This is a genomic window from Nocardia neocaledoniensis, assembly GCF_003182135.1.
Lineage (GTDB): Bacteria > Actinomycetota > Actinomycetes > Mycobacteriales > Mycobacteriaceae > Nocardia > Nocardia neocaledoniensis.
The window spans coordinates 455,003-682,295 of record NZ_QGTL01000004.1 but is presented as its reverse complement, the minus strand read 5'-3'; the positions used below and the strand labels follow the sequence as shown (position 1 = coordinate 682,295).

The 227,293-nt window shown below is 69.3% G+C and carries 213 protein-coding genes and 6 tRNA genes (2 of these 219 cut by a window edge); 115 read left to right on the top strand and 104 right to left on the bottom strand.

All coding sequences use genetic code 11. The annotated features are described in order from the left end of the window. Positions 1–40: the end of an MMPL family transporter gene (locus DFR69_RS15140; RefSeq protein ID WP_110038135.1), read on the top strand. It extends 2,255 nt beyond the left edge of the window; only the last 40 of its 2,295 coding nucleotides appear in the window; the start codon falls outside the window, past its left edge; its stop codon occupies positions 38–40. A 141-nt stretch (positions 41–181) separates the two neighbouring features. Beyond that, the gene (locus DFR69_RS15135) at positions 182–2,470 is read left to right on the top strand and encodes an MMPL family transporter (RefSeq protein WP_110038134.1); all 2,289 of its coding nucleotides are present in this window, start codon (positions 182–184) and stop codon (positions 2,468–2,470) included. A 1-nt stretch (position 2,471) separates the two neighbouring features. Here DFR69_RS15135 and DFR69_RS15130 read toward each other — a convergent pair whose 3' ends face one another. The 4 genes from DFR69_RS15130 to DFR69_RS15115 all read right to left on the bottom strand — a co-directional run bounded on the left by DFR69_RS15130 (position 2,472) and on the right by DFR69_RS15115 (position 3,971). Next, positions 2,472–2,720, bottom strand: a complete 249-nt coding sequence (locus DFR69_RS15130; protein WP_308633185.1) for a hypothetical protein — start codon at positions 2,718–2,720, stop codon at positions 2,472–2,474. 128 nt (positions 2,721–2,848) lie between these two features. Then, positions 2,849–2,939, bottom strand: a tRNA-Ser gene (locus DFR69_RS15125). Positions 2,940–2,985: 46 nt separating this feature from the next. Continuing rightward, entirely contained in the window at positions 2,986–3,420 is a 435-nt protein-coding gene (locus tag DFR69_RS15120) for a nucleoside deaminase (RefSeq protein ID WP_110038312.1), read from the bottom strand. A gap of 11 nt (positions 3,421–3,431) precedes the next feature. Beyond that, positions 3,432–3,971, bottom strand: a complete 540-nt coding sequence (locus DFR69_RS15115; protein WP_110038132.1) for a tRNA adenosine deaminase-associated protein — start codon at positions 3,969–3,971, stop codon at positions 3,432–3,434. A 58-nt stretch (positions 3,972–4,029) separates the two neighbouring features. Here DFR69_RS15115 and DFR69_RS15110 point away from each other — a divergent pair, with 58 nt between their 5' ends. Continuing rightward, positions 4,030–4,977, top strand: a complete 948-nt coding sequence (locus DFR69_RS15110) for a prephenate dehydrogenase (protein WP_110038131.1) — start codon at positions 4,030–4,032, stop codon at positions 4,975–4,977. A gap of 182 nt (positions 4,978–5,159) precedes the next feature. On the opposite strand, the gene DFR69_RS15105 is transcribed toward DFR69_RS15110, so the two are convergent. From DFR69_RS15105 to DFR69_RS15095, 3 genes are read right to left on the bottom strand one after another with little or no spacing between them, the layout of a single operon-like run. Beyond that, positions 5,160–5,777, bottom strand: coding sequence for a putative glycolipid-binding domain-containing protein (locus tag DFR69_RS15105; RefSeq protein ID WP_110038130.1), 618 nt, complete (start codon positions 5,775–5,777; stop codon positions 5,160–5,162). A 49-nt stretch (positions 5,778–5,826) separates the two neighbouring features. Next, complete coding sequence (locus tag DFR69_RS15100) at positions 5,827–7,671, bottom strand: ABC transporter ATP-binding protein (protein ID WP_110038129.1); 1,845 nt, start codon at positions 7,669–7,671, stop codon at positions 5,827–5,829. Further along, complete coding sequence (locus DFR69_RS15095) at positions 7,668–9,500, bottom strand: ABC transporter ATP-binding protein (RefSeq protein ID WP_110038128.1); 1,833 nt, start codon at positions 9,498–9,500, stop codon at positions 7,668–7,670. Before DFR69_RS15095 ends, DFR69_RS15100 begins: the two co-directional genes overlap by 4 nt. A 249-nt stretch (positions 9,501–9,749) precedes the next feature. Here DFR69_RS15095 and DFR69_RS15090 point away from each other — a divergent pair, with 249 nt between their 5' ends. Both DFR69_RS15090 and DFR69_RS15085 read left to right on the top strand, forming a co-directional pair. Then, entirely contained in the window at positions 9,750–10,883 is a 1,134-nt protein-coding gene (locus DFR69_RS15090; protein ID WP_110038127.1) for a DNA cytosine methyltransferase, read from the top strand. Continuing rightward, positions 10,880–11,401 carry a very short patch repair endonuclease gene (locus DFR69_RS15085; protein ID WP_110038126.1) on the top strand — a complete coding sequence of 174 codons (522 nt, stop codon included), beginning with the start codon at positions 10,880–10,882 and terminating at the stop codon, positions 11,399–11,401. Before DFR69_RS15090 ends, DFR69_RS15085 begins: the two co-directional genes overlap by 4 nt. Positions 11,402–11,407: 6 nt before the next feature. On the opposite strand, the gene DFR69_RS35560 is transcribed toward DFR69_RS15085, so the two are convergent. Further along, positions 11,408–11,533, bottom strand: coding sequence for a hypothetical protein (locus DFR69_RS35560; RefSeq protein WP_261774363.1), 126 nt, complete (start codon positions 11,531–11,533; stop codon positions 11,408–11,410). Positions 11,534–11,674: 141 nt separating this feature from the next. Between DFR69_RS35560 and DFR69_RS15080 the strand changes: the two genes are divergently transcribed. Then, positions 11,675–12,358, top strand: coding sequence for a DUF998 domain-containing protein (locus tag DFR69_RS15080; RefSeq protein ID WP_110038125.1), 684 nt, complete (start codon positions 11,675–11,677; stop codon positions 12,356–12,358). On the opposite strand, the gene DFR69_RS15075 is transcribed toward DFR69_RS15080, so the two are convergent. Then, positions 12,351–13,931, bottom strand: a complete 1,581-nt coding sequence (locus tag DFR69_RS15075) for an esterase-like activity of phytase family protein (protein ID WP_110038311.1) — start codon at positions 13,929–13,931, stop codon at positions 12,351–12,353. The two genes, DFR69_RS15080 and DFR69_RS15075, sit on opposite strands and share 8 nt — an antisense overlap. Before the next feature lie 85 nt (positions 13,932–14,016). Here DFR69_RS15075 and DFR69_RS15070 point away from each other — a divergent pair, with 85 nt between their 5' ends. Both DFR69_RS15070 and DFR69_RS15065 read left to right on the top strand, forming a co-directional pair. Continuing rightward, entirely contained in the window at positions 14,017–14,412 is a 396-nt protein-coding gene (locus tag DFR69_RS15070; RefSeq protein WP_110038124.1) for a RidA family protein, read from the top strand. A 144-nt stretch (positions 14,413–14,556) separates the two neighbouring features. Next, on the top strand, positions 14,557–15,282 hold the full coding sequence (locus DFR69_RS15065; RefSeq protein ID WP_110038123.1) for a maleylpyruvate isomerase family mycothiol-dependent enzyme: 726 nt from the start codon (positions 14,557–14,559) through the stop codon (positions 15,280–15,282). Between the two features lie 49 nt (positions 15,283–15,331). Here the strand turns inward: DFR69_RS15065 and DFR69_RS15060 are convergent. From DFR69_RS15060 to DFR69_RS15050, 3 genes are all read right to left on the bottom strand, one after another. Further along, positions 15,332–15,404 (bottom strand) — tRNA-Arg (locus DFR69_RS15060). Positions 15,405–15,438: 34 nt separating this feature from the next. Beyond that, a tRNA-Ser gene (locus DFR69_RS15055) sits at positions 15,439–15,528 on the bottom strand. Between the two features lie 92 nt (positions 15,529–15,620). Continuing rightward, the gene (locus DFR69_RS15050; protein ID WP_110038122.1) at positions 15,621–16,346 is read right to left on the bottom strand and encodes a dienelactone hydrolase family protein; all 726 of its coding nucleotides are present in this window, start codon (positions 16,344–16,346) and stop codon (positions 15,621–15,623) included. 89 nt (positions 16,347–16,435) lie between these two features. On the opposite strand from DFR69_RS15050, the gene hisC reads away from it, so the two are divergent. From hisC to DFR69_RS15030, 4 genes are all read left to right on the top strand, one after another. After that, positions 16,436–17,512, top strand: coding sequence for a histidinol-phosphate transaminase (gene hisC, locus DFR69_RS15045; RefSeq protein WP_110038121.1), 1,077 nt, complete (start codon positions 16,436–16,438; stop codon positions 17,510–17,512). A gap of 253 nt (positions 17,513–17,765) precedes the next feature. Continuing rightward, a complete protein-coding gene (locus DFR69_RS15040) occupies positions 17,766–18,911 on the top strand; it encodes a nitric oxide synthase oxygenase (protein ID WP_110038120.1) in 1,146 nt (381 codons plus the stop codon). 288 nt (positions 18,912–19,199) lie between these two features. Continuing rightward, complete coding sequence (locus tag DFR69_RS15035; protein ID WP_110038119.1) at positions 19,200–19,976, top strand: DUF2382 domain-containing protein; 777 nt, start codon at positions 19,200–19,202, stop codon at positions 19,974–19,976. 130 nt (positions 19,977–20,106) lie between these two features. Then, positions 20,107–20,475 carry a nuclear transport factor 2 family protein gene (locus tag DFR69_RS15030; RefSeq protein WP_110038118.1) on the top strand — a complete coding sequence of 123 codons (369 nt, stop codon included), beginning with the start codon at positions 20,107–20,109 and terminating at the stop codon, positions 20,473–20,475. A gap of 12 nt (positions 20,476–20,487) precedes the next feature. On the opposite strand, the gene DFR69_RS15025 is transcribed toward DFR69_RS15030, so the two are convergent. Continuing rightward, positions 20,488–20,577: transfer RNA gene (locus tag DFR69_RS15025), tRNA-Ser, on the bottom strand. Between the two features lie 82 nt (positions 20,578–20,659). Here DFR69_RS15025 and DFR69_RS15020 point away from each other — a divergent pair. Then, positions 20,660–21,643: an NAD(P)H-quinone oxidoreductase gene (locus DFR69_RS15020; RefSeq protein WP_110038117.1), complete on the top strand. Its 984-nt coding sequence runs from the start codon at positions 20,660–20,662 to the stop codon at positions 21,641–21,643. A 4-nt stretch (positions 21,644–21,647) separates the two neighbouring features. Here the strand turns inward: DFR69_RS15020 and DFR69_RS15015 are convergent, their stop codons facing one another. Further along, positions 21,648–22,850 carry a cysteine desulfurase-like protein gene (locus DFR69_RS15015; protein WP_110038116.1) on the bottom strand — a complete coding sequence of 401 codons (1,203 nt, stop codon included), beginning with the start codon at positions 22,848–22,850 and terminating at the stop codon, positions 21,648–21,650. Between the two features lie 86 nt (positions 22,851–22,936). Between DFR69_RS15015 and DFR69_RS15010 the strand changes: the two genes are divergently transcribed. The 6 genes from DFR69_RS15010 (at position 22,937) to DFR69_RS35215 (ending at position 29,744) form a co-directional block, all read left to right on the top strand. Next, entirely contained in the window at positions 22,937–23,524 is a 588-nt protein-coding gene (locus tag DFR69_RS15010; RefSeq protein WP_110038115.1) for a bacterial proteasome activator family protein, read from the top strand. Between the two features lie 219 nt (positions 23,525–23,743). Beyond that, positions 23,744–24,571 carry a galactan export ABC transporter permease subunit Wzm/RfbD gene (gene wzm, locus DFR69_RS15005; protein ID WP_110038310.1) on the top strand — a complete coding sequence of 276 codons (828 nt, stop codon included), beginning with the start codon at positions 23,744–23,746 and terminating at the stop codon, positions 24,569–24,571. A 13-nt stretch (positions 24,572–24,584) separates the two neighbouring features. Continuing rightward, positions 24,585–25,403, top strand: coding sequence for a galactan export ABC transporter ATP-binding subunit Wzt/RfbE (gene wzt / locus DFR69_RS15000; RefSeq protein ID WP_110038114.1), 819 nt, complete (start codon positions 24,585–24,587; stop codon positions 25,401–25,403). A 59-nt stretch (positions 25,404–25,462) separates the two neighbouring features. Further along, positions 25,463–26,530, top strand: a complete 1,068-nt coding sequence (glfT1, locus tag DFR69_RS14995) for a galactofuranosyltransferase GlfT1 (protein ID WP_244198260.1) — start codon at positions 25,463–25,465, stop codon at positions 26,528–26,530. 226 nt (positions 26,531–26,756) lie between these two features. Continuing rightward, positions 26,757–27,791 carry a ribosome small subunit-dependent GTPase A gene (rsgA, locus tag DFR69_RS14990; RefSeq protein WP_110038113.1) on the top strand — a complete coding sequence of 345 codons (1,035 nt, stop codon included), beginning with the start codon at positions 26,757–26,759 and terminating at the stop codon, positions 27,789–27,791. A gap of 1,218 nt (positions 27,792–29,009) precedes the next feature. Beyond that, positions 29,010–29,744: a hypothetical protein gene (locus DFR69_RS35215; RefSeq protein ID WP_244198259.1), complete on the top strand. Its 735-nt coding sequence runs from the start codon at positions 29,010–29,012 to the stop codon at positions 29,742–29,744. A 54-nt stretch (positions 29,745–29,798) separates the two neighbouring features. Here DFR69_RS35215 and DFR69_RS14980 read toward each other — a convergent pair whose 3' ends face one another. Both DFR69_RS14980 and DFR69_RS14975 read right to left on the bottom strand, forming a co-directional pair. Further along, complete coding sequence (locus DFR69_RS14980) at positions 29,799–31,688, bottom strand: glycosyltransferase (protein WP_110038112.1); 1,890 nt, start codon at positions 31,686–31,688, stop codon at positions 29,799–29,801. 109 nt (positions 31,689–31,797) lie between these two features. Continuing rightward, positions 31,798–32,328 (bottom strand): GtrA family protein, encoded by a 531-nt coding sequence (locus tag DFR69_RS14975; protein WP_110038111.1) that lies wholly within the window; start codon positions 32,326–32,328, stop codon positions 31,798–31,800. A 126-nt stretch (positions 32,329–32,454) separates the two neighbouring features. Between DFR69_RS14975 and DFR69_RS14970 the strand changes: the two genes are divergently transcribed. Together DFR69_RS14970 and DFR69_RS14965 are read left to right on the top strand one after the other, a co-directional pair. Beyond that, a complete protein-coding gene (locus DFR69_RS14970) occupies positions 32,455–33,423 on the top strand; it encodes a glycosyltransferase (RefSeq protein ID WP_110038110.1) in 969 nt (322 codons plus the stop codon). Beyond that, on the top strand, positions 33,420–34,955 hold the full coding sequence (locus tag DFR69_RS14965; protein WP_110038109.1) for a DUF2142 domain-containing protein: 1,536 nt from the start codon (positions 33,420–33,422) through the stop codon (positions 34,953–34,955). The genes DFR69_RS14970 and DFR69_RS14965 overlap by 4 nt, the downstream gene beginning before the upstream one ends. Before the next feature lie 23 nt (positions 34,956–34,978). Here DFR69_RS14965 and rfbB read toward each other — a convergent pair whose 3' ends face one another. Beyond that, positions 34,979–35,980 (bottom strand): dTDP-glucose 4,6-dehydratase, encoded by a 1,002-nt coding sequence (gene rfbB, locus DFR69_RS14960; protein WP_110038108.1) that lies wholly within the window; start codon positions 35,978–35,980, stop codon positions 34,979–34,981. Positions 35,981–36,304: 324 nt separating this feature from the next. Between rfbB and DFR69_RS14955 the strand changes: the two genes are divergently transcribed. Continuing rightward, positions 36,305–37,003 carry a DUF8020 domain-containing protein gene (locus DFR69_RS14955; RefSeq protein WP_110038107.1) on the top strand — a complete coding sequence of 233 codons (699 nt, stop codon included), beginning with the start codon at positions 36,305–36,307 and terminating at the stop codon, positions 37,001–37,003. 66 nt (positions 37,004–37,069) lie between these two features. Here DFR69_RS14955 and DFR69_RS14950 read toward each other — a convergent pair whose 3' ends face one another. Then, the gene (locus DFR69_RS14950; RefSeq protein ID WP_110038106.1) at positions 37,070–38,116 is read right to left on the bottom strand and encodes an alpha/beta hydrolase; all 1,047 of its coding nucleotides are present in this window, start codon (positions 38,114–38,116) and stop codon (positions 37,070–37,072) included. Positions 38,117–38,356: 240 nt separating this feature from the next. Between DFR69_RS14950 and rfbA the strand changes: the two genes are divergently transcribed. After that, on the top strand, positions 38,357–39,229 hold the full coding sequence (gene rfbA, locus DFR69_RS14945) for a glucose-1-phosphate thymidylyltransferase RfbA (RefSeq protein ID WP_110038105.1): 873 nt from the start codon (positions 38,357–38,359) through the stop codon (positions 39,227–39,229). 2 nt (positions 39,230–39,231) lie between these two features. After that, positions 39,232–39,780, top strand: a complete 549-nt coding sequence (locus DFR69_RS14940) for a dTDP-4-dehydrorhamnose 3,5-epimerase family protein (RefSeq protein ID WP_110038104.1) — start codon at positions 39,232–39,234, stop codon at positions 39,778–39,780. Between the two features lie 60 nt (positions 39,781–39,840). Here DFR69_RS14940 and DFR69_RS14935 read toward each other — a convergent pair whose 3' ends face one another. Next, positions 39,841–41,322: an MFS transporter gene (locus DFR69_RS14935; protein ID WP_208643970.1), complete on the bottom strand. Its 1,482-nt coding sequence runs from the start codon at positions 41,320–41,322 to the stop codon at positions 39,841–39,843. An 85-nt stretch (positions 41,323–41,407) separates the two neighbouring features. Between DFR69_RS14935 and DFR69_RS14930 the strand changes: the two genes are divergently transcribed. Then, positions 41,408–41,806, top strand: coding sequence for a MarR family winged helix-turn-helix transcriptional regulator (locus tag DFR69_RS14930; RefSeq protein WP_110038102.1), 399 nt, complete (start codon positions 41,408–41,410; stop codon positions 41,804–41,806). Here DFR69_RS14930 and DFR69_RS14925 read toward each other — a convergent pair whose 3' ends face one another. Beyond that, entirely contained in the window at positions 41,807–42,652 is an 846-nt protein-coding gene (locus DFR69_RS14925; RefSeq protein WP_110038101.1) for a helix-turn-helix domain-containing protein, read from the bottom strand. It abuts the gene before it with no gap. Positions 42,653–42,809: 157 nt separating this feature from the next. Then, entirely contained in the window at positions 42,810–43,415 is a 606-nt protein-coding gene (locus DFR69_RS14920) for a DUF4282 domain-containing protein (RefSeq protein WP_110038100.1), read from the bottom strand. A 182-nt stretch (positions 43,416–43,597) separates the two neighbouring features. On the opposite strand from DFR69_RS14920, the gene DFR69_RS14915 reads away from it, so the two are divergent. Next, positions 43,598–44,089, top strand: coding sequence for a hypothetical protein (locus DFR69_RS14915; protein ID WP_186817298.1), 492 nt, complete (start codon positions 43,598–43,600; stop codon positions 44,087–44,089). 74 nt (positions 44,090–44,163) lie between these two features. Here DFR69_RS14915 and DFR69_RS14910 read toward each other — a convergent pair whose 3' ends face one another. Then, a complete protein-coding gene (locus DFR69_RS14910; RefSeq protein WP_110038099.1) occupies positions 44,164–44,571 on the bottom strand; it encodes a hypothetical protein in 408 nt (135 codons plus the stop codon). Between the two features lie 77 nt (positions 44,572–44,648). Between DFR69_RS14910 and DFR69_RS14905 the strand changes: the two genes are divergently transcribed. Both DFR69_RS14905 and DFR69_RS14900 read left to right on the top strand, forming a co-directional pair. Next, positions 44,649–46,820: a molybdopterin-dependent oxidoreductase gene (locus tag DFR69_RS14905; protein ID WP_110038098.1), complete on the top strand. Its 2,172-nt coding sequence runs from the start codon at positions 44,649–44,651 to the stop codon at positions 46,818–46,820. A 171-nt stretch (positions 46,821–46,991) separates the two neighbouring features. Then, complete coding sequence (locus tag DFR69_RS14900; RefSeq protein WP_110038097.1) at positions 46,992–47,621, top strand: pyridoxamine 5'-phosphate oxidase family protein; 630 nt, start codon at positions 46,992–46,994, stop codon at positions 47,619–47,621. Here DFR69_RS14900 and DFR69_RS14895 read toward each other — a convergent pair whose 3' ends face one another. Further along, complete coding sequence (locus DFR69_RS14895) at positions 47,622–48,119, bottom strand: GtrA family protein (protein WP_110038096.1); 498 nt, start codon at positions 48,117–48,119, stop codon at positions 47,622–47,624. Positions 48,120–48,134: 15 nt separating this feature from the next. Here DFR69_RS14895 and dprE1 point away from each other — a divergent pair, with 15 nt between their 5' ends. The 3 genes from dprE1 (at position 48,135) to DFR69_RS14880 (ending at position 52,522) form a co-directional block, all read left to right on the top strand. Then, on the top strand, positions 48,135–49,559 hold the full coding sequence (gene dprE1, locus DFR69_RS14890) for a decaprenylphosphoryl-beta-D-ribose oxidase (RefSeq protein WP_110038095.1): 1,425 nt from the start codon (positions 48,135–48,137) through the stop codon (positions 49,557–49,559). Next, positions 49,556–50,335, top strand: coding sequence for a decaprenylphospho-beta-D-erythro-pentofuranosid-2-ulose 2-reductase (gene dprE2, locus DFR69_RS14885; protein ID WP_110038094.1), 780 nt, complete (start codon positions 49,556–49,558; stop codon positions 50,333–50,335). Before dprE1 ends, dprE2 begins: the two co-directional genes overlap by 4 nt. 216 nt (positions 50,336–50,551) lie before the next feature. Beyond that, positions 50,552–52,522, top strand: coding sequence for a galactan 5-O-arabinofuranosyltransferase (locus tag DFR69_RS14880; RefSeq protein WP_110038093.1), 1,971 nt, complete (start codon positions 50,552–50,554; stop codon positions 52,520–52,522). Here DFR69_RS14880 and DFR69_RS14875 read toward each other — a convergent pair. Beyond that, on the bottom strand, positions 52,497–52,916 hold the full coding sequence (locus DFR69_RS14875) for a PIN domain-containing protein (RefSeq protein WP_110038092.1): 420 nt from the start codon (positions 52,914–52,916) through the stop codon (positions 52,497–52,499). The two genes, DFR69_RS14880 and DFR69_RS14875, sit on opposite strands and share 26 nt — an antisense overlap. Next, a complete protein-coding gene (locus DFR69_RS14870; protein ID WP_110038091.1) occupies positions 52,913–53,161 on the bottom strand; it encodes an AbrB/MazE/SpoVT family DNA-binding domain-containing protein in 249 nt (82 codons plus the stop codon). The genes DFR69_RS14875 and DFR69_RS14870 overlap by 4 nt, the downstream gene beginning before the upstream one ends. 234 nt (positions 53,162–53,395) lie before the next feature. Here DFR69_RS14870 and DFR69_RS14865 point away from each other — a divergent pair, with 234 nt between their 5' ends. Beyond that, positions 53,396–53,938, top strand: a complete 543-nt coding sequence (locus DFR69_RS14865; RefSeq protein ID WP_110038090.1) for a hypothetical protein — start codon at positions 53,396–53,398, stop codon at positions 53,936–53,938. A 204-nt stretch (positions 53,939–54,142) separates the two neighbouring features. Then, the gene (locus DFR69_RS14860; RefSeq protein ID WP_110038089.1) at positions 54,143–54,655 is read left to right on the top strand and encodes a hypothetical protein; all 513 of its coding nucleotides are present in this window, start codon (positions 54,143–54,145) and stop codon (positions 54,653–54,655) included. On the opposite strand, the gene DFR69_RS14855 is transcribed toward DFR69_RS14860, so the two are convergent. Together DFR69_RS14855 and DFR69_RS14850 are read right to left on the bottom strand one after the other, a co-directional pair. Continuing rightward, positions 54,652–54,915, bottom strand: a complete 264-nt coding sequence (locus tag DFR69_RS14855; protein ID WP_110038088.1) for a hypothetical protein — start codon at positions 54,913–54,915, stop codon at positions 54,652–54,654. The genes DFR69_RS14860 and DFR69_RS14855 overlap by 4 nt on opposite strands. Then, positions 54,902–55,447: an RNA polymerase sigma factor gene (locus tag DFR69_RS14850; RefSeq protein ID WP_110038087.1), complete on the bottom strand. Its 546-nt coding sequence runs from the start codon at positions 55,445–55,447 to the stop codon at positions 54,902–54,904. Before DFR69_RS14850 ends, DFR69_RS14855 begins: the two co-directional genes overlap by 14 nt. A 190-nt stretch (positions 55,448–55,637) precedes the next feature. On the opposite strand from DFR69_RS14850, the gene DFR69_RS14845 reads away from it, so the two are divergent. Next, the gene (locus DFR69_RS14845) at positions 55,638–58,949 is read left to right on the top strand and encodes an arabinosyltransferase domain-containing protein (RefSeq protein WP_244198258.1); all 3,312 of its coding nucleotides are present in this window, start codon (positions 55,638–55,640) and stop codon (positions 58,947–58,949) included. 152 nt (positions 58,950–59,101) lie between these two features. Further along, entirely contained in the window at positions 59,102–59,263 is a 162-nt protein-coding gene (locus DFR69_RS34455) for a hypothetical protein (RefSeq protein WP_167456241.1), read from the top strand. A gap of 73 nt (positions 59,264–59,336) precedes the next feature. On the opposite strand, the gene DFR69_RS14840 is transcribed toward DFR69_RS34455, so the two are convergent. Then, positions 59,337–62,669: an arabinosyltransferase domain-containing protein gene (locus DFR69_RS14840; protein WP_167456266.1), complete on the bottom strand. Its 3,333-nt coding sequence runs from the start codon at positions 62,667–62,669 to the stop codon at positions 59,337–59,339. 418 nt (positions 62,670–63,087) lie between these two features. Between DFR69_RS14840 and DFR69_RS14835 the strand changes: the two genes are divergently transcribed. The 3 genes from DFR69_RS14835 (at position 63,088) to DFR69_RS14825 (ending at position 65,156) form a co-directional block, all read left to right on the top strand. After that, positions 63,088–63,735 (top strand): hypothetical protein, encoded by a 648-nt coding sequence (locus DFR69_RS14835; RefSeq protein ID WP_110038085.1) that lies wholly within the window; start codon positions 63,088–63,090, stop codon positions 63,733–63,735. Positions 63,736–63,946: 211 nt separating this feature from the next. Beyond that, positions 63,947–64,444 carry a peptidylprolyl isomerase gene (locus DFR69_RS14830; RefSeq protein WP_110038084.1) on the top strand — a complete coding sequence of 166 codons (498 nt, stop codon included), beginning with the start codon at positions 63,947–63,949 and terminating at the stop codon, positions 64,442–64,444. 145 nt (positions 64,445–64,589) lie between these two features. Beyond that, complete coding sequence (locus DFR69_RS14825; RefSeq protein ID WP_110038083.1) at positions 64,590–65,156, top strand: Uma2 family endonuclease; 567 nt, start codon at positions 64,590–64,592, stop codon at positions 65,154–65,156. Positions 65,157–65,215: 59 nt separating this feature from the next. On the opposite strand, the gene DFR69_RS14820 is transcribed toward DFR69_RS14825, so the two are convergent. The 24 genes from DFR69_RS14820 to DFR69_RS14705 all read right to left on the bottom strand — a co-directional run bounded on the left by DFR69_RS14820 (position 65,216) and on the right by DFR69_RS14705 (position 95,051). After that, the gene (locus DFR69_RS14820) at positions 65,216–66,760 is read right to left on the bottom strand and encodes an acyl-CoA carboxylase subunit beta (RefSeq protein WP_110038082.1); all 1,545 of its coding nucleotides are present in this window, start codon (positions 66,758–66,760) and stop codon (positions 65,216–65,218) included. Then, positions 66,757–72,003, bottom strand: a complete 5,247-nt coding sequence (pks13, locus tag DFR69_RS14815) for a polyketide synthase Pks13 (RefSeq protein WP_186817299.1) — start codon at positions 72,001–72,003, stop codon at positions 66,757–66,759. The genes DFR69_RS14820 and pks13 overlap by 4 nt, the downstream gene beginning before the upstream one ends. A gap of 91 nt (positions 72,004–72,094) precedes the next feature. After that, positions 72,095–74,011, bottom strand: coding sequence for a long-chain-fatty-acid--AMP ligase FadD32 (gene fadD32, locus DFR69_RS14810; protein ID WP_110038081.1), 1,917 nt, complete (start codon positions 74,009–74,011; stop codon positions 72,095–72,097). Positions 74,012–74,222: 211 nt separating this feature from the next. Then, on the bottom strand, positions 74,223–75,242 hold the full coding sequence (locus tag DFR69_RS14805) for an LLM class F420-dependent oxidoreductase (protein ID WP_110038304.1): 1,020 nt from the start codon (positions 75,240–75,242) through the stop codon (positions 74,223–74,225). Between the two features lie 207 nt (positions 75,243–75,449). Continuing rightward, the gene (locus tag DFR69_RS14800) at positions 75,450–76,436 is read right to left on the bottom strand and encodes a cutinase family protein (protein ID WP_110038080.1); all 987 of its coding nucleotides are present in this window, start codon (positions 76,434–76,436) and stop codon (positions 75,450–75,452) included. Continuing rightward, complete coding sequence (locus tag DFR69_RS14795; RefSeq protein ID WP_110038079.1) at positions 76,436–76,930, bottom strand: DUF732 domain-containing protein; 495 nt, start codon at positions 76,928–76,930, stop codon at positions 76,436–76,438. The genes DFR69_RS14800 and DFR69_RS14795 overlap by 1 nt, the downstream gene beginning before the upstream one ends. A 108-nt stretch (positions 76,931–77,038) precedes the next feature. Continuing rightward, on the bottom strand, positions 77,039–78,838 hold the full coding sequence (locus DFR69_RS14790; RefSeq protein ID WP_110038078.1) for an alpha/beta hydrolase-fold protein: 1,800 nt from the start codon (positions 78,836–78,838) through the stop codon (positions 77,039–77,041). Between the two features lie 187 nt (positions 78,839–79,025). Next, the gene (locus DFR69_RS14785; protein WP_244198257.1) at positions 79,026–80,060 is read right to left on the bottom strand and encodes an alpha/beta hydrolase; all 1,035 of its coding nucleotides are present in this window, start codon (positions 80,058–80,060) and stop codon (positions 79,026–79,028) included. 224 nt (positions 80,061–80,284) lie between these two features. Beyond that, on the bottom strand, positions 80,285–81,340 hold the full coding sequence (locus tag DFR69_RS14780) for an alpha/beta hydrolase (protein ID WP_244198256.1): 1,056 nt from the start codon (positions 81,338–81,340) through the stop codon (positions 80,285–80,287). A 268-nt stretch (positions 81,341–81,608) separates the two neighbouring features. Then, positions 81,609–82,679, bottom strand: coding sequence for an alpha/beta hydrolase (locus DFR69_RS14775; RefSeq protein WP_167456265.1), 1,071 nt, complete (start codon positions 82,677–82,679; stop codon positions 81,609–81,611). Between the two features lie 240 nt (positions 82,680–82,919). Further along, the gene (locus tag DFR69_RS14770) at positions 82,920–84,773 is read right to left on the bottom strand and encodes an arabinofuranosyltransferase AftB family protein (RefSeq protein ID WP_279629847.1); all 1,854 of its coding nucleotides are present in this window, start codon (positions 84,771–84,773) and stop codon (positions 82,920–82,922) included. A gap of 64 nt (positions 84,774–84,837) precedes the next feature. Beyond that, positions 84,838–85,770: a decaprenyl-phosphate phosphoribosyltransferase gene (locus DFR69_RS14765; RefSeq protein WP_110038075.1), complete on the bottom strand. Its 933-nt coding sequence runs from the start codon at positions 85,768–85,770 to the stop codon at positions 84,838–84,840. A gap of 26 nt (positions 85,771–85,796) precedes the next feature. After that, on the bottom strand, positions 85,797–86,309 hold the full coding sequence (locus DFR69_RS14760; RefSeq protein WP_110038301.1) for a phosphatase PAP2 family protein: 513 nt from the start codon (positions 86,307–86,309) through the stop codon (positions 85,797–85,799). 89 nt (positions 86,310–86,398) lie between these two features. Then, complete coding sequence (locus DFR69_RS14755; RefSeq protein ID WP_110038074.1) at positions 86,399–88,324, bottom strand: glycosyltransferase; 1,926 nt, start codon at positions 88,322–88,324, stop codon at positions 86,399–86,401. Next, complete coding sequence (gene glf / locus DFR69_RS14750; RefSeq protein WP_110038073.1) at positions 88,321–89,538, bottom strand: UDP-galactopyranose mutase; 1,218 nt, start codon at positions 89,536–89,538, stop codon at positions 88,321–88,323. Before glf ends, DFR69_RS14755 begins: the two co-directional genes overlap by 4 nt. Positions 89,539–89,619: 81 nt before the next feature. Then, a complete protein-coding gene (locus tag DFR69_RS14745; protein ID WP_110038072.1) occupies positions 89,620–89,829 on the bottom strand; it encodes a hypothetical protein in 210 nt (69 codons plus the stop codon). Beyond that, complete coding sequence (locus DFR69_RS14740) at positions 89,810–90,103, bottom strand: hypothetical protein (protein WP_110038071.1); 294 nt, start codon at positions 90,101–90,103, stop codon at positions 89,810–89,812. The genes DFR69_RS14745 and DFR69_RS14740 overlap by 20 nt, the downstream gene beginning before the upstream one ends. Before the next feature lie 413 nt (positions 90,104–90,516). Next, on the bottom strand, positions 90,517–91,131 hold the full coding sequence (locus DFR69_RS14735) for a hypothetical protein (RefSeq protein WP_110038070.1): 615 nt from the start codon (positions 91,129–91,131) through the stop codon (positions 90,517–90,519). Positions 91,132–91,162: 31 nt separating this feature from the next. Beyond that, positions 91,163–91,789, bottom strand: coding sequence for a hypothetical protein (locus DFR69_RS14730; protein ID WP_110038069.1), 627 nt, complete (start codon positions 91,787–91,789; stop codon positions 91,163–91,165). Between the two features lie 52 nt (positions 91,790–91,841). Next, positions 91,842–92,378 carry a hypothetical protein gene (locus DFR69_RS14725; protein WP_110038068.1) on the bottom strand — a complete coding sequence of 179 codons (537 nt, stop codon included), beginning with the start codon at positions 92,376–92,378 and terminating at the stop codon, positions 91,842–91,844. 9 nt (positions 92,379–92,387) lie between these two features. Beyond that, on the bottom strand, positions 92,388–92,813 hold the full coding sequence (locus DFR69_RS14720) for a hypothetical protein (RefSeq protein ID WP_110038067.1): 426 nt from the start codon (positions 92,811–92,813) through the stop codon (positions 92,388–92,390). A 30-nt stretch (positions 92,814–92,843) separates the two neighbouring features. Then, complete coding sequence (locus DFR69_RS14715; protein WP_146229288.1) at positions 92,844–93,374, bottom strand: hypothetical protein; 531 nt, start codon at positions 93,372–93,374, stop codon at positions 92,844–92,846. Between the two features lie 137 nt (positions 93,375–93,511). Beyond that, a complete protein-coding gene (locus DFR69_RS14710; protein WP_110038065.1) occupies positions 93,512–94,270 on the bottom strand; it encodes a MerR family transcriptional regulator in 759 nt (252 codons plus the stop codon). Between the two features lie 67 nt (positions 94,271–94,337). Then, complete coding sequence (locus DFR69_RS14705; RefSeq protein ID WP_110038064.1) at positions 94,338–95,051, bottom strand: SDR family oxidoreductase; 714 nt, start codon at positions 95,049–95,051, stop codon at positions 94,338–94,340. A gap of 106 nt (positions 95,052–95,157) precedes the next feature. Between DFR69_RS14705 and DFR69_RS14700 the strand changes: the two genes are divergently transcribed. Continuing rightward, positions 95,158–95,784: a TetR/AcrR family transcriptional regulator gene (locus DFR69_RS14700; protein WP_110038063.1), complete on the top strand. Its 627-nt coding sequence runs from the start codon at positions 95,158–95,160 to the stop codon at positions 95,782–95,784. A gap of 8 nt (positions 95,785–95,792) precedes the next feature. Here the strand turns inward: DFR69_RS14700 and DFR69_RS14695 are convergent, their stop codons facing one another. Then, the gene (locus DFR69_RS14695; protein WP_110038062.1) at positions 95,793–96,746 is read right to left on the bottom strand and encodes an EamA family transporter; all 954 of its coding nucleotides are present in this window, start codon (positions 96,744–96,746) and stop codon (positions 95,793–95,795) included. A gap of 102 nt (positions 96,747–96,848) precedes the next feature. On the opposite strand from DFR69_RS14695, the gene DFR69_RS14690 reads away from it, so the two are divergent. Further along, positions 96,849–97,349 carry a MarR family winged helix-turn-helix transcriptional regulator gene (locus DFR69_RS14690; protein WP_110038061.1) on the top strand — a complete coding sequence of 167 codons (501 nt, stop codon included), beginning with the start codon at positions 96,849–96,851 and terminating at the stop codon, positions 97,347–97,349. A 42-nt stretch (positions 97,350–97,391) separates the two neighbouring features. Here the strand turns inward: DFR69_RS14690 and DFR69_RS14685 are convergent, their stop codons facing one another. After that, positions 97,392–98,864, bottom strand: coding sequence for a SpoIID/LytB domain-containing protein (locus DFR69_RS14685; RefSeq protein WP_110038060.1), 1,473 nt, complete (start codon positions 98,862–98,864; stop codon positions 97,392–97,394). A gap of 237 nt (positions 98,865–99,101) precedes the next feature. On the opposite strand from DFR69_RS14685, the gene DFR69_RS14680 reads away from it, so the two are divergent. Beyond that, on the top strand, positions 99,102–101,483 hold the full coding sequence (locus tag DFR69_RS14680; protein WP_244198255.1) for an N-acetylmuramoyl-L-alanine amidase: 2,382 nt from the start codon (positions 99,102–99,104) through the stop codon (positions 101,481–101,483). Positions 101,484–101,549: 66 nt separating this feature from the next. Here the strand turns inward: DFR69_RS14680 and DFR69_RS14675 are convergent, their stop codons facing one another. Then, positions 101,550–102,386 (bottom strand): HAD family hydrolase, encoded by an 837-nt coding sequence (locus DFR69_RS14675; RefSeq protein WP_373867085.1) that lies wholly within the window; start codon positions 102,384–102,386, stop codon positions 101,550–101,552. A 77-nt stretch (positions 102,387–102,463) separates the two neighbouring features. Between DFR69_RS14675 and DFR69_RS14670 the strand changes: the two genes are divergently transcribed. The 7 genes from DFR69_RS14670 to DFR69_RS35555 all read left to right on the top strand — a co-directional run bounded on the left by DFR69_RS14670 (position 102,464) and on the right by DFR69_RS35555 (position 110,590). After that, positions 102,464–103,441, top strand: coding sequence for an ABC transporter permease (locus DFR69_RS14670; protein ID WP_110038058.1), 978 nt, complete (start codon positions 102,464–102,466; stop codon positions 103,439–103,441). Continuing rightward, the gene (locus DFR69_RS14665; RefSeq protein ID WP_110038057.1) at positions 103,438–104,406 is read left to right on the top strand and encodes an ABC transporter permease; all 969 of its coding nucleotides are present in this window, start codon (positions 103,438–103,440) and stop codon (positions 104,404–104,406) included. Before DFR69_RS14670 ends, DFR69_RS14665 begins: the two co-directional genes overlap by 4 nt. Continuing rightward, positions 104,403–106,247, top strand: coding sequence for an ABC transporter ATP-binding protein (locus DFR69_RS14660; RefSeq protein WP_110038056.1), 1,845 nt, complete (start codon positions 104,403–104,405; stop codon positions 106,245–106,247). Before DFR69_RS14665 ends, DFR69_RS14660 begins: the two co-directional genes overlap by 4 nt. A gap of 82 nt (positions 106,248–106,329) precedes the next feature. Next, the gene (locus tag DFR69_RS14655) at positions 106,330–108,018 is read left to right on the top strand and encodes an ABC transporter family substrate-binding protein (RefSeq protein ID WP_110038055.1); all 1,689 of its coding nucleotides are present in this window, start codon (positions 106,330–106,332) and stop codon (positions 108,016–108,018) included. A 45-nt stretch (positions 108,019–108,063) separates the two neighbouring features. Next, positions 108,064–109,740: an ABC transporter family substrate-binding protein gene (locus DFR69_RS14650; protein ID WP_110038054.1), complete on the top strand. Its 1,677-nt coding sequence runs from the start codon at positions 108,064–108,066 to the stop codon at positions 109,738–109,740. Between the two features lie 2 nt (positions 109,741–109,742). After that, positions 109,743–110,387 carry a hypothetical protein gene (locus DFR69_RS14645; protein WP_244198254.1) on the top strand — a complete coding sequence of 215 codons (645 nt, stop codon included), beginning with the start codon at positions 109,743–109,745 and terminating at the stop codon, positions 110,385–110,387. A gap of 68 nt (positions 110,388–110,455) precedes the next feature. Beyond that, on the top strand, positions 110,456–110,590 hold the full coding sequence (locus DFR69_RS35555; protein ID WP_261774621.1) for a hypothetical protein: 135 nt from the start codon (positions 110,456–110,458) through the stop codon (positions 110,588–110,590). Positions 110,591–110,781: 191 nt separating this feature from the next. On the opposite strand, the gene DFR69_RS14640 is transcribed toward DFR69_RS35555, so the two are convergent. Both DFR69_RS14640 and DFR69_RS14635 read right to left on the bottom strand, forming a co-directional pair. After that, positions 110,782–111,192: a PIN domain-containing protein gene (locus DFR69_RS14640; protein WP_110038053.1), complete on the bottom strand. Its 411-nt coding sequence runs from the start codon at positions 111,190–111,192 to the stop codon at positions 110,782–110,784. Next, entirely contained in the window at positions 111,189–111,422 is a 234-nt protein-coding gene (locus DFR69_RS14635) for a type II toxin-antitoxin system VapB family antitoxin (RefSeq protein ID WP_110038052.1), read from the bottom strand. Before DFR69_RS14635 ends, DFR69_RS14640 begins: the two co-directional genes overlap by 4 nt. Positions 111,423–111,525: 103 nt before the next feature. On the opposite strand from DFR69_RS14635, the gene DFR69_RS14630 reads away from it, so the two are divergent. The 3 genes from DFR69_RS14630 to DFR69_RS14620 all read left to right on the top strand — a co-directional run bounded on the left by DFR69_RS14630 (position 111,526) and on the right by DFR69_RS14620 (position 113,550). Next, positions 111,526–112,260: a FadR/GntR family transcriptional regulator gene (locus DFR69_RS14630; RefSeq protein WP_110038051.1), complete on the top strand. Its 735-nt coding sequence runs from the start codon at positions 111,526–111,528 to the stop codon at positions 112,258–112,260. Positions 112,261–112,452: 192 nt separating this feature from the next. Next, positions 112,453–113,064: a sterol desaturase family protein gene (locus DFR69_RS14625; RefSeq protein WP_110038050.1), complete on the top strand. Its 612-nt coding sequence runs from the start codon at positions 112,453–112,455 to the stop codon at positions 113,062–113,064. A 102-nt stretch (positions 113,065–113,166) separates the two neighbouring features. Next, positions 113,167–113,550, top strand: coding sequence for a helix-turn-helix domain-containing protein (locus DFR69_RS14620; RefSeq protein WP_244198253.1), 384 nt, complete (start codon positions 113,167–113,169; stop codon positions 113,548–113,550). Between the two features lie 141 nt (positions 113,551–113,691). On the opposite strand, the gene DFR69_RS34840 is transcribed toward DFR69_RS14620, so the two are convergent. Next, positions 113,692–113,910 carry a hypothetical protein gene (locus DFR69_RS34840; RefSeq protein ID WP_186817439.1) on the bottom strand — a complete coding sequence of 73 codons (219 nt, stop codon included), beginning with the start codon at positions 113,908–113,910 and terminating at the stop codon, positions 113,692–113,694. A 98-nt stretch (positions 113,911–114,008) separates the two neighbouring features. On the opposite strand from DFR69_RS34840, the gene DFR69_RS14610 reads away from it, so the two are divergent. The 7 genes from DFR69_RS14610 (at position 114,009) to DFR69_RS14580 (ending at position 121,834) form a co-directional block, all read left to right on the top strand. Beyond that, positions 114,009–114,551: a carboxymuconolactone decarboxylase family protein gene (locus tag DFR69_RS14610; RefSeq protein ID WP_208643975.1), complete on the top strand. Its 543-nt coding sequence runs from the start codon at positions 114,009–114,011 to the stop codon at positions 114,549–114,551. A 285-nt stretch (positions 114,552–114,836) separates the two neighbouring features. Next, complete coding sequence (locus DFR69_RS14605; protein ID WP_110038048.1) at positions 114,837–116,252, top strand: MFS transporter; 1,416 nt, start codon at positions 114,837–114,839, stop codon at positions 116,250–116,252. Positions 116,253–116,310: 58 nt separating this feature from the next. Continuing rightward, a complete protein-coding gene (locus DFR69_RS14600; RefSeq protein ID WP_110038298.1) occupies positions 116,311–116,514 on the top strand; it encodes a heavy-metal-associated domain-containing protein in 204 nt (67 codons plus the stop codon). Between the two features lie 20 nt (positions 116,515–116,534). Continuing rightward, on the top strand, positions 116,535–117,464 hold the full coding sequence (locus tag DFR69_RS14595; RefSeq protein WP_110038047.1) for a hypothetical protein: 930 nt from the start codon (positions 116,535–116,537) through the stop codon (positions 117,462–117,464). A gap of 59 nt (positions 117,465–117,523) precedes the next feature. Continuing rightward, positions 117,524–119,779 (top strand): heavy metal translocating P-type ATPase, encoded by a 2,256-nt coding sequence (locus DFR69_RS14590; protein WP_110038046.1) that lies wholly within the window; start codon positions 117,524–117,526, stop codon positions 119,777–119,779. Positions 119,780–119,931: 152 nt separating this feature from the next. Further along, the gene (locus DFR69_RS14585) at positions 119,932–121,050 is read left to right on the top strand and encodes a serine hydrolase domain-containing protein (RefSeq protein WP_110038045.1); all 1,119 of its coding nucleotides are present in this window, start codon (positions 119,932–119,934) and stop codon (positions 121,048–121,050) included. A 4-nt stretch (positions 121,051–121,054) separates the two neighbouring features. Further along, positions 121,055–121,834: a MerR family transcriptional regulator gene (locus DFR69_RS14580; protein WP_110038044.1), complete on the top strand. Its 780-nt coding sequence runs from the start codon at positions 121,055–121,057 to the stop codon at positions 121,832–121,834. Here the strand turns inward: DFR69_RS14580 and DFR69_RS14575 are convergent. Continuing rightward, positions 121,831–122,478 carry a DUF6636 domain-containing protein gene (locus DFR69_RS14575; RefSeq protein ID WP_244198252.1) on the bottom strand — a complete coding sequence of 216 codons (648 nt, stop codon included), beginning with the start codon at positions 122,476–122,478 and terminating at the stop codon, positions 121,831–121,833. The genes DFR69_RS14580 and DFR69_RS14575 overlap by 4 nt on opposite strands. Before the next feature lie 108 nt (positions 122,479–122,586). On the opposite strand from DFR69_RS14575, the gene DFR69_RS14570 reads away from it, so the two are divergent. Together DFR69_RS14570 and DFR69_RS14565 are read left to right on the top strand one after the other, a co-directional pair. Further along, the gene (locus DFR69_RS14570) at positions 122,587–123,240 is read left to right on the top strand and encodes a histone deacetylase (RefSeq protein WP_110038043.1); all 654 of its coding nucleotides are present in this window, start codon (positions 122,587–122,589) and stop codon (positions 123,238–123,240) included. A gap of 66 nt (positions 123,241–123,306) precedes the next feature. Further along, positions 123,307–124,737: a lipase maturation factor family protein gene (locus DFR69_RS14565; RefSeq protein ID WP_110038296.1), complete on the top strand. Its 1,431-nt coding sequence runs from the start codon at positions 123,307–123,309 to the stop codon at positions 124,735–124,737. A 34-nt stretch (positions 124,738–124,771) separates the two neighbouring features. On the opposite strand, the gene DFR69_RS14560 is transcribed toward DFR69_RS14565, so the two are convergent. Next, positions 124,772–124,844, bottom strand: a tRNA-Gly gene (locus DFR69_RS14560). Positions 124,845–125,073: 229 nt separating this feature from the next. On the opposite strand from DFR69_RS14560, the gene DFR69_RS14555 reads away from it, so the two are divergent. Continuing rightward, the gene (locus DFR69_RS14555; protein WP_110038042.1) at positions 125,074–125,496 is read left to right on the top strand and encodes a hypothetical protein; all 423 of its coding nucleotides are present in this window, start codon (positions 125,074–125,076) and stop codon (positions 125,494–125,496) included. Positions 125,497–125,511: 15 nt separating this feature from the next. On the opposite strand, the gene DFR69_RS14550 is transcribed toward DFR69_RS14555, so the two are convergent. Next, positions 125,512–126,360 carry an NAD(P)H-binding protein gene (locus DFR69_RS14550; protein ID WP_110038041.1) on the bottom strand — a complete coding sequence of 283 codons (849 nt, stop codon included), beginning with the start codon at positions 126,358–126,360 and terminating at the stop codon, positions 125,512–125,514. 85 nt (positions 126,361–126,445) lie between these two features. Here DFR69_RS14550 and DFR69_RS14545 point away from each other — a divergent pair, with 85 nt between their 5' ends. Beyond that, positions 126,446–127,243: a helix-turn-helix domain-containing protein gene (locus DFR69_RS14545; RefSeq protein WP_167456264.1), complete on the top strand. Its 798-nt coding sequence runs from the start codon at positions 126,446–126,448 to the stop codon at positions 127,241–127,243. 49 nt (positions 127,244–127,292) lie between these two features. Here DFR69_RS14545 and DFR69_RS14540 read toward each other — a convergent pair whose 3' ends face one another. After that, positions 127,293–128,051, bottom strand: coding sequence for a lysophospholipid acyltransferase family protein (locus DFR69_RS14540; RefSeq protein WP_110038039.1), 759 nt, complete (start codon positions 128,049–128,051; stop codon positions 127,293–127,295). Between the two features lie 201 nt (positions 128,052–128,252). Here DFR69_RS14540 and DFR69_RS14535 point away from each other — a divergent pair, with 201 nt between their 5' ends. Both DFR69_RS14535 and DFR69_RS14530 read left to right on the top strand, forming a co-directional pair. Beyond that, positions 128,253–129,167, top strand: a complete 915-nt coding sequence (locus tag DFR69_RS14535) for a hypothetical protein (protein ID WP_244198251.1) — start codon at positions 128,253–128,255, stop codon at positions 129,165–129,167. A gap of 105 nt (positions 129,168–129,272) precedes the next feature. Further along, positions 129,273–130,808 carry a Rieske 2Fe-2S domain-containing protein gene (locus DFR69_RS14530; protein WP_110038038.1) on the top strand — a complete coding sequence of 512 codons (1,536 nt, stop codon included), beginning with the start codon at positions 129,273–129,275 and terminating at the stop codon, positions 130,806–130,808. A gap of 1 nt (position 130,809) precedes the next feature. Here the strand turns inward: DFR69_RS14530 and DFR69_RS14525 are convergent, their stop codons facing one another. The 6 genes from DFR69_RS14525 to DFR69_RS14500 form a co-directional block, all read right to left on the bottom strand. Continuing rightward, entirely contained in the window at positions 130,810–131,847 is a 1,038-nt protein-coding gene (locus DFR69_RS14525) for a Gfo/Idh/MocA family protein (protein WP_110038037.1), read from the bottom strand. Between the two features lie 72 nt (positions 131,848–131,919). Further along, positions 131,920–133,806 (bottom strand): serine/threonine-protein kinase, encoded by a 1,887-nt coding sequence (locus DFR69_RS14520; protein ID WP_110038036.1) that lies wholly within the window; start codon positions 133,804–133,806, stop codon positions 131,920–131,922. After that, a complete protein-coding gene (locus DFR69_RS14515; RefSeq protein WP_208643969.1) occupies positions 133,803–135,668 on the bottom strand; it encodes a serine/threonine-protein kinase in 1,866 nt (621 codons plus the stop codon). Before DFR69_RS14515 ends, DFR69_RS14520 begins: the two co-directional genes overlap by 4 nt. Positions 135,669–135,671: 3 nt before the next feature. Continuing rightward, positions 135,672–136,841, bottom strand: coding sequence for a DUF7373 family lipoprotein (locus DFR69_RS14510; RefSeq protein ID WP_146229287.1), 1,170 nt, complete (start codon positions 136,839–136,841; stop codon positions 135,672–135,674). An 81-nt stretch (positions 136,842–136,922) separates the two neighbouring features. After that, positions 136,923–138,875 (bottom strand): serine/threonine-protein kinase, encoded by a 1,953-nt coding sequence (locus DFR69_RS14505; RefSeq protein WP_146229286.1) that lies wholly within the window; start codon positions 138,873–138,875, stop codon positions 136,923–136,925. Between the two features lie 132 nt (positions 138,876–139,007). Beyond that, positions 139,008–139,946, bottom strand: a complete 939-nt coding sequence (locus DFR69_RS14500) for a DMT family transporter (RefSeq protein ID WP_110038032.1) — start codon at positions 139,944–139,946, stop codon at positions 139,008–139,010. A 96-nt stretch (positions 139,947–140,042) separates the two neighbouring features. Here DFR69_RS14500 and DFR69_RS14495 point away from each other — a divergent pair, with 96 nt between their 5' ends. Beyond that, a complete protein-coding gene (locus tag DFR69_RS14495) occupies positions 140,043–140,576 on the top strand; it encodes a hypothetical protein (protein ID WP_244198250.1) in 534 nt (177 codons plus the stop codon). Here DFR69_RS14495 and DFR69_RS14490 read toward each other — a convergent pair whose 3' ends face one another. From DFR69_RS14490 to serS, 3 genes are all read right to left on the bottom strand, one after another. Beyond that, a complete protein-coding gene (locus DFR69_RS14490; RefSeq protein ID WP_110038030.1) occupies positions 140,577–141,878 on the bottom strand; it encodes an MFS transporter in 1,302 nt (433 codons plus the stop codon). A 91-nt stretch (positions 141,879–141,969) separates the two neighbouring features. After that, a complete protein-coding gene (locus DFR69_RS14485) occupies positions 141,970–143,796 on the bottom strand; it encodes a putative bifunctional diguanylate cyclase/phosphodiesterase (RefSeq protein WP_244198248.1) in 1,827 nt (608 codons plus the stop codon). Positions 143,797–143,873: 77 nt separating this feature from the next. Next, on the bottom strand, positions 143,874–145,130 hold the full coding sequence (gene serS / locus DFR69_RS14480) for a serine--tRNA ligase (RefSeq protein WP_110038028.1): 1,257 nt from the start codon (positions 145,128–145,130) through the stop codon (positions 143,874–143,876). Between the two features lie 80 nt (positions 145,131–145,210). Here serS and DFR69_RS14475 point away from each other — a divergent pair, with 80 nt between their 5' ends. The 6 genes from DFR69_RS14475 to DFR69_RS14450 all read left to right on the top strand — a co-directional run bounded on the left by DFR69_RS14475 (position 145,211) and on the right by DFR69_RS14450 (position 150,811). Further along, positions 145,211–146,908: an aldehyde dehydrogenase family protein gene (locus DFR69_RS14475; protein ID WP_110038027.1), complete on the top strand. Its 1,698-nt coding sequence runs from the start codon at positions 145,211–145,213 to the stop codon at positions 146,906–146,908. A 51-nt stretch (positions 146,909–146,959) separates the two neighbouring features. Further along, complete coding sequence (locus DFR69_RS14470) at positions 146,960–148,030, top strand: septum formation family protein (protein ID WP_110038026.1); 1,071 nt, start codon at positions 146,960–146,962, stop codon at positions 148,028–148,030. A 14-nt stretch (positions 148,031–148,044) separates the two neighbouring features. Then, positions 148,045–148,383 (top strand): metallopeptidase family protein, encoded by a 339-nt coding sequence (locus DFR69_RS14465; protein ID WP_110038294.1) that lies wholly within the window; start codon positions 148,045–148,047, stop codon positions 148,381–148,383. A 109-nt stretch (positions 148,384–148,492) separates the two neighbouring features. After that, complete coding sequence (locus DFR69_RS14460; protein WP_110038025.1) at positions 148,493–148,804, top strand: PE family protein; 312 nt, start codon at positions 148,493–148,495, stop codon at positions 148,802–148,804. Between the two features lie 46 nt (positions 148,805–148,850). Next, positions 148,851–149,978 carry a PPE family protein gene (locus DFR69_RS14455; protein WP_110038024.1) on the top strand — a complete coding sequence of 376 codons (1,128 nt, stop codon included), beginning with the start codon at positions 148,851–148,853 and terminating at the stop codon, positions 149,976–149,978. 62 nt (positions 149,979–150,040) lie between these two features. Further along, on the top strand, positions 150,041–150,811 hold the full coding sequence (locus DFR69_RS14450; RefSeq protein ID WP_244198247.1) for an ESX secretion-associated protein EspG: 771 nt from the start codon (positions 150,041–150,043) through the stop codon (positions 150,809–150,811). Positions 150,812–150,816: 5 nt separating this feature from the next. Here the strand turns inward: DFR69_RS14450 and DFR69_RS14445 are convergent, their stop codons facing one another. The 3 genes from DFR69_RS14445 to DFR69_RS14435 are packed head-to-tail and all read right to left on the bottom strand — an operon-like array spanning position 150,817 to position 152,848. Further along, positions 150,817–151,485 carry a histidine phosphatase family protein gene (locus DFR69_RS14445; RefSeq protein ID WP_110038022.1) on the bottom strand — a complete coding sequence of 223 codons (669 nt, stop codon included), beginning with the start codon at positions 151,483–151,485 and terminating at the stop codon, positions 150,817–150,819. Next, positions 151,482–152,396: a prephenate dehydratase gene (gene pheA, locus DFR69_RS14440; protein ID WP_110038021.1), complete on the bottom strand. Its 915-nt coding sequence runs from the start codon at positions 152,394–152,396 to the stop codon at positions 151,482–151,484. The genes DFR69_RS14445 and pheA overlap by 4 nt, the downstream gene beginning before the upstream one ends. A 41-nt stretch (positions 152,397–152,437) precedes the next feature. After that, positions 152,438–152,848 (bottom strand): hypothetical protein, encoded by a 411-nt coding sequence (locus DFR69_RS14435; protein WP_110038020.1) that lies wholly within the window; start codon positions 152,846–152,848, stop codon positions 152,438–152,440. Between the two features lie 114 nt (positions 152,849–152,962). On the opposite strand from DFR69_RS14435, the gene DFR69_RS14430 reads away from it, so the two are divergent. The 5 genes from DFR69_RS14430 (at position 152,963) to DFR69_RS14410 (ending at position 157,211) form a co-directional block, all read left to right on the top strand. Then, entirely contained in the window at positions 152,963–153,724 is a 762-nt protein-coding gene (locus tag DFR69_RS14430) for a DUF2470 domain-containing protein (RefSeq protein ID WP_110038019.1), read from the top strand. A 39-nt stretch (positions 153,725–153,763) separates the two neighbouring features. Further along, entirely contained in the window at positions 153,764–154,537 is a 774-nt protein-coding gene (locus DFR69_RS14425; RefSeq protein WP_110038018.1) for a CPBP family intramembrane glutamic endopeptidase, read from the top strand. A 113-nt stretch (positions 154,538–154,650) separates the two neighbouring features. Then, positions 154,651–156,030: an LCP family protein gene (locus tag DFR69_RS14420; RefSeq protein ID WP_208643974.1), complete on the top strand. Its 1,380-nt coding sequence runs from the start codon at positions 154,651–154,653 to the stop codon at positions 156,028–156,030. Positions 156,031–156,039: 9 nt separating this feature from the next. Next, positions 156,040–156,579: a ferritin gene (locus tag DFR69_RS14415; RefSeq protein ID WP_110038017.1), complete on the top strand. Its 540-nt coding sequence runs from the start codon at positions 156,040–156,042 to the stop codon at positions 156,577–156,579. A gap of 83 nt (positions 156,580–156,662) precedes the next feature. Continuing rightward, positions 156,663–157,211 carry a ferritin gene (locus DFR69_RS14410; RefSeq protein WP_110038016.1) on the top strand — a complete coding sequence of 183 codons (549 nt, stop codon included), beginning with the start codon at positions 156,663–156,665 and terminating at the stop codon, positions 157,209–157,211. A 234-nt stretch (positions 157,212–157,445) separates the two neighbouring features. On the opposite strand, the gene DFR69_RS14405 is transcribed toward DFR69_RS14410, so the two are convergent. Genes DFR69_RS14405 through DFR69_RS14390 form a run of 4 tightly spaced genes read right to left on the bottom strand, consistent with a single transcriptional unit; the run spans position 157,446 to position 160,535 of the window. Then, positions 157,446–158,366, bottom strand: coding sequence for a DUF5926 family protein (locus DFR69_RS14405; RefSeq protein WP_110038015.1), 921 nt, complete (start codon positions 158,364–158,366; stop codon positions 157,446–157,448). 24 nt (positions 158,367–158,390) lie between these two features. Continuing rightward, positions 158,391–159,158 (bottom strand): glycerophosphodiester phosphodiesterase, encoded by a 768-nt coding sequence (locus tag DFR69_RS14400; RefSeq protein ID WP_110038014.1) that lies wholly within the window; start codon positions 159,156–159,158, stop codon positions 158,391–158,393. After that, on the bottom strand, positions 159,155–160,156 hold the full coding sequence (locus DFR69_RS14395) for a DUF4328 domain-containing protein (RefSeq protein ID WP_244198246.1): 1,002 nt from the start codon (positions 160,154–160,156) through the stop codon (positions 159,155–159,157). Before DFR69_RS14395 ends, DFR69_RS14400 begins: the two co-directional genes overlap by 4 nt. A gap of 19 nt (positions 160,157–160,175) precedes the next feature. Then, positions 160,176–160,535, bottom strand: a complete 360-nt coding sequence (locus DFR69_RS14390) for a rhodanese-like domain-containing protein (protein ID WP_110038012.1) — start codon at positions 160,533–160,535, stop codon at positions 160,176–160,178. 368 nt (positions 160,536–160,903) lie between these two features. Here DFR69_RS14390 and DFR69_RS14385 point away from each other — a divergent pair, with 368 nt between their 5' ends. The 4 genes from DFR69_RS14385 (at position 160,904) to DFR69_RS14370 (ending at position 164,034) form a co-directional block, all read left to right on the top strand. Further along, positions 160,904–161,515 (top strand): hypothetical protein, encoded by a 612-nt coding sequence (locus DFR69_RS14385; RefSeq protein ID WP_110038011.1) that lies wholly within the window; start codon positions 160,904–160,906, stop codon positions 161,513–161,515. 137 nt (positions 161,516–161,652) lie between these two features. Next, positions 161,653–162,276: a superoxide dismutase gene (locus DFR69_RS14380; RefSeq protein ID WP_110038010.1), complete on the top strand. Its 624-nt coding sequence runs from the start codon at positions 161,653–161,655 to the stop codon at positions 162,274–162,276. 153 nt (positions 162,277–162,429) lie between these two features. Continuing rightward, positions 162,430–162,957 (top strand): peptidase, encoded by a 528-nt coding sequence (locus tag DFR69_RS14375; protein ID WP_110038292.1) that lies wholly within the window; start codon positions 162,430–162,432, stop codon positions 162,955–162,957. Positions 162,958–163,314: 357 nt separating this feature from the next. Continuing rightward, the gene (locus DFR69_RS14370; protein ID WP_110038009.1) at positions 163,315–164,034 is read left to right on the top strand and encodes a TMEM165/GDT1 family protein; all 720 of its coding nucleotides are present in this window, start codon (positions 163,315–163,317) and stop codon (positions 164,032–164,034) included. Here DFR69_RS14370 and DFR69_RS14365 read toward each other — a convergent pair. Continuing rightward, positions 164,010–164,654 carry a TetR/AcrR family transcriptional regulator gene (locus DFR69_RS14365; protein WP_110038008.1) on the bottom strand — a complete coding sequence of 215 codons (645 nt, stop codon included), beginning with the start codon at positions 164,652–164,654 and terminating at the stop codon, positions 164,010–164,012. The genes DFR69_RS14370 and DFR69_RS14365 overlap by 25 nt on opposite strands. Before the next feature lie 175 nt (positions 164,655–164,829). On the opposite strand from DFR69_RS14365, the gene DFR69_RS14360 reads away from it, so the two are divergent. Then, positions 164,830–165,597: an SDR family NAD(P)-dependent oxidoreductase gene (locus tag DFR69_RS14360; protein WP_110038007.1), complete on the top strand. Its 768-nt coding sequence runs from the start codon at positions 164,830–164,832 to the stop codon at positions 165,595–165,597. A 46-nt stretch (positions 165,598–165,643) separates the two neighbouring features. Here DFR69_RS14360 and DFR69_RS14355 read toward each other — a convergent pair whose 3' ends face one another. From DFR69_RS14355 to DFR69_RS14345, 3 genes are all read right to left on the bottom strand, one after another. Then, positions 165,644–166,093, bottom strand: a complete 450-nt coding sequence (locus DFR69_RS14355; protein WP_110038006.1) for a GNAT family N-acetyltransferase — start codon at positions 166,091–166,093, stop codon at positions 165,644–165,646. Between the two features lie 107 nt (positions 166,094–166,200). Further along, positions 166,201–168,159, bottom strand: coding sequence for a molecular chaperone HtpG (gene htpG / locus DFR69_RS14350; protein WP_110038005.1), 1,959 nt, complete (start codon positions 168,157–168,159; stop codon positions 166,201–166,203). Positions 168,160–168,212: 53 nt separating this feature from the next. Further along, positions 168,213–169,844: a TM0106 family RecB-like putative nuclease gene (locus DFR69_RS14345; RefSeq protein ID WP_110038291.1), complete on the bottom strand. Its 1,632-nt coding sequence runs from the start codon at positions 169,842–169,844 to the stop codon at positions 168,213–168,215. Positions 169,845–170,082: 238 nt separating this feature from the next. Between DFR69_RS14345 and DFR69_RS14340 the strand changes: the two genes are divergently transcribed. From DFR69_RS14340 to rraA, 7 genes are read left to right on the top strand one after another with little or no spacing between them, the layout of a single operon-like run. Further along, positions 170,083–170,757, top strand: coding sequence for a DUF6474 family protein (locus DFR69_RS14340; protein ID WP_110038004.1), 675 nt, complete (start codon positions 170,083–170,085; stop codon positions 170,755–170,757). 8 nt (positions 170,758–170,765) lie between these two features. Beyond that, positions 170,766–171,473: a hypothetical protein gene (locus tag DFR69_RS14335; protein WP_110038003.1), complete on the top strand. Its 708-nt coding sequence runs from the start codon at positions 170,766–170,768 to the stop codon at positions 171,471–171,473. A 41-nt stretch (positions 171,474–171,514) separates the two neighbouring features. Then, the gene (locus tag DFR69_RS14330) at positions 171,515–172,165 is read left to right on the top strand and encodes a YcnI family copper-binding membrane protein (protein WP_110038002.1); all 651 of its coding nucleotides are present in this window, start codon (positions 171,515–171,517) and stop codon (positions 172,163–172,165) included. Next, a complete protein-coding gene (locus tag DFR69_RS14325) occupies positions 172,165–172,701 on the top strand; it encodes a copper resistance CopC family protein (RefSeq protein ID WP_110038001.1) in 537 nt (178 codons plus the stop codon). The genes DFR69_RS14330 and DFR69_RS14325 overlap by 1 nt, the downstream gene beginning before the upstream one ends. 6 nt (positions 172,702–172,707) lie before the next feature. Then, positions 172,708–173,652 (top strand): CopD family protein, encoded by a 945-nt coding sequence (locus DFR69_RS14320; RefSeq protein WP_110038000.1) that lies wholly within the window; start codon positions 172,708–172,710, stop codon positions 173,650–173,652. Positions 173,653–173,677: 25 nt separating this feature from the next. Continuing rightward, complete coding sequence (locus DFR69_RS14315; protein ID WP_110037999.1) at positions 173,678–174,133, top strand: SRPBCC family protein; 456 nt, start codon at positions 173,678–173,680, stop codon at positions 174,131–174,133. A gap of 12 nt (positions 174,134–174,145) precedes the next feature. Then, on the top strand, positions 174,146–174,634 hold the full coding sequence (gene rraA, locus DFR69_RS14310; protein ID WP_110037998.1) for a ribonuclease E activity regulator RraA: 489 nt from the start codon (positions 174,146–174,148) through the stop codon (positions 174,632–174,634). Positions 174,635–174,657: 23 nt separating this feature from the next. Here the strand turns inward: rraA and DFR69_RS14305 are convergent, their stop codons facing one another. Then, the gene (locus tag DFR69_RS14305; RefSeq protein ID WP_110037997.1) at positions 174,658–174,879 is read right to left on the bottom strand and encodes an RNA-binding S4 domain-containing protein; all 222 of its coding nucleotides are present in this window, start codon (positions 174,877–174,879) and stop codon (positions 174,658–174,660) included. A gap of 50 nt (positions 174,880–174,929) precedes the next feature. Here DFR69_RS14305 and lysX point away from each other — a divergent pair, with 50 nt between their 5' ends. From lysX to DFR69_RS14285, 4 genes are all read left to right on the top strand, one after another. After that, entirely contained in the window at positions 174,930–178,244 is a 3,315-nt protein-coding gene (lysX, locus tag DFR69_RS14300; protein WP_110037996.1) for a bifunctional lysylphosphatidylglycerol synthetase/lysine--tRNA ligase LysX, read from the top strand. A gap of 119 nt (positions 178,245–178,363) precedes the next feature. Continuing rightward, complete coding sequence (locus DFR69_RS14295; protein ID WP_244198245.1) at positions 178,364–178,819, top strand: hypothetical protein; 456 nt, start codon at positions 178,364–178,366, stop codon at positions 178,817–178,819. Between the two features lie 35 nt (positions 178,820–178,854). Then, a complete protein-coding gene (locus DFR69_RS14290; protein WP_110037994.1) occupies positions 178,855–179,535 on the top strand; it encodes a hypothetical protein in 681 nt (226 codons plus the stop codon). Between the two features lie 30 nt (positions 179,536–179,565). Continuing rightward, positions 179,566–180,180: a histidine phosphatase family protein gene (locus DFR69_RS14285; RefSeq protein WP_110037993.1), complete on the top strand. Its 615-nt coding sequence runs from the start codon at positions 179,566–179,568 to the stop codon at positions 180,178–180,180. A 51-nt stretch (positions 180,181–180,231) separates the two neighbouring features. Here the strand turns inward: DFR69_RS14285 and DFR69_RS14280 are convergent, their stop codons facing one another. The 11 genes from DFR69_RS14280 to gltB all read right to left on the bottom strand — a co-directional run bounded on the left by DFR69_RS14280 (position 180,232) and on the right by gltB (position 191,779). Further along, positions 180,232–181,131 (bottom strand): cutinase family protein, encoded by a 900-nt coding sequence (locus tag DFR69_RS14280; RefSeq protein ID WP_244198244.1) that lies wholly within the window; start codon positions 181,129–181,131, stop codon positions 180,232–180,234. A 122-nt stretch (positions 181,132–181,253) separates the two neighbouring features. After that, positions 181,254–181,625, bottom strand: a complete 372-nt coding sequence (locus DFR69_RS14275; protein WP_110037992.1) for a hypothetical protein — start codon at positions 181,623–181,625, stop codon at positions 181,254–181,256. A gap of 10 nt (positions 181,626–181,635) precedes the next feature. Further along, positions 181,636–182,088: a roadblock/LC7 domain-containing protein gene (locus DFR69_RS14270; protein WP_244198243.1), complete on the bottom strand. Its 453-nt coding sequence runs from the start codon at positions 182,086–182,088 to the stop codon at positions 181,636–181,638. Continuing rightward, the gene (locus DFR69_RS14265) at positions 182,085–183,014 is read right to left on the bottom strand and encodes a hypothetical protein (RefSeq protein WP_110037991.1); all 930 of its coding nucleotides are present in this window, start codon (positions 183,012–183,014) and stop codon (positions 182,085–182,087) included. Before DFR69_RS14265 ends, DFR69_RS14270 begins: the two co-directional genes overlap by 4 nt. Beyond that, positions 183,011–183,340 (bottom strand): hypothetical protein, encoded by a 330-nt coding sequence (locus DFR69_RS14260; protein WP_232995966.1) that lies wholly within the window; start codon positions 183,338–183,340, stop codon positions 183,011–183,013. The genes DFR69_RS14265 and DFR69_RS14260 overlap by 4 nt, the downstream gene beginning before the upstream one ends. Before the next feature lie 319 nt (positions 183,341–183,659). Continuing rightward, positions 183,660–184,265, bottom strand: coding sequence for a tetratricopeptide repeat protein (locus tag DFR69_RS14255; RefSeq protein WP_110037989.1), 606 nt, complete (start codon positions 184,263–184,265; stop codon positions 183,660–183,662). Between the two features lie 326 nt (positions 184,266–184,591). Next, entirely contained in the window at positions 184,592–184,846 is a 255-nt protein-coding gene (locus DFR69_RS14250; RefSeq protein ID WP_110037988.1) for a Txe/YoeB family addiction module toxin, read from the bottom strand. Continuing rightward, on the bottom strand, positions 184,843–185,094 hold the full coding sequence (locus DFR69_RS14245; protein ID WP_110037987.1) for a type II toxin-antitoxin system Phd/YefM family antitoxin: 252 nt from the start codon (positions 185,092–185,094) through the stop codon (positions 184,843–184,845). The genes DFR69_RS14250 and DFR69_RS14245 overlap by 4 nt, the downstream gene beginning before the upstream one ends. Positions 185,095–185,122: 28 nt before the next feature. Then, complete coding sequence (locus DFR69_RS14240) at positions 185,123–185,587, bottom strand: hypothetical protein (protein ID WP_110037986.1); 465 nt, start codon at positions 185,585–185,587, stop codon at positions 185,123–185,125. Between the two features lie 77 nt (positions 185,588–185,664). Beyond that, entirely contained in the window at positions 185,665–187,134 is a 1,470-nt protein-coding gene (locus DFR69_RS14235; protein ID WP_110037985.1) for a glutamate synthase subunit beta, read from the bottom strand. Further along, positions 187,127–191,779, bottom strand: coding sequence for a glutamate synthase large subunit (gene gltB, locus DFR69_RS14230; RefSeq protein WP_110037984.1), 4,653 nt, complete (start codon positions 191,777–191,779; stop codon positions 187,127–187,129). The genes DFR69_RS14235 and gltB overlap by 8 nt, the downstream gene beginning before the upstream one ends. Positions 191,780–192,734: 955 nt before the next feature. On the opposite strand from gltB, the gene DFR69_RS14225 reads away from it, so the two are divergent. Next, complete coding sequence (locus DFR69_RS14225; protein ID WP_110038288.1) at positions 192,735–194,528, top strand: DUF4407 domain-containing protein; 1,794 nt, start codon at positions 192,735–192,737, stop codon at positions 194,526–194,528. Positions 194,529–194,773: 245 nt separating this feature from the next. On the opposite strand, the gene DFR69_RS14220 is transcribed toward DFR69_RS14225, so the two are convergent. Continuing rightward, positions 194,774–196,288: an MFS transporter gene (locus tag DFR69_RS14220; protein ID WP_110037983.1), complete on the bottom strand. Its 1,515-nt coding sequence runs from the start codon at positions 196,286–196,288 to the stop codon at positions 194,774–194,776. 88 nt (positions 196,289–196,376) lie between these two features. Between DFR69_RS14220 and DFR69_RS14215 the strand changes: the two genes are divergently transcribed. The 6 genes from DFR69_RS14215 to DFR69_RS14190 all read left to right on the top strand — a co-directional run bounded on the left by DFR69_RS14215 (position 196,377) and on the right by DFR69_RS14190 (position 203,002). After that, entirely contained in the window at positions 196,377–196,922 is a 546-nt protein-coding gene (locus DFR69_RS14215; RefSeq protein WP_110037982.1) for a TetR/AcrR family transcriptional regulator, read from the top strand. Between the two features lie 167 nt (positions 196,923–197,089). After that, the gene (locus DFR69_RS14210; RefSeq protein ID WP_110037981.1) at positions 197,090–198,688 is read left to right on the top strand and encodes an adenylate/guanylate cyclase domain-containing protein; all 1,599 of its coding nucleotides are present in this window, start codon (positions 197,090–197,092) and stop codon (positions 198,686–198,688) included. 75 nt (positions 198,689–198,763) lie between these two features. After that, complete coding sequence (locus tag DFR69_RS14205) at positions 198,764–199,645, top strand: hypothetical protein (protein ID WP_110037980.1); 882 nt, start codon at positions 198,764–198,766, stop codon at positions 199,643–199,645. Next, complete coding sequence (locus tag DFR69_RS14200) at positions 199,642–200,721, top strand: DUF4129 domain-containing protein (protein WP_244198242.1); 1,080 nt, start codon at positions 199,642–199,644, stop codon at positions 200,719–200,721. The genes DFR69_RS14205 and DFR69_RS14200 overlap by 4 nt, the downstream gene beginning before the upstream one ends. Further along, positions 200,718–201,704 (top strand): AAA family ATPase, encoded by a 987-nt coding sequence (locus DFR69_RS14195; RefSeq protein WP_110037979.1) that lies wholly within the window; start codon positions 200,718–200,720, stop codon positions 201,702–201,704. Before DFR69_RS14200 ends, DFR69_RS14195 begins: the two co-directional genes overlap by 4 nt. Positions 201,705–201,706: 2 nt before the next feature. Continuing rightward, entirely contained in the window at positions 201,707–203,002 is a 1,296-nt protein-coding gene (locus DFR69_RS14190) for a DUF58 domain-containing protein (RefSeq protein ID WP_110037978.1), read from the top strand. A gap of 103 nt (positions 203,003–203,105) precedes the next feature. On the opposite strand, the gene DFR69_RS14185 is transcribed toward DFR69_RS14190, so the two are convergent. Further along, positions 203,106–203,852, bottom strand: a complete 747-nt coding sequence (locus tag DFR69_RS14185) for an RDD family protein (protein WP_110037977.1) — start codon at positions 203,850–203,852, stop codon at positions 203,106–203,108. An 18-nt stretch (positions 203,853–203,870) separates the two neighbouring features. Here DFR69_RS14185 and DFR69_RS14180 point away from each other — a divergent pair, with 18 nt between their 5' ends. Further along, entirely contained in the window at positions 203,871–204,905 is a 1,035-nt protein-coding gene (locus tag DFR69_RS14180; protein ID WP_110037976.1) for a stage II sporulation protein M, read from the top strand. A gap of 678 nt (positions 204,906–205,583) precedes the next feature. On the opposite strand, the gene DFR69_RS14175 is transcribed toward DFR69_RS14180, so the two are convergent. Continuing rightward, positions 205,584–207,011 carry an NHL repeat-containing protein gene (locus DFR69_RS14175; RefSeq protein ID WP_373867038.1) on the bottom strand — a complete coding sequence of 476 codons (1,428 nt, stop codon included), beginning with the start codon at positions 207,009–207,011 and terminating at the stop codon, positions 205,584–205,586. Between the two features lie 69 nt (positions 207,012–207,080). On the opposite strand from DFR69_RS14175, the gene DFR69_RS14170 reads away from it, so the two are divergent. The 3 genes from DFR69_RS14170 to DFR69_RS14160 all read left to right on the top strand — a co-directional run bounded on the left by DFR69_RS14170 (position 207,081) and on the right by DFR69_RS14160 (position 209,190). Next, entirely contained in the window at positions 207,081–207,719 is a 639-nt protein-coding gene (locus DFR69_RS14170) for a class I SAM-dependent methyltransferase (protein WP_110037974.1), read from the top strand. 68 nt (positions 207,720–207,787) lie between these two features. Beyond that, a complete protein-coding gene (locus tag DFR69_RS14165) occupies positions 207,788–208,636 on the top strand; it encodes an alpha/beta fold hydrolase (RefSeq protein ID WP_110037973.1) in 849 nt (282 codons plus the stop codon). Continuing rightward, on the top strand, positions 208,633–209,190 hold the full coding sequence (locus DFR69_RS14160; protein ID WP_110037972.1) for a TetR/AcrR family transcriptional regulator: 558 nt from the start codon (positions 208,633–208,635) through the stop codon (positions 209,188–209,190). Before DFR69_RS14165 ends, DFR69_RS14160 begins: the two co-directional genes overlap by 4 nt. Positions 209,191–209,227: 37 nt before the next feature. Here DFR69_RS14160 and DFR69_RS14155 read toward each other — a convergent pair. Continuing rightward, positions 209,228–209,310: transfer RNA gene (locus tag DFR69_RS14155), tRNA-Leu, on the bottom strand. 218 nt (positions 209,311–209,528) lie between these two features. Here DFR69_RS14155 and DFR69_RS14150 point away from each other — a divergent pair. From DFR69_RS14150 to DFR69_RS14115, 8 genes are all read left to right on the top strand, one after another. Further along, positions 209,529–210,923: a DUF3662 and FHA domain-containing protein gene (locus DFR69_RS14150; RefSeq protein WP_110037971.1), complete on the top strand. Its 1,395-nt coding sequence runs from the start codon at positions 209,529–209,531 to the stop codon at positions 210,921–210,923. A 168-nt stretch (positions 210,924–211,091) separates the two neighbouring features. Continuing rightward, positions 211,092–211,559: an FHA domain-containing protein FhaB/FipA gene (locus DFR69_RS14145; protein ID WP_110037970.1), complete on the top strand. Its 468-nt coding sequence runs from the start codon at positions 211,092–211,094 to the stop codon at positions 211,557–211,559. Then, complete coding sequence (locus tag DFR69_RS14140) at positions 211,556–213,007, top strand: protein phosphatase 2C domain-containing protein (protein ID WP_110037969.1); 1,452 nt, start codon at positions 211,556–211,558, stop codon at positions 213,005–213,007. Before DFR69_RS14145 ends, DFR69_RS14140 begins: the two co-directional genes overlap by 4 nt. Then, positions 213,007–214,479, top strand: coding sequence for an FtsW/RodA/SpoVE family cell cycle protein (locus tag DFR69_RS14135; RefSeq protein WP_110037968.1), 1,473 nt, complete (start codon positions 213,007–213,009; stop codon positions 214,477–214,479). The genes DFR69_RS14140 and DFR69_RS14135 overlap by 1 nt, the downstream gene beginning before the upstream one ends. Beyond that, the gene (locus tag DFR69_RS14130; protein ID WP_110037967.1) at positions 214,476–215,942 is read left to right on the top strand and encodes a peptidoglycan D,D-transpeptidase FtsI family protein; all 1,467 of its coding nucleotides are present in this window, start codon (positions 214,476–214,478) and stop codon (positions 215,940–215,942) included. The genes DFR69_RS14135 and DFR69_RS14130 overlap by 4 nt, the downstream gene beginning before the upstream one ends. Positions 215,943–215,979: 37 nt before the next feature. Then, positions 215,980–217,503, top strand: coding sequence for a protein kinase domain-containing protein (locus DFR69_RS14125; RefSeq protein WP_110037966.1), 1,524 nt, complete (start codon positions 215,980–215,982; stop codon positions 217,501–217,503). After that, entirely contained in the window at positions 217,500–219,401 is a 1,902-nt protein-coding gene (pknB, locus tag DFR69_RS14120; protein ID WP_110037965.1) for a Stk1 family PASTA domain-containing Ser/Thr kinase, read from the top strand. The genes DFR69_RS14125 and pknB overlap by 4 nt, the downstream gene beginning before the upstream one ends. Positions 219,402–219,455: 54 nt before the next feature. Continuing rightward, a complete protein-coding gene (locus DFR69_RS14115; RefSeq protein WP_110037964.1) occupies positions 219,456–219,875 on the top strand; it encodes a CBS domain-containing protein in 420 nt (139 codons plus the stop codon). A 3-nt stretch (positions 219,876–219,878) separates the two neighbouring features. Here the strand turns inward: DFR69_RS14115 and DFR69_RS14110 are convergent, their stop codons facing one another. The 3 genes from DFR69_RS14110 to DFR69_RS14100 form a co-directional block, all read right to left on the bottom strand. Next, on the bottom strand, positions 219,879–220,346 hold the full coding sequence (locus DFR69_RS14110) for a deaminase (RefSeq protein WP_110037963.1): 468 nt from the start codon (positions 220,344–220,346) through the stop codon (positions 219,879–219,881). A 144-nt stretch (positions 220,347–220,490) separates the two neighbouring features. After that, positions 220,491–221,177 (bottom strand): RibD family protein, encoded by a 687-nt coding sequence (locus DFR69_RS14105; protein WP_110037962.1) that lies wholly within the window; start codon positions 221,175–221,177, stop codon positions 220,491–220,493. Further along, positions 221,174–221,836 (bottom strand): aminodeoxychorismate/anthranilate synthase component II, encoded by a 663-nt coding sequence (locus tag DFR69_RS14100; protein WP_110038286.1) that lies wholly within the window; start codon positions 221,834–221,836, stop codon positions 221,174–221,176. Before DFR69_RS14100 ends, DFR69_RS14105 begins: the two co-directional genes overlap by 4 nt. A gap of 93 nt (positions 221,837–221,929) precedes the next feature. Here DFR69_RS14100 and crgA point away from each other — a divergent pair, with 93 nt between their 5' ends. Beyond that, complete coding sequence (gene crgA, locus DFR69_RS14095) at positions 221,930–222,193, top strand: cell division protein CrgA (protein WP_110037961.1); 264 nt, start codon at positions 221,930–221,932, stop codon at positions 222,191–222,193. A 103-nt stretch (positions 222,194–222,296) separates the two neighbouring features. Beyond that, on the top strand, positions 222,297–222,743 hold the full coding sequence (locus DFR69_RS14090) for a PH domain-containing protein (protein ID WP_110037960.1): 447 nt from the start codon (positions 222,297–222,299) through the stop codon (positions 222,741–222,743). Between the two features lie 75 nt (positions 222,744–222,818). On the opposite strand, the gene DFR69_RS14085 is transcribed toward DFR69_RS14090, so the two are convergent. Continuing rightward, on the bottom strand, positions 222,819–223,346 hold the full coding sequence (locus tag DFR69_RS14085) for a peptidylprolyl isomerase (RefSeq protein ID WP_110037959.1): 528 nt from the start codon (positions 223,344–223,346) through the stop codon (positions 222,819–222,821). 26 nt (positions 223,347–223,372) lie between these two features. Between DFR69_RS14085 and DFR69_RS34450 the strand changes: the two genes are divergently transcribed. After that, complete coding sequence (locus DFR69_RS34450) at positions 223,373–223,549, top strand: hypothetical protein (RefSeq protein WP_167456263.1); 177 nt, start codon at positions 223,373–223,375, stop codon at positions 223,547–223,549. 4 nt (positions 223,550–223,553) lie between these two features. Here the strand turns inward: DFR69_RS34450 and DFR69_RS14080 are convergent, their stop codons facing one another. Beyond that, positions 223,554–224,348: an ABC transporter permease gene (locus DFR69_RS14080; RefSeq protein ID WP_167456275.1), complete on the bottom strand. Its 795-nt coding sequence runs from the start codon at positions 224,346–224,348 to the stop codon at positions 223,554–223,556. Positions 224,349–224,404: 56 nt separating this feature from the next. After that, a complete protein-coding gene (locus tag DFR69_RS14075) occupies positions 224,405–225,400 on the bottom strand; it encodes an ATP-binding cassette domain-containing protein (RefSeq protein WP_110038285.1) in 996 nt (331 codons plus the stop codon). Positions 225,401–225,973: 573 nt separating this feature from the next. Here DFR69_RS14075 and DFR69_RS14070 point away from each other — a divergent pair. Next, on the top strand, positions 225,974–227,293 hold the 5' portion of the coding sequence (locus DFR69_RS14070; protein WP_110037957.1) for a serine hydrolase. Its footprint extends 258 nt past the window's final position; the window shows 1,320 of its 1,578 coding nt (coding positions 1–1,320); it begins with the start codon at positions 225,974–225,976; its stop codon lies off the right edge, out of view.

The window sequence follows — 227,293 nt, the reverse complement described above, 5'->3', positions numbered from 1 at the left end:
GAGCGCCGAGACGGTGAAGCAGCCGGTCGCCGTCGGCTGATCGGTCCGCCTCGCCCGACCCCGCGATCCCTGGTGGATCGCGGGGTCGTCGTTTTTTCCGAGAGTGACTGGCAGACTCGGAACCAGCAAGACCGGCTGTACTCCCGATCCGCGCTTCGCATCGATCACCGAGGAGAGAACCGTGTCCGTCTATCTGTACCGGTGGGGCAAGCTGGCCTTCCGCCGCAAGTGGATCGTGCTCCCCGTCTGGTTACTGTGCTTCTTCGTGCTCGGCGGCCTCGGCGCCCAGCTGCAGAAACCGATGACCGACGACTTCAGCATGCCCAACCTGCCGTCGGAGCGGGCCACCGAGATCCTCGACAAACACTTCCCCGGCATGTCGGAGGCCTTCGCTTTCGACGCCGTGACCGGCACCTACGTTGTCGGCGCGCCCGCCGGGCAGAAGCTCACCGACCCGGCCAACCGCGAGGCGATCGACGCGCTCATCGGCCGGCTCGAGCAGCTCGACATCGTCGACCACAGCAAGCCGATACCGAACCCGATCACCATGGCCGAGGAGATGGGTTGCCTCGGCGCCGAACGGGACCCGTCGACGTGCAGCGGCGCACCGGTGAACGTGCTGAACAAGACCGCGCCCGACACCGTCGCCTACTTCAGCGTCCCGTTCACCATCAAGGAATTCGCCGACATCACCGCCGAGAACCGCGATGCCGCGTACGCCGTCGGTGACGCTGCCCGGCAGGCCGGACTCACCGTCGAGATCAGCGGCACCATCGCGATGGAGCAGGAGATGCCGAGCGGCAAGTCCGAGATGATCGGCATGGCCGTGGCCCTGGTCGTCATGGTCGTGGCGTTCGGCGCGATCGTCGCCGCGTTCGTGCCGATCATCACCGCGATCGTCGGCCTCGGCGCGGCGACCTCGCTGATCTTCCTGTCCACCTCGGTGCTCTCGATCCCCAGCTTCACCACCTTCCTGGCCTCGATGATCGGCATCGCGCTCTCGATCGATTACGCGCTGTTCATCGTGTCCAGGTACAAACACGAACTGGCGGTGCAGGATTCGCCGGAGGAAGCCGCGGGTACCGCGCTCGGCACCGCGGGCTCGGCGGTCGTGTTCGCCGGTCTCACCGTGATCATCGCGCTGGCCGGGCTGAGCATCGTCGGCGTGCGATTCCTGACCTTCATGGGTCTGGGCGGCGCGATCGCGGCGGCCTTCGCCGTGCTCACCGCGATCACCCTGATGCCCGCTCTGCTCGGCGCGTTCGGCAAGGCCCTGTTCAAACCGAAACTGCCCGGCATCGCCCAGCACGATCCCGAGGACGACACGGTCGTCACCAACGGTATGCGCGTCGCGCGGGTGATCGCGAAGGCGCCCGCGGTGACGATGATCCTGGCCATCGTGGTGCTCGGCCTGCTGGCCGCGCCCGCGCTGAACCTGAATCTCGGCCTGCCGGGCGAGGATTCACTGCCCGAGTCGACCACCGTGCGCAAGGCCTACGACCTGCGCACCGAGGGCTTCGGCGAAGGCAGCAACGGCGTGCTGCAGATCGCGGTCGACCTCAGCGAGACGCCCGCCGACCAGCGCCCTGCCGCGCTCGCCGCGCTGCGCGAGCAGCTGGCCGCCAACCCGGACATGGAGCTGGTCACCGAGCCGCAGATGAGCGAGGACGGCGCGGGCGCGCTGATCAACGGCATTCCGAACGCCGGACCGAACGCCCAGTCGACCAAGGATCTGGTGCAGTCGGCCCGCGACGCCGAACCCGCGCTGCACGATCAGTACAAGATGTCGTACGGCATCACCGGCACCACGGCCATCTACGCCGACATCGACCACGTGCTGCTCAGCAAGATCGTGCCCTACATGGCGATCGTGGCGGGCGCGGCGTTCGTCCTGCTGATCCTGGTGTTCCGCTCGATCCTGGTCCCGCTCACGGCCGCGCTGGGCTTCCTGCTGTCCATGGCGGCCACCTTCGGCGCGACCGTGCTGATCTTCCAGGAGGGCAAGCTCGGGCTCATCCAGGACCCGCATCCACTGGTCAGCTTCCTGCCGATCATGTTGATCGGCTTGGTGTTCGGCCTGGCCATGGACTACCAGGTGTTCCTGGTGACCCGCATGCGCGAGGAGTACGTGCACGGCGCCTCCCCCACCGACGCGGTGGTCAAGGGCTATCACCACGGCGCGCGCGTGGTGACCTCCGCGGCGATCATCATGATCTCGGTGTTCGGCTCGTTCCTGCTCGAGACCGACGTGACGGCCAAGTCCATGGGCTTCGCGCTGGCGGCGGGCGTCGCGTTGGACGCCTTCGTCGTCCGCATGGTGCTCATCCCCGCGCTGCTGGTGCTGCTCGGGAAATGGGCATGGTGGATGCCGGCCTGGCTCGACAAGATCGTCCCCGACATCGACGTCGAGGGCGCCCGGCTGCGCGAGCTCCAGGATCAGCGCAAGACCCCGGAACCCGCGCTGCCCTGAGCTACTGGCTCGGTTGCGGTACTTCGCACTCGCTGACCCGCGGGTTCAGGCCGATGTAGTTGGCCGGACCCGCGGCGGCGGTGACCGCGATCGTCGCCCAGGCCGAGCATTCCTTGGGCAGTGACGCGAAGTAGTGTCGCTGGCCCGCGGCGAGCAGCCCGACGGCCACCCAGCCGAGGACGACGAGAACCATGAGCTTCCCCCCGAGCCCGATCCCGGACTTCGCGGGTGGCGGCTGTCGCCCGCGCATATGACATCGTTCCTTCCCGGATTTCGGTACTACCAGTCTATTACTCCCGCCCCGGTGGGAAGGGCCGTACCGAGTGAACAGCCGACGAAAAAGAGCCCCTCACCTGGCATATCAGGTGAGGGGCTCCGTGGCGGTGGCGGAGGGATTTGAACCCTCGGACGGGGGTTACCCGTCACACGCTTTCGAGGCGTGCTCCTTAGGCCGCTCGGACACGCCACCGCCGCCTACGATACCGGAGTGGGTCCCCGATCGTTAAATCGGCTGGTCAGCGCTGGGTTCGGAAGAATTCGTCCAGGAGGGCGGCGCACTCGGCTTCGAGGATTCCACCCCGCACCTCGGGCCGGTGATTGAGGCGACGGTCGCGCACCACGTCCCAGAGGGAGCCGACGGCGCCCGTCTTGGGCTCCCACGCGCCGAACACCACCTTGCCGACCCTGGCCAGCACCAGAGCCCCCGCGCACATGGTGCACGGCTCGAGCGTGACAGCCAGCGTCGCGCCCTCCAGCCGCCAGCCGTCACCGTGCACGGCCGCCGCCGCGCGCAGCGCCAGCACCTCGGCGTGCGCGGTCGGATCGCCCAGTGCTTCCCTGGCATTCGTCGCGCGCGCCAGCTCACGACCTTCGGCGTCGAAGACGACGGCGCCGACCGGCACATCGCGCGGGTCGGCGTCGGCGGCGGCCGCGATCGCGGCGCGCAGCATGTCCTCGTCGGTCACCGAGGCAGTTTGTCCAGGACCGCCGCGAATTCGGAGGCGAACCCGAGCCGCTGGGCGATCATGCCGAGCTGCTCGTCCGGGTAGAGGTCGGTCTCGGCGAGGATGACGCTGAGCACCGGTTCGGGCAGGCCGAGATCGGCGAGCACGCCGAGGTCGCCCTCTTCCCACGGTTCGATGTCGTCGAGCTCGTCGGGGTCGATGTCGGGGATCTCGACGTTGAGCGCGTCGAGGGCGTCGGCGGCGATGTCGTAGTCGATCGCGGCGGTCGCGTCCGAGATGAGCAGGCGGGTGCCGCTCGGCGCGGGGCGCACCACGATGAAGAATTCGTCATCGACGTCGAGCAGCCCGAATACCGCCCCGGAGCTGCGCAATGCCTTCAATTCGGTCTCGGCGACGGACAGGTCGACGAGGGCGTCGTGGCTCAGTGGACTGCATTGCCACGTGCCTTCTTCGCGGACCACCGCGACGGCGAACCCCTCGACGTCGTAGTCGTCGTCCGACGTCGCCCTGTTCGAGCCCGAGCGCTGTGCTGCCATGGACCAAACGGTAGTCTGTCCCGCCCGCAATGATGAACTCGTGTGCCAATCTGTTCCGATGACCCTCGCCCAGCGTGCGCCTGTCTGCGTCCTCGGAACCGGTTTGATCGGCGGCTCACTGCTGCGCGCCGCCGTCGCGGCGGGGTATCCGGCGTTCGGGTACAACCGGTCGGCCGCGGGCGCTGAAGCGGCGCGCCGCGACGGTTTCGACGTGTCGACCGAGCTCGGCGCGGTGCTGCGCCGGGCCGCGGCCGAGGACGCGCTGCTGGTGCTCGCGGTGCCGATGCCCGCGGTCGCGCCGATCCTGGCCGAGATCGCCACGCTGGCGCCGGACTGCGCGCTCACCGACGTGGTGAGCATCAAGCGACCGGTCTTGGACGCCGTGCGCGAGCGCGGGCTCGGCGCCCGCTTCGTCGGTGGGCATCCGATGACGGGAACCTCCGAATCAGGATGGTCGGCAACCGATTCCGAGTTGTTCCGCGACGCGGTGTGGGCTGTGGGCGTCGACGAGGGCACGGGCGTGGAGCCGTGGGAACGAGTAGTGCGCCTGGCGCTGGACTGCGGTTCGGTCGTGGTCCCGGTGGTCGCCGACGAGCACGACCAGGCCGTCGCGCGCATCTCGCACCTGCCACATGTGCTGGCCGAGGCATTGGCCGCGGCCGGTGCGGCGGGCGGAGATCTGGCGCTCGGGTTGGCCGCCGGTTCGTTCCGCGACGGCACCCGTGTCGCCGGCACCGCGCCGGACCTGGTGCGGGCGATCTGCGAACCGAACGCCACCGCTCTCGGGCGGGTGCTCGACGAGACGATCACCGCCCTGGTCACCGCGCGCGACGCGCTGGCGGCGAACGGCACGCTCGGCGACGTTGTCGAGGCGGGTTACCGAGGGCGGACCGCGTACGAGGCGCGGGCGCGGTGGGACATCACCGGCATCGTGCCCGGCGAGGACGGCTGGCTGAGCGAACTGCGCCGGGCCGGTCAGCGCGGCGGTGTCCTGCGCGTGTTGTGAGTGGGCGTTCGGCCGAGCGGTGGGCCCACCGCGACCGGCCGACCGCGTGCCGTGACGTCCGGGTTCGCCGCTCCTCGGCGCGCCCACTGCCGGTCACGGTGTCACGGCGGGCGTCCGCCACGGCCGGGTGCGCACCGCGGCCGGTAGGCGAGGGAACATGTTCCGCGCCAGTGGTTTCGGCGTCAGACCCGTTCGGCGAGACCCGGGTAGTCGAGCACGAAACCCTCGGGATCGACGGTCAGGGTGGCACTGGAGACCGGGGAGAGCACGTTGATGCCGTCGGCCGCGCTCGAGTAGGTGAGCTCGGCTTCCTGCACCAGCAGATCCGGTAGTCGCACGTACACGACCGGCACCTGCATGTCGCCGACCGCGTTCTGCAGGCCGAACCGCCGGATCGGCAGCGTGTTGAAGAACGGGCTCAACACCACGTCGACGTCGAGCGCGCCGGCGAAGGTGGAGCGCACGTGACTGCCGCCCGCGTCGACGAGCCAGTAGTTCTCCTCGTCGCGGGAGATGGAGGCGTGCCGCTCGCCCGCGGCGGTGGTGGTGCGCAGCGAGAGCCGGCGGGTGGCGCCCGCCTCGTCGGTGACCAGGTCGTACGACGCGCTGAACGGCGGGTGCTCATCGCATCCGCTGCCGATCATCCGGCCCGCCGCCCTGATCCGATTGCCGTTGAGCGTCACCCGGACCGATTCCATCCGGGTCTCGTCGTGGGCCCGCCAGGTGAGCACCGCGGGCCACCGGGAGGCCGGTTTGATCTCGGTGGGGCCGTCGGCTGGGCCCGGGGCTGGGGTCGTCACCTCTCTACGGTAAGCGACACCAGCCCCGCTGCTGTACAACACGGTGGCATCAGACCAGCGAATCCCGCCATGCGGCGTGCAAGCCGGCGAAGCGGCCCTGCCCGGCGATCAATTCCGCGGGTGCGCCGTCCTCGACGACCCGGCCCGCGTCGAGCACCAGCACCCGGTCGGCGATGGCGACCGTCGAGAGCCGGTGCGCGATGATCACCGCGGTCCGGCCGCGCAGCAACGTCTCCAGCGCGTGCTGGACCAGCCGCTCGCCCGGGATGTCCAGACTGGAGGTGGCCTCGTCGAGGACGATCACCGCCGGGTCGGCGAGGAACACCCTGGCGAAGGCCACCAGCTGACGCTGCCCGGCCGAGAGCCTGCCGCCGCGCGTGCGGACGTCGGTGGCGTACCCGTCGGGCAAGGAGCGCACGAACGCGTCCAGCCCCACGGCCCGCGCCGCCGCCGTCACCTCGGCATCGGTGGCGTCGGGCCTGCCGAGGCGGATGTTGTCGGCGATGGTGCCCGAGAACAGGTACGCCTCCTGGGTCACCATCACGATGTGCCTGCGTAGCTCCGGGTCGGCCAGCTCGCGCAGGTCGACGCCGTCCAGGGTGATCGTGCCGCCGCTCGGGTCGTAGAACCGGGTGAGCAGCTTGGCCAGCGTCGACTTGCCTGCGCCGGTCGCGCCGACCAGCGCGACCACCTGCCCGGCCGGGATCTCCAGGTCGAACTCCGGCAGCACCGGCGCGTCGGCGTGGTAGCCGAACCAGACCCGGTCCATCCGCACCGCGCCGCTCGCCCGGTCCAGCGCGACCGGCTGCGCGGGCTCGGCGACCTCGGGCTCCTCCTCGAGCACGCCCGAGATCTTCTCCAGCGCCGCCGCGGCGGACTGATAGGAGTTGAAGACCTGCGCCAGCTCGTCGAGCGGGCCGTAGAACTGGTCGAGGTAGAGCAGGTAGGCGGCGAGCACACCGATCGCGAGATGGCCCTCCATCACCTGCCAGGCGCCGACCAGCAGCACGATCACCGTGGTCACCTTGCCGATGAAGTTGGACAGGCCGACGTAGTCGCCCATGCCGCGGATCGCGGTGGTGGTCGCCCGCTGGTACTCGCTGTCCTCGGCGCCGAGCACCTCCAGATTGCGGTTCTCGCGCCGGAACGCCTGCACCGCGCGCATGCCGCTCATCGACTCGACGAACTGCACGACCACGCGCGCGATCGCCCCGCGTGTGCGCCGGTATCCCGCTCGCTGGCGCCGCTGCGCCCACCGGGTGACCAGCACCAGCGGCACGAACCCGAGCAGCACGATCGAGGCGAGCATCGGGTCGAGCCAGACCAGCAGCACCGCGATGGTGAGCACCGAGAGCACCGCGCTGAACGCCTGGTTGAGCGCGCCTTCCAGCAGTTCCTGGAGCGTCTCGATATCGCTGGTGAGCCGGGTGACGACCTTGCCCGAGGTGTACTTCTCGTGGAACGACACGCTCAGCCGCTGCGTGTGCTGGAACGCGCGCACCCGCAGGTCGAACAGGACCTTCTGGCTCAGCGAGCCGGAGGCCCGCAGGAACAGGAAGGTGGTCAGGCCCGAGAGCAGCGTCACCGCGACGAACCCGGCCACCGTCGCGATCATCGGCGTCCAATTGCCCTGGCGGCCTTGACTGATGCCATGGTCGAGGCCGTAGGCGATGAACAGCGGCAGCGAGACCTTGGCCGCGTTGTCGAGCAAGATCAGGACGAAGGTGAGGATCGCCTGCTTGCGATAGGGCTGCACCAGGTCGAGCAGCAGCCGCCGGGAACGTCCGGCCAGCACCAGGTTTCCGGTGCCGGTGACGGCGTCGTCCTCCTTGGCGATGCCGCGCCAGTCGGCCTCCTGTTCAGGCGCGGGCTGTATCGCGGTATCGGTGGTCATGATTCACCTCCCATCAGTTCGCGGTAGCGGCTGTTGGAGCGCAGCAGCTTCTCGTGGGTGCCCTCGGCGACGATGCGGCCGTCGGCGAGCAGGGCGACCCGGTCGGCCAGCGCGGCGGTCGATGGCCGGTGCGCGACCAGCAGGGTGGTCGCGCCGGAGAGCACGGAGCGCAGCCGATCCTGCACGCGCTCTTCGGTTTCCACGTCCAACGCGGAGAGCGGATCGTCGAGGACCATGATCCGGCCGTGCTCGGCCGCCGCCTCGCCGGTCAGCACCGCCCTGGCCAGGGCAAGGCGCTGCCGCTGGCCGCCCGACAGGCTCATGCCCTGCTCGCCGATCCTGGTGTCCAGACCCCACGGCAGCGCGTCGACGAACTCGCTCGCCTGCGCGATGTCGAGCGCCTGCCGCACATCGGCGTCGGAGGCGCGCGGGTCGCCGAGTGCCACGTTCTCGCGGACGCTGGCCGAGAACAGCACCGGCTCCTCGAAGGCCACCGTCACGATCCGGCGCAGGTCGGCCAGGCGCAGCGTGGCGATGTCGATGCCGTCGATGGTGATGCGGCCGGAGTCCACGTCGTAGAGCCGGGGCACGAGTTCGAGCAGCGCGGTCTTGCCGCTGCCGGTCGCGCCGACGAGTGCCACCGTCTCGCCCGGCCGGATTCGCAGCGAGACGTCCTCCAGCACCGCCTTGTCCGCGCCGTCGTCGCCGGTCGGGTAGGCGAAGCGGACATGGTCGATGACCAGCTCACCGCGCGGGGCGGCGGGCAACTCCACCGGCTGGGGCGGATCGGTGATGTCGAGCGGGGTGTCGATGATCTCCCAGTACCGGTCGGCCGCGGTGCGCGCCTCGAACAGTTCCGAGAGCAGGAAGCCCATCCAGATGATCGGCCACTGCAGGAAGGTCGCCAGCGTGATGCTCGCGACGAGTGTGCCCATCGTCATCGTGCCCCGCGCGACCGCGTGGCCGCCGACGCCGAGCGACAGCGCGATCGCGACCGTCGGCAGCGCGACCAGCGACGCCCACAGCGTGGCGTCCAAGCGCACCTTCTCCAGTTCGGTCCGCTGCAGTTCCCGCGAGACCGCGGTGAAGCGCGCGCCGAAGAACGCGCCGCGCCCGAGCGCCTTGAGCACCCGCACGCCCTGCGCCGATTCCTGGGCGATGGTCGCGAGGTCGCCCGCCTGGTCCTGCGAGCGCCGCGAGGCCACTTCGAAGCGCCGCACGAACCGCGCGCACACCACCGTGAGCGGCAGCGAGACCACCGTGAAGATCAGGCCCACTTGCCAATTCATCACGAACAGCGCGGTGAGGCCGATCGGTAGCAGCACACCGTTGACGATCAGGAACGGTCCGGCGAAGGCGACGAACCGGCGCAGCACCGACAGGTCGTCGATGGCGCGCGAGAGCAGCTGGCCCGACTGCCAGCCGTCGTGTCGCCCGATCGCCAGCGCTTGCAGCTGGGCGAAAAGCTTGGCGCGCATCCGGATCTCGAACAGCGTCGAGGGTTTCGACACCAGCCACCGCCGCCCCCACATGCCGAACGATTCCATCGCGCCGAGCACGAAGATCAGCGCGACCGGCGCCAGCAGCCCGACGAAATCCCGCCGCGCGATCGGCCCGTCGACCACCCGCGCGATCACCAGCGGGATCACGATGGCGGTGCTCGCGGTGACGATCGCCAGCACGTTGGCCGCGATCAACGGCACCCGGTAGGGCCGCAGGAAGGGCAGGAATCGCCGCAGCGATCGCAATCCCGCGCTGGGCCGCGGCGCGGGCCGCCCCGATCTGTCGGCCTCCGATTCGGTGGCCGCCAGCTCCAAAGTGACAGACAAGACTCTCCCCCTTGGTGTCCGGTGGATGGTTGGTTTCCGGAACGGACGCCAGGTGATGTTCGCACCGGGGTCCGACAAGTCGGCCCTTCCAGAGTCCCACCGGAGTACCGTCGCGAGCCACTGATTTTCCGGCGGACCCGGCGTCCTCGATCGGCGGCGGGGAGCGCTGATCAGCGGCCGATAGAATGCGCCGCAGGCGCGAGTAGCCGGACAGCAAGTCCCCACGACACAGGAGGGCCGTTGACGCGGATGGTCGGGCTGTTCGCCGGAATCGGCGGCCTCGAACTCGGCCTCGGCGCCCACGGCTGGTCGACCGAGCTGCTGTGTGAGATCGATCCCGGCGCCCAGGGTGTGCTCGCCGCGCGCTTCCCCGACACCGAGTTGCACGGTGACATCACCAAGTTGCGCTCGCTCCCCGGCGGCACCGAGCTGGTCGCCGCCGGTTTTCCCTGTCAGGACCTGTCCCAGGCGGGCCGCACCGCCGGCATCACCGGCCGCCGTTCCGGACTGGTCGAAGAGGTGTTCCGGCTGGTGAAACGGCAGCGCGGGCCGCGCTGGCTGCTGATCGAGAACGTCCCGTTCATGCTGCAGCTCGGTCGCGGCGAGGCCATGCGGCACATCACCGGCGCGCTGGAGGAGCTCGGGTACCAGTGGGCCTATCGCGTGGTCGACGGGCGCGCGTTCGGCTTACCGCAGCGGCGTCAGCGGGTGCTGATGCTGGCCTCGCGCACCGAGGACCCGCGCGAGGTGCTGTTCGGTGACGACGCGGGCCCGCGCGAGTACGGCGATCCCGACCGCGATCCGTGCGGCTTCTACTGGACCGAGGGCGTGCGCGGCCTCGGCTGGGCGGTGAACGCGGTGCCGACCTTGAAGGGTGGTTCGGGCCTCGGGATCGCGAGTCCGCCCGCGGTCCGGCTGCCCGCGGGCGAGATCGTCACCCCCGGCATCGTCGACGGTGAGCGATTACAGGGCTTCGCCGCCGACTGGACCGCGCCCGCGCTGGACGTGCCGGGAGTCCGGCAGGGTCATCGCTGGAAGCTGGTCGGCAACGCGGTCAGCGTGCGGATGGCGGGTTGGGTAGGCGAACGGCTGGCCGCGCCGTCGACGCCGCTCACCCTGGGCGAACCGCTGCGGGCCGGATCGCCGTGGCCGAGCGCGGCGTGGGGCAGGGCGGGCGTGGTGCATCGGGTGCCGCTGTCGACCTGGCCGGTGCACGAGCCGTACGAGGATCTGAAGAACTTCCTGACCGAGCCGCGCCTGCTCTCGCCGCGGGCCACGGCCGGTTTCCTGCGCCGCACATCGATGGGCAATCTGCGCTTCCCGCCGGGCTTCCTCGACGATGTGCGCGATCACCTCGACCGCATGGGCGGCTGGGCGGCATGACCGCGCGGCGCGCCGACGACCAGGATCCGCCACCGGCGCTGCCCGCCGACCCGCTGCCGCCCGCCGCGAAACGCGTCGCGAAGGCGCTCGTGACCGATGCCGCGACCAGTGCGCGGATGTCGCGGCAACGCCGGGCGCACACCGATCCCGAAATGGCCCTGCGCCGCGAACTGCACCGTGCCGGCCTGCGCTATTTCGTCGACCGCCCGCCGATCAAGGGCCAGCGCCGACGCGCCGATGTGGTGTTTCCCAGGTTGCGGCTCGCCGTCTACGTGGACGGCTGCTTCTGGCATCGCTGCCCGGTCCACGCGACCGCGCCGAAGAACAACGCCGAGTGGTGGGCTGACAAGCTGGCGGGCAATGTGGCCAGGGACCGGGCGACGGACACCGCGCTGCGCGAGGCGGGCTGGCAGGTCGTGCGGGTGTGGGAACACGAGGACCCGCGGATCGCCGCCGAGCGGATCGGCGCGCTGGTCGAAGAACTCGTACGCCACTCAGGGCGTGGCAAGCGGAAGTAGACGAACTCAGCGGCGCCGGTCGGCGCGCACGCGGACGCGCACCAGCGACTTCGGCGCGTTGGCTGCGGCGAATCCGGAGACCGCCATCGCCAGGACCATGGCGAAACCCGCCAGTGCTATCACGTAGCTCATCCAGACCTCCTGCTCGGTGACGACCACCAGCCTGCCCGGTGAACCTGACAGCAACCTGTGCGCGCTGTGATGAAACCACGGACGACGGCGCGACGCGCCCGATCCCGGCGATGGACCGGACGCCGTGCTCCACGCAGCACAATGGTCGATGTGCCAGCTCCCGCCAGGAGAACCCGCGGCTACGCCCTGCTGATCGCCGTCGCGATCGCGGTGGCGGGCCTGTGCTACTCGTCGTGGGTCCTGGAGTTCGTGCTGCCGGTCGACACCGATCCGGTCGACTCCTTCCTGAGCGAACTCACCGAGGGCGGCAAGCCGTACCACGCGGTGTTCGCCACGGCGGACAAGCTGGTGGGCCTGCTGCTGATCCCGGCAGCCCTCGGCGGGCTGCTGTTGTTCCGGCGCAGGCGCCTCACCACCGTCGGCTGGATCGCCCTCGCCTGCTTCGGCGCCGCCACGATCGCCGACGCGATGTTCCCCCTGCGCGACTGCGGCGCGGCCGACAGCGGCTGCGGCACCGGCCTGATCCCGCAGCTGCGCCAGCCGCACGCGCTGACCAGCACGCTCGCCGTCACCGCGATCGCGGTGGCGGCGTTCGCCTTCAGCGCCGCCGCCTACCGCTATCACCGCTGGCGGATCCTGCGCGAGTTCGGAGTCGTCGTGCTCGTCACCGGGTCGGCGGCGACCATCTGGATGCTGGTCGCCGACAACCTGTCCGGGTCGTACGCGCTGGGCATCGCCCAGCGCGTGCAGGTCGGCTCGATGTCGCTGTGGTTGCTCGCGCTGGCCGCCGCCGTACTCCTGGAAACCCGCGAGTGGACTAGTTGACCGAGATCCGCACGGTGTAGCCGTCGACCGTGGCGGGCAGCTTGGTGGTGTCGACCGCGAGGATCTCCCCGGTGTCCTGCATGCCGTTGGCCAGCGTCTTGGGCTTCAACCCGAAAGGCGGCTGCTCGCCTTGGCTCGCGGCCAGGCCGAAGTCGCTGTCGTTGGCGATGTAGACGGTCTTGCCGCCATCGGTGGTCGCGATGCCCTCGATCTTGTCGTGGCCGAAGAACCGGCCCTTCGCGTCGAGCGCGACGAGCAGCGCGGACAGGTCGAGGTTGCCGTTCTTGGCGACCGGGGTGATGCCCGCCTTGGTGAGCACGGCCACGGCGTCGGCCGTCGGGGTGACGCCGACGAAGGTCTCCAGCGGCTTACCCTCGATCTGCAGGCCGCCCTTCTCCGCGTCGTAGGTCGCGCCGGGCACGCTCGACTGGGGGCCGACGTCGGTGGCGCCCGCGATGTCGATGGTCCAGATCTTCTTGTTCGACTCGGGCGCGAGGTTGCCGTCGCGCTCGTCGACCAGGAAGGTCGTGGCGCTCAGCGCGGTGATCTCCGAGACGGCGACCTTGTTCTGTTTCGGGTTCTCCAGTGGGTACAGGAATTCCTTCTGCGCCTTGGTCTTCAGATCGACAGTGACGATCCGCGCGAACGGCACCTCCTTCGCCGAGCCGCTCAGGCCCGGGGTGTTGAGCGCGCTCTGCACCATGCCGACCAGCGTGCTGCCGTCGGGCGTGATCGTCAGTCCCTCCATGCCCTGGTTCGGCGTGCGCAGCGCGATCTCCTTCGGCAGTCCGCTGCCCGGCGCGAGCCGCTCCAGCTCGGTGCCGTCGGCAGCGAAATGCACCAGGAACGGGCCGTATTCGTCGGACACCCAGAAGGTGCCGTCGGCCAGCGCGACCAGACCCTCCGGGTCGAGCCCGTGATCCGTCGGCGGCAGGACATTGCCCTGCAGGTCCTTGATGGTCTCGCCGGTGGTGGCCGAGGTGTCGACCTGGCCGTTGAACGGCACGCCCGCCTTGGTGCGCAGCTCGACGCTGGACTGCAGCACCGCCCGGTTGTCGACCAGCTTGAAGCGGCCGATCTTGGGCACGAATGCCGGAGTGGGCGCGAGCTTTTCGTTCTTGGCCGGACCGTCGACATTGGGGCCGCGGTCGGTGAGACCGTAGAACTCGTCCGCGCTGCCGGGCACGGGCGTCCAGGCCGACCCGAAGCCGCTGCCCTGGACCGTGGTGCCGCCGTACTCGCCCAGCGCCGGGATGTCGGTGGTGTACAGGCGAACCGCGTCGGTGGTGGTGACCTTGAACTGGTCGAGCCCGCGGAAGCCGGCGACCGGCGTGTACTCGTAGGAGCCGTCGAGGCGCCGGGTCAGGTTCCCGTGCTCGGGTTCCAGATCCACGCCGAGCACCGCGCTCTTACCCGTCTTGGCGACCAGCTCGTCGAGCGAGATCACCAGCGTCTGGTCCTTGTCGACGGTGAAGTCGGCGTCGGAGCCGGGCGTGGAGCAGCCCGCGGCGACGGCGGCCGCGCAGAGCACGGCGGTGAGCGGGAGCAGACGGATACCTGGACGTGCGTTCATCTGGCATGCGTACCGCGCCCAGCCGACCAGCAGCCGACCGGAATATGAATTGTCATCCACCGCACGGTGGATCATTCTGGCTGCCATGACCACAACTCGGGTGAACATTTCCTCAGCCTCCGATTTCGAAGATGTCGTCGGGTATTCGCGGGCGGTGCGGGTCGGCGATCACGTCGTGGTCAGCGGGACGACGGCCGCCGTCCCCGGTGGCGGCGCTGTCGGCGGGGACGACATCGGCGCGCAGACCACCGAGGTCCTGGCCCGCATCGCCACCGCGCTCGAGCAGGCGGGCGCGAGCCTGCGGGATGTGGTGCGCACCCGCATCTTCGTCACCGATATCGCCCGCTGGCCCGAGGTCGCCGCCGCGCATTCCGCGGTATTCGACAAGATCCGCCCCGCCGCCTCGATGTACGAGGTGACCGCTCTGATCGCGCCCGAGCTCCTGATCGAGATCGAAGCCGACGCGATCGTCGTGCGCTGAATCGTCACACACCGCCGGTCGCCCACCGGGGCGTCCGGCCCGAAATCTCCCCAGTTGTCCACAGGCTCGGGGTTATCCACAGGCGGACGGCGACACCGTCCTGATCGCCCGTGCCGAACCGGCTCGGCAACTACCCTCGGTCCTGTGACCAGCGCAACGGCAACACCCACCGACCTGCTCGCCCAGGTCGCCGAGTCCACCGCCCGCTTCGACGCCGCCATCGGCGCGCTCACCGCGGCGGAACTGGCCGCGCCGTCGCGGTTGCCCGGCTGGACCCGCGGACACGTCATCGCGCACATGGCGCGCAATGCCGACAGCCTGCTGAACCTGCTGCTGTGGGCGCGCACCGGCATCGAGATCCCGCAGTACGCCAGCGTCGAACTGCGCGACGCCGACATCGAGGCCGGCGCGGGCAGGCCCCTCGCCGTCCAGCACGCCGACTTCACGGGCTCGGCCCACCGCTGGCAGGCCGTGGCCGCCACGATGCCCGCCGCGGACTGGCAGGCCGTGGTCCGCAACCGGCAGGGCGGCTCCCTCACCGCCGATCTGATCCCGTGGATGCGCTTGCGCGAGACCGAGATCCACCACGTCGACCTCGGCGTCGCCTACACCCCCGCCGACTGGCCCACCCCCTTCGTCGCCCGGCTGCTCCCCGAGGCCATCGCCGACCTGTCGGCCAAGCTCGTCCCCGACGCGACCCCCACCTTCGACATCCAGGCCACCGACACCGACTTCATCGCCACCGTCGGCCCCGGCCGCCCGCACCACACGGTCCTCGGCCCCGCCTCGGCCCTCCTGGCCTGGCTCCTCGGCCGCTCCCCCGGCGCCGACCTCACCGGCCCCCTCCCACCCCTACCCGCCTGGAAGTAGCCACAACGAAAGAACCCCCGACCTGAACAGGTCGGAGGTTCTTTTCTTGTGCGCCCGAAGGGATTCGAACCCCTAACCTCTTGATCCGTAGTCAAGTGCTCTATCCGTTGAGCTACGGGCGCATGGTTCTTCAGTTGTTACCCGGCGAACCGGGTGTGGCGGAGGCGAGAGGATTTGAACCTCCGGTCCCCGTGAAGGGACAACTCATTAGCAGTGAGTCCCATTCGGCCGCTCTGGCACGCCTCCTGGAGCCTTCTCTTCGAGGGCACCGGTCCTTGTCGAACCGCCGGGAATGAAGATTACACGAGCAGTTCATGTAGTCCAAAACGCCTGGTCAATCAGCGTAAGTTGCTGTCGAACCAGTCGTAGATACGGGTCTGGGAGTCGATCCGGATGGCGTTGGCCGCGTCGTCGTCCGGATCGGGTCGGTCGGCGCGGTGGCTGAGGCCGGGATAGGTGATGGTGAGACTGGCCACATTCGCCCGCGCGGTCGCGTCGCGGAGGCGGTCGACGGCCTCGGGCGGGGTCGCCGGGTCGTCGGCGCCGAAGAGGCCGAGCCAGGGCGCTTGCAGGTCGGCCGCGACGTCGACCAGGGCGACGTCCTGGTCCGGCAGCGGCTCGGTGATGCCGGGCGCGGCCACGCTCACCGCGGCGCCGATGGGCCGATTGGTGGCGACCAGGAACGCGGCGGTGCCCGCGCTGTCGAAACCGAGCACCCCGATGGTGTCGGGGAAGACCCCGCGCTGGGTGAGCCAGTCGAAGCCGGCGTCGAAGTCGTCGAAGAGCTCGTCGCCGAACACCTCGCGGACCTGCTCGTCACCGATCCGGTCGAACAGGTGCGGCGCGACCACGATCCAGCCCTCCACGGACAGCGACCGCATGAGGTCGAGCAGCTGGGGAGAGAACTCGCGTGACTCGTGCAGGAGCACGATGCCCCCGCGGGCGACGCGCTCGGGCTCGACCACGGTGATCGGCACCGAGGTCCGCGTCGCGGTGGCTGCCGTCTCGGTGTCGCGCGCTTCGGTGAGCCGAAGCAGGGCGACGTCGTCGTAAGTGCCCGCCATAAACCCAGCGTAGGCGGCAGAACTGCGGTTGGGTAGGCCTTGGCCGCCGCGCCGCGCGTCGGCCGCGCGGTTCGCCGTAGGGTGGAGGCGTGACCGCGCGCATCCGTCCCGACCTCGCCACCATTCCGGCCTACGTTCCCGGCCGCAATCACCCCGACGCGGTGAAGCTCGCCTCGAACGAGACCACCTTCGGCCCGCTGCCGAGCGCGGCCAAGGCGATCGCGGAGTCGGCCGAGCTGGCCAACCGGTATCCGGACAACCAGGTCGCCGAGCTGCGGGCGGCGCTGGCGGACTTCCTCGGCGTGACCGTGGCCAATGTCGCCGTCGGCTGCGGCAGCGTGGCGCTGTGCCAGGAACTCGTGCAGATCACCTGCGACGCGCCCACCGACGAGGTGGTCTTCGCGTGGCGTTCGTTCGAGGCTTATCCGATCGTCACCCAGGTCGGCAACGCGACCGCCGTGCCGGTGCCGCTGGCCGAGGGCCACCTGCACGATCTGGACGCGATGGCCGAGGCCGTCACCGAGCGCACCAAGCTGATCTTCGTCTGCAACCCGAACAACCCCACCGGCACCGCGCACGGCCGCGCCGAGCTGGAGCGCTTCCTGGATCGGGTGCCGCCGCACGTGCTCGTCGTGCTGGACGAGGCCTATTACGAGTACCTGCGCCTGACGCCGGACACGCGTCCCGACGGCGTGGAGATCGGCCGCACCCGGCCGAATGTGGTTGTGCTGCGCACCTTCTCGAAGGCGTACGGCCTGGCCGGTCTGCGCGTGGGGTATGCCGTCGGCGATCCCGAGGTGATCACCGCACTGCTGAAGGTGCACATCCCGTTCAGCGTGAACCGGATCGCACAGGCGGCGGCCATCGCCTCGCTGGAGGCGCGCGGCGAGCTGCTCGACCGCACCGATGTGCTTGTCGCGCAACGACGCCAGGTCCGTGACGCGCTGCTGGCCGCCGGGTACGAGGTGCCGCCGAGCGAGGCGAACTTCGTCTGGCTGCCGCTGGGCGAGCACAGCCTGGCCTTCGCCGAGGCGAGTGCCGCGGCGGGCGTGCTGGTTCGGCCGTTCGCCGGTGACGGCGTGCGGGTGACCATCGGCGACCCGCACGAGAACGACCAGTTTCTCGCGTTCGCGACGGCGCCGGAGAATGCCGCGCGATTCCGTTAGCCCGGCGCAGGGTCAGTACGGCTTGACATCGGTCACCGTGCGATTACGTCCGTTCGGAGCACACTGCCAGCACACCCGCCGTAGGCTGGCTCCCAACGAGTTTCGGCGTTCGAACACCGACGGCATGCGCGCGGCGAACACTGGCCGCTGACCAGGTAGCCGCGCGGCGTCGCGGTGTTCTCCCGCGGGTGATGGTCCGTGCCCCGGGTACGCCGCGCACGGCCAAGCACCCCTGCCCGACCGGAGATGTCCCGTGAACCAGCTCTCGCGCCCCACCGTCTGCGAAAAGGCCACTGTCACAGCATCTTCGACCGAAGAACTCACCACCGATCTCGACCGCAGGCTCCGAGAGTGCGACGAGTTCTTCCGCCAGCCCGAGCTGGGTCATCTGCCCGCCCAGCGTCGCCTGGAGGCCCTCGCCGAACTGCGCGGAACCGGCACCTATCGGCACAGTGGCGAGGAGATCCTGATCGGCGCGAAACTGGCCTGGCGCAATCACGCGCGCTGCGTCGGCCGCAAGCACTGGCGGTCGCTGAAATTGCTGGACGCCCGGCTGGTTACTTCCGCGCGAGAGCTTTCCGAGGCGTGCTGGCAGCATTTGCGGCTGGCCACCAACGGCGGGGCGATCCAGTCGATGATCACGGTCGGACCGCAGCGCGAACCGGGCCGCGAGTACCGGATCGTGAGCTCGCAGCTGATCCGCTACGCCGGCTATCCCAACGGCGACGGCACCGTCACCGGCGACCCGGCCAACATCGCCGCGACCGAGCAGGCGACAGCGCTGGGCTGGCGCGGCGCGCGTACCCCGTTCGACGTGCTGCCCGTGCTGATCAGCACGCCCGACGAGGGCCTGCGGTACTTCGATGTGCCACGCGAGCTGGTCCGCGAGGTGGACCTGAGCCATCCCGACTATCCATGGTTCGCGACCCTGGGCCTGAAATGGCATGCGCTTCCGGCTGTTTCGAACATGGATCTGGATATCGGCGGCATCACCTATCCGTTCGCGCCGTTCAACGGCTGGTATGTGGGCACCGAGATCGGCGCGCGCAATCTGGCCGACACCGACCGCTACAACATGCTGCCGCTGATCGCCGACATGATGGGTCTGGACACCTCGTCGGTGCGCACCCTGTGGCGCGACAAGGCGCTGATCGAGCTGAATCACGCTGTCCTGCACAGCTTCCGTAACTCGGGTGTGCACATGGTCGACCATCACACGGTCGCCAAGCAGTTCTGCGATCACGTCCAGCGCGAGGAGGCGGCAGGCCGCCGGTGCCCGACCGACTGGAGCTGGGTCAACCCGCCGATCTCCGCCGCACTGACCCCCACCTTTCACCGCTACTACGACGAGCCGGATCTGGACATCCGCCCGAACTTCGTCAAGCGCGCCGACGTCTGATCCGCCGGCGCGCCGGGATCCGGGCGACGGCGAGCACGCGCGATCAGGAGGCGCCGCCTGATGCGCGATCTGCGCGGCGGCACCCGGTGTACGGCGAGATCGCTGACTCATTGCCGTGCTGACCGGGCGTTGTTTGTGTGCCGAAGGCTCGGGTATTTGCCTCGAGGTAGCTGATCCGGCCGAACCCGGACAACTGCACTGACCGATCACCACAACCCAGCGGAGCCGCCATCCCGGACCCGATGTGGCCGGGATCGGGCGACCTCCGCACCAGGTAGGAGGATCATCATGGGCAGAGCGACACTGGACTCGCTGATCGGAGCCACCGCGTACGACGAGCGGGGCGAGAAGATCGGCAAGGTCAAGCAGATCTACATCGACAATTCCACCGGCTCGCCGACCTGGGCGGCCGTCTCGACCGGGCTGTTCAGCAGCGATTCGCTGGTGCCGCTGGCGGGCGCCGAACACCGGGCCGAGGACGACACCCTGAGCCTGCACGTCGAGAAGGAACAGGTGAAGTCGGCACCGCATCTCGACGACGGCGGGCGGATCAGCCCGCAGTCCGAACAGGAGCTGTTCCAGCACTACCACGTCGACCCACGATCGGCGGGCTGGAACACCTACGGCCGCCAGCAGATCCGCCCCGGCGGCGACGAACCGATGACCCACGGCAACCCGACGACCACGGACAATTCGATGATCCGCTCGGAGGAACAGCTCCGGGTCGGCACCGAGAGCGAGGAGGTCGGCACCGCCCGGCTGCGCAAGTACGTGGTCACCGAGGAACAGAACGTGCGCGTCCCGGTGACGCACGAGGAGGTCCGCGTCGAACGCGAGCCGATCACCGATCGGGAGACCGGTCGCAGGACCGAGATCGGCGAGGAGGAACGCGAGGTGACGTTGCACGCCGACCAGGTGCACGTCGACAAGGAGGCCGTTCCGGTGGAACGCGTCCGGTTGGAGGTCGACGAGGTCGCCGATGAGCGGACCATCTCCGACACCGTGCGCAAGGAGCGTGTCGACACCGAAGGCATCGACGACGATCGGCGCCGCAACCAGCCGTAACCGGCACGGTCGACGGCAGCCGCCCACCTTGCGTGGACGGCTGCCGTTACCGGCTCATCGCGCGTAAAGTCCTGCGTACGGGCCGAATCGCCCTGGTCCGGCTCGCTGACGACGAGCGAGGGAGACCCCGATGAGCACCGCATCCGGATCTGGATTCGATGCCGAGGCACTGCGCCGCGGTATCGAGGGGCGAGACGCCCGGACCCTGCTGGATCTGTACGGCGAGGACGCCGAGATCCGCATGGTCGACCACCACGATCAACCCAGTCATCCCCGTGTGCTGCACGGCCGTTCGGCCATCGGCGAGATGTTCACCGATGTCTGCGCCCGCGAGATGACCCACAAACTCGAGAGCATCCTGATGGACGGCGACCACGTCGCCTTCGTCGAATCCTGCCGCTACCCCGACGGCACCAGAGTCCTGGTCCACTCGATGGCCGACATCCGCGACGGCCGCATCGTCGACCAGACCTCGATCCAGGCCTGGGACGAGCAGTAGCCGCCCGCGGTTTGGCGGAGACGGAGGGATTTGAACCCCCGGTGGGTTTTACGCCACGCTCGCTTTCAAGGCGAGTGCATTCGGCCGCTCTGCCACGTCTCCTTCGCCTGGAATGGTAGCGGACGCGGCGGCGGGCGGGCGTGGTGCTGGGCGGCCGCGGGCCCGGGCGGGGCAGGATGAGGGCATGCGCGCTGTCGAATTGAACGGGTTCGGTGGGCCCGAGGTGATGGAGTGGACCGAGACGGTCGATCCGGAGGTCCGGCCGGGGGAAGTGTTGATCGAGGTCATCGCGGCGGGGGTGAATCGCGCCGATGTGATGCAGCGGCGCGGGTTCTATCCGCCGCCCGCGGACGCCAGTTCGGTGCCGGGGCTGGAGTGCTCGGGGACGATCGTCGCGCTCGGTGACGGAGTACGGGACTGGCGGGTCGGCGATCGGGTGTGCGCGCTGCTCGCGGGCGGTGGGTACGCCGAGCGGGTCGCGGTGCCCGCGACGCAGGTGCTGCCGATTCCGGAGGGACTCGATCCCGTGGCGGCGGCAGGGCTGCCCGAGGTGGCGGTGACCGTGTGGTCGAACCTGGTCATGACAGCCGGGCTGCGGTCGGGTGAGCTGGTGTTGATCCACGGTGGCGGCGGCGGGATCGGGACCTGCGCGATCCAGGTGGCCAAGCGGCTCGGGGCGCGCGTCGCGGTGACGGCCGGTTCGGACGAGAAGCTGGCCAAGTGCGCCGAACTGGGCGCCGACCTGCTGATCAACTACAAGACCCAGGACTTCGTCGCCGAGGTCGCCGCGTTCGACGGCGCCGACGTCATCCTCGACAACATGGGCGCCAAGTACCTCGAGCGCAATGTGGAGGCGCTGGCCGCGCACGGCAGGCTGGTGGTGATCGGCATGCAGGGCGGCGTGTCCGGCACGCTGAATCTGGCCGCGCTGCTCGGCAAATGGGGCACGGTGCACGCGACCAATGTGCGCAACCGGCCGCGCGCCGGGGCCGGGAGCAAGGCCGAGCTCGTCGCCGCGGTGCGCGAGCAGCTGTGGCCGATGGTGGCCGCGGGCGAGGTGGTGCCGGTGATCTCCGCCGAACTGCCGGTCACCGAGGCCGGGCGCGCGCACGAACTGCTCGACTCGCCGGAGACCTTCGGCAAGGTCGTACTGCGGATCCGCGACTGAGCGGCTATTCGAGCGCGCTCAGGGCGCGGCCGAGCTGGTCGATCTCGTAGCGCGTGGTGTAGGGCGCCAAGCCGATGGTGACGGCGCCGCCCTCGTCGTTGACGCCGAGCGCGTCGAGCAGCCTGCTGCCGCCGTGCACCCCGCTGACCGTGCCGATCCGGTTGTCGGCCAGTTTGGCGGCCACCTTCTCCGCCTGCATCCCCGCCATCGTGAAGCTGACGGTGGGGATGCGGGTGGAGGCTCGGCCGATCACGGTGAGGTTCTCGACCTTGTCCAGCACCTGCATCAGGTGATCGAACAGCTGGTCGTGATAGTCCTGCAGCGAGGTGATCGACATCTCGAGCCGCTCGCGCCGGGTGCCCCTGGCCCGCTCGTCGAGGCCGGCGAGGAAGTCGATCGACTCGGTGAGCCCGGCCAGCAACGCGTACTGGTGGCCGCCGACCTCGAGCCGTTCAGCACCCTTGGCATAGGGATTGAGCGACATGGACGGGATGCGATCGAGGAACGCCGGATCGCGGAAGACCAGAGCGCCCACCTGCGGGCCGCCCCACGACGGGGCACTCAGCGCGACCACGTCGGCGTTGAGTTCGTCGATGTCGATCAGCGCGTAGGGCGCGGCGCCGAACGCGTCGGCCACCAGCAGTCCGCCCACGTCGTGCACGCGGTCGGCGGCCACCCGGACCGCGGGCGCCGAGCCGACGATCGGGGACGCGGCGGTGAGCGCGACCAGGCGGGCGGTCGGGCCGATGAGCTCCTCGAACTGCCAGGACGGCATCTCGCAGGTCTCGATCTCGACCTCGGCCCAGCGCACGTGCGCCCCGTACCGGTTGGCGATGCGCAGCCACGGCGCGACATTGGCCTCGTCGTCGAGCCGCGACAGCACGATCCCGGTGCCGAGACCGAGCCGGGAACTCAGCGATTCCGCCAGCCAGGCCAGCAGTACCGCGCGATCGGGTCCGAGCACGACGCCGGCCGGATCTCCACCGACCAGGTCGGCGACCGCCGAGCGCGCGGCCTCGAGAATCGCGCCGCTGCGGGTCGCCGCACCGTGGCGGCCGATGTGGGAAAACGAGGAGGTGCGGAAACCCGTTGACACGGCACGCGATACCGAATCGGGAACGAGCATCCCCGCCTGCGGATCCAGATGAATCCAGCCGTCGCCCAGGGACGGTATCAGGCCCCGAACCCTCGCGACGTCATAAGTCATGCCCGCCACTTTAAGGGCAGCGGGCGTCCCGGTGTAACCGCGTCGGGGTTTTAGCGCGAACCCGACACACACGCAATGATGGGGATATGACGCACTCGGAGGATGTACCGGAATCCATCGTCGTGATCGGTCCAGACGGCCGTCCGCTCACCGTGCCCGCCGACCAGAACGGCGCCGCGGCGTTCACCGCGCAGGTCGTGCCCGACGACGAGAAGACCGACGCCGACGACAAGGACAACGGCGAATCCCTGGCCGACATGGTCGAGCAGCCCGCCAAGGTGATGCGCATCGGGACCATGATCAAGCAGCTGCTCGAGGAGGTGCGGGCGGCTCCGCTCGACGACGCCAGCCGGTCCAGGCTCAAGGAGATCCACAAGTCCTCGGTGCGCGAGCTCGAGCAGGGTCTCGCGCCGGAACTGCGCGAGGAACTCGAACGCCTCACCCTGCCCTTCACCGACGAGTCGGTGCCGTCGGACGCGGAGCTGCGGATCGCCCAGGCTCAGCTGGTCGGCTGGCTGGAGGGTCTGTTCCACGGCATCCAGACGGCGCTGTTCGCCCAGCAGATGGCGGCGCGCGCGCAGCTCGAGCAGATGCGTCAGGGGGCGTTGCCGCCCGGGATGCACGCGGGTGAGCCGAAGCAGGGCGGACACGTCGGCGGCGGGCAGTATCTGTAGCCCGCCCGCACCACGTACCAGCCACCGGTCCACCCTGTAAGGTCGGGGACCGTGCCCGCAGCTGCCGCTCGTCCCGATTCGGTCTCCGACCGGAGCGACGCGCGTACCGAAGAGAGCCCCGTGCATTCTGACGACAACTCCACGGTGACCGAGGCCGAGCAGGCCGAAGCCGCCGAAGCAGAGCACACCACCGACTCCCCCCTGCTCGTCGCGGAGCCGATGGTGTCGGATTCGCAGACCTTCCGGCGCGCGTTCAAGGACATGCGCGACGGCTTCCACCAGCGCGAGCTCTGGCTGTCGCTGGGCTGGCAGGACATCAAACAGCGCTACCGCCGCTCGGTGCTCGGCCCGTTCTGGATCACCATCGCGACCGGCCTGCAGGCACTGGCGATGGGTCTGCTGTATTCGACCCTGCTGGATCAGCCGATCAGTGAGTACCTGCCGTATGTGACGGTCGGCCTGATCATCTGGAACGTGATCAGCGCCTCGATCCTCGAGGGCTCGGACGTCTTCATCGCGAACGAGGGCCTGATCAAACAGCTGCCCTCGGCGCTGAGCGTGCACGTGTACCGGCTGGTGTGGCGGCAGTTCCTGTTCTTCATCCACAACGTGGCGATCTACGCGGTGCTGCTCGTGGCGTTCTCGCTCTGGCGCAACCTCGACGCCTCTGTGCTGCTGGCGATCCCGGCGATCGTGCTGCTGTTCCTCAACGCCATGTGGGTGTCGATCGTGTTCGGCATCTTCAGCACCCGCTACCGCGACATCGCGCCGATCCTCGGCTCGATGACGCTGATGCTGTTCGTGCTCACCCCGGTCATGTGGTCGACGAAGGCGCTGGAGAACTCGGTCGGCGGGATGAGCGACCGGGCCAAGCTGATCGAGATCGTGCCCACCTTCCACTACCTCGAGATCGTGCGCGCACCGCTGCTCGGCGAGCCGTCGGAATGGCATCACTGGGCGATCGTCGGCGCGATCACGGTGGTCGGCTGGGTCGTCGCGATCCTGGCGCTCAAGCAGTACCGTGCCCGCGTCCCGTACTGGGTTTAGGAGCAGTGGACCGATGAGCCGTGTGAGTATCGAAACCCATCAGGCGTGGGTCGAGTTCCCCATCTTCGACGCCAAGTCGCGGTCGCTGAAGAAGGCCTTCCTCGGCAAGGCGGGCGGCGCGATCGGGCGCAACAGCTCCGATGTGGTCGTCGTCGAGGCGCTGCGTGACATCAACCTCTCGCTCAAGGAGGGCGACCGGGTCGGCCTGGTCGGGCACAACGGCGCGGGCAAGTCGACCCTGCTGCGGCTGCTCTCCGGCATCTACGAACCCTCGCGCGGCAGCGCGCGCATCCGCGGCCGGGTGGCGCCGGTGTTCGACCTCGGCGTCGGCATGGATCCGGAGATCTCCGGCTACGAGAACATCATCATCCGCGGGCTGTTCCTCGGGCAGACGCGCAAGCAGATGATGGCCAAGATCGACGAGATCGCCGATTTCACCGAGCTGGGCGAGTACCTGTCGATGCCGCTGCGCACCTACTCCACCGGTATGCGGGTGCGCCTGGCGATGGGTGTGGTCACCTCGATCGACCCCGAGATCCTGCTGCTCGACGAGGGCATCGGCGCCGTCGACGCGGAGTTCATGAAGAAGGCGCGCACGCGGCTGCAGTCGCTGGTCGCGCGCTCGGGCATCCTCGTCTTCGCCAGCCACTCCAACGAATTCCTCGCCCAGCTGTGCGACACCGCGATGTGGGTCGACCACGGGCAGATCCGTCAGCACGGCGGCATCGAAGAAGTCGTACGCGCGTATGAGGGTCCCGACGCGGGTAATCACGTGGCACAGGTGCTGCGCGAGCTGGAGTCCGAGAAAGAACTGGAGCAGAACAAGGCATGAGCGGTCAGCGGCCGGAGGAGGAAGCGGAGCGTGACCCGAGCATGCCGAACGGACACAGTATGAGCGGTGGACGTGACGAGGCTGCCCCGGCTGCCGTGCCGGGTGGGTTCAGCATGACCGACCGCCTCGAGGCGACTCCGGCGCCGATCGAGCCCGCGGCGCCCTCCGTCGTCGTCGACGACGACGTCGAACTGCCCGCCGGCGCCGAACCGGCCGACCTCACCACCGAGACCGGGCCGCAGGCACGGATCATCGGCGTCGTCGTCACGCACAAGCGCCGCGAGCTGCTCGCCGAATCGCTGAAAGTCCTGGCCTCGCAGACGCGGCCGATCGACCACCTGATCGTCGTCGACAACGCCAACGAGGACGAGGTGGCCGAACTGGTCGCCCAGCAGCCGATCGAGGCCACCTACCTGGGCTCGCGCCACAACCTCGGCGGCGCGGGGGGTTTCGCGCTCGGCATGCTGCACGCGCTCACCATGGGCGCCGACTGGGTGTGGCTGGCCGACGACGACGGCCGCCCCGACGGTCCCGAAGTGCTTGCGACGCTGCTGGATTGCGCGCGCCGCCACAACCTCGTCGAGGTGTCGCCGGTGGTGTGCGACATCGACGAACCCGACCGGCTCGCCTTCCCGCTGCGCCGCGGCGTGGTGTGGCGGCGGCTGCGCTCGGAGCTCGGCGACGAGGACTTCCTGCCCGGCATCGCGTCGCTGTTCAACGGCGCGCTGATCTCGGCCAAGGCCGTCGACCTGATCGGCGTGCCCGATCTGCGGCTGTTCGTGCGCGGTGACGAGGTGGAGGTGCACCGCCGCCTCGTGCGCTCGGGGCTGCCCTTCGGCACCTGTCTGCAGACCGCCTACCTGCACCCGAACGGCGCCGAGGAGTTCAAGCCGATCCTCGGCGGGCGGATGCACACCCAGTACCCGGACGATCCGGTGAAGCGCTACTTCACCTACCGCAACCGCGGCTACCTGATGTCGCAGCCGGGTATGCGCAAGCTGCTGCCGCAGGAATGGATCCGGTTCTCCTGGTTCTTCCTGGTGACCCGGCGCGATCCGGCCGGCCTGCGGGAGTGGTTCCGCTTGCGCTCACTCGGCCGCAACGAGCAGTTCGGCAAGCCGGACTGACGTCCGTCGCGCGCCGTGCGCGGTCGTGCGGAAAATCGGTTGCCCGGCTCAGGGAAGTGGGGCAGAGTTCGGGGTGACGTTGGAGAGGAGGTGGATGTCCGTGAGTACACAGATGCGGATTGCTGTGCCCGGGGCCCGCGAGTACGCGGCCGCCCTGGCTGTTCCGGACATCACCTCTCCTCGCTGAGCCCTGGTCGGGTTCGGCGCCCGACGAAGGATCTCACCCATGGTCGACTACGACCGTCTCGTCCCTTACGGCTGGACCGAAGCCGTAGCTTCTGAATATCTCTCCGTGCTCGCCGATGGTCTGACTCCGGCCCGCATCGTCCGGATGGATCGCAGCGAATGCGATGTGGTGACTCCCACCGGACCGGCCCGCGCCGGTTGTCCACGGGAGATCACCGGGCTGTGCACCGGCGACTGGGTCGGCATCGATGCCGACGGCATGGTGCGGCAGCTGTTGCCGCGGCGCTCGGCGATCATGCGCTCATCGGTGTCGGGGCGTTCGGTCGCCCAGGTGCTGGCCACCAATGTGGATACCGTGCTGATCTGTACCGCCGCCGACGGTGACGTCGACCTGGGGCGGATCGAGCGGATGCTCGCCCTGGCCTGGGAGAGCAACGCGCAGCCGATCGTCGTGCTCACCAAAGCCGATGCCGCGGTGGATCTTCCGCTGGATGCCGTGCGCGCTGTCGCGCCGGGGGCGAGCGTGCTCGCGGTGAGCGCCTCGGCCGAGATCGGGCTCGACGTGCTCACGGCGATGCTCTCCGGAACGGTCGCGTTGATCGGGCCATCCGGCGCGGGCAAGTCGACCCTGGCCAACGCGCTGCTCGGCGCGGAGGTGTTCGCCACCAACGCGGTGCGCGCGGTGGACGGCAAAGGCAGGCACACGACGGTGCACCGAGAGCTGCGGCCGCTCCCCGGCGGCGGCACCCTCATCGACACCCCCGGCCTGCGCGGGATCGGTCTCTACGACGCGGCCGACGGCATCGGCAAGACGTTCAGCGACATCGAGTCACTGGCCGCCGAGTGCCGCTTCGCCGACTGCGTGCATCAGACCGAACCTGGTTGCGCGGTCCTGGCCGCGCTGACCGACGGCACCCTCCCCGAACGCCGGCTCGCGAGCTACCGCAAGCTGGCCAAGGAGAACGAGTGGATGGCCGCCCGCACCGACAAGCGCCTGGCCGCCGAACGCGCCCAGGCCTGGCGATCCATCACCAAACAGCAGCGCCGCCTGAACCGCGAACGCGGTCGGCGCTGAGGTTTCAGCCTCGGCTGCCGCGCGGGGGCGCGCGAACCGCACCCCCGCGCGGCAGTCGGCCGTCGATCACTCGCCACCCCGACCAGGAGGGAGCAATCCGCTACTACCAGCTGACGGTCTCGGCCGCCGGGGTATCGCGGGCCCGGCCCTCGACTGCTCGTGCGTCGACGCCGGGCCGGTGATCTTGTTTCGGGGTGGGGTGATCCGGGTATTTCGGGCGGAGCCGAACTCGGCGGGAGGCGAGGCCGATCGCGCGGTAGGGTTCGGGCGCACGGTTCGCTATCCGGAGGCTTGATGAGTAACCCCGGCGACTTTCCCCCGCCACCGCCCCAGCCCGCAGTCCCCGCTCCCGGCGAATCAGGAAGTACACCAACACCTTCCGGCCCTGGCGCCCCCTCATCTCCCAGCCTCCCCACCCGCGGCTCGCTGGGCACACCCCCACCCGGCCTCGCCGGCACGCCCGCGGTCCCGAGCCCGCCCCCACGCCTCGACCAACCTTTCACCCCCGAGTTCGGACAGCCGTCGGCGCCATCGAGCAACCCCGGCCTCGACGTCACAGCCACGACACCACCACCGAACCTCGACCAACCGCAGACCAACGCCACACTGCGGTTCGGCGACGCGCCACCGGCAGCCACCAACTTCGGTACACCGCCGAGCGACCCGGCACGCGACCACGCGGAAGCAGCCGCACCGACCGTCGGACAGCCGCCCGTAGCGCCGGGGAGTCCGGCAGCAGGCTTCGGCCGACCCCCGGAACCAGGAGCGCCCGCACTCGGATTCGCACCGCCGCCCACGCCGGGCACCCCGCCTCCGGGTTTCGGCATGCCGCCCGCTCCAGGCACCCCGCCTCCTGGTTTCGGGCCGCCACCCGAAGCAAGCTCTCCCCCTTCGGGATTCGGCTACTCTCCGGCCGTCCCAGGTCAACCGGCGCCGACTGGGACGGGCGGACCGATCCCCGGATTCGGCCAGCCGCCCGCGGCGCCTGGCTTTCCAGCGCCCGGCTTCGGGCATGCGCCGGCGAGGCACGGAAGTCATCCAGCCGGATTCGGTCAAGGGGCGTTGTCGGGTGGGCCGATTCCCGGGTTCGGGCCGACGCCGGGCGGGCCGGCACCCAGCTTCGGCCAAGCGCCACCGACACCAGGCGCGCCGGTTCCCAGCTTCGGGCAAGCGCCGTCGGGACCCGGCGGGGGTTCTTCCGCCATGAGCAGCCCGGGTATGGGGATCGCGCAGCCAGGAGCGGCCGGTGCGGCCCATGCGTCCCCGTCTTCTCCGGGTGTCGGTCTCGCGCAACCGCATTCAAGGTCGCAAGCGGAAGCGGCGCAGCTGTCGTCGCCCGGGATCGGGCAGGCTGGGCTGAATCTGCCGCCGCATGGGGGCGGGTTCGGGCCGCCGGGTAATCCGCTGGTCGGGCAGGCGCCTACGCCGCCGCCGGGGTACGGGCAGCCGCTGCGGAGTGCGCCGGGGTTTCCGCCGCGTCCGCCCGAGGTGGGGACGCGGTCGTTCGACGGGTTCGCCGCGGCGCGCGGTGGGCCGCAGGTGAGTCAGCCGGCCACGGGACAGCAGGAGGTGAATCCGCCTGGGATCACGGTGGATTCGTCGTATCCGTGGATCTCGTTCATGCTGTCGCTGGTCAAGCCGAAGATCTTCGTCAACGGTCAGCCGGTTCCGCATGCGCAGTGGGGGCAGACCCATGTGCCGGTCGGGCCTGGGCAGTATCACGTGCGCGTGGTGACGCCGTGGCTTTCGGAGATGGGGCCCGCGGAGATGCAGGTTCCGGTCGGGCAAGGGCCGGGGAGCAAGATCTACTACAAGCCGCCCGCGGTCATCTTCCTGAAGGGCGCGATCGGGGCGGAGCCGCAGAAGACGCCGGGCATGCTCTTCATGGTGCTGCCGTTCGCGGCGCTCGCCCTGCTCTTCCTGTTGATGTTCGTCCTGGTCCTGGTCGGTTGACCCGACGAAAACGCCGCGCCGGAACGCATTCCGGCGCGGCGTACGGTCTCGGACTCAGTTGGCGTCGATGCCGTACAACCTGGCCCAGTTCTCCCGGCTGGTGAGCTCCGGGACGGCGGCGCGGTACTCGGCCTGCAGCGCGGGCAGTTCCTTGCGGAGCTTGCGCAGCGTGCGGTAGGTGCGGATGAGCAGGGCGCGGGCGCGCGCCTTGTCGCGGCGGCGCACGCGCACACCCGACTGCGAGGCGTCGGTGACGACCACGTGGTCGAACAGGCCGACGTGCCACCAGTGCGCGTCCTCGCGGGTGACGCCGATCAGCCCGTGCTGGGTGCGCCCGGTCCACTGCGTGATCGCGCGCTTGATCAGCACCAGGGTGATGCGGCTCGGCTCACCACTGGCCCGGCGGACCTGGATGTCGGCGGAGTTCACCGGCGGGGTCGCGGCGGGATGCTTGATGGTCTCCGGGTAGTCGCCGCGGGTGCCGCGGGCGGCGGCGAGGGCGTCGATACCGCCGTCGCGCAGCACCTTCGGGCCCTTCATGAAGTCCTCGATGCCCTGCAGGGTGGTGTGCACCAGGCCGTACTGCATGCCGACGAGGTGCTCGGCGATGTAGCGGAAGAAGTCCCTGGTGATCGCCTTGCCGTCGAGATCGGTGTGCAGGGCGCCGACGATGAGCGAATTACGGGTGGAGAAGTAGCGCGCCCAGTCGTCGTAGTCCTTCCAGTAGAAGTCGGCGTGCCAGACGGCCGCGTTGGGCAGCGTGACGGTGACGAACCCGTGCTCACGCGCGCGGATGCCGTACTCGACGTCGTCCCACTGGAAGAAGATCGGCACCGGCAGGCCGATCTTGGCGACCACCTCGGCCGGGATCAGGCAGGTCCACCAGGCGTTGTAACCGGCGTCGACGCGGCGCTCCTGGTTCTTCTTGAGCATGGAGGTGTTGCGCAGCGCCTTGGGCACCTTCTGGCCGTGCTTGAGCTCGTGCAGCTTCACCTCCTCCGCGCCGACGTTGAGGTAGTCGGGGTTGAGCAGGAACAGCATCTGCGCGCCGACCAGGGTGGGCTCCACGGTCAGGTTGGCGAAGGCCTGCAACCGCAGCACGGTCTCGGGCTCGCAGAGGATGTCGTCGTCCATCAGGATGACGTCGGCGTGCTCGTTGGCCGCCGACACCTCGTACAGGCCACGCGTGAAGCCGCCCGCGCCGCCCAGGTTGGGCTGGCGGATGTAGCGCAGCTTGTCGCCGAAGTCGGGACGAACCTGCTGGAACAGCGGCCGGTTCTCGACCAGGTCGGTGCCCTGGTCGACGACGTAGACGGCGTCGATCGCGCCGAGCACGGTCGGATCGGAGGCCAGCGCCGCGACGGTGTGCGCGCAGTCCTCGGCGCGGTTGAAGGTGCAGATCGCGATCGCGACCGGGCGCACCTTCTCCGGCGCCTGCGCGGTCCACGCGAGCTCGGCGATGTCGAGGTCGCCGCCGATCGCGTCGAACTCGAGCCACAGCGCGCCGCCGTCGACGTACTGGTCCAGCGGGGCGGTCAGGCTCACGTAGCCGCTGCTGGTGGCCACGAGCGAGGCGATGATGCGGCGGTGGCCCGCGATATCGGAGGCGACCAGGCGCACGTTCGCCTTCGCGCCGACCCGCAGGTTCGCGGTGGCGGTCACCTCGGTGACGGTGGTCCAGCGCTGCCAGTAGCTGGCGGCGAAGCGACCGAAGTAGGTGTTGGTGTGCGCGGTGGCGCCCTTGGGCAGGTGCAGCGACAGGCGCTCACGCACCGCGGCGCCGCCCTTGACGACGGCGTACAGCTCGTCGCTCACCCGGGCCGACGGGCCCGTGAAGATGCCCCTCGCCAGTACCAATCGTTCCGGCGCAGCGTGTTCACCTCGCAGCGAGGCGGGCGCGGCGTCGTTCGATTCGGTCACGGCTTGGGTAGCCGACTGCTCCATGAAGTCCTCGAAATTCTCGGTATCGACTGCGCCGGCGCAAGCAGTCACGTGAAGAAGGCGGCGCGGCGGGCGGGGGTGAGAATATCAATCGCCCGGACACGTCGCGCTGTCAGTGAGGTGTCGCCGCACCCCGCGCGTGTTGCTCCTCGGTTGCGGAGGAGCCGGTGAAGACGAATTTGTCGTAGGCCCAATAGCGGAACACGACGGCGACGATCTGGCCGATCAACGTGCCGGAAATGTTGTCCGAGAGCGGGCTGGACAGGTCGAGCACATAGCGGGAAAAGCCGAGGCAGCCCAGTTGCAGGCCGATCGCGACGACGTTGAACACCGCGTACAAAAGGTATTCACGTCCCGGGTTGTCGGTCTTCTTGTGGGCGAAGGTCCACCACTTGTTCCCGAAGTAGGTGACCACCGTCGCGACCGCGATCGCGATGATCTTGGCGGGCAGCGGCGCGTGATAGAGCACACCTTCGGAGAAGGAGAATCCGCCGCCCCAGAACACCAGCAGGTTGTAGGTGCCCGCGTCGACGAGGAACCCGATCGCGCCGACGACGAGGAACGCGGCGCCCTGCCGCAAGGCGGTCACCACCTTCGACATCAAGGACGCGGGGACCGGCTCGGACAACTCGGGGTGGGACACGGGCCGACCGTACACCGATGGCCTTTCCGCTCCCGCGTTAAGCTCGCTGAACCGGGTGAGCGAATCCGACGCGCGCTGTGTACCCTCCCGGTGTCCCACTGCTGCCTACATCGAGGATTGACCCGGGTGGACTCCACCGAGCTTCGCATTGCCGCCGTGGTCCCCTGCCACAACGAAGAGGCCGCGGTCGCCAAGGTCGTCGCCGACCTGAAGGCCGCCGTGCCGGGGATCGTCGTCTACGTCTACGACAACCTGAGCACCGACCGCACCGCCGAACGCGCCCGCGAGGCCGGGGCGATCGTGCGCTACGAGAACACCAAGGGCAAGGGCAATGTGGTCCGCCGCGCCTTCGCCGACATCGAGGCCGACGTCTACCTGATGATCGACGGCGACGACACCTACGAGGCCTCGGCCGCCCCGCTGATGATCAAGACGCTGCTCGAGGGCCCCTACGACCACGTGCTCGGCGTGCGCAAGCAGGACGACAGCGACACCAGCGCCTACCGCTCCGGCCACGAGACCGGCAACAAGGTGCTCAACGGTGTGGTCGGCAAGGTGTTCGGCGAGAACGTCGAGGACATGCTGAGCGGCTTCCGGGTGTTCTCGCGCCGGTTCGTGAAGAGCTTCCCCGCGGTCTCGCGCGAATTCGAGATCGAGACAGAGCTGACCGTCCATTCGCTGCATCTGCGGGTGCCGCAGACCGCCGTGCAGGTGGGCTTCCGCGACCGTCCGGCGGGCAGCGAGTCCAAGCTGCGCACCTACCGCGACGGCACCAAGATCCTGGCCCTGATCCTCGGCCTGGCCCGGCACGAGCGCCCGGTCGCGTTCTACGGCCTGTTCGGCACGATCACCTGGCTGATCGCGATCATCCTGACCGTGCCGATCGTGATCGACTTCTACAACACCCACGAGGTGGCGCGGTTCCCGACGCTGTTCCTCGGGTTCACCCTGGTGCTGCTCGGCAGCCTGGCCTGGACCGCCGGACTCATCCTCGACGGCATCCGCCGCTCCCGCCACGAGGCGGCGCGGCTGATCTACCTGCGCTATTCGGCGGCCGGCGTCACCGAGGACATCGCCGCCGGAGACCGTAGGTGACGACTTCGACCGAGCCCGACACCGTGGTCGAGCCGAGCAAGACCGTTCCACCCGCGCCTGGTGCCAAGGATCGCGTGCTCGCCCCGGTGCGCGCGCTGAACCGCAGGCTCGGCGCGGCCACCGTCGCCTTCGCGGTGCTGGCCACCGTGTTCGGCGCCCTGTTCGCCGTGCTCACGCCGCCGTTCTGGGGCCACGACGAGCTGACCCAGTTCGGCCGCGCCTACCAGGTGGCGCACGGCGGGGTGTTCCCGCAGCGCATCGCCGACGACCGCGGCGTGGCCTACGGCGGCGACATCCCGGTCAGTGTGGACGCGCTGATGGGCTACGCCTTCCGCGACTACAACGACAACCCCGACGAGCCCGACGCGATGGTCGCCGACCCCGGCGCCTACGACCGGCTCGGCGCCGCCGAGATCAGCTCGGCCACCAAACCGATGTGGTTCACCAACACCGCCGCCTACTCGCCGGTGCCGTACGTGCCCGCCGCCGTCGGCATCCGGCTCGGTGAGGCGCTGGGCCTGAATGTCGGCGGGATGTACCTGCTGACCAGGCTGGCCGGCCTGGTGGCCTACCTCGGCGTGGTCGGCTTCGGGCTGTACGCGCTGCGGGAGCGGCGCAGCCAGTGGCTGGTGTTCACCGTGGCCGTGCTGCCGATCGCACTGTTCCAGGCGGGCACCGTCACCGCGGACACGCTCACCAACGCGCTGGCGATCATGGTGTCGGCGCTGCTGCTGAAGGCGCTGTTCGTCGGCGATCGGCTGCGCCCGGTGGAGACCGGCGCGCTGCTGGCCGCGACGATCGCGCTGCCGCTGAGCAAGCCGACCTATGTGCTGCTGGCGATGCTCGTGGTCGTCGTGCCCGCCGACCGGCTCGGTTTCAGCGGAAAACTGAAACTGATTCCGTGGGTTTTCGCCGCGGTGGGCGGCACGCTTTTCCTGGCCTGGACGAAGATCGCCTCGGCGACCGGCGAGGGCATGGGCCTGATGCGGCCGCAGCACCAGTGGTACGAGGTGCGCCCGGGCGATCAGCTGAAGGGAATCCTCAGCGACCCCGTGCAATTCGTGCACACCTTCGGCGAGAGCATCGCGCTGCGCGACCACCGCTGGTTCAACCAGTTCTTCGGCGAACTCGGTTTCGCCTATGTGGACGTGCCCGCCATTTCGATGCTGGCGTGCCTGATCGCGTTCGCGGTGAGTTTCGGTATCGCCGACCGGATGAACAGCGCCACCGCGACGTTCAAGCGCACGCTGATCGTGGCGTTGACGGTGCTGGCGAGCGTGGCGATGGTCTATGTGACGCTGTACATGTCGTTCACGCCCGTCGATTTCTACATCATCGACGGTGTGCAGGGCCGCTATTTCGTGCCGCTGGCGATCATGGGATTGGCCGTGATCGCACGCTGGGTCCCGTTGCGGCTCACCGATTCCGACGGCGTGATTCCCACCCGCGGTACGGCGATCACCGTCACCTGCGCCTCGCTTTTCGCGCTGATCGCCGCGGCCGCGACGTATTACACCGTCGTCTGGGGCTGAGTCCCCGGACGACGGTGCGGGGGCTACAACGTCCGCTCGCCCGCCTCGGCGTAGGCGCGTTCGGTGGCGGCCTTCTTGGGCCGCCACCAGTCCTCGTTCTCGCGGTACCAGGTGATGGTGTCGGCCAGCCCGGCCCGGAAGTTCGCGTAGCGCGGTGACCAGCCGAGTTCCGCGCGCAGCAGGCTCGCGTCGATGGCGTAGCGCTGGTCGTGGCCGGGACGATCGGTGACGTGGTCGAAGTCGGCGGGGTCGCGGTCGAAGGCCTCGAGGATCATCCGCACGACGCTGAGATTGTCGAGTTCGCCGTTCGCGCCGATGAGATAGGTCTGCCCGATCCGGCCGCGGTCGAGCACGTCCCACACGGCGCGATTGTGATCGTCGACGTGGATCCAGTCGCGCACCTGATGACCCGCGCCGTAGAGCCGGGGCCGCACACCGTCGATCAGATTGGTGATCTGGCGCGGGATGAATTTCTCGACGTGCTGATACGGGCCGTAATTGTTGGAGCAGTTCGACAGCGTCGCGCGGACGCCGAACGAGCGCGTCCAGGCGCGCACGAGCAGGTCGCTGCCCGCCTTGGTCGCCGAATACGGGCTCGACGGGTTGTAGGCGGTCTGCTCGGTGAAAGCCGGGTCGTCCGGGGTGAGATCGCCGTACACCTCGTCGGTGGAGACGTGGTGATAGCGCACATCGTGGCGGCGCACGGCCTGCAGCAGCGAGTAGGTGCCGACGATATTGGTCTGCACGAACGGCCACGGCTCGGCGAGGGAGTTGTCGTTGTGCGATTCGGCGGCGAAATGCACCACCGCGTCGACACCGCTGACCAGATTGTCGACCAGGTCGAGATCGGCGATGTCACCGTGCACGAATTCGATCCGGTCGGCGACCGGATCCAGCGACGCCCGGTTTCCGGCGTAGGTGAGCGCGTCGAGGACGGTCACCTGAACGTCCGGGCGCGTGGCCACGGTCTGCTGGACGAAATTCGCACCGATGAACCCGGCCCCGCCGGTTACGAGCACTCGCACCCGGCCAACGATACGTGCTCATCGGCTCCTTCCGTGTCGGCAGGCCGCCGAGTTCCGTTGCCGCAGCGCGCCACAACTGTGACGATCCCGCGATCTACACTGTGACGTCCGTCACTCGATACCACGCCAGGTTAAGACTAAGAGTTTGGTTTCCTGAGAAAAAGCCCGGTCAACGCTCAGGTTTCAGACTCCGCACTGGGATCGGGGTATCTATGGTGAACGGAATTTGAATGAGCGGTCACAGGCGGTTCACCGGGCGTTAGCTGCGGGGGATTTTGATCTACGGGTCCCCTCCGAAAGCTCCAACATCGAGGTCTACCTAAAATGCTGATGAGGAAATTCGCCGCCACCTCGGCGCTGCTGATCGCTGCCATGGGCGTCACCGCCGGCACCGTGCACGCCCAGGCGCCGGAAGAGGCCGCCCCGATCAACTACAAGGCCGAGGTCGTCGACGGCGCCAAGTCCGTCATCACCACCGACGCCGGCTCCCTGGTCGTCGAAGAAGGCGTCTTCAAGATCAAGGCCGCCAACGGCGCCACCGTCGCCGGCACCCCGCTGTCGTTCCGCCTGGACGACTACGAGCTCCCGATCGCCGCGGAGATCTCCGGCAACACCGCCGTGCTGACCCCGCAGCTCGACCCCGCCAAGGCCGTCTACAAGCCGGTCGCCCTCCCCTACGAGGACAAGGCCCCCTGGAAGACCGAGTACGAGCGTGAGCAGGCCGCCTGGTCGCGTCTGACCTCCACCATCTCCATGGGCGCCACCATCGGCACCCTCGCCGGCGGCCTCGGTGGCGCGGCCATCGGCTGCATCGCCGGTGCCGCCGCCGGTCTGGTCGCGACCGGTGTCCTGCTGGCCCTGTTCGGTGCCGGCCCGATCGCGGGTTGCGTCGTCGGCGCCACCACCATCGGCGCCCTCGGTGTCATCCTGGGTCAGATCTTCGTGACCGCCCCGGTCGCGATCGCTGCCGCCGTGCAGTACTTCACCACGATCAACCAGCCCTTCACCCCGCCCGCCAAGTAATTTCGCGGTCGCACGAAGGAAAGCGCCCCCGCGCCGGAGCAATCCGGGCGGGGGCGCTTCGTCGTATCAGGCCGTGCGGGCCCGCTGTGCCGTGTCGAGCGCGCCGCGCACGAACTTGGCGACCCGGCCGAGCACCGCCCGGCTCTCCGGCATGCTCGGCAGGATGCTCATGAACGCGTGCACCTGACCGCGCCACAGCTCGAGCGTCACCGGAACGCCCGCCGCCGCGAGCCGATGCGCCATCAGCTCGCAGTCGTAGCGCAGGACCTCGTCCTCGGCGGCGATGAGCAGGACCGGCGGCAGCCCGGCGAGATCGGCGTTGACCGGCGACATCGCCGGATCGAGCGCACCGAGACCGCCCAGCCGCACGACCGCCGACAGACCCTTGAGCGGGATGTAGGCGTCGCGGCCCGCGTTGACGTAGGCCTCCTTGGCCACGTGGTCCAGATCGAGCAGCGGACTCAGCCCGACGAGCGCGGCCGGCAGCGGCAGGCCGATCTCGCGCGCGCGCAACGCGGTCGCGAAGGTGAGATAGCCGCCCGCGGAGTCACCGGCGAAGGTGATCCTGGCCGGATCGGCGCCGTGCCGCAGCAACCAGCGGTAGGCGAGGACGCAATCGTCGATCGCCGCGCTGATCGAACCTGGCAGCTGCCGGTACTCGACATTGAGCACCGCCAATCCCGTCCGCCTCGCGATGCCGGCGGCGATCGCGCGGTGCGAATGCAGCCCGCCGACGGCGAACCCGCCGCCGTGCATGTACAGCACCGCGCCGTGCCGCAGCGCCCGCGAGCCGCCGGCGGGACGCACCATCTCCATCTTGAAGCCGTCCATGGTGATGCCCTCGCGCTCGATACCGTGCGGTTCGGGCCGCAGGCGCGAGAGCAGGTTCACGGCCATGGCGCCGACGGGAATGGTGGCGTGGTTGATCGGCACGGTCCGCAACAGCGGTCCGACGAAACCGACGCACGCGCCCATCAGCACCCGCGAGGAGGTACTCGTTCGCCCGGAGTTGACGATGATGCCCTGATCGGGTCTGCTGACTGCCTTCTTCGCCGTGACAGCGGGGGTGATCGAGCCCACCACACCGGGTCCGGGGATCTTCGTCGCTCCCATCGCGCACCTACCTCACACTGGTGCGTCGACCGCGGACCGGCGCAGATCTCCGGGTCCGATGTCGGCGCTGACATCTAACACAGTGATGTTTCACACATCGACGTTCACCTAATCAGAAGAACGCCGTGCCTGTAGCTGTTATCGCCCGACACACCAGAACACGAAACCTTCGTGATCAATTCGTCGACGTGTCGGAACCTCCCCGACTCCGCGACGGCGGGAACTGGCAGACTTCCCCCCATGCGCGGAATCATCCTGGCGGGCGGCACCGGTTCGCGGCTGCACCCCATCACGCGCGGGGTGAGCAAGCAGCTCGTCCCGGTCTACGACAAGCCCATGGTCTACTACCCGTTGTCCACCCTCATGTTGGCAGGGATCGACGACATTCTCGTGATCACCACGCCGGAGGATGCCGCTGCGTTCGGCAGGTTGCTCGGGGACGGCGGCCAGTTCGGCGTCTCGATCAGCTATGTGGTGCAGCCCGAGCCCGACGGGCTCGCGCGCGCGTTCGTCCTCGGCGCCGACCACATCGGCAGCGAGCCCGCGGCGCTGGTGCTCGGCGACAACATCTTCCACGGCCCCGGCCTCGGCGCCAGCCTGGAGCGCTTCCACGACATCGACGGCGGCGCGGTCTTCGCGTACTGGGTCGGCGACCCGACCGCCTACGGCGTGGTGGAGTTCGAGCAGGGCCGCGCGGTCTCCATCGAGGAGAAGCCGAAGGTCCCGCGCTCGAACTACGCCATCCCCGGCCTCTACTTCTACGACAACGACGTGGTGGAGATCGCCCGCGAGCTGAAACCCTCGGCGCGCGGCGAGTACGAGATCACCGACATCAATCGGGCCTACCTCGAACAGGGCAGGCTCAGCGTCGACGTGCTCGCCCGCGGCACCGCCTGGCTCGACACCGGCACCTTCGACTCCCTGCTCGACGCCGCCAACTACGTGCGCACGATCGAGGAACGCCAGGGACTCAAGATCGGCGTGCCGGAAGAAGTGGCCTGGCGCAGGGGGCTGATCACCGACGATCAGCTGTGCGAGCTGGCCGAACCCATGGTGCGCTCCGGCTACGGCCGCTACCTGCTGGATCTGATCGCGCGCGGGAAAGACTGGTAGGCATGCAGATCCGTGAACTGGCCATCCCCGGCGCGTGGGAGGTGACGCCGCGGCTGCTCGGTGACGACCGCGGCATGTTCTGCGAATCGTTCAAGGCCTCGGAATTCGAGAAGGCCACCGGGCGCCCGTTCGAACTGCACCAGGTGAACACCTCCGTCTCGGCGGCGGGCGTGCTGCGCGGCATCCATTACACCGAGGACCCGCCCGGCCAGGCCAAGTACGTCACCTGCGTGCGCGGGGCGTTCCTCGATGTCGTCGTCGACCTGCGGCCCGGCTCACCGACCTACGGGCGCTGGGACAGCGTGCTGCTCGACGACGTGCACCGGCGTTCGGTGTTCCTGTCCGAGGGGCTCGGCCACGCCATCCTCTCCCTGGAGGACCGCTCCACGGTCACGTACCTGTGCTCGCTCGAGTACACCCCCGAATTCGACCGTGACCTGGACGCTTTCGATCCCCGGCTGGCCATCGAGTGGCCGACCGTCGGCCGCGACGGCAGCCCGCTCACCTACATCCGCTCCGCCAAAGACGAAGCGGCGCCCGGTTTTTCCTGATCCACGTGAAACGGCGCCCCCGAGCTCGATGCTCGGGGGCGCCGTCGGTTCCACCGGCGACTACACGGTTTCGAGGACCTTCGCCTCGGCCACCGGAGCCACCTCGTCGACCCGCGGACGGGTCAGGCGGGGCAGGAAGACCGTCAGGGCGACCAGCGCGCCGACGATGGTGACACCCGCCGCGAACACCAGACCGGGCCGGTAGGTGTCGAGCATCTGCTGCGGAGTGGCGCCGGCGCCGTGCCCGCCGGAGGTGACGATCGCGGTGGTCACCGCGAGCACGATGGCCGCGCCGACCTGCATCGAGGTCTGCAGCACGCCGGCGGCCAGGCCCTGCTCGTCGTCATCGATGCCGCTGGTGGCCTGCACGTTGATGGCCGGGAAGCCGACCCAGCCGATGCCGATCAGCAGGATGGCGGGCAGCAGCACGGTCAGGTAGTCCGGCGCGGTGTCGACCCGCAGGAACAGCAGGTAGCCGACGGCCATCACGACCATGGTGACGGCGATGACCGGCCCGGTGCCGAAGCGGTCGATCAGCTTGTCGGAGAAGAACGCCGACCCGACGACCAGCACACCCACCGGCAGCAGCGCCATGGCCAGCTTCAGCGGCGACCAGCCCAGCGAGTCCTGCATGTACAGGGTGACGATGAACTGCCAGCTGAAGTACGAACCGGCGACCGCGATGATGGCCAGGCTGGCCCGCACCAGCGACACCTTGCGCAGGATGCCCAGGCGCACCAGCGGGTGCTTGACCCGCTGCTCGGTGAGGACGAACGCGGCGAACAGCGCGACCACGGCGACGAACGAGCCGATCGTGCGAGCCGAGGCCCAGCCCACTTCGGGCGCGGTGACCACGGTGTAGACCAGCAGCAGCATGCCCGCCGTGGACAGCAGCGCGCCGAGCAGATCGTGTCCGCCCTCCTCGGCCTTGCCGTCCTTGGGCACCAGCACGAAGGCGGCGGCCAGCGCGGCCAGCGCGATCGGGACCGGCAGCAGGAAGGTCCAGCGCCAGCCGACGCCGGTCATCAGGCCGCCGAAGAGCAGACCCATGGAGTAGCCGCCCGCACCGAACACGGTGTAGATGGACAGCGCCTTGTTGCGCGCCTTCCCCTCGGCGAAGGTCGTGGTGATGATCGACAGGCCGGTCGGCGCGGTGAACGCGGCCGCCAGGCCCTTGATGAAGCGGGTGACGATCAGCAGCGTCGGGTCACTGACCAGACCGCCGACCAGCGAGGCGAGCGCGAAGACCGCCAGCGCGATGAGGAAGACCTTGCGGCGCCCGAGCAGGTCCGCGGTGCGGCCGCCGAGCAGCAGCAGACCGCCGTAACCGAGGACGTAACCACTGACGAGCCACTGCAGGGTGGAGGTGGACAGATCGAGTTCGGCGCCGATGGACGGCAGCGCGACACCGATCATCGAGACGTCGAGACCGTCGAGGAACAGAACGATGCACAGGGTGATCAGCATGCCCCAGAGGCGGAGCGGCCACCTGGTGGGATCGGTCGCCTGATCTGCGGCCGAGAGCGTTGCTGGCGAAGTCATGCGGAGGACATTACATGCACACGCATTAAATGCCAACACATAAATTGCAGTTGCATGGACATGCGGAGACCACTAAGATGGGGCCATGTCGAACCCGGCCACCACAGCTCGGCGCAACGAAGCGCCCACCGAGCTGGTCGGCCAGTGGCGCGAACTGCTCGATCGGCACGCCGCCGTGAGCTGCGCACTGGAGAAGGCGCTTCAGCACGAACACCGCATCGGCCTCAGCGAGTTCGAGACCCTCGATCGCCTGGTCGACGCGGACTGTGAGAAGTACCGGATGACCGAACTGGCCGGCGACATCTACCTGAGCCAGAGCGCGCTCTCCCGCGCGGTGGCCCGGCTGGAACGCGACGGCCTGGTCGAACGCACCATGTGCACGGCCGACCGCCGCGCCATCTTCGTCCGGCTGACAGAAAAGGGCAGGGCGGTCTATGACAACGCCCTGCCCACGCACCGCTCGGTGCTCGCCGATTCCTGGTAGTTACAGCACCCCGGCGGCGGCCGCGCAGATATCGGTGAACGCGCTGCGGTAGCGCTCGTGCTCGGCCGGCTTGTCCAGGTACGCCGAGCCGGCGAAGGTCTCCACGTAGACGACCGGCGGTTCCGGCCGGTCGAGTGAGCCGTCGACGCCGAAGTCCAGGATCACGAAGCGGCCCGACTCGAGCCCGGCGTGATAGCCGGTGTCGGCCGGCGCCACCTGGATGCGCACGGAGTCGAGATCGGCGAGTTCGCGCAGGTGCGCCCGCTGGCCGGCCAGCACCCGATCGTCACCGATGCGCCTGGTCAGCACCGCCTCGGCGAGCACAACATGCAGGCGCAGCGGCGACTCCGCGCGCGTCAGCAGGGCCTGCCTGGCCGTGCGGACCGCGAGCCTGCGCTCGAGCTCCGCCTCGGTCAGCCCCGGTACGGTCTGCTCGAGCAGCGCCCTGGTGTAGTCCTCGGTCTGCAGCAGCGCGGGGACGAGGCCGTCCTCGTAGATCGAGAGCGCCGTAGCCGCCTCCTCGAGGCCGATGTAGACCTCGAAGCCCTCCGGGATCACGTCGCCGTAGCTCGTCCACCAGCCTCTGGCCTTGGTCTCGCGCGCGAGCGCGGCCAGCGGCTCGACCAGGTCGGCCGGTGCGCCGTACACCTTGCACATCGCTTCGACGTCGAGGCTGCGCAGCGACGTCTGCCCCGTCTCGATCCGCCAGATCTTCGCTTCCGACCACTCCAGTTGCGCCGCCGCGGTCCGCGTCGTCATCCGCGCCTGATTGCGCAGGTCACGTAAGTGCCTGCCCAACTGCCTGCGCGGCATCGTCGATCCGGTGACGCCCTGTGGTGAAGCCATACTTCCCCCCTGTATCCAACTCCGGTCTCCCCCATACCTTTTCGGAAGACCGCCCTACGCAGCCGACCCAACCGTCGGATCTGCGTACGGATTGTTTCACAATGAATCGGACATTGCGCACCACATAGATACTTCCGGCACACCACGAGCTACGGCGCTACTTCTTCCGCCTGAACCGCCAGAACTGCACAGCACGAACATCTTCGGAGAGCTGGTTCACCGGTTCCGCAACATCGGACAGCGCCTGGAACAGGCCGTCGGCCAGCTCGCTGATGTGCTCGACCCGGCCCGCCAGCCTGGCCGCGTTGTCGGCGAACTCGAGCATCAGCCGCACCGAGGCGGCGATGGTGAGGCCGAGCGGAACGGCGACCAGCGCGGCCAGGACGCCGAGCAGCGCGGAGGCCTTCCACATCAGCACCGTGAGCGCGACCGGGACCCCGATCCCGAAGGAGACGACGCCGAGGATGTAGGCCAGCGGCAGCAGCGTCCTGGTCGCGGGCCTGCGGAATTGCACGTCGAGCAGCGAACGCAGGACCTCGGCGGCCCACTGCTTGGCCGAACCGCTGCTGCGGAAGGGGTCGTCGAATCCGGCGTCGCGTGGAATGTCCGAATAGTCCGCGTTGTTGTCTCCATCGGCGTGCTGGTCCCCTCGCGGGGCCGGACGCTTGGCATCGGTCTCTTTCCAAGAGAGCCAGCGCGATTCGGCTTCGAACTCCTCGGGTTCCCCGTCCGGAGACGGGGTGGATCCCGGTGCTTCGCTCATGGCCCGAATCCTGCCCGGTTTCGGGCCGCACGCCAACCCCGACCACATCACAGCCTGCGATAGCGAAGGTTGCGTAAATGAGACGTAGCAAACAGTCCCGATTATTTTTGGGCGACGGCGTAACGAGTCGGCCACCCCGGGGCGATACGACCCATGAACGCAGGAACGAAGCTCTTCGGGGAATGGAGAACACAGTGCGCACGACGTTTCCGACCACAACCACGGCCGCCGAGAAGGGTGCCGCCGCGCAGGAGTACACCGCGCGGGGTTGGACGGTCGCCGAAACGGCCAACGGCCTGTGCCTGATCACCGACGATGCCGTCTCGGCCATCGAGGTCACCGGTGAGATGGCGGGCGAGGTGCGCCGCTTCCTGCGCGCCAACAACCTCTCCGGTCCCGTGATCGAGATCCCGGGCCAGGAGCGTCGCGAGATCCACCTGGTCACCGGCGTCCGCAAGGCCGCCATGGCGATCGAGGCCATGCGCGAGGCCGGCGTCATCGTGCACACCGACGGTGCCAGCATCCCGCTGCCGCCGACCCAGCTCGCCGCGGGCAGCGCCTCCTGGGGCGTCGCGCCCTCCGAGGCCCGCTGGGTCCCGCCGGTCGTCGCCCTCGGTGCCGCCGTGCGCGCCGCCGCGAGCCGCAAGCGCGCCGCGCTGACCCTGGCCAGCTAGGCACCAACAGCCCCGACACCCGCGAGCGCGACGCCCCCCGACGTCGCTCTCGCGGGTTTTCGGCGTTTCCGCGCCTACTTCAGGCCGAGCGCCGCGCTGCCCGCGTCCAGCAGTTCCTGGATCGGGTTGCCCGCCGCGGCGCCGACGGTGACGGTCGTGTCCAGCAGTTCGACGGCCGGGGTGTTCACGGTGCAACTCTCCCCCTCGCCGACGTAGAGGTGGACCCGCACGCGGTGATCGCCCGCCTCGATGTTCTCGAAGACCGCCGAAGGCTTGTCCTTGGACAGGATCGCGCCCTGCAGCATCTCGTCCACCATCACCGTGCCCGACCAGCACGCGTCGTCGGTGTTGGTGATCGTGACGGTGATGTCGTCGGCGCCGCCCGCCGCGTCGGCGGTGCGCGCGGCGGACGCGGTCCCCGCGAAGAACGTGAGTGCGACGGTGGCGAGCGCGGTGGCACCGGTGGCAAGTCTGAGGTTCATTCCCCGATCCTATTTAGCGCGGCGAAGCTTTCGGCGGTTTTCGCCCCGCGCGACCGCGTCGGCGCGAGGATGGGGACATGGCTCCGCGATCGCTGCTGCGCACCTGCCCGCTGTGTGAGGCCGTCTGCGGCCTCTCGCTCACCCTCGACGACGACAACCGGGTGCTCAGCGTCCGCGGCGATCGCGACGACCCGTTCAGCAAGGGCTTCCTGTGCCCGAAGGGCGCCAGCTTCGGCAAGCTCGACGACGATCCCGACCTGGTCACCACCCCGCTGATCCGCGAGGGCGCCGAGTTCCGGGCCGCGAGCTGGGACGAGGCCTTCGACCTGATCGCGACGAGGTTCGCCGAGGTCGCCGCCACGCACGGCAATGGCGCCACCGCGATCTACCTGGGCAATCCCAACGCGCACACGGTCGCGGGCGCGCTCTACCTGCCCGCGCTGATCCGCGCCTTGAGCACCAAGCACATCTACTCGGCGAGCACCGCCGACCAGATGCCCAAGCAGGTCGCGGCCGGGCTCATGTTCGGTGACCCGCTGACCGTGCCGGTCCCCGACCTGGACCGCACCGACTTCCTGCTGATGCTCGGCGCCAATCCGCTCGAATCCAACGGCTCGCTGTGCACCGCGCCGGACTTCCCCGGCCGGTTGAAGGCGCTGCGCGCCAGGGGCGGCAAGCTGGTCGTCGTCGACCCGCGCGCGACCAGGACCGCCGCGCTGGCCGACGAGCACCTGTTCATCCGGCCCGGCACCGACGCCTACCTGCTGTTCGCCATCGTCCACACGCTCTTCGCCGAGGAACTGACCGACGTGCGGGTCGAGGTCGACGGGCTCGACGAGCTGCGCGCCGCCGCCCAGGAGTTCAGCCCGGAGGCCGTGGGCGAGCGCACCGGCATCCCCGCCGATACCGTCCGCGCCCTCGCGCGCGAACTGGCCGCGGCCCCCACGGCAGCCGTCTACGCCCGCATCGGCACCTGCACCGCCGAGTTCGGCACGCTCACGCAGTGGCTCGTCGACGCGATCAACGCGCTGACCGGCAACCTCGACCGGCCCGGCGGCGCCATGTTCGCCACTGCCGCGGCCGGCGGCATCCCGCGCACGCGCCCCTTCCGGCCCGGCCGCTGGACCAGCCGGGTGCGTGAGCTGCCCGAGGTGATGGGCGAGCTGCCCGTCGCCACGCTCGCCGACGAGATCGAGACGCCCGGCCCCGGCCAGATCAAGGCGCTGGTCACCGTCGCGGGCAATCCGGTGCTCTCCGCGCCCAGCGGCGCCCGCCTCGACGGCGGTCTGGCCGGGCTCGACTTCATGGTGAGCGTCGACCGCTATGTGAACGAGACGACGCGGCACGCGTCGGTGATCCTGCCGCCGCCGCGCTCGGTGCAGTCGCCGCACTTCGACTTCGCGCTGCTGCAGTTCGCGGTGCGCAACTACGCGCGGTACTCGCCGCCGCTGGTGCCGCTCGACGGGCGCCCGTCCGAGTCGGCGGTCATCGCGCGGCTCGCGGCCGCCGTCAGCGGGCAGCCGCACGCGGGCACCGGCGCGCAGAGCCCGATCGCGATGGTGGACGAGCTCGTCATCGCCGGGATGCTGCACAAGGCGGAGATGAGCGATCGGCGCGACGAGCTGGAGGGCGCCGACACCACCGAACAGCGCATCGACCTGATGCTCAAGCTCGGGCCCTACGGCGCGTGGAACGGCGGCGAACTGAGCCTGCGCACCCTGCTCGACAACCCGCACGGCATCGACCTCGGCCCACTTCAGCCGCGTCTGCCCGGCAATCTGCGCACCGCCTCGAAGCATGTCGACCTCGCGCCCGCGCAGCTGCTCGCCGATGTTCCGAGGCTGCGGGCCGGACTCGGGACGACCGCACCGGAGCTGGTGTTGATCGGGCGCAGGCAGCTGCGGTCCAACAACAGCTGGATGCACAACATCGCCGGCCTCGTCGGGGGCTCCAACCGCTGCACCTTGCAGATCCACCCCGACGACGCGAGCAGGCTCGGGCTCGGCGAGCTGGCGAAGATCAGCTCGGCGGCCGGATCGTTGACGGTGCCGATCGAACAGACGCCGACGATCATGCCCGGCGTGGTGAGCCTGCCGCACGGCTGGGGGCATGCCGCGAGCACCACCCAGACGGTTGCCAGCGCGCACGCTGGAGTGAACGCCAATGCGCTGACCGATGATTCGGTGGTCGACGCGATCTCGGGCACCGCGGTGTTCAACGGGGTGCCGGTGACGGTGGTTCCCGCCTGATCGGTCCACCCCTGGAAACCGCTGCGCAAACCGGGTTTTCATACCATTCGCAACAATGGACACGCCCCACGACTCGTTGTTCTCCCCTAGACTGGGCGAGATCGCGGTCACAAGCGGGGGTTTCGAGCGACTGATCCGCATCACCCGGTTCGGCTAGCAGAGGGAGCCCCGATGCCCGGAAGACACGTCGGCAGCGACGGAGAACACGAACTCCAAGAGACGTTGGGCACCGAGGAAAGGGCCGAACGCTTCTACGACGACCAGGTGATCGACTACCTGAACCCATCGATGATCGAATTCGTCGCGCGGATGGACATGGCCTTCATCTCCACCGCCGACGCGCACGGCGAGTGCGACGCCAGCTTCCGCGCCGGCACCCCGGGGTTCCTGCACGTGATCGACGAACGCACGATTGCGTACCCCGAATATCGAGGTAACGGAGTAATGGCCAGCCTCGGCAACATCCTCGAGAACCCGCACGTCGGCATCCTGATGATCGACTTCGTGCGCGACCTGATCGGGCTGCACGTCAACGGCAAGGCTCGCATGGTTGCCGACAGTGAGCTACGCGAGACCGTCGACGATCTGCCCGCCGCCGAACGCGGCAGGAGCTCGCAGGTGTGGGTGGTCGTCGAGGTGGAAGAGGCCTACATCCACTGCCGCAAGCACATTCCGCAGCTCGTCCCGGTCGCGCGGGATCGGCGCGAGTGGGGCACCGACAACGTCAGGGCCAAGGGCGGCGACTACTTCGGCGTCAAGGCGGGCAAGCAACCCGCGCCCGCCGCCGCCAAGGCCAGCTGACTACTTGATCTTGAAGATCACCGCACGCTGAACGACGAAGTTGATGACGGTGGCGGTGCCCTGCGCGACGACGAACGCCAGCGGCTGCCGCCACCACTCTTCGGGCAGCGCGAAGTACAGCGCCGCGTTGATGCCGATCTGCACGGCGAAGGTCACCGCGTAGAGCAGGACGACGGCGACGAACCTGGCCCGGCTCGGCTCGGCCTTGAACGTCCAGCGCCGGTTGATCAGGTACGCGGTGGTGGTCCCGCAGACGAACCCGACCGCCTTGGCCAGGCTCACCGGCAGGCCGATCAGGTTCAGCAGCAGGCTGTAGATGCCGTAGTCGACGATCGCCGAGAGACCGCCGGTCAGCGTGAACCGCACGATCTGCGTCTTCAGGTCGACGTCGGTTCCACCGGGCTCGTCGACCAGGGGAATCTCGGCGGGAAGCGGCAGATGCGGTTGGGCTGACACGTGAGGAAGACTACGAGACCGGCCGCGTGTCCCGCCATGCATGTAGCCTCTTAGCCGATGTCCGAGAACATTACGACCCCCGCTGAGCAGGGCGCGTTCGCCACGCGGACCCGCACGCTCACCGGATGGGGTCGCACCGCACCCACCTCCGCCGAAGTGCTCTCGACCAGCGATCCCGAGTTGATCGTCCAGGCCGTGCGCATGGTCGCCGAGGACAACGACAGCAAGCCGGCGCACCTGCGACGCGGCGTGATCCCGCGTGGGCTCGGCCGCTCCTACGGTGACAACTCGCAGAACGCGGGCGGCCTCGTCATCGACATGCCCGCGCTGAACAAGATCCACCGGATCGACTCCGCGAGCAGGCTCGTCGACGTCGACGGCGGTGTGAACCTCGACCAGCTGATGAAGGCCGCGCTGCCGTTCGGCCTGTGGGTTCCGGTCCTGCCCGGCACCCGCCAGGTGACCATCGGCGGCGCCATCGGCTCCGATATCCACGGCAAGAACCACCACAGCGCGGGCAGCTTCGGCAACCACGTGCGCTCGATGGACCTGCTCACCGCCGACGGCGAGGTCCGCCACATCACCGCCGAGTCCGACCCCGAGCTGTTCTGGGCGACCATCGGCGGCTGCGGCCTGACCGGCATCATCCTGCGCGCCACCATCGAGATGACGCCCACCGAGACGGCGTACTTCATCGCCGACGGCGACGTCACCACGACGCTGGACGAGACCATCGCCTTCCACAGCGACGGCTCCGAGGACAAGTACGAGTACAGCTCGGCCTGGTTCGACGCCATCGCCCCGCTGCCGAAGCTGGGCCGCGCCGCCATCTCGCGCGGCAACCTGGCCAAGCTCGACCAGCTGCCCAAGAAGCTGCAGAAGGACCCGCTGCGGTTCAACGGCAAGACCTTCTTCACGCTGCCGGACGTGTTCCCCAACGGCCTGGCCAACAAGTACACCTTCGGCCCGATCGGCGAGGTCTGGTACCGCAAGTCGGGCACCTACCGGGGCAAGGTCCAGAATCTGACGCAGTTCTACCACCCGCTCGACATGCTCGGCGAGTGGAACCGCGGCTACGGCTCCAACGGCTTCCTGCAGTACCAGTTCGTGGTGCCGCCGGAGTCGGTCGAGGAGTTCAAGCGGATCATCATCGACATCCAGGGCTCTGGGTTCTACTCGTTCCTGAATGTGTTCAAGCTGTTCGGTCCGGGTAATCAGGCTCCGTTGAGCTTCCCGATGGAGGGCTGGAACATCTGCGTCGACTTCCCGATCTCGCGCGGGCTCAACGAGTTCGTCACCGATCTGGACCGGCGCGTGCTCGAGTTCGGCGGGCGGCTCTACACCGCGAAGGACTCGCGCACCTCGGCCGAGACCTTCCACAAGATGTACCCGCGGATCGACGAGTGGATCAAGGTCCGCCGCAGCGTCGATCCCACCGGCGTGTTCATGTCCGATATGGCCAGGAGGCTGGAGCTCCAGTGATCAACGCAGTTGGCAACCCGCAGACCATTCTGCTGTTCGGCGGCACGTCCGAGATCGGGCTCGCGATCTGCGCGGAGTACCTGGCCAAGAGCCCGGCCCGGGTCGTGCTGGCGAACCTGCCCGGCGATCCGCTGCTCGAGGGCGCCGTCACGAAGCTGAAGGCCGCCGGCGCGACCCAGGTCGACGTCATCGACTTCGACGCGCTCGACACCGAGTCCCACCCGAAGGTGGTCGACGCGGCGTTCGCCGCCGGTGACATCGACGTCGCGATCGTGGCGTTCGGCGTGCTCGGCGATGCCGAGGAGCTGTGGCAGAACCAGCGCAAGGCGGTCGCGACCGTCGGGATCAACTACACCGCCGGTGTGTCGGTGGGCGTGCTGGTGGGCGAGAAGTTCAAGGCGCAGGGGCACGGCCGGTTCATCGTCATGTCCTCGGTGGCGGGCGAGCGGGTGCGCCGCTCCAACTTCGTCTACGGCTCCACCAAGGCCGGGCTCGACGGGTTCTACCTGGGCCTGGGCGAGGCGCTGCGGCCGTACGGTCCGCGCGTCACCGTGGTGCGGCCGATGCAGGTGCGCACCTCGGCGACCAAGGCGCACTGGGAGGCCACCGGGTCCAAGGAGGCCCCGCTCACGGTCGATCCCGAGGACGTCGCCCGGCTGGCCGTGGCCGCGTCGGAGAAGGGCACCGAGATCGTGTGGGCGCCCGGTGAGGCCCGCTTCCTGATGTCGGCGCTGCGCCACGTGCCGCGCCCGATCTTCCGCAAGCTGCCGATCTGATCGCCTGCCTGTCCTGAACTGCCGCATCATCCACGGATGGTGCGGCAGTTCTCGTTCGCCGACCACGCTGTGCCCGCCGGGGTCCGAGCGCACCGACGCCGCCGAACCGCCGACTCGAGCGTGCGGATCCGGCATCGGCGACACCGACCGGGCGGGCCGACTCCACTAGGCTGGCCCGGACCGTGGAGCTGAGTGGAGCCGGAGGATTGCGCGCCGATGACGACCAACGATGAGGTGCGGGCGGGGCGCAGGATCTGGTCGGGGGTCGCCGAGGGTGTGGCGGCGGCGCTGGTGGCGCTCGTCGTGGCCGTGGTCGGCCTGTATGCCTTTTCAGCGGTGCAGTGGCCCGCGTTCAACTCCTCCAACGTGACTCGCGCGCTGACGACGGTCGGCCAGGTGGTCGCGGTTGCCCTGCTCGTGGTCTCGGTGTTGCTGATCCGGCTGCGCAAGTGGCCGGTGGTCGCGAAACTCGCCTCCTGGGTGGGTCTCTCGAGCTTCGTCACCGTCACGCTCGGAATGCCGCTGGCGGCGACCAAGCTGTATCTGTTCGGCGTCTCGGTGGACCAGGAGTTCCGCACCGAGTACCTGACCCGGCTCACCGACAGCCCCGCGCTGCGCGACATGACCTATGTGGATCTGCCGCCGTTCTATCCGGCCGGGTGGTTCTGGATCGGTGGCCGCGTCGGGAGTCTGCTCGGCATGGACGGCTGGGAAGTGTTCAAGCCGTACGCGATCGGGATGCTCGCGATCGCCGCGGTGGTGGCGCTGGTGCTGTGGGCGAAGCTGGTGCGCGCGGATCTGGCCGTCGGCGCCGCGGCCGCGGTGACGGCGATGACGCTGGCCTACGCCTCCCCCGAGGCGTACGGCGCGGTGCTCGTCGTGTTCATCCCGCCGGTGCTGGTGCTGGCCTGGGGCGCGCTGCACCGGTCCAGCGGCGGCTGGGGCGCGGTGCTGGGCACCGGTCTCTTCCTCGGCGTGGCCGCCTGCTTCTACACGCTGTATCTGGCGATCGCGGCGTTCACCGTGGTGCTGATGGCGCTGGTGGCGGCCGGTGCTGCCGTGTACCAGCGGCGTGCCGAGCAGCGGCCCCGCGTGGGCGGGGCCAGGGCGGTGGGCGGTCCCGCGCCGTGGCGGGCGGCGATCGGGCCGCTGGTGAAGCTGGTCGTGATCGGCGCGATCTCGGGTGTCCTCGCGCTGGTGGTGTGGGCGCCGTACGTGCTCGAGCAGCTGTCGGGTCCGAAGCTGCCCTCCGGCAACGCTTTCCACTACCTGCCGCAGTCGGGCGCCGAGCTGGCGTTCCCCATGCTGGAGTTCTCGCTGCGCGGCGCCCTGTGCCTGCTCGGCCTGATCTGGCTGGTGGTGCGGGCCGGGTCGTCGCGGCGGGCGCAGGCGCTGGGGATCGGCGTGGTCGCCCTCTACCTGTGGACGCTGCTGTCGATGGCGGCGACGGCGGCGGGCACCACCCTGCTCTCGTTCCGGCTCGAGCCGGTGCTGCTCGCGGTGCTCGCGGCCGCCGGTGTCTTCGGGTTCGTCGAGGGCGCCGGGATGATCTATCGCGTGCTCGACGAGTCGGCACCGGTGCGCACGGTGTCGATGGTGCTGGCCGTGCTCGGCGCGCTGGCCTTCACCCAGCACATCCCGACGGTGCTCACCCACGAGATCGACACCGCCTACACCGACACCGTGCCGACCGAAACACCCAACGCCGACGGCACTTTCGGCGAGCGGGCCGACAAGCGCAAGCCCTCGGCGGTGGCCTACTACCACGAGGTCGACCGGGCGATCCTGGACCAAACCGGCCGTCCCCGAGACGAATCCGTCGTCCTGACCGCCGACACGAGCTTCCTGTCCTTCTACCCGTACTTCGGGTTCCAGGCGCTGACCTCGCACTACGCGAACCCGCTCTCGGACTTCAAGGCCCGCGCCGACACCATCGCCGCCTGGAGCAAGCTCGATTCGCCGAGCGCCCTGCTCGCCGCCATGGACGAGGCCCCCTGGCGCGCCCCCGACGCCTTCCTGTTCCGCCGCGACACCGACACCTACACCCTGCGCCTGGCCGAGGACGTCTACCCCAACGACCCCAACGTCAAGCGCTACACCGTCGCCTTCCCCCAGTCCCTCTTCGCCGACCCCGCCTTCACCACCACCGACATCGGCCCCTTCACCCTGGTGACGGTTCGCCGCTGAGTCCTGGCTCGATTCGCCGTACGGTACCGACCTTGCTGATGCCCTTGTCGAACGACGCGATCGACGACCCCGAGTCGGCCTCAGCAAGGGCGACCAGGTAGGCATCGGCGAACGAAAGCCGATGATGCTCATAGACGTCGGCGGCTCGGATCAAGACGGCCGGATCATCCGTCACGACATTCCGTGAACCGATGATGGCGCGAGTCAGGGCGGCCACCTCGTGGCGCGGCACCTGATACACGCTCTGCAACACGTAGACCGTCTCCGCCACGATGAGATCGGGCAGGTAGAGATCCTCGGATTCCGCGAGCAGCTTTGTCGCGCTCCTGCCCATGTCGGGTGGGTCCTGAGTGAAGTGGCGTACCAGAACGTTCGTATCGAGATATACCGTCACTCCCCCTCCCGCCACTGCCGCGCCCATGCGGCGTCACGGATCTCGTCCCAGGACCGGCCGCGAACATGCGGCGGAACCGGCACGCTGCCCGCGAGGTCGAGCAGATCCGGTGTCTTCGCCAGCACGACGACTTCGCCCTCCACCCGGAAGTGCACGTTGTCCCCGGTGTGCAGTTCGAGTGCGTCGCGCACCGCCTTCGGGACGGTGATCTGCCCCTTCGATGTCAGCCGAGCCAATGCGTCCATACCATGCTCCTTACTCTTGCAGTGAAGTAAGGATAGCGCGCGCGAAGCCGCTGTGAGCGCCTGCGGATCGTTTTCGATCCGTGGCTGATCGGGGTGTTGTGGGCGGGCGACGGCACTACACTGACGGGTGCGACATGGTCGGCGCCGGCGGGTGCGAGCTCGCGGGCGGATGGCGTTGGAAACTTCGATCCCGCATGTCACGGGTCCCGGCGGCCCGCTGTCGGAGGAGGACTCATGTCCGATCCGTTGCACACGAGGGTGTGTCTCACCGGCCTGCACTGCAGCTGCCCGAGCATCAGCTTCTTCGTGGTTCCCGAGCCGCTGGTGCGCGGCGGGCAAGTGCTGCATCTGCTGGAGCAGGCGCCGGTCGCCGGCCGAAAACCCGAACCCGCTCCCGACGACGACCTGATCGACCTGATCGAAGCCGTCCGCACGCCGCTGAGCACCCGCGGCCTCGCCCACCTCGAGCGCGTCCCGTTCGCGGGCCCGCGCCACGATCCGACGGCCGCGCGCACGATCCTGCACGACCACCTGATCGAGGAACCGGCGCCGATGGGCCTTGACGTGGACGATCCGGCCGAACTGCGCAGGCTCGAGACATTGCCGGAGCATCCCATCGGCCCGCGCCGCATCGACGACTTCCAGGCGCATTCGGTGCGGATGGCGATGCTGGCGGTGTATCGGCATTTCGGGATCGATCAGCGCATTCCGCTCGTTTATCACGGTTTCGCCGACCCGATCGACGGATGGTTCGCACTGCGCGCCTCGGCGGCCTGAACACCCACGTCAGCGGGTGTTGTGTTGATCGACACCCGTTAGCTACTGGTGTGCGGAAGTGCGATGGACAACAATATGACCCGTCAGTGTCAACAAACCGCACGGTTCGTGTCGCGGGGCGAGTACGCTGCGAAATGTTGCAAGTTCGGCCGACCGAAAGCAGTTTTGGTAAGCGCTGATCGGTACGGATGCAGAGGTATAGCTATGACGCTCAGCAGACCGGAGCGGATCGATCTCCTGCTGACACGACCACATCGTCAGGATCGTGAACCAGCCCCCCGGGAACAACTGAACTCGATCGGTCAGATCGAGCAGACAGTCGTCGACGCCGCCATCGCGATGCTGGCCCCCGGCCAGAAGTTCGCCCTCCTCTGGTCGCTCCAGGTCGGCGGCAACACCGTGGCCGGGGTGCAGGTGAAGGAGCGCGACGGGACCGTCACGAATCTGGAGCCGCCGACCGAGGTGCTCGAGTACCTGACCGACCACAAGCGGCTGTCCTACGATCCCGCCGTCGGCGCCTGGCTGAGCGCGGAGATCTTCATCGCCGGGCCCACCCGCTACAAGGCGACCTTCTCCACCACCACCGTGGCGGATTGGATGCCGGAGGTCTCGGTCGACGAGCTGCGCGCCGAGTTCGTCGCCTACCCGCGGCCCGCCGCCGAGATCCCCGACTGGGCCAAGACCCAGCTCGACTGGACGACCAGGATGACCGGCTAGCGGCCTGCCACCGTCAACGTACAACGATCACCCTCGCAGGAGCGCTGGAGCCGCCCCCGCGAGATGGTCTGCATCAGCCCGATCGCCCAGCATGTCGGGCAGCCGCGCAGGGCCACCAGCCCGACCGGCAACAGCGCCAGGCTGACCGGCCCGACGACCGGGATCAGCGCGAGCGCCCCGATCAGGGCGCTGAAGCCCACCGCGCCGCGCAGCAGATGCGCGGGCAGCGACCTGCTCGCGAATTCGTCAGTTCCGCTCATCGTGTTCCTTTCGCAGACTCTGCTGCACCGCGGCACGGGCCCGGTGCAGGCGGGATTTCATCGCCGCGGTGCTGAGGCCGAGCGCGTCGGCGACCATCGGTCCGCTGTAGCCCTGCAGGTCGCGCATGATCAGCACCTGCCGCTGATCCAGCGGCAGCGCCGCCACCGCGGCCGCCACCCGGCCCGCCTCGAGGCGCCGCAACACCTCGTCCTCGGCCGAGGCGACCACGGCCGCCTCGTGGGCGGGCTGGTCGCGCCACCGCAGCCGCGCGCGGCGCAGGCACTCGTTGCGCACGATGCGGAACATCCACGAGGCCAGCGCGCCGGAAGCCCGCAGCATCCCGATCTTGCGGTACAGGATGATCATGGCCTCCTGCGCGGCGTCCTCGGCGTCCTCCGGGGTGGCGCACAGGGAATGGGCGAACCGCTTGATGTTCGGGTGTGAGCCCGAGACCAGCGCGGCGATGGAGTCGAGGTCGCCGCGCTGGGCGGCGACGATCAACCGCTCGTCCGGCCAGCGCGACTCAGTCACGCCCGGCTCGTTTGCGTTTCAGCACGACCACGCAGGTACACAGGAGCATCAGGGCGACGACGATACCGATTCCGATGAGCACGACAACCTCCATATCCCGTCCCGACGTGCGCCGGGACATGTATGAGAGGCGCGGGTCGCCGGAAAGGATTCAGCCCACGTCGGCGAATCTGCTTTAGCATCAACCCCCGTGCTGCGATCCGACCGAGCGTTCACCCGATACCGCCTGATCGCCCTCGTCTGTGGGCTGCTCGGGTTCGTGCTTGCCCTGCTGACGCCGCTGCTGCCGGTGCGCCAGGACCGCGCGAGCCTGGACTGGCCGCAGACAGGCGCGACCAGCGTCGAGGCGCCGCTCGTGTCGTATGTGCCGCAGCAGCTCGACGCCAGGCTGCCCTGCGCGATGCTGCGCGGACTGCCGGAGACCGGGACGACCACGGTGGTCAGCACCATCCCGGTCGCCTCCGGGCAGAGCGCGAAGGGGCTCACCGTCACCGTGCGTGACGGGGTGCTCGGCGTGCAGGCCCGTGACGTGCCGATGCTGTCGGCACCGCTGGCCGAGATCGGGAGCTGCGAGGCGATCACGATCACCTCCACCATCGGGGCGACGACCGTCGAGTTCCTCGGCGTCACCCGGCAGGACGGCAGCCCGTTCCGCAACACCGTCACCGTGGACAAGCGGCCGCAGATCGTCGGCGTCTTCACCGACCTCGACGAGGCGGCGCTGGCCGGCGCGCGGCTGCACGCCGACATCGATTCGCGATTCACCTCGACCCCGACGACGCTGAAACTGGTCGCGATGATCGTCGCCGCGGTCGCCACCGTCATCGCGCTGATCGCGCTGCACCTGCTCGACCTCAGCGACGGCCGCCGGGCCCGGCGCTTCCTGCCCAGGCACTGGTGGCGGATCACCCCGACCGACGTGGTGGTGGTCGTGACGCTGCTCGGCTGGCACATCATCGGCGCCAACACCTCCGACGACGGCTACATCCTGAACATGGCCCGCGCGTCGGGTCCCTCGGGCTACATGGCCAACTACTACCGCTGGTTCGGTGTCCCGGAGGCGCCGTTCGGCTGGTCCTACGAGCTGCTCGCCTGGATGACGAAGATCTCCGACGCCAGCCCGTGGATGCGCCTGCCCGCCCTGCTCGCCGGTCTGGTCTGCTGGGCGCTGATCAGCCGCGAGGTGCTCCCCCGCCTCGGCGCGCGGGTGCGGCGCGACAAGGTGGCGCTGTGGACCGGCGGCCTGGTGTTCCTGGCCTTCTGGCTCCCCTACGACAACGGCCTGCGCCCGGAACCGCTGATCGCGGCGGGCGCGCTGCTCACCTGGTGCCTGATCGAGCGGGCCGTCGCCACCGCCCGGCTGCTGCCCGCGGCGCTGGCGATCCTCGTCGCCGCGTTCTCGCTGGCCGCCGGTCCGACCGGCCTGATCTGCATCGCCGCGCTGATCGCGGGCGCGCGGCCGGTGCTGGTGCTCATCATCAAGCGAGCCCAGGGCCTGCTGCCGCGCCGGGGCGCCGCCGACGAGTCGGACGCTCCCGCCGAAGCCTCGACCAGCGTCGCCGACGCGGCCGATCGGCGGATCTCCCTCGGCGCCAAGATCTTCCGCTACGCCGCGCTGCTCGCCCCCGGCCTCGCCGCCGGCACGATCGTGCTGATCGTGGTCTTCGCCGACCAGACACTGGCCACCGTCATGGAGGCCACCCGCGTGCGCACCCTGGTCGGTCCGAACGTGGCCTGGTTCGACGAGCGCACCCGCTGGGATTCACTGTTCATGCTCTCCCCCGACGGCTCGCTGGCCCGGCGTTTCGGCGTGCTGGTGATGCTGCTGTGCCTGCTCGTGTGCATCCTGCAGGTGCTGCGCAAGGGCCGCATCCCCGGCACCTCCCGCGGCCCCTCGGTGCGCATCCTGGGCATCGTCTTCGGCGCGCTGCTGCTGATGATGTGGACGCCGACCAAGTGGACCCACCACTTCGGCGTCTACGCCGGACTGGCCGGCTCGCTGGCCGCCCTGGCCGCGGTCGCGGTGGGCGCCAACAGCATCCGCGCGCCACGCAATCGCGCGCTGTTCGCCGCGGCGGTGTTGTTCCTGCTCGCGCTCACCTTCACCGGTTCCAACGGCTGGTGGTACGTCTCCAGCTTCGGCGTGCCGTTCTGGGACAAGGCACCGCTGGTGGCGGGCAAGGGCATCTCGACGATGTTCCTCGGCCTGGCCGTGCTCGCACTGCTGGTCGCGCTGTACTTCCACCTGCGTTCGCCGTTCCGCGCGCAGCCGAAGCCCTCGCGGTTCGATCGCTTCGCCACCATGCCGCTGACGATCGCCGCGGCACTGCTGGTGCTGTTCGAGGTGGCGTCGATGGCCAAGGGCGCGATCACCCAGTACCCCGCGTACTCCATCGCGAAGTCGAACGTCGAGTCGCTGCGCGGCGACACCTGCGGCCTCGCCAATGACGTACTGGTGGAGACGAACACCGCCGACTCACTGCTCACCCCCTACGCCGGCGCCCCCGCCGACGGGCTGAGCGCCGAGTCCACCGGCTTCACCCCCAACGGGGTGGCCGCCGACCTCACCGCCGACGCCGACGAGACCGTGGTCGGCGGGGCGAACTCGGTGGACAAGGACTCCGCGAACAAGACGACCAACACCACCGGCGCCGGCACCGGCGGCGGCACCAGCGCGGAGGCCGGGCTCAACGGCAGCACCGTCGCCCTGCCCTTCGGCCTCGATCCGGCCCGCACGCCGGTGCTGGGGTCCTTCCAGGACGACGTGCAGCAGCAGGCGAAGCTCACCTCGCAGTGGTACCGCCTCGACCGCGTCGACGATCCCGCCTACCCGGCCCTGGTGGTCACCGCGGCGGGCCGCATCCGCTACGTCGACAACGACGGCGTGGTCCACTACGGCCAGGAACTGCGCGTGGAGTACGGCAAGCGGGCCGCCGACGGCTCGATCGAGGTGACCGGGTCGGTGGCCCCGCTCGACATCGGCCCCTCGCCGTCCTGGCGCAATCTGCGCGTGCCGATGGATCAGCTCCCGGCCGACGTGAACGCGGTGCGCCTGGTCGCCACCGACAACGACATCACCCAGAAGCAGTGGCTCGCGGTGACGCCGCCGCGCCTGCCGAAGCTGGCCTCCCTGCAGTCGGTGGTCGGCGAGACCGATCCGGTGCTGCTGGACTGGCACGTCGGCCTGGCCTTCCCGTGCCAGCGTCCGTTCGACCACCACGACGGCGTCGCCGAGGCGCCGAAGTGGCGCATCCTGCCCGACCGGGTCGGCTCCGACGCCTCCAACGCCTGGCAGGACGACATCGGCGGCGGCCCGCTCGGGTGGACAGGACCGCTGTTGAAGGCCGAGACTATGCCCACCTACCTCGAGCACGATCTCGGCCGGGACTGGGGCGCGCTGGAGCGGTTCACGCCGTACCAGGCGGCGCCGCCCGCGGAGATCTCGGTGCGGGTTGTGACCCAGTCCGGCCGGGCGAAGGAACCGTCGATCCGGGCACAGTAGTGACTCGGGCAGCGTAAGGGCAGCGAGCGGGCAGTTGCGCCTGCGCAACCCGAAAATCCTAGCGGCCCTTGGCGTTTCGCGCGCGTGAATCGCCTGTAAATGTCGGCCCAATGGCCGGACGGGGGCGGGTTTGAGCACGTACGCTGGTGGGTATGACAGGAGCCTTCGATGACATGGATCTGGGAGATCTCGTCGAGCTGCTCAGCGAAGACGAGAAAAAGGAACTACGACCGGCCGTGATGCGGGTGCTGGACAGATTGCCCTCACAAGAGGTGTTACGCCGCGACCTCAACCGTCGCATGCTCAGCGTCTGACTCCTACCCCCATCAACGACCGAAGGCGCGGACCACCGAAGTGGTCCGCGCCTTCATATCTTCGAATGCCCGGTCAGAACACCCGCAGCGGACCGGGGGTCCACAGGCCGGTGCGGGTCGCCGTCCCCGTCTCCAGCTGCGCGGGCTCGGCGCGCAGGTGCTGGTCGTAGCGTTCCAGCGAACCCCAGTCGCGCGCCCAGTCGTCCTTCAGGTAGGTCGGGATGGTGACCCGGTTCGCCAGCATCTGGGTGAAGCCGAGCGGGCCGCCGAACTCCTGCGCCTGCCAGGTGTCGGTCGAGGAGATCGCCAGCGGGCGGTCCGGCAGGATGCGGTAGTTCGCGACCTCGGCGACGCCGTTCTTGTGCGCGAACGGACGCTGGCACGGGAACTGCAGGCCCACGGCCCAGTCGAGCAGCACCGGCTGATCACGGCCGATGTAGCTGTCGAGGGTGCGCAGCTTCGGCACCCGCGGCGGAGTGAACGCCAGCCACTGATCACCGATCAGGATCGGGTCGTTGGCGACGATGCGGACCGCGTTCGCCTCGGCGGGCAGGTCGGCCACCGGCACGCGCAGGTTGCGCCAGGACGGGAACGGGCCGATGTCGCGGGGCAGGTAGGTGCCGAGCGGGGTGACGCTGCCGTCCGGCGCCCTGGTGCCGTACTCCACGAGCAGCGACTGGCCGTACTTGTCGGCGCCGGTGTCGTCCTTGGAGGCGATGCGGCCCGCCGCGGAGATCACGACCAGCGGCGAGTCGTCGGAGCGGGCGGGCAGCCCGTACCAGGCCGACTCCAGGTGCGCGGGCTGCTGCACGCCCTCCTGGTAGGAGCCCAGGATCGGGGTCTGCGCGGGATCGAGGCCGAACGGCAGCGCGACGGTCGAGCCGTTCACCCCGCGCGCGCCCTCGCCGCCGCCGGTGCCTGCGCTCTCGCCCTCGGCGAAGGCGGCGCCCACCGACTGGTTGCTGGTGTTGCCGGTGCCCGGCTTCACCTCGACCGCGTCGGCGGAGAGGTCACTCGGCACGCCGTTGGGCGTGAAGCCGACCGCGCCGGTGCCCGCGAGCGGGTCGTTCGGATCGGTGAACGGGCGGGCCGGGTCGACGATCGGTTCGAGCCTGCCGCCGTTCGGGTCGGACTCCACGAGCACGTCGTTGGCCAGGCCGCACGCGTTGCCGCCGATGGCGTCGGTGTTGGAGCGGGCCAGCGAGTACGCCGGGTACTGCTGGGTGGCGCCCTTGACCAGCGAGAGCACTTCGAACGCCACCATCAGCCCGACCACGACGGTCAGCGGGATGGCCGCGAACTTGCGGATCCGCCTGCCCCGCTTGGTCTTCACCGAGGGCACCGGTTTCACGTAGTCCTCGCGCAGCGCGTACCAGCCGACCAGCGCCAGCGCCAGGCCGAACAGGATCAGCATCACGGTGTTGGAGTTGATGCCGCGCAGCGAGATGGTTTTGTCGAACCACGGCACGCCGTAGCTGGAGACGTACCAGTACCCGTTGATGCCGGAGAACGAAAGCGCGAGTACGAACAACAGTCCGGCCAGGAAGATGGCCCGGTTCTTGCGCGAGCGCAGCGCGCTCTGCGAGACGACCACCGCCGTCACCGCGGCCAGCGAACCGGCGATGCCCGCGTACGCGCCGAAGTGGTGCGTCCACTTCGTCGGGTTGAACATCATGAAGAAGATCGTCCCGAAGACGATGCCCATCAGCCGCCAGGTCGGGCCGGAGGCGACGCCCGGCACCTGACGGCGGCGCAGCAGCACCAGCAGCGTGGTGAACAGGCACAGCAGCATCACCAGGAAGGCGAAGCGGCGGGCCAGCGAGCCGTCGACAGTCTCGACGAACATGTAGTAGTAGCGCAGGTAGTCCTCGTACCAGGCCAGGTTCGGCCCGGTCGCCTGCCGCACCCGGTTGGCCTCCTGGATCCCGGCGAAGGTCTGGTCGCCGTAGACCACCACGAGCACGAGCAGACCCGCCGAGGCGATCGGCGCCAGCAGCGGGATGGTGCTGAACTGGCGATGCCTGCGCACGACGATCCGCACGAGCGGCCGGATACCGGCCAGCAGCGCGGCCACACACATCAGCCCGGTCGGCGCCGCGGCCAGCGTGAACGCCGCGATCAGCACCGCCATCCCGGCGGGCAGCAGCCGGCCGGTGGCGATGGCGCGCTCGATGGAGACCCAGGTGAGCAGCGCGCCGAGCGCGACGATCGGCTCCGAGCGCAGACCGTTGTCGAACGGCAGCCAGAAGGCCAGGAACACCAGACCGCCGGTCCACAGGGCCACCTGCGAGCGCTTGACCGCGTTGCCGAGGCGGGGCACCACCTCGCGGCTGATGACCATCCAGCACAGGATCGCGCAGATCAGCGCGGGCACGCGCACCCACGGGCTGGCCGTGGAGACCTCGGCGAACACCTGGATGACGTAGTAGTACCAGCCGAACGGCGCCTCGGGGACGCCGTACCAGCGGAAGTAGTTGGCCATGTAGCCGGCGTCGGGGGCGACGCGCACCATCGACAGGATGTAGCCGTCGTCGGAGGTGTTGGCGCCGACGAAATGCCAGACCAGCAGGGTGCCGATGACCGCGCCGTCGGCCCAGGTGGGCTTCAGCCAGTTCCTCGGCAGGAAGCGGCGATGCCCGCGGCCGTCGCTGCCGTCGAGCTTGGCCAGCGCGCCGAGCGCGATGAGCGTGCACAGCACGGCCGCGACGATCGCGATCAGCTTGATCAGCGACGGGCTGGAGGAGAAGCGCGAGTCGATCGTCGAGGTGAGCGAAAGCCCCTGCGGGACCGAGCCCTTCAGATCGGAGAAGACGCCGACGATCTGCGGCCGCAGGTCACCGGCCAGCTGTCCCTGCACCGGGACCCGCACCGTCTCCACCGCGCCGGGCTGACCGGGGATCGGCCGCTCGATCTCCTTGGTCATGCCCTCGAACGAGGCCGTGGTGCGGTCGCGGTCGGAGCTGATGACGATCGAGGAGCACTGGTCCATCGCGGCCCGCTCGGCCGAGGCCACCACCGCGTTGCGATCGACCACGTCGACCGAGGTGTCGGAGACCCGGACGAACAGCGCCTCCAGCGCGGCCCGGTCGCCCTGCGGCGGCGCGGTGGCCAGCAGCATGCCGCCCTGCTCCGGCAGCGTCGCGACGGCCGAGCACGGGATGGTGGCGTTCAGGTCGATCGGCACCTGCGACATCAGCGGCGCCTGGATGTTGCCGAGCTTGCCGTTCTGCGGCCAGTTCAGCTGCGCGGTCGTCTGGGTGACCGGCAGGAAGGGCGTCGCCACCGCGAACAGGGCGCCGAGAAGGCCGGCGACGAGCGCGATCCATCGCGCGATCCGGAAGTCCTTCTCGGATACCACCGGTTCGGCGGGTGGCTTGGTGAGAACAGCAGTTGCGGCGTCTGGCACGGTTCGCCATGGTATCCGCACCCAGGTCGTTGTGACGGGTCGCACGCCCTGCTGCGTGACGCGCCGCCGCCGCTGGTGTGAAGTTCAAGCATTTCATTAAGGATGCCTCGCGGGTGCGGACGTTCCGTCATCATCGCCATCGGCTATCGATCCAGGTCCGGCGGGAGCCGCGCGCAGGGCACAGGCGTTTGTCGATGTTAACAGTGTGCACGATGCATATAGCTAAAAAGCGGAGTAACTGTTACACACGGTTACAGTCCGGCATTGTAAATGCGGATCGCCGTCGCGGCGGCCGAAACGCGAAGGTTCCCAAATGAAATGGTAGGCGCGAATTGCGCAATGCCGAAAAATGCCTTTCGTACTCTTGAACACGACATCTTCACATCTCGGAGGTGTCGTTTTCACCCAAGGAGTACGCATGTTCAACAGCAACTTCTTCGCCCGCACAGCACTGGCGACCGCCGGATGTGCGGTCGCCGCGGCGTCGTTCGGTATCGGCCCCGCCGCGGCCCAGGCCTCGACCACGGTCAGCCCGGCAGGCGCCGCGGTACAGGCCACCAACCAGGGCGTGGTCAAAGCCGTGGCGGGCGGTGTCACCATCACCTGCTCGACCTCGAGCGCGACCGGAACCGTGCCCGCCGCACCGGGCAACACCAACCCGAGTGGGCCGGTCACGGTACCGATCAGCGCACCCACCTTCACCGGCTGCACCACCAGCATGTGGGGCGTGAGCGCCACGGTGACCACCAGTGGCAGCTGGTCCATCACGGGCCAGAACGGGTCGCCGATCTCCGGCTCGATCAACGTGCCGACCGGCGGCATGGTCATCCAGACCAGCGGTCTGGCGTCCTGCAAGGTGGTCGTCGCCCCGACCGCGCCCGCTTCGCTGGCGGGCACCTGGACCAACGGCAACCCGTCGACGGTTCAGGCGACGAATTCCCCCGCGCCCATCAAGGTGACCGGTGGATTCGGCTGCCCGACCAGCGCCACCACCGGTTCGGTGACCGGCGTCTACAAGGTCACCAACACCACCACCCCGTCGGTGCCGATCACGGTCGGCCCCTGACAATTCCCGGGGTGAATTCGAATGACCGGTAACGCGACGACGTCATCTCGAATTGTGTGCACTGTGCGATGAAAAAGAACCCGCGTGCGTCTCGCACTCGCACGCGGGTTCCCTCACATCCTAGGCAATATTCGCGCCGGCCGCCGACCGGCGGCGCCCGGCCGCGGACCCCCGTCTCTTCCAGGGCGCGCGCATCCCTAGACTCGACCTCATGACCAAGGTGAATCTCGTGACCAATTACGGACCGATCGTGCTGGAGTTGGACGACCAGGCCGCGCCGAACACGGTCGCCAACTTCGTCAACTACGTGAACGCGGGTCACTACAACGGGACCGTGTTCCACCGCGTCATCCCCAACTTCATGATCCAGGGCGGCGGCTTCGAGCCCGGCCTGAAGCAGAAGCCGACCCAGGCCCCCATCCAGAACGAGGCCGCCAACGGCCTGAAGAACGACAAGTACACCGTCGCGATGGCCCGCACCAACGACCCGCACTCGGCCACCGCCCAGTTCTTCATCAACGTCTCCGACAACGCCTTCCTCAACCACACCGCCCCCCAGAGCCAGGGCTGGGGCTACGCCGTCTTCGGCAAGGTCTCCGAGGGCACCGAGGTCGTCGACAAGATCGCCGCCGTCTCCACCGGCAACGCGGGCCCCCACCAGGACGTCCCGACCGACGACGTCATCATCGAATCCGCCTCGATCGCCTGACCTTTCGACGCCACCGCCGAGCCGCCACCCGACCCGGTGGCGGCTCGTCGCGTGTACGCGTCTCGCCGGCCTTCAGGCCGACAGCCCCCGAGTACACTGAATCGGCGGGATCGGACCCGCTCAGAGGCGTCCGAGAGGAGCGTGCGTGACTGCCGAGACAGCGCCCCCTGCGTGGATGCATGAGCAGATCACGGCGGAGGTCTACGACTCCTGGTCCGAGGAGCAGTGCGCGGGTATCGAAATCGTCGACGGGATGGTGGTAGTGAGCCCGAGCGCCTCCAAGCGCCACAACCGGCTGGCCCGAGTTCTGGCGAACGCACTGGACAGCGCCGGGGGCGCCGACTGGAACGCCGATACCGACTTCGACATCCGGCTCCAGGACGTACCGCTGACGAACCGCCGCCCCGATGTCGTGGTATACCGGGCCGACACCATCGATCTCTCGCCGACCAGGCCCGAGCATGTGCTGATGGTCGTCGAGGTCGTCTCCCCCGGCTCGGAGACCACCGACCGCATCGTGAAGCTGGACCAATATGCCAAGGCGGGTATCGCCTTCTTCTGGCGGGTCGAGCAGGCGGCGACCGGTGTCCCGCTCGTCTACACCTACATCCTCGACCCCGTCACCAGGACCTACCGCACCGGCGACATGTTCACCGGCATCGTCAAGGCGTCGGCCCCGTTCTCGGTCGAAGTGGACCTCGGCGAGGTCTAGCCGCCGCGACATGCGAAACGGGCCGCCTCGGTGATCGAGGCGGCCCGTTCTTCGTTTTCTTACAGCGGCAGGACGTGGTGCTTGCGGGGGTTGCGCTGGATCTTCTTGTCCTGGAGCAGTTTCAGGGCTCGGCGGATTTCCAGGCGGGTGGTCGCCGGTTCGATGACCGCGTCGATGAAGCCGCGTTCGGCGGCGACCCAGGGGGTGGCCACGTTGGCGTTGTAGAAATCGATGAGGTTCTGGCGGACGGCGGCGCGCTGGTCCTCGGGGGCCGCGGCGATCTGGGCGGCACCGAGCAGGCCGATGGCGCTCTCGGCGCCCATGACCGCGATGCGGGCGGTGGGCCAGGCCAGGTTGATGTCGGCGCCGAGCTGCTTGGAGCCCATCACCGCGTAACCGCCGCCGTAGGACTTGCGGACCACCAGGGTGATCTTCGGGACCGAGGCCTCCACGTAGGAGAACAGGAAGCGGCCGCCGCGCTTGATCACGCCGACCTTCTCCTGCTCCACGCCGGGCAGGAAGCCGGGGGTGTCGACGACGAAGATCAGCGGGATCTCGAACGCGTCGCACAGGCGCACGAAATGCGAGGCCTTGTCCGAGGCACGGGCATCGAGGGCGCCCGCCGAGGCCATCGGCTGGTTCGCGACCACGCCGACGCTCTGCCCGTCGACGCGGGCGAAACCGGTGATGATGTTCGGCCCGGTGTCGCCGCTGATCTCCTTGAACTCGCCGTCGTCGAAGATGCGCAACAGGATGTCGTACATGTCGTAGCCGGCGTTGTCCGAATCCGGCATGAACGTGTTGAGTTCCCGGTCGGAGTCGGTGATCTCGGGCTCGAGGCCCGGGTTCACCACCGGGGGCAGCTCCTGGCAGCTGGTGGGCATGTAGCCGAGGTATTCGCGCACCCACTGGAACGCGGACTCCTCGTCCTTGGCGACATGGTGGATGTTGCCGTAGTCGGCCTGGGTGCGCGCGCCGCCGAGCTCCTCGAGGCTCACGTCCTCGCCGGTGACCTCCTTGATCACCTTCGGCCCGGTGACGAACATGTGCGCGGACTCGGTGGCCACCACGATGTCGGTGCAGATCGGCTGGTACACCGCGCCGCCGGCGCAGTTGCCCAGGATCACCGACACCAGCGGCACCATGCCCGACAGCGGCTCCATGTTGGTCGCCATCCAGGCGTACCAGGCCAGCGAGCTGACCGCCTCCTGCACGCGCGCGCCGCCGGAATCGTTGATGCCGACCAGCGGAATGCCGACCTTGGCGGCGTACTGCATGATGCCGCACAGCTTGCGCCCGAACGCCTCGCCGACCGAACCGCCGTAAACGGTCTGATCGTGGGAGAACACCGCGACCGGGCGGCCCTCGACGAGACCGTGGCCGACCACGACGCCGTCGCCGTACAGCGCGTTCGCGTCGCCGGACTTGCGGACCAGCGCGCCGATCTCGACGAACGTGCCCGGGTCCATCAGCATGTTGATCCGGTCGCGGGCACTCGGAATGCCCTTACGCGCCCGCTTCTCGATCCCCTTGGCGCCAGTCGGCTCTTTGGCGAGCTCGAGCCGCTCGTTCAGATCGGCAAGCTTTTCGGCGGTCGTGCTCACTTACGTACTTCTCCCTTTGCGGAAATCGCGGCCAGTTTGGCGGCGAGGTCGGCACCGATCTGGCCGATCCGCGGTTCGTCGACGATCTGCAAGTGGTCGCCCGGGATGTGGACGACCTCCAGGTTCTTCACGTATTCGTCCCAGCCACCGTTGGGCTTGCGATGGGCGAATCGAGGTTCGAGCTCGATCGCACCATCGTGGTAGCGATCGGCCAGGTACAGCACGACATCACCGTCGTACTCGCGCGGCCGCACCTGCTGGAGCGCCCGGTTCTCGATCCACGAGGTCCGCTGGTGTTCCAGCACACCGCCGGGGATCTTCGCTCCGGACAGCTTGATCAGGTCGCTGATCATCGAGAACTGCTCGGCGTCGGACGCCGCGGCCAGTTCCTCGATCTGTGAACGATCGAGCTCGGCGGGGACGTTGTAGGTCTTCTTGGCGAAGGCCTGGTAGCGCTCGAGGCGGCGGACACGCTCCTCGGGGCTGTTGTCCTCGTCTTCGACGGTCATCGCGAGGTCGATCAGGCCGACGTAGCGCACATCGGCCCCTTCCTCGCGCAGCAGCTGGCCGACCTGCATGGCCAGCACCGCGCCCAGGGACCAGCCGTACAGCACGTACGGGCCGTCGCCCTGGATCTTGCGCAGTTCCGGCAGGTACTCCCTGGCCCGTTCCTCGATGGAACCGTCGACCCGCTCGATGCCGTACATCGGAGTGTCGGCGGGGAGTCGCTTGAGCAGCGGCTCGTAGACGAGAGTGTTGCCACCGGCCGGGTGGAACACGAAAACCGGCGTGGCGGTGGAGCCTTCGGCACGAGCACGCAGCGGGCGGACGAAGCCGTCCACGTCGGCCCCGCTGTCCTGCAAGGTGCGCACGACCTCGGACAGCTGCTCGATGGTCTCGCAGTCGAGCACGTCGTCGACGGTGACCTCGGCCTTGACCCGTTCGGTGAGGCGCGCCGCCATCTTCTCGGCGACGTCCTCTTCCAGGATCGGCAGCGTGTTGAAGATGCCGCCGGGCGACGTGCCCGTGACGACCGCCCAGGTGGCGTAGGCCAGGCGCTCGGCCGCGTCACGTGGCGGAACGTTGTCCTCGTCGCCGGCCGGTGCCGAGTAGTCCACGTCCGGGGTCACCTGCGCGGCATCCACCGGCGCAGCGGCAGCCGGGGACGCGGCTGCCGGCGCCGATTCGGCAGCGGCTTCCGAAACCGGTTCGGCCACAACCTCCTCCGACGGCAGTTCCGCACCGGCGGCCTTCGCCGCGGCCAGCGGATCATCGCCCGCCGCGATCGCCGCGCGCGCCGCCTCGACGAAGTTCGCGTCGACGCCGATCTCGACGTCCTCGCCCGCCGCCTTGGCCGCGGCCTGCTTCTCCGCCATCGCCGCGATCTCGTCGCGGTGCTCGATGGCGTAGCGCAGCACCTTCGACACCTCGTTGAGGCTGGCGTCGCGGACCGCGGAGATCTGCAGCTGCGGGATGTCGAATTCGTATTCGACGCGGTTCTTGATGCGCATGGCCATCAGCGAGTCGAGGCCGAGCTCCATCAGCGGGATTTCCATCGGGAGGTCCTCGACGGCGTAGCCCATGGACTCGGCGACGATCACGCACAGCCGCTGCTCGACGGTCTCGCTGCCGTTCGGGTCCCAGCGATCGCTGGTGGCCACCGCCACCTCGGCGGCGGTCGGCTCGACGGCGGCCGGTTCGGCCACGGCGACAACGGGTTCGGGCAGCGCGGCACCGGAGGTGACCACCGCGTCGAACAGCAGCGTGAAGCCGCCGGCGTCCTTGGCGTGCACCTGCACCGACGCGCCACCGAGGTGCGGGGTGAGGGTGGTGGTCAGGGTGCCGGTGCTCGGCAGCGCGGCGTGCGGATGCGTGACCGACACGGCCACATCCGAGAGCACCTGCGCGGCAGCGGCTTGCACCAGCGCGGTGAGGTCGCTGACCGAAGCGGCCTGCACCTCCCAGGCGTGGCGGCCGTCGGGCATCGCGACGTGCGCGCCGGGCACCTTGGCGTTGCCGCCGCCGGCCGACATCGTGACCTTGGGCCAGTATTCCTTGCGCAGGAACGCGGTCCGCGGCACGTCGGCGTAATCGCCTTCGGGCAGCAGCGAACTCAGGTTCACGGTGTGGCCGTGCACGTAGAGCTGGGCGAGCGCGCCGATGACGCCGGCGGACTCGTCCTCCTTGCGCTTGAGCGTCGGGATGAGCTGGGCGTCGTGCACGCCCGCCGCGAACGTGGTGCCGAGCACCTGCATCAGCGCGACGGAGTTGGGCGCCAGCTCGAGGAACGTGGTGTGCCCGGAGTCGACGGCGGCCTTGACCGCGTTGGTGAAGTACACGCTGCCGCGCATGTTCTTCACCCAGTAGGGCTCGTCGTGCACCGGATCGGAGCCGGGCTTGAAGTACAGGCCCTCGTGCACGGTCGAGTACAGACCGGTGGTGAGCGAGGTGGGCTCGATGCCGGCCAGTTCCGCGGCCAGCTCGCCGAGCAGCGGGTCCATCTGCGAGGTGTGGCCGGCGCCGCGGGTGGGCAGGATGCGGGCGAACTTGCCCATGCCCTCCACCTCGGCGACGATCTGCTCGACCTGCTCGCGCGGTCCGCCGATGACGGTGTTGGTCGGCGCGGCGTACACCGCGCACTCCACGTCGGGGAAACGCTCCAGCAGCTGGGCGACATCGTGGGCACTGAGCTCGACGAGCGCCATGTTGCGCACGTCGTCCTCGGTGATCATCTGCTCGCCCTCGCCCATCAGGCGCGAACGGGCGCAGATCACGCGCACCGCGTCCTCGATCGTCAGGCCGCCCGCGATGTACGCGCCGGCGACCTCACCCATCGAATGACCCACCACGGCAGCGGGTTCCGCGCCGTGCGCGCGCAGCAGCGCGGCCAGGCCGAGCTGGATGGTGAAGATGCCGACCTGGCAGGTGCCGACGTCGTAGTCCTGCTCGTCGTCGAGGAACATCTCGCGGATCGAGTAGCCTGCCTCGTCCTGCACCAGCTCGTCGACCGCGTCGACGGTCTCGCGGAAGATCCGGTTCTCGCCGTAGAGCTGCTTGCCCATCTTGCGGTGCTGCGAACCGAAACCGGACAGCACCCAGACCGGCGCGTTGGACGCGGGCGAGTCGGCGGTGAACACACCGGCGCCCGGCTTGCCCTCGGCGATGGCGCGCAGACCGGCGACGGCCTCCTCGTGCGTCTTGGCCAGCACCACACCGCGCGAACGCTGGTGGCTGCGCTTGGCCAGCGCCCGGGCCACATCGGCCAGCGGCACGTCCTTGCCCGGGCCTTCCAGCCAGTCGGCCAGGTCGGCGGCGGCACGCTTGCGCCGCGAGGGCAGGTAGGCGGACACGGCCAGGATCACCGGCAGCGGCTCGGCGCGCTCGCCGTCCCACTCCGGCAGCGGCTCGGCGGCGGCCTCGGTGATCGCGGTCGCCTCGGCGACCACATCGGTGGTCTCCTCGTCCTCGATCTCCTCGGCGGCGACCTGCTCCGGCGTCACGTCCACGACGGCGGCGGCGCCCGGCACGTACTCCTGCAGCACGACGTGCGCGTTGGTGCCACCGAAGCCGAAGCCGGAGATACCGACGGTCGCCACGCCGCTGTAGCGGGGGAACTCGGTCGGCTCGTCGACGACCTTGAGGTTGGCCTGCTCGAACGGGATGTACGGGCTCGGGCCCGCGTAGTTGATGTTCGGCGGAATCACGTTGTGCTGGAACGACATCAGCACCTTCGCGAGGCTCGGCACACCGGCGCCGGACTCCAGGTGACCGAAGTTGGTCTTCACCGAGCCGAGCAGGGCGGGCTTGTCGGCCTCGCGACCGCGACCGACGACGCGGGCCAGCGCCTCGGCCTCGATCGGATCGCCGATCGGGGTGCCGGTGCCGTGCGCCTCGATGTAGTCGACCGAGGAGGGGGCGATGCCCGCGTCACGGTAGGCCCGGCGCAGCACGTCGGCCTGGGCCTCCGGGTTCGGCGCGAGCAAGCCGTTGGAGCGGCCGTCGCTGTTGACCGCGGTGCCCTTGATGACGCCGTAGATGTGGTCGCCGTCGCGCTCGGCGTCGACGAGCCGCTTGAGCACGACCAGGCCGGCGCCCTCGGAGCGGACCATGCCGTCGGCGTCCTTGGAGAAGGCCTTGATGCGGCCGTCCTCGGAGGTGCCGGGGGCGAAACCGAGCGTCGTCATCGGCATCAGCAGCATGTTCACGCCACCGGCCAGGGCCACGTCGGCCTCGCCGTCACGCAGCGCGCGCACCGCCTGATGCACCGCGACCAGCGTGGACGAGCACGCGGTGTCGACGGTGACCGACGGGCCGCGGAAGTCGTAGAAGTAGGACACCCGGTTGGCGATGATGCCGTTGGAGCTGCCCATGATCGCGTAGCCCTCGGCCGAGGCGGGCACGTTCGGGTCGGCGTTGCCGAGCGCGAGCGCGGCGAGCATCTGGAAATCGCTGGTCGAGGAGCCGATGAACATGCCGACCGGCGAACCCTTGAGGTCGCTCGCCGGGATCCGCGCGTGCTCGAGCGCCTCCCAGGTGAGCTCCATCATCAGGCGCTGCTGCGGGTCGATGCGCTCGGCCTCGAGCGGCGAGGTGGCGAAGAAGTCGGCGTCGAAGCCCTTGACGACGTCCTGGTCCAGGTAGCCGCCCCTGGTCTTGCCCGCGGCCACGGCGGCGGCGATGGTGGGATCGCCGAGGAACTCGTCCCAGCGGCCCTCCGGCAGCTCACGGATCGCGTCACCGCGGCCGATGATGAACTCCCAGGTCGACTCGGGCGTGGTGCCCGCGCCGGGCAGCCGGGTCGACAGGCCGACCACGGCGATGTCGTGCGCCTCGCCGGGCTGATAGGCGGCGGCGTAGTCCTCGATCGCCTCGGTGGGCAGCTCCGGCTCGCCGTTGACGATGATCTCGGCCAGCGACGCGATGGTCGGATGCTGGTAGATCACCGTGGGGGCGAGGGTGACGCCGGTGAAGTCCTCGATGTCGCCACCGAGGGCGAGGGCGTCGCGCGAGGCCAGCCCGAACTCCTCCATCGGCCGGTCGACGGTGATCGCGTCGATGGATTGGCCGGTCGCGTCGGCGACCCAGCGGCGCAGCCATTCGCGCAGCTCGGCGACCGAGAGATCACCGTCGGGGGTGGTCGTCGCGGGGGTTTCGGGGTTCGGGGTGGGCGTGCCCTCGTTGTCACCGACAGGGGTCGACTGTTGGGGGTCGTCGCCTGCCTGGGAGCGGTCGTTGTTAACCATTAATTCCTCAAGCTACCTGTCTGCGTACAGGGCGCGCCGTGGAATGACGCCCGACGTGTATCACGCCGGGCGTCGCTCACCGGTCGGCCGATTACTCTTCCGGTGCATCGGGGAAAGCCTGCTGGGTGTAACCACCGCGCAGCGTTCCCTCGAGGTAGGCGGCCTTGCAAGCCCGCCGGGCGATCTTGCCGCTGGAAGTGCGCGGGATCGAGCCAGCGGGGACCAGCAGGATGTCACGGGCGGTCACGCCGTGGCGCTGCGAGACCGCGGCGCGCACCGCGTCGGCGATCGGAGCCGGATCGGCCTTGCCCGCGCCTGGACCACGCTCGGCCACGATGACCAGCTGCTCGGACGCGTCGTCGGCGTCGAACTTCAGGCCGGAATGGCTGTCGGCGGTGAACACCTCGGCGGGCAGCTGGTTGGCCGGGACCGCGAAGGCCGCGACGAAACCGGGCCGCAGCGCCTTGGACGCCTCCTGCGCGGAGAACTCCAGATCCTGCGGGTAGTGGTTGCGGCCGTCGACGATCACCAGGTCCTTGACGCGGCCGGTGATGTAGAGCTCGCCGTCGTAGAACACGCCGTAGTCACCGGTGCGCAGCCAGTCGGCGTCGGGCGCGGTGCCCTCGGCATGGCTGCCCTCGGCCAGCCGCTCGGTGACCTTGTTGCGGAACGCCTTGGTCGACTCGTCGGGGCGACCCCAGTAGCCGATGCCCATGTTGTTGCCGTGCAGCCAGATCTCGCCGACCCGGCCGTCGGGCAGCTCACGGCCGCCCTCGGGGCTCTCCACCGACTCCGGATCGATGATGGTCGCCCACTGCGACAGTGCGACGTAACCACACGCGACCTGCGCGATGGCGTTCTCGTCGGACTGCTCCACGCGCACCATGCGGCCCGCGTTCAGCTCGTGCCGGTCGACGTAGACGACCTTGGCCTCGTCCTCGGCCTTGGTCGCCGAGACGAACAGCGTGGCCTCGGCCATGCCGTAGCAGGGCTTGATCGCGGTCTTGGGCAGGCCGTACGGGGCGAACGCGTCGTTGAACTTCTTCATCGACGAGACGGTCACCGGCTCGGAGCCGTTGATCAGGCCGATCACGTTCGACAGGTCCAGCGACTCGCCCGCCTTCGGCAGACCACGCGCCGCGGCGTGCTCGAACGCGAAGTTCGGCGCGGCCGCGAAGGTGCCGGCACCGTCGGAGACGGCGGCCAGCTCGTTGATCCAGCGCGAGGGGCGGCGCACGAACGCGCTCGGCGACATGATGGTGATGTAGCGGCCGCCGACGGCGGGCAGGATCACCGTGAGCAGACCCATGTCGTGGAACAGCGGCAGCCAGGTGACGCCGCGCGAGTTCCAGTCCAGGTTGATGGCCTTGACCATCTGCAGCAGGTTGGTGCCGACCGCGCGGTGGGTGATCTCCACGCCGGCGGGCACCCGGGTGGAGCCCGAGGTGTACTGCAGGTAGGCGATGTCGTCGATCGCGGTGTCGGGGCGGACCCAGGAATCACCGAGGGTGTCCGGGATCGCGTCGACGGCGATGATGCGCGGACGCTGCGCGGCCGGCAGCGAACGGAAGAACTGCCGGACACCGGCGGCCGAGGAGGTCGCGGTGAGGATCGCCGACGGCTCGCAGTCACCGAGGACGGCGTGCAGGCGGTCGGTGTGACCCGGCTCGTCGGGATCGAACAGCGGCACGGCGATGGTGCCCGCGTAGATCGCGGCGAAGAAGGAGATCACGTAGTCCAGGCCCTGCGGGGCGAGGATCGCGACCCGGTCGCCCGGATTGGTCACCTGCTGCAGGCGAGCGGCTACCGCGCGCAGCCGAACTCCGAACTCCTGCCAGGTCAGCTCGTGCACCTCGCCGTCGCGCTCGCGCGAGTAGTCGATGTAGCGGTACGCGAGCGTATTCGCATCGTTACGGGTGTGCTTCTCGACGTGATCGACCAGGGTCCGACCCTCGGGAATCACAATGTTCCCGGTCTCGTCCAGGTAGTCGTCGAAAGTCTCTTCCATTCCTTCTTCTCCTCCGAGGCCCGGACACCGGTGAATTCTCCCAACGCGCTGTGGCGTTGACACCTGTGAGGCCCCGACTCGCTATCGCCACCGGTCGCCGGAACACGCACCACGTGCGTCATGACAACCTGCGGATTTTCGAGCGGTCTGCGCGGTGACCGCTATCGGCTAGATGTTCTCAAACCAGAGTCATGTTACAGAGAACCCCCGCTCAGTCCTCCCGCAGCAGCGGAATGACAGGCGCGAAAGCGTCCATCTGGGTGGGGAAGATGCCCACATACGACATCGACGTGAGTTCGCGCACACGCTTGATCTGTTCGGCGATCTCCTCGAAGGTGCCGATCGCGACGTACGGCGAATTCAAGATCTCCTCGACGGAGAGTTCCACGTCGACCTCGAGATTCGGATGCAGGCCGCGGGCGATCGCGTTCAACGCCATCTCCGCGGTCTTCTCCCGGTCGTCGGTGATGACGATCGCGGTGATCGCCCAGTTCAGTTCGATGTCGGCGAAACGGTCGCCGGCAGCGGCCTTGACGATCTCGACCTTCTCGATCGTCTTCTCGAGCGTGATGCCCGACAGCAGGCCCTTACCGTTCTTGGTGGTCTGCGGGACGATCGAGACGATGTCGGCGTGCTTGGCCGCCAGCGCGAGCATCTTCGGGCCGCCGCCACCGGTGCACAGCGGCGGACGCGGGCCCTGCCGCGGGCGCGGGGTGCCCTTGATCCCCCGCACCTGGTAGTGCTTGCCCTCGAAGTTGCACTCCTGGCCGCGCAGCAGCGTGTCCAGGATGGTCAGCGACTCGTCGAGCTTCTCCAGCCGGACGCCGGGACGCTCGAACGGGATGCCCGCGTTGTCGAACTCCTCCTTGATCCAGCCGGCGCCGACGCCGACCTCGAGGCGGCCCTTCGACAGCACGTCGATGGTGGCCAGGTCCTTGGCCAGCACGACGGGGTGGCGGAAACCGTTGGCCAGCACGGAGGTGCCGAGCCGGATCTTGTCCGTGGCCTGGGTGAGCGCGCCCAGCGCGGCGATCGGGCCGATCTGGTCGCCCAGATGATCGGGCACGAAGAAGGTGTCGTACCCGTATTCCTCGGCCTGCTGCGCGGTCTGGACGAACTTGCGCGCCCCGCCCTCCTGCTTGTTGCCCTCTCCGGCCGCTCCGAAGCGGAACGGACGCAGCGGCGTACCCAGCGCGGTCGTCTCACCGACGGGTGCGGCAGCTTCGGTCATGAACTCATCGCTCCTGGCTGTTGCACGCAGCGCGTGCTTGGCGGTGTACACGGGCCCGCCGCTACTCCGCGGTAGCGGAGGAAGACGGCGCGATCATCAGCGCACTTTACAGCGTGCGGGCGAATGGGAGTGCGGATGTCACAGCGAGGCATGAACCATGGCAATCACACACCCGCTGTGACTGTGAATACTCCGACTCCTGGCCGCTCAGGAATGTGGTGGATGAGGAGCGTTCTCGATCAGCCCGGCCGCCCAGTTCACCGTCCACTGGGTGGCGGTGGTGCCCTGCCCGTCGACGGTGTTGGAGGCGTAGAGGGCGTGCACCGGGTTGCCCGCCGAGCGGATCAGCGCGCCGAGGCTGCTCAGCGCGTTGGCCGGATTCAGGGCCTGGCGCGGCGCGTCACAGATCATGTCGCCGGGGGCGCAGATCGAGTTCACCTTCGGCGCCAGCGAGCCGAACCCGCCGGGCCGCGCGCCGGTCATGCTGATGCCAGGGACATTGACACCGCGCAGCGCCACCTCGGCGCCCTGTCCTGGCGGCGGCGGATCGCCGATCTCGACCGGCTGGCCGGGCCCGGTGTCGCCGGTGCGGCGGCCGTCGGCGATCACGGTGACGCCGAGCACCTTGTCGGCGGGGACAGGGCCGTTGCCCGCGCCGATCTGCGCGGCGACGTCACCGGCGATGACCGCGCCCTGCGAGAAGCCTGCGATGACGTAGGTGGTCAGCGGGCACTGCTTGTGCCGCTGGGCCAGGATGTCGGTGGCGCGGGCCGTGCCCTCGGTGCGGCTGTTGTTGTAAGAGGCCTGGCCGTCCGGCGGGATCGCGATCGGGTTCGAGAACTGGGCCACATAGGGCACCGTGTAGACCTCGAGCCGGTCGTCGGGGAACTGCTCGCGCAACGGCCCGCTCACGCTGAGCATGAGCGAGATCGGATTGGCGTGCGGGTTGTACGGATCATCGGTGCTCGACGACTCCCAGGTGCCCGGAATCGAGAGCAGCATCACATCGGGACAATCGGCCGACTGCGACGTCGGTGGCGGCGGGCCGGGCGGGGTGGGGCCCGGCGGGGTCAACCGTCCTGCCAACAGGTACCAGAGCAGCACGATGACGATGATCGCGAGCACGATCAGCGCCAGCACGGTCAGGCACCCCGCAGGCCAGAGCTTGCGGGAACGTCGCGTCGGCCGGTTCATCAGCAGTAGGTCGAGTTCGCGGCCGCCATGTAGACCTGCGCTGCCCGGTTGACGTCCATGTTGGCATCGCCGAAGGCGGGGTCGGTACCGGCCATCGCGCCGACGAAGGTGGCGATGTCGGCGTCGCTGGCCCCGGTGGACTTCGCGGAGCAGATGTAGCTGGCCGTGGTCAGCGCGATCGTCGGATCGGCGGGCTTGATGCCGTTCTTGGCCAGCTCGGCGAGGAAGGCGTCGTCCTTGGCGGAGGTGGGCCCGACCGGCTCGGTGACCTCCGGCGCGGGCTCAGGCAGCTCGGCGGACGTGGTCGGGTCGGCCTCCGAGGGCGGGGTGACGACGGTGGTGCTCGGCTTCGCCGAGGACGTGGCCGCCGCGGCGCTCGACGAGAGCGTCGGCGTCTGCGACGCGGTGGAGTCGTTGTCACCACATGCCGACAACAGGGCGACGGCAGCCAGGGCCGCGACCGATCCGGCAACCTTGCCAGGGATCCGATGCAATGTCTTTCCTCGATCATTCGTCAGGGAAGCGGTCGCAGCCCAGGTTAGCCGGACAAACGGCGCCACCGGGTACCGCAGGGCGATGCTCAGAGAGTTCTCAGCCCGGGCTCACACCCCGTGAACTTCGGATTTGCCGCCCTTCACCACGATGAACCCGGTCTGAAAATTCTGCTGAACGCCACCGGGGACCGGGAACTCGTCGCTCACCGGATAACCGAGCCTGCCGTTCTCGAACCCCTGCGCGGCCCAGGCGTCGGCGACGGGGCCGTTGCGCACCGCCCAGGTGCCCGACAGCGGGCTCCAGTAGATGTTGCCGCCCTCGAACCGGCTGTACCGGCCGAGATCCTTCAGCGGCGCCTCCTCGGCGACCGGGAAGCCGAGCGGACTGTTCTCGAAGCCGAGCGCGGCGTACTTGTCCAGAATGAAGCCCTGCACCCGGTGCGCGCCGGTGGCGGGGCTGTAGAACATCGGGCCGTGCTCGAAGGACTGCACGGACCCGTCCCGGCTCGGCGTCTTCGCCTCGGCGGCGACGGGATACCCGGCCGGACCGCCCTCGAAGCCCTGCTTGCCCCACGCCTCCAGGAACGCGCCGCGCACCACCTGCGCGCCGGTCTGCGGCGTCCAGTAGATCGCGCCGCCCTCGAAGGACTGCATGCGGCCGCGCCCGTCGGGCAGCGCCCGCTCGCCCTCGGTGGGCATGCCCAGCGGCGAAAGCGGCCCGCCCACACCGGCATACGTGCCACCGATGCGCCCGGCGACCACCTGCGCGCCGGTCGCCGCGGAATGGAACACCCGGCCGTTGAGGAAGTCCTGCACCACGCCGGAGCCCACCGGGTACTCGCCGGTCACACAGTTGCCCAGCCAGTTGGCCGCCTGCGCCACCCCGGCGATGGCCCCGCCGAGTCCGCATGCGGGCGCACCGGGTTCGGTGCCGAGCGCCGCGGCCGCCTGCGGCCACGACTGCCGCATCTCGAAATCCCAGTAGGGCCAGGTGTGGATGCCGGAGGGGCGGTAGTTCGCCTGCACGGGGATGGCCAGCTTCTCCAGCTTGCCGACGAAGTTCTCCGTCGACATGCGCGCCAGGATCTCCAGCCCGGTCCCCGCCCAGTTGCCGCTCACCAGCGGCACCGGACCGGCCGGATCGTTGGCGCCGGCCAGGCCGCTGCCGCTGGAGACGTACATGCTGATGCCCTTCAGATGCTCGGCCAGCAGGTACGGATCGTGCGCGGCCCATTCCGGACCCCCGGGCGGGCCCCACATCGCCGCGGAATCGAAGCCGCCCGCGTCGCGGACCGCGAACTCGATCGCCTGCGGCATCCCGAGCGTGGTGGTGGTGAGCAGGCCCGAATACGACGCCGCGTACTTCACCAGGCCCGGATTGCGGCCGGCCAGATTCATCGCGGCGGTGCCGCCCATCGAAAGGCCCTGGACGCCACGCACATCCGTGGTCCGCCAGTCGCGTTCGAGCACGGCGGGCAGTTCCTTGGTCAGGAACGTCTCCCATTTGTAGAGGTGCCCGTTCGACGGCTCGAGCCAGTCGGCGTAGAAGCTGGACTGGCCGCCGACCGGGAGCACCACGTTCACGTTCTTGTCGCCGTAGAAGACCTCGGCGTCGGCGTCCTTGGTCCAGCCGTTCTCGTCGTCCTGGGCGCGCAGGCCGTCGAGCATCAGCAACATCGGGAACTTGGCGTCGGGCTTGGCGTTCCAGTCGCGCGCCAGCAGCATCTGCACCTGGATCGGGGTGTTCATCGCGGGCGAGAACACCCACAGCGCCACCCGGCGGTCGGAGAGCCATTCCACCCGCTGCACGCCCGCCACCCCGGCCTGGGCCTGCGCCTGGGCGGGCACGGCGACGGCCGGCGCCAACAGGGCCGCGGTCATGGCCGCGATGCCGAGGATCCGCCGCATCGGCGCTCGGACACGATGTTTCAACACGCGCGACCCTCCTCATCCCCCACCCACGGCCTGCCTCATCGTTGGTTGTACCGCAGTACCGGCCGATAACCGGGGAAGACACGCGAGAGCCGCGCACAGCAAAAAGACCGGCTCACCCTGCGGGTGAACCGGTCTTGTCAGCGTTGCTGAGCGGAAACTATCAGGCGCCCAGCGCACCGAGGATGTGCGGACGGGCCTTCCACAGCTCGTCTTCCCAGTACTTCCACGAGTGCGTGCCGCTGGCCGGGAAGTCGTAGACGGCGTTGATGCCGAGCGAGTTCAGGCGGTTGCGGAACGAGAAGGTGCTCACCATCGAGATGGCCTCGATGCCCATGGCGTTGGCGGTGTTGTAGAGGCCGCCGAGGCCGGCCGGACGGTCGTGCTGACCGGGCAGGCCGTTGGCCGTGGAGATGAACATCGGCAGGCCGCGCAGCTCGGGCGCGAACACCATCGGGTCCATCCGCAGCCACGCCGGGCTCCACGGAGCGGCCATGGAGTCGACGTTGAAGCGGCCCGCGTCGAGCATCATCACGCGGATGGCCTCACGCATGCCCGGGGCGCCCCAGTTGAGCGGGCCCGAGAGCGAGGAGGCGTGCTTGAACTGGTCGCGGTGCAGCGCGGCCAGGCGCAGCGCGGCCGGGCCGCTCATCGAGAGGCCGAGCACCGCGTTGTTGGTGCGGGAGACGCCGTAGCCCTCGAGGAAGGCGGGCAGCTCCTCGGTCAGGAAGGTCTCCCACTTGTAGGTGGTCTTCTGGCCGTTGGTGTTGGAGGCGGCGGTCCAGTCGGCGTACCAGCTGGACTGGCCACCGACCGGCATCACCAGGGTGACGTTGTCGTTGGCGAACTGCTGCATCGCGTTGGTCTCGAAGGACCAGGCGTTGCGGTCGTCGCGGGCGCGCAGGCCGTCGAGCAGGTAGAGCGCGGCGTTGCCACCGTTGCGCGCCCACTGCACCTGGACCTTGACCGGGCCCATCTTCGACGGAACCATCAGCTCTTCGTAGCCACCGGCCGGGGCCCGCAGCGCCGGCGCCGACACCGGGGCGGCGAACGCCGTCGGGGCCGCCCCCGCCGCGATCGGCAGCACGAGTGCCGCGGCGCCGACAGCCAGAATTCGATGACGCCAACCTCGAGGTGCAATGCCCCGGGACGTGCCCGGCTGGTCACCCTTCGGCGCGGCGGCCTTGCCGAAACGCATGTGAATTCCGCTCTCTTTCTGCTGTTGTGGCGTGCCAGACCCGCCCAGGGACATCGCCCGGATCCCGACAGTCCGGCCGATCAGACAGGTGAAACAACGATCTGGTCACACTTTCGCTCGCTGGAGGATATTCGACCCGCGAATTACTTGCAAGGGCAACAGAACTCGCCTCGGAAAACAAACGTCCGGCGCACGAATGCGCCGGACGATCGTTGTGGCGTGGCCTAGCCGATGTTGTTCGACAAATCCGGGATCATCCGCAGCGCCTCGTCATTCCAGTTGTTCCAGGCGTGGATGCCGTAGGCCGGGTAGGAGTAGGTGACGTTGCGCGCGCCGAGGGTCGCCATGCGCACCTCGAAGGCCCGCGTATTGGCCAGCGCCAGCGCCTCCAGCGCCATGCCGTTGACGGTGCCCATGCTCGGCCCGTCGGTGTTGGTCGGCAGGCCCGACGCGGCCGCGATCCAGAGCCTGGTGTTGTTGCCGACCAGGTTCGGGGCGAACACGAACGGGTCCATCCGCAGCCACTGCGGGCCCCACGGCGGGGCCATGGAGTCCACGTTGTAGCCGCCCGCGTCGAGCATCGCGATGCGGATGGCCTCGCGCATGCCGGGCGCGGAGATGTTCAGGTAGCCCGAGAACGCGCCGGCGAAGGAGAACTGGTCAGGGTGGTAGGCCGACAGCGTGAGCGCCGCGGAACCACCCATCGAGAGGCCGAACACGCCGTTGCGGTAGCGGTTGAACCCGAGGCGGTCGGCCAGCGCGTTGCGCAGGTCGTTGGTGAGGAAGGATTCCCACTGATAGCGGTAGCTCTTGCCGGGCCCGCCGGAGAGGGCATTGCCTGCGCCGGAGCCGGAGGCGGGCGCGCCGCTGCCGGGAATGCCGAAGAATTCACTCGGCGAGTTCCAGTCGGCGTAGAAGCTCGACATACCGCCGACCGGCATCACCACGTTGATATTCGCCCTGGCGAGCGCGTTCGGGATATCCGTTTCGATCTCCCAGCCGTTGAGATGCTCCGGCGCGCGCATGCCGTCGAGGACATAGACGACTCGATTGGTGTTGCCGTCGGCCGCGCGCAGAATGCGCGACTTGATCGGGCCCATGCCCGAGTCGACCCAGAAGTCGAACGCGGCGGGGTTGAAACCGGCGGTGGCGGGGGCGACGCCGCCCGCCACGGCGGTTCCGATCGGAACCAGCAGGGCCATCGAGATCCCGGCTGCCAGACGACGCGCCCAGGAACGCGGGGCTGCGGTCTTCACGCGCTTCGGGCGCAGTGTTCGCATTTCGACTAGACCTTTCTCGGCAGACCGACTGCGCAAACCCCGAGCTACACGGTCGGATCCCTCATCGGACGTCGATCACCTCGACGCATGCTCACTCTGTATCAATCGCGGCGAATGCCTACATGTTGCTGGAAAGTGACCCGGAGCACAACTCACGGTGACCTGCCATCGGTGATTCGTCACCGGCCGGCTCTCGGATCGTGACGGAAACGAGAAAACCGCCCCGGCGCGCAGGGCGCCGGGGCGGTTTTCGGAAGTGCGGGTCGAGCTAGCCGATATTGGCCGACAGATCCGGAATCATCCGGTTGACCTCGGTCTCCCAGTTGCGCCAGTTGTGCACGCCGGTGATCGGGAAATCGAAGTGCGCGTTGCCGCCGCCGAGGGTGGCCATACGGACCTGGAAGGCCCGGCTGTTGACCATCGCGAGCAGCTCCAGCGGCACGCCCTGGACGATCTCCATCGGGTTGGACACGTCACCGGCGCCCGGGATGCCGCTGGCGGCCGAGACCCACACGCGGGTGCCGTTGCCGACCAGGCGCGGCGCGAACACGAACGGGTCCATCCGCAGCCACTGCGGGCCCCACGGCGGCGCCATCGCGTCGATGTTGAAGCCACCGGCCGACACCATCGCGACGCGCATCGCCTCACGCATGCCCGGCGCCGAGATGTTCAGGTAGCCCGAGAACGACCCGGCGAAGCTGAACTGGTCCGGGTGGTAGGCGGCCAGCGTCAGCGCGGCGGAGCCGCCCATCGACAGGCCGAACACGCCGTTGTTGTTGGGGTTGAAGCCGAGGCGGCTCGACAGCGCGTTGCGCAAATGCTGGGTGAGGAAGGTTTCCCACTTGTAGGTGTTCTTCTTGCCCGCCACCTGAGCAGGCGCGATCGACGAACCGGTCATCGCCGAACCCGTGGCCGCCGAACCGGTGGAGCTGCCGCCCGAACCGGCGTCGAGGCCGAAGAAGTTGCTCGGCGCGTTCCAGTCGGCGTAGAAGCTGGACTGGCCGCCGACCGGCATCACGACGTTGATGTTGGCGGCGGTGAGCGCGCGGGCGACGTTGGTGTCGATCTCCCAGCCGCTCAGGTCGTCGCGGGCCCGCATGCCGTCGAGCGCGTACACCACGCGGCCGGTGTTGCCGTCCGCGGCGCGGAAGATCCGCGACTTGATCGGGCCCATCTCGGAGTCGACCCAGAAGTCGAAGCCACTGGGATCGAAGGCCGCCGACGCGGTGCCGGTGGGACCAGCCACCGCCGCACCGATCGGGAGCACTACAGCCAGGGAGAGCAGCACCGATCGCTTGAGCCAGCCGGCTCCCCGGGCTCTGAGACGTCCGCCACGCATTCTGTTTTGGGCCTTTCCTCGTGCGGCTCGCGCGAACCGCGGTTGCAAATGACCGCCGACTTACTACCGGCACACCAGTGCGCCGACGGGCCGTTCCTCTCGATGACCATATCGTGACATCGATAGCCTGGCGTTACCGAAAAGTGATTTAGCGGCGAACGCCACTGAGAAAATCCTGGCCAGAGGTGTAATCACTGGGCCCACGGGGTACTCGTGGGCCCAGTGTGACACAGGGTGCGATCAGCGCGGCGGCTCGGGGAACGGATCGACGAGTCCGCACCGCTGGATCTCGTACTTCGGCACCCGGTCGATCCGGTACTTCGCGAAGTTCAGCGCGTTGCGCAGGTTGTGCTTGAACCGGTCGAAGGTGAGCGGGTCGCGCACCGAGATCATCAGCGCCTGGGTCTGCGGGCACGACATCGCCGTGCGCGCCTGGGTGACCCACTCCTCGTCCATGTACCAGGGCATCCACGGGTGGATGTCGACCATGCCCGAGTCGACGACCACCCAGTCCGGGTACAGCGCCTTGTCGTGGCCGATGCGGCCGTCGGCGAGCCGGTCCGAGTGCGCGGCCAGCGGGTAGGCCAGGCCCATCGGATCGATCACGCGCACGTCCAGCGGGACGTTCATGCTGGTCATGCCCAGGTTCAGGAAGTACACCGTGTGCCCGGAGCCGCCCTCGGGGATCGGCTGCGGCGGCGGATCGAGGTACCACATCGTGAACGACGGCGAGTTCAGCAGCAGGCCGCCGTTGGGGTTGTTCGCGATGTCGCGGACCATCGCCCGCATGCGCGGGTAGTCGAGGTAGTCCTCGGCCAGGATCGGGTGGTCCTTGCCGGTGTTGAGCACGTAGTAGACGCGCTCGTCGACGATGCCCGACGAACTGATCTTGGTGCCGGTCTTGATCGCGGTGGTGCCCGCCGCGTACACCGACCAGCCCGCGGTGCCGAGCAGTGCGACCAGCACGACCGCGGTCGACCAGTCACGGGGGCTGAACGCCCGCAGCCCGCCGACCGGCAGCCGGATCGGCACCACGGCGACGGGCAGCAGCAGCAGGAACAGCTGGGTCAGCAGCATCCGGCCGTGCATGAAGTCGCCGCCGACGCGAATCGCGTAGACGGTCAGCAGCAGGCCGCTGCCGAGCACCATGACCACGACCGCACTCGGCGAGCGCAGCCACGCCCTGATCCCGGCCACCGACCAGGTCGGCCGCACCGCGACCCCGCGCGCCACCGCGGTGACCACGCCGGCGATCAGCAGCACGAGCAGCGGAATCCACAGGTAGTACGGGCCGACCAGGTCCCAGAAGTACTTCATGCCCTGGCCCCACTTGGCGCCGCCCGCGTCCTTGGCGACCGCGGTGTTCGGGTAGGGCAGGCCGTAGTAGCCCATCCGCCAGATCTGATACGCGACCGGCACGATCCCGGCCACGGCGACGATCAGCGCGCGCAGCGCGATCGGGCCGAACCGGAACGCGGGCATCGGCGCCAGGAAGATCATGCCGAGCGCGAGCACGCCGATCAGCGTGGCCTCGGGCCGGATCAGCGGTGCGAGACCGGCGAGGAAGACGAGCCCGAGCAGGCCGGGCACCCGGACGACGGCGGCCTGGCTCCACCGGATCATCAGCCACCACAGCAGCCCGACCCAGCAGATCACCAGCCCGCTCTCCAGCCCGGAGGTCGCGTAGTCGCGGGCGGGCGGCAGCGCGATGTAGACCAGCGCGCCCGCCGGGATCAGCAGCTGCCCGGTCGTCCCGCCCCACAGCCGGGCGGTGCCGAGCATGGCGAACACCATCGCCAGCAGCGAGACCGTGAGCGCCACGCCGAGCACCACGTACTCGAGCCTGGCCTGGGTGAGCCAGCTGAAGAACCAGACGAGGTAGGTCCACGCCGTGCTGGTGTTGGTCTCCACCCGCTCGTCCACATTGAAGACGGGGCCGTTGCCCGCGAGCAGGTTGCGCACCGTGCGCAGCACGATGAGGCCGTCATCGGCGATCCACCGCCGCTGCCACGCGCCCACCGCGAACAACACGACGGTGAGCACGATCCCACCGACGAAGGTGGCGCGGGACAGAACAGCCAGACGCGCAGGCACACGCGTCGTCCGCTCGCGTAGCCGCTCGTCTTCGGTTGTCTCCTGCTCCGCTACCACGATCTCGTCAGGTGAGATAGACAGCGACACCTACCGCTCCGATCCAGGCAATAGCGAGGAACTGCAGGATGCGGTCCCCCAGCGCGATCTCTTCGGGTTCACCGGCCTCGCCACCGTCGACGTCGACCGCGTAACGCAGGATTGCGATGGTAAACGGGATCATGGAGATCGAGTACCACTGGGTGTCGCGCAGCTCGTCCTGCTGGAATGCCCAGAGGCCGTAGAAGATGACGACCGCGGTAGCCGCGAGCGTCCAGATGAAGCGCAGGTAGGTGGGCGTGTAGTACTGCAGCGACTTGCGGATCTTGGCGCCGGTCTCCAGCGCGATCTGCAGTTCCGCGTAGCGCTTGCCCGCCGCCATGAACAGCGAACCGAACGCCATGATCAGCAGGAACCACTGCGACAGCGCGATGTCGGCGGCCGCGCCACCGGCGACGGCGCGCAGCAGGAAGCCCGACGACACGATGCAGATGTCGAGCACGGCCTGGTGCTTGAGGCCGAGGCAGTAGGCCAGCTGGATGCCGATGTAGATCGCCATCACCACGGCCAGGTGCCAGGACGCCAGGAACGAACCGGCGATCGAGCCGACGAGCAGCAGACCGGCCAGCGCGTAGGCCAGGTTGACCGGGACCACACCGGCCGCGATCGGCCGGAACCGCTTGGTCGGGTGCGCCCGGTCGGCCTCGACATCGAGCGAGTCGTTGACCAGGTAGATACCGGAGGCCGCCATGCAGAACACGACGAACGCGATCGCGACGTGCGCGAGCACGCCCGCGTCGCCGACCGCTTCGGGGCCGACGGCCAGCGGCGCGGCGAGCACCAGGACGTTCTTCACCCACTGACGCGGGCGCATGGCCTTGATGACGCCACCGACCAGTGTCTTCGGCGGGCCCTTCACAACACCTTCGTCGAGGACGGCGGCGGACGGTTCTTCGCTCATCTCAGCCAGGGATCTTTCGGTAGCGGTCACTGTCGGAGTCTCTTCTCGGCGGCTAGCACGGCGGCAGCCGACGCGGCCCCCAATGCGGAACCGGCGAGCACGTCGGAAGGGTAATGCACCCCGAGCACGACCCGGGACAGGAGCATCGGCGGTACGAGCACCGCAGGCAAGGGTAGCCCGGTCAACCTTCCGAGCAACACCGCAGCCGCCGTGGTCGACGTGGCGTGCGAGGACGGGAAGCTCAACTTGCTCGGCGTCGACACGTTGACCTGCACCGCGGGGCTGTTCGGGCGCGGGCGCCGCACGATCCGCTTGATCACGATCGAGGCGGCGTGCGCGCCGACGGCGCCGACCGCGACGCCGGCCCACTGCCTGCGGCGCGGCTTGTCGACCAGCCAGCCCGCGGCCGCGATGCCGACCCAGCCCAGCGCGTGCTCACCGAAGTGCGACATGCCGCGCGCGGCCGAGACGACGGCCGGGTTGGTGCCGATGGTCGTCTGCACGGTGTTGATGATGCCGACCTCGAGCGGGACGTCGATGTACTCGGCCTCGCCGCACGCGCACGCGCACTCGCCGCCGCAGCCTTCCTCGGCCAGCTCCAGCTCGGGCAGTTCCGGGTTGATCGCGTTCACTTCTTGGTTCCGTTCAGGCCGAAGGTCTTCTCCCACGCGGCCGTGCTGGTCAGCTCGGCATGCGCGGCCCGGTAGCGCTGCTGCATCTCCGGGAAGCGGGCGGTGAGTTCCTTGCGCAGGCGCATCGCTTCCTTGAGCAGCGCGGCCGCCTTGCGCGGGTCGCGCTTGCGGTAGACCACGCCGCGCCCGTCGGCGGTCGTCACCGTGACGCCGTCGACCTGGGAGAGCAGGAACCAGCGCGCGTCCAGCGTCGGCACGTTGAGCTGCGGTGTCTCGTGCGCGGCCGGGTCGGCCTTGCGGAAGTTGTGCACCACGCCCTTGGCCAGGCGCGCGACCTTCGCGATCGGATTGCCGGGTTCGCCTGTCGCGCCGACACCGTGGCGGTTGGCCAGCGGCAGCTCCGTCGAGGACGGCAGCACCACGGCGTCCGGGTACTCCTTGCGCATCGCGTGGATCTTGCCCAGCGCGCTCGGCAGCAGGTCGAACAGGCCCTCCGGCCCGGCAAGGAAGTCGCGGATCGCCTCGTTCTGGATGGCGACCGTCGAGTACTCCAGGCACAGCAGGTGCTTGAGGGTGGCCTTGACCGTGTTCACGATCATCGGCTTGCCGTCACCGGGCAGGTGCAGGGAGGCGACGACCAGGCGGTTGCGCAGGTGGAAGTAGGCCTGCCAGTCGATGGCGTCGTCCTTGTCGGACCAGGCCATGTGCCACACGGCCGCACCCGGCAGGGTGACGGTCGGGTAGCCGGCGTCGCGGGCGCGCAGCCCGTATTCGACGTCGTCCCACTTGAGGAACAGCGGCAGCGGCTGCCCGATCTGCTCGGCCACCTGACGGGGGATCACGCAGGTCCACCAGCCGTTGAAGTCGACGTCGATGCGCCGGTGCAGCAGCTTGGAGTTGTCGCGATCCTTGAGCGGGTACTTCGAGAAGTCGTGGTCGTACTCGACGTTCGGCGCCGAGGACCACATGAAGATCCCGCGGTCGACGACCTCGCCCATGCTGTGCAGGTGCGAGCGCTCCTGCAGGTTCAGCATCTGCCCGCCGACCAGCAGCGGCGACTTGGCGAAACGGGAGAAGGCCAGGGCGCGCAGGATCGAGTCGGGCTCGATCTCGATGTCGTCGTCCATGTAGACGATGAACTCGGCGTCGGTCTCGAGTGCCTCGTACATGACCCGGCTGTAGCCGCCGGAACCGCCGAGGTTGGGCTGGTCGTGGATGGCGAGCCGGTTGCCCAGCGTCGCGGCGGCCTCGGTGAAGCCGGGCTCGTCGACGACCTTGCGGTTGCCCTGATCGGCCACGATGACGGCGGCGATGTTGTCCAGGACCAGCGGGTCGGAGCCGAGCGCGGCCAACGTCTTGACCAGATCGGTCGGGCGGTTGAACGTCGGCATGCCGACCGCGATGCTGCCCGCGCCCGGCGCCTCCCGCGGCGCGTACCAGCCACCGGCCAGCAGGGTGACCGCCGTGTCGGTGGTGATGTCGAACCAGATCCAGCCGCCGTCCTCGAACGGACCGAGATCGGTCTCGAACTCGACGGTGACCGACTCCGCGCCCTGCGCGACGGCGAATTCCTTGCCCTGCACGTGGATTCGCGAACCGTCGGCCTTGGAGCGGTACACGTCGACGCGGCCGTGGCCCGCCAGTTCCAGGCGCAGCACCACCGAGTCCAGCACGCTCCAGCGCCGCCAGTAGCTGGCGGGCAGCGCGTTGAAGTAGGTGCAGAACGACACCTCCGACTCCGCGCCGATGGAGAGCGCGGTGCGGCTGGTGGCGTGCGCACGCCGGGCGTTGGTGGTGGATTCCTCCAGGTAGAGGGTCCGCACATCCAGCGGCTCGCCCGGGCGCGGCAGGATCACGCGCTGCAGCAGGGAGATGGCGCGGGTCTCGGTCGTCACGTTCTCCAGCACCGACTGCTCGCTCATGCCTCGTCCACCAGCGGTGCGTCCGATTCCAGGTGCGGGCGCAGCACGTTCTCGAACATGCTCAGCGCCGAACCGATCGCCATGTGCATGTCCAGGTACTGGTAGGTGCCGAGGCGGCCACCGAACAGGACCTTCGACTCCGCGGTCTCCTTCTTGGCGAGCTCGCGGTAGGCCAGCAGCTTGGACCGGTCCTCGGGGGTGTTGATCGGGTAGTACGGCTCGTCGCCGGTCTGCGCGAAGCGGGAGAACTCGCGCATGATGACCGTCTTGTCGGTCGGGTAGTCGCGCTCGGGGTGGAAGTGGCGCGGCTCGATGATGCGGGTGAACGGCGCGTCGGCGTCGTTGTAGTTCATCACGCTGGTGCCCTGGAAGTCACCGGTCTCGAGCACCTCGGTCTCGAAATCGATGGTGCGCCAGCCGAGTTCGCCCTCGGCGTAGTCGAAATAGCGGTCCAGCGGGCCGGTGTAGACGACCGGTGCGTCCGGACTGGCGGCGCGGATCTCGTCACGCACGTCGAACCAGTCGGTGTTCAGGCGCACGTCGATGAGCTCGGAGGCGGCCATGTTCTCCAGCCACTTCGTGTACCCCTCCTTGGGCAAGCCCTCGTAGGTGTCGTTGAAGTAGCGGTTGTCGAAGGTGTAGCGCACCGGCAGGCGGGTGATGTTGCCCGCGGGCAGTTCCTTCGGGTCGGTCTGCCACTGCTTGGCGGTGTAGTCGCGCACGAACGCCTCGTAGAGCGGACGGCCGATCAGCGAGATCGCCTTCTCCTCGAGGTTCTGCGCGTCGGCGGTCTGCACCTCGGCGGCCTGCTCGGCGATCAGCGCCTTGGCCTCGTCGGGGGTGAAGTACCGGCCGAAGAACTGCGAGATCAGGCCCAGACCCATCGGGAACTGGTAGGCCTGCCCCTTGTGCAGCGCGAACACCCGGTGCTGGTAGCCGGTGAACTCGGTGAACTGGGTGACGTAGTCCCACACCTTCTTGTTCGAGGTGTGGAACAGGTGCGCGCCGTATTTGTGGATCTCGATACCGGTTTCCGGTTCCGGCTCCGAGTAGGCGTTGCCACCGAGGTGGTAGCGGCGGTCGAGCACCAGCACCCGCTTACCCAGCAGGTTCGCGGCGCGCTCGGCGACGGTCAGGCCGAAGAAGCCGGAGCCGACCACGATCAGGTCGTACGGAGAATTGTCGGAGTTACCCGGGGACGATGCGACGGTCACGGGTGCCCAGCGTATCGGAAGACTGTCGATTGTCCCGGCGGAGTCACCGACCCGGCTATGACCTGCGACGATTCCGCTGGGTCAGCGATAGGGGTGGTGAGGCGGTGTCGCGGGGCCGGGTCGGCTGTCGACGTGACCGTGGTGCCCGTAGCCGACAGGCGGGTGGTTCTGCCCGCGGGCGATGAGCAGTGAGATCAGCACGAGAACGAGCATGAGCGCGGCCAGCACGGCCCCGATCGCGGCGATCCGGGTTCCCGGGAAGAGCAGACTGTCACCCCATCCATCCCGCACTGATGATGACGCTGTTGAGCATGATCGTGAACAGCGAATCCCACCCGAGCACGTTCAACGCGAGATAGCCGGCCGCGAGGACTCCGGACACCACCCGTCCCGCCTTCACCCGCATCACGAGCAGCAACGCGGTGACCGACCAGAACAGCCCGGCGACCAGGTGCGCCAGCGTCATGGCCAGGACCCGGCGGGAATCGTCCGGGTATCCGGGACCGATGATCTCGATCGCCTCGAACCCACCGGCCGTCGCGCCGACCGCGAACCCGGCGAGCATCACAGCGAGCGCTATCGCAGCCCGATGTGCGAGTGCGGGCAGCCCAGCGGACCTCGTCACCTGTGGTCGGGCTCCCGGGTGACCCGGCCCTGCCGCCGCACCCTGCCGCACGAAGCCGGGCACCTGACGAGCGGGCATCTGAGTCTCCCCCGCCATCGGCACCTGCCACCATTCACCACCGGCATGCCCGGGTGCGATGCCATGTGGGCCCGGCACGTACTCCGCCGGCGCCGGGCCGACTGGACCGCCGGTTGTCGGCACCGGCTGAGCCTGCTGATTCGCTCCCGCCCCAGCGAACCTCGCATCGACGTGACCGTCGAACACAGTCGGCGGCGCCGGTTCACCACCAGGCGAGACAGTCACACTCGGATCAGGCCCAGACGGACGACTCATGAATCCCCCCGTATCGCGCGCTAGTACGGATAGGGAGCGTACGCGGGCTGGCGTGCGGCGCGGATCCAGCGACCGGTGGCGGGGGCGGCGGCGCAGATCAGGATGATCAGCGGGATGGTGCCGACGACCACCGCGCCGAGGGTGGTGGCGGCTGGGTCCTCTCCGCCGAACCCAGCGATGGCGACGACGACCGCCGTGCCCATGAAGGCGAGGGCCAGTGTCGACATGATGATCAGGATGACGCGACCGGAGGTCTTGCGACGGAACAGCAGGATCGAGCCGAGGAACCACAGCAGGGCGGGCACCGCGGCGATCGCGGAGGCGACGATCGCGACATTGCGGCTGTCGTCGTCGATGGAGCCGGAACTCAGCGCGATGATCGCCCCGACCGCGACGCCGATCATGGCGAACAGCGCCACGAACAGGGCCAACAGGGCGGCGATGATGCCGGTGGCGCCGCTGACTCGCGGCTGCGCGTAACCCGGCCCGCCGTAACCATATTCGTAGCCAGGCGCCGGATAGGGCTGGACACCGTAGGCCGGAGCGCCGTAACCCTGCTGCGCGTACGGGTCGCCGTAGGCGGGCTGAGCATGACCGTAGGGGTCGTTGCCCGGCTGGCCGTATGGATAACCCATTCGAATCCCCCTTGTGGAAGCGGTCTGACGATCAGTACGGGTACCTGGGCTGGCGGCCTGCGCGAATCCACCGCCCCGTGGCGGGCGCGGCAGCCATGACCAGGATCAAGAACGGAATAGACAGGGCGACAACGCCGCCGATCAACCCGGCCGCCGGTTCGCCGGAACCCGAGGCGCCGATCGCGGTCGTGATCCCGCCGCCGATCAGAGCGATGCTGGACAGGAGGATGAGGATCACCCTACCGGCGGTCTTGCGCCGGAACAGCAGGATCGAACCCAGCAGCCAGAGCAACCCGATCGCCATCCCACCGGCCGCCGGGGCGAAATTCACGGCTGTCGGATTCCGCAGGCTGGTGACCGCGACCATGGCGATCGCCATGCCGCCACAGGTGACCAGCGATATCAGCAACGAGATCACCGCGGCCGTGATTGCCGTACCGCCACCAGGTCTGGGCTGTCCGTATACCGGCGCGCCATACCCGTAAGGCTGTGCGCCGTAGGGATAGGGCTGCGCTCCGTACGCCTGTGCGGCATATGGATCGGGCGCGTAGCCCGGTTGGGCGTACCCACCCGCGTAGGGATCGGGCGCATAACCCGGCTGGGCGTACCCACCCGCGTACGGGTCGGCGCCCTGCTGCGGTCCATACGGATAACCCATCGGATCCCCCCTTGTGAAACGTGTCGTGAGCGCAGGCTCGCCGTCGCGGAAACTATACGGTCGACGGCGCCTGGCGGTCGTTCGTGTACGCCGCTGTCCAGGGCAACGCGGCGGGAAGCAGCACGAGCGCGCCGAGGGCGAGCGCGGCGAGGGCGGCTGCCCAGCTGTGGTTCACGATCGCCGTCACCGCACCGGGTACCCCGCCGAGGCCGACCGGAATCGAGCGGAGCACCGATTCCGCCGGGAACCAGTGGATGCCGTATTCGGGGTCGTAGTTCACCAGGGTGGCCAGCAAGCCGAGCACGCCGAGGCCGACCTGGACGCCCGCGGCGACGATCAGCATCCAGCGGCCGGACTCGTCACGCCGCCACAGCAGCACGCCGCCGTAGCCGAACGCGAAGGCCGCGACCAAGGCGCCGAGTGTGGCGAACAACGTCAGCGAGTCGTCGAGCCGGCCGGGGTCGTGCAGGAACGAGCGCACCAGGACGAAGGCCCCCACCAGATTCGCGGCAGCGACCAGCCCGGCACAGCACACGGCGGTGATCGCCGTCGCCTCACCGATTGTCGACTTCGTTTCCTGCACGACCATCCTCAGAACTTATCCCGTGCCCCGCGAGCGCGTCGTGGTCCAGCGGCGCGTCGGCTCGCTCAGGCTCAGCGCCAGGATCGCCCCGTTGAGGACCAGCCAGAAGTCCAACGGACCAAGTCGCCACCCGTGACTGGCCCCGTTGAGCACGATGACCAGCAGCGTCGCCCCCGCCATCACCGCCGTCATGGTGATCAGCACCCGCCGCCCGAGCATCCGCCGTCGCAACAGCAGCGCCGCCCCGAGCAGATACACCACCCCGAGCCCGCCGACGATCCCCGCGCCCACATAGTCGAGGTCGATCTCGCGCCCGACGGCCCGCAGCACCGCCGTCGCGAACCCCACAACGATCCCGGCCACCCCGACCAGCACCCCGAGCCACCCCGCGATCACCGCGGTCACCGCGCGCGAAGGCCCCTCCGGCCGCACCTGCTCCACCACTGTCCCCGCTACTTGTCGACGTCGCCGTCAGTTATACGGCGGAACCGGCGAACGCGGGGTGTGCACGGGCATGAGCTGGGCGTTCTTCCTTGATTCGATCCAGTGGTCCGTCGCCGGGAGCAGCGCCGTGACCAGGATCAGCACGCAGCCCACAGCGAGGCCGGCGTGGACGCCCTTCAGCAACAGGTCGTCTTCGACGATCAGCGGGCCCACACAGGCGAAGAAGCCCAGGCCGCTGCCGACGGTCACCATCGTCAGCCCGGCCGCGCGCCGAGCGAGCAACAGCACGCCACCCAGCCCGAGCAGCACCACGAAGACCGCGCCGATGCCGAGTTCGAGCTGGTTCTCCAGCTGCCTCCCGTCCCAGTCGATATCGACCTTCGGATCTCGTATTTCCTCGACGACCCACAGCCCGGAGAGACCCATCTGCACCCAGACGAATCCGACCAGGCCGCCGAGGAGCGCACAGATCCCCGCGACCAAGGCCGATGCGGGCGGCGACGAGTCGATACGGCGACGCGGCGGTGGAAAGCCTTGCGGCCCATGCTGAATGTTCATTGCTCCCCCGAATTCGACAGCGGCCCCGCACCCGGGCACCGCAAGGAGCCTATGCGGACGCGACGAGAACCGCGCTCGGACGCGAAAGGTCCGAGCGCGGTTTCCGCTCATCGAACGCCCGCACGACCGTCGGCCCCTCAGGCCGACTTGCCCGCGACGTAGGCGCGGAAGGCTTCGAGGATGTACTCGGCGGTGCCGTCGCCGTGGACGTCGTAGTTCTTCCGGAAGCGCGGGTCGGCGACGTACATTTCGCCGAGGCCCACCAGGTACTCGTCGGTGACGGGTCTGCCCTGGGTGCCGTCGCCGAGCCAGGCGCGGTGCCGTTCGACGATGGCCTGGACGGTTTCGCCGTCGACGGGAAGACCTGCGGCGTGGGCCTTTCCGAAGTCGGCGGCGATGTCGAGCTGGGTCTGCAGGAAGGTCTGCTTGTCGGCCTCGGTGAGCGAGCGCCACCAGCGGTCGCCGCTCTCGTAGGCCTCCTTGCCCCAGCGTTCGGTCACCTCGTCCTTGTACTGGGTGTGGTCGAAGCCGTCGAAAACCTCTGCGGCCATGAGTGGTTCACCTCTTTCGGTCTTGTGCAACGTGGTCGACACCGACTCGATCTGGCGCGCGATCCGATCCTGTTGCTGCCGAAGCAGTTCCAGGTGCGTTCGCAGTGCGCCCGCGGTGTCCTGTTCACCGGCGAGAACCTCGGCGATCACCGGAAGGCCGAGGCCGAGTTCGCGCAACAGCAGGATGCGCTGCAGGCGGATCAGGGAGTTCTGGTCGTAGTAGCGGTAGCCGTTGGCGCCGATCCGGCTCGGCTCCAGCAGGCCGAGCTGCCCGTAGTGGCGCAGGGTCCGGCTGGTGGTGCCCGCGGCCTTCGCGAGGTCCTGGATGGACCATTCACCCGCCATGACCAGCTCCTTTCTCGTCGATGAGACCAGTCTGCAAGTTGACGCTACGTCAATGTCAACACCGAAATCAGAACCCGATCTCGACCTCCACGGTGTCGCGTTCGGTGTACATCCGCCAGTACGCGGCGCCGAGCTCGGCATTGCCGATGCGCGGCAGCACCATCCCGTCCGGAATCAGCTCCGGGTGCGCGTCGACCTGCTCCTGCACCGCGCTGTGCTCGATGAGCGACCCGATCGCGAGCAGCCCCGCGTAGACGCCCGTGCCGTCCAGCTCCGCGGCCAACTGGCGGACATAGGCCCGCTGCGCACCGAGCGCGACGCCCATATTGGCCAGGTAGGGCTGCAGATTCGCCTCGGACGCGCCGGAGGAGAACAGCAGCGCTCCACGACCGCGCGCGACCATGCCGGGCAACAGCTCGCGCCCGAGCTGGATCGACGAGTACACCTTGAGCGCGAACGGCACCTCGAGCGCGGCTCGGTCGACGTCGCGGGTCGACGCGCTCCGCACCGAGATCCCGGCGGCGGCCGCGTGCACCGCCACCTCGATGGGCCCGAGCTTCTCCTCGACCCGCGCGATCACCTCGGTGAGCTGGGCGGGATCGGTGATGTCGGCCGTGAACGGCTCGGCATCGAACCCGCCCGCCCGCAGCGCCGCCACCCGTTCGGCGGCCGCGGCGGCGTCGCGGCCGATCGCTGCTGTCCGAAAGCCGTGGCGCCCGAACGTCCGCGCGATGCCGGCGCCGAGCCCTGGTCCATATCCGAAGATCGCGAGCGTACTCATGCGGCTACCCCATTAAGTTGAGTGCTGGTTCAAGTTATCGGCAACCTAGCACTAACTTGAACCATGGCTCAAGATATTCCGGCGGGCCGATTTGTAGGATCGGCGAATGCCCGAGGACAAGCCGTTGCGCAGCGACGCCAAGCGCAATCGCGACGCGCTGGTCACCGCGGCCCGCGAACTCTTCGAGGAACGCGGCCTCGACGCGCCGCTCAAGGACATCGCCGCACGCGCGGGCGTCGCGATCGGCACCCTGTACAACCGCTTCCCCACCCGCGACGAACTCATCGCCGCCGCGGTCGACGACCGGGTCGGCGCGGGCACCCGCATCGCCGAAGAGGCCCTCGAGATCGACGACCCGTGGGAGTCGTTCGTCCACCTGGTCGAGGGCATCTGCGCGCTACAGGCGAACGACCGCATCCTCGGCGACCTGGCCCTGCGCGCCCCGCCCAGCCCGGCACTGGAACGCGCCCGCGCGCACGGGCACGAACTGATGCGCCGGATCATCGCCCGCGCCCAACAGGCCGGCGCGCTGCGCGCGGACTGGACCCTCGAGGACATCGCCTTCATCACCTGGTCGCACACCAGCGTGCTGACCGCGACCGCGAGCGTCGCCCCCGACCTGTGGCGGCGTAATCTCGCCCTCATCCTCGACGGCCTGCGCGCGAAAGCCGCGCACCCCCTGCCCGTTCCAGCCCTCACCGAGGACCAGTTGATGCAGGTGATGCGCGGCTGAGAGTCGGGTCAGCGCGCCGCGACGAGCGGCCGCGGCCCGTCAGGTGCGGGAGCCGCCGAATCGAGCTGCACCGCAACGGTTTCCCCCGCCACCTTCGACGGGATCTGGCCGAGCACCGTCCCGGCGAGGGCGACGGCGAGGCCGAGGACCTGCAGCGGGGTGAGCGCCTGGCCCAGCGCGATCCAGCCGATCACCGCCGCCGACATCGGGCTCAGCAGACCGAGGAACGCCACCGAAGTGGCTGGTACGCGCGAGATTCCGCGGAACCACAGCCAGTAGGCGAGCGCGGTGCCGATGACGCCGAGGTACAGGTAGCCGCCGACGGCCTGCGCATCGAGGGCGGGCGGGGCGCCTTCGATCAGCACGGCGAGCGGCAGGATGAACAGGCCGCCCGCGGTGAGCTGCCACCCGGTCATGGCCAGCGGACCGACGCCCTCGGGCCGCCCCCACTTCTTGGTCAGCACCGTGCCCGCCGCCATCGAGGCCGCGCCTGCGAGCCCGGCGGCGACCCCGATCAGGTCGAGCTCGACCGTGCCGCGCAGCACCACCAGCGACACCCCGAAGACACCGATCACGCCCGCGATCAGCTTGCGCCGGGTGGGCACCTCGGCCAGCAGCACGGCCGCGAGACCGAGCGCGAACATCGGGGCCACCGCACCGAGCACCCCGGCCACGCCGCCGGGCAGCCGGTACGCCGCGACGAACAGCAGCGGGAAGAAGGCGCCGATGTTCAGCACGCCGAGCACCGCCGCCCGGCCGATCCAGGCGCCGCGCGGCAGCGTCCTGGTGAACGCGAGCAGCACCAGACCGGCGGGCAGGGCGCGCACCAGCGCGGTGAACAGCGGCCGGTCCGGCGGCAGGAACTCGGTGGTGACCGCGTAGGTGGAGCCCCACACGATGGGGGTGATGGCCGTGAGTGCGAGGGTGCCCGCGTAGCCGGTCGGGCGGGTCGCGATCGTCATGTTCGCTCCTGATTGATAATCTCAACGTTGAAATATCTACTCGCCCGACCGGCTCAACGTCAAGTAGATGAACATTAAGAGTTTCAATCGAGAGGAAATCGCATGCGGGACGCGATCGACCTGATCACCGACCACTGGGCGCAAAAGCGCCCGGACGTCGACGCCTCACCGATGGCGATCGTCGGGCGCATCACCCGGCTCTCCCGCCTGCTCGACCAGGAGCTCAAACGCTTCTTCGCGGCTCACGGGCTGGAATTCTGGGAGTTCGACGTGCTCGCCACCCTGCGCCGCTCCGGGGGCGACGCCGGCCTCACCGCCGGCGCGCTCAACCGTGCCGCCATGGTCACCTCGGGCGCGATCACCAATCGCATCGACCGCCTGGCCGCGAAGAACCTCGTGCGCCGCGCCCCCTGCGCCGACGATCGGCGCTCGGTCTTCGTCCAGCTCACCGACGAAGGACGCGCACTGGTCGACGAGCTGCTGCCGCTCCACATGGCGAACGAGCAGCGCCTGCTCGCCTCCCTCGGCACCGAGGATCGCGCACAGCTCGAAGGTCTGCTCCGGACGCTCGCCGTCGGACTGGGCGACACAACCCTCGACTGATCGCTTCCGACCTGATCAGCAGCGGTTCACCTCGGTTCCGGCCTATGCGGCGGGTGCCGGTACCGCCGGAACCTGCTCGGGCGGAACACTTTCCGTCGGCGCCTGTTCGACCGGGACTTGCTCGGCTGGAATCTGCTCCGTCGGCGCCTGCCCGCCCGGCGTGCCGGGAGTTTGCTCGGCGGGCGCCTGGCCGCCCGGCGTAACCCCCTGCGGCACATCGCTTTCGGAGGTGTCCGGATCCGCCGACGCCGACGGTGGCAACTGATCGGCTACGTCCGGAACCAACTGCAGCAGCGTCGAGAAATCGACCACCTGCGCGCCGAGGGTCTTCGTCGCGATGATGACGCCATTCGTGTACATCCGGTAGGTGCCCGCCCGTTGCGGCAGCAGCATTTCCGGGCCGATGGGCGCGCCGATCGAGCTCTCGGGACCGCCGATGCGGCGGTACTCGGTGTCGATCGCACTCTCGCCCGCGAGTGCCTCGATGGTCGGATCGGGGCGGGTCGGCGCGGCGGGAGCCGTTGGCGCCGGCGCGGTTTCGACGAGCTCGTCCGGCGCCGGGCCGACGGCGAAGGTCTCGATGTCGGCGGGGCGGCCGCCGTCGGGCGCGGCCGAGTACTCGGTGCGCAGGATGAGCCCGTCGCGCAGGAGCACGGTGCCCACCGTGGCCGCGACCGCCTCGGTGGTCCGCGCGTCCTCCTTCACCGTGCCGGGATACACCTGGCAGTCGGTGGTGTCGCAGGTCTGCGCGTAGGGGTAGCGGTTCTCGGCGAGCGCGTAGGAACGGGCGGCGATGGCCTGCGCGCGCAGGGCCTCGAAGGCGCCCTGGTCGGCCCAGTTCGCCTGCATCTCGGCGGGGAGGAGGCCGGCGAGGTAGTCGTCCAGGTCGACCTGATTGACGGTGCGGTACGCGCCGTTCTCCAGCGCGACGCCGAGCGCGCCGCGATAGGCGGTGCCGCCGCACAGCGTCAGGTGTTCGTCGGCGGGCCTGCCCGGCCCGGCGTCGACGGGATAGACGAACGGGTCGTCGGTCGCGGCCTGCCAGAGCACCTCGCCGTCGCAGCCCGCGGTCACCACGACGCTGGCGCCGCCGTCGGGCAGCGGGGTCAGATGCGCGGCCTCGTTGGGGCCGATCATCCGGCCCGCGACCTGCGCGCCCGCGGCGGCGAAGGTGTCGAGGGTGGCGTCGTCCTGCGCCTGTAATCGGACGCCGATCGTCGTCGGCCCGATCTGGCCGAATTCAGCACCGGGGTAGTAGTGCCCGAGGATCTCCTCGGCGCTCCAGCCCGCACGCGCGTTGTCGAACGCGCCGACCTGACTCATCCCGCGTCCGTGACCGGCCCCGACTGTCGGCGCGATCTGCCCGGGCAGCACCTGCCACAGCCCGATCGCGCCGGTCAGCGCCAGCGCGGAACCGCCGACGAGCACCGGCAGCGGCACCGTCCGCAGCATCGGCACCGCGCGGCGCCTGGTGCCGCGGCGGGTCCTGCGGTTGATCTTGAAGTCGGCTCTCATCTTGCGCTCCCACGGTTTCGGTGTTCGACCGGCGGCGCTCGCGTCGGCATGTCGTCGCGGCCGAGCGGGTTCCGAAGGCTACATTCGAGCAATCACATAATCCTCAAGTAGAGGTTGAGATGTGTGACGTATGTTAACTAGTGTGGTGTGTGAGGCGATAGGAAGCAAGCATCACTTGCCGGGAATGGTCCGGATGCCACCAAGGTCTACGAGCTCGACCGTGATTGGAGAAGGCACGTGCGATACCGAAAGCCGAAACGTTCCTACGTGCTCCCGGTGGTCACCACGCTCGCGGTCGCAGCGCCCATCGGCGCGTTCGCACTGAGCGATTCGACCGATTACCGCAGCACCAACGATTCCCAGCTCGCCGCCGTCCCGACCCAGCTGGCGGAGGTCGCGCTGAACTCGGCTCCCGACATCACGATTCCGCTGCGTGAGCTGACCGGCCTCGACCTGCCCGATCTGCACCTGTCCGACCTGCAGATGTTGCCGCTGCCGACCTCGATCCCGGTGCCGCCGGGAATCCCGGTGCCGCCGGGCGTGGCGCTGCCCACCGAGATCCCGCTGCCGCCGATTCCGAACAAGTCCCAGCCGACGACCACCGCCACACCGACGCCGCAGAACGGCGCACCCGCGCAGCAGAACGGCGCGCCGGGTCGTCCGCCCGCCCCGAGCACGTCGGTCCAGACCGCCCCGCCGACCCAGCCGCCCGCACCGGCCCCGGCCGCACCCGGACCAGCCGCGCAAGCCCCGGCGCCCGCAGCACCGGCTGAAGCCGCACCCGCCCCTGCCGCACCCGCGGCTCCGGCGCCCGCCGCTCCGGCCGCGCCCAGCACCACCGCACCCACGACCACCGCGCCCGCCGGCGGCCCGGTCGCCCAGAACCGCCCCGCGGGCACCAAATTCATCGCCGACCCGGCCAACCTCGAGCCCGGCACCACCCCCGACACCCCCGCGCTCTCCCCCGGCGCGGTCGGCCCCGACCTCATCGATCAGGTCGGCGCGCAGGTCAAGGAACTCTCCCAGGAGACCCCGTTCAGCATGGTCGCGCTCACCGCGCGCGACATGGTGAACACCACCACCAAGCTGCGCGCCAAGCAGCCCGACGGCAACTGGGGTCCCTGGTACAACGCCGATCCGATCGACACCAGGGCCACCGACCAGACTCCGGCCGGTGCCCCGACGGGTACCGAACCGATCTATGTCGGCGAGACCACCGCCGTGCAGATGCTGGTGACCCGCAAGCCGACCGCGGCCCCCGACCACGATCCGGCGCACGTCACCGAGGCCGCGCTCAAGGCCGTGCTGATCAACCCGGGCCGCGCCGCCATCGACGCCGCGCTCAACGATGTCGCCGCGGCGCTGCCCGGCGGCGGCCCGAAGGTGATCACCCGCGCGCAGTGGGGCGCCGACGAGTCGATCCGCTGCCAGGAACCCACCTACGACGACGGCCTCGGCGGCATCACCGTGCACCACACGGCGGGTCGCAACGACTACAGCCGCGCCGAGTCGGCGGGCATCGTGCGCGCGATCTACGCCTATCACGCCGAGACCCTCGGCTGGTGCGATGTCGGCTACAACGCCCTGGTCGACCAGTACGGCCAGATCTTCGAGGGCCGCTACGGCGGTCTCGACCGCGCCGTGCAGGGCGCCCACGCGGGTGGCTTCAACGAGAACACCGCGGGCGTCGCGCTGATGGGCAACTACGAGTCGGAGACGCCGAGCGAGGAAGCGATCAACGCGATCGGCAAGTTCATCGGCTGGCGCTCGAAGGTGGCCGGGCTCGATCCCAAGGGCCACACCACGATGTACTCCGAGGGCACCGAGTTCACGCCCTACGCCCAGGACGAGGCTGTCGACCTGCCGGTGGTGTTCGCGCACCGCGATGTCGGCAACACCGACTGCCCCGGCGACGCGGCCTACTCGCTGATGGACCGCATCCGCAGCATCGCCGCGAGCAACACGGGCACCTACTCCTCCCCGGCGACACCCGCCCGGCCGCCGAGCCAGCAGGCCCGCGCGCCGCAGGGCAACATGGCGGAGCTGGGCGCGCTGGTCGACAAGCTGCTCGGCCTCTCCGGTGAGAACGAGATCGCCAGGCACTGGGTGAGTCGCGGCGGTGTCGACGGCCCGCTCGGCGCGCCGCAGTCGGACCTGATCTCCGGCGCCGAGGGCCGCCAGTACGCGAAGTTCGCCAACGGCTATGTGTTCTCCAGCGAGAACGGCCAGGTCTTCGAGGTGGTCGGCGCGATCCTGGATCGCTACCTGAGTCTCGGTGGCGACGCGGGCGTGCTCGGCCTGCCGACGGGCAGCGCCTACCTCGTGCCGGACGGACTGCGCACCGATTTCCAGAACGGTTCGCTGGTGCTGAACGAGCTCACCGGCATCGTCACCACGTTCTGGAAGACCTACAACGAGACGTACAAGGCCGAGATGGAGGGCATGAACGGCAAGCCGGAGCAGGCGCCGGCCACCACGGCCCCCAAGTCGACGGTGCCCGCGACTCCGGCCGCACCGGCGCCGACCGAACCGCAGGCCCCGGCGACGCCGCAGGCCACCCCCGTCGAGCCGGCGCCGGCCCAGCCGCCCGCCGCCACGGAACCCGCCCCGGCCGGCTGACACCCGGTCAGGCGAAGAACGGCCGGTGCCCCTCCGAGCGAGGGCACCGGCCGTTGTTCGTCGTCGCTAGCCCCACCAGCGCTCGAGCACCATGGCCACCCCGTCGTCGACATTGCGCCCGGTGACCTCGTCGGCCGCGGCCCGCGCCTCCGGATGCGCGTTCCCCATCGCCACCCCGATCCCGGCCATGGTCAGCATCGGCACATCGTTGGGCATGTCGCCGAACGCGACGATCGAGGAGTCCGCCACGCCCACCCGGCGCGCCACCTCGGCCAGGCCAGACGCCTTGGTGATGCCGGGGACCGCGAGCTCGATCAGCCCGTTCTCGGTGGAGTAGGTGATCTCGGCGCGGTCGCCGATCAGCGGGGCCAGCGCGGCGCGCATCTCGGAGCTACGGGCGGAACTGAGCCGGATCAGCATCTTGATCGCCGGCGCGTCGATGACCTCGGCGTGCGAGACGACGGTGTCGTCGGGATTGAGCCAGGCGTGCTCGTAGGTGGGCGAGCTGACGAACTGCGGGGTGGCCGCGTCGTGCGCGCTCGCGCCGACGCGCTCGGTCGCCAGCCCGCACCCGGGTAGCGCGCGCTCGGCGAGTTCGGCCAGCCAGGCCAGGGTGTCGACGTCGAGGGTGTGGCTGGACAGCACGCGATCACTGGCGCTGTCGTAGATGACCGCGCCGTTGCCGCACACCGCCAGCGGCGCGTACCCGAGTTCGCTGACGACCGGCTCGATCCAGCGGGGCGGCCTGCCGGTCGCGAGCACGAACGTGGCCCCGTCGGCGACGAGCGCGGCGACGGCGGCTTTGGTACGGGCCGATACCTTGTCGACGTCGTCGATCAGGGTGCCGTCGACATCGGTGGCGACCAGCTGCGGTTTCGGGTGCACGGGCGTCATCCGTTCCATCCTGCCGCACGTCGCCACACGCCGACGCCGGACTGTCCTTATGATCAGGGCCTGAACACCCGATCCAGAGGGGACTGATGACCGGCTTCTTGTTGCGGCGCGCGCTCAACTACGTCGTGCTCCTGCTGCTGGCTTCGTTCCTCACGTTCAGCCTGGCTTCGCTCACGTTCCGTCCGCTCGACAGTCTCGAGCAGCGCAATCCACGTCCGCCGCAGTCCGTGATCGACGCGAAGGCCGAGGAACTGCATCTGGACGAGCCGGTCCCACAGCGCTATCTCACCTGGCTCGGCGGCGTCGTGCAAGGGGATTTCGGGACCACGCTGGCCGGGCAGCCGGTGAGTGAGGAATTGGGCCGTCGCGTCTCGGTGAGCCTGCGGCTGCTGATCCTCGGTTCGGTGCTCGGCACCGTGCTCGGTGTGTTGATCGGCGCGGCGGGGGCGATCCGGCAGTACAAGTTCAGTGACTATTTCACGACGATACTTTCGCTGCTGATCATCTCGACGCCGGTGTTCCTGCTGGCCACCCTGCTGAAATACGGTGCGCTGCAGGTCAATACCGCCACCGGCACGCAGATCTTCCTCTATACCGGCGAGACCTCGGCGAATCAGGTCGTCGGCTTCTGGAATCAGATGGTCGACCGCGCACAGCATCTCGTGCTGCCGACGCTGGTGCTGGTGCTCGGCGCCGCGGCCGGTTACAGCCGGTATCAGCGCAACGCCATGCTCGATGTGCTGCAGAGCGATTTCATCCGCACCGCCAGGTCGAAGGGCCTCAGTCATCGCCGCGCCCTGTACAAACACGGCCTGCGCACGGCGCTGATCCCGATGGCGACCATGTTCGCCTACAGCCTCGGCGGCCTGATCACCGGCGCGACCTTCGTCGAGAAGATCTTCGGCTGGCACGGCGTCGGCGAATGGTTCGTCGACGCGATCAACGCCCAGGACCTCTACATCGTCGTCACGGTGGCGACGTTCTCCGGTCTGGTGGTGCTGGTCTCGGGTCTGCTCTCCGACATCGTCCTGGCATTTCTCGACCCGAGGGTGCGTGTCTCATGACCGAAACCGAACTGATCGCCGTCGGCGCGCCGGAGAACGCGGCGGCCGGGCGCGGCAAACTGGTCTGGCGGCGCTTCCTGCGCAACAAGCCCGCCGTGGTCGGCGCGGTGGTCCTGCTCCTGCTGCTGATCGCCAGCTTCGCGGTGCCGCCGCTGCTGCCGTGGGACTACCAGCAGATGGACTACAAGGCCCTGCTGAAGCCGCCCAGCGCCGAGCATCCGTTCGGCACCACCCAGATCGGCCAGGACGTGCTCGCGCAGACCATGCGCGGGCTGCAGAAATCGCTGATCATCGGCTTCTGCGTGGCGATCTTCGCCAGCATCATCGCCTCCACCGCCGGTGCGCTGGCCGGGCTGCTCGGCGGCTGGACCGACCGCGCCATCATGTGGATCGTCGACCTGCTGCTGGTCGTGCCCGCCTTCATCATCATCGCGCTGTTCGCGCCGCGCACCAAGGGCTCCGGGTCGATCGTGATCCTGATCGTGCTGCTCAGCGTGTTCGGCTGGATGATCGCCGCCCGCATCATCCGCGGCCTGACCTTGAGTCTGCGTGATCGCGAATTCGTCCGTGCCGCACGGTATATGGGCGCGCCGACGCACAAGGTGATCATCAGCCACATCCTCCCGAACATCGCCTCGATCCTGATCATCGACACCACCCTCGCCGTCGGCGCCGCCATCAGCGCCGAAACCGGCTTGAGCTTCCTCGGTTTCGGCGTGCAGCCGCCCGACGTATCGCTGGGTTCGCTGATCGCCGCGGGCACCAAGTCGGCCCTCACCTACCCCTGGTTGTTCCTGTTCGCCGGTGGCCTGCTGATCACGATCGTGTTGTGCGCCAACCTCGTCGGCGACGGCCTCCGCGATGCCTTCGACCCCGGCGCGCGGGGCGCCCGCAAGGCGCGCAAGGAGGTCGCCGAGCAGAAGGACGCGGCGAAGGTGGAGCTGAAGAAAGCCGAGAAGCGATGACAACCTCGACCGCGCCGCTGCTCGAAGTCACCGACCTGCGCGTCTCCTTCCCCGGTGAGGAAGGCCGTGTCGAAGCGGTGCGCGGGGTGAACTACACCGTCGCCGACGGCGAGGTGCTCGCCATCGTCGGCGAATCCGGCTCCGGCAAGTCGGTGTCTTCGCTCGCCGTGATCGGCCTGCTGCCCGAACAGGCACGCGTGCAGGGCTCGATCCGGCTGCGCGGTCGCGAGCTGCTCGGCCTGGGCGACAAGCAGATGTCCAAGCTGCGCGGCTCCTCGATCAGCATGGTCTTCCAGGACCCGCTCTCGGCGCTGACGCCGGTGTACCGGGTGGGCGACCAGGTGGCCGAGGCTCTGCTCGCGCACGGTTCGATGACCCGCAAGGAGGCGGGCGAGCGCGCGATCGACCTGCTGGAACTCGTGGGTATCCCCGACGCGCGGCTGCGCGCGCGGAACTTCCCGCACGAGTTCTCCGGCGGCATGCGCCAGCGCGTGGTGATCGCGATGGCCATCGCCAACGACCCGGCGCTGATCATCTGCGACGAGCCGACCACCGCCCTCGACGTCACGGTGCAACGCCAGATCCTCGACCTGCTGCGCAAGGCGCGCGACATCACCGGTGCGGGCGTCATCATGATCACCCACGACATGGGCATCGCGGCCACCATCGCCGACCGGGTGGCGGTGATGTACGCGGGCAAGGTCGTCGAAACCGCCCCGGTCGCGGAGCTTTTCACCGCGCCGCGGATGCCGTACACGGTCGGCCTGCTCGGGTCCATCCCGCGCATGGACGGTCCGGCACGCAGTCCGCTCATCCCGATCGTCGGCGCTCCGCCTGCCATGCACGCGCTGCCGCGCGGCTGCTCGTTCGCACCGCGCTGCCCGATCTCGATCGACGACTGCACCGCCGCCGAACCGCCGCTGGAGAAGGTGGCGCCCCGGCACGCGGTGGCCTGCATCCGCACCGCCGAGGTCGGTACCGCGCAGTTGTTCGAGGCCTACCGCAAGGAGATCCCGGAGCCGCCGAAGCCGGAGGCCGTCGACTCCGATGTGGTGCTGCGGGTCACCGACCTGGTGAAGACCTTCCCGCTCACCTCCGGCGTGGTGCTGCGCCGCAAGACCGGCGAGGTGCGCGCGGTCGACGGCATCAGCTTCAGCGTCCGCGCCGGGCGCACGCTGGCGCTGGTCGGCGAATCGGGGTCGGGCAAGTCGACCACGCTGAGCCAGATCATGGACCTGGTGCGCCCGCAGGCGGGCACCATCGAGGTGCTCGGCACCGACGTCGCCACCCTCACCAAGGCTCGCACCCGCGAGATCCGCCGCAAGATGCAGATCGTCTTCCAGGATCCCAGCGCCTCCCTCGACCCGCGCCTGCCGATCTTCGACGCGCTCGCCGAACCGCTGCGCATCGACGGCCGCTCGCACGAGGAGGTCAACCGGCGGGTGCCCGAACTGCTGCGCCAGGTCGGCCTGCGCCCCGAGCACGCCGAGCGCTACCCCGCCGATTTCTCCGGCGGCCAGAAACAGCGCATCAGCATCGCCCGCGCCCTGGCCCTCGACCCCGAACTGCTCGTCCTGGACGAACCCGTCTCCTCGCTAGACGTGTCCATCCAGGCCGGCGTGCTGAACCTGCTGCGCGACCTGCAAGCCGAACGCGGCCTGTCCTACCTGTTCGTCTCCCACGACCTGTCGGTGGTCCGCAACCTCGCCCACGACATCGCGGTCATGCTGCGCGGCAAGATCGTCGAATCCGGCCCAGCGGAGCAGATCTTCGCCAATCCTCAGCACGAATACACCCGCTCGCTGATCGCGGCCGTACCGGAACCCGTCGTCAGCGGTTGAGCCAGGAGGCGCCATGAGAACCAACGGATTGCGACGGCACCCCCGGTTCGACAACGTTCGACCCCGTGAAGATCGGAACGAAATGACCCATACCTCTTACGCTTCCCGGCTTCGTCGAGCCGGGTTCCGAGTCGCCGTTCCGGTCGTCGCGTTGGCGCTGATTCTCGGTGGGTGCACCTCCGACACCAGTGTCGAGTCGGGATCGAGCTCGATCGGCGCCGTCAACGACATCAACCCAGTCGAGCGCGACGGGCTCCGCGACGGCGGCAACCTGCGGCTGGCGCTGACCGGCTTTCCGCCGACCTTCAACAGCATGCATGTCGATGCCGACGGCGAAGTCAGCGACCTCACCGGCTGGGCGCTGCCCGGCACGATCAACTCCGACGCCGCGGGCAACCTGACGATCGACCACAACTACTACATCGACGTCCAGCTCACCAACACCAATCCGCAGCAGATCGTCTACACGATCAACCCGAAGGCCGTCTGGTCCGATGGTTCGCCGATCACCTGGGAAGACCTCCGCGCCCAGGCGAACGCGCTGAGCGGGCGCGACCCTGGTTTCAAGATCTCGGCCAGCCAGGGGTACAGCAGTGTCGAGAAGGTGGAGCGAGGCGTCGACGACCGCCAGGCGATCGTCACGTTCGCCGAGCACTACGCGGAATGGAAGGGCCTGTTCAACCCGCTGTACCCGCGGCAGATGACCGAGACGCCGCAGGCCTTCGAGGACATGTACCGCACCGAGATGCCGCTCTCGTCGGGTCCGTTCCTCATCTCCTCGATCGACCGCGCCCAGCAGCGGATCGTGCTGAGCCGCAATCCGAAGTGGTGGGGCGACACGCCCAAGCTGGACACCGTCACCTACAGCGTCCTCGCCAACGAGGCGCGCTTGAACGCGCTGCAGAACAACGAGCTCGACGTGACCGGACTCAGCGGCATCGACGAGGTCACCACCGCGACGGGCACCCCCGGTATCAAGGTGCGCCGGGCGCCGGCCAACCGGTTCTCGCACTTCACCTTCAACGGTGCGCCGGGCTCGATCCTCGAGGATCCGAAACTGCGGATCGCGATCTCCAAGGGCATCGACCGTCAGGCCATCGCCACCGCCACTCAGCAGGGCATCGTGAGCGATCCGAAGCCACTGAACAACCACCTGTTCCTCGTCGGGCAGAAGGGCTATCAGGACAACGCGCAGTCGGTGGCCTACGACCCGGCCGAGGCCGCGCGCATGCTCGACGAGCTGGGCTGGAAGCTGAACGGTGACGTCCGGGAGAAGAACGGCCGCAAGCTCGAGATCCGCGATGTGATGTACCAGGCCGACACCTGGACGCAGATCGCGCAGATCGCGCAGCAGAACCTCGCGGCGATCGGCGTGAAGCTGATCATCGAAACCTATCCGGGCAGTGGACTTTTCACCGACGTGATCGATCCCGGCAATTTCGATATCGCCCAGTTCGTCTGGTCGAAGAGCATTTTCCCGCTCGGCGCGCTCCCGCAGATCTACGCATACGACCCGGCGAACCCGCTGAGCAACAAGGGCCGGATCGGTTCACCCGAACTCAATGCCCTGATCAAGGAGATCATCGCCGAACTCGACCCCGAGAAGGCGATCGAACTCGCGAACAAGGCCGATCGAATGATCTTCGAGGAAGGCTTCTCCCTGCCCATCGTGCAATCCGCGGGTACGGTCGCGGCGCGGGAAACCCTCGCGAACTACGGTGCGCCTGGACTGGCGTCCTACGACTACACCAAGGTCGGATTCGTCAAGTAGCCAGACGTCCTGCTCGTGCAGCGAAGACTCGGAAAGGAGCGAACCATGCGGATTCGTTCAATGACCACCCGGCTGGCGATTCCACTGGTCATCGTCGGTTTGATCGCCACCGGGTGCGGCTCGGGCGATACCCCTTCGCCGACGGGCGAGGCAGCGCTCGGCACCACCAATGACATCAATCCCAAGGATGTCAGTGAGCTGCGTGACGGCGGAAATCTGCGGTTGGCGACCAGCGCGCTGCCGCAGAACTGGAACGCGCAACATATCGACAGCGACGCTGAGGGCGCCGCGATCCTGCGGCCGACGATGCCACGGGCCTTCACGACCGACGCCAGCGCCGAACTCTCGATCAATACCGACTACTTCACCGATATCTCGCTGACCGCGACGGAACCGCAACAGGTGGTGACGTACACGATCAACCCGAAAGCCGTGTGGTCGGACGGCACGCCGATCACCTGGGAGGACATCGCCTCCCAGGCGAATGCGCAGAGCGGTAGGGACAAGTCCTATCTGGTCGGCAACATCAGTGGTTTCGACCGGATCGAGAAGGTCGAGCGCGGTGTCGACGACCGACAGGCCGTCGTAACATTCAACAAGCACTACGCCGAGTGGCGCGGCCAGTTCGCGGGGAACTCGTTCCTCTACCCGAAGTCGGTGACCAGCAGCCCCGAGGCATTCAACAAGAGCCTGGTGAACGGGCCGGGGCCGTCGGCCGGGCCGTTCATCGTGCAGTCCGTCGACCGCGGGCAGGGACGCGTCGTCCTCGGCCGGAATCCGAACTGGTGGGGTGCCACGCCCAAGCTCGACACGATCACCTTCAGTGTGCTCGACAGCGCCGCTCGCCTGCCCGCCCTGCAGAACAACGAGATCGACGCGGTCGGGCTGGCCGACATCAACGAGGTACAGACCGCGCGCGGCACCGCGGGCATCGCCATTCGCCGCGCGCCGAGCAACCAGTGGTCGCATCTGACCTTCAACGGCGCGCCGGGTTCCATTCTGGAAGAACCCGGTGTCCGCGTGGCGATTTCGAAGGCGATCGACCGCCAGGGCATTGTGAACGCCATTCAGAACGGCCTGGTCCAGGATCCGAAACCGCTCAACAACCATGTCTTCGTGGCGGGCCAGAAGGGTTATCAAGACAACAGTCTCGGCTTCGACCCCACGGCGGCGGCCAAGGAACTCGACGCCCTCGGCTGGAAACTCAACGGTGATGTGCGCGAGAAGAACGGGCGTCGGCTCGAGATCCGCGACGTGATGTACCAATCCGATACCTGGGTCAACATCGCGCAGATCATCCAGCAGAATCTCGCCCAGATCGGCGTGAAGCTGAACATCGAGACCAAGCCCGGTGCCGGCTTCTTCAGCGAGAACATCATCCCGGGCAATTTCGACGTGGGTCAGTGGAGCTGGGTCGGCGATCCCTTCCCGCTCAGCAGCATCTCCCAGGTGTTCGGCCTGTACCCGGATGACGTGCAGGGCAATTACGGCCGGATCGGTTCCCCGGAGCTCAACGCGCTGATCGAGCAGACGGTTTCCGAGCTCGACCCAGCCAAGGCGATCGAACTGGCGAATCAGGTCGATCGGAAGGTGTTCGAAGAAGGCCATTCCATTCCGCTGATGCAGGTCGCCGGGAATATCGCCGTGCGCGACACCCTCGCCAATTACGGCGCGGCGGGCCTGGCCTCCCTCGACTACACCAAGATCGGTTTCGTGAAGTAGTAGTGCCGAGTTCCGGCCCGGCGCGCGCGCTCACCTATCCGCTGCTCGTCACGTGCGGCACCCTCGCGGTCATCGCCGCGTGGGTGCCGTTCGCGGATCTGGATCAGGTGAGCGCGCTGGCCGTGGTCGCGGTCGGGGTGGTGGGGTTCACGGCGTATCAGCTGGGGCTGGCGTTCGGGGTGGTGCCGAGTGGGCTGGTCGCGCGGGGGCGGGTCGGTGGGCGGCGGGTACGGCAGCAGCATCGGCTGGTGAGCCGGTCGTGGTTGGAGATCACCAGTGGTGATCGGATGGTGTGGCAGCCGGTGTTCTACGACCCGGAGCTGTCCACACTCACCCCCACCCAGCTGGAACTGTCCGACCGCGCCATCCGCACGGGCGAGCTGCGCTTCTATCCCAGCGGCCGCGTCCGCACCACCGAACCCACCGGCAAGCTCATCGACAACCCGACCCGCCCCGCCCCCGTCCCCACCTTCACCCCACTGCGCCGCCTCCTCCTCGACAGCCAACCCGCCGTCGCCGCCCCCTTCTTCGCCCTCCTCTGGATCTACGTCATGAACGGCGGCCTCACCACCTTCCTCGGCACCACCACCGTCGCCGCCACCACCTTCACCTGGCTCTCCGCCATCCGAGGTTCAGACCCGTCCTGACCGGTGCCATCCACGCTGCGCGGAAAACCAGTACCGGTCATCGCCATGATCCGGCGATCATCTTCTGTATGACCGACTGGCAGTTGCGGATACCTCTGAGTGAGTTACGCAAATCCATGGAATTGCTCATGGACTATGTCGAGGCCGCTACCTGCGGGGAGACCCTCCACCTGGACAACGAATACTTCTGGTCGATCCCGTAGGACGAGCTGTACGACCTCAACCGCACGCCTCCCAACCTGACGGTGGGCCATGAGTCCCCTTGGTATGCGACGCCGAGGGACTCGACCGACCGATCTGACGACGGTTCAACTACGTAGTCGAGCAGCTCCTGAGCGAGCCGCGGCTTTGAGTCCTCATGGCGGAGCACAGGTCACCTCTCGTGGTCGCGCCGCTATCCCGACCGGATATCGCGTTGCTGGACCTCCGGCAGCACCCGGCTCACCGTCGCGAAATCCGCGTCGGCGTGCAGCACAGACAGGCCGTGGTGGATCGCGGTGGCACAGACGATCAAGTCGACCACTCCCGCCGAGCGGTGCTGACCACGCTGGGTGAGTTTGTACTGCGCGGTATCGACCCATCGCCAGGCCGATTTGGGAGCTGGGGCGAGCGCGCACAGGTCATCGATGTCGGTAGCCAGCTCGTCGCGGTCGGCCGGGCTTGTCGCCGAGTACAAGAACTCCGTGCGGGTCGCCTCACAGATCCGGAACGCACCCGCCTCGATTTCCGGTTGCCAGGCCGCGAATACGTCCGGATCACGGAACAGCCGCCAAAGTCCCGAAGCGTCCAGTAGGTAGCGGATCACTCGCCGACCTGTTTGCGGGCAGCCTTCTCCTTGTCGCGGGTCGCCGCCGCGCTGTCGAAATCGCCGCGTTGACCGCGCTCGAACAGTCGCTGGGCCGCTTCGACTCGACGTACCCGCTGTACGTAATCGCGCAATGCCGCATTGACGGTGTCCTTCTTGGTCGAGGAACCCATCAACCGCATGGCCTCCCTGAGGGCGTCGTCGTCCAGATCGATCTGCGTGACAGTCATCGCACACCTCCTGTATTCAATGTATCTAACTTGCCCATAGTGTCAACATTGAGAACTGGTCTGACCACTTGACCTCTTGACCTGTTGGAGGGATTATCGGGGTATGGCATGGACTCCTGTGGTGAAGCGCTCGGTTTCCGGGGATGTGTTCGAGCAGATCGCGGGGGAAGTGCTGGGTGGGGAGTTGGTGGCGGGGAGTACCTTGCCGAGTGAGCGGCAGTTGGCTGAGGCGTTGGGGGTTTCCCGGCCTGCGGTGCGGGAGGCTTTGCAGCGGTTGGCGGCGGCGGGGCTGGTGTCGGTGCGGCAGGGAGAAGCGACCACCGTGCTCGACTATCGGCGCAGCGCTGGGCTGGAAGTGTTGCCTCGCTTGCTGCTCCGGGGGGACACGATCGATCCGGCGGTGGCGCGGAGCATTCTCGAGGCGCGCGGGCACAATGGGCCCAAGATCGCCGAGCTGGCTGCCGCGCGGGTCCGGTCGAGCCGGGCCGACTCCCAGGTCGCGGAGGGACTGACCGCGCTCCACGCATCCGTGGAAACCCTTGTCGCCGAGCACGATCCCATCGCGCAGCAACGCATCGCCCTCGAATTCTGGGACCACGTCCTGGATCTCGCGGATTCGATCGCGTTCCGGCTGATGTATTCCATGCTGCGCGCCGCCTACGAACCCGCGTTGGCCGCGCTCGCGCCGATCATGGCCGCCGAGGTCGGCAATGGTGACGCGTATCGAGACCTGGCCGCCGCGATCGACGCGGGCGAGCCGGAACGGGCCGCCGAATCCGCGCGCGCACTGCTCGCGCCGGCGACCACCGCTCTCATCCACGCCCTCGACGGGGCGTGATCCACCCGAGGAATCGCTATGAATGACCGTCCGACAACGACGTCGCACGACAACGACCCCATCGAGAAGACCGCGCAGGGCACGTCACCGGCCGACGGCGGACGAGCCCGGAAGCCCGATGCCGGCGGACGGACAGGCGCGTCGGGATCGAACCCACCTCGCGTCGTCCGCCGCGGCGCCTCACTGGGCGAGATGGCGCGCGAGTTCGTCCGCCACCCCTCGCCCTGGATGATCGCCGCCGTCCTCGTCGCCGCGCTGGCCGCGCGAATCGTGGTGGGCGACTGGCAAATCACCGACGCGCTGGTCCCCCTGATCATCGTCGGCACCTTCCCGGTGACGGAGTGGATCATCCACGTCACCGTCCTGCACTGGCGACCGCGACACGTCGGCCCGCTCACCATCGACAGCGAACTGGCGAGCAAACACCGTGCGCACCACACGGATCCGCGCGACATCCCCTTGGTCTTCATCCCGACCAGATCGCTGATCTACACGATCATCGCCCTGGTCGCCGTCGCCCTACTGGCCTTCCCCCGCCTCGGCCTCGGCCTGACCTTCCTGCTGACGATCACCACCCTGGGCCTGCTCTACGAGTGGACCCACTACCTGATCCACACCGACTACAAGCCAGAACACGCTCTCTACCGGGCGATCTGGCGCAACCACCGCCACCACCACTACAAGAACGAGCACTACTGGTTCACCGTCACCACCTCGGGCACCGCCGACCGCCTCCTCGGCACCGCCCCCGACCCGGCCACGGTCCCCACCTCCCCCACCGCCCGCCACCTTCACGGGCAGTAGTTCTCGCCGCTTCCCGTGCCCGCCGATGGGGCGTAGCATATAAGCTACGCCCCATCCGTAGCGACAGAATGAGGAGGTCAACGAGCAATGAGTGACCAGAGCGTGTTCTGGGCAGACCTGGCCGAAGACCTCAACGACCCCGAGTTCCTGCGCGAGTTCGTTTTGGAGGCGGTTCGCATCAAAACCGTCGACTCGATCATCAACGCGCTGGACCAGGCGCGGACCGAGTCGGCCCTGACCAAGGCAGAGCTGGCGCGCGCGATGTCGACCGAACCGTCGACTATCCGCCGTCTACTCAGTTCACCGAAGAACCCAACGCTGCGGACCGTGACCGAAGCCGCTGCGGCGCTGGGCTTTCGACTCACACTCGAACGACTCGACGAACCGGGGCGCGACCTCCTGACCGCAGCGCTGACCTCGGGCCGGGCGCGCGATCTCGCAGGACTCGAGGCCGCGGTCGGGCAATTCGACCGCGCACACTGCTAACCGACCGACCGGGGGTTAATCGCTGCGTACTCAGCTCCCAGTTCACGTATCGCCTGGTAATCAGCCGCCGAAAGAGTTGTGCCGTAGGCCTTCGTCAGCCCGCCGATGACCACCAACAGCGGCTTGTCTCGCCCGATCGCCTCATAGTCGAGTCGGCAGAACACCCGGTGGTGCGGGGGAGTTCTCGCGGACGGCGGTGACGATGGCGCCGTCGATGAGGAGGGCGAGTTCGGGGGCGAGGGTGGTGGGGTCGGGTTGGCCTGCCGCGGTGAGGAGTTCGGTGAGGTAGGCGATGACGCGGCGTTTGTGCCGGTCGGCCACCTGGTGCGCGGGGGCCGTCGGGTCGGCGACCTCGATCATCGTGTTGATGAAGGCGCCGCCGCGGAAGTCGTTGCGGGCGAAGCGCTCCGCGAGGGCGGTGAAGACGGCCAGCGGGCGCGCGGCCGGGTCGTCGACGGATTAGACCGAGATGCGCAGCCAGTCGAGCCACCGTATGCCGCGATGGCGAACAGCCCGGCGACCCTACGGGGTATCTGGGGCTGCGGGCGCTGAGCTCGGGCGCGCTCGACGCAAGGACCCTGGAGCAACTCGCCCTGCTGATCGCCGCCGACAACGGCTGCGAGTACCGCGTCTCGGCGCACACGATGCGCGCGAAGAAGATGGGCTTCACGCCCGCGGCGATCGCGGCGACACGGGCGGCCACCGCCGACGACCCACATACCGAAGCGGTCCTGCGATTCGCTCGCGCGGTACTCCGCACCGGCGGCCGGGTCACCGATGAGCAGCTGGCCGCGGCCAGGGTGAACGGCGTCGGCGACGGCGAGCTGGCCGAAGCGGTCGGCCATGTGGCACTCAACGTGCTGTCGAACTACTCCAACCATGTCGCCCGCTCTGAGCTGGACTTTCCCCGCGTTGCCACGACGCCGGCGATGCCATCGACCTGGCGGTCCACCGATACCGTCCCTGGTCGACGGCTACACGCTGCGGACCGCCGACGGTGACACCGCCGACACGGTCCACGACGCGCGGATCGCCATCGAGGGCGGCTTCGCGCACATCAAGGTCGCCGGCTACGAGCCGGTGCAGGTGGTCTCCGCACCCGCCGTCGCACTGATCACCTATCGCCCCGAATCCTGATCCCGCGCAGCACGAAATGCCCGATCCACCCTGTCGCGGGTCGGGCATTTCGCTGTGGGAATCCTTTCCGCTGGAGTCTTGACAGATTAATACCCTAGGGGGGTATGGTACCGGGCACGAGACGCTCTCCGCTCGAAAGGACGAAAGTCGTGACCACACAATCGGTATCCACCAGGAAGTGGTGGGCGCTGGCGGTGATCGCCGCCGCGCAGTTCATGGTCATCATGGACACCTCGATCATCGGGATCGCGCTGCCCAAGATGCAGGCCGAACTCGGCTTCACGCCGGGCAATCTGACCTGGGTCTTCAATGCCTACGTAGTCGCCTTCGGCGGCCTGCTGCTGCTCGGCGGCAGGCTCTCCGACCTGCTCGGCGCGCGCCGGGTGTTCGGGGCGGGCTGGCTCGTGCTCGCGGTCGGCTCCGTGCTGGCGGGCGCCGCCGGGACGGTCGGGCTCGAATTGGCGGGCCGGGCGATCCAGGGCGCGGGCGCCGCGCTGATCGCGCCCTCGGCACTGACGCTGTTGATGATGCTGTTCGGCGGGTCGCCGGGTGAACTCACCAAGGCGCTCGCCGTGTACGGCGCGGCCGCGCCCGCGGGCGGTACGGCCGGGGTGTTCCTCGGTGGCGTGATCACCGAATACATCAGCTGGCCTTGGGTTTTCTACATCAACATCCCGATCGCCGCGCTCGCGCTGATCGCAATTCCGCTGCTGATGCCCGCCGCCCCGGCGCGCAAGGGCTCCATCGACATCGCCGGATCCGTCACCGTGACGGCCGGTTTGGCCGCCGCCGTCTACGCCATCGTGCAGGCGCCGGAAGTGGGCTGGGCTTCGGGTCAGACCTGGGGCGTGCTGGCGCTGGCCGCCGCGCTGCTCGCCGGATTCGTCGTCATCCAGTCGCGCCGCAGCGAACCGCTGATGCGGTTGAGCATCTTCCGCGCGCCGAACCTCGCCGCCGCCAACTTCGCCCAGTTCGCCCTGGCCGCCGCGTGGGTGCCGATGTGGTTCTTCCTCAACCTGTACCTGCAGCAGGTGCTCGGCTATAGCGCGTTCCCGTCCGGCGCGGCGCTGCTGCCGATGACCACGCTGATCATGCTCGGCATGGTGGTGCTCGCCCCGAAGGCGATGCAGCGCTTCGGCGCCAAGCCGATGATCGTCACCGGCCTGATCGTGCTCGGGATCGGCCTGGGGATCATGTCGCTGGTGCGGCCCACCGGCAACTTCTGGGTCGACGTGCTGCCCGCCTCCCTGGTGGCCGCAGGCGGTATGTCGCTGGCCTTCATCCCCTCGCTCGGCACCGCCATCTCGGCGGCGCGACCGGAGGAGGGCGGGCTCGCCTCGGGCATCGTCAACGTGAGCTACCAGGTGGGCTCGGCCCTCGGCCTGGCCGCGATGACCGCGGTGGCGGCCGCCTTCGGCGCCGACCAGCTCGGCGACACCACGGCACTGACCGACGGCTACTCGGCCGCCTTCCTCGGCGCGGGCATCCTCGCCCTGGCGGGCGCCGCGATCACGGCGGCGGTCATGCGCGCCCCGGCCGCCGACAAGGCAGGCGCGACCGTTTGACAACGTACCCTAGGGGGGTATGGTAATGATTGAGATCGACGACGAGGAGAACACCACCATGAGCACGACCACCGTCACCGTCACCGGCATGACCTGCGGTTGCTGCACCAACAAGGTGCGCGACAAGGTCGGCGCCCTGCCCGGCGTCACCGGCGTCGATGTCGACCTGGCCGACGGCAAGGTGACCATCGAAGGCACCGAGCCCGACCGCACCGCCCTCGCCGACGCCGTCACCGCGGCCGGCTTCCAACTCGCCGACTGAACTCGAAACGGAGCATCCCGATGAACGCAACTACCAAGTTCGCCGGTTTCGCCCTCGGCCTCGCGGCGGTCTTCGGGATCGCTCTGGCCGCCGGCGCCCTGGTCGGTCCGGAACCCTCCGCACCGGCCGGGCACGGCGAGCACGAGACCGCGGCGGCCCCCGCCGACGACCTGCCCGGCGGGCTGCTGGTCACCGACAAGGGCTACACGCTGGCCCTGGACAAGACGATCACCAGCACCGCGGCGCAGGCCCCCGTCAGCTTCCGCATCCTCGACGCGACCGGTGCGCCGGTCACCGAGTATCAGACCAGCCACGACAAGGACCTGCACCTGATCGTGGTCCGGCGCGACATGGCCGGCTTCCAGCACGTGCATCCTGTGCTCGATCCGGCCGGGACCTGGACGGTTCCGCTGAACCTGAGCCGGGCCGGTGACTACCGGGTCTTCGCCGACTTCACCCCGGCCGGCGGGCCGAGCCTGACCCTCGGCGCGGATCTGCGGGTCGCGGGCAACTATGACGTACAGGCCCTGCCCGCCCCGGCCGCGACCGCGAAGGTCGGGGAGTACGAGGTCGCGCTGAACGGCACGATCACCCCCGGCGCCGGTTCGCCGGTCACCCTGTCGGTGAGCCGCAACGGCGTCCCGGTCACCGATCTGCAGCCCTACCTGGGCGCCTACGGACACCTGGTCGCCCTGCGCGCCGCCGACCTGGCCTACCTGCACGTGCACCCCGAGGGCGCTCCCGGCGACGGGGTCACCCCGGCCGGCCCCGGGATCGACTTCGTGGTGAACGCGCCGAGCGCGGGCGACTACCGCCTGTTCCTCGACTTCCAGCACCAGGGCGTCGTGCGCACCGCCGAGTTCACCGTGCGGGTCGCCCAGCCCGACGCCACGGGCGTGAGCGCCCCGGCGCCGACGAGCGCACCGGCCGAACCCGGCCACGGGCACTGACGTAGCCCGGCAGCAACCCCTCAGCAAGAATCGACATCAGGAAACGATCGGAGCATCCCATGACCGCCGTGACACACCCACCGGGCACCGGCCAGGTAGAACTGGTGATCGGTGGCATGACCTGCGCTTCCTGCGCGAACCGGATCGAGAAGAAGCTCAACAAGCTCGACGGGGTCACCGCCACGGTCAACTACGCGACCGAGAAGGCGCGCGTCGACTTCTCCGGTGACATCTCCCCCGAGGAGCTGATCGCCACCGTCGAGCAGGCCGGCTACACCGCGGCACTCCCCGCCCCGAAGCAGCCGGAGCGCACCGAGGAGACCGCCGCCGAGCCCGATCCGACCGCCTCGCTGCGGACTCGCCTGCTGGTCTCGCTGGTGCTCACCGTCCCGGTGATCGCGATGGCGATGATCCCGGCGCTGCAGTTCACCAACTGGCAGTGGCTCTCGCTGACGCTGGCCGCGCCGGTCGTGGTGTGGGGCGCGCTCCCCTTCCACAAGGCGGCCTGGACCAACCTGAAGCACGGCACCGCCACCATGGACACGCTGGTGTCGATGGGCACGCTGGCCGCGTTCGGCTGGTCGCTGTACGCCCTGTTCTGGGGCACCGCGGGCACGCCCGGCATGAAGCACCCGTTCGAATTCACCATCGCGCGGATGGACGGCACCGGCAGCATCTACCTGGAGGCCGCGGCGGGCGTCACCACGTTCATCCTGGCCGGGCGCTACTTCGAGGCCAGGTCCAAGCGCCGGGCCGGCGCGGCGCTGAAGGCGCTGCTCGAGCTCGGGGCCAAGGACGTGGCGGTGCTGCGCGACGGTGTCGAGACGCGAATCCCGGTGGAGCAGTTGGCCGTCGGTGACGAATTCGTGGTGCGGCCCGGCGAGAAGATCGCCACCGACGGCGTCGTGAGCGAGGGCAGCTCGGCGGTCGACGCGTCCATGCTGACCGGTGAGTCGGTGCCGGTGGAGGTCGGCGCGGGTGACGCCGTCACCGGCGCGACCGTCAATGTCGGCGGGCGACTCCTGGTGCGCGCCACCAGGATCGGCTCCGACACCCAGCTCGCCCAGATGGCGCAGCTGGTCGAGGACGCGCAGACCGGCAAGGCCCAGGCCCAGCGCCTGGCCGACAAGATCTCCGGCATCTTCGTGCCGATCGTCATCGCGCTGGCCGTGGCCACCCTCGGCTTCTGGCTCGGCACCGGCGGCGCGATCGCGGCGGCCTTCACCGCCGGTGTCGCGGTGCTGATCATCGCCTGCCCGTGCGCCCTCGGCCTGGCCACCCCGACCGCGCTGATGGTCGGCACGGGGCGCGGAGCCCAGCTCGGCATCCTGATCAAGGGCCCCGAGGTGCTGGAATCGACTCGCAAGGTCGACACCATCGTGCTGGACAAGACCGGCACCGTCACCACCGGCAAGATGACCCTGCTCGACGTGCTGCCCGCCGAAGGCGAGGAGCGCGGCCGGGTGCTGGAACTGGCCGGCGCGCTGGAACATTCGTCGGAGCACCCGATCGCGCAGGCGATCGCCAAGGGCGCGCAGGACGAGTTCGGCACGCTGCTGCCAGTGGAGGGCTTCGCCAATGTCGAGGGTCTCGGCGTGCAGGGCGTGGTGAACGGGTCCGCGGTGATCGTGGGCCGGGCTCGACTGCTGGCCGACTGGTCGCAGCCGCTGCCGGAGCACCTGGAAACCGCGATGGCGGAGGCGGAGTCGGCGGGCAAGACCGCGGTCGCCGTCGGCTGGGACGGTAAGGCGCGCGGCGTCCTCGTGGTCGCCGACGCGGTGAAGCCGACCTCGGCGCAGGCCATCGCGCAGTTCCGCGAACTCGGCCTCACCCCGATCCTGCTGACCGGCGACAACGCGCGCGCGGCCCGCACCATCGGCGACGAGGTGGACATCGACGAGGTGATCGCGGAGGTGCTGCCGCAGGACAAGGTCGACACCGTCAAGCGGCTGCAGGCCGAGGGCAAGGTCGTCGCGATGGTCGGTGACGGCGTCAACGACGCGGCCGCCCTGGCGCAGGCCGATCTCGGGCTGTCGATGGGCACCGGCACCGATGTCGCCATCGAGGCCAGCGACCTGACCCTGGTCCGCGGCGACCTGCGCGCCGCCGCCGACGCGATCCGGCTGTCCCGGCGCACCCTGGCCACGATCAAGGGCAACCTGTTCTGGGCCTTCGCCTACAACGTGGCCGCGATCCCGCTGGCCATGGCCGGCCTGCTCAACCCGATGCTGGCGGGCGCCGCGATGGCGTTCAGCTCGGTCTTCGTGGTGAGCAACAGCCTGCGCCTGCGCCGCTTCAAGTCGACGGCACAGTAGTCCCTCCACGAAACGGGCGGGGCGGCAGATCGATTGCCGCCCCGCCCGTTCGCGTCTTGTGACTCGGATCACTCTTGTGGTTGACCTCGGGTCAGGGTGGAGCCTCGTTTCAGCGGCACAGAGCCGGAGCAGCTGAATCGAGGAGAGACATCATGGGTACCAAAGACATTGCGCGACAGGATCTGCAGCGGATCATCGACGAGACCGTCGAGGCCGGGTTCCTCGCGGTGTCGCTGCGGGTGAGCGACGAGCAGGGTGAATGGGTCGGCAGCGCCGGCCGTGCCGAGCTCGACGGGACGGCGCTGCCGCCGGTCGACGGGCACGTGCGGATCGGCAGCAATACCAAGACCTTCACCGCCACCGTGGTCCTGCAGCTGGTCGCCGAGGGCAAGATCGAGCTGGACGCGCCGGTGCTGCGGTACCTGCCCGAATTCGCGTTCGACGAGCGGATCACCGTGCGCATGGTGTTGCAGCACACCAGCGGAGTGTTCAACTTCACCGGCGAGTTCTACGAGGACGGCACCGTCGTCCCGGGCATCCCCTCGACCATCGCCGGGAAGGAGTGGGCCGACCTCCGGTTCGAGACCTACCTGCCGGAAGACCTTGTCACGCTGGCCCTGTCGAAGCCGGCGCGGTTCGCGCCGGGGACCGGGTGGAGCTACTCCAACACCAATTACGTCATCGCCAGGCTGCTGGTGGAGAAGGTGACCGGCAATTCCCTTGCCGCCGAGATGGATCGGTTGATCATCGGCCCGCTCGGGCTCACCGGCACCGTCGTCCCGGGCACCTCGACGGAACTGCCCGAGCCGCACCCGCACGCCTACTACCGCTACGCCGACGGCGACGAGCAGCGCACGATCGACGTCACCGAGCACAATCCCTCCTGGGTGGCCACCGGCGGCGACATGATCTCGACGACCGAGGACCTGCGCACCTTCATCACCGCGCTGGTGGGCGGCAAGCTCGTGCCCGAGGCGCTGCTGGCCGAGATGTACACCACCCACGACACCGGCATCCCGAACATGGGATACGGACTCGGGGTCTTCGTGCAGCGGACCGCCGGTGGAACCACCCTCATCACCCACAACGGCGGCATCGCGGGGTACGCGGCCCTGATGTTCAGCACGCCCGACGGGAGCCGGACCATGACCGCGTACCTGACCTGCGTCGACAATGCCGAGATGACGATCGCGCCCGCGTTCCAGGTCGCGCAGAAGGCGCTGATCGAGGCGGTGTTCGACGGAAACCCGGTGGCGGACAAGGCAAGCTGAACCCATGCGGAACGGGGTCACGATCGGGCAGGCGGCGGCGTTCGTCGGTGTCACGGTGAAGACGGTGCGGCACTATCACAAGCTCGGCCTGGTCGCCGAGCCCGACCGGGACAGCTCGGGCTACCGGCGCTACGGGTCCGCGGAGCTGTTGCGGCTGGTCAAGGTCAGGACACTGGCCGAGGCCGGGGTGCCGCTCGCCGAGATCGAGCCGCTGCTCGATGCCGACGCCGACCGGTTCGCCGCCGCGCTCACCGAGGTCGGGCGTCAGCTCAGCGCGCGCATCGACGAGCTGACCGCCCGGCGCGAGACCCTGCACCGGCTGGCCGACGGCAACCGCGCACTGCTGCCCGATCGCGCGGTGGCGCTGCTCGAACGGATGCCCGAGCTGGGGTTTCCCGCCGAGGAGGTGGCCGCGACCAGGGAAGGGTGGGTGCTGGCCAGGGCGCTGGTGCCGGAGGGTTTCGACGACTACCTGGCCGATGTCGAGAACGCGGTCGAGGACCCGGAGTACGTCGCCCTGTTCCGTCGGGGCGTCGAGGCCAGGGAATGGGACCCCGACGATCCCCGGATCGAGGAGCTCGCCACCGCCCTGGTCGCGCAACTGCTCGCCAATCCCGCGCAGCTGCGGATCGTGACCGGCCTGCAGGCGCGCACCGAAGCCGCCACCCGGTACCAGATGATCGCGCACCACGACCAGGACCAGGACACCGCGCCCGGCAGGCTCGCCGCGCTCATCGAGGCGAAGCTGCGGGCGGCCGGTGTCTACATCCCGCGACCGGGCTAGAAGAGGGTCTGGGCGTCGGCGGAGATGGTGAAGCCGTGGCCCGCCGCGTCGCACCGGATGCCCTGTTCGGTGGAGGTGCAGGCGACGCCGCGCACGACGAGCGTGTCGCCGTAGTTCAGGGTCGCGCCGCCGCCCTTGGTGGTGCCGTCGACCGGCTCGCCGACGAAGATGCCCTGGCTGGTGCACAGGAACTCCGACTTGCCGCCGACGGTGTGTACGGCGACCTTGCGGTCGGGTGCGTCGGAGCAGTTCGGCAGTTGTGGCGGAATGACATTCGCGTGCGCGAGCTGACAGCCCACCCCGAAGGGGGCGTCGGCGAGGATGCCGCACATGATGTTTCCGGTGGGTGATTGGAAGTAGAAGCTCTCGCGCTGCTGGTAGTCGCGGGCGTCGACGGTGGCGTCGTCGCGGGAGGGCAGGCCGGGGTCGGGGGCGGCCGGTGCCGGTGCGGTGGCTGAGCCGGGTACCCGGACGCCCGGTATGACGATGACCGGCGGGTCGCCGCCGGGCAGTACGGAGGTCGGGGACGCGACAGTGGTCGACGGCTGCGCGACAGTCGTCGGTGCCTGCTCCCGGTCACCGGCACAGGCGGCGAGTCCCCCGGCCATCACCGCCAGGGCGGCCACCACAACGGCTGATCTCATAAATCTCTCCCCTTCGAGGTCCCTCCCGACCCGTTCGAAGGAGAATCGGGTGAAAGCGCGCGTCCGTTTCCGAGGCGCGACGAATCGTGACCAACCCGAGGTGAGCCGGTGTCGACAGCTCAGCACGTCTGGTACGCCGCGTACGGCTCCAACATGCACGCTGAGCGGTTCGCCTACTACCGCGCCGGCGGCACCCCACCCGGCACCGATCACACCTATCCGGGGTTCCGCGACTCCACCGAGCCACTGGATACGGCAGCGCTCATTCTGCCGGGCAGCCTGTATTTCGCCTGGCAGAGCCCCGTTTGGACCGGTGGGGTCGGTTTCTACGCCCCGCGTCCCGCGGCGGGCTGGCCGATCGGCGCCGCGGCACGCGGCTATCTGCTGACCGTCGGCCAGTTCGGCGATCTCGTGGCCCAGGAGATGTATCGGGCGCCTGCGGACGACTTCGACCCCGCGCCCGTGCTGGCCGACGGATCGGTCCGCCTCGGGCCGGGCCGGTACGAGACGGTGGTGCACGCGGGTGCGCGTGACGGCATCCCCGTGCTCACCTTCACCTCGCCGTGGGACCCGGAGACGGTGCCGCTGCGCCGCCCCTCGGCGCGGTACCTCACGATGATCGGCGCCGGGCTGCGCGAAGCGCACGGCTGGGACACCGACCGCGTCGTCGAGTACCTGCGCGTGCGACCGGGTGTGGCCGAGCACTGGGACGAGGCCGACCTGCGCGGCGCCCTCCTCGGCGGGACCGGTCTCGAGCCCTAGATTTCGCCTGGGCGATCAGGGGTATCCCTCCGATGCGTGGACGTCGACCACCGGGAGCACACACGCATGGAGTGGTTCACGGCACCGGAATACTGGCAGGGCAGGCTGATCTTCCAGCGCGGCCTGGCGGTCGTCTACGCCCTGGCCTTCCTCGCGGCGGCCCTGCAGTTCCGCGCGCTGCTCGGCGAGCGGGGGATGTTGCCCATTCCACGCTACCTGGCCAGGACCCCGTTCCGCCGGGCGCCGAGCCTGTTCCATCTGCGCTACTCGGATCGGTGGTTCGCCGCCGTCGCCTGGCTCGGAGCGGCGCTCGCGGTGGCGGTCGCGCTGGGGCTGGCCGATCTGGTGCCGCTGTGGGCGGCCATGGGGCTGTGGTTCGCGCTGTGGGCGTTGTATCTGTCGATCGTCAATGTCGGGCAGGCGTGGTACGCGTTCGGCTGGGAATCGTTGCTGCTCGAGGCCGGTTTTCTGGCGATCTTCCTCGGCAACGACACGGTCGCGCCGCCGCTGCTGGTGCTGCTGGCGGCGCGCTGGCTGCTGTTCCGGGTGGAGTTCGGGGCCGGGCTGATCAAGATGCGCGGCGACCGCTGCTGGCGGGACCTGACCTGCCTGTACTACCACCACGAGACCCAGCCGATGCCGGGCCCGCTGAGCTGGTTCTTCCACCACCTGCCCAAACCGCTGCACCGGGTGGAGGTGGCGGCGAATCACTTCGCCCAGCTGATCGTGCCGTTCGGGCTGTTCGCGCCGCAGCCGGTGGCGAGCGTCGCGGCGATCATCGTCATCGTCACGCAGTTGTGGCTGGTGATCTCGGGCAATTTCGCCTGGCTGAACTGGGTGACGCTGCTGCTGGCGACCACCGCGGTCAGCGCGTATCCGTTCCTGCCCGACGCGCCGCCGGTCGCCGCACCGCCGGGATGGTTCCTCGGCGCGGTGATCGCGTTCTTCGCGATGGTGGTCGTGCTGAGCTTCTGGCCGGTGCGCAACATGCTCTCCGCCGGGCAGGCGATGAATGCCTCGTTCGACCCGTTGCACCTGGTCAACACCTATGGCGCGTTCGGCAGCATCACCCGCGTCCGGCAGGAGATCGTGCTGGAGGGCACCGACGCCGAGCACCTGGACGACGACACCGAGTGGCGCGAGTACGAGTTCAAGGGCAAACCGGGGGCCGTCGGGTTCCGTCCGCGCCAGTGGGCGCCCTATCACCTGCGGCTGGACTGGCTGATGTGGTTCGCCGCGCTCTCGCCGGCCTATGCCCGATCCTGGGCGATTCCGCTGGTCGTGCGGCTGCTCGACAACGACCGCGACACCCTGCGCCTGCTGCGGCACTGCCCCTTCCCCGACGCGCCGCCACGCTACCTGCGCGCCCGGCTCTACGAGTACCACTTCAGCACGCCCACCCAGCTGTTCCGCGAGGGGATCTGGTGGCGTCGCCGCCTGATCGGGGAGTTCCTGCCGCCGCTGAGTCACGAGCGCCTGGAACGGCGCCGACAATGAGAAAAGCCCGGCACGGCGGCCGGGCTTCTCGTTGAGCGGATGACGAGATTCGAACTCGCGACCCTCACCTTGGCAAGGTGATGCGCTACCAGCTGCGCTACATCCGCGTGCCGTACGAGCCCCGCGGGGCTTCGTCGTGCGAGAAGGAACATTAGCGCCTCACCCCCGAAAAAGTGAAATCCGTGCGCACAGCCCTCCCGAAGCCGCGGTGAGCTCGGCGCAGGACCTGGCCGCCGCGACTTCCGCGTTAAGTCCGCGACAAGGTATCGGAAGTCCTTGCCCGGAAAGCTCTTTCACGGTCCGGCGGCTACCGCCGGAACGACAGGAGGGAACGGGATGAAGACACTGGGGCTGATCGCGGCGGGTATCGCTGTGACCACCGTGACCATCATGGGAGCCGGTCCGGCACACGCCGACTTCACCGATCCGGTGGAGCTCACCGACAGCGGCGAGAACACCGAGGAGGGTGAATTCGGCGAGTACGCGATCGACGTGAACCACCCCGGCTCGTGCCTGGTGGTCCAGAACCACACCGGCGGCCGGGTGACGCTGCGATTGAACTACCCGACCAGCGGCGGGAAATGGCAGTTCGCGCACGACGAGGTGGGCGTGCTGTCGCGCAAGGGCAAGGTGGTGACCTCACCGTCGGGCCGCTGGAACGTCCGCACCAATCCGCCGATCAGGTTCAACTGGGTCTACGACGACGACCTGAACGACCGTAAGGGTTGCAACGGCTCGTGGGTGCTGACGATGAACTGAACCCAGACCCGGGTCTCAGGCGAAGGCGTCGCGATGGTCGGCGGCCCAGTCGGCGTAGCTTCGCGGTTCCCTGCCGAGTACCTCCGCGACATCGCCGCTGACCAGCTCGTTGTGGCCGTCCCTGATGAAGGCCTGGCCGATCAGTGAACCCTCGACGAAGGCGGGCGGCAGACCGGCCGCGGTCATGAACTCGCGGGCGTCGGCGGCGGCGATGTCGGCGACCTCGATCGGGCGGCCGATGATCTCGGCGAGCACGGCGGCCTGCTCGCGGCCGGTGTGCAGGAGGGGGCCGGTGAGGGTCAGGACGCGGCCGTCGTATCGGCCGGTGCGCAGCGCCGTGGCGGCGACCTCGGCGACGTCGCGCGGGTCGACGACCGCCTGCTTGCCGTCACCGGTGAGGTTGGGCACCGGGTGTCCGTCGCGCAGCGGTGCGATCCAGCTGAGGGTGTTCGACGCGAAGGTGTTGGGGCGCAGGATCGTCCACTCCAGGCCCGACTCGCGGACCGCCTGCTCACCGGGGACGTGCCAGGTGCCGGGGAGGCCCAGGCGCGGATCGCCGGTACCGATCGCGGACAGTTTCACCACCCGGCGCACGCCCGCGGCCCGGGCGGCGGCGACGAGGGCGCCGTCGACGCCGGTGTCTTCGGGGCCGGGCAGCCCGTTGAGGAAGGCCGCCTCGACCCCCGCCATGGCCGGGGCGAAGGTGGCCGGGTCGCGGTAGTCGACGCGGACGACGTCGACGGCGGCGGGGAAGCTCGCGGCGGCGGGGTCGCGGGTGGCGGCACGAACGGCCACGCCGTCCGCGAGCAGCCGGCTGACGAGGGCACTGCCGATGGTGCCCGTGGCACCGGTGATCAGGATCATGCCTCGAGCATGCCGACCCGCCTGCCTGCGCGGATAGGAGAAATCGGCACGGACAGACCGCGCCGCGCCGCTTACTGTTGACCTGGTGAGCACGCAGTATCTGACCCCGGCCGAGATCGAGACCCCGGTGCAGGCGCCGCCCTCGCTGCGGTCGTGGCTCACCGAGCTCACCAGCACGCGGATCGACGAGGACGTGGACCGCCCCTTCGCGCAGCCGCCCGTCGCGACCACGACGATCGTGCTGCGCACCGACGGGTCCGGTCGGCGCGAGGCGCTGGTCGTCGGCGCGCAGACGAAGGCCGTGTACTCGCGGGCCGAGCAGCCCGCGGGCTGCGTGCGGTTGCGGCTGGCGCCCGGGGTGACGCGTCAGCTGCTCGGTGTGGCGGCGAGCGACCTCACCGATCGCGCCGTACGGCTCGCCGAATTGCCCGGCCCGCTGGCCACTCTCGCGGACGACCTGACCGACCTACCCACCGGCGAGGCCCTGGCCTATCTGGAAGAGGTCCTGCCGCAACGGATCTCCGAGTCAGAGACCGAGCGCGCGCATCGTGTCGTACTCCGCGAGGCGATCTCGGTGCTCACCGCCGACTCCGCGCCCGCCATCCCGGACCTCGCGGCACGGCTCGCCGTCAGCGAACGGCACCTGCGCACGCTGTTCAGCACCGGCGTCGGCGACTCACCCAAACACTTCGCCCGCATCGACCGCGTCCGCCGCGTCCTCGCCTACGCGGGCGACACCCCGTGGTCCCACCTGGCGGCCCACACCGGCTACTACGACCAGTCCCACCTCACCGCCGACTTCCGCACCCTCATGGGCGTCCCCCCAGCCGCCTACCTACGCGGCAGCCTGCCCGCGCCGACCCGCTGCCGGATACCGCGCTGAGCCGCCGCGGTGGTCGTCCCGGAGACGGGCGACCACGCGACGGCGCCGGTCAGGACTCGGGGTGCTGTTTCGCGGACTTGCGGGCGAGGCGTTCGGCGGCTTCGGCATCGTCGAGGGCGGTGGCTTCCTCGAGGGAGGGGGCGCTGCCGCCGAGGCGCTTCGGGACCCAGTAGGCGCCCGGCTCGTGCTCGTAGGTTTCCTGCAGGTCGGCGAGCATCTGCTGCATGGTGGTGCGGAGCTGGGCGGTCAGGTCGGCGGCGGGCTCGTAAGGCTTGATGGGGGCGCCGACGGCGATCGAGATGGGGGTGTTGGTGCGGCCGAGGCGCTTGGGGAAGCCCTTGGTCCACACGCGCTGGGCGCCCCAGATGACGATCGGGATGATCGGCACCTCGGCCTCGATCGCCATCCGCGCCGCGCCGGACTTGAATTCCTTGATCTCGAAGCTGCGGCTGATGGTGGCCTCGGGATACACGCCGACGAGTTCGCCCGCGCGCAGGTACTCGACCGCGGCCTTGTAGGAGTCGGCGCCCGCGGTGCGGTCGACGGGAATGTGCTTGAGGGCGCGCATGATCGGTCCGGAGATCTTGCTCTCGAAGACGTCGTGTTTGGCCATGAAGCGGATGTAGCGCTTCGGCGTGCGCGCGGGCAGTCCGGCGTAGGTGAAGTCCATGTAGCCGGTGTGGTTGATCGCCACCACGGCACCGCCGGACGCCGGGATGTTCTCGGCCCCCTTGACGGTGAACTTCAGACCTTCGAGGAAGAAGACGGTTCGGGCCAGGCCGATGATCGACCGGTAGACGGGTTCCACAATTCAGCTAGCGTAGTCGCAGATCGCCGGTTCCGGCAGGCCCGGCGCCGCCGCGCGCCGCCCCGCCGGACCGCGGCGATCAGCCGCGCGCCGAATTCGCTTCGCGCGCACCGGTCTATCCCCGGCGAGCCCGCTCGCCCCGACAGTCGACGGCCGCGACGCCCGCGCGGACGCCAGGACCTAGGAATTGAGGAAGTCGTAGTGGAACGCGCGAAGCCGACCCCGATCGCTCCGACCCGCCACCACCGTGCCGCCGCCCTGGCCGCCGGATTGACCGCCACCGCGGCGTTGATCGCGGGCTGCGATTCGGTCTCCGGCATCCCCGGCGACGATCCCGCCCCTGCGGCCACCGCGAGCCCGACGACCAGCGCGACCACCGCGACCCAGGCGATCGCACCCGGCGAGCCGGCGCCGACCGGCGCGAGCACCACCACCCTCCCGCCGCTGCCCGCCGACGCGCCGCAGGTGGGCGCCGTCGCCGGTGACGACGAGGCGGTGACCGCCGTCCGCCGCTGGGCCGCCGACCTGCGCACCGACAGCGTCACCGAACTCCAGGACAAGTGCTGGACCATCCCGCCACGCACGGTCGCCGACATGTACGCCGATCCGCAGTCGATCCTGGCCGCGCTGAGCCAGCCGGGGACCGCGACCTCCGACGCCGTCACCTGGCGCACACGCACCACCACGGTCACCGTCGACCGCGAGTCGATCGCGACGGGCTACGCCTGCGGCCGGGTGTTCGCCGCCGGCGTCGAGCCGGGTTACGACGAGGCCGACGCCCGCCACACCGTGCGCCGCTACCTCGCCAGGGCAACCGGCAAACCACTCAACGCGGCCGACATCGAACCAGACCATCCGCTGACCTGCAAGGCCTCCCCCGCGACCTGGGACCCCGAAGGCACCGGCAACCCGACAGCAGCGCCCTTGGCGCGCGACTCGGGCAAAGTAGGCAATGTCACCTCCTTCACCGCCGAGGAGCTACGATCCGAGCAGATTCGTGGCGACTACCTGGAGGTACAGGTGCCGGTGACCACCTCCCCCGGGGGCACTCGGAACCGCACTTTCACGGTTGTCGCGACCGCTGAGGGCTATTGCATCGGTGACGTAACGATCTAGCCACTATCCTGGTTGGCTGGTACGCCGAGGTGGTCAGGGGAACCTGCGGCGGCGGTAGCTCGCCCTTGATCCGGCGAATCAGATCCTGGTAGGAGGAATCAGCTCGTGCAGATCACCAGCGTCGGACACGCAGGCTTCCACATCCGAACCGAGGCCGGAACCATCCTCTGCGATCCCTGGGTGAACCCCGCCTACTTCGCGTCGTGGTTCCCGTTCCCGGACAACTCCCAGCTCGACTGGGCGGCGCTCGGCGATGTGGACTACCTCTACGTCTCGCATCTGCACCGCGACCACTTCGACGCCGAGCACCTGCGCCGGTACGTCAACAAGGACGCGACCGTGCTGCTGCCCGACTACCCGGTGCCGGATCTGCGCCGCGAGCTCGAGGCGCTGGGCTTCACGAAGTTCTTCGAGACCCAGGACTCGGTCAAGCACACCGTCACCGGACCCAAGGGCTCGCTCGACATCATGATCGTGGCGCTGCGCGCGCCCGCCGACGGCCCGATCGGCGACTCCGGCATCCTCGTCTCCGACGGCGAGACCACCTGCTTCAACATGAACGACGCCAGGCCCGTCGACATGGACGTGATCCACGAGGCGTTCGGCGAGATCGACATCCACCTGCTGCAGTACTCCGGCGCGATCTGGTACCCGGCGGTGTACGACATCCCGGCCCGCACCAAGGCCAACTTCGGCAAGCAGAAGCGGCAGCGCGGCATGGACCGCGCCCGCTCCTACATCGAGCAGGTCGGCGCCACCTGGGTGGTGCCCTCGGCCGGTCCGCCGGTGTTCCTCGACTCCGAGCTGCGCTACCTCAACGACGATCGCGGCGACGAGGGCAACATCTTCCCCGACCAGATCGTGTTCCTGGAGCAGATGGAGCTCCACGGCAACGCCGGCGGCATCCTGATGATCCCGGGCTCGGTCGCCGACGTGCGCGGCAAGGAACTCGACCTCGAGCACCCGTTCGATCCGGACCGGATCTACGGCGACAAGGCCGCCTACATCGAGGAGATGGCGCAGCGGTTCGCGCCGGTGCTGGCCGCCGAGAAGGCGACCTGGGAGACCGGCGAGGGCTCGCTGCTGGAGCCGCTGCGCGAGCTGTTCGAGCCGATCATGAAGCAGTCGGCGCTGATCAGCGACGGCATCGGCTACCCGGTGGGCCTGGTCATCGGCGAGGAGACGGTGGTGCTGGACTTCCCGCACCGCACCGTGCGTGCGCCGATCGAGGGCGAGGGCCGCTACCGCTACGGTTTCCGGATCGCGCCCGAGCTGGTCCGCACCGTGCTGCGCGACAACGAGCCGGACTGGGTGAACACGATCTTCCTGTCCACCCGCTTCCAGGCGTGGCGCATCGGCGGCTACAACGAGTTCCTCTACACCTTCTTCAAGTGCCTCACCGACGAGCGCATCGCCTACGCAGACGGCTGGTTCGCCGAGGCGCACGACGATTCCGCCGTCACCGAACTCGACGGCTGGGAAGTCCAGCGCCGCTGCCCCCACCTCAAGGCCGACCTCTCGAAATTCGGTGTGGTGGAAGGCAACAACCTCACCTGCAACCTGCACGGCTGGCAGTGGGACCTGGAGTCGGGCCGCTGCAAGACCTCCAAAGGCCACGAACTGCGCTCGCGCAAGCTCTGATTCACTCCTCGGCGGCGCTCGCCACGTGGTGGGCGTATTCGAGGATGCGCAGCGTTTCGACGGCGTCGCGCGGGTCGACCGGGACCGGGGCGCCGTCGAGGAGCGTGGCGGCCATTGCGCGGTAGAAGGCCGGGTAGTCGCCGGGGAGGGTGGGGACGGTGCGCAGGTCGTCGCCGGCGCCCAGGGTGCCCCACTGTTCGGGAGGGACTGTGCCCCAGAGGGTTTCGTCGTCGGGGCGACGGCCTGCGCGCAGGTCGTCCTCCTGGGGGTCCAGGCCGTGGACGGTGTAGCCCGCGGTCGAACCGAGGACGCGCATGCGCGGGCCGAGCTGGGCTGCGACGGCGCTCATCCACAGGTGTGACCTGGTGCCGGAGGCGTGCGTGAGGGCGATGAAGGCGTCGTCGTCGGCCGCGGCGCCGGGGCGGCGGCGGTCGAGTTCGGCGTAGACCTCGGTGACGGGGCCGAACAGCGTCAGCGCCTGGTCGACGAGGTGACTCCCCAGGTCGAACATGATGCCGGCGCCGGGCTCGTCCAGCTCGCGCCAGCCGCCTTTGAGGTCGGGGCGCCACCGCTCGAACCGGGACTCGAACCGGCGCACCTCGCCCAGCTTCCCCTCCTCGAGCAGGCCGCGCAGGGTCAGGAAGTCGTTGTCCCAGCGGCGATTCTGGAACACGGTCAGCGGCAGGTCGGCGCGCTCGGCCGCCTCGACGACCTCCTCGGCGTCGGCCGCGCGGACCGCGAACGGCTTGTCGATCACGACCGGCAGACCCGCGGCCAGCGCCTGCAGGGCAAGCGGCGCGTGGGTGCTGTTCGGCGTGGCGATCACCGCGAGATCCACGTCCTCGTCCTCGGCGAACAGCTCCGCCGCGGTCCCCCACACCCGCACCCCCGGATGCTCGGCCCGCGCCCGCTCGGCCCGCTCCGCCGACGAGGTGACCACCGAGGCCACCCGCATCCGCGATTCGGCCGCCACGAGCGGCGCGTGGAACACCGACCCGGCCAGGCCGTATCCGATAATCGCTACCCCGAGCTGGTCCATCGATGTCCCTCCGTCTGGTGTGTGCGCCGCCGGGATCGAGTATCCACCCCGCACGGCCACCGGCCGGGGAGATCAGCGCGCGGGCAGGTTCTCGACCACCTCGCGCAGGACCGACGCGGCGAGGGCGCAGTAGTCGTCGCGGCGGCCCTCGCCACCGTGCACTTCGACCTCGATCGTTTCCGTGTCGGCGTCGGGCACCAGGTAGGCGCGGACGCAGATCGCCGTCGACCCGCCGCGATCGGCGTACATCGAGACGCCGTCGATCGTGGTCGCGAGCACATCGGCGCCGGAGGTGTAGGAGCTGGTGCGCACCAGGTCGATCGCGAGCCTGACCCGGCCGTCCCACTGGCAGGTGTGGGCGTCCGCGACGGTCGGCGCCTTCGGCAGCGGGCCGATCCGGCTCGCCACCTTCTCCCTGCTGATGAGGTCACACGGGGCGAGTCCGGCCAGCGAGCCGGCGCGATACTCCGCCTTCGGCGCATCCGACAGTGATCGCGCGATATTGGCGATCACGTAATCGGCGGCGCCGCAATCCTTCACGTCCGAGGGCCGCGACATGTCCAGGACGATGCCGGAGTCCGCCTCCGCGCCGGGACTGGCTATCGCCCGCGTGCAGCCGTGCTGGGTGCCGTGGATGATCGGCACCCCGTCGACCTCGGTGACCAGCGGCGTCAGGTAGTCCTCTTCCTTGCCGAGGTTCAGGTCGATGGAGTACTTCGGGGCCGACGCGCGGCAGCCCCAGTCGGCGGTGGGTGTGAGCTTCCACGAGTCTCTGGGCAGCGGCGTCGGGACGACCGGGACCGCGGCGCCCAGCGCCCGGTCCAGCCAACCGCAGGGGTCGACGCGCCGGAGCTCGGCGAGTGTCAGCCCGGTGGTCGATGCGGGTCTGTCCGGTTCGGCACCGGTGAAGAAGACGATGCCGGCGACGGCGAGCACGAGCGCGACCACACCGGCGGCCACACCGCGCCGAGCCCGCGCCCCCGTCGACTGCCAGCGGCGAACCGTCCACCCACGCGCGTTCGCCCACATCGCGGCGGCGATCTCGGGGAACGGGCGCGTCGGCGCCTGCGGCAGCTCCGGCGGCAGCGCGGCGAGAAGGGCCGCCGCCTGGTGCTCTGTGCGGGCGATGTCGTCGGCGACCCCGGCGGGCCAGTCCGCCGGAACGGGCGGCGGGCCACCGAGGTAGTCCAGGATCTGCGCCGGGGTCGGGCGCGCCGCCGGGTCCTTGCGCAGGCAGGCGGCGATCATCTCGCGCAGTGGTTCCGGGACCCGGCTGAGGTCGGGTTCCCGCTGGGTGATGTTGAACAGGATGTAGGGCACCGAGGGCGCGGTGAAAGGGGCGACGCCGCCCGCCGCGAAGGCGAGCACCGCACCGAGCGCGAACACGTCAGCGGCCGGGGTGATGTCGACGCCGAGAGCCTGCTCGGGAGCGAGGAATTCGGGAGTGCCGAGGACTGTGGCGGTGCCGCGCGTCGGCGCGGCGATGCCGATCTCGCCGAGTCGGCCGCTGTCCCTGGTCAACATCACCGTGTCGGTGCGCACCCGCTGGTGCACGAGCCCGGCGTCGTGCACGGCGCGCAGGGCGCTCGCCAGCGATCCGGCGAGCGCGCGGACAGCAGGCACCGGCAGCGGGCCGTGCGTCTCGACGGCCCGGTCGAGGCGGATGCCCGGCACGAACGCCGCTGCCAGCCAAGGCTTCTCCGCGTCGGCGTCGACGTCGAGCACGGTCGTGCTCGACGGCCCGGACACACGCATGGCGGCGACGGCACTGTGCCGCAGCCGGATACGGAAATCCGGTTCGGTGACCGATTCGGCCCGCGCCTGCTGCACCACCACGAGTGCGCCGTCCGGTGCGGCCGCCAGCAGGGGGTAGAAGCCCGCTGTCGGCTCCAGTGCGCCGAGGAGCCGGTATCGGCCGATGCGCCGCGGTGCGTCGGGATCGAGGGACTGAATCGTCATGACGTCGGCAACTTCGCGAGAACGGGGGCGAGCAGCGTGGCGGACGCGTCGCAAGGATCGCCCGGGACGGACTCGGCGAGCACGATCATGGTGCTGACCGCCTCCGCCTGATCATCCCGGCTCGGCCGGATCATGATCCGGAGATCGCATGATCGCGGACTCCGGCTGACGATGTGCGCGGTACGTCCGGCGACCGTGATCGTCGGCTTCGGGTTCACGACGCCCGTCTCGCTGTCGGGACGGATGCGGTCTTCGAACGACAGCGAGAACCACGCGTCACGCCCGGCCACCGCGCAGCCGTGCGGGCCGTAGGACGTTTCGCGGGCGGGGTCTCCGATCACCGGCAGCGCGGCAGGCGCGTCGATGAGCGCGCAGGGATCCAACAGCAGGATCGAGTCGGGATCATGTTCGCGCAGCGGCGGATTCACCGAGAGGCGATGCACCACGGCGGCCAGGGCCCGTTCCGACAGCGGGCATCCGTCACCGCTGGGCGCCTGCACCTGCATGGTGATGCTGAACGGCAGCCCGCTCTGGGTGATGACCGCCCGGTCGCAGATCCGGGCCTCCTTGTGGTGGCCGAAGACCGGCATCCAGCTGATCGCGCTGCCGATCGGGTCGAGGGTCGTCTCGGTCTCGCTCGCCGAGATGGCGACATTGAGGGAGAAGTAGACCTGCTCGCCTGCCTGATTCGCGTACATGGTGCTGCATCCGTTCACCCCCTGCTGGGTGAGTTCGGCGATCGGCGTGCCGAGGTCGGTCAGCACCGCGGGCGTCAGCAACGCGCAGATGTCCAAGCGACGGCCCTCGTCGACGGTGAGCGCCAGCGGCGGATCGCTCATCGCCTCGGCCTTGCCCTCGACGCCGACACCCCACCAGGCGCAGACCGCGAGGACGAGCACCGACACCGCGGCCGCCAGGGGAACCGGACCGGGCTTACACCACTTCCGTCGGCGTGGTGCGGGTTCCGTCTCGGGGGCGACACCGGCGGCCCACCGGGCGGCCTCGGCCTGGTGGTCGGCGACGCGCCTGCGCACCCGGACGGGCCACACCGGCTCCGCCTCCAGCGCGCCCGCCACCTCGAGGATCTGCTCGGGAGTCGGGCGGTCCGCCGGATCCTTCGCCAGGCACGCGTCGACCAGCGTGCGCAGAGCGCCGGGAATCGCGCTGGTGTCCGGCGTGCGGTACAGCACGTTGTAGAGCACCTGCGGCGTGGACGCCGCCTCGAACGGGCTCGCGCCGGTGGCGGCCATCGCGAGCAGCGCGCCGACCGCGAACACGTCGGACGCGGCGGTGAGCGGACGGCATTCGGCCTGTTCCGGGGACATGTACGCGGGCGAGCCGATCACCGCCCCGGTCGCGGTGAGGGTGATGTCGTCGGTCATCGCGCGGGCGATGCCGAAGTCGATCACCCTTGGTCCCTCGTTGGTGAGCAGCACGTTGCTCGGCTTGAGGTCGCGGTGCACCAAGCCGGTGCGGTGGATCTCGATCAGTGCCATGGCCAGGCCGGTGGCGAGCAGCTTCAGTCCGCTCACCGTGAGCCTGCCGAACTCGCCGACCGCTTCCTGCAGCGACGGTCCCGCGATGAATTCCGAGGCCAGCCAGGGCGTCTCGGCGTCGGCGTCGTGGTCGACCACGCCGGCGGTGTACGCGCCGGTCACCTGCCGCGAGGCCTCGACCTCGCGCCGGAACCTGGCGCGGAACTCTGGGTTTCCGGTGAGATGCGGGTGGATCCGCTTGACCGCGACCAGGCGGCCGTCCGGCCCGCGTCCGAGCAGCACCTGCCCCATCCCGCCGCGCCCGATCACGGCGAGCAGGCGATAGCGGCCCAGGGCGGGCGGATCCTGGGGTCCAAGTGATTTCACCGGCTACGACCCCTGACTGTCGGCGAGCAAGGTGTACTGCGCCGCGGCGAGTTGCCGGGCATCGAGCTCCTGGTTGCTGTACACCCTGACCACGAATTCGTCGTGCCGGATCAGGCAGGTGAAGCGGCGGGCCTGCACCAGACGGAGGTCGGGCCGCAGCGCGCGGAAGCAGGAGACCTCCGCCGCCGCGGACACGCCCCGCATGGGGACGTACTCCTCGGCTTGGCCGGCCTGGATCGCCGCGTCGAACGATTCCGCCGCCGTGGGCGACTCGGTGCGATACAGGATCTTGTTGTGCGACACCGCGATCGCGGACACGCGATGTTCGGCGAACATCCGCGACCGCGTCATCGGGCGATCGAGCAGCAGCGCGTAGGCGCGCGGGCCGTAGACGGCGAACTCCTTGCGGTCCGGGGTGGTGTCGCCCGTCGACACCAGGCGCGTGAGCAGCCCGTCCCTGTCGATCCGGGCGGTGGCCAGCTCGGCGGCCGGGGTGGGTGTGAACGTCCCCAGTTCGGCGAGCTGGGCGCGATAGGTGCGGGTCAGCAGGTCGACCAGCACCTCCGGGCGCGGCTCGGCCACCTTCGCGAAGACCCGGATCACCAGGTTCTTCCACACCAGCCAGCTGCCGACCGTGGGGACGCCCGGACGCCAATGCGTGAGCGCCGCAGGGAATTCCGGGACGGGCAGCGGCGCGTTCTCGGCATTGGCGCCGAAGTCCGCCGCCGCCATCGCCGCGGCCGCCGCTGCCGCGTTCTCCTCGCTCGGCAACGCGACGAGCGAGATGGTCAGCGCCTTGTCGACGGCCTCGTTGTGCAACTGGTCGTTGCCCGCGATCGCGCCGAAGGCCCCGAGTACGTCGAACGGGCGCAAGGCCGCCAGCTGCACGGCCGAGAGCAGGCCGTCGACGCCGTCGTGATCGGCGATCACACCCCCGCCCCTGCTGATCGACAGGTCGGGGTCGACCTCCTCGGCGATCAGCAGGTGCTCGCCGAGGCGCAGCGACTCGACCAGGATGCCGCGGCTGCGGCTGGCGGTGTCGTCGTAGACGGCGGCGATCGGGCGCACCGAGTACGCACCGTGGTCGGGGACCGCGGACTGATCACCACACGCGGCGGCGAAACCGACGACCGTCACCGCGAGCGCCGCGAGCCGACGCGACCTGTACCGCACGAACATTCCCCTCCGATCGGACACCGCAGGCGCCCGACTCCTCCCGATCCGGCTGAAACTATCACCCGCCCACCGGTGCCGCTACTGCGGCAAGCGCCCGACCACCGATTTCAGGACCGATTCGGCGGCAGGGCATTTGGCGTCGACGACGCGTTCACCGTCGCCGTTCACCTGGAGGGTGGCGACCTCCAGGTACTGCTCACCGATCTCGCGGTACCGGTACATGCGCCGGCATTCGTCCACCGGGTCGGTGGCGACGAGGATGTCGGCGGTGACGCCGTCGCCGAGGTCGACGGTCCTTCTGGCCGCGGTGGGCAGATCGAGCCGCAGCGGATACGACATGGTCAACCGGAGGGTGGTCGCGCCGCGCCATTCGCAGGAGTGCGCCGCGACCGGTATTCCCGGCGCGGTCGCGCCCACCGCGACGGCTTCGGCGTCGGCGACCAGCGAACAGGGATCGACCGCCGACAACGACCCCGCGGCCACGGTGGCCCGCGGCGCCGAGGCCACGGTCGCGAGCACCCGCTCGACAGCGTGTTCGGCCAGCGCGCAGGAGGTGCGTTCCTTGGTGGCGAGGGCGATGCCCCACCCGCCCGCCTCCTCGCCGACGCCGACACCCAGCGCGCACTCGGTACCTCGTCGCCGCAGCGGGAGTCCGTGGACAGTATCGCCGGTGGCAGTGAAACCGCCCATGGCGGCACCGATTTCGAGGGTGAGTTCGGCGGCGCCCGAGAAACCTCGGCATCCCCAGGTCGAGGTCTGTTGCCACAGCCAGTCGGCGACCTTCGGCTTACCGCCCGCGCCGACGTCGGCGGGCAGAGTGGGGCCGAGAGCTTGCGGCAACCAGTCGCAAGCCGAGACTTCGCGCAGTTGCGCGAGACCGGGCAGCGACACGGCAGGCGCTTCGGCGGGCTCGTCACGCACGATGACGACAGCGGTCGTCGCCGCCACGACGACGGCCGCGATGGCCGCGACACCGAGCGCGAGCTTCGCCTTACCCTTCGTCCGCGGCGGTGGCAACACGGCCGCGTCGGGCCGGATCGATGACGAAATGATCTGGGTTGCTTCGGGATCCGAGGTGAGCGAGACCAGATTCCGCGACAGCTCGGCGATCCCGGCATGCACCGGCGCGGGCCACGGCATGCTCTGCACCGGAAGAACACCGAGGTAGTCGAGGATCTGAGCCGGTGTCGGCCGGGCCGCCGGGTCCTTGCGCAGGCACGCGCCGATCAACTCGCGCAGCTCGGGCGGGACCGCGTCGAGCCGGGGTTCGCTGTGGACGATGTTGAACAGGGTGTACGCCGCCGAGTTCGCCGCGAACGGGCTGTCCCCGGTGGCGGCCATACACAGCAGCGAGCCGAGCGAGAACACGTCGCTCGCCGAGGTCACCTGCTCGCTCATCGCCTGCTCCGGCGACATGTACGCGGGCGAGCCGACGACGGCGCCGACCTCGGTGAGCTGCGCGCCGGCGCCGACCGCCTGGGCGATACCGAAGTCGATCACGCGCGGCCCGTCGTCGGCCAGGATCACGTTGGCGGGCTTGAGGTCTCGATGCACCAGGCCGGTGCTGTGGATCGAGTGCAGGGCGGAGGCCAGGCCGGAGGCGAGGGTGCGCAGAGCGGGCACGGGCAGTGGACCGTGCTCACGGATCGCGCGGTCGAGCGGCACTCCGGCGATGAAACGTGATGCCAGCCAAGGTGTTTCGCTGCTCGTGTCGAAATCGACGACGGCGGCGGTGAACGCGCCGGACACCCGGGCGGAAACGGCGACCTCGCGTTCGAAACGGGCACGGAACTCGCGATCGTCGAGAAGATGGGCGTGGATCTGCTTGATGGCGACGAAACGTCCATCGGGACCGGTGGCGAGCAGTACCCGGCCCATGCCGCCCGCGCCGAGGACACCGCGAATCCGGTAGCGGCCGATCATCGACGATTCGGCAGGCGACAGCGGCTCGATCACGTCGTACTCCCCCACTTCGATCCCGCCGCGGCGGGTGCGCGCGCCACGATCTCCGGCGCGGGCGTCCGCGAGCAACCTAGCACCCCACGCACCGGCCCCCAGGACACCGCGACCATGCCACCGAGCCGCCGCCCGCGCGCCGACGGGCCCAGGCGGTCGAATACCAGCGGCCGGCCGCCAACGACTTCCGGCGAACCGAGGCGTGGACTAGTGGTCCGCCGTTGTCGTCGCTCTGCTCCCGATGACCACCGCGGTGAGGACGATCGCGCAGCTGCCGACGGCGGTGAGCGAGAGCCGGCCGGCCGCCGCGTCGAGCAGCATCGCCGCGATGAGCTGGCCCGCCACCGAGGTGAGACCGAGAAGCAGGACACCGATCATGCCCACGGTGATCGCGGCCAGTGCGATGAAGGCGACGCCGATGAGGCCGCCGAGGTAGAGCCAGGGGGCCGTGGGGAATCGGGTGGGCAGGCCGGTGCTGAGCAGGGTGAAGATGTTGAACAGGCACAGCGCGATCAGGCCGACGGTGAAGTTGATCAGGGTGGCGGGGAAGGGCCCGCCGACAGCGCCGACGCGGCCGTTCACCGCCTGCTGCCAGGCCAGGCCGATACCGGCCAGCGCGGGGAGAACGATGAGCAGATATCCGGGGACACCGGTGCCGGAGCCGGTCGGTGTGGCGGCACTACCCGCCGAGAGGACGACGCCGGCGATGCCGAGGACGGCAGCGACGACGCGCCAGGTGGTGACCGGCGTGCGACCGTTGGGGGCGAGACCCAGCCGGTCGACGACCAGACTGCTGAGCAGCTGACCCGCCACCACGGCGACGGTGAACGCGGTGACCCCGATGGCGGCGATGGTCAGGCCCTGACTCGCGACGAAGAACGCGCCGCACAGCCCGCCCAGCAGTTGCCACGGGCGCACCCTGCCGTCGGCCACGGCGGTGCGCACCGTGCCGAGGCCAGCGCGCAGCGACGGGCTCGCCGCGAAAGCGACAAGCAGGACGAGCAGGCCGGTGCCGAAACTGATGGTGGCCGCGGCGACACCGTCGCCCAGTTCGGCGCCGAGTGCGCCGTTGATGCGACCCTGCACGGCGACACCAGCGCCGATGCAGAATCCGAAGATCGCTCCGAGACCGTTGCGTCCGACCACCGCGTCCTTTCGTCAGCTGGGGTGCCGTGGCTACCGACACTAGACTGACGGGCGAGTCCGGCGGCGGCCCGGACGCTCGGCAGGGGGCGAAAGACGATGTCGACAACCGATTCTCCGATGCTGTCCCACCCGGTGATCGACGACGTGCTCGCACGGCACCGCGACGCGCTCGGCGCCGACGAACGCGCCTATCGCCACCACGTGTACCGCTGCGCCAACTACCAGCGCGCGCTGCTCGGCGGGGAACTGCCCGATGCCGCCGCACTGGCCTGGGCCGTGCACGATCTCGGCATCTGGACCGCGGGCAGCTTCGACTACCTCGCGCCCTCGGCGGCGCTGGGTGAGACGCACGCGGCCGAACTCGGACTTGCCGACACCGCGCTGGTGCGTGCGCTGGTGCTGGACCACCACGGGCTGCGGACGCGGACCGACCCGCTGGTCGAGACCTTCCGCGTGGCAGACCGCGTCGATGTGAGCCGTGGAATGCTGCGCGGCGGGCTCGACGCGCAGTTCGTCCGGCAGGTGGTCGAGCGGTTCCCGTATGCCGGGTTCCATCAATTCCTGGTGAAATCCGGTCTGCGGCACGCGGTTCGGCATCCACTCAAACCACTGCCCATGTTCCGCTGGTGATCACTTGCGCGGCGGCAGCCAGCTCGGAATGAGCAGGGCGGCCACCAGGAGCACGATCCCGAACAGCGCGATCGTGGTCGACATCGACAACCACTGGGTCGCCACGGCGACGAAGCCGAAGACCGCCAGTGCCACGATCTCCGACAGCAACCCGGAGAACGAGGTGACCGTCGCCCGGGCCGGGCCCTCGATGGCGTCCTGCAGGCGGGCGCCCGCGACCACCTCGACGGTGAAGTCGACGCCGTAGGCGACGCCGATGCCGACGAAACCGGCCCACAGGAAGACCGGGCTCATCGCGCCCACCGCGAGCGCGCCCGCGATGAACAGGACACCGGCCGCGAACAACGCGGCGGCCAGCCCGCGGGCCGGGACGGCTTCGGCGCGTCCGGCCAGCAGCGAACCCAGCAGCGAACCGGCGACGGTGACGCCCACCAGCAGCGCCGAGACACTGGTCGAGGCGCCACCGGAGACGGCGAGCAGACCGAAGTACTCGTCGAACGAGGTGAGGCCGTAGAGCAAGGCGCCCAACAGGACTCCCCTGCGCACCCGCCGCACGCCCAGCGCCTCGGAGGTCCCGGTGCGCAACATCGTCAGGTACCGCGTGAGCCCTCGCGCGGACTCGGGGTCGGCGGCGTGGACCGGCGCCGCGCCGGGCACCGCGTGTGGGCCCGGCATCGCCGGCTCGTCGTCGAGGTCGTCGACGGCGGTCGCGGAGATGGCGACGGGCGCGGACGGCAGCGCGAACGCGGTGAGGGTGTGCAGGACGGCGACGCCGAAGCTCACCCAGCCGACCAGCGCGTAGCCGCCGAGTGCGAACAGCGGCGCCGCGACGAGGATGGCGAGCAGCACGGTCGATTCCTGCGCGCCGCGCGTCCAGCCCATGATTCGCGCGTACGACGAGGTTTCGCCGCGGGCCACGAGATCGTCGTAGATCAGCGCCTCGAACGTGCCCGATTCCAGGGAAGAAGCGACACCCCAGACGACGAAGCCCAGCGCGAAACCGAGGAACGACGGCGCCACCATCCACAGCACGAAGCAGACCGCTTGCAGCACGCAGCTCAGGATCAGCAGGCCACGCCGCGAGACTGTGTCGGCCCAGGCGCCCGAGGGCACCTCGAGCACGAACGCCGTCACCGACCAGAGGGCGAGCAGCAGGGAGATCTGCGCGGTGCTCAGGCCGTGGTCGGCGAAAAGCACGCCATAGAGGGCATAGATGGGCAGCAGATCGCGGGTGCCCTTGAACAGGACGGCGCGAATTGCCAAGCCGCGGACGCCGACCGGTTCAGCGGTCAACCGTGCCACCGCGGTACGCAGGAACTGTGCGGATCAACAGCCGTAGATGAGCATGCGCATGCTGCTCATGGTTCGCCACCCGCCGCCGGGCGTCAAGCGATTATCCGAGCGGGATCCAGCCGTTGGCCGCGACGGAGTCGTCGGTACCGGTGGGCCGGGGCCGCGCGTCGTTCAGGTCGTTGATCAGCTCCGAGACCGGATGCGAGTCGCTGTAGTGGTACCCCTGGGCGAGCGCGAAGCCGAGCTCGGTGAGCACCGCGGCCTGGTATTCGGTCTCCACGCCCTCGGCGATGACCTGCAGATCCAGCGACTTGCTGAGCGCGGCGATCACCCCGAGCAGCGGCGGCGCCGGCGAATCCGAGCGGATCGCGGCGACGAAGGACTGGTCGACCTTGAGGATGTCGCTGGGGATGGTCGCCAGCCTGCTCAGCGAGGAGTAGCCGGTGCCGAAGTCGTCGATGGCGATGCGCACGCCACGGTCGCGCAGGGTGTGCAGGTTGGTGATCGCGGTCTGCGACTCGGCGGCCAGCTCGCTCTCGGTGACCTCGAGGACCAGCTGATCGGCGGGCCAGCCGGTGTCGGACAGGATGGTCGCGACCCGCTCGGCGTAATCGGGTTCGGCCAGTTCCAGGCCGGAGACGTTCACATTGAGGGTGAGATCCAGTGAGGCGAAGCTCTCCTGCAGCCGGGCGGCGTCGGCGCAGGCGCGGCGCAGGACCAGCTCGTCCAGATCGGAGATGAGGTCGTATTCCTCGGCCACCCGGATCAGGCCCTCGGTGGTGACCTCGGGCTGGGCGTTCGACGACCAGCGCAGCAGCGCCTCGACGCCGACCGCCTGCCCGCCGTCCTCGGTGAGGCTGACGATCGGCTGGTAGTGCACGTCTAGGGCGCCGCGGTCGATCGCCTCGCGCAGCTCCACCGCCAGCGGCAGCTGCCGCGACGACTCGAGCACCGTGCGGTTGCGGCCCGCCTGCTTGGCGCGGTACAGGCCCACGTCGGCGCGGCTGATCAGCAGCGAACCGGACTCCCCCGGCTGCCACGAGGTGACACCGGCCGAGCAGCCCATCGTCACCGCGGCGCGCAGCTTCTCGGTGAGCAGGATCGCGGCCTGCTCGGTGGTGCCGGGCAGCAGCAGCGCGAAGACGTCACCGCCGAAGCGGGCGAGCACCTGGTCGGGGGCGAGCAGGTCGAGCCAGCTGTCGGCGACCCGCTGCAACACCGCGTCGCCCGCGCGGTGGCCGAGGTGGTCATTGATCTTCTGGAAGCGGTCGAGGTCGACGAGGACCAGCGACAGGCCCTGGCCGCTGCGGCCCGCCGCGTCGATCGCCGGGTTGAGCTGCTTCTCGAAGCCGCGGCGGTTCAGCAAACCGGTGAGCACGTCGATGTCGGCGTCCGAGGCCATTCTGGTGAGGATGCCGACGACGACGCCCGCGCCGAAAGTGACACCGGCCGGGATCAGACCCGACCACCACGGCAGATCACGCGCGGGCAGCACCCACAGGCACAGCGCCATCGCGAAGCCGATGTGCGCGACGGCCTGCGGCCAGGCGAAGAACAGCGCGGCATCGCACGCGACGAAGACGTAGAACGAGGCCAGCGTGATGCCGCCGACCAGGTTGGGGAAGTCGTGCACGGCGATCGTCACCAGGACGGCGGCGGTGGCCAGGTAGAGATGGTGCAGGGCGTGTGGCATCCGCGGGCCCCACACCAGCAGGGTCAGACCGAGTACCAAGGCGACCGCGGCCGCCGTTCCGACCAGCAGCCGATTACCGTCGTCCCCCGGTGCGACCGCAGTGATCGTCAGGCCGAGGACACCGCCGAGAACGTAGAACGCCCCCGTTGTCCTGGCCATGACCTTTGCCGTCGCCAACGCCGATGCCGCCCGCACCCGGGTTCGGGTATCGCCGCGCGCCCCGATTCCTCGCACGAGCACCAGCCTAGATGTTGTTCGGTCAGGACGTTTGCCACATCAACAAATGTGATCGCAGCAAACAGTGAAGAGCTCTACGGTGTCAATACCTCGGTGCCGACGAAGGGCACCAGCGCCGCGGGCACCCGAACCGAACCGTCGGCCTGCTGATGGTTCTCCAGGATCGCCACGATCCAGCGGGTCGTCGCCAGCGTGCCGTTCAGGGTGGCCGCGATCTGCGCCTTGCCGTTCTCGTCCCGGTAGCGGACCGCCAGGCGACGGGCCTGGAAGGTGGTGCAGTTCGAGGTGGAGGTGAGCTCGCGGTAGGTCTGCTGGGTCGGCACCCAGGCCTCGCAGTCGAACTTGCGCGCGGCCGAGCTGCCGAGATCGCCCGCGGCCACATCGATCACCCGGTAGGGCACGTCGATCGCGGCCAGCATCTCGCGCTCCCAGGCCAGCAGCCGCTGGTGCTCGGCATCGGCCTGCTCGGGGGTGGTGTAGACGAACATCTCCACCTTGTCGAACTGGTGCACGCGGATGATGCCGCGGGTGTCCTTGCCGTAGCTGCCCGCCTCGCGCCGGAAACACGACGACCAGCCCGCGTACCGCTTCGGGCCCGCGCTCAGGTCGAGGATCTCCTCCGAGTGGTAGCCGGCCAGCGGCACCTCCGAGGTGCCGACGAGGTACAGGTCGTCGTCCTCGAGGTGGTACACCTCCGCCGAGTGCTGCCCGAGGAACCCGGTCCCGGCCATGATCTCCGGCCGGACGAGCACCGGCGGGATCATCATCGTGAAACCGTTGGCGACGGCCTTCTGCGCGGCCAGCTGCAGCAGACCCAGCTGCAACAGCGCGCCGTGGCCGGTGAGGAAGTAGAACCGCGAGCCCGACACCTTCGCGCCGCGCTCCATGTCGATCAGGCCGAGCGATTCGCCGAGCTCGAGGTGATCCTTCGGCTCGAAGTCGAATTCCGGTGGGGTGCCGACGGTTTCGAGCACGATGTAATCGTCCTCGCCGCCCGCGGGCGCGCCGTCCTGCACCACGTTGGAGATGGCGCGGTGCGCGGCGTCGAGATCGGCGTCGGCCGCGTTCTGCGCGGTCTCGGCCTCCTTGACCTTGGCGGACATGTCGGTGGCCGCGGCGAGCAGCGCGGGGCGCTCCTCCTTGCTCGCCTTGCCGATCACCTTGCCCATCGCCTTGTGCTCGGCACGCAGGGTGTCGGCGGTGGCGACGGCGGCGCGGCGCGCGGCGTCGGCTTCGAGCAGCGCGTCGACGAGCGCGGGGTCCTCACCGCGGGCCCGCTGCGAGGCTCGGACGGCTTCCGGGTTCTCGCGCAGGAATCGGAGGTCGATCATGAGAAAACAGCCTAGTAGTTTACGCAACTCTTAATCACGCGGCCTATCCCTCGACGCCGCGGCAGGAGCATAGTTGCGGTGTGAGTACTACTTTCGACGCCGCCGTCATCGACAACGCACTTGCCGATCTCACACAGGGGGAGAAGACCTGGGCCGCGACGGGCCTGCGCCGCCGCCGCGAACTGCTCGAGGAACTGCACGCGCTGACCGCCCGCGACGCCGAGGCCTGGGTCTCCGCGGCGCGCACCATCAAGCAGCTCGACGCCGACAGCCCGCTGGTGGGCGAGGAGTGGATGTCGGGCCCGATGACGATGCTGGCAGGCGCGCAGGCGCTGGCCGAATCGCTCGGCGCGCTCGAACGCGGCGCCAGCCCGCTCGACGGGGTCGAGCTCGGCACCGCGCCCGGTGGCCGGGTGTCGGTCCCCGCGCTGCCGCACGGCTTCTACGACAAGCTGCTGCTCAGCGGATTCAGCGCCGAGGTGTGGCTGCGTCCCGGCGTCGACGCGGCGACCGCCCGCCGCAAGGCCGGGCTCGCCCAGCTCGATCCGGCCGCGACCGGCGGCGTCGGCGCGGTGCTCGGCGCGGGCAACATCATGTCGATCGCCCCGCTGGACACCCTCTACGAGCTCTACGCCAACAACCGGGTGGTCGCGCTCAAGCTCAACCCGATCACCGACCCGCTGCTGCCGGTGTTCCGGGCGATCTTCGCGCCGTTCATCGAGCTCGGCGTGGTCCGCATCCTTACCGGCGGCGCGCCGGAGGGCGGCTACCTGGTGAATCACCCGCAGGTCGCGCACGTGCACATGACCGGCGGCGCGCCAACCCACGACGCGATCGTGTGGGGCGCGGGCGCCGAGGGCGCCGAGCGGAAGAAGACCGGAACGCCCGCCCTGGCCAAGCCGATCACCAGCGAGCTCGGCGGCGTCGCGCCGTGCATCGTGGTGCCGGGTGACTGGTCGGCGGCCGACCTGAAGTTCCAGGCCGAGCACGTGGCGACCCAGCGCCTGCACAACGGCGGCTACAACTGCGTCGCCGCGCAGACCGTCGTCGTCAGTGCCGACTGGCCGCTGCGCGAGCAGTTCCTCACCGAGCTGCGCGCCGCGATCGACCGCGCGCCCGCGCGTCCGGCCTATTACCCCGGCAGCGACGGCCGCGTCGCCGGTGCGCTCGAGTCCTACCCCGGTTCGGCCCGCGCCAACGGCCGCGTTTTGGTGGAAGACCTGCCCGCGGGCGACACCCCGCTGCTGCGCACCGAGTACTTCTCCCCCGTGCTCGGCGTCGTCTCGCTGCCCGGCACCGGCGCCGATTTCCTGCGCAACGCCGTCGACTTCGCCAACGACGAATTGATGGGCACGCTCGGCGCGAACATCATCGTCGACCCGGCGACCGTCAAGGAGCTCGGCGCGCAGCTCGACACCGCTGTCGAAAACCTGCGCTACGGCACCGTCGCGGTCAACGCGTGGACCGGCCTCGCCTTCCTCACCCCGCGCGCGAGCTGGGGCGCCTTCCCCGGCCACACCCTCGACGACATCCAGAGCGGAATCGGCGTGGTGCACAACGCCTTCCTGCTCGACGACGTCGAGCGCACCGTGGTCCGCGGCCCGTTCCGGCCCGCCCCGCGCGCGCTGCTGCGCGGCGAGTTCACGCTGAGCCCGAAGCCGCCGTGGTTCGTCACCAACAAGACGGGCACGGGCACCGGCCGCAAGCTCACCGGGTTCTACGGCGACGGCAAGCCGACCCGTCTGCCCGGCATCTTCGCCTCGGCGCTGCGCGGCTGAGTCCGGGAAGGTCGTGGCACAGCCGCGACCACGCTGCCATGATGGACCGCGATGTCTGAACAGCAGAGTGACCAAGCACCGGGATCCGCGGCGCCCAGCGGCGGCGCCAGTTCGCTCCATCTTTCCGCGCGCAAGCTGCGGTGGGGGCTGCTGATCGGCGCGCTCGGCGCCGTGATCGCGGCGCTGGTCACGATGACGGTCACCGGCTTCGACACCGACAAGGTCGAGGCGCACCAGCCCGGTGCGGAGCCGGTGGTCCGCGACAAGGAGTTCAGCAGCGCGAACGAGGGCGACTGCCTGAGCTGGACCAAGGCCGACCGCAGCGACCTGGTGAAGGTCAACTGCGGGGACAAGCACCTGTTCGAGGTGGCCGGGGTGGTCGACCTCAGCGCCTACCCCGGCCGCGAGTTCAGCGGCGGGACCCGGCATCCGGATTCGCTGCGGATGACCGAGCTCAGGGACGAGCACTGCGTGCCCGCGGTGCAGCGCTACCTGGGCGGCCGGTTCGACCCGCGCGGCAAGTACATGGTCAACGTGATGTCGCCGAGCCCGGCGGGCTGGCAGCACGGCGACCGGACGCTGCGCTGCGGCCTGCAGGTGGCGGCCACCTCGTCGAGTCCGGCGGCGACCGGCAGCATCGTCGAGCAGGACCAGTCGAAGATCCACGCCGTCGGCACCTGCCTCGGTATCAACCAGAACCTGCCGACCGACCCGGTCGACTGCGCGCAGCCGCACGCGGTCGAGATCGTCGGCACGGTCGATCTGGGGGCGCACTTCACCGGCGGCCCGCCCTCGGAGCCCGATCAGGACAAGTTCGTCGAGGGCGAGTGCAACCGGCTCTCGACCGAGTACCTCGGCAGTCCCGACGCCATCAGGAACAAGACGCTGACGCTGTTCTTCGATTATCTGGAACCGACCAGTTGGCTCGCGGGCAGCAAGAAACTGGACTGCTGGCTCGGAAAGGGCGCCGACCGTGAGGGTTTCGCGCCGATCGTCGGTTCGGCGCGCGGCGAGATCCTGATCGACGGTCAAGCCCCGGTGCCGCCGCCGAACACCGGCCGCTCCACCCCGGCGCCGCTGCCCGGCGCCGCGCCGCTGCCCCCGCAGCCCCAGCCGCGGTGACCGCGCCGGAGCGGATGTCGCCGGAGCGGTTCGAGGAGCTGGTCGGCGACGCGCTCGACCTGATCCCGCCCGAGCTCAGCGGGGCGATCGACAACGTGGTGGTGCTGGTCGAGGCCAGAAACGAGGAGGAGCCCTCGCTGCTCGGGCTCTACCACGGGATCGCCCTCACCGAGCGCGACAGCTACTACGCGGGATCGCTGCCGGATACCGTGACCATCTATCGAGAGGCTATTCTCGACATCTGCAGCTCGGACGACGAGGTGGTCGAGGAGGTAGCGATCACCGTGATCCATGAAATCGCACACTATTTCGGGATTGACGACGACCGGTTGCATGAGCTGGGATGGGGCTAGCGAAATTGGGTGGGGAATCGATGGAACCGAACGACCCGCTCTCGCGTCCTATCACTCGTAGGGGGAATTCTCGTGGTTCCCGATAGTCGCCACCAGAAGGAGTCGGGTAATGGTCGGACACGTCCTCATCACGCCTGAAATCGTCCTCGCCGCATCCGCGGAGCTGGATCTGCTCGCCGAGCGACTCGCGGTCGCCGCGGGCCTGGCCGGGCCGACCACCCACGTGCTGCCCTCCGGCGCCGAAGAGGTCTCCCTGCTCGCGGCCGGGCACTTCAACCGGGCCGCCGCCACGCACGACAGCGCGGTCGCCCAGGCCATCCTCGAACTGCATCACGCGGCGGCGACATTGCGGTCGCAGCTCGCCACGAACATCGGCGAAGACATCGCTCGCGCGGCGGGCATCTCCGCCATCCAGGTGTAGCTGTACCCGATCCGTCGACGATCACTCATTCAGGGGAGAAACAAGCATGACCGCAGGGATCACCGGCGTCTTCTGGCTGCCGCGCATGGCGGAGGTCAACTCCACCACGCTCAACGCAGGCGCGCACGCGATTCCGATCAGTGCCGCCGCCACCTCGTGGGGCACGCTCGCGGCGGCGTGGGGCGACGCCGCGTTCACCATCACCCGTGTCATCGCCGAGGTGGGGGTCGGCCTGCAGGGTGTCAACGGTCTCGCCGTGCTGGCCAAGCTCGCGCCGTTCGGCGCGTGGGCCGGACAGCAGGGCATCATGGCCGGTGTCATGAGCGCCAAGGCCACCGCCAACGCGACCGCCTACACCGTGGCCTCGCTCGCGATGCCGAGCCTGCCCGAGATCGCCGCGACCAACACCGCCGTCGCCGCGTCGGCCAACCCGCCCGGCGTCGTGTCCGGCGCGTTCGAGGCGGCCGAGGTCGCCCGGCACGCGATGGACATCCGCGCCGCGCTGGTGATGGAGACCTACGAGGCGGCCACCACCGCCACCGTCACCACGCCCGGCGAGTTCTCCATGCCGCCGACCATCGCCAGCGGCGCGGGCACGGCCACGGCAGCGGAGGGCGACTTCGGTGGCGACCCGCTGACGACGGCGGTCGCCGCGGCGCAGGCGCTGGTCTCCAACCCGGGTGTCGTCAGCGCGGCCACCCAGGCCGCCAACGTCGCCGGCGGCGTCCTCACCAGCGGTGTGAGCACCGTGGGCAACATCGGCGCCTCGGCGATCTCGGCGGCCACCGCCTCGACCGTCCCCGCGACCACGGCGGCGGTGCCCGCCATGGCCACCATGGGCGCGGTCGGCGCCGCGGGCGTGGCGACCACGTCGGCCGGCCTCGGCAGCGTCTCGCTCAACGCGGGTCAGCTGAAGCTGCCCGAGGGCTGGGGCGCGCCCGCCGCGAACGCGGGCGCCTCGGCGCCGGTCGTCGAGTCGGTGGTCCGCACCGACGCCGCGCCGGTCCGCAACACCAGCGCGGGCGCCAACCCGTTGCTCGGCAACCGGGCCAAGGGCGAGGAAGACGACGAGCACGACGCCGTCGACTACGGCCGCTCGGACGAGGCGTTCACCGACGGCCGCTACACGGCAGAAGGTGTGATCGGCGCCGACCTCGCCGGAAACGCCAGGTGACGGTGCTCGGCGGGGGCAGTGGGGGGTCGTTGCTGGATGCCGTCGTGCTTTCGCTCGACGACATGCAATTCCTCCTCGAAACGCTGCAATTCGACGAGATGCCCGTGGTGCTCGACGCCATGGGCCGCTACGACAACGTCGCGGAACACGACGCCGCGATGAAGGTGGCCGAAGCCGCGCTCACCGAACGCGAACTGCTGTTCGGTGACGTGGTGCAGCCGGAGCTGGCCGAGCGCCTGCGGGTGCTCTACCGGCCGCAATGGATCATCGCGCTGCGGTGGGTGGTCCAGGGCCACGTGAATCGGTTCTGTCTGGCGCAGGGTGACGACCGCGCGGTCGTCGCCCTGCGCGGGCCGGAGTCCTACGTCATCGACGACGCCGGGCTCGACCTGCCCGGCGCGGTCCTGCACGCCCTCGGCCAGTCCGAGGCGCTCGAGCTCTACGGGATGAACGCGCCCACCGAGGAGCTGGCGCCGATCTTCGGCGACACCGGCGACGTCGCGGCCACCGCCGAGCGGCTGGCCAAGATCGGCAAGCCGGCCACCGACGCGCAGACGCTCGCCTCGGCCCTGGTGGAGATCCACTCCTACGCCGAGATCGTGGGCGTGGCCTACGGTGACGGCACCCGCGACATCCAGGACAACCACATCGCCGTATTCAACACGCGCGCGGGCAGATTCATCATCACCGCCAGCGTGGCCGACGACGGCGTGAAGTGGTCGTCCATCGCCACCGGCACCAACGCGCGGCTGCGCACCGCGGTCGCCGATCTCATCGAGTCGCTGCCGGTGCGCGAGGAGTTCCCGATCGGGAACGCCGAGACCCGGGGCTAGCCGGCTCAGCCCATCGGGTCGTCGGGGGTCGGCTCGGCGTCGACCGAGAACGGTGGCGTGAACCTGCCCCAGCGCAGGCATTCCCAGCCGCCGTTCTCGGTGGGCAGCAGTTCGATGGTCTCGGTGTTGTCGAGATGGTTGTTCGTCGTGAACGGCGGGGCCACCCCGGCCAGCGTCATCGCGACCAGACGCATGGCGGCGCCGTGGTTCACGACGAGCACGTCGCCGTCGGCGTCGTCGGTCAGGAACTCGGTGCGCAGTCCTTCGAGCACGGGCACGATCCGGTCGAGCACCTCGCTGCCCGACTCACCGCCGGGGGCGCGCAGGTGCAGTTCACCGTGGTGCCAGCCGCGATAGATCTGCTGGAAGAACTCGTGGGCGGCCGGGTCGAAGCGGCCGTGCAGGTCGCCGACCTGCACCTCGAACAGGCCGTCGAGCACGTGTACGGGCGAACCGGTGGCGGCCTCGATGTAGCCCGCGGTCTGCTTGGCGCGCAGCGCTTCCGAGGAGACCAGCACCTGCGGCGGGCGCACGAGTCCGGCGCCGAACGCTTTCGCCTGTGCCACGCCACGTTCGGTCAGCGGGAGCCCGGGCACCCTGGTGTCGAGCAGTTTCGCGACGTTGCCCTCGGTCTCGCCGTGCCGCACCAACACCAGCTTCGCGCGTGTATTCATAGGTCAGCGACCCCCTTTCGCAATTGCGTCAACCATTCTGCGGCAGGTTCGTCCGACGGGGGCGGCGTTCCGACTGCCGAATACGCGGGCCAGGAACCGAGGAACCGGATCCGGGCCGTGCGGTGCAGAGCCTTCAGTGTTTCCGCGACCGCCGGATCGTCGATGTGGCCGACGCAGTCCAGGTAGAAGCGGTAGGTGCCCATCGAGGTCCGGGTCGGCCGCGATTCGATGCGGGTGAGATCGACACCGCGCGTGGCGAATTCGGCGAACGCGCGCATCAGCGAGCCGGGTTCGTTGGGCAGTTCGAGCACGACCGAGGTGCGGTCGGCCCCGGTGGCGTGCGGCGCGACGCCGGGCTTGGTCACCAGCACGAATCGGGTGACGGCCTGGTCGTGGTCGGCGACCCCGGCGGCCAGTGTGGCCAGGCCGAGCCGCTCACCGGCCAGCGCGGTGGACACGGCCGCGTCGGCCAGACCGGCGGCGACGTCCTCGGCGGCGGCCGCGTTGGACGCCGACGTATACGGCCGCGCGTCCGGCATGGTCCGCGCCACCCACTGCCTGACCTGGGCGGCGGCGACCGGATAGGCCGCCAGCGTGCGCACGTCGTCCAGCGTGACGCCGGGCCGCGCGACGATCGTGAAGCTCACCTCGAGCTCGGTCTCGGCGACGATCTGCAGTCGGGGTCCGATGGCGAGGGAATCCAGCGTGGCCGGGATCGAACCCTCGACGGAACTCTCGATCGGCACCACCGCGCCGTCGACCTCGCCGGCGCGGATCAGTTCCAGCGCGGCGCCCTGACTCGGCGCGGCGACGCGCTCGACCGGGCCCTCGAAGGCCCCCGAGTTCTCGAACTTCGCCAGAGCCATTTCGGTGAAGGTCCCCGATGGCCCGAAATACGCTATACGCGGCACACCGAAAGATTAGCTGGATCGTTGACGGCGGGCCGCCCAGCTCACGGTTCGAGCACCCGCAGCGCCGCCGTGATCGCCTGCTCATCGGCGGTTTCGACGGCGAGCAGAACGGTTCTGGTCGCCTCGATCGCGGGCGGCTTCAGCGCCGTGAGGAAGCCGAGGTCGGGCGCGGTGAGCGCGGTGGGGATGTCCTCGCCGCAGAGCGCGGCGACCGTGCCCGCGACGACGGCGACCGCGCGGGCGCCGCTGCCGGTGCGCGCGACGAACCCGTGCCCGGCGTGCGCGATGTGGACCAGATAGGCGGCCAGCTCGGCGTCGGGAATGTCGATGTCGACGACCTCGGCGGTCTCCGGCGCGGAGCCCACCGGCCGGACCAGGCCCGCCACCAGGCTGCGCCGGGCGGGGGCGGACAGGCTGACCAGGACGGGTTCGGCGTGGTCGTCGTGGCTCATCGGTCCACCGTAAGAAGCGGATTCGCGCATGGATTCGCCGGGGTGTACCTCTTGCGCGAAGCGGCTCCGTAACTTAGCTTAGGTTTACCTAATCACCAGTTCGCGGAGGTTGTCATGTCGAGCCCAACCACGATCCTCGCGCCGACGACCGCCGAGCGCGTGCGCAGCGCCTGCGCGCACGCGGAGACGGCGGTGCTCGCGCTCCCCGGCATCGATCCGGTGCCGACCACGCTGCATCACCTGCGGCGGTGTGGCGACGCGGTGATCGCGGTGCCCGCGGGCTCCCTCGCGGCGGCGCTGGCGGCGACGGCCAACGAGACCTCGGCGGTGCTCGAACTCACCGACCACGCCCCGCTGCCGCTGCGCGAGCCGGTCCGGGCCCTGGTGTGGCTGCGCGGCTGGGTGCGCCAGGTCCCGGCGCAGGCCCAGCGCGCGCTCGCGGTGGAGATCGCCAAGGACTTCCCGCACCCCGGCCTGCTCGACGTGGGCCACGGGGTCACTCTGCTGCGCCTGGTCGTGAACTCGGCCGTACTGGCCGACACCTCCGGCGCCGAGTCGGTGGACCACGCCGACCTGCGCGCGGCCACCGCCGACCCGTTCTGCGAGCTGGAGAGCGCCTGGCTGCAGCACATGGCCGAGGACCACGCCGACATCGTCGCCCAGCTCTCGCGGCACCTGCCGACCCGGCTGCGCGGCGGGCTGGTGCACCCGCTGGCCATCGACCGCTACGGCCTGACGCTGCGCGTCGAGGGCCCCGAGGGCGACCACGACGTGCGCCTGCCCTTCGCCAACCCCGCCGACGACATCGAGTCACTGAGCAAGGCGGTGCGCATCCTCGCCGGATGCCCGTTTCTGAACGGCCTGCGCCGCATCTGAGCCGAGCCCTCGCCACGCGCACTGCCTACACTGCGCGACATGCGCCTGGACCCTCCCACGACCGAGCTGAGCGAGCGGGAACGGTTCGGTCTCCGGGTGGAGATCGCCGTCGTCCTGCTGGTGACCTTCGGGTTGAGCGGCCTCAGTGCCGGCCTGTCGCTGCTCGACTCCGCGCTCTCACCGGGCGGGGTCGGCGGACGAACCGTGGCGCTGAACGCCTCGCGGTCCGACAACTCCTTCCTGGATCTGCTGTTCCAGCTCGTCGGCATCACCCGGCTGCTGGCCTGGGCCGCGCTCGGGCTGTATCTGTTGTGGCGCAGCGGGATCGGGCCGCGGCTGATCGGGCTGGCCCGGATCGGCCGCGCCGATGTGGTGCCGGGGTTGGCGCTGGCCGCGGTGATCGGGTTGCCGGGGCTCGGGCTGTATCTGATCGCGCACGCGCTCGGCGTGAGCGTCACCATCGTGCCGAGTTCGCTGTCGGAGTGGTGGCGCCTGCCGGTGCTGATCCTGGCCGCCTGCGCGAACTCGGTCGCCGAGGAGATCCTCGTGGTGGCCTACCTGATCACCCGGCTGCGCAAGCTGGGCTGGTCGGAGAACCGGTCGCTGGTGGCGTCGGCGCTGCTGCGCGGCAGCTATCACCTGTACCAGGGGCTCGGCGGCGGGCTCGGCAACATCGTGATGGGCCTGATCTTCGGGCGGTACTGGCAGCGCACCAACCGGCTGTGGCCGCTGATCCTGGCGCACGCGACGATCGACGCGGTCGCTTATCTCGGCTACAACGTGCTGCGCGGACGCGTCGGTTGGCTGCCGTGAGCGGCGTGTCACCGCGTTTCGCGCTAACAGGTCACCGCGCGCGGGGTATCCAGTAGTGACCGAGCGCGCACAACCGAGCCCGCGCACCCGACGATCAGTAGAGTTCGACAGTGATGAACGGCGATGATCCACGCAGGCGCCGGGTGCCGCCGACGGGCCGCCCCGGTGGCCCTCCGCTGCCGCCGCCCCAGGGGCGCCCGCGTCCGGGCGGCCGACCGGTGCCGCCCGGCAACGACCCGACGGTCCGGCACGGCGGTCCGCACGACCCGACGGTCCGGCACAATCCCGCCCCCGGCCGTCCCGCATCGCACATCGAACCCACCCAGGTGCTGCACCGCGACGGCCGCGACCAGCCGCTCGCCTACTCGCAGATGCCGCCCGAGCAGCCGAAACCGCGCCCGCACGCGCCGACCCAGCGCCCGGTCCCGTATCGCGAACCGGTCCGGCACGCCCCCACCCAGCGCCCGGTGCCGCACCACGATCGCGTGCCGCCGCGACGCACGCCACCACCGGTCGACGCGGGCAGGCAGGAGCGGCCGCCGCGCCGGCGGCGCAGGCGTCATCCGTTCCGGTGGTTCACGCTGATCGTCGTGCTCCTGATCGTCGGGCTGATCGCCGCGATCGTGCACCTGGACAACTCGCTCACCCGCATCCCCGCGCTCACCTCCTACAGCGACCGGATCGGCGATACGCCGGGCACGAACTGGCTGCTCGTCGGCTCCGACGGCCGTGGCGACCTGTCCACCGAGCAGGAAGCGGAACTGGCCACCGGCGGCGACACCGGGCCGGAACGCACCGACACGATCATGCTGGTGCACATCCCGGAGTCGGGGCCGACCACGATGGTGAGCCTGCCCCGCGACTCGTATGTCAGCGTTCCGGGCCACGGCAAGGACAAGCTGAACGCCTCGTTCGCGCTCGGCGGCGCGCCGCTGCTGGTGCAGACGGTGGAGGTGGCGACCGGCGTGCGGATCGACCATTACGCGCAGATCGGTTTCGGCGGGTTCGCCGGCGTCGTCGACGCGCTCGACGGCATCGAGATGTGCCTCGACGAACCGATCGTCGACCCGCTGGCCGGGCTCGATCTGCCCGCCGGCTGTCAGAAGCTGAGTGGTCCGCAGGCGCTCGGTTTCGTGCGCACCAGGGCCACCCCGAACGCCGATGTCGACCGGATGAACCATCAGCGGATGTTCATGTCGGCGCTGCTGAAGAAGGCGACGAGCGCGGGCACGCTGGCCAATCCGTTCGCACTGTGGCCGATGGCCACCGGTGTGGCCGGTTCGCTGAAGGTCGACGACGGCGACCATATCTGGAATCTGGCCGCGCTCGGCTGGGCGATGCGCGGCGACACCGTGACCACGAGCGTGCCGATCGGCGGCTTCGACGACACCGATGTGGGCAATGTGCTGCTCTGGGACAAGTCCAAGGCGCCCGGCTTCTTCGATGCGCTCGCCAAGGATCAGCAGATTCCCGAGGACCTGCTCACGCGGTAACGTCGAAGCATGGCCGAGGACCGTTCGTTCACCGAGCTGCTGCGCGACCAGATCCGGCACGGTCTGACCACGGCGCAGCAATACCTGTCCGCCGCAGTCTATTTCGACACGCAGCGGCTACCCGAGCTGGCCGCGCAGACCTATACCCGCGCGGCCGAGAACCGCGGCCACGCGATGCGGATGGTCCAGTATCTGCTCGACCGCGATATCGCCGTGACGATCGGCGGACTCGACGAGGTGCGCGAGGAATACGATTCGCCGCGCGCCGCCATCGCCTTCCTGCTCGAACGTGAGCAAACGGCCACCGGACAGATCAGCGCCTTGGCCGCGGCCGCCCGGGACGCCGGCGATTATCTCGGCGAACAATTCGTGCAGTGGTTCCTGCGTAACCAGGTGGACGACGTTGCGACGATGACCACACTGCTGACCGTGCTCGACCGCCAGGACAATTTGTTCCAGGTGGAGGAATTCATCCGCCGGGAACTCAACGGTGCTGTTCCAGCCGACAAGACGGCGCCGAGAATGGCCGGTCAGGGCAGGCTCAGTTAGGGAGCGCTACCTTAGGAAATACTTCCCTCAATAAGGTTGCACTTGGATGACAACCCCCTTTGACCAGGTCTAATGTGGCGGCCATGTCGATTCATCCGGAACCCCCGCGCAGCAAATTCCACAGCCTGCTCCAAGATCAGATCCGGCATGAGTTCAATGCCGAGCATCAGTACATCGCCATTGCGGTGTGGTTCGACAACAACGACCTGCCGCAGCTGGCCAAGCGGTTCTACGCGCAGTCGGTCGAAGAGCGCAATCACGCGTTGATGATCGTGCAGTATTTCCTCGACCGCGACATCAGCGTCGAGATCGCCGGCGTCGACGCGGCGAAGTCGAACTTCGAGTCGGCGCGCGAGCCGATCGAGCTGGCGCTGGCCCAGGAGAAGACGGTCACCGACCAGATCATCCGGCTGGCCAGCACCGCCCGCGAGGAAGGCGATTACCTCGGCGAGCAGTTCATGCAGTGGTTCCTGAAGGAACAGGTCGAGGAAGTGGCCAACATGACCACGCTGCTCAACATCGCCGATCGTGCCGGGTCGAACCTGTTCGATCTGGAGGCGTTCATGTGGCGCGAGTTGAGCGCGCCGAAGGAAGCTTCGGGCGCCCCGAGCGTCGCGGGCGGCAGCGTCTAGTTCGCCGCTGACGGATTCGGCTCGCGGGCAGCGAGCCGAATCCGTCGTGCGTTCACCAGCCGGAGCCGGAGCCACCCGAGCCGGTGTTGGCGAGGATGGTGCCGATCACCATCTGCGCGAGACCGGCGACAGATCCCAGAAATTCCATGATGTCCTCTTTTCACTTCGCCGGTTGGTCGGCGTAGGCGTGAACCTAGCCGACCCGACATGTGAAAGGAGCTTATTTCATTTTGTTCAGCGCAGCGTGACCTGACGCCCACGCAGACCGTCGCGCGAGCGGCGCTCCTCGCCGGTCATCGGGGCATCCGAGGCCAGCGCCTCGGCCAGGCGCGCACCGAATTCGCGGGCGGGCGCCTCCCACTCGGTGGGGTGCAGTTCGGGATCGAGGTCGAACACCGGCACCAGCACGCCGTGCGTGCGGAAGGAACCGGCGAAGCGCGAACCCTCGCCCATGTGCAGGCCGCCCTGCGCGTGCACGCGAGCCAGGGCCAGCATCAGCTTGTCCTCGTCCTCGGGTCGCACCCAGCGCACGTGCGCCTTCTCGCCCGCGTCGACCCACCAGGCCGCGCCGACGCCGTCGGCACCCAGATCCAGGCGGGCCGAGGGCATGATCGCCTGCTTGGCCTGCTCGATCGTGGCCGCCACCTGCGGATCGGGGGTGACGCCCTCGGGCACCCACCAGTCGAAGTCCTGGTGCACGGTGAGCTCGAGGTCGGCGCCCGGATCGATGACGTCGGCCAGTCGCGGGCCACCGTCGACCGCACCGGCCGATTCCAGCGACTCGCCGGCCTCCGCGGACTGGGTCCACAGGATCGCCGCCGCGATATCGGCCGAGGGGTCGACGCCCTGATGCTGCACCTGGGTGCCGACGAAACCGACGGGCTCGTCACCGGCGCGCACCAGCGCGGCCACGGCGCCGGGCAGCACCGTCGCCAGGGTGACCTCGCGCTGCGCCGCCACACCGGGCGCCAGCTTCAAGGTCGCGGTCGCCGACGGCACGAACTCCCGCAGCGCCACCAGATCACATTCGGCAGCAAGACCTTCGAACGGCCGCGTCGGGGCCGCCGATGCCTGCTCCTGCGCCGCACGCCGCTCGGCGAGACGCTGAGCCCGATTACTGTCGGGCTTCGGACTGTTCCGCTTGCTTTTACCCACGCACGGAGTTTATGGGCGGGTACCTCAGACGCCTGCGAGCAGGGCCTTCGTGCGGCCGGGATGATTGGTTGCGACCCAGCTCACGCCCAGGTCGGCGCACAATTTCACGTCGTCGGGCTCGTCGACGGTCCAGCAGTAGGTGGCCCGGCCCGCCGCGGCGGCCTTGTCGACCAGTTCCGGATGCTCGCGCAGCGTCTTGACCGAGGGTCCCACCGCGGTCGCGCCGACCGTGGTCGCGGCGCCGCCGCCGAGGAAGCGCGAGGACTCACCGAGCAGCACCGTCGGCAGCAGCGGCGCGGCGCGGCGGATCCGCCAGACCGCGGTCGCCGCGAACGACATCACCACGGCCCGGGAATGATCGGCCGAGGCGGGCGTGGCGATGCCGAAGCGCTGCAGTTCGGCGAGCACCTTGTTCTCCACCAGGGCGCCGTAGCGCACCGGGTGCTTGGTCTCGATGAACAGCTTGGTCGGCCTGCTGCGCCAGTCGAGCACGAGGCCGATCAGGTCGCTGAGGGCGAGCACGCCCTCCGGCCGCTCGGCGGTGCCGAAGTTCATGTCGCGTAGCTCGTCCAGGGTCAGTTCGCTGACCAGGCCGGTGGCATCGGAGGTGCGGTCGACGGTGCGGTCGTGCACGCAGACCAGGTGCCCGTCGCGGGTCAGCCGGACGTCGCACTCGACCCCGTCGGCGCCTTCCTCCAGCGCCAGCTCGTAGGCGGCGAGGGTGTGCTCGGGGCGCGCCGCGGACGCGCCACGATGCGCCACCACGAACGGCGCGCGATTGCCCTGGCTCACTTGGCCACAACCTCCTCTTGCGAATTCTCGATCTCGTCCCGCTCGCCCGGGGTGACCGGGGCGATGACGACCTCGGCCGGGTCGGCGGCCATCACCCAGCGGTGCGCCGAGCGCGGCGCGCCGCGCAGGTCACGGCCTTCGAGCAGGCGGACCGTCCACAGCGTGAGCACCGCGAAGGCGGCCGCGCACAGGTCGCTGAATGCGGTGAAGGAAACGCCGTCGGCCTCGGCCTGCAGACTCGACGCGTCACGCCAGAGCGTGGCGGCGACCAGGATCAGCCCGCTGGCCACCCAGGCCGCCCACCAGATCCGCACGGCCCGTTCGGCCCGCGGATCCGGCTTCGCGCCGACCAATTCGGTGAGGAAGACGCCGGGCCAGATCAGATTCACGCCGGGGACGAGACAGCCGGCGAGCACGGTCCAGCGGCGCCGCGGATCGCGTCTGCCCTGCGCGGCGAAGGCGGCCTTGCGCGCCTCGATCAGCCACCCGACCAGCGCGAGCGCGGTGGCCAGCGCGCACAGCGGCGCGATGACGCCGAACACCCAGACCGACATGTCGGAGATCCACAGCAGCCAGCTGGGGATCAGCGTCGTGCGGTTGCGCAGCAGGATCAGGTATCGGCCGTATTCGGCGGCCGCGGCGACCAGGAAGGCCAGCGCGGTGAGCACGAGCAGGACGTCGCGCGATTCGGCGATCCCGCGCAGCGGACGCGCCGGCGTGCGGGCGGGCGCGGGCGGCGGGTCGAGCAGGCCCCAGCGCGGGACCTCGGTGTAGCGCGGGGTGGGGCCGGGCGGGGCGGCCACGGTCGAATTCGCGGCCTTGCGCAGCCGGTGGTCCGGCCTGCGGGCGACCCAGCGGTAGTTGCGCTGGGACGCGGGCGCGTCGACCCGGCCCGGCGAGAGCAGCACGCCACGGCAGCGCGGGCACCAGTGCATCGGTGCGCCCTGCACAGCCCAGCGCGCGCCACAGCGCGCACATGGTTGCACCACCGAACTCACCCGCGCACCCCGTTCCGGACTAGTAGATCTTGGCTTCGTGCTCGCCGTCGGCGACCACCGGACGGCCGGTCTGCTGCCAGGCCACCATCCCGCCGGCGACGTTCACCGCCTCGTACCCGATGTGCGCCAGGTACCGGACGACCTCGATCGAGCGCCCGCCCTGCCTGCACACCACGTACAGCTCGGCGTCGATGTCGAGCTCGTCCAGGCGCGCGGGCACGTCGACCATCGGGATGTGGATGGCGCCCGGCGCGTGGCCGAGCTCCCACTCGTCGGGTTCGCGCACGTCGAGCAGCTGGATACCGGGGACCGGTTCCGCGCTGTCGAACGCGGCGGGTACCGCACCCACCGGCACCGTGGGGACCTCGGAGCTCGTCACGCCTCGATCCTGCCATGCCGCGACCGCGCTCGGGCTGCCGTGGGCGCGGTCTGTGGATGGATCGCGGTTATCCACAGAATCCACAAGATGATCCACAGGTCTCAGCTATCGGTCAGCACACCATTTCGAGGTATGGGCTATCAACCGAGGTCGAATCGGGGAGAACAGCGGGCGGGGCAACCGATCCGGGACTCCCCTCCATGTCATCCCGGAGCGGCTGCCCGCCGCTGACGTCGGGATCCAGGGTTGTACCTGACCCGACATCTACTTGGACGCGAGCCGAGGCCGATCGGTTCCATAAAAAACGACAACACTAGAGAAAATCCTAAATCCTGGGATCTGGGCGGCCGGATCGGTAGCCTGGGCGCATGAACACGAGCAGGGGGCTACTCGACAGTTTCGACATCAACGGCCTGAATACCGCTTTGTCCGAATCAACCTGTCTCGGAGTAGAGGTGGACGCCGCGGCGGGGCGCCTGCAGCTCGCTCTCGAGGTGCTGACGCTACCCGCCGACAGCTCGGCACCGACCGAGTCGAAAGTCCTGCTCACCTTCACCGGAGTCACCCGGGTCGCCGCGTCCCTGCGCATCCAGCGCTGGGACGATATCGACGCCCGCGTCCTCCCCCTCACCCTCGACCAGCTCGACGAAGCCATCGAGAGCTTCGGCGGCGGCGGGCTGCACGGCTGGGAATTCATCGACCTCGACGACAGCGGCTGGACGCTGTGGAGCGAGCTGCTCAGCTTCGACACGGTGCTCGAGCACCGGATCGCGGCGCATGTCATCGAGTTCTCCCAGGAAGAGGGCATCGATCCGCGCGAACTCGACGTCCGCGTCTGGTTCGACAGGATCACCGTCTCCGACCCGAGCGGTCGTGAGATTCCGATGGCCGAGTTCATCGAGGGCGGCAGGCGCTGGTGGGCCGCTCACGATGCCGGTGACGCCAGGGCCTCGAAGGCCGAGGTCGCCCCACCGCTGTAAGCCCGACCGCGTCGACATCCGCTCCGCGCGGGAATGCGGGGCCGCACGCCTGCGGTTGCAGCGAGCGGGTGTACGAATGATGGTTGGTGTGCTCGACCGAATGGGCGCACACAGCCCGACACACGGAAAGGGACATCGTGGCCGTCTACACACTGCCCGAACTCGATTGGGACTTCAGCGCGCTGGAGCCGCACATCTCCGGACAGATCAACGAGATCCACTTCACCAAGCACCACGCCGCCTACGTCGCCGGCGCGAACGCCGCGCTGGAGAAGCTGGAAGCCGCCCGTGAGGCCGGCGACCATGCCGCCATCTTCCTCAACGAGAAGAACCTGGCGTTCCACCTGGGTGGTCACACCAACCACTCCATCTGGTGGAAGAACCTCTCCCCCAACGGTGGCGACAAGCCGGTCGGCGACCTGGCCGCCGCGATCGACGACCAGTTCGGTTCGTTCGACAAGTTCCGCGCGCAGTTCACCGCGGCCGCCAACGGCCTGCAGGGCTCCGGCTGGGCCGTCCTGGGTTACGACACCCTGGGTCAGAAGCTGCTGACCTTCCAGCTGTACGACCAGCAGGCCAACGTGCCGCTCGGCATCATCCCGCTGCTGCAGGTCGACATGTGGGAGCACGCCTTCTACCTGCAGTACAAGAACGTCAAGGCCGACTACGTGACCGCGTTCTGGAACGTCGTCAACTGGGCCGACGTGCAGGATCGCTTCGCCCGCGCGGTGACGCAGGGCAAGGGCCTCATCTTCGGCTGAGTCTCCTCCCGCGAAAGACCTCCCACCACACGGTGGGGGGTCTTTTGTGTGTTTTGCCCGCTCTGGCACTCACTGGTACTTGTGTGCCAGATGAGTTTCGGGTTATTCCTGAACTACAAGGGCACCGTCGCCCCCGGAGTTCGGGAGGCCATCATGACGACGCATGGTCCGATCGGGATCACGCCGTTCCAGGCGCGCGGTCATCTACAGGGTTTCGTGGTCTCGGGCCGCTGGCCGGACACCACCAAGGAATGGGCGCAGGTGCTGGTCCTCGCGGTGCGGGTGGCCTCGATGCCCGGCCTGCTGACCACCTCCACGGTGTTCGGCGTGCGCGAGGACCTGCCCGACGATCCGGAGCCCGGCACGGTCGGGCTGGTGCTGGCCGAGGGGCCGGTCCTCGGTGACGAGGCGGTCGAGCCGGGCCGCTTCGCCGGGCACGTCCCGCCCGCCCTGCTGATGCTGCATCCACCCTCGGAGACCCGGCCCTCGCTGCCGGAGTGCGCCGGCGCGGCCTCGGGCTGCGTGCTGTTGCCCGGCGTGCCGCATCTGGGTCTCGAGCATCGCGCGGCCTGGGCTGAGGCCGAACTCGACGGGACGGTCACCTCGCTGGTGAGCCGGGTCGGGATGGATCTGATCAGCGATCCCGACACCGCGGTGCTCGCGATGTTGCTGGCCGCCTGAGGCTTTCGCACCCACGGCCCGGCGAACGCCGGGCAACGGGGTCGCCTGCCCGGTGAATTCAGGGAAACCGAACTATCCGGGCCGCACAGCCAAACTTCTTGTGCCCATAGCGATTTCGATTACACAGAGTTGGCACACCGGCAGCAATCGGGCTAGGGTGGACAGCAGCGAAGGGGAGTAGCCCGCAATCGCCCAGTCGACATACTGATCGGCGCCGCACTCGGCGCGGTCCGGCTGCGCGAACCGGTGACCACCGGTGGACGAGACCTTCGGCCACGAACCGATCCGTAGACCGGTGTGGCTGAGGGCGCACCCGTTTTCAGCCGCAGGCCGGAGTATCCACCTGGGAGCTGACTCATGATCGCCACGATCCTGCTGAGCTTCGGCGTGATCTTCCTCGCCGAGCTCGGCGACAAATCGCAGCTGATGGCGCTGACCTTCGCGCTGCGTTATCGCTGGTGGGTGGTGCTCATCGGCATCAGCGTCGCCAGTGTGGCCGTGAATCTCATCGCCGCCGGAGTCGGCCATTTCCTCGGGACCGCGCTGCCCGCGAACGCCATCGCCGTCGTCACGGCGCTCACCCTGCTCGCCGTCGGCCTGTGGACGCTGCGCGACGCGCTCGGCCCGGCCGAGGACGCCGAGGACACGCCGCCGCCGAGCACGCGCAACGCCTTCCTCGTCGTCATCTCCGCCTTCATGCTCGCCGAGCTCGGCGACCGCACCATGTTCGCCGCGGCCGCGCTGGCCTCGAACAACGGCTGGCTGGCCGTCTGGATCGGCTCGGCGGCGGGCATGGTCGCCGCCGGGGGGCTGGCGATCCTGGTCGGCAAGCTCGCCGGCAAGCACCTGCCCGAACGCGGTATCGCGTTCACCTCGGGCCTGCTGTTCCTGTTCTTCGCCGCCAAGACCACGCTCGACGCCTTCGTGCCGAGCCTGGGCGGCTGGGGTTCGACCGGCCTCGCCCTGCTCGCCCCGGCCGTCGTCGGCCTGGGGATCGGTGCCTGGCGGTTCTTCCGGCCGCGCGCTGCGACGGTCGAGGCGGACGCCGCCGATCAGTCGGTGAAGGCGTTGCCGTAGACCGATCCGGAGCGGCGGGCCAGGTCGATGAGCGGTTCCTTCAGCTCGCGGAGCCCGTCCAGATCCTCGGCCGCGATCTTGCCGGTGACCATGGCGCCGATCGCGGCGGCCAGGGTCGCGCAGGCGAACTGCTGCTCGGCCGTCTGCGCGCCCAGCATGGCCGCCACCACCGCGACGAAGCGGCTCTGCAGCTCCATCCTGGCCTTGACCGCCGACGGACCGACCGCGTACACCTCCATCAGGAACAGCCGCGCCGACGCCGGATCGTCGATCATGTGATCGAAGTAGGCGGTGAGGATGCGATCCATCCTGGTGAACGCGTCGGCCTCGGCGGTCTCGGCGATCACCTCCTGTAGTCGGGCGGCGAGCAGGCCGGAGACCCGGTCGAAGGCGGCCGCGAAGCAGTCCTCCTTGGAGCGGAACAGCTCGTAGAACGTCTCGCGCGAGACCCCGGCCCGCTTGAGCACCGCGGCCACCGGGGTGCCGACGTAGCCGCCTTCGGTCATCGCCTCGCCCATCGCGACGAGAATGCGTTCCCGCTGCGAGGCCACCACTTCCTCGCGGGAGAGGTGGTGCCGTCCGCGCGGGAGCTGGCGCAGGGTGGATGCCGAATCGCTCATCGTCGAACTCCGTGCTCGAGGTGCGGGCTTGCCGTTCCATTCTGCGCGGTCAGCACCGCGCGTGGTGGGCCACGCTACCCATGGGTCGGTGAGGAGGTGATGTGCGCCTCAACTCCGACCGGCTAAGGTGCCATTGACGAAGTGCCAACTGGCTGTCACGAACGAGAGGACCATCGTGGAGATTTCGGGTTCCGCCGCCATCGTCACCGGGGGCGCGTCCGGCCTCGGTGCCGCCACCGCCAAGCGACTGGCCGAGGCCGGCGCCACCGTCTTCGGGCTCGACGTTCCGGCGTCCATCGAGCGCGCGGGCGACAACGTGCCCGCCGGTGTCACCCTGATCGCGGCCGATGTCACCAGCAACGACGAGGTCGCCGCCGCGATCGCCAAGATCACCGAGGGCCCGGCGCCGCTGCGCATCGTGGTCAACTGTGCCGGCGTCGGCTGGGCCGGCCGCATCCTGTCCAAGAACGGCCCGCACGACCTGGAGCTGTTCCGCACCGTCATCACCGTGAACCTGCTCGGCACGTTCAACGTGATGCGCCTGGCCGCCGACGCCATCGCCAAGACCGAACCGGTCGACGAGTACGGCCAGCGCGGCGTGGTGATCAACACCGCGTCGGTCGCCGCGTTCGAGGGCCAGATCGGCCAGATCGCCTACTCCGCGTCCAAGGGCGGCGTGCACGGCATGACCGTCCCGGCCGCGCGCGACCTGGCGCAGTTCGGCATCCGCGTGAACACCATCGCCCCCGGCATCATCGACACCCCGATGCTGGCCGGCGTCACCGAGGAGTACCGCAAGGGCCTCGAGGCCGGCGTTCCGTTCCCGTCGCGCCTGGGCCGCCCGGACGAGTACGCCCAGCTGGTCGAGTACATCGCCGCCCACGACTACCTCAACGGCGAGACCATCCGCATGGACGGCGCGCTGCGCATGGCGCCGCGCTGACGAGTGAACGACGAACGGCGCCTTCCCTTTCGGAAGGCGCCGTTTCTCATACCGCGCGTTCGAAGGTGATCAGCGCGCGACCGGGCCCGTTGTAGTCGGGCACCGGGCCGGTGACGGTGAAGCCGAGACTGCGGTGGAAATCGATCGAGGTGTAGTTCGACGGCGAGGTGATCGCGGTGACCACGCGGCGGCCATCGGCTCGGACGATCTCGAAGAACCTGTCGTAGAGGGTGCGGCCGAGGCCGAACTTACGCGCGTCGGGCCGCACGGCGACGAAGTGGATGTAGGCGACCTCGGGCTCGGACGGCGAGCCGAAACCCACCAGGAAACCGGAGATCCCGTCCTCGTCGGTGGCGATCAGGCTGGTGCGATGGAAGTGGTCGAGGAACAGCCGCGGCAGGTTCTGGACCACTGTCCTGCCCCACCAGGTGTCGACAACGCCGATCAGTTCGTCGTAGTCGCCGGGCCGTGCCCGCCGGATCTCGTGCCCCGCCATCACTCCATGGTGACGCGAATCCGACCGGTCAGCACCGGAATTCGGCGTGAACGATACGGAACCGCCGACCGGTGTGGCGCCCGGCGGCCCGGGCGCCACAGCCGATCTCAGACCGTGCGGGTCAGCCGTTCGGTGAGCAGCTGGGCGAACCGTGCCGGGTCCTTCAGTTCGCCGCCCTCGGCGAGAACCGCGGTGCCGTAGAGCAGTTCGGCGGTCTCGGCGAGCTCGGGGACCTTGCCCTCGTCGGCGTCGGACTTGCGGGCGTCGTAGGCGTCGCGCAGGCCGGTGACCAGCGGGTGGGTCGGGTTGAGCTCGAGGATGCGCTTGGATTCCGGCAGCGCCTGGCCCGAGGCGCGGTACATGCGCTCCAGCATCGGGGTGAAGTCGAAGACATCACCGACCAGGCAGGCGGGCGAGGTGGTGAGCCGGTTGGTCAGGCGCACCTCCTTGGCGACATCGTCGAGGGTCTTGCCGAGCCAGGTGAGCAGATCGGCGAAGTCCTTGTCCTGCTGTTCGCGCAGGGCCTCGGTCTCCTTCTTCTCCTCCTCGGTCTCCAGGTCGACCTCGCCCTTGGCGATGGACTGGAACTTCTTGCCGTCGAACTCCGGCACCGAGCCGACCCACATCTCGTCGACCGGGTCGGTCAGGATCAGCACCTCGCGGCCCTTGGCCTTGAATGCCTCCAGGTGCGGCGAATTCTCCACCTGCGCACGGCTTTCGCCGGTCATGTAGTAGATCGCGTCCTGGCCCTCCGGCATCCGCTCCACGTACTGCTTCAGCGTGGTGAGCTCGGACTCCGAGGCGGTCGAGGCGAACGAGGAGACGGTGAGCAGGGTTTCGCGGTTGTCGGTGTCGGAGAGCAGACCCTCCTTGAGGACCCGGCCGAACTGCGCCCAGAAGGTCTGGTACTTGCTCTGGTCCTCGGCGCCCTGCAGGTCCTTGACCGTCGAGAGCACCTTCTTGACCAGGCGCTTGCGGATCATCTGGATCTGGCGGTCCTGCTGCAGGATCTCGCGGGAGACATTGAGCGAGAGATCCTGCGCGTCGACCACACCCTTGACGAAGCGCAGGTACTCCGGCATCAGCTCTTCGCAGTTGTCCATGATGAACACGCGGCGCACGTAGAGCTGCACACCGCGCTTGTGCTCACGGGTGAAAAGGTCGAACGGCGCGGTCGACGGGATGAACAGCAGCGCCTGGTACTCGAAGGTGCCCTCGGCCTTCATCGGGATGATCTCGAGCGGCTCGTCCCAGGCGTGCGAGACGTGGTGGTAGAACTCCTTGTACTCCTCGTCGGAGACCTCGCTGCGCGGGCGCGTCCACAGCGCCTTCTGCGAGTTCAGCGTCTGGTCCTCGACGACGGTCTTCTCGACCTTGTCCTCGCCCTCGCCTTCCATCACGGTGCGCTCGACCCGCATGCGGATCGGCCAGGCGATGAAGTCGGAGTACTTGCGGACGATCTCGCGCAGTTTCCATTCCTGCGTGTAGTCGAAGAGGTGATCGTCCTCGTCGGCGGGCTTGAGCTCGAGGGTCACCGCGGTGCCCTGCGGGGCGTCGGCGACGGTGTCGATCGTGTAGGTGGAGCTGCCCGCGGCGGCTTCCCAGCGGGTGCCCTCGGTCTCGCCCGCCTTGCGGGTGGTCAGCGTGACCTTGTCGGCGACCATGAAGGTGGAGTAGAAGCCGATGCCGAACTGGCCGATCAGCTCCTCGGCGGCGGCGTCGGACTTGGCCTCGGTGAGCTTGCGGCGCAGCTCGGCGGTGCCCGACTTGGCGAGGGTGCCGATCAGGTCGACGACCTCGGCGCGGGACATGCCGATGCCGTTGTCGCGCACGGTCAGGACCCGCTTGTCGGCCTCGACCTCCAGCTCGATGTGCAGGTCGGAGGTGTCGGCGACGAGGTCCTTGTCCTGGAACGTGGCCAGCTTCAGCTTGTCCAGTGCGTCGGAAGCGTTCGAGATCAGCTCCCGCAGGAACGTGTCTTTGTTGGAGTAGACCGAGTGGATCATCAGCTCCAGGAGCTGATGGGTCTCGGCCTGGAACTCGAGGGTTTCGACGTGCTCTGTCACGGCACCGATGTTATTACTGCGCACACGGCGGCGCTTCCGAGGACCCTGTGTGGTTACGCGGCGCTGCCGCCTCCGGGCCCGCCGGTCGCACCGCGCCCGAAGTCGGCCAGCGAGGGAACCTCGGTGACAGCGCGCTGCGTCATCCATTCCCGCAGCACCTGGGTGGCGCGCACGTCGTCCTCGTTGTATTCGAACAGGCGGGTGCGCTGCGACATGTCGACGGCGTCGTCGTAGCCGACGGCCCGGCGATACCAGCCCATGGAGGCCTCGCCGCCCGCTTCCGGGTCGCGCCAGCCGAAGCCGGCGACGGGGGCGATCTTCTTGAGGCCCTTGCCGTTCGGGCAGATGAACTGGTCGGTCACGGCCTGGAACATGTCGACCCATTCGGGTGAGTCGACGAAGGCGCGGACCTCCTCGTGGGTGGGCACGCCCGGCTTGCCCGCGAAGCGGCGCGCCGACTCATAGAGCCACTTGTCCTCGGCGGTGCGCGAGTAGCAGTAGGCGGCGAAGGTCTTGCCCGCGGCGTGCGCCTCGGCACGTATGCCCATGAGCCAGGTCCAGAATTCGCCGAAGGAGCGGCCCTCGTCTTCGGTGGGCAGCGGGTCCCAGGTGACGAACGGGCGGTACACGCCGTCGAGCAGCGTGCCCCACAGGTAGGCGCCGTCCTCCTGGTAGCTCTCCAGGTCGACGTCGACCTCCACGTCGGCGCGGCGCACGCTCACCGTGTCGAAGCGGCGCACCAGCGGCGCGCCCGCGATCCAGGCCCTGGCGGTGACCACGGTCTCGGAGAACGGGCCGTGCTGCCAGTCGTCGGGGTCGTCGCCCTCCCAGGCGGCCAGTTCGTCGACGGTCTGCACGCCGTGCACGCGCAACACGTCGGCCCGCGAGCCGGGCGCGACCAGGCTGACGTCGCGCATGACCGCGAGCTGACCCTCGCAGCTGGGCTCGCCGCCGGGGCCGCGCACCCACCACGGGCACTGCCTGCACTCGGGCACCTTCGACGGCTGGGTCGGCAGTTCGCCGCGGACCACAGCGATGCGATCGCCGTAGCGCAGGTCGTAGTCGGCGAGCACGGTGGTGAGGTCGTGCACGAGGATGCGGTCGAAGGCGAGGCCGATCGCGCCGCCGACCAGGGCGGGGCTGGCCATGCCGTGCCGCTGCAACATCCGGTACAGGTGCGCGAGGCGCTGCTGGTCGCGCGGCTGCGGGCGCAGCTTCACGTGCTTGTCGCGGCGCGGCTCCCAGCGGTGCAGATCGGAGGTGAGCGGGTGGAAATCGGCCGGGTCGGGGCGGCGCGGATCGGTGATCTTGTGGTTGACCACGATGATCGGGATGTAGCCGCCGCGATCGAGATCGCGCAGCAGGAACTCGGCGCCGCCGCGCCGACCGGTATCGGGTTCCTGCGGCAGCAGCCCACCCCAGATGCGCGGGGCGCCCGCCTCCATCGCGGCCATCGTCGCCGCCGCCTTCTCCCGCGCGCGCAACGCCGGGTCGATCACCACCCAGTCGGCGGGGGCGGCCGAGACCAGTTCATCGCGCACCCTGGCGCGATGCGTGCTCGCCGCCTCCCTGCGCTGCTGAACCCCCGGATCCTCCCTGACCTCGGAGATCACTTCGGGATACTCGGCGTCCAGGCGCAGGCGATGCCTGCAGCCGATCAGCGAGCGCGCGTCCAGGAAGGCGATCCGGGCCTCGGCGACCCCGGTTTCGGCACCTCGATCGAGCGCAGCGGAAGCGGGGGCCGGGCGATGCACCGGCCCGCCGTCGAAGTCGTCCTCGGCTGCACGCACGCAAGCAGTATGGTCCCTCCCCCCGACACAATGCCCAATCGCTACCCTCATCCCACTACGCTACGAAGTACGGCAGGTCGCTCTCGGCGGCACTGCCTCATGACTTGGCGAGCATGACGGAGGGCCTGATCTCATGGGGTTGTTCAGCAAGCGCAAGCGGCGGCCGAGCCGACGCGCGGAGGCGAAGGCACTCAAGCACAAAGCCGCCGTCGAGGCGAAGCTCAGCGCCAAGAACGAGCGCAAGGCGGCCAAGGCGAGCGAACGCACCACCCGCAAGGCGGCCAAGGCGCAGGCCAAGACCGAGGCCAAGGTGGCCAAGGCCCAGATCGCGACGCTGCAGGCCGAGGAGAAGGCCGCCGAGAAGCTCGCCGCCAAGGCCGACCGTGAGCTGTTCAGCGCGAGCCAGATCCGCAAGTACATCGGGGTGGCCCGGGTGCTCGTCCCGGTGCTCACGCCGCTGGCCTATCGCGCGGCCACCCTGGTGCGCGGGCAGCTCGACGCGCGCAAGGCGCAGCAGCTCGGGATCGGGCTCGACCAGCTCGGTGAGTTCAGCGGCCACGGCGCGCGCCTGCAGGCCCGCATCACCAACACCGAGAGCGCGCTCGACAAGGTCGCCGCCGACGCGCCCGATGACGCCGACACCAAGAAGTTCGTCGCGGCCGCCCGGTCCCGGCTGGCCGATCTGACCGTCGCGGTGAACACCGCCGAGCAGATGCCCGCCGCGCGCCGCAAGGCCGTGCACGCCTCCATCTCCACCGAGCTCTCGGTGCTCGAGAACGACGCGCTCGCCCGCCTCGGCGTGCGCTGACCCGTCCCGTGCCGACGCCGCAGCTCACCGCCCGCCTACGCGGTGGTGGCTGCGGCGTTCTCGTCGGCGGACTCGCCGTCGCCGCGCACGGCATGGCCGGTGGTGCCGTGCCGCGCTCGGCGGATATCGCGCTGCTGCTGCTGGTTTCACTCGCGGCGGGGATGTTCGCGGCGGGCACCGCCGCCCAGCCGCCGCGCTCGTCCCGGCTGCCGCTGGGCGGTCAGCGGGCAGCCCACCCGCCGGCCACGGCCCTACCCTCAGTGCTGGGCGGTCAGCGAGCGGCTCGCACCGGGAACCGGCCGGCGCCGGCAATGGCGCGACCCGCGCTGCTGGGCGGCCCGCGGGCGGCCCGCGTCGGGAACTCGCGCATGCCGGCCGCGGCTCGATCCGCGCTTGCCCTGCTCGGCGGGCAGTGGGCCGGGCACTACGCGCTCAGCTGGTCGCCCGGGCACCACGAGAGTGTCGACGGATTCGCGCACCTGCCCGGTGCGCCGATGATCGCCGCCCACGTGCTGGCCGCCTTCGCCTGTGCCGCACTAATTCTCGTCGCCGAACGGCTGTATCTGACCGCGTCGAGCGTGGTCCGCGCGCTGCTGCGGCGGCCCGCCGCGCTGCTCGCCCCTCGGGACACCCGCTGGGCGGACGCACGAGCCACTGTTCTTGTCATCCGTCCGAAGGGTGCGCGCAGCCCGCGCGCGCCGCCGCTGTTCGCCTGATTTCCAGACGACATCAGAACTCTTCGGACAGAAGGCTTTCCATGCACAACTCCATCACCCGCGGCACCGCCGCGGCCGCCCTCGCGGCCGGCCTGGTGCTCGCCGCGAGCGGCACGGCGGCGGCGCACGTCACCGTCGACGCGCCCGGCGCGGCGCAGGGCGGCTACACGGTCGCCACCTTCAAGGTGCCCAACGAATCCGACACCGCCTCGACCACCGGGGTGCGCGTCACCGTCCCCAACCTGAAGGGCGTGCGCACCGAACCGCTGCCGGGCTGGACGGCCAAGACCGACCGCAACGACAAGGGTGAAGTGGTCGCCGTCAGCTGGACCGCGGAACCGGGCAACCCGGGTGTCGGACCCGGCCAGTTCCAGCGGTTCGTGCTCTCGCTCGGCCCGCTGCCGAGCCAGGACACGGTGCTGTTCCCCGCGCAGCAGACCTACAGCGACGGCAAGGTCGTCGCCTGGGATCAGCCGAGCACCGACGGCGCCGAGCCCGAACATCCCGCACCCACCCTCACCCTCGCCGAGAAGGGCGCCGCCGAGGGTGGCGACCACCACGTCGCCTCCGCCGATACCGCTGAGGCCGAGCCGGATTCGGTGGCGCGGTGGCTCGGCGGCCTCGGGCTCGCGCTCGGGCTGTTCGCCGCCGCGCTCGGCCTCGGGCTCGTCTTCCGGTCGCGGAGGTCGTGATGCGCGGATCCCACCGTCTCCTGATCGTCCTGCTCGCGGTGCTGTTCGCCGGCGCCTTCGCCGCGGCGGGCACCGCGGGCGCGCACTCCGGCGCTGTGAGCAGCGTCCCCGAGGACGGGTCGACCGTCGAGGTGGGCCCGGCGCGCGCCAGCATCACCTTCAACGAGGAACTGCAGCCGAACTTCCCGTCGCTGACCGTGGTCGGCCCGGACGGCAGGCTGTGGTCCAAGGGCGAGGCCAGCGTCGAAGGCCGTTCCGTGAGTGTGGAACTGGGTGAGCTGGGCCCGGTCGGCCAGTACACGCTGGCGTACCGGGTGACCTCGGCCGACGGCCATCCCGTGAGCGGGACCCGGCAGTTCACGCTGAGCAAGGAGGGCTCGGGCACCCCGGGCGCCAAGCCCGGCGAGGACAAGGCCGACGGCGGCGGCGATTCCGGAGGTGTGCCCGTGTGGGTGTTCATCGCCGGCGGCGTCGTGCTGTTCGGCGCCGGCCTCGCGGTCGCGCTGCTCGGCGGCCGCGCCGGACGGAACAAGTAGCCACCGATGACGACCGGTCGCCAGCCGCCGGGCACCGCGCCGCGAAGGTGGCGGATCCTGGCACCGGTCGCGGTCGCGGCTTTGGCCGGGGTCGCGCTGGCCTGGCTGGTGCGCGCCGACGGCGGCTTCCCGGCGGCGGCCTGCGCGCGGGTCGTCGCGGATGTCGCGGGCGCGACCGTCATCGGGCTCGCCGCGCTTCCCCGGCTCGACCCGCGACTGCGGGTCGACTGGCGACCGCTCGCGGTGCTCGCGGGCGTCTGGTTCGCCGCCGAGTTCGCGGTGCTGGCCGGGGAAGCGGCCGACATCGTCGGGGTGCCGGTTCGCGAACTCGGTGCCGCTGACTTCGGCACCTTCCTCACCGAGCTCAGTGGCGGCCAGATCGGCATCGCGATTCTGTTCTGCACCGGCGCGCTCGCCTGCTACGCCGCGGTGGCGTTCCGCAGGCCCGACGCGGCCTCGGCCGATCTGGTGCTGGTGTTCGCCGCGGTCGCGCTGGCGCTGCGCCCGATCACCGGGCACATGTCCCAGCAGATGTTCGGTTCGGTGCTGGCCGCGGTGCACGCGCTGGCCGCCGCGGCGTGGCTCGGCCTGCTGCTGGCCATGGCGCTGGTGCTGCGCACCAGGGGCGGCTGGGCATCGACGCTGCCGGCCTATTCGCGGGCGGCCGCCCCGCTCGTCCTGGCGATCGCGCTCACCGGCCTGATCGACGGGCTCGTGCGCATCGGCGGCATCGAACCGCTGTGGACCAGCGGATACGGCCGGATCCTTGTGGCCAAGTTCGCGGTCCTGTGCGCGCTGACCGGGCTGGGCTGGTGGTGGCGGCGCACCTGGGTGACGCAGGCCGCGAACCACCGGGTGACGATCGAGATCTCGCTGCGCAACGCCGTGCTCGAGGTCGCGCTGATGGCCGTGGGGTTCGGCCTCGCCGCCACGCTGGCGATCACCGCCTGAGCACGCCGCCGCTAAAGTTGCCGCCATGACCGAAGTGAGGATCGCCGAAGACTGCGCGGCTCCGGCCAAGACCGCGTTCGATTTCATGAACGACTATCACAACCTGCCGAAGTTCTGGTACGGCATCGAATCGTTCACCCCGGTCACCGAGCAGACCACCGGTGTGGGCGCGACCTTCGACGGGAAGATGAAGCTGGGCCCCGCCTCGCTCACCTCCCGCATCGAGGTCGTGCGCTGGGAAGAGGGCAGGCTCATCGCCACCAAGGCGATCAAGGGCTTCGAGATCGTCACCACCTTCCAGTTCCTGCCCAAGGGCGAGGAGGTGTGCACGGTCGACGCCGTCATCGAGTACTTCGTGCCCGGCGGCATCGCGGGCAAGATGCTCGGCAAGACCATCGAGCCGTTCATCAAGGTCGCCGTGAAGCACACCACAGAAAGCCTGATCAGGGAGATCAACAAAGCCCATCAGCAGAGCGCCTGACACAATCGGGCCATGACCGAATCAGCGAATGTTGTGGCCACCGCCGATCTGGCCGATGAGATCGGCCCCGAGATCCGCAGCTGCGACACCCAGTTCATCCAGTTCGGTGGCCGGGCCGCGTTCGCCGGACGGATCACCACGATCCGCTGCTTCCAGGACAACCTGCTGGTCAAGCAGACCCTGAGCGAGCCGGGCGAGGGCAAGGTCCTTGTGGTCGACGGCGGCGCGAGCGTGCACACCGCCCTGGTCGGTGACATCATCGCGGGCCGCGGCGTGGACAACGGGTGGGCGGGCGTGATCGTCAACGGCGCCGTGCGCGACTCGGCGATTCTGCGCACCCTCGACATCGGGGTGAAGGCGCTGGGCACCAACCCGCGCAAGAGCACCCAGACCGGCAGCGGCGAGAAGGACGTCACCGTCGAGTTCGGTGGGGTGAGCTTCGTCCCCGGCGAGATGCTCTACAGCGACCACGACGGCATCGTGGTCCGCGCCGAGGACTGAGACCGGCAGCGGGTGTCCGGGGCCTAGTTCCCCGACACCCGCACCCGGTGTCCGGCCAGCACGACGACGTCGCCGACCTGCAGTTGCCTGCCGCGGCGTAATTCGACCTCGTCGTTGACCCGGACCAGGCCCTGGGCGATCACCGTCTTGGCCTCGGAACCCGAATCGATCAGGTTCGCCAGTTTCAGGAATTGCCCGAGCTTGATGACCTCGTCATCGATCGGCACATCAACTGGTTCCGACATGGGCCAATCCTTGCATACCGATCCGGTCCCGATGGACGCACACTGGATCGGTGACCGCAACGCAGGCTGAGCAACCCACCGTCCAGGCTCCGCCCGACCGCGCCGCCGCCGTTCCCCATCGCGGCCGCGGCAGGCTCGCGGAGGTACCGCACGTCACCGGGCTGGTGCTCGGCGTCTTCGCGGTGCTGTGTCTGCTGTGGAGCGTCTCCCCCGCGCTGCGGCATCTGACGCAGGCGCCGCGGCACTACATCGACGCCTACTACTTCGACGCACCGGACACCAGCCTGGTCTGGGCACTGGTCGTCGGGCTGATGGCCGGCGCGCTGGCCGGCCGCAAACGCGTGGCGTGGTGGCTGCTGGTGGTGTACCTGCTGCTCTACACGGTGACGAATGTGCTGGATTTCGTCACTGAGAACGACGTCGACGCGCTGGTGGCCGGCGTCGTGCATGTCGTGGTCCTGGCGATCCTGATCGCGGCGCGCACGGAGTTCTACACGAAGGTCAGACCGGGCGCGCTGTGGAAGGCGCTCGGGGTGCTGGTCGCCGGGCTCACGCTCGGCTGCCTGGTCGGCTGGGGTTTGGTGGAGCTGGCGCCGGGTTCGCTGCCCGCGGGCGCGCAGCGACCGCTGTGGGCGATCTACCGCGTCACCGCCGCGGTGCTGGTGGACAACGAGCACTTCGACGGCCACCCGCGGCCGTGGGTGAACTTCCTGCTCGGCCTGTTCGGCGCGATCGCGCTGCTGACCGCGGTGATGGTGCTGCTGCGTTCGCAGCGCGCGGTGAACGCGATGACCGGACTGGACGAGTCGGCGTTGCGCGGGCTGCTCGCCGACAGCGATGTCGAGGACTCGCTCGGCTACTTCGCCACCCGGCGCGACAAGGCGGTGGTGTTCGCGCCGAACGGCAAGTCCGCCATCACCTATCGCGTGGAACTGGGCGTCTGCCTGGCCAGCGGTGACCCGATCGGGCCGAAACAGGGCTGGCCGCAGGCCATTCGGGCCTGGCTCGAGCAGGCCGACCGGTTCGGCTGGGCGCCCGCGGTGATGGGCGCGAGCGAACTCGGCGCAACGGCCTATCGCCAGGCCGGGCTCTCGGCGCTGCGCCTCGGCGACGAGGCGATCCTCGACACCCGCGAATTCTCGCTCGCCGGACCGGAGATGAAGCAGGTCCGCCAGGCCGCGAACCGGCTGCGCAAGAACGGGATGAGCGTGCGGGTGCGCAGGCACCACGACATTCCCGCCGCCGAGTTCGCCGAGGTCGTCGCCCGCGCCGACGCCTGGCGCGACACCGAGACCGAGCGCGGCTTCTCGATGGCGCTCGGCCGCCTCGGCGACCCGCTCGACGGCGACTGCCTGCTGGTCGAGGCCGTCGACCACGACGACCGGGTGCACGCGATGCTCTCGTTCGTCCCGTGGGGCCGCAGCGGCGTCTCGCTGGAGCTCATGCGCCGCGACCCGCACAGCCCCAACGGCGTGATGGAGCTGATGATCTCGCAGCTCGCGCTGAACTCCGACCAGTACGGCATCACGCGGATCTCGTTGAACTTCGCGGTGTTCCGCTCGGTGTTCGAGGAGGGCGGCCGGATCGGGGCCGGGCCGATCCTGCGGGCGTGGCGCGGGGTGCTGCTGTTCTTCTCGCGCTGGTGGCAGCTCGAGGCGCTGTACCGGTCGAACGTGAAGTACCACCCGCGCTGGGTGCCCCGGTTCTTCCTGTTCGAGGAGCGCAGGCAGCTGCCCCGGGTGGCCGCGGCGAGCGGACTGGCCGAGGGCTTCCTGCCCCGGCTCGGCCCGGAACCCGACGCCGCGGTGCACACCGGCGTGCACCCGGCCGTGCCCGCGGGCGTCGTCGGCCTGCACGCCGACGGCGCCCCGCCCGACGCGCCGGAGGGCGCCGAGGAGCAGGGTCCGCGCAGGCCCGAACAGGTCCGCGTGCGCATGGCCAAACTGGACCGGCTCGCCGGCGCCGGCGTCGACCCCTACCCGATCGCCTACCCGCCGACGCACACGATCGCCGACGCGCGGCGCTGCCCGAAGGGCACCACCGTGCGGGTGGCCGGCCGGATCCTGCGCATCCGCGACTACGGCGGGGTGATCTTCGCGGTGGTGCGCGACTGGTCCGACGAGATCCAGCTGGTGATCGATCGCGAGCGGGTGGGCGCCGAGCGCAGCGCCGAGTTCACCGAATTCTTCGACCTCGGCGACCTCGTCGAGGTGAGCGGCCAGCTCGGCACCAGCCGCAGCGGCGAGCTCTCGCTGCTGGCCCAGGACTGGCGGATGAACGGCAAGTGCCTGCACCCCCTGCCCGACAAGTGGCGCGGCCTCGCCGATTCCGAGGCCAAGGTGCGGCAGCGCTACGTCGACATGGCGATCAACCCGGAGGCCCGCCAGGTGCTGGCCAAGCGCAGCGCGGTGGTGCACTCCCTGCGCGACTCGCTGTTCAACTGGGGCTTCCTCGAGGTGGAGACCCCGATCCTGCAGCAGGTGCACGGCGGCGCCAACGCGACCCCGTTCCGCACCCACATCAATGCCTACGACCTGGACCTCTACCTGCGGATCGCGCCCGAGCTGTATCTCAAGCGGCTGTGCGTCGGCGGGATGGAGAAGGTGTTCGAGATCGGCCGGACCTTCCGCAACGAGGGCGTCGACTTCAGCCACAATCCGGAGTTCACGATCCTGGAAGCCTATGAGGCGCACAGCGATTACCTGCGGATGATGCACCTGTGCCGGCAGCTGATCCAGAGCGCCGCGATGGCGGCCAACGGCGCCGAGGTCGCCATGCGGCCCAACGACGAGGGCGGTTTCGACGCCGTCGACATCTCCGGCGAGTGGCGCGTGCGCACCGTGCACGGCGCGGTGTCGGAGGCCATCGGCACCGAGATCACCGCGCGCACCGAGGTGCCGCGGCTGCGCGAGCTGTGCGACGAGGTCGGCGTCAACTACCAGCACGGCTGGGACGCCGGCCAGATCGTGCTGGAAATGTACGAGCACCTGGTGGAATCGCAGACCACCGACCCCACCTTCTACCTCGACTTCCCCACCTCCGTCTCCCCGCTGACCCGCTCGCACCGCAGCATCGAAGGCGTCACCGAGCGGTGGGATCTGGTGGCCTGGGGTGTCGAATTGGGCACCGCCTACAGCGAACTCACCGATCCGGTGGAGCAGCGGCGCAGGCTCACCGAGCAGTCGATGCTGGCCGCGGGCGGCGACCCGGAGGCGATGGAACTCGACGAGGACTTCCTGCAGGCGCTCGAGCACGCCATGCCGCCCACCGGCGGTCTCGGCATGGGCGTCGACCGGGTGGTCATGTTGATCACCGGCCGCAGCATCCGCGAGACGCTGCCGTTCCCGTTGGTGAAACCGCGCTGAAAGTGGGTACGGATGTAAACGGTGCCGTGCACGGCGGCGATCAATCAATGTTCCGAGTGTTTTCGAGGCTTTCGATCCGGAAGCCACGGCGATAGGCTCGAACGTCCGGCATCGGGAGGATGTCGGGGACCACAACGGGATGGGAATTCATGTATCTGGACCTGCTGACCACGGCCGCCTCGGTCGATACTCACACGCTCACCAGCACTTTCGACACCTTGGCGAGCGCGGACGCGGTCAACACGGCGACGGACCTGCTGGCGAAGAAGAAAAAGAAGGGTGGCAGCGGGCTGCTGATCTTCGGCGGCATCTGCCTGCTCGTCGTGGTGGTCATCGTGGTGGCCGTCCTGCTGCTCAAGAAGAACAAGAACGACGGCGGCAACGGTCAGCCGCCCCAGCAGCCGCCCTACGGTGGCCCGCAGGGTGGGCAGCCGTACGGCCAGCAGCCCGGTGGTCAGCTGCCCTACGGCCAGCAGGGTGGCCAGCCGCCGTACGGCCAGCAGGGTCAGCCGCCCTACGGTCAGCAGGGCGGGCAGCCGCCCTACGGTCAGCAGCCACCGTACGGCCAGTCCTGACCTGATCGAGGGACTCGCGGCGATATCCTCGCCCGATGACGAGGCATCCCCGCGAGTCCTCGACCGACCACCATCTCGTCGCCAAGGGGCTGTCCGCGACCGGCGTGGCCGGACTGTTCCTGCTGCTGCGGCTCTTCGCGGTCACCGATTACGACTGGAACGCCGCGTTCTCCGTGGTCGGCACGCTCGGCCTGGACGACGTGGCCCCGATGGTGCTCGGCACCCTGATGGCCAGCCCGCTGCTCGGCGGTATCGCGCTGTCGATCCTGTTGCCGGAGGCGGTGCTCCGCCAGCTCCGGCTCGGCCGCCCCACCTGGGAGAACGCGGGCAACCTCGCCTGGCTCCTCGTGGTCGCGCTGTTCACCGTCGCGCTGCTATGGACCTACCGGGTGTGGTGGGTGCTTGTGGCCGCCTGCGTGCTCGGGATCGTGCTGTTCCTGCTGCTGCGCACCAGTCATCGCAACGCGCGATTCGCGAAGTGGTTCGTCGGTAGTTCGGCGCTCATCGTCACCCTGGCCGCGCTGATCCTGGCCGCGACCGTGCAGGTTCCGTGGGTCTCGCGCGAACACATCGACACCAGGTCCGGCGTCGTCGACGGCTATGTGCTGGAGAATCCGCCGGGCTTCCTGAAGGTGCTGCTCGAGGACGGTCGCGAGATCGTCATCCTCGATACCGCCGATGTCACCGGCCGCGAGGAGATCGACCCGGAACCCTGAGACCGCGCGTCGCGCTCGTAGAGTGAGGGCGTGCAGCTCATTCTCGTGCGTCACGCCCAGCCCGATCGCGTCGTCGGGACCACCACGGCCGCCGACCCCGGACTCACCGACATCGGTCGGCGCCAGGCCGAGCGGGTGCCCGCGGCGCTGGCCGCGCACGAGATCAGCCGGATCGTCAGCAGCCCGCAGCGCCGCGCCCGCGACACCGCGGGTCCCACCGCGGCAGCCCGCGAGCTGCCGGTCGAGGTCTTCGACGATCTCGCCGAATACGATCGCGATCTGCCCGCCTACATCCCGATCGAAGACGCCAAGACCGAGTTCGCCGAGGTGTACACGCGGATCAAGGCCGGGCTGTTCCCCGACCAGATCGACGGGCCCGCCTTCACCGATCGGGTGCTGCGCACGGTCGGTTCCCTCGTCGCCGACGCCGCGCCGACCGACACGGTGGTCGCGTTCGCGCACGGCGGGGTGATCAACGTGCTGCTGGCCGACATCCTCGGCCTGGCCCGCCCGCTCACCTTCCCGATCGACTACTGCTCGGTGACGCGGATCCTCTACTCCCGCACCGGCTCCCGCACCGCGGCCACCATCAACGAGAACGGCCACGTCTGGGACCTGCTGCCGCGCAACCTCGCCCGCGCCTGAGCACAGGAAAGGCCCGGTGTCGTCGACACCGGGCCTTTTCCGTGAACTGTCTCAGGCCTGCTGAGCGATCCAGTTGTGCATCCAGGAGATGGCCGTCTGACCACCACCGACGGAGTAGCTGCCGTAGAGGGTGTGGGCCTGCGAACGGTAGAACCGCTCCAGGTCCTTGGCCCGCTGCTGATTCGCCGAGTCCGAGAGCTGCGCCTGCAGCACCGGGACGCCGCCGTGCGCCATCAGGTCGTTGATGATGGCGCCCGCCTCGATCTGGTAGCGCCACATGTTCGCCGGGTTGGCATCCGAGCTCTGCGCCAGGAAGCCGGCGAACCGGGTGACGAAGTCGTCGGTGGCCGTCGCGCAGTAGAGATCGTCGACCGCGCAGATGGTGCGCACCCGGTCGCTGAGCCAGCCGAACCCGCCCGGCCGCGCGCCACCGGCGCCCGCGCCCGCGGCGATCGGCCCGACCTGGATGTCGGTGGGCGAGCGGCGCGGATCGGAGATCAGGCCGACGGCCTTGACCTTGCCCGGCGGGACGGCACTGACGCCGGTGCCGATCTCGGCGGCGAGGTCGCCCGCTGCGTCGGCGCCCTGGCTGTAGCCGACCAGCGCGATGTCGGTGTCACCACAGGCGGCGAGCTTGGCGGTGATCAACCCGCGCGCGGCGTCGACGGCCTGCTTCTTGGACTGGCCGTAGACATCGCCCTCCCACGGGAAGGCGGTGGCGGCGTAGGTGACGTAGTCGACGTCGGTGTTACGGGGTAGGCCGTTGGTCACCCCGGCGAGCATGCCGGGCCCAGGTTCCTTGTCGTGGCCGGTTTCCCAGGTGCCCGGGATCGCCACGACGTACAAACTCGGGCAGCCCGGCGCCGCGCTCGCGCTCGTGCCGGCTGCCATGATGCCGGTAGTCATCGCCGCGGCAACGCCCAGTGCCGCGACAACCTTCTTCAACTGCATACCGCTCCAGTTCAACCTTGCTCGCACAGTCGAGCAAACCCCGTCAAGTCGGCCCAGACCTCGCCGCAGAACAGAATAGGCGTACGGGTGCGCCGGTGCCACATGACGGCCGGAATTCTTCCTCACACCTCGAGGTCTTCTTCGATGCCCCGGAGGCGGTGGCGGGCCAGTGCGAGATTGGCGCGCCCGCGATCGAGGGCGAGGTAGAGGAAAAGGCCCTTGGATTTGCGTCCGGTCATCGGACGGATCAGGTGGTACTGGGTACCCAGACTGATCAGGATGTCCTCGATGTCCTCGTTGAGGCCGAGCTGCTCCATCGTGCGCAGCTTCGCCCGGACGACCTCGGTGTTGCCCGCCGCCGCCACCTGCAGATCCAAAGCCTTGGTGCTGCTGAGCATTCCGAGGGCCATGCCACTGTTGTAATCGACGACGGCGGCGCCGATCGCGCCGTCGATCACCATCATGTCCTTCAGCGCCAGATCCATGTTCGACATATCGAGCCTTTCACTCCAGTTCTTTCTCGGGGTGCGTCATCGCCAGATGTTCGGCGATGGCGCGAGCCACCGGCCGCGACTCCAGGTGGAGCCGGCCGACGTTCACTTCCGGGCCGGCGAGCACGGTCAGCGAGGTGTAGCCGGCGGCGTAGATCACCACCTGCCCCTCGGAGCCGAGCACGACGACCTCGTTGAACCCGCCGCCGTGCGCGGTGGTCGCCAGCCGGTACGACAGGGCCAGCTGCGCGGCTGCCATCGCGGCCATGCCCGCGGGTTCGATGTGCGCGGGTAGGTCGTGTTCGATGAGCATCCCGTCGCTGGAGGCCACCAGCGATCCGGTCAGCCGCGGCACCCGCTCGCGCAGCGACTGCAGTTCGGCGAGCACGGCGGTATTGCGTTCGGGCACCGTCACTTTCGACAACCTTCCCCTCCATTCACCGAGCAGCTTCTTCCGCACGGTCACGCAAGCTCCTCCAACGCCGCCCTGAGCCGGATGAGTACATCGCGGTCGACCTGCTGCCAGCGTTCGGGTTCGTAGGGCGCCGCGCCGGTGAGGTTTCCGCGTCGCCGGACGGTCGCGGTCGCTTCCTCGTCGACCGCGTGCCGTCCGGATCTTTCGTTCGTCCCCTGGCCACCGAGCGCGGGGACGCGTCTGGGCAGTGTGGGCACGGTGGGGTTCGGCGGTTCCGGCGCCGAATGTCGTTGGGGCGCCGAGTCGTCGACGGGGTCCGGCGCGAGGGCGAGATGCCTGCCTGCCGGCTTCGCCTCGACGGGTTCCTGGATCAGGCCCGCGCTGGTGAGCGCGCGGACGTCGACGAGGCAGCCGTAGGTGGTGCGACCGAGGTCGCGGGCGATCTCGGCGATGCTGCGGCGCGCGTCGGCGGCGGCGAGGATCTCGGCCTGACCGCCGGTGAGCACCAGGCGATTTCGGCGGATCCGGCCCACCGGGACCACCGGGACCGCGGCGACGAGGTCGGCGGGCCACGGCCCGCGCTCGAGCTGGCTGCGGCGCGCGAATTCGTGCACGAGGGCGCGCGGCGCGATACGGCAGACCGGCGCGAGCCAATGCTCGGGCGCGGGCCGGAATTCCGGTTCGTCGGCGGAGGCGAGCAGCAGATAGGCGGCGTCGAAGACCGACAGCAGTGCCAGCGTCTCCAGCCGGGGACGGTGCAGCAGCGGGCCGGGATCGCCCGCCCCGGCGCGACGCCAGTCCTCGGCCGTGGCCACCCCGGCCTCGACGACGAGGCGGTCCAGCCCGATGGTGCGCCGGCAGCCCGCCGAGGCGATCGCGCCGCGGGCCAGATGGAATTCACCGTCGCCGACGCGCAGGACGCCGGTCGAGCCCTGTTCCTCGAGCCGGTGCAGCTCCTGCGCCAGTGCCGCGCTCACCGTTCGGCGCCCGTCAGTTCGGCGAGCGCGCCGCGCAGCTGGTAGCGCGCCATGCCGAGATTGCCGCTGTCGCCGTCGAAGACGACGTGCACGAACAGGCGGCCGTCGAAATCGCCGTCGACCAGGTACAGCAGGTGGAATCCCCCGGTCCGGCACACGATGAGTTCGGTGATGTCGTCACCGTCGCGGCCGGTGGCCAACGCCGTACAGCCGAGCACCGCACGAAGCACGTCGGTCGTCGCCGCCGCATCCTCGTGTTCGTCGACGATGTCGTGCACTCCAGCCGCGGCGATCGCCAACCCGCTGGCCCCATCCACCAGTGTCACGCTGCGCGCACCCGGAATATCCATGATGCGTTTCAGGCAGCCGTCGAGAGAATTCACACGCCCCGCGCCCTGTCATCGATCGGTTATCGAACCGAGACGTTATACCCACCCGCAAACATCCGCACCTCGAACGCCGGAAAATTGCTGTGCCCCAATTTGTTTGCTGAGGTTTGCTGGAAAACCGCCCGGTATCAATACTTTTCAGTAACCTCGCGGGAATTCGCCAGCAAACTCCGGAACCTCAAGCTCAGCCCACATTTCGGGTCCGGCGATCAGCGCGCGAACATTACGGAACAATCACGGCGGACGTAGCCGAGGGTCAGCCCGCGGCCCTGCGATACCAGGATTCGGCTTCGCGATGGGCCCCTTGCGCTTCGAGCAGCGCGGCCAGATTCGCCATGGCACGGGGGTGGCCGTAGTCGGCGGCGCGACGGAAGCAGCGGCGAGCCTCGGTGAGCGCGCCGAGGCGCCGCAGCAGCATACCGAGATTGTTGATGGCGTCGATGTCGCCGTGGTCGGCCGCGTCGCGGTACCAGGACTCGGCCTCGTCGAGCCGGTTCTGCTCCTCGTAGAGCCGGGCCAGGTTGTACATGGCGTCCACGTTGCCCGCGTAAGCGGCATGGTGGTACCAGGTTTCGGCGTCGCGTCGGTCGCCGCACTGGTACAGCAGGGTCGCCAGGTTGTACATGGCGTTGGCGTTGCCGCCCGCCGCGGCACGGCGATACCAGGACTCGGCCTCGTCGAAATCGCCGAGCTTGTCCAGCAGCACGGCCAGGTTGTTCATCGCCCTGGTGTGGCCTGCGGCCGCCGCGCGGCGGAACCAGTACTCGGCTGCCTCGAAATCGCTGTGGTCGTAGTAGATGTTGGCGAGGTTGTGCATGGCGGTGCCATCACCGCGCTCCGCGGCGCGATGCAGGCCGGCCATCGTTCCCGGCGGTAACGGCACAGCTCCCCCTCGGATCACCGGTTACACATCGATAACGGAAAGTCTATGTGCTGCACCGAAGATCAGCCACGTCGTTTGCCGACGCATCGAATCCGTTGCGCCCCTACCCAGTTCAGCCCCCTAGGCACACCTGTGGCTACCGGCGCCGAGACGCGAAAGCGCCCGTGGACTCGAAAGTCCACGGGCGCCGGGGGTATTCGCTGCTCAGCGCGCGATCAGCGCTGGGCGACCGCCGTCGGGGGGATCGGCGCGGGCAGCGCGGTCTCGCCCCGCGAGGAATTCATCGACGGCCGACGTGTCACTGGTCAGTAGTGGAACCTGGCTTGCTGCACGATCACCATGTTGTCAATGACTACGTATACGAGGCGGTGCTCCTGATCAATGCGGCGCGACCAGGCGTTGTCCGCGAGGTGCTTCAGCCGTTCGGGTTTACCGATACCGGCGTACGGATCGCGGGTGATGTCGCGGATCAACTCGTTGATCCGCTTCACCATTCGCCGATCGGTCATAGTCCAATGGGTGTAGTCATCCCATCCGTCTTCGGTGAAGGTAACCTTCACTCGACCAGCGCCCGCTCGGTGTACTCACCACGGCGGGTAGCCTCCAGGCTGCGTAATAGCCGAGCAGCGTTGGCCGGGCTCGACAAGAGGTAGGCGGTCTCCACCATGGCGTCGTAGTCCTCCTTGGACAACAGCACGGCATTGCCCTTCTTGGAGACGATTTCGATAGCGGTGTGGTCCTGGTTGACCTGCTCGATCAACGGGAACAGGCCCTTGCGAGCGTCAGTGGCGGTGATCGCGGTAGTCATATTGACATGGTACCAGACTGGTACGCAATTAGGTACCATTGAGCCATTTGCTTGTCGCGGGGACCATCGCCAAGATCAGGGTGATGATCGGGAACACCAGGCCGTAACTCGGTGGCTGTACTTCGATCCCGGCCACGGCCACATCGCCGATGACGACCACCACGCAACTGCCGACCACCATCCAGCGACCCACCATGCTGCGTTGGCACAGCATGATCGCGCCGACAAACAGCACGGCGCCGACGAGCACGGATATGCACCCGACGACGACCGCCAGTGACGGCGTTATATGGCTGCCGCCCAGCTCGATAAGGTTTCGCTGAAATGTCTTGTCGTCACCATGTGCCGCGAAGACAACGATGGCGAGCACACCGGCGACGACGCTGGCGATTCCCCCGAACAGTGCGAGCACCCCCGCCGTGATGGCGGTCCCGCCGCTGGGTGCGGGCGCGACTACCTCCGGATTGCTCGGCATTGGCAACGGCTCGTGCACACACAGCCCTTCCTATCCGACTGATCGAACAGAAAGTGCCCGTGGAGCTGAGTCCACGGGCACTTCTAGTTCAGCGATCAGCGCTGGGCGACCGCCGTCGGGGGGATCGGCGCGGGCAGCGCGGTCTCGCCCTCGAGGAACTTGTCGACCGCCGAGGCCGCGGCGCGGCCCTCGGCGATGGCCCACACGATCAGGGACTGACCGCGGCCCATGTCACCGGCGACGAAGACGCCGGGGATGTTGGTGGCCCAGTTCTTGTCGCGCTGCACGTTGCCGCGGCCGTCGTAGCCGACGCCGAGGTCGGTCAGCAGGCCCGGCTTCTGCGGGCCGACGAAGCCCATCGCCAGCAGCACCAGGTCGGCCTCGAGGGTGAAGTCGGTGCCCTCGACCTTCTCGAAGCGACCGTTGGCCATCTTGACCTCGTGCGCCTCGAGCCCGGTGACCTTGCCGTCCTTGCCGACGAAACGCTCGGTGTTCACGGAGAACACCCGCTCGCCGCCCTCCTCGTGCGCCGAGGAGACCCGGTACATGAGGGGGTAGGTCGGCCACGGGGTGGAACCGGCGCGCTCCTCCGGCGGACGCGGCATGATCTCGAACTGGTGGACGCTCTCGGCACCGTGGCGGTGCGAGGTGCCCAGGCAGTCGGCGCCGGTGTCGCCACCACCGATGATGACGACCTTCTTGCCCTTCGCGTGGATGGGCGGCAGGCCGTTCTCGTCGGTGATGTCGTCACCGAGCTGGACGCGGTTGGCCAGCGGCAGGAACTCCATCGCCTGGTGGATGCCGTCGAGCTCGCGGCCCGGGATCGGCAGGTCACGGGCGATGGTGGCGCCACCGGCGAGCACGATCGCGTCGAACTGCTCGCGCAGCTGCTCGGCGGTGATGTCGACGCCGACGTTCACGCCGGGCTTGAAGATGGTGCCCTCGGCCTCCATCTGCGCCAGGCGGCGGTCGATGAAGCGCTTCTCCATCTTGAATTCCGGGATGCCGTAGCGCATCAGGCCGCCGATGCGGTCGTCGCGCTCGAACACGGTGACGGTGTGGCCGGCACGCGTGAGCTGCTGCGCGGCGGCCAGACCGGCCGGGCCGGAACCGACGATCGCGATCTTCTTGCCGGTGAGGCGGGTCGGGTACACCGGGGTGACCCAGCCCTCGTCGAAGGCGTTCTCGATGAGCTCGACCTCGACCTGCTTGATCGTGACCGGGTCCTGGTTGATGCCGAGCACGCACGACGCCTCACACGGAGCCGGGCACAGGCGGCCGGTGAACTCCGGGAAGTTGTTGGTGGCGTGCAGCCGGTCGATGCCCTCGCGCCAGCCGCCCTTGTACACCAGGTCGTTCCACTCGGGGATCAGGTTCCCGAGCGGACAACCGTTGTGACAGAACGGGATACCGCAGTCCATGCAGCGGCTGGCCTGACGCTGGAGGGTGTCGTGCGAGAACTTGTCCTCGTACACCTCTTTCCAGTCGAGCAGGCGCAGCGGCACCGGACGGCGGGTCGGGAGCTCCCGAGAGGTGTGCTTCAAAAATCCCTGGGGATCAGCCACGAGCGGCCTCCATAATCGCCTCGTCAACGTCCTTGCCGCTCTTCTCGGCTTCGGAGATGGCGAGCAGAACCTTCTTGTATTCGCGGGGCATGACCTTCACGAAGTGGTTCACCTGCTGGGACCAATCGCTCAGGATGCGCTCGGCCACAGCCGAACCCGTTTCGTCGCGGTGGACGGTGATGATGTCGCGCAGCCAGGTGAAGTCGTCACCGGAGAGCTGCTCGATCGCCTCGGCCTGATCCGGGTTGACCCGCTCGGCGAGCGTGCCCTCCGGGTCGTAGACGAACGCGACACCACCGGACATACCGGCGCCGAGGTTGCGGCCGGTGCCGCCGAGGATGACCACCCGGCCACCGGTCATGTACTCGAGCGCGTGGTCGCCCACGCCCTCGACGACGGCCGTGGCACCGGAGTTGCGGACGGCGAACCGCTCGCCCGCGACACCGTTGATCAGGATCCGGCCGCTGGTGGCGCCGAACATGATCACGTTGCCCGCGATGATGTTGTCCTCGGCGACGAAGCTCTCCGGCGCGGTGAGCGCGGGGCGGACCACGATGTGGCCACCCGAGAGACCCTTGCCGACATAGTCGTTGGCGTCACCCTGCACGCGCAGCGTGATGCCGGCCGGGACGAACGCGCCGAAGCTGTTGCCCGCCGAACCGTTGAAGGTGATGTCGATGGTGTCGTCGGGCAGGCCCGCGCCACCGTAGAGCTTGGTCACCTCGTGGCCGAGCATGGTGCCGACCGTGCGGTTCACGTTGGTGATCTTGGTTTCGATCTTGACCGCCTGGCCACGCTCGAGCGCGGGCGCCGCCTGGGCGATCAGCTCGTTGTCGAGCGCCTTGTCCAGGCCGTGGTCCTGGGTGCCGGTGCAGCGGGTGTCCTGGTTCATGAACGCCGTCTCCGGCATGTCCAGGATCGGCGACAGGTCCAGCTTGGCGGCCTTGAAGTGCTCCTTGGCCTTGGCGGTGTCGAGCAGGTCGACCCGGCCGACGGCCTCGTCGAGCGTGCGGAAGCCCAGCTCGGCGAGCAGCTCACGCACCTCCTCGGCGACGAACAGCATGAAGTTCTCGACGAACTCCGGCTTGCCCGAGAAGCGCTCGCGCAGCACCGGGTTCTGGGTGGCGATACCCACCGGACAGGTGTCGAGGTGGCACACGCGCATCATGATGCAGCCCGAGACGACCAGCGGAGCGGTCGCGAAACCGAACTCCTCGGCGCCGAGCAGGGCGGCGATCATCACGTCGCGGCCGGTCTTCATCTGACCGTCGACCTGGACCACGATGCGATCGCGCAGGCCGTTGAGCAGCAGCGTCTGCTGGGTCTCGGCCAGGCCGAGCTCCCAGGGACCGCCCGCGTGCTTGAGCGAGGTCAGCGGCGAGGCGCCGGTGCCGCCGTCGTGGCCCGAGATGAGCACGACGTCGGCGTGCGCCTTGGACACACCGGTGGCGACGGTGCCGACACCCGGCTCCGCGACAAGTTTCACGTGAATCCGAGCCTGCGGGTTCGCGTTCTTCAGGTCGTGGATCAGCTGCGCCAGATCCTCGATCGAGTAGATGTCGTGGTGCGGCGGCGGGGAGATCAGGCCGACGCCCGGCGTGGAGTGCCGCACCTCGGCGACCCACGGGTACACCTTGTGCGCGGGCAGCTGGCCGCCCTCGCCCGGCTTGGCGCCCTGGGCCATCTTGATCTGGATGTCGGTGGCGTTGGTCAGGTAGTGCGCGGTGACGCCGAAGCGACCCGAGGCGACCTGCTTGATCGCCGACCGGCGCCAGTCGCCGTTCTCCTCGACCTCGAAGCGGGCCGGGCTCTCGCCGCCCTCACCCGAGTTCGAGCGGGCGCCGAGGCGGTTCATCGCGACGGCGAGGGTCTCGTGCGCCTCGGCCGAGATGGAGCCGTAGCTCATCGCGCCGGTCGAGAAGCGCTTGACGATCTCGCTCGCGGGCTCGACCTCGTCGATCGAGATGGGCGCGCGCTGACCCTTCTTGAACTTGAACAGGCCACGCAGCGCGGCCAGACGCTCGGACTGGTCGTCGACCAGCTTGGTGTACTCCTTGAAGATCGAGTACTGGCCCGAACGGGTCGCGTGCTGCAGCTTGAACACCGTGTCCGGGTTGAACAGGTGGTACTCGCCCTCGCGACGCCACTGGTACTCGCCGCCGACCTCGAGCTCGCGGTGCGCGCGCTCGTTGCGGTTCTCCAGGAACGCGACACGGTGGCGGGTGGCGACCTCTTCGGCGATCTCGTCGAGACCGATGCCGTCCAGGTGCGAGCGCAGGCCGGTGAAGTACTCGTCGACCAGATCCTGCGCCAGGCCGATGACCTGGTACAGCTGGGCGCCGTTGTAGGAGGCCAGGGTGGAGATGCCCATCTTCGACATCACCTTGAGCACGCCGTTGCTGGCCGCGGTGCAGTAGTTCGCGACGGCCTTGCGGTAGTCGGCCGCCAGGTCGCCGGTGGAACCGGGAACCTGCAGCGAACCGCGCTCGAGCATGTCCTCGATCGACTCGAAGGCCATGTACGGGTTGATGGCGGCCGCGCCGAAGCCGACCAGCATCGCCATGTGGTGCACCTCGCGGGCGTCACCGGCCTCGACGACCAGGCCGACCATGGTGCGCGTGCGCTCGCGCACCAGGTGGTGGTGCACCGAGGAGGTGAGCAGCAGCGACGGGATCGGCGCCAGCTTCTCGTTGGACTCGCGGTCGGACAGCACGATGATGCGCGCGCCGCCGTCGATGGCCGCCGAGACCTGGGTGTTGATGGCCGCCAGCGCACGGCGCATACCCGCGCCGCCCTCGGCGACCGGGTACAGGCCACGCACGACCACCGAGCGCAGCCCGGGGTGGCTGCCGTCGTCGTTGATGTGGACCAGCTTGGCCAGCTCGTCGTTGTCGAGGATCGGCTGCTCGAGCGCGATCTGCTTACACGACTCGGGGCCGGGGTGCAGCAGGTCGGCCTCGGGGCCGATGTTGCGCTTGAGGCTGGTGACGACCTTCTCGCGGATGGCGTCCAGCGGCGGGTTGGTGACCTGCGCGAACAGCTGCGAGAAGTAGTCGAACAGCAGGCGCGACCGGTTCGACAGCACCGCGATCGGCGTATCGGTGCCCATCGAGCCCAGCGCCTCGCCGCCGGTCTTGGCCATCGGCGTGATCAGCAGGTTCAGGTCCTCGGTGGTGTATCCGAAGATCTGCTGACGGATCAGCACGCGGTCGTGCGACATGTGCACGTGCGGGCGGTCGGGCAGGTCGGCCAGGCGGCTGACGCCCTCGTCGAGCCACTGCTGGTACGGCTGCGCCGCGGCCAGCTCCGACTTGATCTCGGTGTCGGTGAGGATGCGGCCCTGCTCGGTGTCGACCAGGAACATCTTGCCCGGCTGCAGGCGGATCTTGCGGACCACGGTGGCCGGGTCGATGTCGAGCACGCCGACCTCGGAGGCCAGCACGACGAGGCCGTCCTCGGTGACCCAGATGCGGCCGGGGCGCAGACCGTTGCGGTCGAGCACGGCGCCGATCTTGGTGCCATCGGTGAAGCACACCGCGGCCGGGCCGTCCCACGGCTCCATCAGCATCGAGTGGTACTCGTAGAACGCCCGCAGCTGCGGGTCCATGTTCTCGTTGCGTTCCCAGGCCTCGGGAATCATCATCATGACCGCGTGGTGCAGGTCGCGACCGCCCAGGTGCAGCAGCTCGAGCACCTCGTCGAAACGCGCGGTGTCGGAGGCGCCGGGGGTACAGACGGGGAAGATCTTCTCCAGGCGGTTCTTGCCCGCCTCGTCCTTGCCGAACACGTCCGAACGCAGCAGCGCCTCACGCGCGCGCATCCAGTTCTCGTTACCGGTGACGGTGTTGATCTCACCGTTGTGGGCGACCCGGCGGAACGGGTGCGCCAGCGGCCACGAGGGGAAGGTGTTGGTGGAGAAGCGCGAGTGCACGATGCCGATGGCCGACTCGACGCGCTCGTCCTGCAGGTCCAGGTAGAAGGCACGCAGCTGGGGCGTGGTGAACATGCCCTTGTAGATGAAGGTCTCGCCGGACAGGCTCGGGAAGTACACCGACTCCTTGCCGACGGCGCCCTCGCCCGGACCCGACTTGCCGAGCTCGTGCTCGATCCGCTTGCGGATGACGTAGGCGCGGCGCTCCAGCTCCATGCCGGACAGCTGCTCGGCGGAGTTCTTGGGCGAGCCGATGAAGATCTGCCGGAAGGTCGGCATGGCGTCGCGGGCCAGGGCGCCGAGCGAGGACTCGTCGATCGGCACCTCGCGCCAGCCGAGCACGGCCAGGCCCTCTTCGGTGACGATCTTGTCGACGCCGTAGGCGGCGCGGGCGGCCTCGCGGCGGGCCTGCGGCAGGAAGGCGATACCGGTGGCGTAGGAACCGACCGGCGGCAACTCGAAGTCGACGACGGCACGGAAGAACTTGTCCGGCAGCTGGATCAGGATGCCCGCGCCGTCGCCGGAGTTCGGCTCCGCGCCGGCGGCACCACGGTGCTCCAGGTTCAACAGGGCCGTGATGGCCTTGTCGACGATGTCTCGACTGCGTCGACCGTGCATGTCGGCGACGAACGCGACGCCGCAGGCGTCGTGCTCGTATGCCGGATCGTAGAGCCCGGTGGCACCGGGTGACCTGTGGCCAGGAAGTTGCGTCATGCCTCTGCCTTCAAGAAAGTCGGCTGTCGATGAGTCGGCCGCTCAGCTCGCTGAGCGTGTGCCCTTCGTCGTCTCGCCTCCGTCAAGACTGCGTCCGTACGGTCCGAAACCAGCGGCAATGGTGGTTTGCGGCGTGCAGTCACGTCTCCAGTTGTCCACCCGCTTCGTTGACGTAGTGGGTGCTCAGAGGTAACGGAACGCTTACACGTCCCTTACCTCCGCGCGGGGTTTCACCCGCTAGTCTTGGCCCGGTTTCACCGGACCCCGAAACAGGTGGTTGTGCCGAACAGGGGTGCGTTCGGCGTAAGAGCAAACGATAAGTCAGACCGCAGACCCAACCAACTAAGGTTGTGCTAATAAACCTGTCTAGCTGGGGTTTGTAACGGCGGCATGCTTCGTCGCGCGCGTCGTCCAGTGTAAAGCAGAGCAGGCAGCGGATCGATCCCGAATAACCGCCGCCGACCTGCGAGAACACCATGGCCGAGCAGACCCGTCCGAGCCTTCGGCGCGCGGCCGAAAGCTGAACTCACCTGCACCGCAGCAGATTTCCCCGGCAACGCGCTGGTCAAACCTGGGCGCTCCGCTAACCGGGCCCAGGTAGGTGAGATATTTATGACAGCGGCCCCGACGTGCTTTGGTAGTGAGCCAACCGTACGGTCTGTACATCGAATGTGGGTCACAGCACACAGCTGGCAAATGCGATGACAGTGTCTTTCGCCACACAATGGCACCCACGTACCAGTAGGTACGGATCGCCGAGTGCGACACGCCGTGGTCGTGCCGCGCGTCGCCCCGACGGGACAGTGGGCGCCGATGCTCGGCGCCGATCACTGTGAGGCTGACCACAAGGGAGCCCGCGAAGCTCGGTGTGTCGGGTCGGGGCCTGTCACGCTGGCACAACGAATCCATGTCAGTTTCGCCATGCCCAGTGGAGCGCAAGACCCGGGGAGAACAGATGACCGGCACACTCACCTGGCTCGGCGGAGGTCTCGCCGCGCCGCAGCGCCGCGACTCCGACACGGGCGCCGACCTGGCCTTCCAGCACGAGCGCGGCGGTTATGCCGTCACCGGCGCTGCCGTCCTGGCCTTCGCCGTCGTGGCCGGGATCCTCACCGCGGCCGCGCTCGCCGCCGCGGACACCGGCGTGTTCGGGACGCTCACGCTGTCACTCCTCGTCGCGGTGGGCGCGGGCGCGCTCGGGCGGGCGCTGGCCACCACCAGGCCCGGCGCCGACGATCGGCGCGGCACCGCGGCCAAGATCGGCGTCGGCGTGCTGGCCGGCGTCTTCGTCGCCGAGCTGGCCTCGACGGTGTTGCTCGGCGGGACCGTCGACCGCGAACTGGACGTGCGGGCGCAGGCAGACGCCGAGAACGCGCCTGCCGTGGTCGCCGCGCGCACCGAACACGAGCTGGCCGTCGCCGACCGGACCGCGCTCGACGCGACGATCGCCACGGCGCAGACCGACATCGACCGCGCGCTGGTCATCGCCCGCTGCGAATACAACCCCACGCCGGAATGCCCGCAGACCCGGATCACCGGCGTGCCAGGCCGCGGTCCGGAGACCCAGACCGCCAACGACATGCTCGACGACGCGCGCAAGCAGCTCGCCGCCGCGCAGGCCCGGATCGAACCGCTCGACCAGCGGGTTCGCACCGAGAGCGCCGAACTCGCGGCCGCGAGGGCCACCGCCTTCACCGAGGGCGACCGTGGGCTCGGCGCCCGCTGGCTGGCCATGAACAGCTACACGGCGGGTCATCTCGGGGGCGCCGCCCTGCGCGTACTCGCGCTGCTCGCCGGTGTACTGCTCGCCCTGCTGCCGCTGCTGTTGCGCTGGTGGCGCGGGGAGACCTCGCTCGACCGCACCGTCGACGCCCAGGAGGTCGCCGACCGGGCGCAGCGCGAGGCCGACGCCGCGATCGCGGTGAAGCGCGCCGAGGTGCGCACCGAGGCGGCCGCGCTGCGCGCCGACCACGAACTCACCTCGGCCAAGCTGGCGATCGAGGCCGACACGGTCATCGATCGCGAACGTCAGCGCACCAGGATCATCGCCGCGATCGGCGGTTTCGAGCTCGGAATCGCCGAACCACACCGAAAGGACGACGCCGTGGCCTTGGAGCCGAACGTCACCTCGCAGCAGCTGCCCGCCGGATACGCGCCGCAGGCCCTGCCCACCGGAGCTCCGCAAGCGGGCGCCCTCGTGCCCGCACAGCAGGCGCCCACGCAGGCCCCGAGCGGTGGGCTCGAACTGCCGATCATCGGCACCGTGCCCTTCACCGATACGGCCGCGCGCTGGATCCGGCCGCTGGTGCCCTCCTTCGTCGCCAACGCGATCGACTCGGCGACGCATCCGCTGCGGACCGCGCGGCAGGCGTTCGAGGAGGTCGAGGAGGTGACCTTCACGCTGCGCCGCAGCCGCAAGGTCACCGTGGACAGCCAGGACTCGGCCGCGCCGCAGCAGATGGTGCCCGCGGGCTATCAGCTCCAGGGCGGCCAGCCCGGATATCTCCCGGCGGGCCAGCAGCCGCAGTACAACCCGTACGCCCAGCAGATCGCCTCGACCGTCGTCGACGCCCCACAGACCAGGTACCACCCGGACCCGCGCCAGTACCAGGCCGCGCCCGGCTACACCGCCCTGCCCGCGGGCGCGGGCAACGACCTGCCCGCCGCGCCCGGCTACGGCGAGATCGCGGGCAACGACACCACCGAGCTGCCCGGCGGCGGTCGACGTCAGCTGCCGCCCGGCCGCTGAGTCAGTGGGCCACTGAGGCAGCCCTCGGACCGCGCGAGTGCCGGGCCGTCCGGCGGCACCGCCGGCACCAGACCGAACGCCCCGCCGCGCGTGGCAACGTGCTGGGCGACGCCTGGTGCCGGGATCTCCTGCGGTGTCGCGTCCGCTGACGGTGGCGCACCCGGTCTGGTGGCTCAGGCGCACCCTGGTCGGGTGGTCCCACCCTGTGTTCGCGGCGGCCGGCGCTATGACCCTGCTCACCGGTGTCAGCCGCGGGCCGACCGGGCGCGCAGGGCGGCGAAGGCGGCGAGCAGCAGGATCGCGACGATGCCGACCACCGTCAGGTGGATGCCGCTGACGAAGGACTCGTTCACCGAGGTCAGGAACTCCGCGCCGACGGACCCGGGGAGTTCGCTCGCCGCGGCGACCGCGCCGCTGAGTGAACCCGACGCGGTGGCGACCAAGTCGTCCGGGAGCAGCGAGAGGTCGAGGCCGCCGCGGAACACGGCCATCACCGTGCTGCCGAGCAGGGCGACGCCGAGCGCGAGCCCCGTCTCGTAGGCCGTCTCCGAGATGGCCGCGGCGGCACCGGCCCGTTCCTCGGGCGCGGAGCCGACGACCAGGTCGGCCGACACCGTCATCGCCACGCCGGCGCCGACGCCGATCCCGACGAAGCCGAGGACGAACGCCTCGACGCCGCTGGCCGCGTCGATCGCCAGGAACGCCGCCGTGCCGAGCGCGGTGACGACCAGCGCGCCTGCCAGCACGACCGCCGCCCGCCAGCGCCGCACCAGCCAGGCCGCGGCGAGCGAGCCGAACACGCTGGCCGCCAGCCCCGGCAGCATCACCATGCCCGCCTCGAGCGGCGAGCGCCCGAGCACCAGCTGCAGATACTGCGAGCCGAAGAACAGCACACCGGCCAGCGCGAACACCGCGAGCAGGTTGGTGAACACCGCGATCCGGAACCGCGGCAACGCGAACAGCCGCAGGTCCAGCATCGGATCGGCGAGGCGGCGCTGCCTGCGCACGAACAGCACGCCGGCGAGCAGGCCGAGTACGCCGACCACGAGCACGACCGGGCTCGGCCCGTGCGCCGCCGTCTCCTTCACCGCGTAGACCACGGGCACCAGCGCCAGCATCGAGAGCACGGCGCTGAGCAGATCGAACCGGCCCGGATGCGGGTCACGTGATTCCGGGATGAGGACCGGCGCCAGCATCAGCAGCACGACCATAACGGGCAGGTTCACCAGGAACACCGAGCCCCACCAGAAGTGCTCGAGCAGCCAGCCGCCCACGATCGGCCCGGCCGCCGCGCCACCACCGGCCATGGCGCTCCACACGCCGATGGCGAGGGTGCGCTGCCGCGCGTCCTGGAACATCGAGCGGATCAGCCCGAGCGTGGCCGGCATCAGCGTGGCACCGGCGACGCCCTGCAGCACGCGCGCCGCGATCAGCATCTCCGGCGAGACCGACCAGGCCGCGAGCGCCGAGGCGACACCGAAGCCCACGGCGCCGAGCAGCAGCAGCCTGCGCCTGCCGATCCGGTCGCCGAGATTGCCCATCACCACGAGCAGTCCGGCGAGCACGAACGAGTAGACGTCGATGATCCACAGCAGCTGCGGCGTGCTCGGCGCGAGGTCGGCGCTGATGGCGGGCACGGCGAGGTCGAGCACGGTGGCGTCGACCGCGAGCAGCAGCAGGGCGAGAGCGAGTACGGCGAGGCCGGCCCAGTCGCGCGTGCTGGCACGCGCCGGGGCGACCTGGGTGACAGGGGCGTTCATCGGCTTTCTCGACTTCCGTCGTCTTTCGTTGGTAAACCGTCCAGACGGTACAGTAGCAGATATACCGTCCAGACGGTACAGTCATTCCGTGGCTTCCGACACCCGCGATCGCATCCTCGACGCACTCGAGACCCTGCTGCTCGAACGCGGCGCCGCGCAGGTGACCCTCGAGGCCGTCGCGGCCACCGCCCAGGTGTCCAAGGGTGGGCTGCTCTATCACTTCAAGAGCAAGGACGCCCTGCTCGCCGGCCTGGTACGCCGCCTCGGCGAGCGGGCGCGCACCCAGCGCGAGGACGCGAAGGCAGCGGGGACCCCGACCGCCGAGTGGTATCTGCAGACCCCGGACATCAGCGAGCAGGCCGAGGCCGTCGAACTCGCGCTGTACCGCTCACTGCTGGCGACGATGCGCAGCGTGGAGGCGTCGAACACCGCCGCGCCCGACGAGATCCAGCAGGCCCTCGACGAGGTGCTGTCGTCCTGGTCCGACGACCTCGATGCCGAGATCGACGACCCCGTGCGCGCCGACACCATCCGCCTGGTCGGCGACGGTGTCTACCTGCGAGCCCTGCTCGGCCTGCCGCCGATCGACCCCGAGCGCTACCGTCAGGTCGTCGCCCGCCTACTCGATCACTAGTTCAGTGGACAGGTGTGCACCGAAATGAATTCGCCGACACACCCGCAGCCGAGACCTTGGCACCGCTCACAAAATGGCGGACTACCTGCCTGGATAGTGGCCTCTACGGTGATGTGACCTACGCGATAATCCGGCAGATCGCCCCGATTCCGGTTTACAGTGCGTAAGTGATTCACCGCGACGCAGCGACGAGCACGGCGCCGTGGGGCTCGCCGCTCCTCGGACCGGTCGAAGAGAAATCGGCCATCCGGCGCGTCCGGGTGCAGCTGCTGCTCACCCTGCCCCTGCTCATCGCCAACCTGATCGGCATCGCGATGACCGTGGTGCTCGCCGGTTTCGTGCTGCCGGGTCCGACCGTGTTCACCCGCGATCTGTTGCTGATCAACGCTGTCTTCACGCCCCTGTGCGCGATGGCCGCGCTGGCCGTCGGCACGATCTGGGGAACGGTCGCCGGGCTGCGCACCATGCGGTGGGCCACCGATCCGGACCATGTGCCGAACGCGGCCGAACAGCGGGTCACCGCGTCGGCGCCGCGCTGGATGGTGCTGCAGCAGGCCATGCTGTGGACGGTGGCGCTGGTCGTGCTCACCATCGTCTACGGCGTGGCGCAGGCCGCCCTGATTCCCAAGATCATGCTCGCCATCGGCGCCGCCGCGATCGTGGTGTGCGCCAACAGTTATCTGATCGTGGAATTCGCGCTGCGGCCGGTGACGGCGCGCGTGCTGCGCGCCGACCCGCAGCGCAGGCGCGGCATCGGCGTCTTCGGGCGCACCATGCTGTCGTGGCTGGTCGGGGTCGGCGTCCCGGTGGCGCTGTCGATGACGGTCGCGGTGTGGGCGCTGGCCGATCCCGCGGTGAGCAAGGCCAGGCTGGCGGTGTGCATGCTCAGCCTCGGCGGGTCGGCGCTGCTGTTCGGCATGGTGCTGATGGCCCAGGTCGTCGCTGCCACGGTCGCGCCGATCAAGGGCGTGCGCCAGGCGCTGCGCCGGGTGGAGAACGGCGACCTCACCGCCGAGATCCCGCTCTACGACGGCACCGAACTCGGCGAACTGCAGAGCGGGTTCAACACGATGGTGCACGGCCTGCGCGAGCGCGCCATGATCGAGGACCTGTTCGGCAAGCACGTCGGCCACGATGTGGCGATGGCGGCGATCGCCTCCAAGCCGGTGCTCGGCGGCACCGAGACCGAGGCGGCGGCCCTGTTCATCGACATCATCGGCTCCACCACGATGGCCGCGACGCTGCCCGCGCCCGAGATCGTCGGCATCCTCAACCGGTTCTTCGACATCGTCGTCGACGAGGTGGAGCGCCACGGCGGCCTGCTCAACAAGTTCGAGGGCGACGCCGCGCTGGCCGTCTTCGGCACGCCGGCACCCCTGCCCGACGCGGCGGGTTCGGCGCTGTCCTGCGCGCGGGCCATCCAGCGCAGGCTGCGCGACGCCTCCGACCTCGACGCGGGCATCGGCGTCGCCGCCGGACGTGTGGTCGCGGGCAATGTCGGCACGCACAACCGCTACGAGTTCACTGTCATCGGTGACGCCGTCAACGAGGCCGCGCGCCTGTGCGAGCTCTCGAAGTCCTACGACGAGCGCCTGCTCAGCTCCGCAACCACCCTCACCGCCGCCGCCGACGCCGAGACCGCGCACTGGAAGCTCGCCGACACGGTCACCCTGCGCGGCAGACTCGTCCCGACCCACCTGGCACTTCCCGTGCCGTCCGACTCGGACACCGACCCCACCCTGTCCGAGGCCTCCGACGCGCACTGACAGCACCGCCGCATGATCCGGCCCGTGGCACCGCGACGATCCACGCCGCCGAGCCCGCCAACTACACTCACCCACGTGCGTCCCGTCGAAGCGGTCGGCGCCGTCGGGGCGGGAAACGATCCGGCACGAGCGCCTGCGCCGGTGCCGTCCTCTCCGCCGACGGTACCGATCCGGCCCAAGCGTTTCCGCGAACTGCTCGACGAGCCGTTCGCCCTGATCCAGGCCCATATCACGGCTTTCGCCGCGCTCGGCGGCGGCGCGCTGGTGCTGGCGGTGCTCGGGGTGCTCGGCGTGACCGGGCTGGTCTCGCATCTCACCGACGGCTCCGACGACGGCACGGCGTGGGCGGTGGTGCTCGCGACCGGGGTGTTCCTCTGGTTGCTGCGGCTGGTGCTGCGCGGCGCGACCGTCGCCATCGCGCTCGCCGATTTCGGCGGGGTGCGCTACGGCGCGGTCGCCGGACTGCGGGCCGCGGGCCGACGGGCCGGACCGCTGGTCCTCGCGCAGGTGATGTTCTCGCTGCTCGGCATCGGCGTGCTGGTGGTGGGCAGCTTGCTGATCATCACCTATCCCCTGGCGCTGCTCTGGCTCTCCTACGTGCGCGCCCGGCGGTTCGTGATCGAGCCCGCCATCCTCGGTGAGCACGCCGGTTACGGTGTCGCCGTGGCTCGTTCGAAGGAACTCGTGCAGGGCGCCGACTGGACGGTCGCCGGCCTGTGGCTCACCCAGCGGGTGATCTTCGCGGTCCTCGCGGTGCCCGCCTTCGGCATCCCGTTCTTCCTGTCCGACTTCTCCGGTACGCACCGCTGGGCCTTCATCACCCTGGTCGTCGGCGGGCTGCTGCTCGTGGTGACGGTCAGCGAGATCGTCGAGGCGAGCAGCCGTGCCGTCACCTACATCGACCGGCGCTGCGCCCGCGAGGGCCTCGACATCCACATCCCGGGCGGACACCGGTGACCGACGACAGCTTGCCCGGCCCCGGCATCGGACCCCGCGACGCCGAGCCGCGGCACACCCCGCTACCGCTCGGCGCGCCACCGCCACCGCGACTCGGCGCCGCCGCCGAGCATCGCGCGGCCGCCGAACACGCAGCGCGGCACCGCGATTACGACAGCGCGCTGCGAGAACGGTTCCGCGCGGTGCTGCGTGCCCTCGAACAGGGCGGCGCACTGCCGGTCCGGCGCTCGCGCACCGCGCAGGAGACCGCCGACGACGCCACCACCGCGCTCCCCCTCGAGCAGTCGACCGAATTGCACCCGGCGGCGCGCAGTTTCGACGAGGTGGTCTACGGCGGCCGCACCGCCACCGAGGACGAGTACCGCAGACTCGAATACGCCGACCGCTACTCGCAATCGGCGCCGCCACCGGTCGACGAGCCGCTGGAGCTCGAGGTCGTCGAGCGGGAACCCAAGCGGCGCAGACAACTTCCACCGCTGCCCGACCTGCTCCGCAACCCGCGGTTCTGGGCCGCGCTCGCCGCCGGGCTGGCGCTGGCGCTACTGCTCTACGCCACCCTGCAGTCCTGCGGCGCGCCCAACGCGCCGGAGGTGCCGGACGCCCCCACTCCGCCCGACGTACCGGACGACCCCGACTACGACCCGGATTTCGGCCCCGGCAAGGATTCGATCTTCTCCAGCCAGCCCGCGTGGCTGGCCTTCGGTGGACTGCAGTTCCTCATCGCCTTCGCCGTCCTCGTCTGGTGGCGGGCCCGCAGGCGCGGCGCGCTCGTCGGCGAACCGCGACCGGTCGAGGTGGCCGCCAACGAGCTGCTCGCCGGGCAGGCCGGGCTGTACCGCCGCTCCGGCGACGTCGCCCACGTGGCGCGGGCGCTGCGTACCGCCACCCTGCGCCGCATCCGCCCCCGGCTCGGCCTCCGCGACCTGACCGACGACCAGCTCGTCACCACGGCCGCCACCCGCCTCGGCTTACCACCGCAACGGATCGGCACGATCCTGTTCGGCCCGGTCGAGGACGAGAACACCCTCTATGACGTTGCCGCACACCTCGAATGGATCGAGACGGAGCTGGGATGACCGACAACACTGTTCTGCAGAAGACGCCGAGCGCGGCGGAGGCCGGGGCGGCGCTGGCCGCGCTGCGCACCGAGATCGGCAAGGCGGTGGTCGGCAACGACCAGGCCGTGCTGTATCTCGTGCTCGCGTTGCTGTGCCGCGGCCATGTGCTGCTCGAAGGCGTTCCCGGCGTGGCGAAGACACTGCTGGTGCGCGCGCTGGCCACCTCGCTGGCGCTCGACCACGCGCGGGTGCAGTTCACCCCCGACCTGATGCCGGGCGATGTCACCGGTTCGCAGGTCTACGACCCGCATTCGGCCGAGTTCACCTTCCGCCAGGGCCCGGTGTTCACCAACCTGCTGCTGGCCGACGAGATCAACCGCACCCCGCCGAAGACCCAGTCCTCGCTGCTGGAGTCGATGGAGGAGCGCCAGGTCTCGGTGGACGGCAGGCCGCGCCCGCTGCCCGACCCGTTCGTGGTGGTCGCCACCCAGAACCCGATCGAGCAGGAGGGCACCTACCCGCTGCCGGAGGCCCAGCTCGACCGGTTCCTGTTCAAGGTCGACATCCGGCTGCCCGACCGCGACGACGAGTTCCGCATCCTGCAGCGCCACGCGGGCGGCTTCGATCCGCGCGATCTCGGCGCCGCCGGTCTGCGTCCGGTGGCCGGGCCGGAGCACATCGCCGCGGCCCGCGCCGCGGTCGCGCAGGTGACGGTGAGCCCGGAGGTGCTGGCCTACATCGTCGACCTGTGCCGCGCCACGCGCAGTTCCCCCGCCGTCGCGCACGGCGCGTCCACCCGTGGCGCGACCGCTCTGCTGGCCGCGGCGCGCGCCTTCGCCTGGCTGAACGGGCGCGGGTACGTCACCCCCGACGACGTGAAGTCGGTCGCCGTGGCGGTGCTGCGGCACCGGTTGCAGTTGCGGCCCGAAGCCGAGCTCGACGGGGTGAGCGCCGAGGGCGTGCTCTCGTCGTTGCTGGTCTCGGTGCCGGTTCCGGTGTAGCGGTGGTCGTCACAGGCCGGTTCGCGCTGGTCGCCACGGTGCTGGCGGCGGCGGTGATGTTCGCGGTGCCGTCGTGGCTCGGGGTGCTCGGCGCGACCGCGCTGCTGCTCGCGCTCGGTGTGTTCGACGTGGCGCTCACCGCGCGCGCCGACTCGCTCACCCTCACCCGCGATCCGCTGACCATCGTGCGGCTCGGCCGCACCACCGAGGTCGAACTCGTGGTGACCAACACCGGCGCCGCGACGGTGCGCGGTGTGCTGTGGGATTCCTGGCCCGACAGCGCTCGCGCCACGTTCAGGGCGCACGATCTCGCGCTGGCCCCGCACACGCGAATCCGGCTGCGCACCAGGTTGGTTCCCACCTACCGCGGCGATCGCGTCGCCGGACCGGTGACGCTGCGACTGCTCGGCCCGCTCGGGTTGGCCGGGCGACAGAGCCGTGTGGAGGTGCCCGCGCGGGTCCGCGCGCTGCCACCGTTCCGCAGTGAGCGGCTGCTGCGCTCGAAGGTGAAGCGGCTGCACCACCTCGAAGGCCGCAATGTCGCCAACACCAAGGGGCAGGGCACCGAGTTCGATTCGTTCCGCGAGTATGTGGCCGGCGACGATGTCCGCAGCATCGACTGGCGGGCCACCGCGCGTGCCGCCGACGTCCTGGTGCGCACCTGGCGGCCGGAGCGCAACCGGCACGTGCTGATGGTCCTCGACACGGGGCGGGCGAGCGCGGGCCGGGTCGGCGAGGGCACCCGGCTGGACTCCTCGGTCGAGGCCGCCCTGCTGCTCGGCAGTCTCGCCGCGGCCGCGGGCGACACCGTCGACCTGCTGGCCTACGACAAGCGGGTGCGCGCCGAGGTGAGCGGGGTGAGCGGAAATCAGTTGCCGCTCAGACTTATGCACAGCCTGGCCGGGGTGACTCCGCAGCTTGTGGATACCGACACGACCGGGCTCGTCCGCACGGTGATCTCGCGGGTGCGCAGGCGCGCGCTGATCGTCTGGTTCACCAGCCTCGACGGACCGACGGTCACCGAGCATCTGCTCCCCGCGCTGCCGACGCTGACGAAGCGGCACCGGGTGCTGATCGTGTCGGTCACCGATCCCGATATCGCCGCGGCGGCGCGGGACCGGTCGACGGCCGACGCCGTCTACCTGGCCGCCGCGGCCGAAACCGTGCTGGCCGAGCGGGCTCTCACGCAGGAATCACTGCGTCGGCGCGGAGTGGCGGTGGTCGCGGCGGCTCCCGATCAGCTGCCCGAGGCGCTGGCCGACGAGTACCTGGAACTGAAGCAATCAGGTTCGCTGTGACTGGGGACAACTGAAGTTGTCCACCGCCGTTCACAGTTCATCCACGGGTCGACCAACAGCTTGTGCACAGGCGAATTCATCCACAGGTCAGCGTCATCCACACCTAGACGCGTGAAACCTGCTGGCGCCGAGCGAGAACCGCGCCGAGCACGTGATAGGGCGGATAGCCCTGCGGCGCCGGAGTGCGCGCCGCCCGGCAGACGGCGTCGACCAGCTGCGTCCCCAGGTGGTGCTGCGCCGCGGGGGTGAGGGTGCGCATCCTGGTCAGGTACTGCCGCACCGCGCCGGCCAGCTCGTCGGAGAGCCCGCTCAGCTCGAGCTGGGCGGCCCACCCGGCCAGCCACGGCGGCGCGACGGCGAGCGCCGGCCTCGGCAGCGTCTGCCGGGTGTGGACGACCACCGTGCCCGCGAGCACGTCACCCACCCGTCTGGCATCGCGCGAACACAGCGAGCTGACCACCGCGACCGCGCCGAACGCCCCGAGCATCCAGAAATCCACAATGGCCCCCGCCAGCCCGCGGGTGAGGGCGTGACGGAAGTCGATCGGTCCCGCGTCGGCGCGCACCACCCGCAGCCCGAAGGCCAGCTTGCCCACCGAGCGGCCGCGCGAGACCGTCTCGCTGCACACCGGGTACACCACCAGCACGGTCACCAGGGTCACCACGGCGGTCACGTTCCACCACGCCTCGTCGGCGTCGGCGGCGAGCAGCAGCAGCATCGCGCCGTAGACCAGGCTCGCCGCCAGCCCGAGCTGGATGAGCAGATCGAGCAGGAAGGCGCCCGCGCGACTGGGGATGCGCGCGATCGGTAGTTCCAGCGCCACCGCTTCGCCGGTGGTGAATTCGGCCATGTGGCTAGCATTCCCGATATGGACACCGATGCCTACAGCTGGGCGCATCAACGGTCGTGGCATCGGTTGGATCAGCTGGTCCGTCAGCGCGCGCTCTCCGGCGCCGAGGCCGACGAGCTGGTCCGCCGGTACCGTGCGGCGTCCCAGCAGCTGGCCAAGCTGCAGGACCACCATCCCGATCCGGAGGTGGTCGCCGCGCTGAGCGCGCTGCTCGCCAGGGCGCGTGGCCGGGTGCTCGCGGCGCGCTCGCAGCCGTGGCGCGAGGTCGGCCGATTCTTCACCAGGCACTTTCCCGCGGCTGTGTATCGCGCGTGGCCGTGGTGGGTGGGCGTGACCGCGGTGTTCCTCACCGTCGCCGCCGGGCTCGCCGCCCTTGTGGACAACTCCGCGGCGGCCCGCGAGGCACTGGGGATTCCCGAGGGCGACACCTCGATCATCACCGGACCTGGGGGTTCGTTCGAGTCGTACTACTCAGAACACCCCAACGACGCCTTCGCCGCCCAGGTGTGGACACACAATTCCTGGGTCGCCGCCATCGCGTTGTTCACCGGCGTGCTGATCCTGCCCGCTGTGTATGCCCTGTTCATGAACGCGCTGAATCTGGGGATAACCGGTGGATTGATGGCGGACGCCGGCCGGCTGGATTCGTTCTTCGGCTTCATCCTCCCGCACGGCACCCTGGAGCTGACGGCGTTGTTCGTCGCGGGCGGGGTGGGTCTGAAGCTGGGCTGGACGCTGGTCGACCCCGGTCGGCACAGCCGGGCCGCGGCGGTGGCCAGGCAGGGCAGGGTCACCGCGACCGTCGCGCTCGGCCTGGTGGTGGTGCTGCTGGTGTGCGGCCTGCTGGAGGGGTTCGTCACGCCGAGTCCACTGCCCGCGCCCGTGCGGATCGCCTTCGGGTTCGCCGCGGAAGCGGCGTTCCTGTTCTACGTCTTCGGGCTCGGCCGCCGCGTCGCCGACGAGCAGGATGCCGCGGCGGCCGCGCCGACGGCCCTGCCCGACCCCACCGAACGCTGGCTGGCAACCTCCGCAAAACCGCTTGACCGGGCGTGATCTCGCAAATGCACGTGCATTTGTGAGGCAGGCAACTCTGAGCACACCCGGCTGGAACGCCGCCGGACAATCGGCAGCTACGCGAGGTTACGAGAAGGTGTCGAACTCCCCCATTTGAGTTCCGCTGGCCGCAGCGAGTCGGGCTCGAGCTGCGGCCAGCGTTGCCGTTAACTGTACACAATCGTTATGCCCATGCAACCCCCAACGCGCAGGTCGGGCGTACCGTTTGCGAACCCGCGAACCCCGTCGGGCACCCCGGTTCCGAGCGCCGCAGCTAACTTCCGGCGCCACCAGCAAACCGGAACGCCGCGCACCGAGAATTCACCTCCGGCAAACCTTCGAAAACGTGTCACTCGGTCTCTCGATGTCTCGTACGCGAATGTTCCACACGGTTGCTCGTGAACGAGTCGGTTCTTCCGCATAGCCCATCACCTGGTGATTCGGCAATGGAATTTCGGTTTGCCGGACTCGATCCGCTTTAAAAGAGACCTCAAGTTTGTTTACAGGGCTGCAAACAAGATCAACGCCTAGCAATCCATGCGAAGCGTCTGTCACCAGGGCTTGATTTGGTCAAACGACCTGTTGCCTGTGGAGCGCCGAACCGTACGAAACGGACATCCAAAACGCCCGGATCCGCCGCGAATCCGGATGGTGTGATCTTCGCCTCACCAGCGGGTATCAGCCGATTCTGACGACCCCGGTGACGGTCCCCTGCAGGAGGGCGCCGCCGCGCGTGATCAGCGCCGCCATCTGCAGCGGGTCCTCCGCGACGGTGCCCGGCAGCGGTCGCGCGCTGCGGATCGCCCCGGTCGCCGGATCGATGACGACGTAGTCGAAACCGTCCAGCGGTGTGGTCGCGTCGGGGCCGACGCGGCGCAGGGTGTGGATGCCGCCGTCGGCCAGCGAGAGGCGCGGCACCGCGGCGCTGCGCACCCCGCTGTCCCATACCGGCGCGCAGCCGTCGGCGGTGAGATCGACCCGGGTCAGCCCGCCGTGGAAGGGCGCGCTCGCGGGCACCGCCGGACCGGCGCCCTCGGGCACGGCGGGATAGGGATAGCCGTACGTGCTCGCGACGAAGATCGACCGGCCGACCGCGATCGGCGAGTTCTCGCTGCCCGCGCCCCGCTCGGTGAGCACCGGCAGCGAGCAGACCTGCTCGCCGGTCCCCGAGCGCAGCACGAGCAGCCGCACCCGGTCGTCGGCGTTGTCGACGATGGTGAGGAACTCGTCGCCGATGTCCGGGCCGAAGTACGTCGGGGTCGATCCGGTGCCCCAGCTGAGCTGGCCGGGCTTGCGCGCCGAGCCACGGTCGTACGGAGCGCGCCAGAGCAATTCGGGCCGAGCGTCTTTCGCGCGCAGCTCGTAGAGAGCGTGCGTACTGGCCACCGCCACACCGCCGTTCGGGGCGGCGGAGATGCTGTTGGCGACCTGTTCGTCCGCGGGCAGTGTCGTCGTGGCGACGGCGCCCGCCGGGTCGACGAGTCCGATCACGCCGTGGCCCGTCGCGAACCACACATTGCCCGCCCAGTCGGGAACGAGCCCGGTCACGTTGTCGCCCTGGGGAATCGCGCCGGCCAGGTCGCCCTGTTCGACGGCCGTCAGCCGCCATCGGCCAGCGTCGTCGCGCTGATGGCCGACGCGCAACAGCTTGCGCTCCCCGTCGACGACCACCAGCCGGTCGGCGTTGTCGAGGTAGGCGTACACACCGCCGAGCAGACTGCCCTTGGCCAGCGGCAGCGCGGCCAGTGCGCCCGTGAGCGGCCCTGGTGCGGCTGGATCGAGCAGGTAGACGGTGGGCGTCTGCCCGGCGATGGCTGTGCACAACCCGACGACCAGCCCGTCGGCGCCCTCGAGCAACGTCGGGCAGGCGGCGCCGAGCGGATACACGGTGACGGGCGCGTCCGGCCGGGGCCCGGCGAGCGGGGTGACGTCGGAGGATCCCGCGTCGCCGTGCATGGTCGCGGTGCCGAGCGGTCCGAGATGGGGATTGGCGGGCAGCGGGCCGGTGACCGCCGGTGTCGCTTCCGCCTGCCCCGCGCAGACCGCCGCGAGGACGAGGGCGAGGAGCGGGGCGGCGAAGCGACGGGTCGAGAACACGTTCAGTATCGAACACCCGATCGGCGCCCGAGTGGAAGTATTCGGCTCAGCCGACCGCGAAACGCCTACGATGAGCGCATGTCCGGGGTCAAGGATCGCCTGCTCACGACCATCGCCGACCAGCTCGGCAATCCGCACGGTGTGCTCGGCAGGGGCGTGGCGTTCGTGCTCAATCGCGGGAACCGGCGCGCCATCGCGGCGGCGGTCGAGGCTGCGGAGCCGGGTGACGGGACGACGGTGGCCGACATCGGCTTCGGCGGCGGCGTCGGACTGACGCTGCTGCTCGACCGGATCGCCCCCGGCGGTGTGGTGCACGGCGTGGAACCCTCGCCCGACATGCGCTCGCGCGCCCGGTCGGTGTTCGCCCACGAACTGGCCTCGGGCCGGCTCGTCCTCGACGACGGCTCGCTGACGGCCCTGCCGTTCGAGGACGCCGCCCTCGATGCCGCGATCACCGTCAACACCATCTACTTCCTCGACGATCTGCCCGCCGCCTGCGCCGAACTCGCCCGCGTGCTGAAGCCGGGCGGCGCCGTGGTCGTCGGCATCGGCGACCCCGAGGCGATGGCCAAGATGCCGTTCACCCCTTATGGATTCACGCTGCGCCCGGTCGACGAGGTCGTCGCCGCGCTCACCGCGGCCGGGCTGACCGTCACCCAGCGCTCGCTACCGAACCCACCGATCCCCCACCACCTGCTGATCGCTCGCAAATCCTGACCCGAGCGCTGGCGGTCGACACACCAGTCGGCATTGACCGACCGGTCGGTCATACGTACCATCGGTACATGGAGCTGCCCGAAGTCCTCACCGTCCCCACGCCCTACGGCGAGGTCGCGGTCCACCTGCGCGGCCAATCCCCGACCTCGGCGCCGGGGCTCCTGCTGCTGCACGCCAATCCGGGAAGCCACCGCGATTTCGACGAGATCCTGCCCACGTTCGCGTCCGACTGGGCCGTGGCCGCGGTCGACTGGCCCGGTTACGGCGCGTCCACGGTCGTCGATCCCGAGTCGGTCACCATCGACGCGCTGGCCGAGGTCGTGGTGCTCGTAGCCGAGGCACTGGCGCGCCACGGGTTCGGCGCGCTCACCGTCATCGGCAACAGCGCGGGCGGGTACGCCGCCGTACGGCTGGCCCAGCGGGCGCCGGACCTGGTGCACGGGTTGGTGCTCGTCCAGTCCGCTGGTTTCGCGCCGCGAAACCTCGTGACCAGGGCGCTCTTCCGGGCCGTCGCGAGTCCGATGGTCGCCGCGCGATTCGTCGGGCCGCACGCGCGGCTGTATCTGGGTCCGCTCGACCGTGGCGGGGTCCGCGCGATCTACGACCGGGCGCGGGCGGTACCCGGCCGGCCCGCCCGCTTGGGCGTCTATCGCAGCCTGTGGCGCAGTTTCGACAGCCCCCGATTCGATCTGGCCGCCGAGGGCCGGTTGCTTCCCGGCGTGCCGGTCCGTGTGGTGTGGGGACGCCTGGATCCAACGAATCCGTGGTTCGTCAACCGCAGGGCCGTCGCCCGCGCGCTGCCGCAGGCCGAGGTAACAGTCCTGCCCACCCGGCACGAACCGTTCGCGGAGGCGCCGGAGCTGTTCCTCGCCACAGTGCGTGAGTTCCTTTCCACCTGTGCTGAAATGCGTCCATGAGATCCGCCGAGCCAGGACGGCGAGCCCTGCTGGAGGCGGGCCGTTCCCTGCTCTCCACCGAAGACCTCGCCAAACTGTCGGTGAACGCGATCGCCGCGGCCGCGAAGATGGCGAAGGGCAGCTTCTATCAGCACTGGCCGAGCCGCGAGGCGTACTTCGTCGCGTTGCACCGCGCCTTCCACGACCAGCTCGACGAACGGGTGCGCGGCGCCATCGCCGACCACGCCCCCGGCGCGGCCCGGCTCGCCGCGGGCATCACCGCGTATCTGGACGGCTGCCTGGCCGATCCGGCCACCAAGGCCTTACTGGTCCAGGCGCGCACCGACGCGGGCCTCGGTGGTGAGGTGGCGGCGCGCAATGCCGACGCCGCCGCGTTGCTGACCGCCGACCTCGTCGCGATGGGCTGGCGAGAGCCGGAACCGATCGCGGTGCTACTGGTCGCCGCCATCGCCGAAACCGCGCTGCAGGAACTCGACGGTCCCCGCCCCCGCGCGGATCTTCGCGACGCGCTGCTCCGCCTGGTCCGCCGCGACACGGGCCCGGAAAACGACTAGAGGCTCGATCCGAAGTGGATCGAGCCTCTAGTCTTTGTGGGCGAAGGGGGACTTGAACCCCCACGTCCTTACGGACACTGGCACCTGAAGCCAGCGCGTCTGCCATTCCGCCACTCGCCCGAGCGACTCGAAAAATCTAACATGCCCCGCGGCCGAAAATAAAATCGAGTCGCTGACCTGCGGCGATGCTCGGGGATTCGGCTCGGGAACCGGGGCGGTTCGCCGGGAGTTACAGGGTTGGAGGATCGTGGATATCATGCAAGGAACGTGGTCGGGTCCGGACACGCCGTAACCAGCGTGTCCACCGGCTGGGCACGCGCACCGAAGGGAGGGCTGTGATGGGCATCGTGTCGAGATTCGAACGTCGTCTGCAGGGCGCCGTCGGTGACGTGTTCGCGCGGGTGTTCGGCGGCAGTGTCGTCCCCCAGGAGGTCGAGGCGGCGCTGCAACGCGAAGCCGCTGATCAGGTGCAGGATCTGGTCAGTGGGCACAAGCTCGCGCCCAACAGTTACGTGATCACGATCAACGAATCCGATCACGGAAAGCTGGATGCCGATCACGACCTCACGACCAAGGCGTTCGCCAAACATCTGCAGGATTACATCCGCGAGCAGGGCTGGCAGACCTACGGCGAAGTACACGTGGCGTTCGAGGCATCACCTACGCTGCACACCGGAATGTTCAGAGCGAGCGGCCGCGTCGACCCCGACGCCGGTCGCGGGACCGCCCCACCTCGCCCCGAACCGCCACAACGACCCGCACACCCGCAACCAGGAGCTGGCCCCATGACGCACAACTCAGGCTACGAGCCAAGCCGAGAGCCCGCGGAGTCCGATCCACGCAACCGCGGGTACGCTCCGCCGCCCGCGCGCGGTGCCGCTCCGGGCGGGGCCTACCCCGACGAGTACGGCCAGCAGGGCGGCTACGGCGCCCAGCCCGGCTACGGTGACGCCGCGTACGGCCAGCAGGGTGGCGATTACCAGAACGGTTACGACCAGCAGGGCGGCTACGGCCAGCAGGGTGGCTACGGCGCGCAGCCCGGTTACGACCAGCAGGGCGGCTACGGCCAGGGCGGGTACGACCAGCAGGCCTACAGCCAGCAAGGCGGGTACGGCCAGCAGGGCTACGCCGAGCCGGGCTACGACCAGCAGGGCGGGTACGGCCAGGGCGGGTACGACCAGCAGGGCTACGGCCAGCAAGGCGGTGGCTACGGCCAGCAGGGCTACGCCGAACCCGGGTACGACCAGCAGGGCGGGTACGGCCAGAACGGCTACGCCGATCCCCAGCAGGGCTACGGCCAGCAAGGCGGTGGCTACGGCCAGCAGGGCTACGCCGAGCCGGGCTACGACCAGCCCGACCAGGGCGGATACGGCCAGCCGAGCGGCTACGGCGCCCAGCAGCAGGGCTACGGCCAGCAGGGTGGCTACGCCGCGCCCGCGCAGTCGAGCTACTCGGCCACGCTGCAGCTCGACGACGGCAGCGGTCGCACGTACCAGCTCCGCGAGGGCAGCAACATCATCGGCCGCGGCCAGGACGCGCACTTCCGGCTACCGGACACCGGTGTGTCGCGGCGCCACATCGAGGTGCGCTGGGACGGCCAGACCGCGATGCTGTCCGACCTCGGTTCCACCAACGGAACCCTGGTCAACGGCTCGCCCGTGCAGGATTGGCAGCTCGCCGACGGCGACGTCATCCGGGCCGGACATTCCGAGATCCTGATCCGGATCGTCTGATCCCGTAAGCTGCGCGGTGCACGTCACGAGTCGACGCTGTCGGCCCTATGATGCTGCCATCACACGCACGGCCCCGACCTCGGGGCCCGCAAGCCAGCACGCTGGCGGGGGTGGTTCGTTCCGCACCCGCCGTACCGACGTACCCGGGCGAACAGGAGGTGGAACGCCGTGCAGGGATTGATCCTGCAATTGACCCGCGCGGGGTTCCTGCTGCTGCTCTGGTTGTTCGTCTGGGCCGTCCTGCGGACCTTGCGCAGCGATATCTACGCGGCATCCGGCATCCGGATACAGCCCAGGGCCGCCCGCGGTTCCACGGTGCTGCCTTCCTTCAGCCGAGGCCAGAAGGGCGCCAAGTATCTAGTGGTGACTCATGGTTCACTCGCCGGCACGCGAATCACCCTCGGCACACAGCCGGTCCTCATCGGCCGCGCCGACGATTCGACGCTGGTACTCACCGACGACTACGCCTCGACCAGGCACGCGCGACTCTCTCAGCGTGGTGACGACTGGTACGTGGAAGACCTCGGTTCCACCAACGGCACTTATCTCGACCGCGCGAAAGTCACCACCGCTGTCCGTGTTCCGCTCGGTACTCCGGTCCGGGTCGGCAAAACTGTGATCGAGCTGCGATCGTGACACTTGTTCTGCGCTACACCGCGCGAAGCGACCGGGGCCTCGTCCGAGGCAACAACGAGGATTCGGTCTACGCGGGCGCACGCCTGCTGGCCCTCGCCGACGGCATGGGTGGCCACGCCGCCGGCGAAGTCGCCTCCCAACTGATGATCGCCGCGCTGGCGCATCTCGACGACGACGAGCCCGGCGAGGACATCCTCACCAAGCTCGACCGCGCCACCCGCTCCGGCAACGCCGCCATCGCCGACCACGTCGAGGCCGAGCCCGAACTCGACGGCATGGGCACCACGCTCACCGCCATCCTGTTCGCCGGCCGCAAGCTCGGCATGGTGCACATCGGCGATTCGCGCGCGTACCTGCTGCGCGACGGTGAGCTCGCCCAGATCACCCGCGACGACACCTTCGTGCAGTCGCTGGTCGACGAGGGCCGGATCACCCCCGAGCAGGCGCACACCCACCCGCAGCGCTCGCTGATCATGCGCGCCCTCACCGGTAACGAGATCGAGCCGACGCTGATCATGCGCGAGGCGCGCGCCGGTGACCGGTATCTGCTGTGCTCCGACGGCCTTTCGGACGTGGTCAGCGACGAGACCATCGGCAACACCATGCGCGAGGGCAACACCGACGAGTGCGCCGACCGGCTCATCGAGCTGGCGCTGCGCAGCGGCGGGCCCGACAACGTCACGGTCGTCGTCGCCGACGTGATCGACCTCGACTACGGCCAGAGTCATCCGATCGTGGCAGGCGCCGCCTCCACCGAGGAGGAGGAAGACTCCCCGCCGCCGAACACCGCGGCCGGTCGCGCCGCCGCCATGCGCCCACCGCGCGCCCAGCCCCGCAGGGCCGCCGCCGCGCCACCGCCGCCGGAGCCGAAGTCGCACAAGCTGCGCTGGCTGCTGCTGTCGGTGGCGTTGATCGCCGCGGTCGCCGTCGGACTCGTGGTCGGCTACAAGATGATTCGCAGCAACTACTACGTGGGCGCCGACAACGATCAGGTGGTCGTGATGCGCGGCCTGCCCGGTTCGATCCTCGGCTACTCGATCCACGACGTGGAGCTCACCGGCTGCGTCAACGGCAAAGGCGAGCTGACCCTCGTCTCGGCGGGCGAGTCGGCGCCGAACGGCTGCAAGAAGCTCATGGTCAGCGATCTCAAGCAGACCGGCCGCGACCAGGTCCAGAAGGGCCTGCCGCCGGACTCGCTGGACAAGGCGCGCGACAGCATGAAGGTGCTGGCGCAGAAGGAACTGCTGCCGCCGTGCCCGAAGAAGGAAGCGGTGCCGCAGCCCGGCGTCCTGCCGACCGAGCAGCCGCCCGTCGTCCCCGGCGGCGCGCCGACGCCCGGCCCTGATCAGCCGGCGACCCCCACCACGACGCCCGCTCCGCCGACCACCACCCCCTCCCCCACGACAACTCCGCAGATCTCAGGGGAGAACTGCCGGGTGACGGACTGATGTCCGCACCGGCACCGCCGTCGGCTGGGGCTTTCCCCAGCCCCCCTGGCGGATTCGCGCCAGCACCACCCCCGTCGACGCGCCGCAACCAGGAGTTGCTGCTGCTGGCGGGGGCGGCGGGGATCACGACGGTGTCGTTGTTCATCGTCGAGGCGAGCCAGGAACAGTCGATCACCTGGGACATCGCCAAGTACGGACTGGCCTTCCTCGCGCTGTTCGGCATCGCGCACCTGGCCGTGCGACGGTTCGCGCCGTTCGCCGACCCGCTGCTGCTACCGATCATCGCGCTGCTCAACGGCTTGGGCCTGGTGCTGATCCATCGCCTCGATCTCGCGGACGCGCAGAAAGCGGCGTACGACTCGAGCCCGATCCCCTCCCCCGACGCCAACCAGCAGATCATGTGGACCGGCCTGGGCATCGTGGTGTTCATCACCCTGCTCATCGTCTTGCGTGACTACCGCACGCTCGCCCGCTACACCTACACCCTAGGTCTGGTCGGCCTGGTCGCGCTGGCGATTCCGGCACTGTTGCCGAGCCGGTTCTCCGAAGTCAACGGCGCCAAGATCTGGATCAAGCTGCCCGGATTCAGTGTGCAGCCGGGCGAATTCGCCAAGATCCTGCTGATCGTGTTCTTCGCGGGCGTGCTCGTGGCCAAGCGCGATCTGTTCACCGCGGCGGGCAAGCACTTCCTCGGCATGGAGTTCCCGCGCCCGCGCGACATGGGCCCGGTGCTCATCGTGTGGGTCGTCTGCATCGGCGTGCTGGTCCTGGAGAAGGACCTCGGCACCTCGCTGCTGATCTTCGGCACGGTGCTGGTGATGATCTACATCGCCACCGAGCGGGTGGGCTGGCTGATCATCGGCGGCAGCCTGCTCGCGCTCGGCTTCGTCTTCGCCTACCAGCTGTTCGGGCACGTGCGGGTGCGCGTCGACACCTGGCTGCACCCGTTCGACGACTACCACAACACCGGCTACCAGATCTCGCAGTCGCTGTTCGGCTTCGCGACCGGTGGGCTGGCGGGTACCGGTCTCGGCAGCGGGCGGCCCAACCAGGTGCCCTTCGCCAAGACCGACTTCATCGTCACCACCATCGGCGAGGAGCTGGGCCTGATCGGGCTCACCGCCGTGCTGATGCTGTTCCTGATCTTCATCGTGCGTGGCCTGCGGACCGCGCTGGCCGTGCGCGACAGCTTCGGCAAGCTGCTCGCGGCCGGGCTCTCGTTCACCATCGCGATCCAGATCTTCGTCGTCGTCGGCGGCGTCACCAAGCTGATCCCGCTCACCGGCCTGACCACGCCGTTCATCTCCTACGGCGGTTCCTCACTGCTGGCGAACTACGCGCTGCTCGGGCTGTTGATCAAGATCTCCGACGCCGCCCGCGCGCCCGCACCGGCGCGCAAGCGCGGCCCGGCGCCGATCGCGGAGGCGCCGACCGAGATGTTCCGCAGGTCGGAAGGCAGGGCGAGCGAATGAACACTCCGCTACGTCGCGTCGCAGTCGCGGTGATGGTGATGGTGGTCGCGCTGCTGGTCAACGCGACCTATCTGCAGGTGGTCAAGGCCGACGACCTGCGCAGCGATCCGCGCAACTCGCGCGTGCTGCTCGACGAGTACTCGCGCCAGCGCGGCCAGATCTCCGCGGGCGGCACCGTGCTCGCCAGCTCGGTCGCCACCGACGACCGCTACAAGTACCTGCGCCAGTACCCGAGCACCCCACCCGCCTACGCGCCGGTCACGGGGTTCTACTCGATGCAGTACGGCAAGACCGGCCTCGAGCTGGCCGAGGACCCGCTGCTGTCGGGCAACGACTCCAGCCTGTTCGGCCGCCGCCTGATCGACATGTTCTCCGGTCGCGACCCGCGCGGCGCCAACGTGCTCACCACGCTCAACCCGGTGATGCAGCAGGTCGCCTACGACCAGATGACCTCCAAGGGCTACACCGGCGCGGTCGTCGCGATCGAGCCGAGCACCGGCAAGATCCTGACGATGGTGTCGACGCCGAGCTACGACCCCAACGAGCTGTCGGGTCACGACGGCGCGGCCGGCCGAGCGGCGTGGGAGCGGCTGAGCACCGATCAGTCTCAGCCGATGCTCAATCGTGCCGTCTCGCAGACCTACCCGCCCGGGTCGACGTTCAAGACCATCGTCACCGCGGCAGCGCTGTCCAACGGCGTGGCCGGTCCCGACGACCAGTTCACCGCCGCGCCCAACATCACGCTGCCCGGCACCAGCACCACGCTGGAGAACTACGGCGGCAGCACCTGCGGCGACGGCCCGACCGCGAGCCTGTACGAGGCGTTCCGGCGCTCGTGCAACACCGCGTTCGTCGAGCTCGGCATGAAGGTCGGCGCGAGCGCGCTCAAGGACGAGGCCGCGGCCTTCGGCATCGGCCCGCACCGCGGGGTGCCGATCCCGGTCGCCGAGTCGACCGTCGGCCCGATCCCGGACAACCCGGCGCTGGGTCAGTCCAGCATCGGTCAGCGTGATGTCGCGGTCACCCCGCTCGACATCGCGGTGGTCGCGGCGACCATCGCCAACGGCGGCACCAGGATGCAGCCGTACCTGGTCGACCAGACCCAGGCGCCCGATCTGTCCGAGCTGAGCAAGACCAAGGCCGTCTCGGTCGGACAAGCGGTGAGCCCCCAGGTAGCGTCGACCCTGACGAATCTGATGGTCGCCTCGGAGGCCAATACCGCGGGCGGTGGCCGGTCGCCGTACCAGATCGCGTCCAAGACCGGAACGGCCGAACACGGCAGCAATCCCCGCAACACCCCGCCACACGCCTGGTATATGGCCTTCGCGCCCGCGCAGAACCCGAAGATCGCCATCGCGGTGATCGTCGAGAACGGCGGCGACCGGAGTCTGTCCGCCACGGGTGGCTCGGTGGCGGCACCGATCGCCAGGTCGGTGCTGGACGCGGGCCTGGCAGGGGGCTGAACGAAATGAGTGTGCGAGTGACAACACGGGGGCCCCGATGCTGAACAACGGTGCCATGATCGCCGACCGCTATCGCCTGCAACGGCTCATCGCCACGGGCGGCATGGGTCAGGTGTGGGAAGCGATGGACACCCGGCTCGACCGCCGGGTGGCGGTCAAGGTCCTCAAGACCGAGTTCTCCGCCGACCCGACGTTCCGTCAGCGATTCCGGACCGAGGCGCGCACCACCGCGCAGCTCAACCACCCCGGAATCGCGGGCATCTACGACTACGGCGAGACCACCGACCCCTCCGGCGGCGAGACCGCCTACCTGGTGATGGAGCTCGTGCAGGGCGAGCCGCTCAACGCGGTGCTGAACCGGATGGGCAGGCTCTCGGTCGTCCAGGGTCTGGACATGCTCGAGCAGACCGGTCGCGCACTCGAGGTCGCGCACGCCGCCGGCGTGGTGCACCGCGACGTGAAACCGGGCAACATCCTGGTCACGCCCACCGGCCAGGTGAAGATCACCGACTTCGGCATCGCCAAGGCGGTCGACGCCTCGCCGGTCACCAAGACCGGCATGGTGATGGGCACCGCGCAGTACATCGCGCCCGAGCAGGCCGTCGGCGAGGACGCCACCGCCGCGAGTGACGTGTACTCCCTCGGCATCGTCGGCTACGAGGCGCTGGCCGGTATGCGCCCGTTCACCGGTGAGGGCGCCATCACCGTCGCGATGAAGCACGTCCGCGACGCCCCGCCGCCGATGCCCGCCGACCTGCCCGCCAACGTGCACGAGCTGATCGCGATCACGATGGCCAAGGATCCGACCCAGCGCTACAGCAGCGGCGGCGAGTTCGCCGACGCCGTGGCCGCGGTCCGGGCCGGGCACATGCCGCCGCCGCCCGCCGGTGTCGGCTCGTCGATGACCGGGGCGACCCGCGTCCTGCCGCCCGGCCCGACCGTGGCGATCCCGGCCGCCGCCGACTACGACGGCGCCACCATGCGCTTCGGCAACCAGACCCCGCCCGCGGTCCCCGCCGCCGGTTACACCGGTCCCGCGACCCAGGCCGCCGCCCCGGCGGCCGTCGCCGCGGCCGAGACCAAGAACAACAACCAGAAGTGGCTGATCGCCCTCGGCATCGGCGCGCTGCTGCTCGGCGGCGGTGTGCTCTGGCTGCTGTTCGGCGGCGAACCGAACCGCAGCACCGGTCCGTCGACGACCACCGTGCAGACCACGACGCCGCCGCCACGCCCGACCACCACCGTGGTCGTGCCGCCGCCGCTGCCGCCGACCGAGGAACCGACGACGACCCCGCCGCCGCGCCCGACCACCACCACCGAGGCGCCGACGACGACCACGCCACCGCCGACCACCACCACGGAACCGCCGACGACGACCTCGGAAAAGCCGACGACCACGCCCAAGACCACCAAGCCCACCACCACCAAGCCGGCGGCGGGCACGACGACGGTCAACGGACGTCCCCGGCTGCCCACGATCGATCTGCCGTTCCCGGACGCTCCGGACGCGCTGGGCCCGAACCTCTCCGTCGACAACACTCCGCCACAAGGACAACCATGACGACCCCGAAGAATCTCTCCTCGCGGTACGAGCTGGGCGAGATCATCGGGTTCGGTGGCATGTCGGAGGTGCACAAGGCACGCGACGTGCGCCTCTCGCGTGACGTGGCGATCAAGGTGCTGCGGGCCGACCTGGCCCGCGATCCCACGTTCTACCTGCGGTTCAAGCGCGAGGCGCAGAACGCGGCCGCGCTGAACCATCCGGCCATCGTCGCGGTGTACGACACCGGCGAGGCCACCGTCGACGGCGGTCCGCTGCCCTACATCGTGATGGAGTACGTCGAGGGCGACACCCTGCGCGACATCGTGCGCGGCAAGGGCCCGCTCGCGCCGCGCAAGGCGATGGAAGTCGTCGCCGACGTGTGCGCCGCGCTCGATTTCAGCCACAAGGCCGGGATCGTGCATCGCGACATGAAGCCGGCCAACATCATGATCAACCGCGCGGGCGCGGTGAAGGTGATGGACTTCGGCATCGCGCGCGCGATCGCCGATGCCTCCAACCCGATGACCCAGACCGCCGCCGTCATCGGCACCGCCCAGTATCTGTCCCCGGAGCAGGCGCGCGGCGAGACCGTCGACGCGCGCTCCGACGTGTACTCGGTCGGCTGCGTACTGTTCGAGATCCTCACCGGTCAGCCGCCGTTCACCGGTGACTCGCCGGTCGCGGTCGCGTACCAGCACGTCAAAGAGGACCCGCCGCTGCCGTCGTCGATCAATCCCGGCGTGCCGCGCGAACTCGACTCGGTGATCCTCAAGGCGATGGCCAAGAACCCGGCCAACCGCTACCAGACGGCCGCGGAGATGCGCGCCGACCTGATCCGGGTGCTCGGCGGCCAGAAGCCGAGCGCGCCGATGGTGATGAGCGACGAAGACCGCACCACCATCATGGATTACGACGAGCCTGCGCCGCGCACGTTCCACGACCGCGGCGACGACACCTCCGAACAGGCCGCGATCGCGCCGCCCGCCGAGGGCCGCAACCGCACCGGCCTGATCGCGCTCGGGGTGGCCGCCGCGCTCGCCGTCGCGTTCGGGCTGTACTGGGTGCTGCTCGGGCCCGGCGCCAATCCCGACCAGGTCGCCGTGCCCGACGTGTCGGGTCAACCCTCGCAGCAGGCGCAGTCCGCGCTGCAGGCGGCCGGTTTCCAGGTCGCGGTGCAGCAGAAGCCGGACGGCAAGGTGACCCCGGGCAATGTCATCGCGACCCAGCCGCTCGGCGGTTCACGTATCGACGAGGGCGCCACCGTCACCGTGCAGGTCTCGACCGGGCCGTCGCAGGTGCAGGTGCCGCGGCTGGCCGGGCTCACCCAGGCCGAGGCCGAGCAGAAGCTGAACTCGATCGGCCTGCAGATGGATCCGAACGTGGCGCGCAAGGCGTCGAGTACCGCCGAGATCGACAAGGTGACCGGCCAGGAGCCGAGTGCGGGCGTGCGGGTCGACATCGACCAGCTGATCGTGATCACCATCGGTTCGGGCCCCGAGCAGGTACGGGTGCCGACCGTGGTCGGCCAGGACATCTCCGTCGCCCAGCCGAACCTGGCCGACACCGCGGGCTTCAAGGTCGAGATCCAGGAGGTGAAGTCGACAGCGCCGAAGGGCCAGGTCCTCTCCACCAACCCGGCCGGCGGCAGCACCGCGGAGAAGGGTTCGACGATCACCGTCCAGGTGTCGGCCGGTGACCGCATCACCGTGCCCGACCTGAGCGGGCTCACCCCGACCCAGGCCCAGGAGCAGCTGCGGGCGCAGGGCTGGACCGGTCAGCTGAGCCAGACCACGGTGATCACCCTCGACAGCAGCGCGTCGGGCAAGATCGTCGGCCAGAGTCCGGCGGCCGGTTCGACGGTGACCATCAACGGCAATGTCGTACTGCAGGTCGGTGCATCGCCGATTCCTCGTTGAGACCTGGCGCGAGAAGAATAGGGCTGCTTCATCCCACTACGAGGAGGTTGCTCTATGACAACGGCCAGGGACATCATGAAGCCCGGTGCGCAGTGGATCAGCCGCGGTGACACCGTGGCGACCGCGGCGACGGCGATGGCCGACCTCGGGGTCGGCTCGCTCGTCGTCGCCGACGACAACGAGCGCATGTGCGGCATCATCACCGATCGCGACATCGTGGTGAAGTGCATCGCGCTCGGCCTCTCGCCCGAGACGACGACGGCGGCCGAACTGTGTGAATCCACCCCGCGCTGGGTCAGCGCGGACGCCGACGTGGAAGACGTGCTCGACCAGATGGAGGGTCATCGGGTCAAGCGGATGCCGGTGATCGAGGACAAGCGGCTGGTCGGCATGATCAGCGAGGCCGATCTGGCCAGGCACCTCGACGACAACCAGCTCGGCGAATTCGTCACCGCCATCTACGGGCGGCCCTGAGCCTCAGCCCAGGTCGAGATGGGTGTTCATCGACATGGCCTCCTCGGCCAGGTCGGTGAGTTCGACGACCCGCACGCCGTGCCTGCGGAGTTTGTCCACACCCTCACAGGCGGCGACGAACAGGCTCGGCTCGCGCCACGCGATGACGACGGTCGGGATGCCGGCGGCCAGGATGCGGTCGGCACAGGGCGGTCGATTCGCCGTGGCGCGGGTCGAGCACGGCTCGAGCGTGCTGTAGATCGTCGCCCTGGTCAGGCGCGGGTCGTCGGGGTCGAGCTTGTTCAGCGCCGATTCCTCGGCGTGCACCTTCTCGTCGGTCTCACGGGACCAGCCGGTGGCGATCTCCACACCGTCGGCCACGATCACCGCGCCCACCGAGTAGGCCGTCGAGCTGGGCGGACAGTTCCTGGCCAGCTCGATAGCCCTGTGCATGAAGCGGTGGTCGGTGCTCTCGGCGCTGTCTGCGCTCATCGAATTCCCCTGCCGGTCGGGAGTTATCCACAACTCTCGCATGATGTGGATCCAGTCGTGTTCAGGTGTGCAGCGATTTCTTCGACACACTGTGGAGAGTTGCATTTCCCCAGGTCGGATTCATGATTTCAACCACAGGGCCGGTTAGCGAGTGGACCGGTCCAGCGGGTCGACCAGGTACTTCAGCACAGCGACATCCCCAAGTTGTTCCACACCCGCCAGCCGCAGCCGACGTTGTGCACCACCCGGGAACAGTGCCGGGCCGACGAAGCGCGGCGCGGCCGGATCGCCGACCAGGATCGGCGCGATCGCGAGGTGCAGCTCGTCCACCAGGTCCGCCGCGAGGAATCCGGTGTGCATGCCGGTCCCGCCCTCGACCATCAGCCTGTGGATACCGCGTGCGCCGAGGTCGTCGAGCAGCGCCGACAGCGCGAGGTCGGCGCCGAGGGAGACCACCTCGGCGGTGCCGGCGAGCCGGTCGCCCAGCCGGTCCGCGCCCGCGTCGGTGGTGTAGACGAGTTTGTCCCCACCCGTGTGCCAGAACCGCAAGGCGGGATCGAGCTCACCCGACGCGGTGACGGTGACCTTCACCGGATACTCCGGTTTGCCCGCCGCCACCCGCGCCGCCCGGCGCTCGGCGCTGTTCACCAGCAGCCGCGGATTGTCGACACGTAGAGTGCGCGCCCCGATCAGGATGGCGTCGCACTCGGCGCGCACCCGGTCGACCCGATCGAAGTCCGCGCTGTTGGACAGCAGCAGCCGGTGCTCGCTCGCGTCGTCGATGTAGCCGTCCAGGCTGGCCGCCACCGAGAGCAGGACGTGCGGCCTCACTGGGTCACCAGCGCGGCGACCTCCGCTTCGAGCGCCGACACCAGTGCCTCGGCGGGGCGCTGCCCGCACACCTCGAGCCAGTTGGCCAGCATCCGGTGCCCGCCCTGGGTGAGCACCGACTCGGGATGGAACTGCACGCCGTGGATCGGCAGGGTGCGGTGCCGCATCGCCATCACGATGCCGCTCTCGGTGTGCCCGACGACGTCGAGTTCCGCGGGCATGCTCTCCGGCAGGACGGTCAGCGAGTGGTAGCGGGTGGCGGTGAACGGGTCGGGCAGACCGGCGAGCACGCCGGAACCGACGTGATACACCTGGCTGGTCTTGCCGTGCAGCAGCTCCGGCGCCCGGTCGACGGTGCCGCCGAAGGCCTCGCCGATCGCCTGGTGCCCGAGGCACACGCCGAGCAGCGGGGTGTTGTGCTTCGCGGCCGCGTGCACCATCGGAATGCTCGCGCCGGCGCGATCGGGGCTGCCCGGCCCCGGGCTGACGAGGACGCCGTCGAAGGTGCCGCCCTCGTCGCCACGGGTCAGCAGCGTGTCCAGATCGGCGAGTCGCGGGTCGTCGTTGCGCCAGACCACGGCTTCGGCACCAAGCTGGCCGAGGTACTGCACCAGGTTGAACACGAAGCTGTCGTAGTTGTCGACGACCAATACACGCATGCGTAGAGGGTACGTGCCGACCCCGTAGGTCGTCGCATCCATTACCTGGTGGGATAGCCTAGGGGTTACCTGTATTCCGAATTCGAGGACGTCATGCCCAAGTCCAAGGTCCGTAAGAAGGCCGACTACACCCCGAGCCCTGCCAGCCGCACTCCGGTGAAGGTGAAGGCGGGCCCGTCGCCGGCTTGGTACGTCGCGATCATGCTTGGCTTCATGCTGGCCGGACTCGTGTGGCTGCTGGTGTACTACCTGGCCGCCGAGCAGATCAGCTGGATGAACGATCTCAACGCCTGGAACTTCCTGATCGGCTTCGGCCTGATGGTCATCGGCCTGATCATGACCATGCGATGGCGCTGAGCGGTCGCCGCGCACCGGATTACACCGGTGTTATTCATGCACACCTGTGGATGAAGCTGTGGACAACTCGAGGAGCAATGGGGGACGAAGCCGCGTGAACGCTGTGGATTCCACCGGCGGCACCTCGTGGACAACGCCGACAGCCGGTCTCGTCGCGGTCTCCGGCGGCGGCGTGATCCTCGCGGTCGCCGCGCTGCTGGCCAACGACGGTCCGAGCAGGTTGCTCGTCGGTCTGGCCGCGTTCGCCGTGCTGGCCATGGCGGTGATCGCCTTCCGTCAACGTCCGCGGTTGACCATGGTGCCCGGCCCCCGGCCGCGCCTGATCGTCGGCACGTTCAGCGGCCCCAAGGAGTATCCGCTGGACCGGATCGACCGGATCCGGATGGTGTCCTACCGGCGCCTCGGCCGGAAGTCGGCCATGCTCGAGATCGACGTCCAGCACGAGGGCTCGGAGCGCCTGCTGATCTTCGGGCGCTGGGATCTCGGCACCAATCCCCACGATGTGTACGACGCGCTCGTCGTCAACGGCTTCGCGTCGGTGGCCGACTGAGCGCAACGTTTCACGTGAAGCAATGAACTCCCCGTCGCGACGATCGCGGCGGGGAGTTCTGCTGTCGGACGCGGTTCAGTCGAGGGTGATCGAGGAGATCACGACCGGCTCGGTCGGACGATCGTTGCGATCGGTCGGCACTGCGGCGATCGCGTCGACCACCTTGCGCGAATCGGGATCGACCACCTCGCCGAAGATGGTGTGCTTGCGATTCAGGTGCTTCTGCGGGGAGACGGTGATGAAGAACTGCGAGCCGTTCGTGCCGGGTCCCGCGTTGGCCATGGCCAGCAGGTAGCCGCGGTCGAACCGCAGGTCGGGATGGAACTCGTCGCCGAACTCGAAGCCGGGCCCGCCGCGGCCGGTGCCGGTCGGGTCGCCGCCCTGGATCATGAATCCCGCCATCACCCGGTGGAACGTGGCCCCGTCGTAGAACGGCCCGCTCTCGGAGCCCGCGGCGTTCAGCGTGGTGTACGGCGCGCTGCCGTCGACGAGGGCCACGAAGTTACGCACCGTCTTCGGAGCGTGGTTGCCGAAGAGCGCGATCTTGATGTCGCCGTGGTTGGTGTGCAGCGTCGCCACGGCGGTCTGGTGGGGTGAGGTCACGCAGATATTTATGCCACAGTGGTCGCATGAAGCTTCGCAACCCGCTCATCGCGTCCGCCGCCGTCGTCGGGGCCGGGGCCCTGGCCTGGCTCGCCCGCAGCAAGCGTCCGCAACTCCCCGAGCCGGCGGCCGAACCGCCGCGCCTGGGCTACTCCCGCAACGGTGCCGCGCCGGCCCCCGGATCGGAGGCCGGCGCGCACTGACCCGTCAGCGGCTCACGGACTTCTTGTACTGCACCTGAGCCAACGGCACGAACACCACCAGGATCACCACGATCCACACGACCGAGGTCAGCACCGGGTGCTGCATCGGCCACGCCTCCGAGACCGGCGCCACCGGGCTGGTATTGCCGAACAGATCGCGTACCGCCTGGGTGAGCGCCGACATCGGGTTCCACTCCGCGAACACCCGCAGCGGCGTCGGCATGTCGTCGATCGGCACGAACGCGTTCGACAGGAACGTCAGCGGGAAGATCACCATGAAGCTGGCGTTGTTGAACACCTCCGGCGCCCGGACGAGCAGGCCGACGACGGCCATCATCCAGGACAGCGCGTACGCGAACAGCAGCATCAGTACGTAGGCGAGCACCGCGTCGAGGAACGATCCGCGAATCCGCCAGCCGACCACCAGGCCCGTCAGCGACATGACGACGAGGCTGACCACGTTGATCACCACATCGCTGATGGTGCGTCCGAACAGCACCGCCGAGGGCGCCATCGGCAGCGAACGGAACCGGTCGATGATGCCCTTCTGCATGTCCTCGGCCAGGCCCGCGCCGGTGAAGGTGGCGCCGAAGACCACGGTCTGCACGAAGATGCCAGCGATGAGGAACTCGCGGTAGCCGCCCTCGAGCCCGGGAATCTTGATCGCCGAGCCGAACACGTACGCGAACAGCAGCACGAACATGATCGGCGACAACGTGGTGAAGATCAGCACGTCGGGCACGCGCTTGATCTTGATGACATTGCGCTTGGCGATGGTCATGCTGTCGCTGACGACCATCGAGAGCCGCTCGCTGAGGCTCGGCCCCTGCACGTCGGACTTGTCGAGGGTGAGGCTCATCGGTTCTGTCCTTCCTCGGCGCCGACCTTCTCCGCCTCGCCGTTGACGAGTTCCTCGGCCTCGTGGCCGGTGAGCGTGAGGAAGACGTCGTCGAGCGAGGGCCGCCGCAGGGCGACGTCGTTGATCTGCACCTTGTGTTCGGTGAGTCTGCCGATCGCGGCGACCAGGTCCTGGGAGCCATCGGCCACCGGCACCGTGATCCGCCGCAGACCGGGCTCCACGTGGATCTCGCCGTCGGCCAGCGCGGAGAGCACCTGCTGGGCGGGGGCGAGCTGATCGGGCGAGCCGACGGTGAGCTCGATGCGGTCGCCACCGACGAGGGCCTTGAGCTCGTCTGCCGTACCGCGGGCGATCACCTTGCCGTGGTCGATGACGGCGATCGAGTCGGCCAGGCGGTCGGCCTCGTCCATGTACTGGGTGGTGAGCAGCAGCGTGGTGCCGCCCGCGACGAGTTCCTCGATCACGTCCCACAGATCCAGCCGGGCCCTCGGGTCGAGGCCGGTGGTCGGTTCGTCGAGGAACAGCACGGGCGGGTTGGCCACCAGGGCACCGGCGAGGTCGAGGCGCCTGCGCATACCGCCCGAGTAGCCGCGCACCGGCCGGTCGGCCGCGTCGCTGAGCCGGAAGCGGTCGAGCAGTTCGCGCGCGCGGTCCTTGCTGCGCTGCACGCCGAGGTGATAGAGCCGCCCCACCATCTCGAGATTCTCGAAGCCGGTGAGGTATTCGTCGACGGCCGCGTACTGGCCGGACGCGCCGATCCGGGAACGCAGGGCCTGTGGATTGTTCAGGACATCGATCCCCGCGACGGTGGCACGGCCCTCGTCCGGGATCAGCAGGGTGGTGAGTACGCGAACAGTCGTGGTCTTTCCCGCGCCGTTGGGGCCGAGAAGTGCGGTAACAGTACCTTCGGGGACGGTGAGATCGAGGCCGTCCAGGGCGATGAGCTGCCCATACCGTTTGACCAGACCCTCGGCGACGATTGCGTCGGGCATGATTCTCCTGATGTCGTGGGTCAACGCTTTGCCCCAGTATTGCGCCACCCACCGACAAGTCGCATCCCCATTTGTAGGGGCTTTCAAACGTTATGTACACATTTGTTCGACATGCCGAGATTCGGCGACACGCGGCGAATCGGACCGATTTCGCTCGGCCCCGCCGTGCAAGCCCCCGATCTCGAGGGCACGCCGTCGCAGCGGCCCACCGAAACAGGTTCATTGTTACTTCCGGGTAAAAGCTTGTGTACCAGCGCTTTCCGCGCACCGTAAGACAATCGTCGGGTGCGTGCGCACCGGATCACCCCGCCTTGCCACCGGACGACGACCCCGCTCCCGCCCGTCGGCACCGAAAAATCTCGGAAACTGCTTCGTTGCGCGTACACCAATTCCGCTGACATCGCGTAGGATCGTTCACGTCGGCCCCTCCCCCCCGGGCCGACCCTACGCGGGCCTCGGCTAACTCCCCCCCTTCGCCGAGGCCCGCTCCCCATTTTCCGGGACGGTTCGCTCCCGCGTCACAGTCCAGCCACGTTCCCGCGATCACCCCGCAACCGGGACTATCGTCGGCGCATGGTGCCCGGCAGAGGCGCGATCGCGGCGCTGGTGCTCTCGATGATCGTCGTGGTCGGCTGTAGCGGATCGACCGACGACGAGAGCGCGCCCGCGACCACGACGGACCCACTCCCACCGAATCAGGTCGCGGCGGTCGAGCTGCCCGCCGACGCGGTCGACAAGGCCGTCGGCAGACTCGACGAGCTGGCGGGTTCGCTCATGGACAGCAGCCGCATCCCCGGCATGGCCGTGGCGGTGGTGCACGGCGGGAAAACCGTGTACGCCAAGGGTTTCGGTGTCCGCGAAGCCGGTCGCGACGACAAGGTCGACGCCGATACGGTCTTCCAGCTGGCCTCGGTATCGAAGTCGGTCGCTGCGACGGTGGTCGCGCACGAGGTCGGCGCGGGCACCGTGGAATGGGAGACGCCGGTGGTCTCGAAGCTGCCGTCGTTCGCCCTGGCCGACCCGGCCATCACCGCGCAGCTCACCATCGGTGACCTGTTCGCGCACCGCAGCGGCCTGCCCGACCACGCGGGCGACCGCCTGGAGGATCTCGGCTACGACCGGGCGGCCATCCTGGCGAAGCTCCGCCTCGAACCGCTCGACCCGTTCCGGATCACCTACCACTACACCAACTTCGGCCTCACCGCGGGCGCCGAGGCCGTCGCCGCCGCGGCGGGCGTCCCGTGGGACCGGCTCAGCGCCGACGCGCTGTACGAGCCGCTCGGCATGACCTCGACGAGTTCGCGTTTCGACGATTACCAGGCCCGCCCCAACCGGGCCGTCGGCCACATGGAGATCGACGGTTCCTGGGTCGCGAAGCAGGTGCGTGACCCCGACGCGCAGTCGCCGGCGGGCGGGGTCAGCTCCTCGGTGAACGACATGGCCCGCTGGCTGGCGATGCTGCTCGGCAACGGCACGGCGAACGGCACGACCATCGCACCGGCCGAGGCGCTGCTGCCCGCGATCACGCCACAGGTGATCTCCGCCCCCGCTTCGGCGGCGCAGTCGCGAGCCGGTAACTACGGGTTCGGTTTCAACGCCTCGGTGACCTCGGCCGGGCGCACGAGTTACGGCCATTCCGGCGCGTTCGCGCTCGGCGCGGCCACCACTTTCCTGGTGATCCCCTCGGCCGATGTCGCGATCGTCGCGCTCACCAACGCGGCCCCGATCGGCCTGCCGGAGGCGCTCACCGCCGAATTCGGCGACCTCGTGCAATTCGGGGAGATCCGCGAGGACTGGCGTGCCCTCTACCGCTCTGTCCTCGCCCCGATCAACGATCCGGAGGGCGACCTTTCCGGGAAATCCGCGCCGCCGAATCCCGCCCCCGCCACGCCC

Excerpts from the sequence above, each read along its gene's own strand:
- DFR69_RS14785 (WP_244198257.1), bottom strand. The coding sequence starts at position 80,060 with ATGCGTTTCGGCAAGGCCGCCGCGCCGAAGGGTGACCAGCCGGGCACG.
- DFR69_RS14800 (WP_110038080.1), bottom strand. The coding sequence starts at position 76,436 with ATGAACCGGCCGACGCGACGTTCCCGCAAGCTCTGGCCTGCGGGGTGC.
- DFR69_RS14180 (WP_110037976.1), top strand. The coding sequence starts at position 203,871 with ATGGACACCGATGCCTACAGCTGGGCGCATCAACGGTCGTGGCATCGG.
- DFR69_RS14930 (WP_110038102.1), top strand. The coding sequence starts at position 41,408 with ATGTCGAACCCGGCCACCACAGCTCGGCGCAACGAAGCGCCCACCGAG.
- DFR69_RS14685 (WP_110038060.1), bottom strand. The coding sequence starts at position 98,864 with ATGAGAGCCGACTTCAAGATCAACCGCAGGACCCGCCGCGGCACCAGG.
- DFR69_RS14600 (WP_110038298.1), top strand. The coding sequence starts at position 116,311 with ATGAGCACGACCACCGTCACCGTCACCGGCATGACCTGCGGTTGCTGC.
- DFR69_RS14940 (WP_110038104.1), top strand. The coding sequence starts at position 39,232 with ATGCAGATCCGTGAACTGGCCATCCCCGGCGCGTGGGAGGTGACGCCG.
- DFR69_RS14160 (WP_110037972.1), top strand. The coding sequence starts at position 208,633 with ATGAGATCCGCCGAGCCAGGACGGCGAGCCCTGCTGGAGGCGGGCCGT.
- DFR69_RS15050 (WP_110038122.1), bottom strand. The coding sequence starts at position 16,346 with ATGGCGGGCACTTACGACGACGTCGCCCTGCTTCGGCTCACCGAAGCG.
- DFR69_RS14420 (WP_208643974.1), top strand. The coding sequence starts at position 154,651 with ATGAACGGCGATGATCCACGCAGGCGCCGGGTGCCGCCGACGGGCCGC.
- DFR69_RS14705 (WP_110038064.1), bottom strand. The coding sequence starts at position 95,051 with ATGAGTACGCTCGCGATCTTCGGATATGGACCAGGGCTCGGCGCCGGC.
- DFR69_RS14080 (WP_167456275.1), bottom strand. The coding sequence starts at position 224,348 with ATGGTCGTCAGCGACAGCATGACCATCGCCAAGCGCAATGTCATCAAG.
- DFR69_RS35215 (WP_244198259.1), top strand. The coding sequence starts at position 29,010 with ATGGGGATCGCGCAGCCAGGAGCGGCCGGTGCGGCCCATGCGTCCCCG.
- fadD32 (WP_110038081.1), bottom strand. The coding sequence starts at position 74,011 with ATGGAAGAGACTTTCGACGACTACCTGGACGAGACCGGGAACATTGTG.
- DFR69_RS14365 (WP_110038008.1), bottom strand. The coding sequence starts at position 164,654 with ATGAGCGATTCGGCATCCACCCTGCGCCAGCTCCCGCGCGGACGGCAC.
- DFR69_RS14670 (WP_110038058.1), top strand. The coding sequence starts at position 102,464 with ATGACCGGCTTCTTGTTGCGGCGCGCGCTCAACTACGTCGTGCTCCTG.
- rfbA (WP_110038105.1), top strand. The coding sequence starts at position 38,357 with ATGCGCGGAATCATCCTGGCGGGCGGCACCGGTTCGCGGCTGCACCCC.
- DFR69_RS14125 (WP_110037966.1), top strand. The coding sequence starts at position 215,980 with ATGCTGAACAACGGTGCCATGATCGCCGACCGCTATCGCCTGCAACGG.
- DFR69_RS14590 (WP_110038046.1), top strand. The coding sequence starts at position 117,524 with ATGACCGCCGTGACACACCCACCGGGCACCGGCCAGGTAGAACTGGTG.
- DFR69_RS14170 (WP_110037974.1), top strand. The coding sequence starts at position 207,081 with ATGTCCGGGGTCAAGGATCGCCTGCTCACGACCATCGCCGACCAGCTC.
- DFR69_RS15020 (WP_110038117.1), top strand. The coding sequence starts at position 20,660 with ATGCGCGCTGTCGAATTGAACGGGTTCGGTGGGCCCGAGGTGATGGAG.
- DFR69_RS14755 (WP_110038074.1), bottom strand. The coding sequence starts at position 88,324 with ATGAGCGAGCAGTCGGTGCTGGAGAACGTGACGACCGAGACCCGCGCC.
- DFR69_RS14700 (WP_110038063.1), top strand. The coding sequence starts at position 95,158 with ATGCCCGAGGACAAGCCGTTGCGCAGCGACGCCAAGCGCAATCGCGAC.
- DFR69_RS14715 (WP_146229288.1), bottom strand. The coding sequence starts at position 93,374 with ATGAACATTCAGCATGGGCCGCAAGGCTTTCCACCGCCGCGTCGCCGT.
- DFR69_RS14415 (WP_110038017.1), top strand. The coding sequence starts at position 156,040 with ATGGCCGAGGACCGTTCGTTCACCGAGCTGCTGCGCGACCAGATCCGG.
- DFR69_RS15035 (WP_110038119.1), top strand. The coding sequence starts at position 19,200 with ATGGGCAGAGCGACACTGGACTCGCTGATCGGAGCCACCGCGTACGAC.
- wzt (WP_110038114.1), top strand. The coding sequence starts at position 24,585 with ATGAGCCGTGTGAGTATCGAAACCCATCAGGCGTGGGTCGAGTTCCCC.
- DFR69_RS14315 (WP_110037999.1), top strand. The coding sequence starts at position 173,678 with ATGACCGAAGTGAGGATCGCCGAAGACTGCGCGGCTCCGGCCAAGACC.
- DFR69_RS14865 (WP_110038090.1), top strand. The coding sequence starts at position 53,396 with ATGTCCGATCCGTTGCACACGAGGGTGTGTCTCACCGGCCTGCACTGC.
- DFR69_RS14860 (WP_110038089.1), top strand. The coding sequence starts at position 54,143 with ATGACGCTCAGCAGACCGGAGCGGATCGATCTCCTGCTGACACGACCA.
- DFR69_RS14275 (WP_110037992.1), bottom strand. The coding sequence starts at position 181,625 with ATGTCGAACATGGATCTGGCGCTGAAGGACATGATGGTGATCGACGGC.
- DFR69_RS14075 (WP_110038285.1), bottom strand. The coding sequence starts at position 225,400 with ATGCCCGACGCAATCGTCGCCGAGGGTCTGGTCAAACGGTATGGGCAG.
- serS (WP_110038028.1), bottom strand. The coding sequence starts at position 145,130 with ATGATCGACCTCCGATTCCTGCGCGAGAACCCGGAAGCCGTCCGAGCC.
- DFR69_RS14925 (WP_110038101.1), bottom strand. The coding sequence starts at position 42,652 with ATGGCTTCACCACAGGGCGTCACCGGATCGACGATGCCGCGCAGGCAG.
- DFR69_RS14470 (WP_110038026.1), top strand. The coding sequence starts at position 146,960 with ATGTCTGAACAGCAGAGTGACCAAGCACCGGGATCCGCGGCGCCCAGC.
- DFR69_RS14320 (WP_110038000.1), top strand. The coding sequence starts at position 172,708 with ATGACGACCGGTCGCCAGCCGCCGGGCACCGCGCCGCGAAGGTGGCGG.
- DFR69_RS14290 (WP_110037994.1), top strand. The coding sequence starts at position 178,855 with ATGACGAGGCATCCCCGCGAGTCCTCGACCGACCACCATCTCGTCGCC.
- DFR69_RS14495 (WP_244198250.1), top strand. The coding sequence starts at position 140,043 with ATGTCGACAACCGATTCTCCGATGCTGTCCCACCCGGTGATCGACGAC.
- DFR69_RS14115 (WP_110037964.1), top strand. The coding sequence starts at position 219,456 with ATGACAACGGCCAGGGACATCATGAAGCCCGGTGCGCAGTGGATCAGC.
- DFR69_RS14855 (WP_110038088.1), bottom strand. The coding sequence starts at position 54,915 with ATGAGCGGAACTGACGAATTCGCGAGCAGGTCGCTGCCCGCGCATCTG.
- DFR69_RS14665 (WP_110038057.1), top strand. The coding sequence starts at position 103,438 with ATGACCGAAACCGAACTGATCGCCGTCGGCGCGCCGGAGAACGCGGCG.
- DFR69_RS15100 (WP_110038129.1), bottom strand. The coding sequence starts at position 7,671 with ATGACCACCGATACCGCGATACAGCCCGCGCCTGAACAGGAGGCCGAC.
- DFR69_RS14130 (WP_110037967.1), top strand. The coding sequence starts at position 214,476 with ATGAACACTCCGCTACGTCGCGTCGCAGTCGCGGTGATGGTGATGGTG.
- DFR69_RS14625 (WP_110038050.1), top strand. The coding sequence starts at position 112,453 with ATGGCGCGCGAGTTCGTCCGCCACCCCTCGCCCTGGATGATCGCCGCC.
- rsgA (WP_110038113.1), top strand. The coding sequence starts at position 26,757 with ATGGTCGACTACGACCGTCTCGTCCCTTACGGCTGGACCGAAGCCGTA.
- DFR69_RS14575 (WP_244198252.1), bottom strand. The coding sequence starts at position 122,478 with ATGAGATCAGCCGTTGTGGTGGCCGCCCTGGCGGTGATGGCCGGGGGA.
- DFR69_RS14895 (WP_110038096.1), bottom strand. The coding sequence starts at position 48,119 with ATGCATGGCGGGACACGCGGCCGGTCTCGTAGTCTTCCTCACGTGTCA.
- DFR69_RS15090 (WP_110038127.1), top strand. The coding sequence starts at position 9,750 with ATGGTCGGGCTGTTCGCCGGAATCGGCGGCCTCGAACTCGGCCTCGGC.
- wzm (WP_110038310.1), top strand. The coding sequence starts at position 23,744 with ATGGTGTCGGATTCGCAGACCTTCCGGCGCGCGTTCAAGGACATGCGC.
- DFR69_RS14735 (WP_110038070.1), bottom strand. The coding sequence starts at position 91,131 with ATGGGTTATCCATACGGCCAGCCGGGCAACGACCCCTACGGTCATGCT.
- DFR69_RS14725 (WP_110038068.1), bottom strand. The coding sequence starts at position 92,378 with ATGGTCGTGCAGGAAACGAAGTCGACAATCGGTGAGGCGACGGCGATC.
- DFR69_RS14455 (WP_110038024.1), top strand. The coding sequence starts at position 148,851 with ATGACCGCAGGGATCACCGGCGTCTTCTGGCTGCCGCGCATGGCGGAG.
- DFR69_RS15070 (WP_110038124.1), top strand. The coding sequence starts at position 14,017 with ATGACCACAACTCGGGTGAACATTTCCTCAGCCTCCGATTTCGAAGAT.
- DFR69_RS14595 (WP_110038047.1), top strand. The coding sequence starts at position 116,535 with ATGAACGCAACTACCAAGTTCGCCGGTTTCGCCCTCGGCCTCGCGGCG.
- DFR69_RS14980 (WP_110038112.1), bottom strand. The coding sequence starts at position 31,688 with ATGGAGCAGTCGGCTACCCAAGCCGTGACCGAATCGAACGACGCCGCG.
- DFR69_RS14135 (WP_110037968.1), top strand. The coding sequence starts at position 213,007 with ATGTCCGCACCGGCACCGCCGTCGGCTGGGGCTTTCCCCAGCCCCCCT.
- DFR69_RS14830 (WP_110038084.1), top strand. The coding sequence starts at position 63,947 with ATGACCAAGGTGAATCTCGTGACCAATTACGGACCGATCGTGCTGGAG.
- DFR69_RS14765 (WP_110038075.1), bottom strand. The coding sequence starts at position 85,770 with ATGAGCGAAGAACCGTCCGCCGCCGTCCTCGACGAAGGTGTTGTGAAG.
- DFR69_RS14295 (WP_244198245.1), top strand. The coding sequence starts at position 178,364 with ATGTCGGGGACCACAACGGGATGGGAATTCATGTATCTGGACCTGCTG.
- DFR69_RS14870 (WP_110038091.1), bottom strand. The coding sequence starts at position 53,161 with ATGGACGCATTGGCTCGGCTGACATCGAAGGGGCAGATCACCGTCCCG.
- DFR69_RS15010 (WP_110038115.1), top strand. The coding sequence starts at position 22,937 with ATGACGCACTCGGAGGATGTACCGGAATCCATCGTCGTGATCGGTCCA.
- DFR69_RS14195 (WP_110037979.1), top strand. The coding sequence starts at position 200,718 with ATGACCGACAACACTGTTCTGCAGAAGACGCCGAGCGCGGCGGAGGCC.
- DFR69_RS14780 (WP_244198256.1), bottom strand. The coding sequence starts at position 81,340 with ATGCGAACACTGCGCCCGAAGCGCGTGAAGACCGCAGCCCCGCGTTCC.
- DFR69_RS14185 (WP_110037977.1), bottom strand. The coding sequence starts at position 203,852 with ATGGCCGAATTCACCACCGGCGAAGCGGTGGCGCTGGAACTACCGATC.
- DFR69_RS14220 (WP_110037983.1), bottom strand. The coding sequence starts at position 196,288 with ATGAACGCCCCTGTCACCCAGGTCGCCCCGGCGCGTGCCAGCACGCGC.
- DFR69_RS15110 (WP_110038131.1), top strand. The coding sequence starts at position 4,030 with ATGACCCTCGCCCAGCGTGCGCCTGTCTGCGTCCTCGGAACCGGTTTG.
- DFR69_RS14110 (WP_110037963.1), bottom strand. The coding sequence starts at position 220,346 with ATGAGCGCAGACAGCGCCGAGAGCACCGACCACCGCTTCATGCACAGG.
- DFR69_RS14410 (WP_110038016.1), top strand. The coding sequence starts at position 156,663 with ATGTCGATTCATCCGGAACCCCCGCGCAGCAAATTCCACAGCCTGCTC.
- DFR69_RS14100 (WP_110038286.1), bottom strand. The coding sequence starts at position 221,836 with ATGCGTGTATTGGTCGTCGACAACTACGACAGCTTCGTGTTCAACCTG.
- DFR69_RS15085 (WP_110038126.1), top strand. The coding sequence starts at position 10,880 with ATGACCGCGCGGCGCGCCGACGACCAGGATCCGCCACCGGCGCTGCCC.
- DFR69_RS14710 (WP_110038065.1), bottom strand. The coding sequence starts at position 94,270 with ATGGCGGGTGAATGGTCCATCCAGGACCTCGCGAAGGCCGCGGGCACC.
- DFR69_RS34455 (WP_167456241.1), top strand. The coding sequence starts at position 59,102 with ATGACAGGAGCCTTCGATGACATGGATCTGGGAGATCTCGTCGAGCTG.
- rraA (WP_110037998.1), top strand. The coding sequence starts at position 174,146 with ATGACCGAATCAGCGAATGTTGTGGCCACCGCCGATCTGGCCGATGAG.
- DFR69_RS14635 (WP_110038052.1), bottom strand. The coding sequence starts at position 111,422 with ATGACTGTCACGCAGATCGATCTGGACGACGACGCCCTCAGGGAGGCC.
- DFR69_RS14955 (WP_110038107.1), top strand. The coding sequence starts at position 36,305 with ATGCTGATGAGGAAATTCGCCGCCACCTCGGCGCTGCTGATCGCTGCC.
- DFR69_RS34840 (WP_186817439.1), bottom strand. The coding sequence starts at position 113,910 with ATGATCGAGGTCGCCGACCCGACGGCCCCCGCGCACCAGGTGGCCGAC.
- DFR69_RS14425 (WP_110038018.1), top strand. The coding sequence starts at position 153,764 with ATGCGCCTGGACCCTCCCACGACCGAGCTGAGCGAGCGGGAACGGTTC.
- DFR69_RS15030 (WP_110038118.1), top strand. The coding sequence starts at position 20,107 with ATGAGCACCGCATCCGGATCTGGATTCGATGCCGAGGCACTGCGCCGC.
- DFR69_RS14805 (WP_110038304.1), bottom strand. The coding sequence starts at position 75,242 with ATGACCGAAGCTGCCGCACCCGTCGGTGAGACGACCGCGCTGGGTACG.
- DFR69_RS14525 (WP_110038037.1), bottom strand. The coding sequence starts at position 131,847 with ATGGACCAGCTCGGGGTAGCGATTATCGGATACGGCCTGGCCGGGTCG.
- DFR69_RS14880 (WP_110038093.1), top strand. The coding sequence starts at position 50,552 with ATGACGACCAACGATGAGGTGCGGGCGGGGCGCAGGATCTGGTCGGGG.
- DFR69_RS14935 (WP_208643970.1), bottom strand. The coding sequence starts at position 41,322 with ATGACTTCGCCAGCAACGCTCTCGGCCGCAGATCAGGCGACCGATCCC.
- DFR69_RS14650 (WP_110038054.1), top strand. The coding sequence starts at position 108,064 with ATGCGGATTCGTTCAATGACCACCCGGCTGGCGATTCCACTGGTCATC.
- DFR69_RS14325 (WP_110038001.1), top strand. The coding sequence starts at position 172,165 with ATGCGCGGATCCCACCGTCTCCTGATCGTCCTGCTCGCGGTGCTGTTC.
- DFR69_RS14585 (WP_110038045.1), top strand. The coding sequence starts at position 119,932 with ATGGGTACCAAAGACATTGCGCGACAGGATCTGCAGCGGATCATCGAC.
- DFR69_RS14445 (WP_110038022.1), bottom strand. The coding sequence starts at position 151,485 with ATGAATACACGCGCGAAGCTGGTGTTGGTGCGGCACGGCGAGACCGAG.
- DFR69_RS14790 (WP_110038078.1), bottom strand. The coding sequence starts at position 78,838 with ATGCGGCGGATCCTCGGCATCGCGGCCATGACCGCGGCCCTGTTGGCG.
- DFR69_RS14660 (WP_110038056.1), top strand. The coding sequence starts at position 104,403 with ATGACAACCTCGACCGCGCCGCTGCTCGAAGTCACCGACCTGCGCGTC.
- DFR69_RS14435 (WP_110038020.1), bottom strand. The coding sequence starts at position 152,848 with ATGAGCCACGACGACCACGCCGAACCCGTCCTGGTCAGCCTGTCCGCC.
- DFR69_RS34450 (WP_167456263.1), top strand. The coding sequence starts at position 223,373 with ATGAAGCTTCGCAACCCGCTCATCGCGTCCGCCGCCGTCGTCGGGGCC.
- DFR69_RS14900 (WP_110038097.1), top strand. The coding sequence starts at position 46,992 with ATGCCCGGAAGACACGTCGGCAGCGACGGAGAACACGAACTCCAAGAG.
- pks13 (WP_186817299.1), bottom strand. The coding sequence starts at position 72,003 with ATGGTTAACAACGACCGCTCCCAGGCAGGCGACGACCCCCAACAGTCG.
- DFR69_RS35560 (WP_261774363.1), bottom strand. The coding sequence starts at position 11,533 with ATGAGCTACGTGATAGCACTGGCGGGTTTCGCCATGGTCCTGGCGATG.
- DFR69_RS15115 (WP_110038132.1), bottom strand. The coding sequence starts at position 3,971 with ATGGCAGCACAGCGCTCGGGCTCGAACAGGGCGACGTCGGACGACGAC.
- DFR69_RS14370 (WP_110038009.1), top strand. The coding sequence starts at position 163,315 with ATGATCGCCACGATCCTGCTGAGCTTCGGCGTGATCTTCCTCGCCGAG.
- DFR69_RS14245 (WP_110037987.1), bottom strand. The coding sequence starts at position 185,094 with ATGACTACCGCGATCACCGCCACTGACGCTCGCAAGGGCCTGTTCCCG.
- DFR69_RS14730 (WP_110038069.1), bottom strand. The coding sequence starts at position 91,789 with ATGGGTTATCCGTATGGACCGCAGCAGGGCGCCGACCCGTACGCGGGT.
- DFR69_RS14460 (WP_110038025.1), top strand. The coding sequence starts at position 148,493 with ATGGTCGGACACGTCCTCATCACGCCTGAAATCGTCCTCGCCGCATCC.
- DFR69_RS14165 (WP_110037973.1), top strand. The coding sequence starts at position 207,788 with ATGGAGCTGCCCGAAGTCCTCACCGTCCCCACGCCCTACGGCGAGGTC.
- DFR69_RS14565 (WP_110038296.1), top strand. The coding sequence starts at position 123,307 with ATGGAGTGGTTCACGGCACCGGAATACTGGCAGGGCAGGCTGATCTTC.
- DFR69_RS14225 (WP_110038288.1), top strand. The coding sequence starts at position 192,735 with ATGACCGGCACACTCACCTGGCTCGGCGGAGGTCTCGCCGCGCCGCAG.
- DFR69_RS14385 (WP_110038011.1), top strand. The coding sequence starts at position 160,904 with ATGAACACGAGCAGGGGGCTACTCGACAGTTTCGACATCAACGGCCTG.
- DFR69_RS14150 (WP_110037971.1), top strand. The coding sequence starts at position 209,529 with ATGGGCATCGTGTCGAGATTCGAACGTCGTCTGCAGGGCGCCGTCGGT.
- dprE1 (WP_110038095.1), top strand. The coding sequence starts at position 48,135 with ATGTCCGAGAACATTACGACCCCCGCTGAGCAGGGCGCGTTCGCCACG.
- DFR69_RS15015 (WP_110038116.1), bottom strand. The coding sequence starts at position 22,850 with ATGACTTATGACGTCGCGAGGGTTCGGGGCCTGATACCGTCCCTGGGC.
- DFR69_RS14280 (WP_244198244.1), bottom strand. The coding sequence starts at position 181,131 with ATGCAGTTGAAGAAGGTTGTCGCGGCACTGGGCGTTGCCGCGGCGATG.
- DFR69_RS14520 (WP_110038036.1), bottom strand. The coding sequence starts at position 133,806 with ATGACGATTCAGTCCCTCGATCCCGACGCACCGCGGCGCATCGGCCGA.
- DFR69_RS14905 (WP_110038098.1), top strand. The coding sequence starts at position 44,649 with ATGGCTCCGCGATCGCTGCTGCGCACCTGCCCGCTGTGTGAGGCCGTC.
- DFR69_RS14555 (WP_110038042.1), top strand. The coding sequence starts at position 125,074 with ATGAAGACACTGGGGCTGATCGCGGCGGGTATCGCTGTGACCACCGTG.
- DFR69_RS14630 (WP_110038051.1), top strand. The coding sequence starts at position 111,526 with ATGGCATGGACTCCTGTGGTGAAGCGCTCGGTTTCCGGGGATGTGTTC.
- DFR69_RS14450 (WP_244198247.1), top strand. The coding sequence starts at position 150,041 with ATGCAATTCCTCCTCGAAACGCTGCAATTCGACGAGATGCCCGTGGTG.
- glfT1 (WP_244198260.1), top strand. The coding sequence starts at position 25,463 with ATGAGCGGTGGACGTGACGAGGCTGCCCCGGCTGCCGTGCCGGGTGGG.
- DFR69_RS14920 (WP_110038100.1), bottom strand. The coding sequence starts at position 43,415 with ATGAGCGAAGCACCGGGATCCACCCCGTCTCCGGACGGGGAACCCGAG.
- DFR69_RS14675 (WP_373867085.1), bottom strand. The coding sequence starts at position 102,386 with ATGGAACGGATGACGCCCGTGCACCCGAAACCGCAGCTGGTCGCCACC.
- pknB (WP_110037965.1), top strand. The coding sequence starts at position 217,500 with ATGACGACCCCGAAGAATCTCTCCTCGCGGTACGAGCTGGGCGAGATC.
- DFR69_RS15075 (WP_110038311.1), bottom strand. The coding sequence starts at position 13,931 with ATGAACGCACGTCCAGGTATCCGTCTGCTCCCGCTCACCGCCGTGCTC.
- DFR69_RS14740 (WP_110038071.1), bottom strand. The coding sequence starts at position 90,103 with ATGCTCGCCGGGTTCGCGGTCGGCGCGACGGCCGGTGGGTTCGAGGCG.
- DFR69_RS14330 (WP_110038002.1), top strand. The coding sequence starts at position 171,515 with ATGCACAACTCCATCACCCGCGGCACCGCCGCGGCCGCCCTCGCGGCC.
- DFR69_RS14375 (WP_110038292.1), top strand. The coding sequence starts at position 162,430 with ATGACGACGCATGGTCCGATCGGGATCACGCCGTTCCAGGCGCGCGGT.
- DFR69_RS14550 (WP_110038041.1), bottom strand. The coding sequence starts at position 126,360 with ATGATCCTGATCACCGGTGCCACGGGCACCATCGGCAGTGCCCTCGTC.
- DFR69_RS14255 (WP_110037989.1), bottom strand. The coding sequence starts at position 184,265 with ATGGCCGGCCTGCATCGCGCCGCGGAGCGCGGTGATGGCACCGCCATG.
- DFR69_RS35555 (WP_261774621.1), top strand. The coding sequence starts at position 110,456 with ATGACCGACTGGCAGTTGCGGATACCTCTGAGTGAGTTACGCAAATCC.
- DFR69_RS14355 (WP_110038006.1), bottom strand. The coding sequence starts at position 166,093 with ATGGCGGGGCACGAGATCCGGCGGGCACGGCCCGGCGACTACGACGAA.
- DFR69_RS14910 (WP_110038099.1), bottom strand. The coding sequence starts at position 44,571 with ATGAACCTCAGACTTGCCACCGGTGCCACCGCGCTCGCCACCGTCGCA.
- DFR69_RS14580 (WP_110038044.1), top strand. The coding sequence starts at position 121,055 with ATGCGGAACGGGGTCACGATCGGGCAGGCGGCGGCGTTCGTCGGTGTC.
- DFR69_RS14430 (WP_110038019.1), top strand. The coding sequence starts at position 152,963 with ATGTCGAGCCCAACCACGATCCTCGCGCCGACGACCGCCGAGCGCGTG.
- DFR69_RS15080 (WP_110038125.1), top strand. The coding sequence starts at position 11,675 with ATGGTCGATGTGCCAGCTCCCGCCAGGAGAACCCGCGGCTACGCCCTG.
- crgA (WP_110037961.1), top strand. The coding sequence starts at position 221,930 with ATGCCCAAGTCCAAGGTCCGTAAGAAGGCCGACTACACCCCGAGCCCT.
- DFR69_RS15130 (WP_308633185.1), bottom strand. The coding sequence starts at position 2,720 with ATGCGCGGGCGACAGCCGCCACCCGCGAAGTCCGGGATCGGGCTCGGG.
- DFR69_RS14305 (WP_110037997.1), bottom strand. The coding sequence starts at position 174,879 with ATGTCGGAACCAGTTGATGTGCCGATCGATGACGAGGTCATCAAGCTC.
- gltB (WP_110037984.1), bottom strand. The coding sequence starts at position 191,779 with ATGACGCAACTTCCTGGCCACAGGTCACCCGGTGCCACCGGGCTCTAC.
- DFR69_RS14340 (WP_110038004.1), top strand. The coding sequence starts at position 170,083 with ATGGGGTTGTTCAGCAAGCGCAAGCGGCGGCCGAGCCGACGCGCGGAG.
- DFR69_RS14465 (WP_110038294.1), top strand. The coding sequence starts at position 148,045 with ATGTCGCCGGAGCGGTTCGAGGAGCTGGTCGGCGACGCGCTCGACCTG.
- DFR69_RS14655 (WP_110038055.1), top strand. The coding sequence starts at position 106,330 with ATGACCCATACCTCTTACGCTTCCCGGCTTCGTCGAGCCGGGTTCCGA.
- DFR69_RS14775 (WP_167456265.1), bottom strand. The coding sequence starts at position 82,679 with ATGCGTGGCGGACGTCTCAGAGCCCGGGGAGCCGGCTGGCTCAAGCGA.
- DFR69_RS14950 (WP_110038106.1), bottom strand. The coding sequence starts at position 38,116 with ATGGGAGCGACGAAGATCCCCGGACCCGGTGTGGTGGGCTCGATCACC.
- DFR69_RS14695 (WP_110038062.1), bottom strand. The coding sequence starts at position 96,746 with ATGACGATCGCGACCCGCCCGACCGGCTACGCGGGCACCCTCGCACTC.
- DFR69_RS14690 (WP_110038061.1), top strand. The coding sequence starts at position 96,849 with ATGCGGGACGCGATCGACCTGATCACCGACCACTGGGCGCAAAAGCGC.
- DFR69_RS14835 (WP_110038085.1), top strand. The coding sequence starts at position 63,088 with ATGTTCAACAGCAACTTCTTCGCCCGCACAGCACTGGCGACCGCCGGA.
- DFR69_RS15120 (WP_110038312.1), bottom strand. The coding sequence starts at position 3,420 with ATGCTGCGCGCCGCGATCGCGGCCGCCGCCGACGCCGACCCGCGCGAT.
- DFR69_RS14915 (WP_186817298.1), top strand. The coding sequence starts at position 43,598 with ATGGAGAACACAGTGCGCACGACGTTTCCGACCACAACCACGGCCGCC.